The following is a 199,117-nucleotide window of genomic DNA, read 5'->3' on the forward strand; positions in this document are numbered from 1 at the left end:
CCATCTCTCGGACCATTGCCGTTGTTCAAGCCAAGCTCTGCCCTGAGTTCAGCAGCTGTCTCGAAATCACCATCCTGTGCAGCTTCATGAGCCCTGACAAATGTCCCGAAGTTATCTTCTGTGACAACATCCACAACTCTAGGGTGCCTGCCATCCTGTGTCATCAATGCATACCAGGCATCATAATCCAGGTTGTCCATGGCTGACTCCATGGCTTCATGCCTCTCCTCATCGCAGTTAGGCCCCTTAACATTGTAATCTCCGCGGTAAGCGCTGACAAGGGCTGTTGATGCCAACAAACCAACAACCATGAGCGCCAAACCAAATATTGTTTTTTTCATCTTATTTCCCTCCGGGCCCGCTTCCATCAACATTCAAAAGCAGGTCCAAATGAGATATCAAAAGTGTCTTGTTTATAAGCAAGAAGAAGAGAAAATGTACACTTGAAGTACACAAAAAATACCCAGAACTCAGAGATATCTCTTGTGATAATGGCAGATGGAACTTTCCTTTCTCTGGTTTTACAGGACCTGGAGTACATATCAGGCTTATTAGAAGGTTTTTCTGATATTTTGAACCTAGATAATCGATATCCAAAGAGGATATGTCAAAGATTCATAGAACCATAAAAAGCTCTTTTCAAGCCCGCCAACACTTAGCCCGCCACTATCCTCTGGAATGATATTATCTTTGAGACGCAGGCGCCGTCAGAACAGCTCCCGGGGCAGCCATGATATTCAAAATTCCTGACATCATTTATGCAGTAGTTCTCAGTCAGGGTGTTTCCGTTGCAGGAATCCGTGTAATTGGCCCCATTGTATGAGACTGTCCCATGGACACCATAATCCACACCAGCATCAGTGTCTGAACATACAGGAACCAGCCTGCATGCCCCATCATAACAGCCATCAGGACACGAATAAGAAATCATTTTGATATCCCCATACTCACAATACAACTCATTCAGGAAAATATTTCTATTACACCAGTCTGCTGTCGTATAATCCCCACAATCCCCAGCCATGCAACCAGTACCTGAAATATTGCCCCTGAGAGTATAATTTATGCCTCCATCTGTCTCAGCACAGATGCCGTGCACAGTGATGTTAAAAGACTGCTCATCAGAACCTCCTTTGCTGTCTTCTACTCTCACAATGACAGAATTATCAGCATTCAAATTATACGAATTGATCTGATAAGGCGTTGGCGTCCATTGAATCAAACCAGAGCTCTCATTAATCGACATGCCTGCAGGAAAATCGACAAGCAAATATGAGAGTGTATCATTATCAATTGCATCCACATCATATCCATATGAAGAATAAACAACCGCTTCAGAAACTGGCTCAGAGACAATAATAGGGCTGTCATTGGGAGCAACAACATCAACAAGAACAACATCTGTCCTCGCAATCTCTGTCACAGGATCTCCTATGTCATCTGTATACAAAGAATCTACAACAGCTACCACATTCCATGCAGTGGCATTGTCCTCTGTGATCTCGACATTCCACGTGACGATGCAGACATCGCCATCCCTCATATTCTCCAGGCAGCCGACCTGTTGCTTGTTCGGAACAGTATAGAACGGCTCAACATAAGACTCAGGCACAACTTCCTCAATGATACACGGCCCTGGACACATCTTGTAACTGTGGAAAGGTTGCTCTGGAATTTCTGTATAGTTTGCTGTGCCATAGTTTGGTTGTTTATATCTATCCTTAGTTACTAAAACAGATCTATGATTCTGCGATAAATTTCTAAACAAATAATAAATAGAATTGTCTTTGTTCAAAACCAATTGCATAGATGTTGCCTCTGTTGGACCAGAACCGCACAAATTATCCCATTCAATTATCACTCTTCTTGTGGATTTATTATAATGTCTGATTCCTCCGCAATTTTGATTTTCAAAAATTGTATCATAGGCAGTCATATGTGTAGTTTCATATTAATCCCAAGCACCTCCAACACCTTGGCAATAATCCATATACAAATTCATCCATCCCTTTGGACCCACACAACCATGGTTTGTTGTATATTCTGAATAATTATAATATTTAAAATCAAATGGCAAATCATACATAACTTCATCAACAATGCCTACTTCTGTTAAAAACTCTGTTTGATTATACCATGTAAAAGGCATCTCATACCAATCATAAGCACCATTTTCTCCAGGTGTTGAACTCTTTGGAGAACTCCAGTTTGTCTCATTATTCCAATAGACAAGCTCTGCTATTGTATCTCCACATTCGCCACCAAGACATTCAATTTCCAATTCCATATCTACATGACTATTTTTGGTTAAATTATCTAAATCAGATGTCAAAATATTCAAGATATATTGTCCCCAAGGTATTTTCCATTCCTTTACTTCAGTATTAGAAAAGCCATTGCTGTCATAGCACGTGACTTCCAAAGCAAATTCTCCAGAATCATTTATTATCATATCGGGGTTGTCATATTCATAAGCTCCCCCATTAAATGATTCATAGAACAATACATTATTATCAGGAATATTTGTTAATTTAAATTTAACATCAGTAACTGTTCCACCAGATGTGCTTGTGCAGCTTGCTCTTACTTTTTCAAAATCATCGCCAAAACCAACTTCTGAACACTCCCGCCAAATTCCATCATAACATTCAATATTTGTAATGTCTGGAGGCAATAAATCTAAGATTGTAACGTCAACAGCACTTGTCTGGTGCTCAATTACAGATGGATTTGATGAAGAATAAACAGTAAAAACATCCCAATTTGAACCCACATTTCCAGTTGCATTGACTCTCCACGTCTGTTCACATGATTCTCCCGCATTCATTCCCTGAAGACATGTCTGGTTTTCAGGATATCTTGGATTCTGATCTATTGTATAAAATGGAATTGAAACAGTCATTGGAATTGTTCCATTTTTAAAAAGAGCAGTGTAATTAATTGTGATCTCTGCTTTTCCAACCCAAGTCTCATATCCGCAAGATCCTGGACCGCCGCCACAATCTGCAATTAAATTATAATTCATTAAATTCAATTCATTCCAATTATCGCCAGGAATAAAGAAATCATTAAATTCAGTCAAATGATATGTTACTACAAATGTATCAGGTAAGGTGTGGGGAGGATCACAATAATAATTATAATCCATATTCTGAGAAGCTAACCAAGTCTCTATTAATTCTCCATTTAAAGAAAGTCGAAAACTATCTCCCATCGTACCATATGCATACCAGACTTTTACTTCAACACCATCAATAGAAGTTGCATTTGGTAATTTAAAATCAGAAGTTTCATTAAAATCCTGTTGCCACCCATAAGAACAAATATCAGTAAAATCAATAGTACAATCATTAAAACCAACATCAAAAACACAATATTCTTCCTGCTCCGGAGGATCTAAAGTTGCAGTTGTATCACCGCACTCTCCACCAACACACTCCACGCCTGTTGTGAAATTAAAGAACATATTGTGATAGACATCATATGTTGGGCCTGTTGGATCGATCAGATAAGGAGAATATGTTCCCCATGTCAGGAAGAATGATTTTTCCAAGAAGATCCCTTGCGCTTTTGAATTATAGCATGTTGCAGTCAATAGCCAATTGCCAGAATCAAGCAGCTTCACATCCTTATTGTCCAGGTAGAAAGTGTTCTTGTCTCTTGAAGTATAGCTCTCTTCAAAATAGACTTCCCTGTCATCTAAGTTCTCCAGCCTGAACTTGACATCAGATATCTTATTATAACTATCAAAACAATCAACCCGTGCTTGAGATATCACATCATTGTATTTCAGGTTTGACTGGTCCACCCATGTCTTGCCTTTCAGAACTTTAAGGTTAGACAAAGACATTGTGCTTGCAAAAGAAGGATCAACATAGCTCTTCAATAGCAAGAGCTCTTTCTCAGGCAGCTTATCAGCAAGATAATCATAATCAATTTTATCTGCAAGCCTCTGTGTATTGAAGCTTGAAAATAGATATGAATATTTTTCAGGGTTATTCAAAGCAGTCCTCAATATGAACATGTCCCTTTTTGTGAAATCCCCTGAAGAAAGAAAATCCTCTGCCAACGCAATCTCACCTGAAATGACCTTCTTGGAAATATCCCTGGCAGGATCATCAAGCTGAGAATATGTCAATGCAGAGAATGAGATGATGAGCACCAACCATATAAGTGATTTTTTTCTCATAAGGACCCCCCAAGTGATTTCTCTGAGATCAGCCTATAGAAAGACAAGCCATTATATAAAGATTTTTGGATTTCTCCCAATATTTATACAAGAAATAAAGGATCAGATGTGATTCAACAGACAAGCATCAGAATGGTACCCCTGGATCAGACATGGATGCATCAAATCCCACCCTCTTGGTGCCGTACTTCCTTATCAGGAAATCCACAATATTCGGCTTTGCATCAGCAAGCCTTCTCGCTGTCCAATCCTGGTATTCTCCCAGCTCATCTTCATATGTCATCCTGACAATATCATTCCTGAATCTCCTGTAATAATCTATCTTGGATCCAAGCACCCATTCCCTGCTGAGCATCCTCTCGAGCTCCCTTGCCTCTGCCATGTCGCTGAAAGGTATTCCCACTCGTGTCATGAGATCATCGAAGAACTCCCTGGCCTTTTTCCGGGTGGCATTGCCCTCGAAGCCGGCGATATAATTCAGAGAGTCCCTGAGATTCCTGAATAATGCCCTGCCCATGCGCCTGATCCCATCATAAGCCAGAGCAGCATGGCCGAGAGGGAGGATGATTATCTTATCCTCTATCGTCCTTATCATATCAGCATGATCCCTGCAGTATGTGTATTCCAGACCGACATTATACCCCTCATCCCTTGTGCCTCTTGCAGTCATCGCAGTCGCTGGCTCACTGCAGCCATCAAAATTGCAGCTGATGCCGTGATCATAGCTGTTCAGGAGAAACATGATGTATCTTATGGAGTCAGGACCATCACAGCTGAAGAACCTCCTCGCTTCCATGATCTCCAATAATCTTCCTTTCGGAGAATTCAGGTCAGACAGAAAGGGATAATCAGAGAGCCCTATCTGCTCCAGGGTGCGATTGACATGCCTTGCTCCCCTGTAGGGATGAGTCCTCGGCCTGCTGAACCTCATCTCAAAATCACGCTGGTATACCATGCAGATGCATAGTCTGAAGGATTATTAAATGTTTCTGTTGTTATAACTTAATAGAAGTAAATAATATTTGATCTGTTATTTATTTCAATATTGAAATCAGATAATGCTGACCAAAATACTGACCAGAAGACATGTGATGAACAGAAACACAGCTCTCAGCGCCTGGTCTTCAGGACATTGATCAGCAGGAACCTATTGTACAGCACAGCAAGATAGAGCAGCGCATAGAAAAGGCCTGAGAAGATTCCCTTGTACACAGCGTAGAAATCCTGCGAGGTCTCGAATTTCGTGTAGAGATAATCCCTCATAATCCATCCGCCGCCGCCGAAAATAATCGTGAGTATGAGGAAAGGCATCAGGAGCACAAGGAATGAAAGAGATAATTTTCCGAAGCGCCTGAAAGATCTGAAAGACAGCGCAATGATATCTGCAACAGACTCAGATGGATGGAGAAGAAAGACTGTATGCATGACATTGAAGAAGAGATAGACAAAGAGGAAAATGATGACAGCAACAACGAAACCAAGGACAGCCAGGGGGACCGAGGCAGTGAATACCGCCGACAAAAGAATGAACAATATCGAGAGCACAGCCAAGCCCCCGAGTGCAGAAAAGTTCTGCAGGACGAATCCCCTCCAGGGACCTATCTTCAGTGAAAATCTCACGGCCAGCTCGCGCAGCACAAGATACTTCGCCACCGAATACACCAGGGTGATGAGAGATACATAGACAATCACAAATGCCACGCCGAAAAGGAAAGTCACAAGATCCGGCTTGTAGAAATCAGGATCTGTCGGGACGATATCTGAGAAGAATATGCCGAGAAGAACAAGAGCAAGGATGAAGCCGGCATCAATCAGGACAATCCTCCAGAGATCCCTCCTGCTGATGATCTGATGATAAGTCCTTGAAAGCAGATTCCCCTCCTTTCTTGCCATGAATCCCATTCCGGACAGCAGTTATTTAAATATTACTTATCGGACAAGCCCGGGCAGGCCGGGGCAGGCCAGGTTATTTATAAAGGGTTAAATTTAAAAGGGAGTGAATTCCCTCCAGACCAATCTCATATAAACTGGTGAAAATGGACCTCAAGAAGCTCAAGGAAGAACAGATCAGGCTATCCAGAAAGCTTGAACTGAAGGATTCCCTGGAAAAAACTGAACTATATGGCGGAGCTGACCAGGCATTCTACAAAGACAACATAATCTCATGCTTCGTGGTGCTGGACAAGGATCTCAGGCTGGTTGAGAAACAGACAGCTATCATCCAGTCCAAGATACCTTATATACCCGGATTCTTAGGCTATCGGGAAGGACCGGCCATATTAGAGGCTTACAACAAGATAGAGAACAAGCCTGATGTCATATTCGTCGACGGCAACGGCATACTGCATCCGAGAAGGTTCGGGATGGCATCGCAGATAGGGCTGATCCTCGGCAAACCATCGATCGGTGTCGCAAAGAAGCTCCTCTGCGGAGAGCTCCAGGACGACAAGGTGATGATGGAAGACAAGGTAGTCGGCAAGGCAGTGAAGACAAAAGAGCACAGCAACCCCCTGTATGTATCGCCGGGGAACATGATAAGCCTCAAGACAGCAGTCGAGCTCGTCAAGAAGACAATCGTGGAACCGCACAAGATGCCAGAGCCGCTACACCTGGCCCACAAGTTCTCCAAGCAGAAAAGGGACCAGATGGACAATCCCAACATGGAATGAAGCGAAATTCGGATGCCCTATCACTTCTTAGCCATGCCCCACATTGTGTCGAAGAATTTCTTGCATGCATCCATGGCCTCCCTGTTCCTTATCCTTATGACAATCGGCCTCCTCAGCAGCATGATGAACAGGACTGTGTCCTTGTAAAGGTTCAGCTCTGCGAAAGTATCCTGATACAGATACCTGACCTCATGGGGCGGATTATTCTGGAAATAATTCGTCCTCATCCTGTCCCTGAGATTCTCGTTGAAGATTATGTGGACAGTGTAGCCTTTTTCATTTACTTTCCTGTAATATTGGTTGAAGAACCGGTCAGCCAACTCAGGTGTCTGGCCCAAGCTAGCGCCGAAGATATAATTGTCATCTCCCTTTTTCAGGGTCCGGGCGATATCATTGAAAACAGTCTTCATGCCCTCCCATCCGTAGAAGACCTCTATGTCTGTTCCGGCCTCGATCCCTGAATACTTTGCCATCAGAGCAGGCAGCATGCCATCCACGAGCTCTTTTTCCCTTTCTATCTCTGCCCCTTTCCTCTCGAGGAAATCCTTTATCCTCTCAGGATTCGCTGCGCTGAAATGGATGACACCATTCTTTTTCACTGAAGAGACTATGCCTTTCTCAAGGAGCCTGTTAGCGACGTCATATATCTTTGATGGGGAGATGCCTGATTTCTTGGCTAGCATTGTCCTGGTCGATTCCCCTAATTCAAGAAGAGCAGAATAAAGCCTTATCTCGCCTGAGGTCAGACCGATCTTCTTCAGTCCTGATATATCCATGTTAATAGGGTTTTACAGCCCCTATATAATTTTTTCTTAAATTGCCCCCTTGGGGGACACTAATAATTAAATATCTGTTATCACCATAAAGTTGTAACAAAATCGTTATACGGGCATAGACCCGGCAAACGGAGGATGGAAAATGGGAATAACAACCAAGGTGAAAAGGATATTGGCAGGAACCCTGCTGGCTGCAGGACTCTATGCAGGTGCTGCCAGGGCAGAAGAGGCAGGAACACAAAGCGGACATGCAGGTTTCATAAGTCAGGGATACAATGCTGTCGAGATGGCTGTGACAGACCAGCAGTTCAGGACAAGGCTGCTCACGAACATAGATGCGTCAATTGAGGGGATGCAGGTTGGAATCCATGGGATGAATGAGACAAATGACCTTAGCAAGGACGGCTATTTCGGAAGGAATGTCCTGACAGCAGGCAAGAAAGGCGCAGGGACCTCACTGGCATATGTCTTATTGACGAACAGCAATGGAATAGTCGACCAGAAAATCGGGATAAGGAACACGAGCATTCTGAAGAAACTCGGCTGCTATGGATCTGTCGATGCAGCTGTTGATGCTGATGGAGGGAACATGACGGTCTTTGTAGGAAAACCACTGCCAGGCGGGATGTCAGCAGAGATGTATCATTCAGCTGAGATGCCTTTCAGCGGAGACCCGAACCATTACACAGAAGCGCAGCTAAACAAGGATCTCGGAAAGAATATGTCAGGCTTTGTGAGAGCAGAGATACCGGACCTTAAATTGGATGATGCCGCTTATCTCGGTGGAGTGACTGTCAGATTTTAATTATTTTTTCTGATTCATTTTTTCTGTTTTCTTATTCACATATAGGTGAAAACATGTCTTCTGATAAAACAAATAAATATTTATACCTGTGAAATATGGTGTTAGATATCATATTTAAAGGAGAAAAAAGGTGGTAAGATGACTGATCTGAATGAAGAAGAGATGCTAAGACTGAATTCTGAATACGAAAAGACAGCACCGAAGACAGATGTGCCAGGCTATAATGACATGGTCAAGACAGAGAAAGATTACAAGAGATATGACATGGACACATTGCGGAAGCTTGTGCCTGCACTCATCGAGAAGGGCATAGACAATGTGAACCTGTCGATGTTCAGCCAGGAGCTGAGGAATGACCTGCTCAATGCAGCCGGAGACGAGTATTTCAGGAAAGGAAAGATGAACGAGGCCATAAAGGCATTCACACTGACCAAGAACTCACAGAAACTGAGCGAGATAGGCGACAACTTCGTCAAGGTCGGCATGTTCAACAGCGCAGTGGATTCCTACAGGCTTGCAGACAACAGGGACAAGCTATGCGAAGTAGGGGACAAATGCCTCAGGGAAGGGCATTTCACCTCGGCAATCAAGGCCTTCAGGGTCGCAGGCGACAGGGAAAGGCTGATCAGGGTCGGTAACGAATGCCTGGACAAGGAGAAGATAGACTTTGCTATCGAGGTCTTCGGTGCGGCTGATTCATACGAGAAACTTAATGAGCTCGGCGACAAATGCCTCAATGACGGAAGACTCGGATATGCGGTCCGGGCCTATGAGCTCTCAGGAGACAAGGAGAGGCTGAGCAAGCTCGGCGATGTCTGCCTCAAGGAAGGACTCTTATCGAGCGCACTGAAGGTTTATGACCTCGCGGGGAATGAGATGATGGTAGAGTTCATCAAGCAGAACTTCCCGAACAAGGCAGACATATACTCAAAGTAAGAGTGCAGCAGAGAAATCGCCATCCCTGATATTTCTTATTTTTTTCCAAATCCAGACAGAATCCTCAGCGGCCAGAGATATCCCGGCCAAAGCGACGGCATAATGAAGCAAGATTCCTCTCATGTATCCTATCTGCAACAAATTGGATGCTGTCCTCCACATCAGCACAGAAATCCAGGCCATCTGTCCAGGTAACACCCATCTTGTCCCAGAACTCCCTTGACTCCGGCTTTGAAGTCGCATTCAGGTAATTTATGCCCATCTTCTGGACGATATCCAGGATTGCAAGATAAGAGAGCGAACCCCAACCAGAATATCTGGAACTGCCATTGATGGACTTCGGACACCTGAGCATCTCAGCCATCTCAATCTGATACAAGAATGCAGGATCATGCTTCAGATCCATCTCGGCGAACGACCCGCTGACTACTCCTATCCCGATCCAAATCCTGTCCAAGAAAGAATTGGGGAGCTGTTCGAACTCAAGCTCCATCCGTGAGAAAGGCGTCTCTAGCTCAGGATATCTCCTGGCAAGCCTATAAGGAGCTGACTCTACAACCTTTTCAAGGACCAGATTTCCGTCCCTGTTAAGATGATCGTATATATCAAAAGCCAAGGGAATCACATGATGGGATCTGCAGAGAGAGCAAAGCTGCTGATATATAAATGTTGCACAATATTTATAAATTGATGTTCAATTTTTTGGGCTTATGGAAGACGAAAACAGGCTCATCGCAGAGAGGAAGAGAAAGCTCGATGAGATAAAAAAGATGGGGATAAACCCATATGCATACAAGTATTCTGCGACACACCATTCTGAGGAGCTGCAGGAGAAATACTCAAGACTGAATGCAGAGGAGAAGACAGAAGACACAGTCAAGGTATCCGGCAGACTGATGATACTCAGGAGGATGGGAAAAGTGACATTCTCGCATCTCCAGGATTCAAGAGGCAAGATACAGCTCTACTTCTCCAAAGATGACCTTGGAGATGGATATGACCTCGTGAAACTGCTCGACATAGGAGACATCGTAGGAGCTGAAGGCATGATCTTCAAGACAAAGACAGGAGAAGTGACTGTGCTTGTGAAAAAGATCGAGCTGCTCACAAAATCACTGCGCCCCCTGCCAGACAAATGGCACGGGCTCAAGGATGAGGATGCAAGATACAGGATGAGATATGTCGACCTGATCGTGAATCCGGAAGTCAAGAAGACATTTGCCATCCGTGAGAAACTCATCTCGGAGATGAGGAAATTCCTTGCGTCAAAAGGATTCCTGGAAGTCGAGACACCAGTGCTGCAACCGATATACGGGGGAGGGCTGGCAAAGCCTTTCGTGACCCATCACAATGCACTTGACAGGCAGATGTATCTGAGGATATCGAATGAGCTCTATCTGAAAAGGCTCCTTGTCGGCGGATATGACAAGGTCTTCGAGTTCTCCCGCGACTTCAGGAATGAGGGGATAGACACAAGGCATAATCCAGAATTCACAATCATGGAGACAATGTGCGCATATGCAGACTATCTCGACTCAATGGCTGTGGTCGAGGAGATGATCTCGACGCTTGCTGTGGAGATCCTCGGCAAGACAAAGCTGAACTATCAAGGGACAGAGATAGACCTGACACCTCCATGGAAGAAGATGAGCATGATGGAGGCAGTCCTTGAATTCACAGGAAAAGACTTCAAAGGGATAGACCTGGAGACAGCAAGAACATATGCAAAGGAGCTTCGGGTTGAAATAAATAATGAGATGGGAGTCGCCGGCATAATGGCAGCAGTCTTCGACGAGATCGTCGAGGAGAGGATAATACAGCCGACATTCGTGATGGACCATCCGGTTGAGATCAGTCCCTTGGCCAAAAAGAAGAGAGGCGATGAGGATTTCACAGAAAGATTCGAGCTGATAATTGGCGGAAGGGAGTATGCGAATGTTTATTCTGAACTGAATGACCCATCTGTGCTGCGCGAGAACTTCGAGAAACACAAGGAACTCAGAGAAGCAGGACAGGATGAGACGCACCCGGTTGATGATGATTTCTTATGCGCACTGGAATACGGCATGCCGCCAGCATCTGGCATCGGGATCGGCATGGACAGGCTAGCGATGCTGTTTGCTAATGCTGGGTCTATCAGAGATGTGATATTCTTTCCGATACTGAGGAAGAAAGAGTAATATTTATATACTTCTTGTTAAAATAATAACAAAATGGTAACTATAGCACATATTGCAAAGAAACTCATTGAAGACAAACCATTCCTTCTTGATGCACTGGCAAAGAAGATCATCAATTATGGAGCACTGGCTGACATGATACAGCCGGATGTCGAGAAAGAGATGGGCAAGAAAGTCAAGCACAGCGCAGTGATGATGGCGATAAGGAGATATGCAGATGCCCTTGACAAGGTCGATGCTGCACAGAAATTCGATTATAATTCTGAGATAATAATGAAGACAAACCTCTGCGACATAGCAGTCAGCAAGAGCCCATCGCTCTTCATCAAACTGAAGAAGATATATGAGACTGTGAATTATGAGAAAGGGGACCAGCTGAATGTGATACACGGAAACAATGAAGTGTCGATCATAATCAGCTCAAAATACCTGGAGAAGATAAGCAAGATACTTGAAGGGGAGAGGATCCTCAACACAGAGAAAGACCTTGTGTCGCTGTCATTATCATATGGGATGGACTTCTACCGCACCCCAGGCATCATCTATCATGTGACTAAGCTGTTCGCATGGGAGAACATAAACATCATCGAGATAGTATCAACACTGACTGAACTCACATTCATAATCTCTAATAAGGATTCGATGCGTGCTTATAATGCACTGCAGAAACTGATAACAAGCAAGAGGTGAAAAAATGAAGAAAGCAATAAGCTTTATCCTTTGCGCACTGCTGCTCTGCTCGTTTGCAATAGCACAGCCAAACAGGGACAGGGACGGAGGAATGGCAGGATCAGGATCTGATGGATCAGGAAATGACTCCGGAAACGGAGACGGCAACGGAAGCCAGGCAAATACCCAGAACCAACAGCAGAACCAAGGAGAAGAGAACCAGATACAGAACCAAGAGAGGACAGAACTCCAGGCAGGAAGCTATAGGATGGAGAACGGACAGCAGCTACAGGTGCAAGGCGGAGAGCAGAAACAGCTCAAGATGGGAGAAGCAGTGGCAGAGACCAAAATGGCACTTTCTCAGGAAAGGGTACAGCAGAAGACAATGCTCTCAGCAAAACTCAGCAACGGCAAGAACGCAGAGATAAAAATCATGCCGGATACAGCATCAGATAAAGCGATTGAGATGCTTCAGCTGCATGTGTGCTCTGAGGAGAATGGATGCACCATAGAGCTGAAAGAGGTAGGCCAAGGCGAAGAAGTCAAGGCTGCATATGAAGTCAAAGCACAGAAACAGGTCAAAGTGCTTGGATTCATAAAAGCACAGATGAAAGTGCAAGCCCAAGTGAATGCAGAGAACGGCGAGGCCATAAAGGCAAAGAAAGCATGGTGGGCATTCATGGCAGCAGAATAGGGCAATAGTTTTTTTCCTTTCTTTGCATAGATTATCGGTCAGAAAATGAAAAAGTTTTATGTGAACAGGATATTTGCAGGCAGCATATCTCTCCTGAACATCCTGGAGATGTATGACGGCAGCTTTGTGCTGAAAGGACTCTTCAAGGAAAGAAAGATATCTTATGAGGAGATTGATTTCATAAAGCTGTCAATCCTATCATTCAGGAGGAACATCGAGATCTATCTGAAAGAGAATGATAATCCAATAATTATCCATTCATTGTTCAGCTAGAAGAGAATCATAGAGGAATTCAAGAAACACAATGTCGAGTTCTCAGATGACACAAAAGAAAAAGAACCTGTAGAATTCACTGATGAGGACCATTAGAAGGGGCAGAGGGCTTGAGAAGGGAAATATTTATAAAAAATACTATATTTAGGATAGTATAATTGTATATTAGATTTGCAGAAAATCTATGCTTTTCCTACCTAAACAAAAATTGAGGTGAAATGATGGATCAAAGAAATTTAGCTTTTGTCTCTATAGTAGCAATCGTGGCAATAGTCGCGCTTGTTGTGATGATTTCTGGAGGAAGGACAAGACAGATGACAGCAGAACCAATAGTCCTTGACATGGCAAGCGACAGAGTGGGGGAAAGTACAACCAATGATTTCATGGTTATGCAAGCTTTGGCACTTAGAAGCACACTATCTAACAGGAAGGTTGTCAACCAGGCACTGGTAAACTCTGGGGGCGCAGATTTATTGACGCAGGAGATGACAGAGTAATGGAAACATGGTCAGGTGATTTTGGTACAGGTCTAACATGCCATGCAGGCCCAAGTAGATGCAGAAAATGGCGAAGTCAAGACAAAGAAAGCAGGGTGGGCATTCATGGCAGCAGAATAAATCTTATTTTTTATTCATTTTTATAAAGCAGAAAGAACATACAGATTCAGAATATCCTTTCAGACCTTCTGCTGTTTCAGACGGTATGCTTTCTCGATTATCTCATCATCAGCATCCCAGCCAACAGGTTTCTTCTCCACAGGCTTCTCAACCTTAGGATTCCTTCTTGAGGCAACACAATTAGGGCACACCATCATGCGGAAATAAGGATCAAGAACAAACTTATCTGACATCGTTTTCTTACCACAATTCCTACAATTCACTGGAACGCTTTCCATGCAGGCACATTTTCAATCCTAATTTAAAAATATGTCGGTCATCTCTCATCAGTCTTCTTGATGATATGGAAACCGAACTGAGTCCTTACCGGACCTGATATCTCACCGACCTTGAGTCTCATAGCAGCATTCTCGAACTGAGGCACCATCTGGCCTTTACCGAAGAAACCCAAGTCACCGCCTGACTTCTTGCCCGAAGGGCACTTAGAGAACTGCCTTGCGAGCTCTTCAAAATTCGCTCCGTTCTTCAGCTTCTGGATCAATTCCTTGCAGAAGACTTCCTTCTCGACTAATATATGGGATGCGCGTATTTGCTTTGGCATTGGTTTCACCTGACTCTATGTAAAAATAAATTATGCGGGGCACACGTTCCCCGACTAAACTTTAATTCTGAGATTACAATGAGCTGGAAATATGACCAAGTTTAAATACTTTGCGTAGGTCTCGTTTAAGGTATGCCACGATTGCAATCATCCAAGAACCGGTTCTCCTTGACTATCCCTGCCAATGTAATCCGATTATTGGGCTGGCAGAAAGGAGATCATATAGATCTGGAGTCCGATCTCAAAGGCAGGTTATACCTGAAGAAAGCATCCTCAATGAGACAGCAGCCACATGATGAGATAGAGTATTAAAAACATGATGGCCAGCTTGCCTATTGTTCTCAGAAGGATCCCGATAATATAACTTCCAAATTCAATAATTGATTTTACAATCTTCTTCATAATCACCCAATATAATCTCTTGATACAAGATACTCAGGGCTTACATCCTTGAGTATTTTTTTATAATCTATCTCTGGCTCTCCGTCATCTGAATCATGCTCCGGCTGATCAAGGTATCGCTTCTTATCAAAACACGCAACAACCTGAACCTTCCCATGCTCAATAAGCAGACTTACAACACATGGCCTTTCCATCTGCTTTTCAAAGCCTAAAAGCCACGCTTCATAATCCTTCGCATCACTTTCTCTTGCTTTTTCCATTGAATATCAATCTCCCTAAACATCTTATCAAACTCCTGCTTTGTCCTCACATCCAAAAAAAATATCCCCATTGACTCCCCTCATCTATTACTCTGCCACTTGATTGCACATTGTTCTTTATGGCAAAAGAATAATACATTGATAGGCTTCTCCTTCTCCTTTGGGTTATGCAAGATAACAATCCAGTCATCAACTATCTTCTTATCACAATAGGCACAATGAATATCATGATTGTTTATTATCCCATGAAGATCAGCATGATTGCTGATCGCATCCAATGAAACCAAACCATAACCTTTGATGTTCGCTTTCTTTTTTGGATACATTCTCTTGATGTAATCTATTTGTTGTTGATACTGCTCCCCTTGTTGCATCATTGTTGCCACCTCATCTTTCCGGAATTAACTCATACCCGCATCTTGCTCCCTTGTATGTGCGTGAATATGCAATATAGCTATATACTCAGGGTATATTCCCTATTACTTCATAATAAATTACCTTCTGCCTTTCCTTAACAGGCCTGAACTCCAAACCTTTTTTCTTTATAAACTCCATTTGGGCATAAATATACCTTTCATTGTTGCCCATCTTCTCAGCAACCTGACTCACATTAAGGTTCTGCATCAAATACTCCACTATTCGCTCCTGAATCTGCGTCAATGGTTTATGCTGCTTTCCAGATTCTTTATCTTCCATCCTTTGCAGATCCCGACCTATACTTTCATTCAATGATCTTGTGAAAGCATCCTTCTTCGCCTCATAGGCCTCCAGCAATTCTGGCGAAGGCAAATGTATCTTCATGCTCTTCAAGGGTATCACACCATGCTGCTCAGTATAAACCCGCAGATACTTCTCATAAACAACTCCGGTCTTCTGATTAACCTGAATAAGCATGGGCTTAAGAGTGGTCTGCTTCTTTTTAGGATCAATGCTGATAGTCTCCATCCTTGCATGAAAAAGCTTTCTCAAAGATGCATTGATAAAACTGAAATGAGGGCTTGTCATAAATAAAATAAAATTCTTATGCCTGAAAGTCTGAAAGACATAATTCAAAACTTTGGCCTGTAATGTCTGATACTCAAGATGACTCATGCTCACCTGAATCTCATCAAAAATAATAACAGCACCACGCTTCAATTTCTTATCCACTCCATTAATCAGATCCATAAATTCCTTTGGCGAAAAACAACAATTCCGAATATCAAAATCAGGATCCAACATCTCGCCCAGTCTTAAGGCACTATAAGATTTTCCACTGCCTGTCTGGCCGGTGATGGCTGCAATAAAATTCTTATTGCGCTCAATCCTCTGCAAAATATAAGAATTGAAATAACTTCCCTGCCCCCGATTTGATACTACCAATGCCATTTTTATGTCTCATCAATGAAGGATTTGCCTTCCATATATTTCTGGCGATACAAGAAACAGCTTAATTCTCGGAAAAGTTCTCTGCTGATCTGTCGCTTAACATCCCTGAAGGTTATGCGAACATCAACATTCTTGAAACGCCTCTCACCATCAATGATATCAGTATTCTCATTATAAGCATCCTCTAACATCTTTTCTGCTTCTTGACCTATCTTTTTCATTTCCTCATCAAAATGTGGGTATAATATATCATATAGGTATTCCACTGAATTGGAATAGACTTCTCGGGAGTCAGGAATATAAATTTTAATTATGGCATTGCTATTTGGCCGAGGATCAGGCCGCTCTTGCCAATAACCACCCAAAAACTCGCAAGAAGAATAACCGCCTATCTTTCTCAAATGCTCCAAAACAATCATCTTGAAAGTCAGCTTTTCATCTGCTCTGCCCTGATAAGATTCTGCATCAATAAATTTGACATCATCATCAGCCATATTCCATCAACCCACATTCCTTTTTTGCTCCAAATGCCTTTTAAGATTCTGCTCCCACAAAAACCGAAGCTCATTATATCTTTCAAGCCTCTTGAGGATCTCAACCTTCTCATTACTCATGGCCTTCGCATAATACATGACCGCATCAAGATGCGAATTAAAGGTCTTTGACAACATGATCTAACTCCTCTTTATACCTATCAATGATCAACTGAATCCTCTCCTTATTCTCAGCTTTTTGGAGCAATATCCCATATTTCTTGATTTGCAGCTCATAAAACCTGATTACCGCTTTCTGACTTCTCTCTTCCATCACTTTGCACCCGATTTTTTGGATTCTAATTCTTTCCTTCTCAACCTGAAAGTCTCATTACATGATCTGCTGCAAAATAATGCATCAGATCTCATATTACCAGGAATAGGATTCCTGCACCAAATACAAACCTTGCCTTTTGCAGCTGCTTGGTTTCCTGGCAAAAACCTTCCTTTCTTGTCTCTTTTCATTTTTCCTCTCTGTTCCAGGATATAGTGTCACAAGTGTCATAAGTGTCATAAGTGTCACAGCTTAAGTGTCACAAGTGTCACCTTCAATTTCTTCTTCTGTCACATTTTTGCGAGTGATTTCTTCATTTTGTGATACATATGATAGATGTGATACTATATTTTGGGTTTGTAAAATGAAGAAAAAAGTTTTTTCACTCAACAGATATGCATTACCATCTCGGAAATGCTTAAAATATCTCTTGAATCCCAATTTGTTTAAAAATGATGCAATATACCTCTGGCTGGGCTTTTTCTCACCATCAAGGAGAACAATACCACCCCTTATCTCAATTGTCTTAATAGGTATTGGATCCTGCACACCATCCAATTTCTCAGATAATACCTCAAGAATTTTGTAATCCCAGCTATCAGGACTCAAATCATTTGTGATATTTTTGCTCTCAGTCAGCTCCTCTGCAAACTGCCCCATCTCAAGATATAGCTCTTTTGATATCAGTTTGGCTATACAGAGGATTGGCTTCCAGATCTGCCAGTCCCTATTAGTAAGCTTAAACTCCTTTTTAATCCCAAACTGATCGCTTGAATAATAAGCATCAACCTGCTTCCAATGAAGCAGAGCAAAAGGATATAAATTGTCCCTGATTGTTTTGAAATCAGGATCCTTATCTGTGGGCCATGAATCCCCTCTCTTATCTTTCTCTGGACTCTTGATAAAAATCTCTGTGATACAACGATCCTGTAATGCCCCTTCCAAACCCTTAATAGAAGCAAACTGCTTGGGGCAATATGCATCATGCATTATTGAAACAAACTTTTCCCCCCTTTTCTCAAGCCTCGGGACTTTCCCTCCCTTCTGCCATCCACTATTACACAGCTCAACAATCTCAGAATTTAAGAGATTGCCCTTTTTATCCCTGGTAAATAACTTCTCAGCCTCATCCAGATATAATGTTGGCCTGTTCCTCTCAACAAACCTGAATATTGTCGCCCCTGTCGGATTCACAAAAACAATCCCATTAAAAGATATAAAAGAACTGATGGTCATGGCTTTGGTTTTGCTTGTCCCTTTCAATCCAGTATTTTCAATATAAGGGTATGCATCAAAGATATCATAAATGTATGTGCCCATATCCCATAAAGCTCTCAAGGAATTAAATCTCTCATCCTGGCAGAAACGATATTCCTCATATTTGCCTCGGATTTTAAGAAATAAATCCTGAGGAGATAGTGTCTTATACTGCTTTCTTAATACACCTTGATAGGTAATAAAATTTTGAATCTCCTGCAAGCTCCAGGGCTTAAAACCCTCCATTGGTGGATCCAAAAATTTAACATTCTGCTGCCTCTCAAAATCTTGAGTGATCTCTCGGAAATCATGATTATCAAATACAATGCACGCCCTCTCTTCCTGGACTGGAGCAGTATATTCCTTCTTATCCTTACTCCTAAACTTTTTCTTCACCATTTTAGGTATAATAAACCCAAAATATTTCTGGCCCTTCAGGATACCAATTGCGGGATATAATTTCTGAGTCCTTTTATTTTCATCAAAGATAAAATCCTCTGTTTCAGTCATCTGCACGCCTCTCTATGACAGGGCTTGGGCAGATTTGTCCTGATGTATTCAGAAATGGTAATCCCCTTTTTTTGTGCTTCTTCTCGCCAGAACCGACTCAATTCAGGATCCGCTTTGAATGTGGTTATCAACATAGTATCACCAGTCTTTTATAGGAAATCCCAGAATAAGTTATTTTGGCAATTTTGAATCTGGGTTTTTTTGAACAGGCACTTTCCCAAGTGCCTTCAGTTTCTCATAAAGGTCATTGAACCACTGGATATGCTCACTTTCCATGATCATCGCCTCGCATTTTGGGAAGATGATTTCTCAAGCACAATTTTACACAGGCTGACATTGTTATACCATTCCACTGCGCTGTTTCTATGAGTTCAGAATGGATATCTTCAGGTAGATCAACAATAATCTTCTTCATGAGCTGAAAATCCCAATATTCAATATTTAAGATTTTTGGTAGAATTGGGTAGAAATAATTATTATTTATTTATATATCAGTGCCATAATAACGTAAAATATATAAATTTAATATATTATTAAATTGTGAAATGGGTAGAAATAATAAAGAAGATTTATTGATGGAACTGGCGAAAAAAGTATTTGGTGAGAAAAAATTTAAAGAAATAAATGATAAATTAGATTATCAATGGAATTCATTTTTTATGATTGTATATGATATTCAATCAGCATTTTCGGCTCGCAAAATGAATTTTCAACATATGGAAATGTTTTATTTATTATTCAAATTGTTCAATTCGGATATTAAATTTTCAAATTCACAACATTTTTTTCAAAAAATAAAAGATGAGAAACATATTTGGTTATCTGTTAAACAAAATACTCTTTCCAAATTATTTAAGGATTTAAGGGAAAATGATTTTATTATGTCTGATAAAACAAAAACATCTTCAAGAGGCAAACAAGGCTATTTTGTTCCTGTATTTGCAGAATATTTTAATAAAGAATATAAACTTTCAAATGAAAACATAATAGAATTATTCAATATAATCTTATATCATTCTGATGATGGGGGCAGCATTTTTCATTTTACAAAAAAAATAAATTAATTTTTTTTAATTTCTTGATCAAAGGTGCCTTTCAATCTCTCATCCTTGTATATCATTTCTATAAAAGCATCATATCTCTCCAGCCTTTGCTTGATCTCATGCATCTCCTTTTGGATGCTGCCTTCATTCTGCACGAGATCCTCCTTCTTGACCTTCAAGAACAGCCCACATTTCTTGCAGTAAGTCATATCAGCCGGATTCCTCTCCTGACATCTGAGGCAAATCTGACTATCAAAGACTGACTGCACCTTATCACTTTCCAGGCCATTCAATGCTCTTATCTCTCGCTGATAATCCTTTGCAGAGCTCTTATCATAATTCACTATGACCTTTGTGCCTTTTCGCCATCCATACTTTTGCTCCAGGGCACCTGTCGTAACTCCCTTGATCCTGTCCATTGTGACTGAGAATTTTCTGAGCTTGTAAGGATAGGCCCTTTTATTGATGCCTTGTCTCTGGCAGATCTCTTTCAGCACTAAACCCAGGCCCGCAATTGAGATATCAAATAAATAGATCTTATCTTTCGGCAGGCTTTTCACATAACTTGATATATGATTGAGCACCCAGCTCTCATAAATATAGATGTCTCTTGTCCCTGTTTTTCCCGAAACTTTGATCTTTATGCCATCCTTTATCTCTGAAATGTCCTGTTTTCTGATGGTCAATAACTCTTCTGGCCTTAATCCCTGGCTTGCTGTGATACTGATCCAGCATTTATCTCTGAGATTTCTTGCTCCCTCAATGATCCTCATGACATCGTCTTCATTAAACCACTCTTCCTTTTCCTTCTTCTTTGAGGGGTTATCCTTTTTCTTGAAATAAGGAGTCCTCCGATCATAAATCCAGAAATAAATTGGAGTTAAATTCTCATACTTGTCCAGGGTTGTGATGGTCTTATAGAGCATTTGCACAGCTCCCCTATGATCATCCTTGGTGCTTTCCCTATGATCCTGGCTGTTGATCTTGGCTGCCAGCTTGATCAGATCCTCTTTGTTGCTGGCTTCTAGGATGTCCTTATCCATCCAGCTGATCATGTTCTTCCAATGCATGATATACTTGCTTCTCCTGGCATGAGTAAGGCCCTGAGCCTCTAATAGGGCAAAGAAATCCTCCATGACCTGCTTATTTGAGGGGCTTAAACCTGGCCACTTATCAGGGTGCATATTGCCCTTACCCCCATTTATAAATAAGGGATAGATTCTATTGAAATTGGCTTCATGCCTGTATATGTCCTTTGGCATGGGACATCACCATCCTTCCTGTTATTTAAGCATGGTAATACAGAGAATTAAAGTTGAGTATAAGTGCGGGGCACAGGATTCGAACCTGCGTAGGCACTAAGCCAACAGGGTTCTTAGACAGAACCTCACGACGGTTTTAGTCACCTAAACCTGTCCCGTTTGACCACTCCGGCAACCCCGCATTGGAATTGAGTGGTCTTGCTCCTATGATTTTTCTCCCTTTTTTAAATATTGCCCTAGAAATGTAAAAAGTGCGCCGGCGCAGGGATTTTCAAACCACCGGCAGAAACCGAAAGCTTTTTGAACCCTGATGTCCCTAAGGACACTCAGGTATCAGCTGAGCGGTCTACAGGGTTGACCGTCGCCGGCACACATTATTTCCTTTTTTTATATCTTAATATCTCTTTAGTCAGGATATCTGAAAATCTTTCCTATATGTTACAAGATAAACAATATTAAGAAAGAAAAATCCTGAGAATAAATCAAGAAAGACAAGTAATCCGGAATCTCACTTCTTCCTCTGGGCCTTCCAGGCAAACTTCCTTCTCTTGGCAGAATTGCCATAACCGCATGAAGAGCAGATGCCTGTCTTCATGTGATAAGACCTCTTGCCGCACCTGCGGCAATAGAAGTGAAGCCTCTTACCTGACTTCTTCCCCATAGAAGGAGTTCCTTTAGCCATGCTCACTCAACCGGAGATATTATTATGATTGTGTCCCCTCTTATAAACACGGTGCCAAGCTTCCTTGTGACCTGGCCATCCACCCTTTCCTCTGCTTCAGCAAGCACAGTATTGATGTGGATATCAAATGCCTTGAGCTTCCCTATGATCTGCTTCGAGTTCTTCAGCTCAATTATCACTCGCTTATCCCTTGCATGATTCAATGTGTCTAATGGTCTTGATGCTTCCATATTATGGACCCCCTTTAAAAAACAAATACTAGGAAAAACATGCGGCCACTATATAAATTTTTCCTATGAAAAAGCAAAACATATTTAAACAGGGGCCAGACTCAAACAGCCAGAATGGCAATATCACAGAGAAGATCAAAGAGAAAGGTCTCAGGCACGATTTACAACAGGAAAGGCCGAGGCAAGAGAAAATACGAGCTAGGCAGACTGCCGACAATGACCAAGCTCGGCAAAGAGAAGAGAAAGACCATAAGGGTCAGAGGAGGGAACCTCAAGACAAGGCTCATCGGAGCAGAATTCGCCAACCTTTATGATCCCAAGACCAAGAAATACCAGAAAGCAAAGATCAAGACAGTGGCTGACAATCCGGCAAACAAGAACTATGTCAGGCGAAACATCATCACAAAAGGCACAATCATAGATACTGAAGCAGGAAAAGCGAGAATAACAAGCAGGCCCGGACAGGATGGGATCCTGAATGCAGTGCTGGTCAAATAAGTTTTCTCAATATCTCTTTTGAAGATAATACTTCCCCAAAATGATCATTGATATTCTCCAAAGACATCTTATGTGTCCTCTTATCATATGTGAAATTCAGATCTGAACAGAAAAAGACATTGAAATCCCTGTACATGGCACCCCTTGCAGTGGAATCACAGCAGACATTTGTCATTGTGCCGATGATTATTATGTTCTTGATCCTTTTCTTCTTAAGGATTGACTCAAGATCAGTGCCATAAAACGCATCATAACGATGCTTGTCAATTATGATATCATCTTCAGTGTAAATGCTCTCATGGATATTCCAACCATGAGTGCCTTTCTTCAATACTTCACCAATGAGCTCAGGATAAAGCCTGGCCTCAATAGGGTTCTTCTTCGGCGAGAAGCAGTGCCTTGTATAGATTATCAAGAATCCTTTTTCCCTGCAGGCATCGATGAATGACTTGATCCTTTTCAGGTTCTTCCTGATAGAAATGTTGCCATAAACTGAATCTTCCTCAATGAAATCATTCTGGAGATCAACCACAAGCAATGCTGTTCCTGCCATCAGCATATCCAGATATTGCACATATAAATAGTTTAGCATGGAAACCTTTAAAAACACGGATTCCAAAAAGAGAAACAATGAAGACAAACTCTTTTGTCTGGAAAATAGGTGGAGAAGCAGGATACGGCATAATGACAGCAGGCATAGCGTTTGCAAGATGCTGCATGAGAGCCGGCCTCTATGTGTTTGCGAACAATGAATACCCCTCTCTTATCCGCGGCGGACACAACACTTATGATGTCAGAGTCAGCGAAAAGCCGGCCAAAGCACCGCTCACAAAAATAGATCTTCTCGTAGCGCTCAACCAGGACACAATAGACAGGCACAAGGAAAATCTGAATCCGGGAGCAGGTATTGTGTATGACAAAGCAGAAATGGACATGTCCATCAATGATGTCAAGCTCTATGATGTGCCGCTGAAAGCGATTGCAAAAGAATGCGGCAACGAGAAACTGATGCAGAACACAGTCGCCATGGGAGCAAGCTTTGCACTCCTGAAATTACCTTTTTCTCATTTTGAAGATGTCATCAAAGACTGGTTCAAGGGAAAGAAAGAGGATATAATCCAGAACAACATCAAGGCAGCAAAGAAGGGATATGACCATATAATAGAGAACTATGAGCCAAATGAATTCGGATGCAAACTCGAGCCAAAGCAGGGCCCGAAGAAGCTGCTGATCTGCGGAAGCGAAGCGCTTTCAGTCGGAGCAATAAGGGCAGGATGCAAACTACTGTTCCAATATCCCATGACGCCGTCATCAGGAGTGATACACTACATGATGAATGTGTCAAGGCAGAAAGACATCGTGGTTGTGCAGCCAGAGGATGAGATCGCTGCGATGAACATGACAATAGGCGCCAATTTTGCAGGAGTAAGGGCGATGACAGCAACATCAGGAGGAGGATTTGCGCTCATGGCAGAAGGGCTTGGATTAGCAGGACTCTCAGAGACACCTGTAGTGATAAATCTTGCAATGAGGCCGGGACCTGCGACAGGACTTCCGACGCATTCAGGACAAGCGGACCTGAGATTCGCGATGCATGCAGCACAGGATGAGTTCCCGAGGATGATAATGGCGCCAGGAGACGCAGAAGAATGCTTCTATTGCGCAATGGAAGCCTTCAATTATGCAGAGAAATACCAGATACCTGTCTTCATCCTTACAGATAAATACCTAGCAGAGAGCTATGAATCAATAGGATTCCCAGACCAGGACAAGGTGAAAGTGGATAAAGGCAAACTAGTTCTGGAGCTTCCGGAACTTGGAGAGAAAGGCCTGTTCAAGAGATATGAATTCACAGAAGACGGAATAAGCCCCAGAAGCATACCTGGAATAAAGAATGGTCTTTTTCATTCTGCAGGAGATGAGCATGATGAACGAGGATTCGTGGAAGAAGACACAGAGAACAGGACAAGGATGCACGCAAAGAGGCTGAAGAAATTCGAGACACTGAAGAAAGAAGTCCCGAATCCGACAATTTATGGGGATGAGGACGCAGAGATAACACTCATCTCCTGGGGATCAAACAAAGGGAATGCCATGGAAGCGATGGAGATGCTCAAGAAAGAAGGAACAAACTGCAAGCTGATGCACATCAAGTATGTGTGGCCTTTCCCGACACAATCTGTGAAAGAAACATTATCAAAATCAAAAAAAGCAGTGCTGATAGAGAACAATGCGACAGCACAATTAGGATCACTTATCAAAGAACACTGTTTTATTGATGTTGAGAAAAAGGTCTTGAAATGGGACGGAAGGCCGTTCCACGCAGATGAGCTGCATGAAAAACTCAAGAAGGCAATAAGATGACTGACATGAAGGACTTCAATGTGGCAGAGTTCCCGACATGGTGCCCGGGATGCGGCAACTTCGGGATATGGACAGCACTGAAAAAGACATTCAGCGAGATGGACCTCAAGCCAGAGGACTGTGCAGTCATATCAGGAGTCGGATGCCACGGCAAATTCCCATACTGGTTCAGGAGCTACGGATTCTCAGGACTGCATGGAAGGCCGCTGCCTCTTGCACAGGGAGCCAAGATAGCGAACCACAAACTGAATGTCGTCGTGATGTCAGGAGACGGAGACTGCTACGGAGAAGGCGGGAATCATTTCATACATGCATGCCGCCGCAATGTCGACATCACATTGATAGTGCACAACAACGGCAATTACGGCCTGACAACAGGGCAGTACAGCCCGACATCAAGGCAGGAATACAAATCAAAGACATCGCCATTCGGGGTCGAGGAGCTTCCGGTCAACCCATTGATGACATCACTGACAATGGGCGCCACATTCGTGGCCCGTGGATATGCAGGAAACATGCCCCTCCTGGTGGAACTGATAAAGAAAGGGATGCAGCACAAGGGATTTGCGCACATAGATGTACTGCAGCCCTGCGTCACATTTAACAAGATAGACACATACGAAGCACTGAACTCCAGAGTGTATGACCTCAACAAAGAGGGACATGACACAAAGGACTGGAAAAAGGCATTCGAGAAAGCGCAGGAAAACGAGAGGATGCCTATAGGCGTGTTCTATGAAGGCGACAGGCCGAGCTTCGAGCAATGGAGCCCGCAGCTGAAAGAGACAGCGCTTGTCGAGAAGAAACTGCAGCCGGATGTAAGGGATCTATTGGAAGGGTTCTATTGAGAAGATTTAAATATATGGAGTTGCTCACCTTTCTTATCATAACAGAACGGTTTCATCACTGGAGAGCCTCCAAGCACTCCTCAGCTCTACTCGTTTAGTTCATCGAAAGGTGAGCAGCCACCTGCGGGGGCAGGTGACAAATATTTCTATGATTTAAAGGTTCATTAAGTTTTAGCAGAAAAAATCGGAAGAAGTTCTGAGAAGTCGGAGATGCTTTAGAAGATGGCGACTCAATAACCTAATCTCCTCAGATAGGCTTTCAGATCCTTATAACCCCTGCTCCTGTCAAGGATGCAGAGAACGCGGATCTGATGATTTTCAACAGGATATATCAATCTCTTCTCTTTATCATTATCTTGGAATCTTATCCTAAACAAGAACCTATATCCTTTCAGACTTTTGTTCCTAAACGGATTCCTCAAAGCGAGGGACAATTTATTATCCAGAATGGATCTTGCTTTTGAACTTAGCGATTCAATCTGATCAAGAAATAAATTTGAAGGGACAAGGACATATCTATCTTCTTCTGAGCGCCTTGAATAAATCTTCTTCTGTGCCATAAAGCCCCCTCTCATCACTGACTCTCTTCAGCTTCTTTATGAGGGCAGCCTCTTCTGCAGTAAGTTCAGGCTCAAAGACCTTCTCTCTTACGGTCTCCTTTATGAAATCCTGCAATGTACCGAATCCATGCTTCTTGGCATAATTCCTAGCTGAGACCAGCAGCTTGCTCGGCATCCTGATATTCACCTGAGTATTCATGCTATCAATAGATACCAAATGATATTTAAGCTTTCCGGTCTGCCCCATGAGATGATCTTGATACATGAAGGTTCATTAATTTTTGGCAGAAAAATTCGAAGACAATTTGAAAGATATCAAATATATCCGGGATAGCCAGTGTGAGCAGATTAGGAAACAATAGATTATTAAACAAGCAAATGCTGGAGACAGTTGATGGCAGACAAACCGATCGATAAGACCATTGCAAAGATGCCGGAAGAGCAGAAGCAGGCAATAATCCAGCTGGCGCAGGTGAGCCTGTGGATAGACACATATGACGACATATTCTCTGATTTCGATCCCAGGCCATATTCCCAGAGAGCACTGTCAGATGACTTCATAAATGAGGCAAAGAAAGCAGTGAGAGAGACAAGCAGGGGCAAGATAGAGCTGAAGATCCTGATACCTGCTGCCAAGAGGGACAATGCGCAGGAGATCATGATCAAGAAAAGGCTCAGGAGCAATTTCAAGCAGTATCTCCAGAACATGCACCTGAAAAAAAGAAAACTCCAGAACCAAGGACTGTTCTTCATTGCCTTGGGGGTCATATTCATGTTCATAGCAACATTCATCCTGGTCAGGAATCCAGGACAAGGATTCCTGCTGACATTCCTGACTGTACTCGCAGAGCCGGCAGGATGGTTCCTGTTCTGGGAAGGAGGCAATCTCCTGATATTCAAATCCAGAGAAAGGGACAAGGACCTGGAATTCAATGAGAAGATGGCCAACAGCAGCATAGAGTTCAATTCTTACTGATCACATCTTGGAAAGCTTCTCTGCAACACCGATGCTCTTGATGACTAGCCTATAGAAATCATGATAACCCCTTATCGGCGTTGCATCTTCAATCAGATCCTGATGACATAACTGCTTCGCAAGATCAAACGCATCATCAATAGTCGGAAGTGCGGCGACTTGATTGACCTCTTCTGCTGCTTCCTCGATGCTGCTGCCATTGAAATCCGCTCCATTGAGCATCAGGAAATATCTTGCAGCAAAATAAGCTGTCCTCTTGTTGCCATCAGCATATGGGTGGGTCTTTGCTAATCTTTAAAGAATAAAAGCAGCGCCATTGCAAAGGTCAGAATGATCCTGATAATACAAGCTATGGAGCATAGTGCTGGGGTAATCATCAATGAGAGTGCCTGATTTGCCCCCTGTCACATTAAGGATATCATCATGCAATTTAGCGATATCTTCAGGAGCGGGATACTTAATCTCTTGGGACATAGGAGTATATGATAATTTGCTATATATAAAACTTATTATTTTTAGTACTATAAAGTAGATATTTTATTTATTTCTATATTGAAATTAATAAAAAAGAGAGGCATAACATTTATATTAAAATAAGAGGAAATAAAACTCATGAAAATAGCCATCATGAGCGACTCGCATGACCATCTAGAGCACTTTGATAAAGCGATTGGGATGATCAGAGCGCTCGGGATCAGGACAATCCTGCACTGCGGGGACCTCTCTGCACCAATATTATTGAAGAAGTTTGCTGAACTTGAGTTTGAGCTGCATATGGTTTCAGGAAACACAAATGATGAGTACACCTTCATGAAGATCTGCTGTGCAAATAAGCATCTCAACCATCATGGCATATATGCCGACCTTGAATTGGGCGGCAAGAAGATCGCCATGGTACATTATCCAGAGCTGGCAGAAGGGCTTGCATCAACCGGAAAATATAATATCATATTCTATGGACATGATCATACATCTGCAGTGAAGAAGATCGGAAAGACAATACTGGCAAACCCCGGAGAGATATTAGGCTTCAGGAACAGGCCAAGCATTGCAGTATATGACACTGAGACAAATGAAGTCGAGATAAAGGAGGTAGAATAAAATGGCAAAATTAAGTTCAGACGAGCAGATGGCATCAATCCTGTCATATCTAGGCATACTTGTATTGATACCATGGTTAGCGATAAAGAAGAAGAGCCCATTCGCACTGTTCCACATCAGGCAGGGGATGCTGCTCTTCATCATTGAAGTCATTGTGTGGGTCTTGGTAGCTATCCTGAGCTCATTCCTATGGTTCATGTGGGTCGCGATCATGCCGCTACTGCAGCTGCTGTTCCTTGTCGTGATAATAGTCGCGATAGTCAAGGCTTTCCAGGGAGAGCAGTGGAAGATCCCATTGATCGGAGACCATCTGGACAAGGTAGAGTGGGTCAAGTAAACATAATTTTTTTATTTCCATTTAATCGAGCAGCCCTGACTTGTGTAAGGGCTTGCTGATCTCTTTTTCTGACATAAAAGAATCAATGCTGCTCCTCAACAGAAATACCGGCCATCAGGACACACAAGAATGTCACTATTTGTCATGTGCACATTATGAATTTTTCAGTATTTAAATCTTGCTGTTTTTCTGTTTTGCCGACGAAAAAGCTTTTATAGACAAAGAGCCAAAGAGTTCGGAAAAAGGTGGGGCAAATGAAAAAAGAGACATTGTTCATCATTTCCATCATCACTATGATCTTGTTCTGCACACTGCTCTCCGGATGCAAATATTTCCCTTATCTCTTCGGATCAGGAGGGATGGATGACATCACAGGACAGGTAATCAAAGAGATCGGAGAAGAGAATCTCACAAAACTTTTTGAAAAGCTTGCAAATTATTCTGAAAACCTGACATTCAATGGGACAGGCGGAGGATCAGGCCGAGCAGGCGGAACTGAAAATGGGACCGGCAGCGGAGCTGGCGGCTACAAGTCACCAAAAGGGACGCAGTCATACACCATAGGACCATCGGGCGGAAGCGCCTCGCCAATGATGATGAAAGGAGGCTCTCCATTAATCATGAAAGGAGGCTCTTCAGGAGGATCCGGTGGATCAAGCGGTGGCTCAACAGGAGGAACTGACAATCAAACAAACGGCACCGGAGGAACAGGCGGAAGCGGAGGTTCCGGAGGGACAGGCGGGACAGGAGGGCCTGGAACAGGCAACCAAACCAATAGCACAGGAGGAACAGGAGGGAGTGGTGGCACAGGAGGTACCGGTGGCACTGGGACCAACAATCAAACAAACGGCACCGGAGGAACAGGAGGGACAGGAGGAACTGGTGGGACAGGAGGAACCCCTCTCGATTGCGGAGACGGATACTGCGATGCAGACGAGAACTGCGCCAACTGTCAGGAAGACTGCGAATGCGACCAAGGATATGAATGCAACCCCAGCCATCCGAATATAGATGTCAAAGGATGCTATCTCCTGTCACTCGAGGACTGCGGCGACGGATTCTGCGACGATGAAGAGAACTGCCTGAACTGCGAACTGGACTGCAGATGCACGCCATCACAGCAATGCAACCCTGAAGTCCCCATCTCAGATGAATATGGATGCTATTCTTTTTACTGCGGCGACGGGATATGCTCATATTATTTTGAGGATATAGACACATGTTTCATCGACTGCAAGACCGGATGCGGCAATGGGCTGTGCGAGATAAACCTCGGAGAGACATGCAAGAACTGCAGGGACTGCTACTGCACACAGGGATTCATATGCGGCAATACTCTCCAATGTGTCAGGGAGGGAGTATGCGGAAATGGAGTATGCGAAGCTGAATATGGAGAATACTGCATGAGCTGCCCTGCTGACTGCGGCGTGTGCTGATCAATATTTTTTCCTTTTCTCTGTCTTTAACAGGATTCATTCCCTGTTGTTATTATATTAACATTAAGTTATTATATTAATTCAACCTATAGCAGCCATATGGCAGTTCCCAAGACAAAGAAATGAAGAAATTCTAAAGGTGATCACATGAGAATATGCAATGCAACAAGAATAGACAGCGCTATGCCAGTTGAGGCAACCCAGATGGCAGCAAGTGAATCCTGCCAGCATAGTGAGGAAAAACAGAGTTATGTGAACCCAAGCCTGGGCCAGATAGGGGTCATGTACCATGACAGCCGAAACGACCGGATAAAATATTTCTCCACTGACATCCACACCTCACCAAATTCAGTTGATGACCTTGTTGATGAAGGGCTTAGGCTCGCCAGTGAGAGAGGAACAACAAGACTGAACGCCAGATTCCTGTGCACCGAAGAATGCAGCTATGATGGGCCTATCGAAGCGAGAATCCCATTGAACAATGGATTCACCGGCCTTGAACTCATATATGTGGGGATAAATTCATCAGAAAGGACCACTGACCCGAAGACAAGAGCAGACGAGGACAGGCTCGTTGCTGTCATACTCTCCTCAGAAAGATCCAGCAGAGAAACCACACCAGGCTATTCAATACACCACCTGACTGCCCAGAACACAACTGAATCTGACATCAGCGACATGGTCAGGCTTTATGCAGAGGCATTCACAACATACACAACAGTATTGGACGCTGAAAACGTCAGAAGGATGATCGACAACTCAGTGGTGTATGCAGTAAGAAATCCCGCAGGGAGAATAGTCTCCACTGTCGTCGCAGAGATCGGAGAAGTACCCACAGAAAGAGGGATCATGAGGATCACAGAGCTCAGCGAGATGGCGACTCTGCGTGAATGCCGGGGATCAGGCCTTGTCACCTTAGCCACTGAACAATTGGTAGAAGATATCAGGGACAGGGTGGATCTGATCTATGCAGAAGCGAGAGCCCCACATGCAGCAATAAACAAATCCTTCCATAACATGGGATTCTCATATGCAGGAAGACTCGACAAGCAATGCATACTGTCAGGAGACAGGGAGATCGCTGAAACCGGACCTTATGAAAACCTCAATGTCTGGTACATGCTGCCCCATGACGATTAGGAGGAGAAGATGATACAGACAGGGATCCTGATGAAGGACAGAGAAAGATTCTCAAAGATAATTGATCTTGACCTCAGCAGAAGCGTAATACTTGACCTGACAAACAAGAATCAGGAGCTGAGCCAATTCGATATCACAAACCCAGAGCATTTTGAGAGCTACATCAGAAGGAAGATAGCAGAGAACAAAGCACAGATAGCGATAGGCAGATACGACGAGAACAGGGTGATATATGACCACAGCAATGTCTTTGACGGCACCCAAAGAAGAACTGTGCACCTAGGGATCGATCTGTGGACAGAACCTGGCACCAAAGTGTTCTCCCCATTGGCCGGCAGGGTGCACAGTTTCAGGTTCAACAATAATGTGGGTGATTATGGCCCGACAATGATCCTCGAGCACGAAACCGACGGCAGGTTCTACACATTGTATGGGCATCTCAGCCTGGACTCTCTTGATGGGCTCCATGAAGGGAAAAAGATAGAGGCAGGACAAGAGATCGCCCGAGTCGGCAATTATCCGACGAATGGGAACTGGGCGCCGCATCTGCATTTCCAACTAATCCTTGATATGAAAGGCATGAAAGGGGATTTTCCAGGAGTTGCATCAGAGAAAGACAGAGAGAAAATGCTGAAACTGTGTCCTGATCCGAATATCATCCTTAACTTAAATCATCTTTAATTTAAGATAGCAAAAATCTTATTTTTACAGTCCATGCGCCATCAAAGAAAGCCTAATCAGTGTTATTATTTACCTGCATCCTCTGCCAGTCCGTGTGCATTTATTGAAAATTCAAGAGTTCCTGACCAGATCTGCAGGGCAGATCTGGATATAATAAAAACTTATTCCTTGAATTTTCCAGCAATTGGAAGAAGGTGGGCAAATGATCAAAGAAAAGCAGCAAAAAATAGGAAACAGAGATCATTCAAAAAGGACTGCACAGAAGATCAGACCATCTTCAATTTTCCAGTGACCTTGTCAATCTTCTCTTCTTCATCGGGGCCGATGCCAAGGCAAGTGACTGTGCCAGGAGCAATGACTGTCCTGCCGGCATCAGTTATTATGGATGCGACAAGCTTCTCCTGCTTTGCCAACTGCTGATATCCAAGAAGCTCTTTCAGATCAGCCACATACAGAACAACTTTCTTGCTGCCTTCGGACTGCCATGTGCTGAACTTATCCTCACTGACCCTATAAGCAGACTCAACTGAAGCATGAGCTACCTGCGCAGCAAGCTTGCCCTTGGGAAGCCTGAGATCCTTCCTTACCAAAATGACCTGTTTGAATGACATACTGAATTTTCGGGGATATGCTTATATAAATTTTATCTAAAAAAATATGTAATAAAATAGTATACCTGTATACTTTTTATTCTCATCCATTTTTAAATTGTATAAAAAGAAATATAAACCATAGACAATGCAGAAAACAAAGAAAAAGAGGGAATATGATAGAAGGATACAAGATACAAAAAAATCAGCTGGTGAACGCAAAGGCCAGTGACCTGGCCAGCAAAGATTTTGTCTGGCTTGACTACACAAACCCTTCTGAAAAAGAACTGAAAGACCTTTCTGAAGCAACAGACATCCCTTTCGAGTACCTCGAGAATGTGCATTTCCCGACAGAGAGGCCCAAGATATTCGAATACGGCAACTACTCGATGATCATATATGGCTCAGCATACCACAACAGGACCTCATTCAACACACAGCCCGTCTTCATCCTGATATCAGAAAACAACAATGTAATCACTCTCAAGCAGCAGGAGCATGAGGCATTCGCCAAGATAAAAGCCCTGAATGACGAGCAGAAAAAAATCCTCATGCAGAACCAGACATACTTCATCTATAGGCTGCTCGACAACCTGAACAACCAGTTCTTCAGTGTCCTCGAAGAGGTTGAAGATATCATGGAGAGCATCGAACACGAGGTCATGCATACAGTATCCAAAACCATCGTGAACAAGATATTCAGGGTGAAGAAAAGCATCATCTATTTCCACAAGGCCCTCATCGCCAACAGGGAAGTCGTCACCATGATAGAGAAAGAATACCTCTCCATAATCGTAAAGAAAGAACTCAGGAGATTCAGGGATGTATACAATGATGTGATCCAGCTCATAGACCTTGAAGAGACATACAGGGACATACTGACAAATGTGCTCGAGATATACCTGACAAACATATCAAACAACATGAATGAGGTTGTCAAGAAGCTGACAGTATACGGAAGCTTTGTGCTTGTGCCGACACTCATCGCAAGCATCTACGGCATGAATTTCAAGAACATGCCTGAGCTGTTCTGGCATTATGGGTATTTCTTTTCGATAGGATTCATGGCCCTATCTGTCCTTGCAATGTATCTCACATTCAAGAGATATAAGTGGATATAGGCACAATCCCCATAGAATTGCTATACTCGCTATATGATTTTTGCATAAATCTATAAGAAATTCCAAAAACATATGCAAAATATAGCAACCTTTATATATTTTGGATACTTATATATTATATCTACATCTAAAAAATGGTAGCAATAAAATTCTTTGAATCAATGGACTTTTTGGAACCAAAGTGCCCCCATTGCGAGGCCAAACTAGATTACGGAGTGAACACCCGTTTCGACAAAGAGAAAGACTCTGAAATCTGCAATAATTGCGGGAATGAAATCTAAATCCTGGGGCATTAACTTTATAAATCAAGCCCAGCTTCTCCAAATGTCTTTGATGGTGATAAAAACATGTCCCAAGAACCAAAAAACTATGATTTCAGGCAGATAGAGAGCGAAATACTCGATTACTGGAAAGAAAATCTCATATTTGACAAGGCCAAAGCCAAAAACAGGGGCAGGAAGATATTCTATTTCCTGGACGGGCCGCCATACACATCAGGAAAAGTGCATATCGGCACTGCCTGGAACAAATCCCTCAAAGACGCAGTCCTCAGGTACAAGAGGATGTCAGGGCTTGATGTATGGGACAGGGCAGGATATGACATGCACGGGCTGCCCACAGAGAATGCAGTGCAGAAGAACCTCAATCTGAAGAACAAGGATGACATCCCAAAATATGGGGTGCAGAAATTCATAGAAGAGTGCAGGGCCTTCTCAACAGGAAACCTCAAGATAATGAATGAGGACTTCAAGCGCATGGGTATATGGATGGACTTCGACAATGCATACCAATCCATCAAGAACGAATTCATGGAAGGGGAATGGTGGCTGGTCAAGAAAGCCCATGAGAAAGGAAGGCTGTATGAAGGAGAAAAGCCCATGCACTGGTGCGGGCACTGCGCAACAGCGCTCGCAAAACACGAGCTCGAGTACCAGGATGTTGAAGATGACTCCATATTCGTGAAGTTCCCGGTGGTCGGGAAGAAGAATGAATTCCTGATAATCTGGACAACGACACCATGGACAATACCCTACAATCTCGGCGTGATGGTGAATCCGGAGCTTGAATATGTCAAGGCACAGGTCGATGATGAGGTATGGATCGTGGCAGCAGGGCTTGTCGCGCCTGTCGTACAGGCTGTGGCGAACAAGAGATACAAGGTGCTCGAGACATTCATGGGAGAGCAGCTGAAAGGGATAAAATACCATCATCCATTCGAGAAAGAGCTGAAGAAGAGATACGATGAGCTCCGCAAGGAGAGCGACAAGATCCATTCAGTTGTCCTATCAGAAGAATATGTAGACCTGAGCGCAGGAACAGGCCTTGTGCACATGGCGCCAGGATGCGGACCAGAAGATTATGCAATAGGTCACAGGGAGGGCATACCTGGATTCAACAATCTCCAGGAAGATGGAAGCTTCCCTGATGACATGGGCAAATTCTCAAAGCTTGTGGCAAAGGTCGATGACAAGAGATTCATCGAGGCATTGCGGGAAGAAGGAGCGCTCATCGAGACAACAAAGGTATCACATGATTATGCGCACTGCTGGAGATGCCACAAACCAGTCATATTCAAGCTCACAAAGCAATGGTTCTTCAAGATAGAAGACCTCAAAGAGAACATGAGAGAGCTCAACAAGGACATCTACTGGGTGCCGGACTGGGCAGGGAACAGGCAGTTCGACTCATGGCTCGACAATCTCCGAGACAATGGCATAACACGACAGAGATACTGGGGAACACCGGTGCCGATATGGCGATGCGACAAGTGCGAAGCCTATGATGTCATCGGCTCAGTGAGAGAGCTGCAGGAGAAGGCAGGCAAGGTGCCTGATGACCTCCACATACCCTATATCGACGAGATAAAATGGGGATGCAAGTGCGGCGGAGAGATGAAGAGGGTGCCGGATGTGCTCGATGTATGGATAGATGCAGGGACAACATCATGGAGCTGCCTGGATTACCCACAGAGGACAGATCTTTTCGAAAGCATGTTCCCGCCAGACTTCATCCTCGAAGGCAAAGACCAGATAAGGGGATGGTTCAACCTGCTATTTGTCGCAAGCATGATATCAATGGAGAAGACAGCATTCAAAGCAGTCTACATGCACGGGTTCGTCCAGGATTCCCAGGGAAGGAAGATGTCCAAGTCATTGGGGAATTACATCCTGCCGGAAGAGGTCATCGGGCAATACGGCGCAGACACCCTCAGATACTACATGATAGGAGGGGCCAATCCAGGCATCGACATCAATTACAACTTCGATGACATGAAGACAAAACACAAGAACCTCATGATACTATGGAACCTAATGAAATACCTTCTGGAGCTCGGCAAGACCAACAAGATAGGCAATGCAGGCAAGATCAGCATAGAAGAGAGGTATATCCTATCAAAACTGCATTCAACAATAAAGGATGTCACAGAGAAATTCGAAGGATACTTCATCAACAACATCCCGTGGAAGATAGAGGAACTGCTGCTCGAGCTGTCAAGGACATACATCCAGCTGATAAGGGACAAGGCAGCAAGCGGGGAACAGGAAGATAAGGATACAGTGACTGACACAATATTCCAGGTGATGATGGGAGTTCTCAAGATGTTCTCAACCATTGCGCCGTTCATATCAGAGAAGGTGTATCTGGAGCTGAAGAACGGATTCGGCCTCAAGGAGGAGTCAATAAGCCTCTATGACTGGCCGAAATATGACCAGAAGATGATCGATGTGAAGCTCGAGCAGGATTTCGAGCACATGAAATCAATAATAGGCGGAATACTCAGCGCAAGAGAGGCTGCACAGCTCGGGGTCAGATGGCCGCTGCTCAAGGCAGTTGCTGTGAGCGAGAAGAAACAGATAAGAGAGAGCGCTGAGAGCCTGAAAGAGCTGATAATCAGCCATACAAACATAAGAGGCCTTGAGATCAAGGAGAAGATAGATGAAGAAGAGAAGCTCAGCCTCAAGGAAGCTGAGTTCCCGGGAGGGACAGTCTACATCGACATCTCAAGGAATGACGAGCTTGAAGCAGAGGGATTCATGAGAGAGCTTATCAGGAGAGTGCAGGTGCAGAGGAAGAAGACAGGGCTCATGAAAGAGGACAAGATCAACATCATAATAAAATCACAGAGAAATGAGCTTTTTGAGAGATCAAAAGAGCAGATAAGAGAAAAAGTAGGCGCATCAGGGATAAGATTCGTGAATGATACAGTCGACAAGGCATACCCAAACAGGGCAACTATCAAGATCAAAGGATTGATATTCGAGATATTCTTCGAGAAGCATGAGCCAAAAGAGGTGGAATGATGGTCACAGAGCCAGAATCAATGGATGAGCTGGTCTATTACACCAACAGGAAAGTCGGGAACGGAAAAATAACTGCCTGGACATACAGGGGAGAATGCCCGAAATGCAAGAAAGGACTGATGGGCAAGCCAAAAGACCCCAAGACCGGAAAGCCGAAGGTCAGGGCAACAGAATATGAATGCCCAGAATGCGGCTACACTGCCGAGAAAGAAGAGTATGAGGACACTCTCGAATGCGAAGCTAAATACACATGCCCCAAATGCAGGAAAGAAGGGGAAGGAGCAGTGCCGTTCAAGAGGAAGAAAGTGATGCTCTTTGATGAGGAGAAGCAGAAGAAGACAACAGTAGATGCAGTCGTGTTCCTTTGCTCGAAATGCGGAGAGAAGATACCAGTCACAAAGAAATTGAAGTGAAGGTCCATCTATCAATTTTCTGATTCTATATATTCTTAACATATTCTGAAAAGCGGGTCCATACTGCATCATCTTTCAAGTTTATTACCGGAATATCCTGCAAAGACTCCAAAATCGGCCAAAATCAGATACGCACACAAGAAAGGCCTATCAGCAGAATCCTGATACCTGCAAAACAGCAGTGATAATCCTAAAAAACAAAAGATTTAAATAGTATTATGCATTATAATGCATAATGGTTAGGCCAAGAAAGACAAGGATCGTCAACTTTGAACCTAATGTCACTTATTTCAAGCCCAGAGCAGTGCCGCTGAACCTGCTTGAAGAAGCTGACCTGACAATCGATGAGCTTGAGACCCTCAGATTATCAGATCTTGAGAAACTGAGCCAGGCAGATGCAGCAGAAAAGATGAGGATACACCAGTCAACTTTCCAGAGGACACTGGCAAGAGCAAGAGAGAAAGTGACAGATGCTCTAGTCAATGGAAAGGCAATAAAGATACACGGAGGTGAATATACCATGCCAGGAAGAGACGGAACAGGACCAAGCCCGGGCCGCGGAATAGGCCGAGGAGGCAGAGGAATTGGAAGGATGGGAGGACAGCTGGCAGCAGGACCAGGAGGAAAATGCGTCTGCCCGAAATGCAGCTACGAGATGCCGCATGCAAGAGGACAGCCCTGCAATCAGATAACCTGCCCAAAGTGCAAAAGCCCGATGACAAGAGGATAATATGTGCAAAGGGATGAATAAAGGAAAAGTGTCTGTAATCGCAGTAGCAGCCAACCTTGTCCTGGCAATCTCCAAGATAAGCATCGGCCTCATCAGCAAGAGCTCTGCCGTGCTTGCAGAAGGCCTTCATTCCAGTGTTGACATCTTATCCTCAATGCTTTCTTTTTTAGGAATACGCGCTGCAAAAAAACCGGCAGACAAGGAACACCCATACGGGCACCATAAATTTGAAGTCCTATCAGGACTGGCGATCACAATCATCCTTTTTCTTACAGGAGCATGGATAATCTACAGATCATATAACGGATTCATCAATCCCAGCCTGACAGAGATAAATTATCTGGCATTGGGGGTTATGGCTTTCTCAGCAACCATAAATGAGATAATGGCAAGAATAAAACTGCATTATGGCAGAAAAGAGCATTCATTATCACTAATCTCAGACGGAATCCATTCCCGCATAGACGTCATATCCTCATTGGTCATATTCGCAGGATTATTCCTGACACCGATATTCAAGTATTCTGATCCATTGCTCACATTCCTTATCGGAGCATACATACTCAAAGAATCATTCAGTCTCGGGAAGGAAGCTACTGATTCCTTATTGGATGTATCAGCAGGAGAAGAGATTGAGAAAAAGATAAGAGACATAATCCACGGTCAAAAAATCGAGCTATCTGAACTAAAAACACAAAAAAAAGGATCAGTGATCACTGCAAACATGATAATAAAACTGGAAAGATCATTGAGCATAGGGCAGGCGAACGCGATCTCATCAGGATTACAGAAAAGATTAACAGAAGAGATACCAAATCTCCAGTATATCTCAGTGCAAATGAGTTCCCATGATCTGGAAAGCAACTATTATCAGCCCACAAAAATAATCCCAGGCATAAAAATCGTGCAGGGATTCGGATGGCAAAGGAAAGGCAAATTCATTGAGAAGATACCAGAAGCCAAAGGACGCGGACCAGGCGGAAAATGCATATGCAATAAATGCAGATATGAGACAGGACACAAACAGGGAGTGCCTTGCTCGACCATCAAGTGCCCAAAATGCAAAAACCCGATGACAAGGGGATAAAATCGTCAGGAGGAAAATAAAATGCCAAGAGGAGACGGAACAGGACCAAGAGGGCTGGGTGCAGGAACAGGATGGGGCTTAGGCCCATGCGGAGCCGGAATGAGGATGGGGCAAGGAAAAGGATTTGGACAGGGATTTGGAAGAGGATATGGGAGAGGACCAGGAAATGGAATGTGGCAAGGAAGAGGGTATGGATACAGAAGATTCGCGCCTGCACCACCTGCACCAGAACCTACAAAAGAACAGGAAAAAGACCTCCTTGAGGAACAGATAAAAATGCTTGAATCTGAACATGAACAGATCGATAAAGAGATAGAAACCATAAAGAAAAGGATTAAAGAAATAAAGTGAGGAGGCAGAAAATGAGGATTGCAATAACTTGCCAAGAAGACACCCTGGACAGCATGATCGACCAAAGATTCGGCAGATGCAGATATTTCCTGATTGTTGATATAGAAAAAGGGGAAATAACACGTACTGAAGCTGTGCTGAACCAGGGAGCAGAGCAGGGCCATGGCGCTGCAATAAAAGCAGGAGAACAGATGGGAGACCTTAAAGTGGAAAAAGTCCTGACAGGACAATTAGGGCCGAATGCAACAACTGTGCTTGGCAGTCTCGGGATAACAGCATACCATGCATCAGGGACTGCAAAGGAAGCCATAAAGCAATTGATCAATGATGAGCTGGAAACCATATCAGAGACAGCAAAACCCCATCCGGACACAAAAAAAACCAGTGACCAGGAAAGGATCCTCTTCCCGCTCCTTGACAACAAAGGGATGGATTCAGAGATAAGCCAGCATTTCGGCCATGCACCATTCGTCGGGTTGTATGATGCTGAAAAAAAGGAATTGGACATCATTGAAAATGATCTGGACCACACTGACCCCAGCAAGAGCCCAATAGACCAGATCGAAGAAAAATTCAACCCCACAGCAATCTTCGCAAAAGACATAGGGGGAAGAGCTGTCAGCATAATAAAAGAGAAGGGGCTGGCCCTCAAGACAGGGGATTACAAGACTGTGAAGGAGGCAATAGCAAACATAGACAGGCTTGAAGACCAAAAAAAGGACTGCGGACAGAAACACTAGCAATACAGATGACAAGAGCGATACAGATAACAAGATCGATACAGATGACAAGAATAATCGCAATCACTGGAGGGAAAGGAGGGACCGGGAAATCAACAGTGGCAACATCCCTAGCCTTCGAATTGTCAAAAGAGAAAAGAGTGCTCCTGGTGGATGCTGATGTCGACTGCCCCAATGACCATCTGCTCCTGAGCATAAAAAGAGAGCATCTGAAAACAGTCAGGCAGAGGATACCCAAGTTCAATCCTGACAGATGCACAAAGTGCGGAGCATGCGGAAAAGTCTGCAAGACAAATGCCATAATGTCGATAAAAGGAAAGAACCCCATATTCATGCCTGACCAATGCAATGGATGCGGAGCCTGCAAGATCATCTGCCCGTCAGGCGCAATCGAATGGGATTCCAAGGAGATAGGCAGGATATACTCCGGCAAAAAGGACAATCTTGATTTCCTGTCAGGAGAACTGAAGACAAACCAGCCCATCTCAGAATTCATAGTCAACAGCCTAAATGAGGAGATAGAAAAAAGAAAAGATGGATATGACTATATCATAATAGACACTGCCGCCGGCACACACTGCCCGGTCATAGCTGCTCTTGAAAATGCAGATTATGCATTCGCTGTGACAGAGCCGACCCCGCTCGGAGCGCACGATCTTGAGATAATCCTGCAGCTGCTGGCCAGGATGAACAAGAAAGGGGGGATAATCCTGAACCGCTCTGACATCGGAGACAAAAAAATCATAGAATCCATGGCAAAAAAGCACAGCGCAGGGATAATATTTGAGATACCTTTCTCAAAAGAGATAATAATCCAATATTCAAAAGGAGAGCCTGTCAACATCCCAAGAATATCGTCAATAATAAAATGAAATCAATAATAGTCTTATCAGGGAAAGGAGGTGTGGGAAAAAGCAGCATCGCTGCCTCATTAGCAATAGCTTTCTCTGAAGACAAGAGGATAGTGTGCGCAGACTGTGATGTCGATGCCTCAAACCTCTCTATCCTGTTCTCACTGCCGACAGAGAGATATGAAGAATGGACCCCTCTGTCCACCAACCAGATAGCCTCAATCGACAGGGATAAGTGCATAAGATGCGGAAAATGCATCGCCACATGCTATTTCAAGGCACTGCGATCCGAAGACAATATCCCTAAACTGAATGAATTCGGTTGCGAGGGCTGCGGAGCATGCGAACTGATATGCCCAGCCAAGGCAATAACACTGAAAGATATCGATAATGCATACATCGGGTACTCAAGAACAGGCTATGGATTCAAGATCGCATCTGCACAGCTGCTTCCGGGCAATTCCGGCTCAGGGAAAGTGGTCTCAGAGGTCAGGAAGAAGGCAAAAGAGATAGAACCTGATGCAGAGCTGATGATAATAGATGCTGCAGCAGGGATAGGATGCCCTGTCATAGCTTCTGTCACAGGGAATGACTATGCTTTATTGGTCACTGAACCAACACCCTCAGGATATGAGGATATGCTGAGAGCGCTTGACATAGTGGACCATTTCAGGATCAAAAAAGGGATCATAATAAATAAATATGACCTGAACAAGGATTATTCTGCAAAGATAGAGCTTTTTGCGCAGGAGAAAAAAATCCCCATCATCCATAAGATACCTTTTGACAGGGCTTTTGTAGACGCGATGACCAATATGGTGCCGATAATCGATCATGACAAAGATTTCAGGAAAATGTTCATGGATATGAAGAAAAAAATTGAAGCTGAGGTGATAGACAGTGAAAAATAAAGTCATCATTTTGCTGTGCACAATGATTATATTACAATCCTTTCTCATATCAGCAGAAGGTGAGACTGCCAATGAAGTGCATCTGCACCTGTTCTACGGCCAGGGATGCCCGCACTGCTCACAACTGAGGATTTTCCTGAATGATATACAGCCAAAATACCCATCTCTCACAATCCACGAACATGAGGTGTATTCAGACAATGAAGGGAGACTGCTATTTGAACAGATGTCCCATGATTTCAATGTGTCGATAGAAGGTGTTCCGACTGTCTTTGTCGATGATAAGGTGATTGTCGGTTTCAGTAAGTCCATAGGAGAATCAATAGAAAGAGAGATAAAAAGATGCCTTGAAATGGACTGTGGAGACCCGGAAAAAAAGCAGGGAAGCCCTGAAACAATAAAGATGATCGGAGAGAGCTCTCCTTCTGATAATCCAGAGAAAAAAGAATTTTCCCAGAAACTCACCATACCAATAGTAGTGGCAGCTGCTGCAGTGGATGCAATTAACCCATGCGCCTTTGCAGTGCTTATCATCCTCATGACAGCCGCCCTGTCGATAGCAAACAAGAAGAGGGCATTAAGATTCGGGCTGGCATTCACTGTATCTATCTACATATCATATTTCCTGATGGGACTGGGCCTGTTCTCAGCACTGCAAGCGACAGGCATAAGCCATGCATTCTACATATTTGTCAGCGTGCTTGCGGTCATTGTCGGATTATTGAACATCAAGGATTATTTCTGGTACGGCAAAGGATTCCTCATGGAAGTGCCGCTCAGCTGGAGACCGACCATGAAAAAAATCCTGAAAAGCACGACTTCCCCATTCGGCGCATTCATTGCCGGATTTGCAGTATCATTGTTCGAACTGCCATGCACAGGAGGGCCTTACATTGTGATTTTGGGGCTGTTGGCAAAGGAAGTGACACGGGAAACAGGGATATTATACCTGCTTTTATACAATCTGGTGTTTGTATCTCCCCTGATAATCCTGTCAATCATATTATATAAGGGCTTATCAACTACAGAGAAACTTGAATCCATAAGGCAGAATAAAATAAGACTGCTGCACCTGATTGCAGGAATCCTGATGCTGGGCATAGCAGTTGTGATGATCCTGTCAATCAGCTATGGATGGGTCTAAAAAAATTTCATTATTTATTGATTTTTTATTGATGAGAGATAATAAAAATAACAACAATAGATTGATTCATATGAATTTAAGCATATCCTAGAAATCTTTCAGAACATCAATCAAAGCATCCCTTTCTTCGATCCTTGACAGCCTATCCCTCAGCTTATTGCTGCCATCCAGGCCCTTTGTGAACCACATTGCATATTCCCTATAAGCCTTGATGCCAAAATCATATTTCTTCATAATACTGTAGAGCTCAAGGAGCATCTCCAGCTTCTGGGTTTTTTCAGGCTCAGGAAGAAGCTCTCCAGTGCTCAGATAATGATCTGTCCTCCTGAAGATGGACGGGTCCTTCATCGCAGCCCTGCCGATCATGATGAAATCGCAATTGGTTTGGTCTAACATGGCTTTTGCATCCTCTGGAGAGAAAACATCACCGTTGCCGATGACAGGTATTGAGATACTGTCCTTGACCTCCTTTATTACTGACCACTTCGCCTTCCCTGAATAGCCCTGCTGCTGGGTCCTCGCATGGATGGTTATCGCAGAAGCGCCGGCTGACTCTATTATCCTGGCTGTCTTGACAGCCTGATTGTCAGAGATGCCAGACCTAATCTTTGCAGTGACTGGGATCTTCACAGTGTCAACTAGTGTTTCAATTATCTCCTTGATCTTTGCAGGACGCTTTAGCAAGGCAGATCCTGCGCCGATGTTGACAACAGAAGATGCAGGACATCCTAAGTTGAAATCCAATATATCACATTTCTTTTCAAGAATCAGAGCAGATGCTTTTATGTTATCAATCTTTGCAGCGAACATCTGCATTGCAACAGGCTTCTCCTGAGGGTCTGTTAGGATCATCTTCAGGGTTGCCTTGTTTGATCTCGCCAGGGCATTCGCATTCACCATCTGATTGAAGACAAGGCCTGCGCCGTATCTCCTGCAAAGAAGCCTGAAAGGGAGCCAGCAGACATCAGCCATCGGAGCCAGGACAAGCTGGTTCGGAATCCTGACATTGCCTATGTTTTGCATGAAATCGGCTTAATCTATGGTCTTAATAAAGATTTCCGGGTGGAATTGCGAAAAATTTATATATGAAAACAAAATCCTTTAACATAAAGTATTATTATATAAGATAATATCATATAAAATCATATAAAAGTGAATTCAAATGGATTACCAGCCGCCAAACTTCGTCCCATACAACATACAGGAAATGCTGAAAATCAGGACACTCGAAAATGTTAGGCTTTCAGAACCGCTGGCGCAGAGCCTCAACCATGGAAGGCAGGACTCATATGGAAAAAGACTGATATACATATCCGGGCCCAATGGAGTCGGGAAGGATACGCTGCTTGACATCGCACTTGATATTCTTGCCGAAAAAGGGATAGAGAGCATATCAAGATTCCCCAGGACAACAACGAGGCCCAGGAGAAAAGCTGAAAGGGATGGGATAGACTATTTCTTCCAGAGCGAAGAGGAGATGCTCGACGGGTGGAGAAGATACATAGCGATGACAAGATATCCGGCAAACCAATGCCTGTACGGCATCGACGGAGCAAAGATGGGGGATGCACTGCAGGGAGGCAGGCATGTAGTCATGGTTGCAGGGATTGATTTCGCGCCTGTGCTGAAGAAATTCTTCCCTGAATCCACATCAATCTACATACTGCCGCCGTCAGCAGAAGAGCTCGAGAGAAGGCTGAGCGAGAGGGAATCTGACTCAGAAGAGCTTAGGGAAAGATTCAGGGTCGGCGAAGAAGAGATCATATCAGTATTCGGCTCGCTCTACGGAAGAAGATGCTACTTCAACAATGCGATAGATGCGGCAATAAACAATGATGATCTGCAAAAGTCTTCGCTTCAGCTTGCTGAGATGATAGAGAAGGCCATGGATGGAGTGAGACCAGACCCGAGTGACAGGCTGGAAAGGCTCAGGGCAGAATTCCACAGGGTGATGGACGCAAGATGAAACACTGCCTGAAGAAAAAAGACTGGAAGCAGAGACTTCCACAACCATTATCAGGATCCCAAGGATAAAACATATAAGCAAAGGAATGATACACCATGATCATGGCACATGATGAAAAGGTCGATATAGTGGACAGCGAAGACAGAGTGATAGGCGAGGACACAAAAGAGAGATGCCACCTATCAGGGAAAAGGCACAGATGCGCGGCCATATACGTGATGAACGAAGGCAAGCTGTTCCTGCAGATACGCGCAGACCACAAGAAAGTGGAGCCTGGCAAGATGGACCATTCAGCAGCAGGGCATGTCAAGAAAGGGGAGAATTATGAAGACGCAGCTGTAAGAGAGCTTGAAGAGGAACTAGGGATAAAGACAAACCTCACATTCCTGGGAAAAGCCGCAGAGAACAAGACCCACACTGATGGGAGGGACATAAAACACATCTTCCAGATGTACATAGCAGAGCACGACGGTGCCATAAAGCTAAACAAGGACGAGCTCAAGGGCATTGCGCTTATAGAACCTGAAGAGATAGAAAAAATGATAAAAGAGAAACCTTCACAGTTCGCCCAAGGATTCCTAGAGACATTCCCCACATTCATCGAATGGTACAGGGAATTCGGGAATCTGCCCTAAAACAAGGTGGCCCTGTTCAGGGGGAATGCAGTAGACTTCCTGATATCCTTCTGCTGGAGTATGGATTGCGTGACCCTGCTTATGCCTATCCCGCAGCCTGCATGGGGTATGGGGTGCTCCTTGATAATCTTCATATACCAGTCAAATCTCCTGAGAGCCTCAGAGTGGAGCTCTTTATCAGAGAAGGCGCTGAAACCATACTCTTCCTTGATCGCTTCCTTCAACAATCTCAGCATATCTGAGCTCTCCAGCCTCTCAACCAGCCTTCCATGGCTCTCCTCGCGTTCTGCTGCACCGACAGCCTCACCGCTAAAGGGCATGAGAAGATCCATGCTGTTGACAACAGAACCATCATCCCTGTTGACCTTCATATTGAAGAACTTTATCTCCTTAGGATAATGAGTGATGAACAGAGGCCTACCCCCATTGAGCGCAACAAGCTCCTGCTCATGAGCAGCTTTCAGATCATCTCCGAACTTAAGCCCATGATGAGACAACAGCTTGATGGCATTGGAATAAGTGATGCTGTTATAGGGAGGCCTTAGGACATCCAGATCCGGGGATTCAATAAGCATATTCAGCTCTTCCTCACAATTCTGCTCGACATAATCAATCATCGCACCGAAGATATTGGAGATCTCTCCCTGAAGCTGCAGGAGATCCATATCAGCGACCTCAATCTCAAACAATGGGAACTCTATGAGATGCCTCTCATCAGCCTTGAGCTCCTTCCTAAAGCTCGGGCCGCAGCAGAAGGTCTTCCTATACACATGCATGAATGCCTCCAACATCAGCTGGCCAGTCTGGTTCAGGTAAGCTGCCTGAGAAAACAGGTCTGTCCTGAACAAGGTGCTGAAGTTCTCGCAAGCACCAGTGGCCTTTGTCAGGTGAGGTATCAGGATCAGCTGATACCCGCTCTTCATGCAATAATCTGTCGCTGCTGTGACCAACCCAGCCTCAAGCTTCGCCACCAAAGCGGTCTCACTACTCAAAATCTGCTCCATTCTTCCACCTCCGAGCCCTAGCTAGAATGCAATGACTCTATCTAGAACCTGCCAGCGTACCGGCCAATTACAAATACAAATGAACATGAAAAAATCTACAGGGAATGAAATAGAATGTTTTGACGACGACAGAATTGAGGTATTTTCCTAGATTTTTCATCTAGAAAACTTACAGAATCAGGGTGATATAAATAATTATCGGTTGCATGGGGCAGTCACTTCACCAATTTCTTCATCCTGGACAGGAAAGAGCTGTCCCTCTGATGGGATTCAGAGACATCACCATCAAAAGAGAACCTCACATCCTCTATTGAACAGAAAGCATTTGGGTTATATTCATTGACAAGATCAAGCACCTTCTTGGTGTCATGGCGGTTTATGATTGTGAAGATTATCTTCACCTTGTCATCAGGACCATCAGCGCCGATCGTGGTAAAGGTGTATCTTTTGCTTTTCAGGGCATCCAATAGCTGGACTGCATCCCTGCCTGTTATTATCCTGATAATGACCTTGCCCATAGAGATCCTCTCCTCTATCACCATGCCGACATAGGTCCCGGCTGCAAAACCCAGCCCATAAGCCAGGAAGCAGAAAACATTGGAGAGATTAAGAAGTATCTGCCTGATAGCTAAAAGCCAAATCAGCACTTCAAAGAAACCCATGACAGGAGCCAGATACTTGAAGCCCCTGGAGATGAATATGACACGAATAGTGCCAATGCTGACATCAACAACCCTTGCACAGAATATCAAGACAGGTATGATGAAATAAGCATACAGATTCGAATCAAAAAAAGCAAGCGCCATGCACCATGAATATTTTTATCAATTTATAAAATTATTGGTTGGTATATGCAAAATCCAAAGAAACAGGCTATACAAGCCAGAATGCCAGAATGCCAGAAAATGACGGAGCAATTCCGGATTTATCCTGTGAAAACATATTAAGCATCAGTATCATCAATATCTCATGATTATAGAAATAATAATCGCAGTAATCATCGGGATCGGCGCAGGCATATTCACAGGCCTGTCCCCTGGAATCCACATAAATCTCGTCTCTGTACTGCTGCTCAGCCTAAGCCCGCTGCTGCTGCAATTCACAACACCGCTCATACTTGCATGCTTCATAATATCAATGTCTGTCACACAGACATTCATAGATCCTATACCAGCAACATTCTTAGGGGCGCCGGAATCAGAGAGTGCACTGGGAGTGCTTCCAGGCCACAGGTACCTGCTGAAAGGCATGGGCTATACTGCAGTCAAGCTGACAGTGATAGGAAGCATCGGGGCAATGATACTGAGCATAATCATGTTCCCATTCCTCATACCATTTGTGAAGCACATATATCCGATATTGCAGGGATACATGGGATACATACTGCTTGGGGTCGTGATATTCATGATCCTCAGGGAGAAGAAAAAGATGTGGGCCATCATAATATTCGGGCTTTCAGGGATTCTCGGGCTCATAGTGATGAACTACAGCTTCAAGGACCCCTTATTCCCACTATTCTCAGGATTGTATGGGATAAGCACACTACTGATCTCGCTGAATGAGAATGAGAAGATACCAAAACAGAAAGATAAACAGGAGCTGAAGCTTGATACATGGCAGACGACAAAAGCGCTTCTCTCAGGCCAGTTCTCTGGATTCATAACAGCAGTCTTCCCGGGATTAGGGGCAGCGACAGCAGCTGTGATAAGCATGCAGATAACAAGAAAACTCGGGGACCAGGGATTCATGATACTCATCGGGAGCATAAGCACTGTCAATTTCGTGCTATCGCTTGTGGCATTCTATGCCATAGACAAGGCAAGGAACGGAAGCATAATAGCGGTGCAGAAGCTGATGCCGGAGATAAGCATACCAATAATCATCGTCTATCTGTGCTGCGGACTGATTGCCGGGAGCATATCTGTATATCTGTGCCTGAAGATAACAAGATGGTTCTCTACAGCAATAACAAAAGTCAACTATAGGGCTGTGGTGCTAGGAGTCATAGGACTGATAATAATACTTGTCTGTGTGCTGACAAGATGGCAGGGACTGCTGATATTATTTGTGGGAACATGCATCGGGCTGATACCTGCTATAGTCAAGACGAGCAGGACACATGCAATGGGATCATTGCTATTGCCTGTGATGTGCTATTTCTTACTTTGAAGCAACTTTCCCCTCAAGATCCATCCTGTTGGTTATACTAACGTCAAGCAACATGGATCCTGGATTATAACAGACCACAGCCAAGCCACCCCTTACATCCTTGTCTCCGTCTTTGGGCGCAAGCTGATGCCAGATCTCGCCTGAGATGCTGGCTGCATCATGAGCACCAACCCTCACATCCAATGGATCACCTTCAAATGGAGGAGTGTCATCCATATGGCCTTGATAGGTTGATATGAACTTTCCGTCGCCAGGCATCAAGTCTGCAAATGGGAAATGCCACATCTGGGAAACAGGCTCTCCATTCTCTCCCTTCTTAATAATATGCATCGCAAAACCATATGGCTGCACAACAGCGCTGATCCTTGCAGTGTTTATGGGGGCATCTGGCTCATAAGATGTCATATCAATCCATCCAAACTTAGGATCATGGACATAGAATGGATCCCTGAATGACTCTCTCAGAATATCAGCTGGGTTGGATTCGGAATTGAAACCATGCTTCATCGTCGCAGTGTACATGCAGTTTGTCTGGAAACCATTGCTGACAAGCAAAGTCCTGCCAACCTGTGCAACTGCCGGATATAATAATAGCGCAGGATTGCCCTGCTCATAAGCCTTGCTGCTCGTCGGCGCAGTCCTTATGACGCCATGCTCATCCATCGGTGGAAACTCTCTTGCCCTGCTGCCTGGGCTCCTGCCCTCGAAACTATATGCAATAAATACCTTATCCGGATCTGATATCAGAGGGTCATCTTGAACCCTGCCCACTGTTATATGCCTGCCCCTATAAGGCCTGTCTGCAACCTGTTGAAAACCATCCATTTTAGTTACCTCCACCTCATAAATTCAATATCTTATCCATGCTTGACTTATCAATAATCACCTGATGATCCTCAGGCCCGGTGCCGATCATGAAAAACCTGTGACCCAGAAACTGCTCAATGAAATCGACATACTTTCTTGCCGGAGGAGTCAAGGTCTTGTGGTCAGCTTCCACAGTCCTGTCCCAAGGATCAAATTCCTTATAGATTGGCTTGACCTGGGAGAGAACACCTCTTTTGTTGAATGATATGTCCCATCTGGTATAAACCCTGTTGTCGAGCTCATAAGCCACAGCAACTTTTGGCCTGACACCCAGCTCTGAAAAAACCTCAAGCCTGTCAAGGCATGTCCCGGCAACATAATCCCCTTTTATAGCTCGCAGGGTCTTCTCTGCAGCAATGCAATCAAACCACCCAAGATGCCTCGGCTTTCCAGTGCTCGTGCCATATTCCCCCCATACCTGCCTCACCTTATCCTGCAGGTCATCAGGCATCTCAGTCATGAATGGCCTGTCACCTATACCGACGCTGCTGACAGTGAACTTATAAACAACAACAATATTCTTCGGCCTGTTAGGAGGATTTGTAGGATGTGAAGAGGTAATACCTGGATATTGGCCGACATCAATGTCAATCAAGGCTCCCTGGGCTCCCTCTTCGACAGCAAAAACAAATCTGGGATCAAAGAAAACATCATCATCATCAGCCAAGAAACCTTCCAGACCCCTCCTCTGATTATCATAAGAATCCGCAAATTCCCCAAAAGACCTCAATCCCGGCGGCACACCGGCTGGAAAAGCCTTTTCCTCAAGGATTTTCATCATCAATCCCTTATCGAGAAACTCAATGAACCTCATGCCGGTCCTGAAATACTTATCCCTTGCAACCTGCTTGATGCCCCTGCCAGTGGAGGTATGCTCCTTGAGATTATAACACCCCTGATCCTCAGCAGTATGATAATCAAGGATGACATGAGCATTTGAAGAGATACCTAAATTATCCGGGGTTATCTTGATGCCCCTGCTCCTCAACAATTCAATCTCCTCAAGGAGTGATCTCGGCTCAATATACATCCCCCTGCCAAGAAGTCCATAAACCTCGGGTGTGATGATGCTGCTGGTGACATGATGAAGCTGATATTTAACACCATCAATGATAACTGTATGGCCCGCATTGTGGGCACCCTGATATCTGACTGCAAGAATCCTGCTGCTTGGAACATCAAGAAGATGATACCTGCCAATTGCGTGATCGGTGACAGTATAGACACACTTGCCCTTGCCCTCATCACCATTCTGGCCCCCGATAAATGCCACATCTGACCTCATAAAAATCCCCCCATGAATTCTTCAATCTTCATTCTTATCAGCTCGAACCAGGTTTATGATAATTCGGCGGGTCATTGACCACCTTGACATCATGCACATGAGACTCCAGATGACCAGCGCCGGTCATCTTCCTGAAAGTGACCTGATCCCTCAACTGCTCAAGATTCGCTGCGCCAGCCATGCCCATGCCACTGCGCAATCCTCCGACCAATTGGACAATGGTATTTGCGATAGGACCTGTATAAGGAACAAGGGCCTCAACTCCCTCTGGGACCAGTTTCTCATCTGCCACTTCACCTTGCTGGTATCTGGCTCGTGCCTGCCTGCTCTCTCTCATCGCAGCAAGGCTCCCCATGCCCCTGTAATCCTTCATCTGCCGGCTGCCAGAAAGGACAATCTCACCAGGCGCCTCTTCAGAGCCTGCAAGCATCATGCCTACCATGACAGAATGGGCTCCTGCAATGATGGCCTTGGCAATATCACCAGAATACTTGATGCCGCCATCTGCAATAACAGGGATGCCTTTGGCCCTGGCGACTTCATACACTTCATAGATTGCTGTGACCTGGGGGATGCCGCCGCCGGTTATTTTCCTTGTAGTGCAGATGGAACCAGGGCCTTGGCCGACCTTGATGCCGTCCGGGTCATACTTCACAAGCTCTGCAGCCTGGACAGCAGATGAGATATTGCCGACGACAACATCAAGATCCGGGTATTTGGCCTTTATCTCCCTCAATGTCCTGACGGCATTTGTGGTGCTGGCATGAGCAGTATCAATGACAATAACATCAGGGTGTGCCTTCAGGATTACCTCAAGCCTATCCAAGGCATCAAGACCATCACCTATAGCAGCACCGACCCTCAGCTGGCCATTCTCGTCGACATTGTAAGCCTTATAGGATTCGGTCATGGTCCTCTTGACGTCGCTCAGCAAGTACATGGCAACAATCTTGCCCCCATCTACAACAGGAATCACCTTCTTGCCCTCATCAACCATCATCCGATAAGCCTTATCAGGGGTTGTGGTCCTGTCAGCGGTTATCAAACCAGTGGTCATTATATCACATGCCTTCTGAGAAGGGTCATCACAGAGATCAAAATCATTGCCTGTAAGGAGACCGACAAGGTTCCCTGCTTCATTGACGACAGGAAAGCTCCTGAAAGACCAGCCCCTCTCATCTGCCCTGTCCAGAATCTCCTCTATGGTATCTGACTCCTTGACAGTTATAGGCCCTTCAATCGGACAATTCAAATGATACTTGACCCGTCTTATCTCTTCTTTCTGCTCCTCAGGAGACATGCTCTTATCAATTATGCCAAGACCACCTTCCTTGGCCATCGCAATCCCCATCTTATACCTAGTAACCCTATCCATCGCAGCACTAACAATCGGAATCTTCAATGGGACATTCCTTGAGAATCTAGAAGATACATCAACATCCTTCGGATAGACGTTCGTGAATCTTGGGACAAAAGTGACGTCGTCATAGCTCAAAGCCTCCTGCATGAGCTGGGATGCCAGGAAGAACTCATCCACAGCACGGTTTATCCTAATATCAAATTCAAGACGATTCAATACATCCGACAGTTTAATATCACCAATATTCATATTATCACCCTAGTGCTTGAAACTTCGCTGGCCAGTGAATACCATCGTAGCATTCTTCTCATTGCAGGCCTCGATGACCTGCCAATCATTCACGCTGCCTCCTGGCTGGATGACTGCAGTGACTCCCTCTTCAAGTCCTACATCGATGCCATCCCTAAAAGGGAAGAATGCATCGCTCACCATTATCGCTCCAACAAGACCTCCATGGACATCTTGGACTGTCCACTTTATCTCTTTCAGAGTCTTGAGATCCTTCGGGGAGGCATATCTGGTCTTCACCCGATATAGCAACTCATTATAGGACAAACCAAGAGCTTCGTATACCATTATATCTGTCAGTTTAGAATAAGCTTTATCCCTGGCAATCTCAGCTGCTCCAACCCTATCCTGCTCACCAGTGCCTATGCCTACTGTAACTCCATCCTTGACATAGATGACAGAATTCGATGAGACCCCTGACTCCACAAGCCACCCAAACAACATGTCCCTGAACTCGTTCTCAGTGGGCTCTCTTTGAACCTTAAACAACTCCCCTTTCCTTTGATGATATCCTAAAGGAAGTGCTTTAATATCCTCAAGAGTTCTTGCCTGCGGGACGTAAGATGTCTGTACAATCAAGCCACCATCTATGAGGCTCTTGAAATCAAGCACTGGGACCCCTACCCAATCCTTAAGTGCACTCATGTTACTGATACGCATGACCCTCAAATTCTTCTTCGTGCCCAATACACTCATGACACCACCCTCATACTCAGGAGCGACAACAACCTCAGCATACCGTGATGCGATGGCCTCTGCAGTCGCCATATCGACAGGAAGATTCAAAGCAATGGCACCACCAAAAGCAGCCAGACGGTCTGCACAATCTGCCTTGACATAAGCATCTACAAGGCTTGTTCCGATAGCAACACCGCAAGGATTATTATGCTTCATAATTGCAACAACAGGCTCACCTGAGAAATATCTGAGTATATTCATCGCATTATCTGCATCTGTGATATTGATCTTACCAGGATGCTTGCCAGACTGAAGGAGCTCAGCATCAGAAGCAAGCCAGCGACCAGGCTGGATCGTCTCCACATCACCAATTATCAGGTTACCATTGAGTAGCCTATACATTGCAGCCTGCTGACCAGGATTCTCACCATAACGCAAGCCGCTCTCGACCAATGTGCCGTCGCTGTCAGGCACTTTCCAAGTGGCCTTCTCAAATCTCAACACCTTATCCCCCAGAGTGATGGTCATCGAATCCGGGAAATGTTCCTCCATCCTTGTCGTATAATCCTTCTGCAATCTTCTATCCATAGCAAATCACCTTCATGCCGCTTTTGTTCCTGAAAAATAAACAGGCTCACCATTGTGGGCCCTGAATAATACCCCTGTCTTGCCATCCTCTGTAGATTTCAAAATACTGACAACCTTTGCATCAAGACCCTTTGATCTTATGAGTGCTAATGCACTAGCTGGCTTATCGGATGCTATGAAAGCCTCATTCCCCATGGGGAACATACCATAGACAGCTTGGACTGGTGTATCACCACATAATGCAACCTCCCTTGGATCAGGTTCATAGATGCGACTGAGCTCTGCATATAAACCATGCTTGGCGAGAGGCTTAGCAAGCTTCGAATCAAAAGCGCCGCCGCTCATATGAGTGACCCATGAAGCAAGACCTCCGTCGATGAGCTGCTTGAATACTGGATAGAAGACAGTGGATGGCTCTGCAAGGAACCCCAGATATTTCTTGCCTTCATCAGATAGATGATACCTAGGACCAAGCATCTCAACCATAGCTTTTCTCTTTGCACTGATGCCGTTAGACCGCGGTGTAGGATTGCCTCTGATAGCAATCAAGTAATCACCTGCTTTCGGATGCAATGAATTCCTCAATCTCTCCTCGTCGATCAAGCTGATCGCTGTTCCGCTGAGATTGAAAGCAGGAGCTTTCCTAGTATAACCCATCCATCTGCTATCAGCCCTATGCGGAACAACATAATAAGGGAAGCCCATGGTCCGCGTGACATAACATGCCTCTTCTTCAAATGCTCTTGTCGGGATAGAACCCCTATGCTCAAGCATATCAAACACTGCAATCACTTCTGCACCTACCTTGCTCGCATCATCGACCTTCATGGCAAGGGAATCATACAAAGCACCAGGGAACCTGCGCAACCGCTCATAGAACTCAGGCTTTGTGCCGATACCATCACAGTTGAGATAAATCGCTCTCCCTTTGGGATCAAAATCAAAATATTGTATCCCCAACAAGGATAATCTCTCATTAACAAGTTCCTTCATGCGCTCTTCATACATGCACAACAAAGTACCACAGACATTTGCCTGGACATTCGGATTGACACGAGCTCCAAGGATCGCATTCTCTCCATTTATTATGCCAAACCTATGATAATCAGCCCTCTCAGCCATAACTTTCCCGACCAAATCTATCAGACCGATATCACCAGAATTCGAGTCAACAACATCAGCAAGCACCAGAGGCTTTGCGCCTGCCTCTGCAGCAATCCAAGCAAGATAATCAACCATGGATGCAGTGTGCCAATCAGGTCTCTTGTAGTCCAGCCCTGGGACAGAGAAGGCAAGAGCACGATGTCCTTCAGGAATCCTAACAACCTTCAAACCACCCATCTCAGAGTCGAGAACCTCAACAAAGTCTTCCACATTCCTCAGCGTAGGAACACAAATAGCGTTCAGAAGAGCAGCACCCTCCTGATCCTGTGCAACAACCTTATCTAGGTATGGGCTTAAGTCCATATCAACACCTCATAAAATATCTTTCGGCTGGTACGCGGCCTGAGTCGGATACCTCTCGAAAAAAGGAACTGCAAAATCATGAACCATTCCGATCTGCTGCAGAGCCAACCCGACAAAATGCTCCCTGTCCTGAAGAAGGTTCTCCAAGACAGACTTTGATATTCCAGCCCCTGCAAAAATTGGATCAACAGCAAGATCACTTGAGAGATCAGGAGGAGTTCCAGACTTCCTCATGCCAAGAGCTGCTGCAATAGAATGCTTCTTGATGACCTCATGAGCAGTCTCCCTATCGATACCATATGTCTGCGCGAGATTCAATATCTCAGTCGTGGCCAAGAACGGAAGATAACGATCAGCCTCAGCCGAGATAATCGCAGGATAAGCACCCATCTCCTTGAAGACTGTCAAAGCAGCCTCGCAAAGACCGTCAGAAGCATAGAAGGCATCAGGTAGTATTACCCTTCTCACAACAGAACAGGAAACATCACCCTCTGCAAGCTGAGCACCTGAAAGCCTCGAACCTCCGTCAGCATACATCTTGAGAAGCTCGGCAAAACCCCAGACCCTCTCAGAGGTCCTTGTGTTCATCTTGTGAGGCATAGCACTTGAACCCACCTGACCTTCCTTGAAACCCTCAGTGACCAATTCACTGCTTGCCATGAGCCTCATGTTATTTGCGAAGTTCTCGACAGAAGAAGCGACCTGGGAAAGATGAGCAAGGAGGGAATAGTCAAGAGAACGAGGATATACCTGACCTGTAGAATGTAATACCCTGGAGAAACCAAGACTCTCAGCAACCATTGCTTCCATCTGGTCAACCTTATCGCTGCTGCCTAACAGGGTCAATAGATCAAACTGGGTTCCTACCGGACCTTTGATGCCACGCATCGGATAATCCCTGATGAAATCCTCAAAAGGAGCAAGGTGCTCAAGAAGCTCCTCTTCCCACATCGAGAATCGTCTTCCCAAAAGAGTGAGCTGAGCAGGCTGGAGATGAGTCCTTGCTGTAAGGCAAATGTTAGCATACGCGTCAGCCTTCTTGTCCATGGCAGCAAGAATCGCAACATATTTTCCGAAGACCAGCTTAGCAGCATCCATGATCTGCCATTGCTCAACATTATCAGTCAAATCCCTGCTTGTGAGCGGCCTATGGATGTAACCATTTACACCTGCAGCACCTGAAAAACCCTGGATTTTCGCCTTGATATCATGCCTAAGCTCTGCCTCCATTTCCCTAATAGCATCACGGTTATCAACATCAATCGCTGATTCGTATGCTTCGATTATCGGAGAAGGTATATCAACGCCCATCTGCTTCTCAGCCTTGAGAATCTCAACCCAGAACCTCCTTTCCCTCCTTGTCTTCTCCAAATCTGACCAAATAGAATTCATCTCATCTGTAGCATAACGATCTGACAAAACATTTAGATTAGCCATCAAACCACCCAGCTACAGAAATCGATAGTTACTATAAAAAGATGGATAGTCCCATATCAGTAAAAAAGAGAAAGGTTTAAATAGTATGCTGACTACCTGACTTGGTTATGCAAATGACCAGAATATTAAACATTATTATTGTCGTCGTCATCTTGCTAGTCCTTATCATATAAAACCGGGCTTTTCCGCCGTGATTCTGGAAAGGCCCCACACGAAAGACTTGATAAAAATATATCCTGTTGAAATGACGGGGTAAAGGCATACTCCCAAGAACCCTGCTCCACGGGTTTCTTAGCCAGTAGCCTGATCAGACATAGATGGAGCCATGCAAAACAAAACAACAAAGGTGAGAAAATGTTAGGACCAACAGACCAACAATTATTCGAACAGGAGCTAGGAGCAGACTTTTATGGATGCAGGCCAGCAGGGCCCAAAATGATAAAAGCCCAGCCTGGAACAGGGCCAACACTGGACGATAAAGTGCAGAATCCGGAACCCAAGCCTCTCCAGACAAACCAGATGACCTGCGTCAGCATGAATTATTTCGGAGTCGGTGCGCACAGGGGGTACTGACCAATAGGAATAAAAAAAATCATTTCTTCTTTTTCTTTACCTTCTCAGCCGGCTGGATCTTCCCGACAAGCTTCTTGTAGCTTATGCCGATAAGCACAAGGAATTCGAGCAATAGCACAATGAATCTCATAATCCGGCTCATATCACCGAAATACCTTATTGTGCCGTAAATGATGAGCAAAATCCCGCCGATCATGACGCCTGAACCCATGAAATCAATCCGCCAGTAGACACCGAAGATTATCCCAATAAGCCCGAGAATCGTTGCCATGTAGAAGACAATCTGGCTGTGCTTCTTGTTATCTTCCCGGAAATCCCTGTTGCAGGTATCACATCTCTCAAACACCCTGCATCCATTCTCGTCGTATGTGAATTTGGGTATATCCTCGCCGCACTCCTGATAATAACGGTCCATGTCAGCGCATTTGGATTCATCAATCGCCTTCATGGGCTCGGGGAACTCTTTTCCGCAATAATCTTCCCATTCAGGGCTCGGATAGAAAGCCTCAATGCCGAAACCCACAACCAAAGCAAACATTATCGCAATCGCAACAGTCATGACAACATGCTTGAATGCCATCGTCTCACCTCTATTCTTGTGTTCATAATAGGCATACAAAACAACCAATAATACAACCAGCAAAATGCCTGGTATGACCATCTTAGGCTTTATTGCTCAAGAGCTTATAAATATTATGAATTAGAAGCTCTGTCCAGAATCCTGCTAATGCTCTATTCGCTTTAAAATATCTGCTTCAAAATGAAGGCTTTTCATTTGGATTTCCGGTGAGTGCAGATAATTCAGGCCTTTATCAGCCCAAAGAAAGTCAGCCCAAAGAAAGCCTTTGACAAACCCTTGCCACCCACTTAATTCTGCTGTCAAGTTCTTCTACTGCCAAGTTCTTCTGCTGTCCTTCTTTCTGACCAAGCCAATGATTCACTGAACAGACAAAGAAACCCAAATATTTAAATATTGATTCTCCATAAAACCCGCTTATGACACAGTTCACATGCAAATACTGCGGGTACAGGTTCCAGCCCAAAAAGGACATGAAAGAAGTCCCGAAGAAATGCCCTTACTGCGCAAGGGAAGGCTTTGTGGAGAACACATCAGCGATAGTCAAGAACATACTGGATGAAGCCGGAGTCAGATAGGACCGGAGCCCGCAGTCAGATAACCTCTTTCATCCTACTTATCTCTTTTCTCAGATCCGCTACAGACGTGACGACCCTGACATCACTGCCCCTGACAAAATCCTTCACCTTTCCAGAATGCAGGAGGTCTGTCTTGGAAAGGTATATCAATAACGGCTTATCAAAGCCTTTCATCCTCATGAGCAGCTTATGCTGATCCGCAAGAGGGTAGCTCTCAGTGAGATCAAAGACAAAGACAATCGCATGGACGACATATTTGATCGCAAGATAAGCCTGCTTCTCGATATTATTCATCTTATCGACACGGTTCAGAGTCCCAGGGGTGTCGATGAACTGGACCCTGCGATGGTTGATCATGTCATAGCCAAGATTAAGTGATTTTGTGGTGAAGGCATATGTGTTTATCTCAGGCCTGCTTGTTGTGATCCTCGAAAGGAGAGTGGACTTCCCGACATTCGGGAATCCGGAGATGGCGACAGTGAAGAGAGAGGTCTTGATCGTCGGATATTCCCTCATTATCTTCCTGCACTCCTCAAGATAATCAAGATTCTCAGAGACCTGCCTGAGGATGGATGATATCCTGCCCATGAACTGCTGCCTGAACCTGTTGACATCCTGGATGACCCTGCACCCAGTTATCTTCTTGATGTAGATCTTGTGTATCTCCTCTATCTTTCCAGCTGCCCAGTTGAGAGAACCCAGAGATTTCTTCAGTGCGACATAATCAAGGGTTATCCTGACGAGCTCCTGATAGAACTCATCAAGCTGATCGAATGAAGGGAAAGACCTGAGGATCATATCCAGGGATTCAACAAGAGACCTCTTGATCTCGTCAAGCTTCTCCCGCTCTATGTCCTTTGACTTCTTCAGGGGATCAAGCCTCTTCTTGGACAATCTTGCTGCTGCTGCCTTCTTGTTCGCCCTTTTAACAGCAACATCTAGATAGAACTGGTACTTCTCAATCTTGGAAAGCCCTTGAAAATTCATGGATCTGGAAATAAATTGCAGTGTTTAAATAGTTATTGGAGCTCCCTTATCATCGAACTGAGCTCCTCATTCCTCCTGTCGAATTCAACTGCATGATCATAAGATGGACCGTAGACAGACCTGCCTTCCTTGCTGAGGTCACACCTTATCTTCTTGGGACAGTCCCCGAGCATGCAGTGCTTTGCACTCAATATCGGGAAAGCCCTGCAGGCAAGAGGGCGCTTGTCATAACAAGTGCAAAGAAGATTCTTCTCATCGAAAAAAGGGCAGACCTTATGGTCCATGAAATAATTGATGATAAAAATCTTATCGCCCCTCCTGAATGCCTTGAGCGGGCGTATCCTCAGATCAATATCCCTGTCTTCAGCCCCTTTCTCAAGAACAATCTTCTCATCCCTCGTCATCGGAAAAGTCATTGACCTCGGATCAGCAAGATAGAACAGGCCCTGCTTCTTTGCCTGGCTGACGAGAAATCCCACATCCTCATCCCTGAGATCAACGTTGTTGCGGATATGGCAGCACTGCCCGCAATCACTGCAGTCAAATTTCTCCATGCAAAAAGCGGAAAAGAACAGGTATATAAATTTTCACAAAAATTATAAACCTGCCTGAGATGACAGGATCATGCTCACAAAAAAAGGATTCTTCTGCATAAGGTGCGGAAAGTGCTGCAGGTATTCAGTCACAATAAGCATACTTGAAAGATGGAGGATCCAGAAAAGATTTCCGGGCTTAAGGTTCTGGTCACCTGAAAGGCACTGGTGGCAGAGCAGCATCAGGATGAAAGACGGGAGATGCGTGTTCCTTGAAGAGAAAAACGGGCTCTATTCCTGCAGGATATTCGATATCAGGCCGAAGATATGCAGACAGTACCCATTTTTTAAAGTCAGCGAAGTCAAGTCATGCTTCCCTGAGGATTTGGGCACTACAGCCCTTAAAAACCCTAAATTCTGAGTTTATCAGCAGGCATAATATTTATATATGACAGCCGATTTTTCCAGCATACTTTTATAAATGGGGGTATCCGGAGGAATAATGATGGCAGATTATAAACTAGTCATAAGCGATCCAAAGACAGGCAAAAGCTACCAGAAGGAAGCCAAAGAACCAGATTCCAAATCATTATCTGGCCTGCAGATCGGGGACAAAGTTAAAGGAGAAACAATAGACATGGCAGGATATGAGTTCGAGATCACAGGCGGAAGCGACTTCGCCGGATTCCCGATGAGAAAAGATGTGAAAGGCATCCTACGAAAGAAGATCCTCGCAGTGAAAGGGACAGGGCTGGCACAGAAAGACAAAGGGATAAGGGTAAAAAAACTTGTGGCAGGGAACACAATAAGCGAAAAGACAGCACAGATAAACCTAAAGGTCATAAAGTACGGAAAAGAGCCTCTTGAGCCGAAAGAGGAAAAAGCAGAAGAGAAGAAAGAGCCTGCAGAAAAAGCAGAGGAGACGAAGTAATGGCAAAGAAACCTGCCCTACAGCCGGAAATAAACATCGGTTTAGTGGGACATGTCGACCATGGCAAGACAACACTGACCGAAAGGCTGAGCGGCAAGTGGACAGACACTCATTCTGAAGAGATAAGGCGCGGGATCACGATCAGGCTTGGATATGCTGACGCAAGCTTCTACCAGTGCGAGAAATGCAAGAGATTCCTCACTGCACAGAAATGCGACTGCGGCGGAAAGGCAAAACTCCTGAGGAAAGTCAGCTTTGTCGACGCACCAGGACACGAGAGCCTCATGGCCACAATGCTCTCAGGAGCCACTGTGATGGACGGAGCCCTGTTGCTGATCGCGGCAAACGAGGAATGCCCCCAGCCGCAGACAAGAGAGCACCTCATGGCGCTGCAGATAATGGGGATAAAGAACATCGTGGTGGTGCAGAACAAGATAGACATCATCCCGAAAGAGAAGACAATGAAGAACCACGGACAGATAAAGGAGTTCCTGAAAGACACTGACTTCAGGGATGCTCCGATAATACCCTTATCCGCGAAATTCAATGTCAACATAGACGTCCTCATCGAGACGATCGAAAGCGTGATCAAGACACCTAAGAGGGACCAGAAGAAGGACCTCATCATGTTTGTCACGAGAAGCTTTGACATAAACAAGCCAGGCACTGATATCGACGAACTGAAAGGAGGAGTGCTCGGCGGAGCCCTCAGGCAAGGCATCCTGAAAACCGGGGAAGAGATAGAGATCAGGCCCGGACAGAGGATACAGGAAGCAAACAAGTCTGTATTCCGGCCCATCAAGACCAAGGTAGTCGGGCTTATGTCAGGATCAGATCCCATGGAAAAGGTGGGGCCCGGGGGATCCATAGGAGCATCTACGACACTCGACCCCTCGATAGTGAAATCTGACTCGCTCGCAGGATCTGTCGTCGGACACCCCGGAAAGCTTCCTCCGGTATGGGAAGACCTCGAGCTTGAAGTGCACCTCCTCGATAGGCATGTCGGAACAAAAGAGGACCTTGAGATAGAGCCCATAAAGATGCAAGAAGTCCTAATGCTCAATGTGAATTCAGCCGCAACAGTTGGGATTGTCAATCAGCTCGGCAAGAACAGGTTCAAATGCAAGCTCAAGCTTCCGGTCTGCACTGAAAAAGGGAGCCGGGTCACGATATCCAGAAGGATAGGGACAAGGTTCAGGCTGATCGGCTATGGTGTGATCATCTGACCAAAACACTATTCTCTCCTGACAAATTCAATATTCTCGATCGCTTGCCTCAGATCAACTGCACGATTGCAGTTCTGGGATATGACTGTGTTATAGAATTTTGTCACTTCTTTGCTGACTATCACAACACCCGTCGTCACACCAAGGTGCCTCAGAGAGATGTTGACCCGCTTGTCATTAACATCTATCTGCATGGGGATATAATCATCAAGAACAAATCCCTTCAGTTTATATCTCTCAAAATTCTTCAACAGAGAGGATTTCCAATGCTCAAAGAATTTTGGACCCAGCTTCATAATGATATCAAGGTGAAAATCCAGTGCGGATCTCTCAAGGACCGCCTCAATTGACTTACCTCTCTTCAATGCATCATTGTAGGTCTTATGAACAAGAAAAGTCATCTGTGGATCAAAATGGGTTATCGTCGGCCTTGATGCGACAATCGCTCTCCTGAGCTTCACAAATCTCTTGAAATCCATCGGATAGAAAGCATAGGGGAAAGACTGGTGGAGCGACATATACCTGAAACTATTTGATTCCACAATCATCTGCAGATGCATCTGGGTGAACTGCTTGCTGTTGTTTACAATATCTATATGCTCAGCTCCAGGACCTCGCATCTGATCAATAATGTCCGCTTGTGCAATCACCATCCGGTCGATATTGTGCTTCATGAAGTTGATAATGCGTTTGTTAAGATTGCCGACTGAATACAAAAAAGGCCTTTTAGGAGATTTCTCTATCAGACCACTGGTGATGAGGCCGTTCAGATAATCATATATCCTACCCTTTGGGATGCCAGTCTTGGCACAAACATCTTTGGCATCTAAGCCCTTGTCCCTTAGCACTTCGATAATGACAACCTGGCTGTCACTAAGGGCAAAGTTCTCCTGCAACTTTTCAAGAAGCTTATCCATCATAAGATATAACAAATACTTATTTATAAATATTGTCAGAAAAACACGAAAAAACGTTTTTTAGTAGGAAATGTTTAAATAATCAACCCACTTACCTTTACGCATCAAGCGGGGTGACAATGAGTGGTATGCAACATAACTGAGATAGTACTCAATCAGGCTAATAGAACTGACCATATCAAGAGAATGCTCACTCTAGATGGATTAACTGATGAAAGGATCAGGGAGCATATCACCAAATACCGTTCTATGGTCCAAGAAAGGATACCTGATATTTCTGAAGAAGACCTGGAAACAGCAAACCTATACATAATTGATGGCCACAATCCCGGCTTTGACCCATGTGAGGTACAGGCCACAATAGACAAATACAAAGGCATAACCTCATTCCTTGATGATATTCTCCAACATCTGGGGGATACTGGCTTTCTAGAGGCTGAAGATGCCTGTTATTCTGGATTGGCATTAACTGGAGTTGCAAAGGATAAGATGCCAAATCTTCTAGCTGACCATGAGAGGATAAAGGCTGCAGTTGTATCAGCTGGACTGAGAAGATATGATCCCGCTGAAGCTCCGTTTAATCCGCAGCACAAACTGGTAGGCCTTCCGCAGGAGGTTTTTGATATTGACAATCTGATGGTCGCTGCGTCAAGATTCTTCACATTCACAAATCTGGCTGCGTCAAGCGGGGGAGGCATGGAAGAGAGGACCGCTATCGCATACAACAAAATGCCTATCATAATCATGAAGAAGGGTGAATATACGAGCAGAATGACTACTGGAGCCAGACGAGTGCTCCTATTCGAGTATTCTGACATAAAAGCACAGTTCAATGAGCTTGTAGATTTCATCAGCGAAGCAAGATCATACAGCCCTGGAATCGGGACCTGTTCGGAGCATGGAAACACCTTGGTAGGATTCCGCGAAGGTGATCATCTTTGCTTACCTGCACATATGGAGAGGAAATTCCCATCTGTGAAGTATGATTTTTCACAATACCAGAAATGAATAGCAGAGTTTGAATGCTTTTTTCTTAGATTTTCCTATATGGCATTCAGCTTCAGCTATAAAATTTTTCCGAAACATTCAGAAAAATTCCAAGAGAATGAAAAAACAAAAGGGGGACGGAAAGCTTAATCCATATTGGGCAATGTACGACAAAGAGAAAATTATGGAACAGATGAACCAAACCCACGAGGAAAAATGATCAATGAAACTGACATAGCAATCATACAGATGCTACGACAGAACTCAAGAGAATCCCTGGCAAAGATGGGAAAAAAGATAGGAATACCCATGTCAACAACATATGATAAGCTCAAGAAACTCGAAGAGAACGCGATCCTGAGGCATTCCACAATCGTGGACTTCCGGCAATTAGGGTTCTCCCACAGGATACATCTCAGCCTGAAGTTTGAAAACAATACCAAACACAGCTTCAGGCTATTTGCCTGCTCAAATCCAAATGTGAACAACATACTGGAATGCGTAGGCGAATATGATTTCATAATGGACTGTCTATTCAGGGACCTGAAAGAGATGCACGCCTTCATAGAAGACATCAAATCAGGCTTCAATCCCACAAACATGAAAAGACTGGACATCGTGGGGGACATAAAACAAGAGGGGCTGAAGTTTTGGAATGATTGAGCGACCTTGATGGTCAACAGGAAAGAAAAATGCAAAAGAAGAATATCGCAAGGGCTGAGAATTTTGGTTACACCTTGCTAGATAGAAGAAGCCTGATGCACAGATTTATCCACAAGGAAGAACCAGACCCGAATGGATATGAGGTATGGTCAGCGGATCTCTCCAATGCACCCAAGGATCTCCTATTCTCTCCAGTAAGGATGTATTTTGAAGTCACAAATATTTGCAACCTCAGATGCAAGACATGCTTCAACAATTCTGGACAGAAAAGACCTGATGAGATGAACACTGAGCAGGTCTTGAGAACCCTTGATGGATTCAGGCGCAACAATGTGATGGACATAAGATTCACAGGTGGTGAAGTAACCTGCAGGCCGGATTGGTTCGAGATACTTAGGCATGCAAAGGACCTTGGATTCGCTGTATCAATAAACACCAATGGGGTCTACAGAAATGATGAAACACCCGAGAATCTGGCATCCTTGGAACTGGAGCAGATCACATTAAGCGTCGACGGAGACCGACAAAGCCATGATATGATAAGAGGAGATGGGAATTATGAACGGACAGTATCATCCATGCAGAGACTCCATGATCTGGGCGCCCATCTCAGAATAAACACAATCCTGACAAGATCATCTGCAGAAAGTATACCACATATATTGGATCTGGCCTCGAGATATGCAGAAGAGATCAACTTTTTCTATATGCGATTGATGGGAAGAGCGCTCAATCTATCCGACCAGATAGTGCCTTATGAGGACCTATGCAGAATCGATGAAAAAATTGATGGATTAAGATCAAGATATCCAGGGCTTAATATACTGCATGGATCAAAAGTCATGGCAAGGACATCTGTGAATGCAGACCTATCAAAGAAATTCGGACTTACAATTGGAGGACCGGAGGGTTTTACACGATTCAACATATTGCCGGATGGATCCCTGTGGCCAGGAGGATACACACCACATATCAGACCAGAATTCATGCTTGGCAATATAATATCAGAAGGGTACGATCTCCTTAATATATGGAGACACTCTGAGAAACTGGCATCATATAGGAAAATTAGCCTGGAACTGCAGAAAACCTGTTCAGAATGTGATCAGAGAGCAACAAGATGCAACGGAGCAAGCATGGAGATGACATTCTTCAAGGAAAAAAACCCTCATATCGGGAATCCATACTGTGCAAAATGAGATACATCTCAAGACATGAAAGATTTGGAAGGACAGTATTCAATCCTGCAGACTTCACCCATGCTTATACCAGCGAAGAGCAGCATAGTGATCTCAAAGTCAAACATCAGGTCGAAGAGAAAAACAATCCTGTAACCGGCACTGAAGGAATACTTGAAGCCCCCATAAGAGTCTATTATGATATCACAATGGCATGCAACCTAAGATGCAAAACATGCCTAAACAGCTCAGGAGAACCAGATAAAGATGAGCTTGACACTGAACAAAGCCTGAGAACAATAGATGGCCTAACTTCAGCAGGAGTATTTGAAGTCAGGTTGAGCGGCGGAGAGCCAACTTTCAGAGATGACTGGGGCCTTATTCTGAATCATGCAAAGGAAAGAGGGCTTATAATATCATTGAATACAAATGGCGTCTTCTCAGACAGAACACTGAAAAAACTGATAGAATTAAAACCAGATGAAACAACAGTCAGCCTTGATGGAGCAAGAGATCTTCATGATAGGATCCGTGGACCTGGAAAATATGATAGGTCCTGCGCTGCAATACAAGCCATGAACGAAGCAGGACTCAGGGTCACAATAAACTCAGTGATGACTGCCAGCACTTCAATGGCAGATATTGAGGAACTCACTGCAGTAGCCGATAGGTACTGTCAGGATATCAGTTTCTTTCATGCCAGACCATTAGGTAGAGCACAGAACATCCCTGAGGAGATATTGCAATACAAGAATCTTGATGACAAGATGGCATGGGCTGAATCGATAAGATCAAAGTATCCGCATCTCATAATACGTACCAGAAGCTCAAGCATAAAGAAGAGCGGGATATCCCCATCTATAGGATTAGGATTGGTAAGAGGAGGGAGTGATGGCTTCACACGACTGAACATAATGTCCAATGGGGACATCTATGCAGGCGGATGTGTAAGATATGTCAACGAAAATGTCAGGGAAGAACAGAAACTCGGGAACATAGTGGATGAATCATTCTGCATCAAGAGAGTATGGCATCATAGTGCTAGGCTCTGGGCCATAAGAGAAACGAGCAGAAGACTGCAAGAGCAATGTGATCAGTGCCCTGAATATCAAGGAAAATGCCACGGCTTCACGCCAGAGATGTACCAGTATGGCCTGGCCAATTCTGGTGATCCTTTCTGCATAATGAGGACAAAATGAGATCCGTGCTTTTCCACTGCAGGAGATATGCAACAAGAATTACACGACTCGCGAATAGACCATCCGACATCAATCCTGAAACAGTCAGAGAACATAAACAACAGATAGACAATTGCATCGTGGCCATGATCTCTATAGAGATGAGAGACAAAAATGAATACGTTGAGAAGATGGCAACAGAAATCTCCCATATGGCAAAAGAAACCAAGAATAATAGGGTAGTCATACTCCCTTTTGCACACTTATCCAATCGGTTAGCTGAACCAAAAAAAGGACTTGATTACCTTAAGAAGCTAGAAGAATCACTTTCAAAAGATCACGATGTCTCAAGAGCTCATTTCGGCTCCCATAAAGAACTGATGCTGGACCTCTATGGCCACCCTGGAAATGCAAGGTACAGGGAGTTCTGACAAGGTGAAAATGATGTATTATGCAGAAGAGTTCAGGCAACTGATGTCAGGCATATATCGGCAAGAGGAACTTCAAAAGATAAAAGACGCCAGCATCTCAATATCTGGTGTGGGTGGATCAGCCGGCAGCTACCTCCTGGATATACTTGTTAGGAAAGGCTTCGAGACATTCAACCTTGCAGAACCTGACATCTATGATCTTAGGAACCTTTCAAGACAGCTTTTCGCAAATACACAAACAATTGGAAGACCAAAACTGGACATCGCCGTTGAACACGCACTAAGAATAAACCCACAGTTGACAATAAACTGTTATGCGAGCGTAGATGCTGAGAATGCAGAAGATTTCACTAGAAGTTGCACAGTCATGGCGTATCAGGCAGAAGGATTCTCGGCCTGGGCACTGACCAGATACATGTGCTCAAGATATAAGATACCATTCGTCAATGTATCAAGAAAAAGGAAAGGAAACCTCCGTAGCGTCATCGCAACAACAGTGTTTGATTATCGAGATGGAGAACCATTCACGGCGGATGAGCTAGAGTTCGACTCATTCGGAATCCAAGGAGACCTTGCCAGAATTGTCAAAGAGATGTTCATACAAGGAAGAATCAGGCAGGATTTATTGGACGAGTGTGACAGAGTACATAATGAATTCAAGAAAAAAAGGAGATTCACAAACCTTGGAGATCTTTACCCTGAGGTTGGTCCAATTACCGACCGATACCCTGATGATTATTTCAAGAGGTACTCTGACCCTGAAATATGCCTAATAGCGGGTGCCCTTGCAGCACGCACCATAACCGATCTTGTTGTCAATAGAATCACAGAAGTCAGGGAACTGGACATATTCTCCAGAAAGTCCGCAGGACAGAAGCAATAAATATTAAAACAAAAAAGGATATATCTCACTCATGACTCAACAGATACAAGGCATTGCATATAGAAAGATAGGGGATAAACACCAATTCCTTCTCTTGAAAAGGATTCCTGAAAAAGGTGGTTTCTGGCAACCAATAAGCGGGAAAGTGGAACATAATGAAGGTCTGCAAGAAGCCCTCTTCAGGGAATTGATGGAAGAAGCTAACATACACAAAATGGATATTCTAAGATTGGTACCTGATGTCCACAAATACAAGATATCCAGGCATTACCTAACAGATGAACCAATAGAGCCAATCACTGAGACAGTATTTGGTGTTGAGATAAAACCTGAGACAAAGATATCCATCCATGGTAACACTTCAAAAGAACATAGTCGATTCATCTGGGCTGAATTTGAAGATGCTGTCAAGATGCTGAAATGGGAAGACAACATCAAAGCCATACATTTATTACTTAAGAAGATAAAGAATTAAATCTCAACAAATATCCTGTGCTTCTCAGTGCCGTCAATCTCCTTGAGAATCCTCTTGATGATGGCCTTCTGCGGATCAGGCATGAGCTTGACACGCTTCTTCAGGTCGTCAAAAGACTCGAAAGGCTTCTCCTTGCGCTGCTCGATTATCTCCCACATGTGCTTCTTGCCGAGACCCGGCAACAGCTCAAGCTGATGCATCCTCGTGGTCAGAGGCCTTGCATTGTTGAAGAAATCCACGAACATCTTCTCATTCTTGGTGACGATATCCTTGACCACAAAATCAAGCTCTGTCTTCCCTGTTCCGGTGAGGCGCGACATCGGCAGGCGCCCCATTATGTGATGGATCTGCTCCCTCTTGCCCTCTCCGATATAGACCTCCTCAAGAGGCTGGAGAAAAACATCCTTCTTGGGGACAAGCTCCAGAAGAGTGAAATGCTCTTTCCCGAGAGCCTGCGCAATAGCTGATTTCTTGTAGGTCGGCCTGTCATCAAAAGGATACCCATTAGGCAGGAAATCTAGAATTATCGCTTTTTCTTCCTTGATGCCCATGATCCCCCACCCTCTTTATTCAGACTCCGCTTGGTCAGGCTGCTCAGACTCTTCAGCCTGCACTTCATCCTTCTTCTCCTTCAGGCGCGTCCTGTAATCATCCATGAACTTCTTCGTGACATCGACAATCTTCTTGATATTATCATTCGTGACAGAAATAGGATAACCCTGAAGGATGGACTTGAGCTCGTCAACCGAGGTCGGCATCATGTCAATTATCTTCTTGATATGGAGCTCCTTCAGCCTCGGGATATTCAGGTCCTCGATGGCCTTAGAGATATCCTTCGCCTCCTTCTGCTTCAGAATCAGGAAAGTGTTGACATATTCCTCCACTTTCTGGGCCCTGGCATTCAGTTCAGTGTCCCTCTTCTTGATTGCCTTGATCTCTGACCTGACATCATTAAGGCTGAGCGGCGCCTCATTGATGATAGTTATTTTGGGCATTTTTTCACCTCAGGACAATGTCTCTTAAGATGCACAGGGTGCACAATCGTCTTCTTGAGCTTTGAACCCTGCCTATAAGAGACAATGTAACAGTCCCCTCTCATGCCTACTATCTTGCCGCTCTTGCCATGCAATTTCAGACTATAAATCCCTTTGTGAACAGACGGCTCTGCCTTGAAAACAACGAGCTCATCCTCCTTGAACGACTGATAGTAATTCCTGATACTCATCTTGCCCTTCCTGGATGAAGGCTTCATGAGCTTGTGCCTTGTCTTCCTTCTTGATCCACCGATTCTCTTGACCATTATCCCACTCCTTATATTTATAATTATCAAAATCTTACTGAATCAGCTGAAAACCCATGTTATTTAAAAAGATTTTGCTTAATAACCAGAATATGCAATAAAGGCTCAGACTGCGAAAAAAAGAGGTATTAAGTATTGAGCAGTCAAGAAACCCAACGAAAGATTTATATATATGTAATTCAAAGGTTTTCCTGAGCTCTCTAAGGGGGAGATTACACTCGCTGATAAAAAGGAGGGGTTCTTGATGCGATCAATGATAATGAAGATCAAAAAGAGTTTCGGGGGAAAAAGGTTTGACCCTGATGATGCAGAAGAAAGCTATGTTGAACTGACAACTGACAGTGAATTAGGCGCAAAATCCAAAATCGTGGTGAGACCATTTGTTCTTGATGATTTCGCTTCACTGAAGCCAATACTCGATGTCCTGAGAGAAGGCTACACAATCGCCCTCATAAACATCAAACCGCTCAAGGACAAGGATCTTGTTGAACTGAAAAGAGCCATAAGCAAGCTCAAGAAGACAACAGATGCAATCGAAGGGGACATCGCAGGATTCGGAGATGATTGGATAGCAGTCGTGCCAAGCTTCGCGACAATCTTCAGGGAGAAGCCTTCCACAAAAGAGAAGGAAGCGCCTGAGGAGCTGGGAGAATTCGACTGAACTGATTAATCTTATTTCAATTATTCAATTTTGTTTTCACTGCTTTTTCTGATATTATTGCACTGTTACCGGAGGGATCCTCAAGGATTATCTTCAGCTTCTCCCTGCCCCACATCACATCCATCAGCTTCTTGACGAGATTCTTCGCTTTCCTGCGCTCCTCATCATCCTCTGCGTTATCCCTCAGGCTCTCGGTCTGGACCTTTATCCTGTTTAGGATGCCCTCGATGTTCGTGACATATCCATTGGAGGCTGTGCCGGGAGTGATGGTGGCTACATGAGGTATCTTGATGGTAGCCTGCGAAGACTTGACGACACGGATCTTCATGTCCTCCTCACAATCCACTTCAATTGTGAATCTCACAGGCTCGTTCTGCTCAGCAGACTCTACATCAGCCATGTGATAATTGCACGAAGAGCAGCTCATGGAAAATATGTAGACCTTGCCGAAATAGGGTATCTCGCGCTCTGCCTCAGTCAATGTGAGGGTGTCCTTGTTGCACATAGAACATTTCTGGTTTTCCAGGACGCTGATTTCATCTGCCATGCATCAAGAAATAAAAAACTGGTTTAAATAACTTTTGATTCAAGCAAAACAAATAAAAAAGATAGCAGATTGATGAAACAAGATGGAAGCACTTGAGAAGAAAATCAAAAAAGAAGAGGCCAAATCAGAAAACCTCGCTGACCCGAAGCAGACAGAGATACAGCAGGAGATCATGAATGTCAAAGAAGAGATCGGGACCAATGAGAAGACACCTGAACCCCAACAGGCAATGACAAAGAAGTACCTGGATAATCCGCAAGAGCCAGAATACAAGGAGACCCTGAACACAGGAGACGCACTTCCTGAAGTCCATTACCCTGAAGGGAATGAATCAGCATACAGACAGATAATGAGCTTCCTTGACCCAAGAAGAAGACTAAAAGATATCACACAGGCATTCAAGAAAGAGGACCATCTTGCTGCCTATGAAGAGAAGATAGACAAGAAAGTCAAGGAAAGCGAAGATAAGGAATACAAAAAGATAAAGAAAGGATCAGAGTCCTGAATCCTTTCTCAAAGCAGCAGCCTTGTCTGTCTTCTCCCAGGTGAAATCAGGATCAGACCTGCCGAAATGACCATAAGCTGCAGTCTTCCTGTAGATAGGGCGCTTAAGCTTCAGATGGGCAATCATATCTGCCGGCTTGAGCGGGAAGTGCTTGCGTATCAGCTTCTCGATCTGCATCTCTGGGATCTTATTGGTCCCATAGCAGAGCACATTGACTGATGTAGGCTCAGCGATGCCGATGCAATAAGAGAGCTGGACCTCTGCCTCATCAGCGATGCCTGCAGCGACAATGTTCTTCGCTATGTATCTTGCCATGTAAGCGCCTGACCTGTCTACCTTGCTGGGATCCTTGCCGGAGAAACAGCCCCCTCCATGCGTGCCGACTCCACCATAAGTGTCCACGATTATCTTCCTGCCTGTAAGACCAGTATCGCCATGCGGGCCGCCGATGACAAACTTACCGGTGCCATTGATGAATATCTTTGTCTTACTGTCAAGATATCTGCCGCAGACCTTCTTTATGACCTTGTCATAAACCTCTTTCCTCAATCTGCTTACAGACACATCAGGATGATGCTGGGCTGCGATCACAACTGCATCGACCCTGACAGGGACATTATCATGATACTCCACAGTGACCTGAGACTTGCCATCAGGCCTGAGATAAGGCAATATCCTCTTCTTCCTGACCTCAGCAAGCCTCCTGGTGAGGCCATGAGCCAATGCAATAGGAAGAGGCATGAGACTCTTGGTCTCCTTGCAGGCAAATCCGAACATCATGCCCTGATCGCCGGCACCCTGCTCCTTCTTCTTCTTTGCATCAACGCCCTGGGCAATGTCAGAGCTCTGCTCATGTATAGCAGAAAGGACTCCCGCGTTCTCAGCACCGATGCCGAAAGCAGGATCAGTATATCCTATCTCTCTCAAAGTCTTTCTTACAACAGTCTGGACATCGACATAGCCCTTGGTCCTGACTTCACCGCCGACAACAACAAGCCCTGTGGTGGTGAAACACTCGACAGCAACCCTTGAATCAGGATCCTGCCTGAAAAGCTCGTCAAGGACAGCATCTGATATCTGGTCAGCCACCTTATCAGGGTGACCCTCGGTCACACTCTCAGATGTAAAGAAATGAATTCGTTTTACCATATTTCGCGGCCTCCATTGCTTTTTCATATTGAAGAAACTTCCTTTTTAAATAAATATCTGGTTTTGAGTATATATACTCTGCTAATTTCATGCCTTTTGAACAAGAATATTCTTTTCTGAGATCAATATCAAATTTATCCATATCATGTCAAGATAAACTACACAATAAAAAACCACGTTCGGGGAATCAGGAAATGTTCCGGACCTTTCCAAAATCATAGACCTTGTCCTCAACAACGAAGACCCTGAAATCACCAAGACGCTGACTGAGGAAAGGACTCAACAGCTTCTCCTTCAGGATGTCAGTGCCCTCAACAAAAAGATTCATTGATGGCAGAACGATCAAATTCTTTCTCCTGAATTTTCCCAGAAGAAAGCACTTGAACTTCTCCTGCCTGGCGCCATCCTCCAGTGTTATTGCAGGATGCTCGTGGCCGATGATAATAATCTCGGCTTTCTTGAAATCTGAATCTTCTGGAATCTTGTGGCCGTGGCAGATGTAGATGTCTTCAATCATCATGTAATCCTTGACATCGACATCGCGCTTCTTCGCTATCGGACCAAGGATCTTATCATGATTGCCTCTTATGAGGATGAGCTTTGATGACTTTGTGATGAGGTCGATTATCTTCAGCGTATCACGCCATTCCTGGTCAGAGATCTCACCGAACTCATGCTTGATATCGCCGTTGATGACCACAGTCTTTGGATCAGCCTGCTTCATGATCTTCTGCAACCTGTCAAGAAGCTGATTGAATGAGAATCTAGGAACAAGGATACCCTGCTTGTTCAGGGCCTCTTCATATCCTATGTGCAGATCCCCGATAATCAAAGTCTTGCGGCTCTTGACAAGAAGGCCGAGGTCGATGAGCTCCAAACCAGGTTGTATCTCCATATAAAGGCCTAATCCTTGATCATTTAAAAATATTTCAGGGTGTTCGCCAAATCATGTGCCAAGCCTGTCCGGGTGCTTGAAAAATCCAAAGGAGAAGGCCAAATCCGCCTTGCGGATTTGGATCTGACAGGATTTGATCTTTGGATTTTTCCCTGAATCAGACATAGCAGGGCAATGGAGCATCAGGACAAGTACAAATTCCTATCAGTTAAATATTTAAATAGGTCAAAATTTCGAGGCAGCATGAAAGGGATAATCAACAATTTCAGGATGCATAGGCACACGCAGTACAAGAACCACATGATAATAGTGGTCAAAAATGTCGATAATAGGGAAAAGGCGACCAAATTAGTCGGCAAATCAGTAACATGGAAGAGTCCTGCTGGCAAAGAGATAAAAGGAGAGATAAAATCAGCACATGGCAACAAAGGAGCTCTTAGAGCCATTTTTGAAAAAGGCATGCCTGGTCAAAGTGTACATAAAGAAGTAGAGATAAAATAAAAATTAAAGAGATTCTGATTTTTCTGTACCAATAAGACGCTGAACCATTTCTTCAATCCACTTGTTGATTACCTCTTCTCTATGTTCATTACTCAATTCAAGATCAGCGAGTTCACTTTTGTTTAATCCAAGTTTTGCCATTAGCATATTATCAGCGTGAATCCTCAACATTACTTGCTTTAAAGAAACAATCTGCACAGATATTATTCTAATTGTATTATATAAATTATGCATCACTGCTTCCACTAGTTCATCCTCGTGTTTCATACTTTTCTTAATTTTATTCAATTTACCTTTTCTAATCAGAACAGGAAGACTATGTTCTTCTTCAGCGGCATCATGAACTTCCTTGTACACTTGTTTAATATTTGAGATAGCTTCATATCGAGTGACAATTGCGGGTTCAACATGGTTTTTAACAGCATCAATTAAAGCACCGGCATGACCCCATGATTTCATTATTCCCATCATATCACCTTTTGATCATTAATGAAATATCAAATAAGCATATTTTATAAAAAAGTTTATGGCAACCCAATAGGGATGATTCCCTTAGCCATCAGATAAATCAGAACAGCGCCGATGATGAAACCAAACACCAGACCTTTCATAAGATCAGCCGGACTTGTGATGAAACCCTTATCCATAATATCACCTTTTTTTGTTGATAATGATTATAACTGATTTATAAGAGCTGAGTATATAAATTTAACTATATCCGGACTATTTCTTTGCCGGAATGAACCCTCTTCTCTCAAGCAAAAGCTTGGAGTGGCTCTTGAGATTGTTCCGGATGTTCTCGACTGAAGCTGAAAAGGCCTTGTTGAGATCAGATATCCTCTGGACCTGGGCAAGCTTCTGCTGATATTCCAGCACAGCCTTCTGGACATTCTTCGGATTGGCAGGCATCGCTGGCTTATATCCGGAGATGATCTTGTTGTTGAGACTGATGAGGGTGCTGTATCTGCTTGCTAGACCAGAATATAATGCAGCTGCGCCGCTCATCACAGAAGGGAAAACTGCTTCGAGATTCTTCATTATCACGACAGAATCCTTCTGAGAATTCAGGAAATCAGCAAGGTCCTTATCTGAAACATTTGATTTGCCGGCAATAGAGTCTAGCTTTTGTATCTGGCTCTCAAGCTGGAAAAGACTGCCCCTTGCTTTTGTGACATCAATCTGGAGGGCGCGCAAGGTATCATGGGATGTTGTCATCTTCGCCCTGCTCTTAAACTTTATCGCAGTTATCTTCCTGAAAATATCGAAAAAACCCATGCTTGCATTCACCTCTTGGATGTTTTCAGACAAAATCCCTTTATAAAATTTTCCAATATAGAAAAGTATATAAATAATATTGATATTTTTAAAGCCCATAGGCGCTTATGGTGAATATATGAAAAAAGGGATGGTGCTGACACTTACAACTGTACTCACATTCTTGACTATCCCAAGTGTAAATGCCCAAACCGGCAACAATATCCTTGAACCGATATACAAGGTGTTCGGATTCGTGTTCGATCTCATAAGAGATAATAATATTTCAGGAGAAAAAGAGGTATTCTACGCAAAATTCATGCTGTGGATCATATTGTTCTCCATACTTCTCTATGCATCAAAATTTGTCTTTCCAAACCAGAAAGGCGTGGGAGGCACAATAGCAGCAGTGATATCAATCATAGCATTGATACCATTGAAAGGGGATCTGCTAACAAGCATATTCGAAGTGTATGGTGTTGTTGCAGCATTCCTTTTCTTCATGATACCCATAGTCGGGCTGATGTTCATCAATCATAAACTGTTCCATGACAACACACCAACACATGCAATCGGAAGATTCCTTGTATACATGCTCGTGCTCTTCACATTCCTGAGAATGAAAGGGGCATTCGACAACCAGACAGGATGGTTCTCACAATCAATGGCATCCATGACAGACTACATGAATCTCTTTGTGGGAGTGATGGTGCTTCTCCTGATATGGAGCTTCATACAGATATTCAGCGCATTCAGCGGAGGAGGCTCGACAACATTCTCTGGAGGAAGCGGAGGAGGAGGTTTCTTCAGCGGAGCAAATGAAGTGCTGAATCCATGGAATGCAGACAGGAGAGCAAGAAGACATGAGCTGAAGGACCTGAGACATCGGGCAAAGCTTGAAGGAAGAGAAAAGAAACTTGAAGATGAAAGAGCAAAACAAGAGGCGATAAACAGCGCAATAAGGAGACTTGACAGCCTCGAAACAAGAGATGTCGATACCATCATCACAGAGCTCGAGACCATTGCCAGACTCGTAGAAAATTTCGGGGGAATGGTAAAGGGAAGAGCAGATTTCCATGATCTTGTCCATAAGATATTCATACAGGACAGGGAGACAAAGAAACTCATCGAAGAGCTGAAGACGTTGCTCGGCAAAGAAGAGTCCCTGAATGACATCGAAAGAAGGATTGAGGAGTTCATAAGAAAGGCAGATGAGAAGGCTCAGGAAAGATTCAAGGAACTGGGAGTAGAAGATACAAAGATAATAAACCTGAGCAATAGACTGAAAGCAAGCCTGCAAGAAGAGCTAAAGGCGACCAAGATAATCGAACAATATGTCAGGGATATGGAGAGGAACGAGAGCTCATTCTCAGAAATGATGAGGATAATCCTCACAGCAATCAAGAAGAACAACACGCCTGCAGCATTATCCAATATCGCAACAGCCAGAAACCTCATGATAGCACAGAAGAACCTGGCCAAAAACACTGCAATTGTCGAAACCAGGATCCAACAGATAATCCAGAACAACAGAACCCTTGAGACAGCAATAGAATACGCGATAAGGAGAGAAGTGGCAAAGGAAAAAAGAGCTGTCGGCGGATAATATTTATAAATAACATATAATTAAGGCAACACAATGAAAAAGCTGGGATGGTTAAGCGGAATCGGACTCCTTCTGATGCCGGCTCTGGCTGCAGCACAGACAAGCGCAGTCCAGAAGATACTTGATGTGCTCAACACACAAGTCGGATTCCTGTTCTACAACTTCAATCTCGGCGACAGGATGTACCTGTTCTACATCAAGTTCTGCCTTTGGATAATAATATTCTCAATCCTGTTCTATGCAGGAGGATTTGTCTTCAGGGATTCAGGCAGAAGGCAGAGGAACAGAGGGATCAGGGTCACATTAGCAATTGTGATTGCGCTGATATCAGCCATTGCAATACCTGATGAGATGGTAAGGCCGATAGTAGAATCATACGGCATAGTCGCGATAGCGCTTCTTGTGGGAATGCCTCTATTCGGAATCGTATATTTCAACCATGTAGTGCTGCCAAGGCAGGGAGGGGCATTCCACGGATTCAGGGCAGCGATATACTATATCCTTGCTTTGCTCATCACAAATATTGTAGAAGGTGTCAGGTCAGCAGAACTGTTCGCATGGGTCGATGATCTTTATTTCTGGGGATCACTGGCAAGGGATATATGCCTGATATTGATGATCTTCTACCTAATAGCTGCAATTGCCAGCGCATTCAGGAGAGATGATGCGCAGCCAGATGCAGCAGGAGGAGAGACTATATGGGACAGGCTGAGAGGAACAGCTCCCAGAAGAGCTGCTGACGGACAGCCTTATCCTGCAGACCTCAGAGGAGAAATAACCAATCTCAGGAATGACATAACAGCAGTGCAGGCCTATCTGAATGGATCATTAGCGCCATCATCAACAGGGCTGATGAACTGGAGGCAGACATTGGCACCAGCGCCGCCTGCTCTGTCCGGAGCACCAGGTGCAGGCATTTATACATTGCCTCCGGGAGCTGCAGGATCATGCTGGACCTTCCCTATGGGAGCATTCAATCCGATGGCAGAACTTGCAGCCTGGCAGGGCCACTGGGCACATCTCCAGACCCTGCTCGCAAATGCAAACAACCTGCTCAGACAGATAGCAACAGACCCTAATGTAGCAAGACTGAACAATGCAGATTCAAGAGCACTGGCCACAGAAGGAGCCAGACTGGCCACAATCGCAGGGCAGATAAGGGTACATAGAAATCAATTCCATCATGACATGAGGATCTAAAATGAGCCAAGGAATAACAATACAGGAGGCAATAAGCCATACAGATGCGAGATTCGACACAGAACTGAAGAGACTGTTCGAAATACTCAAGCATCTCCAGACAGCCCTGCATGAGAAAGGAGTGAGCAGCATCATCCATAAAGCCATGTCAATCACGCTTACCTCAATCAAGGAGATATCACACCTTACAGCGCAAGAAAAACAGGAGATTGCACAGGAAGCAGATGGAGAGAGAAGGCAGAAGGGAGAGCTGACTGATCTCAACACAATCTATAATCTCATCAATGAAGCTGAGAATAACAACAAGCAGGCTATTGAGATTTGGATGGATATGGAAAACATTGAAAAATCTGAACTGAAAAAAATATTTGATATAGAAAAACAGATAAACGCACATTTTAGTGAGGGTATACTTTCTGATCCAACACAATTAGAGAAGAAAATCAAGGAATTCCTTGAAATGTATGGTGAGAAGGGAAAAGCATCCATGAGGCATGATCAGCTGATAAGAATATTAACTGAACTTTCAACAAGAAACAAAAATATTGCGCTACACATTGAAGCACTAAAAGAACATGAAAAAAGACTGGAAGGAGAGGATAAAACGAGGATAAATCAATATTTAGGATTACTAACAAAATTAGAGGACAGATTCAATGAAGCAAACAAACATACAAAGGAATTCAATGCATTAAGCAGGGATTTAAACGGCATCCAAGGCAGGATCCAAGAAATTTTCAAAGAGATGCTGGATAATAAGGATAATTCAAGTATAGTTAATGAAAAAATAAATATACTACGAGAACTCGCAAGAGGAGCAAAAGCATTCATAACAAAAATGATCAAATTTGAAGAAAACCTGGTAAAATATCTTAATGAGAATGAAAAGCTTGTCTTAGAACTCAAGGAGAAGTTTGAGCAGCTTATCCACAGAGGATAGAATTTTCAACAATATTTATATACTAAGTTCTTATTAATGCAGCAAAAGAGGTGCACATCATGGAGATAAACCTTATCAAGAAGCCGAAGAACCCCACCATACTGGAAGGATTTCCCGGCTTCGGACTCATAGGCACAATAACAACTGAATATCTGATAGACCATCTCAAGACAGAGCTCATAGGCACGATCTGGATACCTGAGATGCCTGCACTGGCAGCAATACATGAGAACAAGCTCATACAGCCGATAGGGCTGTTCTACTCAAAAGAACACAACATCGTGATAGTCCATGTCATAACAAGCGCAACAGGCTTTGAATGGAAGCTATGCAAGGCAGTCAGGGATGTGGCAGAGATGCTGCAGGCAAAAGAGATACTGTCACTTGAAGGGGTCGGAAGCGCGATGCCAGTCGAGAACCCGGCAGTGTTCTACTTCACCACAGAGAAGAACAGGGAGAAAGACTTCAAGAAACTGAAGATAAGCCCCCTCGGCGAGGGTATCATAATGGGTGTGACAGCAAGCATCCTCCTGAGAGAGGACAAGCTGCCTGTCAGTGCGCTCTTTGTCGAGGCGCAGAGCAATCTTCCGGATTCCAAAGCAGCAGCGAAGATCATTGAGACCCTCGACAAGCTGTTTGGCCTAGACGTGGATCCGAAGCCGCTGCTCGAGCAGGCAGAGAAATTCGAGGGCAAGATAAAGAACCTCCTTGACCAGGCAAAGTTCGCGACACAGGAACAGAAGAAAAAGATGCTAAGCTATGTAGGATAAGCTTTTTTCTTATAATTTTTAGTGTTATGCTCACTTTCTTGATCTGTATATAAAGGAAAGCCTTATATTGGCTTAAAACCATGCCTGGGTATACCAGAATAGGCTGGCTAGTTGCTCCGGAATCCATATTCTTACAAGCTCAATTTCTCAGGAAAACCTAAACCTTCGAATTCTGTGTCCTGGGGCTTTTTGGCCTTTGGATCCTATACAAAATACCCCATCTCCCACTAGTGCCTAACTAATTAAAATACACTACCCAGATTTAGATGTGACATTTTAATCATGTTATCCTCACTTTACACTGATTTTTGATAGTTTTTTAATTAATTTCAATATTAACAATTATTAATATATATATTCTTTAAAATATATATTATGATTTATTTTTTAATAAGGGGCTATTTTTTTAGTTATAATAAATTGTATATATTTTATAACACTAATATTTATATATTTATCTTATTAGTACTACTTAGTGATTACATTAAAAAAACAAAGCTGGGAGGTGTTTTTGTGAAATTCAAAGAACTCGTTAAAAGGTCTTTTTCAAAGGTTAGAGCCGAAATAGAGACATTCAAAGGTTCCATGAATGAGTGGATCATTTTCCTGGATGGGGGGCAAAGAGACCTCTCGCTTAGGGTCAGAGCAATGGAGAATAAAATAGAAGAATTAGAGCTTCTTTTGAAAGAATCAGGCATTATACAATCAAAATAACTTAATGCTTTTTTTGTTTTCCTTTGATAATCAATAAATCTTCTTTTTGCTCAACTTCAATTGATTCAAGGTCATTTATCACTATATCTGACCCAAATGGCCAATATTCAACACAAAGACCGCATAACTCAACTTTTTGTATATTATCATACTCAAGCATCTCAAAAGGTACTTTATCTGTCAAATGCGGGTCATTAATCTCGAATAAATGGATAAAAACTGGATAGTGATCTTCTACACGCTTTTTACGCCCAATAACAATGCTTTTTGTCTTGTAGTTCATTTTTAATCCCCTGCAAAATGGCCTTAATCTTTGCTTTACCAAGGCAATTAACCCACAATCGGTTAATATCTGACCCAATATTTAAATTTTCTCTATATAAGACATATCCACTGAGATCTAAAAGCTTTAATCATGATTTATCTTAGTTTGATATAATATTTTAATTAATAATTATAAATTATTATCTTTTTTTGACAGATTGCAGATTCCAGGAAACAGGCAAAAAAACAGGGGATTTTGATCTGGCCATATCTATTCGGGATAATATCTTAACCAGGCTGTAAAACCCCTGAATAGTGCGACTTTGGGCATATTTCTGCTCAGGAAGCCCCCTTCCTGAAGCAAGAGGGCTTGAAGTTATCTGTCGGAATGATGTATTAAAGGTATGGGAAAAGGTATATCAGACAGAGAAGATTCCTTAATTTAGGTGTCTAGAGGCAGTTCTTAATATCGGGATAATACCGAATATTCTAAAAAGTCAGAAAATCCGAGTTTAATCTGATTTTAATCAGGATTTTTGGACTATTAGGACCTGTTAAAGCAGGTTTAATGCGAGATTTGAATGTATAGTGTAATTTTGATAATATATTATTATCAAAAACTAAATTTTTTTATCTAATAACTAATATTATTTTATCGATTAAATTCGGGATAATCCAAACATTTAAATAAAACTAAATCCTGAAGATCCATGAGGTGATCAAAATCTCAAAGATTGTACTGACAAATTCGAGCCCTGGGCTCAATGCAAATTCAGAGGAACTGGCAAAGATAATCATTGACCGGATAGGCCTAATGCCGCGAAAGAAAGGCTCCACAGACAAGATGCACAATGTGCTGATAGAGCTGTATGAGCGGAGCAAGGACGCATACAGGGAGAAGAAACCAGAATCTGCCGTCGTCACAGTGGAAAACATGGCACTCCTGGCAGGCATCACAAGGCAGACAATGTATGAATACCTGAACAGATGGATAGATCTCAACCTGATATCAAAGACAAGCTATATCAAAGACGGCAAGGTGATAATAGGCTATAAGCTGAATGGCAACACATTGGAGAATGCCTTTGAAAAAGTCAGGCAGAGAGTTGCTGACAACCTTGACCAGACAGCTGAGTACATAGGGGAAGTTCAGAAATTGCTGAAAAATGAAAAGATAAGTGAGTCTCAAAAGGCAAAACTTTCTGGAAATGATTAATTATTATTATCATTTTTTATAGTTTATATTAAACATTTTTTAGTTTGATGAATTTGTCGAAATTATATAGAATATATTAATATATAATGTTTTACTATTACAATCCCGAATTAATTCTTTATTATTCCGAATAATAAAGGAGAGGAAAAGAAGAGTTATATATAGATTTTCAATATTGAAAATAAAAAAAGTGAGAGTTAAACCATAAAAAGGGGAATATGGGATTAAGACAATTATTAATTTCCATATTGAAATATATTAAGGTGATTGCGGGCTTTAGTGATTATAAATTTCTATATTGAAAAAAATTAAAACAATATAAGAGTTAGGCATTAGGGACTGAGTGGCATTTTGATTAATGGGAGGATAGGGTCAGGTGATGAAAGAGATGAAATCCTGCCAGATCCCTATCAGGGCAGAAGAAGGCATTAAACAGGCAGAAATACCCTAATGACAAATGTTTGTATAGGCTGTTTTTTAAATGAAATGAGAAAAGTGAGGAAAAAGTGAGGATAAACCCTATAAATCCGGCAGATTGGCAAAATGCTGAGCCTTGAATATGGCCAAGAGCATCTCCTGGACATCATCCTTCTTGAACCTCCTTGTATCAAGCTGACTGACCAGGATATGGTCTGTGCCTGAATAATCAACACTGGCAATTGGAATAAAATCAACCCGTCCTGGAACAAACCATTTCGCCTCGACATACTTGACCTGAGGATCCTTAGGATCAGGCATGATACGATACTGCCCGATAGACTCAATCTCACGAATGACCAATTCTATTGATTCACGTTCTATGTAGAGCCTTGCCATAACAAGAGTATAGGCATTCAGTATAAATAATTTTTCTCGTCGTCACTAATCCAGACAAAGATGGCCGGACCGAAGAGACAAGCTAGACAGCGTTCAGGGAAACAGACTCCATCCTGACAATGCTGTGCTTGGCATGCCTGGCTGCAAAAGCATCATCGAGCTCATAGAACAGAGTATTGTCGACTTCATTGGTCCTGACAATAATCCCCTTCTCCATTATGGACCTGAGTATCTGCCTCACCTTCAGCTCAGTGAGGTTAGCCCTGCGGGCGATATCCTGCAGACTCAGCGGAGAACCGATGCTGAAGGTATAGAGCACAAGGAACACCTTCGCCTCCACCTCATCAAGAAAAATCTCCTCCTTAGCCTTCGGAAGGCTGTGGATCATGAGCTGGAGCTCATCCATCCTCTCCTCAAGCTTAGCGAGGCGAGCATCAAAATCAGAGAAAACAACTGAATTCTCCTGGATCTCCCGTGTATTCTCATTGATGGCTTCCCTGTGGTCATCCATCTCCTCTCGGATCGCATGGAAAGACCTCTTCAGAACCATATGCAAAGCTTCAAAATCCCCCGGAACATTCGCATCCCTTTTTTCCAAATCAATGACCCCGACGCCGGACAGCTTACCGGGCAAGGATTTATAAATATTTCCAATATGTTATCCTTATCAGCAGTGACTATATGAAAAGATTTTAAGACAATGAAACTGAGCAAATCCGGGCTCGCAATCGAGCTCTCAAAGCTGAAAGCCTTCGAGGATCCCTCAGCCAAGCAAGAGCAATACCCCACAGATTCCGAGATTGCAGCAGAAGTGCTGTGGCAGGCAAAAATGCTCGGAGATGTCGACGACAAAAAAATCTCGGACCTCGGGGCAGGCACAGGCATATTGGGGATAGGGGCACTGCTCCTCGGTGCAGAGGAATGCATATTTGTCGAGAAGGATGCAGATGCAGTCAAGATATGCAAAGAGAACATTGAAGGATATGATATAAATGCTGAAGTGATACAAGGGGATATCAATGATCTCAATGAGAAATGCGATGTCATCATAATGAATCCCCCGTTCGGCACAAAGAAGGAGCATGCAGACAAGAGATTCTTAGAGCAGGCATTCAGGACAGCAGACATAATATATTCATTCCACAAGACCAGCACTGAAAAATTTGTCAAGGCGATCGCAAAAGACCATGGATTCGATGTGACCAACAGATGGGATTTCTCATTCCCCTTGAAAAAAACACATAAGTTCCATAAGCGAAAGATACACAGGATAGAAGTCAGCTGCTTCAGGATGCAGAGGATGCAAGGCAAACATTTATAAATAAACCGAAGTTTTCCGGGTGCTATGGAGATCAAGGTTCTAGAGAACAAGAAGACAAGATTTGTGGCAGAGATTTCAGGAGTCGGCCACACATTCTGCAACGCCCTAGTCTCTGAACTGTGGAATGACAAGGACGTGACAGCAGCAGCCTACAGCATAGACCACCCGTTTGTGGGGGTGCCTAAGCTTGTGCTAGAGACAAAATCCAAGAGCCCGAAAGATGTCCTGAAAGATGCCTCGAAAAGGATCCAAAAGAATTCTGAAAGCTTTGCAAAAACATTCGCAAAGATGAAGTGAAGCAACACTTATTAACAAGTTCTAATCCCACCTCTCAATGATAAGAGAGTATAACATACGGCATATCAGGACATATGAGAATGCTATGAAGCTTATTTCTGGGCAGTCAGACGGCACCATGCTGACCGGTGATGATTACAGGGAAGCCAGGAGAATCATCGAAAGGCAAGCAAAATACCTGGCAGAATTAAAATATCCAATTGATGTCATACTGCATAGCCCTCAAGGAAGAACAACACATACAGTAGAGATCATAAAAGAATTCCTGCCGGATGTTCCAACTGATTCATTAGAGTACATGACTGAATATAATTGGGGGCCTTATGAGGCCCAACCAAAAACCGTCCTCGGAATGCCTACAAGGATATATGCAATAACACAAGATGATCCAAGAACCGAAAACATGAAACACTTCATCGACAGGGTGAATGAGTATCATGAAACACTGTTCGAAAGATACAAAGGCCTCAGCATACTGTCTGTCGGACATGGATTCTGGTTTGCAGTAAGAAGAAATCTTGCTTTAGGACAAGAACCATCTCCAGAGAACACCAGGATCCTCCATAATGGACAGTTCCACATATATGAATGGAAGGATAATGGAGAACTAATGGCCTGCAGATTCGGGAAAATGAAATCAAAGAAGCACTCACTTGCCGAAACGCCTTTGCCTGAGTGAGTATTCTTCCAGGCACTTGATGAAATCCTCTTCCTCAAAATCCGGCCAGAACTTGTCCAGAAAGATATATTCTGAATAGTCAGACTGCCAGAGCAGGAAACCTGAAGTCCTTTTTGCACCACCAGTCCTTATGATGAGGTCAGGAGCATCCTTCATATAAAGGTAATTCTCGAAGATCTTATTGGTTATCTGACCTGGCTTCAGCTTGCTGTCCTTGATATCTTTTGCCAGACTGTTGACAGCATCAATGATCTCGCCCCTGCCACCATAAGCCATTGCAAAATTTATAATAAACTTATCATGATGCTTTGTGAGCTCCATGATATCTCTCATTGCCTTTTCGATGTCATCAGGGAACATGCCAATCCTCCCTATGACCCTTATCCTTATCCGATTCTCAAAGATCCTCTTATCATCCTTCAATCTCTCAAAATTCTCCTTGAAGACCCTCATGAGATACTCAAACTCATCCTTCGGCCTGCCAAAATTCTCCAAGGAAAAAGCCCAGAGTGTGAGCTCCCTGATGCCAGACTCGTGAGCCCAGTCAACAAGAGCCTCAATCTTCTTGGCACCCCACTCATGACCCTTGAATGGATGATTTAGGAGCCTCTTTGCAAAACGCCTGTTGCCATCAAGTATTATAGCTACATGCTTCGGGGTGTTCTTAATCTTCATGGGTTCAGCAAAATGAGAATAATTTATAAAGGTTTTTGGGCATAAGATGAAAAATGAGCAGAATACATGAGGATGATATCAGGAAATTCCACCCAGATCCAGAAGGAATGGAAAGGGAGATAGGACTTATTGAGGAGAAAGAAAAAAGAGGACCTCTCCTAGCAATAATAGCTGTGTTCATCCTCATGCTCTTTGTGCTGATGATAATACCCCATTATTCAGTCAAAATGAATCCAGAGCCGCAGAAAATCCCAAAGCTGGATGAGGTGCTGACCGACAGGAACTTCAGCTTCAACACATATGAATATGAGAATCCCTATGATATGCCCCAATTCGTGGAATCAAAAGACCCGACTGTAAAAGGTGTAGCAGACAGGATTGCGACACAGAGCTGCCCTGAAGGAGGAAGGATATGCCATGCAAAAGCCATGTTCTACTTTGTGCGCGACAATTTCGAATATGTCAATGACCCTGCCAGGTATGAATATGTCAAGACAGCAAAAGAATCATTCCTGAACCATGGCGGGGACTGCGATGACGCATCAGTCCTTCTGGCGACACTTGAAGAGGCTGTCGGCGTGCCGGCACGGTTCATCTTCATACCTGGGCATGTCTATGTACAGATATTCCTGCCAGAAGCGCCTGCCAGATACAAGCAAGAAGGATGGATAAGCCTGGACCCCACCTGCCAAAGCTGCGGGTTCGGAGAAGTGCCGTACAAGAACATAGGTGCAGACAATAGAGTGGTCGGATAAGCCAATAAAGTCTGAAAGGCCTGAATCCTTTGTTTATAACCAATCTGATGCATTCAGTAACATTTAAATAAGACCTGTTTTCCATGAACAGCTTGGCATCCCGTATACTATAGCCACCTTTTGGACTATAGTAGGGTGGAACAATGGAACAGAAAGATATCATAAAGGCCGTGAAACAGGCCAGGGAATCTAAGAAAAGGAATTTCAAACAGGGCTTTGACCTAATCATAAACCTGAAGAACATAGACCTCAAGAAACAGGACAACCAGATAGACCTCTATGTCATGGTCAAGCACCCTCCGAAGAAGAAAAAGATATGCGCACTCATCGGCGCAGAGCTGAAAGATGAGGCTTCAAAAGTCTGCGATCTGGCGATACTGTCAGACAGCTTCCCTGAATATTCTGAAAAGAAGAAAGCAAGGCAGCTTGCGCAGGATCATGATTACTTCATAGCACAGGCGAATGTGATGCCAAAGGTGGCCAACATATTCGGCCGAGTGTTCGGCGTCAGGGGAAAGATGCCCAACCCGAAAGCAGGATGCGTAGTGCCCCCGAAAGCAAACCTCGGCCCGCTCTATGAAAAGCTCCAGAACACGATAAGGGTCACTGCAAAATCAGCTCCCATAGTGCAATGCGGGCTCGGCAATGAGGAGATGAAGGACGAGGACCTCGCAGACAATGTGCACACGATCTACAATGCAGTCCTCCATAAGCTCCCCAACGAGAGGAACAACATAAAATCAGTCTTTGTCAAGTTCACAATGGGAAAACCTGCACCAGTGAAATTTTAGGATGACCAAATGAAAGCGCATGTAGCACAATACAAGAAGGACAATGTGAAGGAATTCACAAAGCTCCTGAAAGACTATCCAATAATCGGGACTGTGAATCTCGAAAACCTTCCGACTGCACAGCTGCAGCAGATGAGAGGGCAGCTGCGAAATGCGATGGTCCTGAAGGTCACGAAAAGAAGGTTCATAAATATCGCGATCGACAATGCAGCAAAGGACAAACCAGGGCTTGAGAAGCTCAAAGAGCATCTTCCCGGGATGCCTGCGCTGTTCTTCACCAAGGAGAACCCTTTCAAGCTCTACAAAATCATACAGAAAAGCAAGTCAAATGCCCCTGCCAAGGCCGGCCAGACAGCGCCAAGAGACATCACAGTCCAGCCAGGCCCGACAAACTTCGCTCCGGGGCCGATCATCTCAGACCTTGCAGGTGTAGGGATCAAGGCGGGTATAGAGAACGGCAAAGTGGCTATAAAAGCAGAATCCACCATAGTCAAGAAAGGCGCCATCATCAATGAGAAGCAGGCAGGCATAATGGCGAAGCTCGGCATAGAGCCGATGGAGATAGGACTCAATGTCGTCGCTGTATACGAGAACGGGATCATATTCACATCTGACATCATGGGAGTCGATGAGACAGAATACATCAACAAGATATCACAGGCTGCAAGCTGGGCATTCAACCTCGCAGTCGAAGCAGGCATCATGACAAAAGAGACAACAGAGCATCTCATAGTCAAGGCCTTCACAGAGGCCAAGGCACTGGCAATAAGCCAGAACATCTATGGAAAAGATGTGATCGACCAGATAGTTGCAAAAGCGAACAACCAAATGTTGGCGCTGAAGACACAATTGAACTTATAATTCAGGAGGGATTAAGATGGAATACGTATATGCTGCAATGTTGTTGCACAAAGCCGGCCAGAAGATAGATGAAGCCAATGTCAAGAAAGTGCTAGAAGCTGCAGGAGCAAAGGCTGATGAAGCCAAGACAAAAGCTCTCGTCGCTGCCCTAGACGGCGTAAATATCGACGAGGCCATCAAGAAGGCAGCAGTAGTCGCTGCACCAGCCGCAGCACCGGCCGCAGGAGGAGCTGCACCGGCAGAGAAGAAGGAAGAGAAGCCCAAGGAAGAGAAGAAATCGGCTGAAGAAGCTGCAGCAGGACTGGGCGCCCTGTTCGGATAATATTTTCCCTTTTCATTTTTGAGGGATCAATGCTAAATGTGGTAATCAATGATAAGCGATGAAGAGAAGCAGGAAATATACGGGAAACTAAAGGATTTCCGCAGCGAGATTTCTAGACTGAAGAATGAGCTGAACCAGGTCAATGACGAGAAAGAAGCATGGTTCGCCAAGAAGCAGGAATACGGCAAGCAGATCAAGACACTCATCTCTGACATAACAGCCTCAAGGAAGAAAAGAGACGAGCTCACCAGAAACGTCAAGGAGCTCAAGAAAGAGAGAGGCCAAGTGGCAGAGGGCATAAAGAAGAGCATAGAAGAAGTCAAGAAAGTGAATGCCGAGAAGGACAAGGCGGCACAGGACCAGCAGGCCAGGGTCAATCCGAAGAGGCTGATGGAAGACATAGAGAAGCTCGAGATGCAGATCGAAACAAATGTCATGAGCTTTGACAAGGAGAAGAAGCTCATGAAAGAGATAAAATCCATGAAGAAGCAGCTCGGCGAAGCGAAAGGCGCCTCCAACATATGGCAGAAGTCAAGGGACCTGTCCAAGACGATAAACGAGATGAAGAAGAAAGCGGATGCTGTGCATAACCAGATACAGACCATGGCAAAGCAATCACAGGTGCTCCATGAGGAGCTCATAACAAAGTCAAAGGAAGTGGATGAGCTCAAGAAGAAAGAGGAAGAAGCATACAAGAAATTCTCAGAACTCAAAGAAAAGTTCAATTCTGTCAATGAGCAGCTCAAGAAGAAGCTCGAAGAAGCAGGCATGGCGCATGAAAAGGTCAAGGAAGCCAAAGAGGACAGCTTCAAGGAGAAGAAGAAAAGAGAGACAGCGACATTGAAAGACAAACAGGACGCGATAAATGAGAAGATAGCCCGCGGAGAGAAATTGACTACAGAAGACCTTCTAGTGCTGCAGTCGTTCGATGATGAAGGCAATTAATTCTAAGAATTCATCAAGTCATAGATGAAACCAAGATAATAACAGAAGCCCATGAGCACTGAGGATATCAGGGCCCAGACAACAATCATGTTGAGCTGCTGCAGAATAAGCGCATTCTTGAAGTTGGGCATGAAGAACAATGCTCCAACGCAGATGACAAAGCCGATGAATCCTGCAAGTGATTTCCCTGTGTGATACATGATAATGATTTTTTGAGATATTATTTAAATAGTTTTTTATTTTCAATATGGAATAATTAAATTTCTTTATCAATGAGTGATAAATTATTAATATGAGTGGGTTGCCAGCTGCCTGGTGAGGGCGAGGGTGATCCACTATGAATGAAGAACCAAATAAGATGCAAAGACCAGAAACACCGATCAAAACACAAGAGCAATATTTTCGTTCTAACATTGTTGAATGGTGCAAAGATGGAACAGTTGTCCACCTCATAGATGGAAGATACTGCATGAGCCACATGGGAGAGTACATGAAGAGGGATTATTATTTGTAATCTTTTCCGGTATACCTCTTCATCATCAATGAATTTGTGACCACACTCACACTGGAAAATGCCATGGCTCCGCCAGCAATTATCGGTGACAAGAGCCAGCCTGTGACATGGTACAAGATACCTGCAGCAACAGGGATGCTGATGATGTTATAGAAGAAAGCCCAGAAGAGGTTCTGCCTTATCTTTCTCATCGCATACCTGCTCAGATCCATTGCCCTGACAACATCCATCATGTCGTTCCTCACAAGCACAATATCACCTGACTCAATAGCGACATCTGTACCTGAACCAATAGCAATGCCAATATCTGCCTGAGCCAAAGCAGGGGCATCATTTATCCCATCGCCGACCATTGCGACTAAACCTCTCTTCTGCAGCTTCCTGACCTCTCTAGCCTTGTCCTGGGGGAGAACTTCAGCAAGGACATGATCAATGCCAAGCTGGGCAGCTATTGCTTCACCAGTGCGCCTGTTGTCGCCAGTCATCATCACAACTTTCTTGCCCATCATCCTGAGCTTCTTGACAGCAGCAACAGAACTTCTCTTGGGGGTGTCAGCGACAGCTATCAGGCCGAGAGCCTTCGTATCAGCAAGAACCATCACAGTCTTGCCCTGCTTCTCCAGGTCCTGAATCTTTCTCTCAGCTTTGGATATTGAGATCTTTCTTGACTTCATGAGTTTCCTGTTGCCAAGATAATATGCCTTTCGATTGTAAGATGCCTTTATCCCGCTGCCGACAAAAGCCTTGAAGGAATCTGCATCAGGAAGCTTCATCCTTTTCTGCTTAGCAGCACCAACAATTGCATCTCCCAGAGGATGCTCTGAACCCTTCTCTAGAACAGCAGCAATCCTGAGCAATGAATCCTGCTTCTCTTTCCCAAGAGAAACAATGTCTGTGACAACAGGCTTACCCTCTGTCAGGGTGCCAGTCTTGTCAAATACAATTGTGTCCATCTTATGGGCCTGCTGAAGTGCAGAAGCGCTCTTTATCAGGATACCATGCTGAGCAGCCAGACCTGTGCCTACCATTACAGCAGTCGGTGTGGCAAGACCAAGCGCACATGGACAGGCAATGATCATCACAGCAACAAAAATAGTAAGTGCAAAAGCAAAGCCGAAACCGAGGAAATACCATATCAATGCTGATATAATCGCGATCAAAACAACAACCGGGACAAAATAAGCTGAGATGATGTCAGCAAGCTTCTGGATAGGGGCTTTGGAGCCCTGTGCATCCTCGACAAGCTGTATGATCTGAGCAAGGAAAGTATCAGAGCCTATCTTCGTTGCCCTGAACCTGAAAGATCCTGATTTGTTTATAGTGGCTCCGATAACCTTGGCCCCTTTAGATTTCTCCACTGGAATTGATTCTCCTGTGATCATTGACTCATCAACAGAAGAATGGCCCTGAGTCACAATGCCATCAACAGGGATCTTCTGGCCTGGCTTCACAACAACAGTATCCCCTACAACAACCTGGTTGATCGGTATGATTAACTCCTTCCCTTTCCTGAAAACTGCAGCGGTCTTAGGCTGCAGTCCCATCAGATTCTTGATCGCTTCAGATGTCTTGCCCTTGGCAACAGCCTCAAGATACCTGCCAAGCATGATGAAGACGACAAGAAGACCGGCAACCTCAAAATACAAATCATTAGAACCGTAATTTTGACTGCCAGACCAAATCATGATCGCTATGAACAAGCTGTAGAGGTATGCAGATCCAGTGCCCAGGGCAACAAGAGTATCCATGGTAGCTGTGCCAGATTTGAATATCGTCGATATGCCCCTTGTGTAGAAATGATAATTAGCAATCAGTATTGGTGTTGTGAGAATAATCTGGATCAGTGCCATGTTCCGTAATATGAAATCCGGGAGAGCTATGCCAATATGAGGGGCCATTGCAAAGACCAACAATGGAAAGCCCAAGACTACAGAGAAGATAAGCTGCTTCTTTATTGTCAGAATCTCTTTCTGCCTGGCCTTCTTCTCATGATCAACAGAAGCTGAAGCCAGAGAATAACCAATACCCCCGATAGTCTTCTTTATGAGCTTCATATCCAGCTCATCCTTGTGGGACACTGTAGCCTTATGAGTAGCGTAGTTGACAGTGGCATTGTCTATACCGGGAACCTTCTTCAGCTTGCGTTCAATCCGTGCAGCGCAGGAAGCGCAATGCATCCCTCCTATCGGCAGATCTGTCTTCTTCATTGTATTCTTACCTTATAATCCCCTTCTGACTCTATCGAACTGATGATATTCTTGCTTGATCTTTCTGTCTTAATGGTGAGGACTCCTATCTTAGATTTCTCATCAACCTTGAATGATGAGATCTTCGCTCCCTGCTCTTCCATGATATCCTCAATAAGACCTTTGCATGCTTTGCAATGCAATCCTTTAATCTCTAATTCCATCTTAAGACCTCCAGAAAAGAAAGGTTATGCAAACCTTCTCTTGCCTGCTGCAAGATCTGCCTTGTTGATGACTAGACTATCACCTTGGACCTTGCTTGGCAGAAAACCAGGCCAGCAACCACCACCCATGGTGTTCTCAGTGCCTAAACCGCTTAGGGGATACTTGTTGCCACAATTATTGCAGACCATCTGATCACCTTCCTGTCTATAACCCTTTTTCTGTGCACCACAGACATCACAGGCATCAAAAGCGGTCTTGATAGAGCCGTCACTGTCTTTCACTGCAAAGAACCTGACAGCAACACCATTTACAGCATATTCATAAAACTGAGCTGTCGATGAGATCTGCGATGTTGGAATGCTCATGACCCCTGTCGCAGCAATAGCATTGCCTGCAACACCTGATGGCTTCAGCACATAACCTAAAGCAATGACGACAAACAATATCAAAACAGCATATCCTTTCTTCATCTTAGATACCCCCTCAGCCGCCAGTGCAACCGGCACCTGAACTATCATAATCACCATAGCCACCACAACCGCCACCACAACCAGTTTTGCCACAACCTCCAGCCCCGCCGCACCCTATTGATCCTGCTTCAGCAGTATTTGCACTAACTGCTTTGAGGCCATCCTGGGCAACAGCTCCTGTTGAATCATCAAGGACTGTAGCAGGATACTCGCTGAAAACCTCCAATTGCAGCATCTGCTCTTTTGATGTCTGAGATGAATCATAAGATACATCAAAATCATTGGGGAAGCTGAATCTGACAGATTCAACTCCGGCCACAGTCTTAAGCTCATTTGAGATAAGAGGGGCGTGACCAGGGCAGGGTATATCAACACTTATCTTGAGCAGTGAATCAGGTGAACCGGGGATCCCTGCAGATGATGCTGAAGGGGAAGCTATTGAGATATTGGCCATCAGAGGGAATATCAGGAAAAAGAGCACAATATTTATCCCAACTGTAGAGCCATACATTGAAGCCAAGTACTTCCATTTCTTCCTGACACCCTCAAAAGAGAGGAGGGAATTCCTCCTCAGATAGAGGGCACTCGAGAGGGTTGCGAAAAGAATCGAAATGCCAATCAGGAAATGGAAAAAGTAACGGTTCATCAGCAAGGGCTTGAAGAACTGCATCAGCACAGTGACTCCCAGCACAGAACCGATTATGAAAGCTATACAGCCAATGTGCGGGATAAGACCATATCCAAGACCCTGCCAAAAAGTATGCTTCCTCTTCTCTCCATTTACACCATCAATAGCGTAACCAAGATCCAAGACCTTGCTCTTGATCTCATCCAGACTAATAATATCCTGGTCATACTTAATATCTGCAGTGCCCTTATCCAAAAATACCTCAATCCTCTGCACACCTTCCAGCTTTATCAGGCGCTTCTCAATAGTCCTGACACAGCTCTGGCATGTCATACCATCAATCCTAAATGTCTCATCCTTCATGTCAAAAACCTCCATAATGAGTTTGATGACAATACAAAAGTTGAAACAGCATATTATATATTGTATGAAACCAGTTTCATTGCCATAAGAACAGATTCAGTGCTTGAGAACAACCACATTGGTCATGCCGCGCCTCTTGCGCTCTATCAGACCTTTACCTTCAAGCCTGTCAAGAAGCCTAGTGACCTTGACCTTGCTCATATTAGTCTTCTCGACCAGGTCTGACTGGAAAATGGTGCCATCAGAAGATGCCAGGGCAGCCATGATGAGCTTCTCATCATTGCTGAGATCCTTTGGAAGGGCTTTCCGGGGCTTTTTATCGAATGATTCCTTGTCACCCCATAACACCAGATAGATACCTCCGATAATAACAAAGACCATGATCACAATACCTATATTTGTCTGGACATCAAGGGTCTGCCACATGGGACATTCTGATCCATGGGTACAGGATGCATTGACAATATCAGTCAAGGCCCTGTTGAATAGGTATACAATAAATCCTATCAAAACTGCAATGCCTATAATCAACAATCCCACTGTGCGGTTCTTCATTTTACTTAACAATAGTTTATTATTTATAAATGTTTCCATATGCACGGCCTTGAAAAGGGAAATCCATTTATACCAGGATATATTAACAATTGTTAATAAATCCATGAAAGGGGGTGAATGAGATGCATGAACTGCCAAAACTGGATTATGGATATGATGCACTTGAGCCGCATATCGATGAAAAGACAATGAGGATCCACCACACAAAGCACCATCAGGGATATGTAGACAAATTGAATGAAGCAGTCAAAGGCACAGAGTTCGAGAGCATGACTGCAGAAGGGCTGCTGATGCACCTGGAAAAGGTGCCGGAGAGGATCAGGACTGCTGTAAGAAACAATGGAGGGGGGCATTATAACCACTCCCTTTTTTGGAAAGTGATAGGACCTGACTGTGGGGGAAAACCCGGCGGAAAGCTAGGAGACGACATCCAGAAGAAATGGGGAAGCTTCGAGAAATTCAAAGAAGAATTCTCAAATGCAGCAGCAATAATATTCGGCAGCGGATGGGCGTGGTTAGTTGCGGACAAAGGGAAACTCGAGATAACCATCACAGCAAACCAAGACAGTCCTATAAGCAAGGGAAAGATGCCTCTCATAGGGTTAGATATCTGGGAGCACGCATACTACCTCAGATATCAGAACAAGAGGCCGGAGTATATCAAAGCCTGGTGGAATATGGTTGATTGGAAGCGAGCAGATGAAAGATATAGAAGGGCTTTATAAACCACAATATATAAAAGGGGCGAGCTTTCACTTTAAGGCATGCTGAATGATGAAACAAGAAAGGAGCTTGAAAAGCAGCAATACCGCCTTGTAGGGAACCACAGCGCTGTGAAGATATGTGGCTGGACAAAGAAGATGATAAAAGGGGAAGGATGCTGCTACAAGGAGAGATTCTACGGCATAATGAGCAACCAGTGCCTGCAGATGACCACAGCATTATCATGCGCCAACAGATGCCAATTCTGCTGGAGAGGATACAAAGCACCAGTATCAATAAAATGGGAAGGACCTATAGATGAACCCAACACCATCATTGATGGATGCATGGAAGAGCATCACGACCTGCTCGCAGGACTGAAAGGATACAAGAAGGTGAATATGGGAGCTTATGAGAGATCCAAAAATATCAGGCATGTCGCCCTGTCCTTGACCGGAGAGCCGATAATATACCCGAAGATCAATGAGATAATATCAGAATTCCACAGACGCAAGATATCGACATTCCTCGTGACAAACGCACAATACCATGAAGAGATAAACAACCTGGGACCTGTGACACAGCTCTACCTGAGCATCGGGGCGCCGAACAAGGAACTCCTGAAAGAGATCGAAAAGCCGCTGTTCCCTGACTATTGGGAGAGACTGCACAAAAGCCTTGAAAATCTGGCCAAAAAAAAGCACAGGACATGCATAAGGCTCACGATGGTAAAGGACATGAACATGACAGAACCGCAAGGATATGCAGAGCTGATAAAGAAAGGGGACCCTGACTTTGTAGAGGCCAAGGCATACATGTTTGTCGGAGCGTCAAGGCAGAGGCTGAAGCTCGAGAACATGCCATACCATCATGAGGTCATGGAATTCACCAAGAAGCTGATCGAATACCTGCCGGATTATGAGATAGCATCAGAGCATGAGCCATCAAGGGTCGTGTGCCTGGCAAAGAAAAAATTTAAGAAGGATGGCAGATGGCACACGTGGATAGACTTCAAGAGGTTCTTCCATCTTATTGAAGCAGGAGAAGAAGCCGCAGATTACAACAGACTGATGCCAGAGGCATTCGAATATGTATGATCTTGAGATCAACAGGCTGAAAGAGGAGATCAGGAAAAGGAATGCGAAGAGAGTGCTGCTGCAGCTGCCTGACGGGCTCAAGCCAAAGGCGAAGGAGATAGTCGATGAGCTGCAGAAATATTCAGCGGTCGAAGTGTTTGTGTGGCTAGGGAGCTGCTATGGCGGATGCGACATACCAGATGTAAAAGCCCTGGGTGTCGACCTGATAGTGCAATACGGCCACAGTATATTCCATAAGGAGGAATGGTGATGGGCATAATCTTCATGGATGCAAAGTGGGACAAGGAGATCAAGCTAGGGGAAGAAGTGATTGAATACCTCGAAGAGTATGCAAACTCAGTGGCGCTGTTCGCTTCAGTGCAGTTCCTGAACCTTGACACTGTGAAGCAGCAGCTGCGCTCCCGGGGGATAGAGATAAGGACAACAAAAGCAAAAAGGACAGATGAAGAAGAGCAGATACTAGGATGCGACTGCTACCCTGATTCATTTGCAAAAGGCATAATCCCAGAAGCTGATGCAATCCTCTATATAGGGGACGGCATGTTCCACCCCCAGGCGCTACTGCTAGCACAGATGCATACAGATAAGAAAAAAGAGATAATCACATGGAATCCTGCAGCAGAGAAGATGAGGATAATCAAGCCTCTGGAAGTCAAGAAAAATCTTGCAAAATACAAGGCGAACGTAATGAGATTCATGTCTGCAAAGAACATCGGCATCATGGTGACGACAAAACCGGGCCAGCAGTTCCTGGAGAAAGCGATAGAGCTCAAGGATGGCATCGCTGCCAAAGGAAAGAAAGCATACATATTCCTGGATGATTCAGTAAGCCTTAATCAGACAGAGAACTTCAACTTCATAGAGTGCTGGGTCAACACAGCATGTCCCAGGATAGGTCTTGACGACATACTGCATCTTGAAAGGCCTATGATAAACATCAAAGAAGCCTTTGAGCCAGAGAAAGCACTGGAGCAGATAAAATGAACAGGATGCTTGAATTCATAATATTCTTCAGCTTCTTCCTGGGGGTCTATGCTGCAATGAACTATTATGCCTATCTAAGGCTTGACATCATACTCGGAAGCAGACCCTGGCTCATGCCATTGATCATATTATTGGGGCTGAGCTTCCCATTGCTCAGCGTGACCGAGCGGTTCATGCATCATAATACAGTGAGATATGCTTACATAATGTCCACAATATACCTAGGGGTATTGTTCTTCATGATAGTGGCATTCGCATTATTGGATCTTGCCCATCTGGGTTCACTCATAGCAAAATCAAGCTTCAACTACCAACTAATCGGCCTGATAGCCCTGATAATAGTGATACTGGTGTCAGGATATTCAATGTTCAATGCCACACAGCTGAACATCAAGAAAATAAGCGTGCCAGGGGATGATGAGCTGAAGATAGTGCAGCTATCAGACATACATGTCGGCACAATACACACATCAAGATACCTGAAGAAGATTGTCAGAATCTCGAATGAACAAGAACCTGATATTGTGGCAATAACAGGAGACCTGTTCGACGGAAGCGACGGAGTCAATAAGGAACTGATAATGCCCCTGAAAGACCTGAAGGCACGCCTTGGAGTGTACTTTGTGACTGGAAACCATGAGACCTACCTTGAGACAGACAAGATAGTGGAAATGGTGAGATCACTGAATGTGACAGTACTCAGGAATGAGATGACAGAAGCCGGCGGGGTGCAGATCATAGGGATAGACAACCCTACAAATGACCTCAAGAACAACATCCATCATCTCAAGAATATGGATATAGACAAGAAAAAGACCACAATACTGCTATATCATACGCCGATAGGGGTGAAAGAGGCATCAGAAGCAGGAGTTGACCTGATGCTCTCCGGCCACACGCACAATGGCCAGATATGGCCATTCGACATCATGGTGAGGCTGTTCTTCAGATATGTGAAAGGCCTGTATGAGGTCGGGGACATGCACCTCTATCTCTCTCCGGGGGCAGGGACTTGGGGACCGCCGATGAGACTTGGATCAAGATCAGAGATATCCGTCATAGAGATGAAATAGAGAAAAATAGAGAAAATAAATGTCTTACTGCAATTCTCCGATATAGAATTCATCAAGCTTCAGAAGAGCCTTGCCAGAATGGGGCTGACCATCACCGGGCTTTGCCTCGAAAAGCGTGGTCGCATCAGTCCCGCAGCCTTCAAGGATAGCATCCCCTCCAGGATGAGCACCGCTTGAGATGAAACCAGTTACATCAAATACCTCACCATTGACAGCCATCCAGCAATCATCAGCAGAATCGTGCTCTGCAATCTGATACATAGCAATCCCTCCAATGACCATCGCAGGGTCAAGACCTGACTCGTTGTCAGGATAAAAAGTAGTCTTCAGCTCCTGCTTCTTATCCTTGGCAGGGTCAGAAATATCCTGAGCTGTATTCTCATCAGGCAATCCCGCAGGAGAACATGCAACAATGAAAATCAAGAATATCAGCAAAGCAACATACCGCATATCAACCACCCAGGCATATCCTGCAATTCTTAGGCAAGGACTTATCATGCTTCCTATGGATGCAGCACAAAGTCTTTGAGCCCCTGAAACTGGCACACAGATCATAGATGAGCTTCATCACATTCTTCCCATCATCAATGATGCTGCGGGCTGTCTTCCTTATCCTATCTTTCTCGGCAATCGTAAAATTAATCTCCGCGCCCCTTTTGTCCTTCAGATACTGCGAGACAGCAGCCTCTGTGATGCCAAGCAATCGGGCTGCGTCCTTCTGCTTGAGCTGGAAATCATGCACAAATGACTTGGCAAGGGCTTTCCTGATAGAAGGAAGAAGATACCAGACTTCAATCTCCTGAGGCATGACATGAGTCATTTTACAATCGTTAAGTATGAGGTCATTTAAATAATTTACCATAGTTAAGCAACATATTTTACAATATTCAGGCAGCATATGCGCCTACGGAGGAGGAAAATTTTTATAGACATATACAATCCAGTGAAACATGCTAAAAATAAAAGATATTAAGTTCATAGAGCAGGATGGAAAAGTGAAAGTGACAGTGTATAACCTGTTCTACAAAGAATTCAACAAAGAAGAGCTGGATGAGATAGGTGATTACCAAATAAAAGAGAACAGGATAAGCATAGGAAATCTTGATGATGATGCAGCCTCGAAAAGATTCATGCGATTCTTCCGCAGGCATAAGACAGAACTTCAGTTTTCTCTGAATGGGAATAAAGCAGTATATGTCGATGAGGATCTTGGCTTGCCTTTGATTGGACTTAATTTCCTGGGCATTGTTGACAAGGGAAGCGAGATGATAGAGGTCAAGCCCATCACGAACTGCAATGCAGACTGCAGTTTTTGCTCAGTGAATGAAGGCTGTTCCTCCAATAAGCAAGCTGATTTTGTTGTTGATGTTGATTATCTGATTGCTGAGACTGTCAAGCTGCTTGAATTCAAGGGAACACCGGTGAGCATATGGATAAACCCCCACGGAGAGCCCACACTATATGCAAAACTGGCGCTTTATTGCGATGAGATGCTCTCACATGAGCTTGTCTCTGATATACACATCGTGACAAATGGAGTATTGTTCAACTCTCCGCTGACAGACTGCTTATCTGACATTGCAGAGAGATACGGCAAAGAGATAAAGATCTCGGTTTCTATGTCAGGTGTCGGTGTGGAGAGACAGGAGAAGAGCAAGCATAACAAGAACGGCTTCATGACATCAAAACTGATGATGGGCTCTGGCTATAATATTGATGTGGTCCTCAAGAATCTCAATTATGCAAAGGAAAGGCTTCCGGTCATGATAACACCAGTATGGGTCAATGGGATGAATGATGACGACATCAAGAAACTTGCGCTGTTAGGCAAGAAACTCGGCCTTGAGGTGTCTATCCAGAAATTCTGCAAGAACAAACGCGGCAGGAATCCTGCTCCGGAGATCAGCTGGGATGAATTCTTTGAAAACATGAAAAAGCTTGAGGAGGAGACTGGAGTCAAGCTCTTGAAGCCTCTTGGCAAAATAAAGGAGACAAAAGAGCTCCCGATGGTCTGCAGGAAAGGTGATAAGGTGCAGGTGCAGGTCCTGTGCGGGGGGAGATATCTGAATGAGAGAATCGGTGCTCTTGATGGGAGAGCCATCTCTTTGATCGGATGTTCAAAAGACAAAGGGACAATTAAGGCAACAATACTGCAGGCAAAGCATAATCTCTATCTAGGGAAGTGCTAGACACCCCATAAAGGGTTTGATTTCCTCATGATATCAGCAATCTCTTTGAGAAGCGCTATCTCAGCGGGCTTCAGGAGCGATTTGAGGTCCTTCAGCTTCCTGAAATCCTCCTCTGGGATGAAAGAATAAAGTATATCTCGTTCATTTATCTGCCTTCCCACTGTGACGCCTTCATAGGCGACTGCGACCTGCTTGCCCCTGTCAGCAGAAGAGATTGTCTTGGATTCTAATTGCAGTGATTTTATTGTTGTGAATGGCTTTCCATCAGGCTTCATCAATTGCATGCCTGACTTCACAGTGCCTTCAGTGACTTCAGTGCCGACAATCGCAGGATTGTTCTGGCGGAACACATAACCTGCCATCAGCATCAGCTTGCAAGGCCTGACAAGACCTTCAAGCTGAGACTTCTCCATGGCACCTGACCTCTCCTGCTTCCACTTCTCATAATCCTCAAGCAGACGATAGATGACATCATTCAGCAATATCTTACAATGATCAGTCTCCTTGACATCAAGGTCCATGCAGATATTGAAACCAAGAATCACTGCAGTGAGGGGATCCTCCTCAAAATTCGATTCTGCCTCAGAGACATCCTTCTTGGATATATGGCCGATAGCAGCTTTCCTTATAGGGATGCCTTTCTCCTTGAGCAGATGATGCATAGCCTCAAGGCTGCCGAGAGTATCAGCCTTGATGATGATGCCATTCTTCTCAGTGCTCAACAAAGCCTCATCAACCTCCTGCCTGATATCCTCCTTGACCCTGTCAACATCCTCAGGATTGCAGGAGACAATCGGCATGCCAGAGATCGCAGCCTCTATATTAGGCGCAGAAATCTTCACACCGATAGCTGCGCTCACTGATTTCACAGGAGAGAACTTCGACTTCCTGTCGCGCATCTCAGCAAGAGGTGCTGGCTGGAAAAGAGCCCTGACTTTCGTCACAATGGGCTCTCCAAGAGTCCCTATGACAATAGTGTCATTGACCTTCAGAGCACCATCATATATTATGACATCAAGAGTCTTGCCCATGCCCTTTGACTCCTTGACTTCCATTATTGTGCCTTTTGCAGCGCCATCCACATCAATCTTCAGGGATTTCTCAAGGTATCTCTGGGCCAACCCTGCAATGACCATCAACAATTCAGGGATACCAGAACCGGTCTTGGCAGAGCAAGGGACAATCGCAATCTGGGAAGTGTAATCCTCGACGCGATCAAAGCGTTCAGAATTCATGCCGAACCTCTCATTGATCTGGCCGACAAGCTCATACAGCTTGGTATCTACCTTTGTCCTGGCATCATCAGACTGCTGGGCAATCTGAGCCAGGAGAGGACCTTCATATGACCTCCACCCAGGCACGAGATCAATCTTATTTGCGGCAATTATGAAAGGGGTCTTTGAAGCCCTGAGAATCTCAATGGCCTCAACTGTCTGGGGCTTGAAACCCTCATTCATGTCAATCACGACAATCGCGATGTCTGACAATGAACCGCCACGCTTCCTCAGTGTGGTGAATGCAGCATGACCAGGTGTGTCGATGAACAGCAGGCCCTGGATCGTGAAATCCATCTTCAAGGCCTTGAGAAGAGAACCGCACTTCTGCCTTATGACATCCAAAGGTATTATGGATGCACCAATGGATTGGGTGATCTTACCAGCCTCTGCATCAACAATACAGGAACCTCTAACCTTATCAAGTATTGAAGACTTTCCATGGTCCACATGCCCCAAAAATGCACAAATAGGGCTTCTGATGACTGCCATGAGACAGAAAAATAAGAAAGACCTTTTTAAAGGTAGCGAAATATCATCATCCCTTATTAAAAAGCTTCGGATTCACCTTCGCAAACTTCTCCAGGAGCAGATTGAAGCCTTTGAGATGACCTGACTTCACATAAAAATAGCCCGCTGTCGAAACCACCAGGGCGCCGCAGGCATCGATGATCAGGTCCCACATGGTGTCAACAAGGCCGGACTTCTGCATATTAAACCCGAGAGTCGAGTCGACAGTGAACTCGACAATCTCCCAAAGAGCACCGATGCTTAGAGCGAAAGAGAAAGAAAACAATGCTACAAAGAATGGGTCTAATATAATCTTCCTGGAGATGTACAAGGAATAAACTATCATGAAACCCAGGAAAGCAAGCACAATTGCAGATGAGCAGTGGAGGACCAGGTCCCACCACCAGAACTTCGTATAATAACCATGGACCTCTCCGAGGAATATCGAAGAGAAAAGGAATATGATGACAACCAGCTCAAGCTCAATGGGCAGGGTTATGTAATAATTCCTCTTGATAAGAGCAGGCAGGAAAGTCAGGACAAAAGTGGAGAAAGAGAGAAAAAGAGTGAACCATTCCCTCTGCCAGACAGAACTGACAACTGCAACAACCAATATCATCCTTATGATGGTGGTCACAAGGAATGCAGTCCTGACATAAAGCCTGTCAGCTTTAGGAAGCCGGGGAAATCTTAAAAATCCTATCATCAGAATCATAATCCAGAATCAATTTATATATTTTGTCAAGAAAAAAGAGCAAAAAAAAATTATTACTTCTTCTTGCCTGGCTTCTCATCCTCAGGTGTCTTCAGGGACAGATAACCGACAACAGCTATGACAAGCACACCAAGGACCACAAGCAATGCAGTGATCTTCCTGGAAGCTGAGTCATCGATCTCCTCGACAACCTGAACATCCTCGACCTGAGGCTCTGGTTCAGCTACGGGCTCTGGAGCCGGAGCAGGGGCTTTCTTCCCTGCAATGGCGAACTCTGAGAGACCAGGAGCATCAGCCCAGAACATAGTGTAATCTGAGTTGCTTCCCTGAGATTGGGTCTCGAGCTCTGTCCAAGAGTCTGTATACCTATAAAGCCTTATGTCCTCAGCCTTGAAGCCATTCTGCTGCATCCAGGCATTGTCCACCCTGAACCTGAACCTTGCTCCCTGTACGGCGGAGTCATCAAGATTCTCGTGCTCAACAATAAGATACCTGTAGACATTGCCTAATTCTGAGGCTTTCAATGGCTTGGCAGGAACACCTACAACCATATCAACCCTCTGGCTGGCCTTCTGGACCGAGACCTCGAGCTGAGTGACAGGAATGTCTGCCTTGTCGATGCTCATAGTAAGGAGGGACGGCGCACTGACCTCAGGATAATAGTGCTTTGCATTCGGATAGGTTGGCAGGAAATCTGTCTTAGGCCCTGTCCATCCTCCCTTCATGACCAAAGGAGATCCCCCTTTCATGACCAAAGGCGAACTGCCGCCTGATGAACATTTCTTGTCAGCACCATTGCAGTCCTCGTCAATGCCATTCCCGCAGATCTCATTCTGAGGCATCACGGCATCGCAGTCATTGTTCCATGCGCCTGCTGTGCAGGTCTGAGTGCCGAGAGTGCAGATGCCTATGTTGCCGACTCCGCAGTCCCTTGTGGCTGTTGATCCTACCGAGGCATTATCATCGTCGCAATCTGAAGCCAATACCAGACCATCCTGATCAAGGTCATCGTCCAATGTCGCAGGATTGCAGTCATCATCCAAACCATTGTATGGAGTCTCTGACTTCCCTGGATTTATGTTCGGATTGTCATCGTTGCAGTCAATGAGCACAGGCTCGCAGAATCCTGGAACAAATTGGTCATAACCATCACTGTCCCTATCGCATTCTGTATCCGATGTTGCAGGATTGCAGTCATCGTCAATGCCGTTGAAAGGGATCTCTGCTGCTCCTGGATTTACATCCGGATCTGTGTCATCGCAATCATAGACGCTCAGACCAGAGCATGCAGCTTCAGGGACATAATTATCGCCATCAGCATCAAAGCCCTCATCAGTCTGGCCGTCGCAATCATTGTCCTTGCCGTCGCAGACGGACTCATCAGCCTGATAATCAACGCTGTGGGCTGCATAAGTGGCCTGTGTGCAGGCATCCCACTCACCATCTGTGCAAACATCCTTGACAGATCCTGCGCAGACACCGACCTGGTTGTCGCAAAGAGGAGCGACATCGCAGGAATTCACGACAGTGAACTGGACTGGATCGCTTGTTGTCTTGTATATGGATTGGGCTGAATCAGCAATCTCAACCCTGTACGAAACAACATCCTGAGGCAGGAACTTGCCGATATTTGCTGTGAAGTCAAACATGCTCTTTGTCATTGCCACAACCTGCTGTGCACCGCCATTTACTGTGTACTTGACCACGCCAGACAGGGTGTCATGATAGCCGAAAGCAGATGCTCCGACAATCACATCATCATTATGGCCTGGCTCCAGAGGTGTGTGGGAAACTGAATTTATTATGGGCTTGAAGTGGCCATAAGCAAAGAATGCAGATACAGTCTTTGACTCAGAGCTTCCTGTCACAGTGGCCTGAAGCCTGAATTTACCTGCAGGCGTATCAGGTGTATCCTTCACCCAAATAGTTGCAGTGCAGTCAGGCTGGACAAGACCATTGATCTCCCAGCCTGTCCCTCTGGTAACTTCAGCACCGCTCGGATTGAAAAGCTTCAGTGCACAGGAAACCAAACCACCCTCATCTTCCCTAGCATCGCTTGCAATATTTATATTCTGGGCAGGATCTGAACATGCAGGACCTGGCCAGCAAGTAGCTGGATCCACAGAATAATCATTCAATGTAAGCTGTGTGAAAAAAAGACCTGCCGGCGGATCATCACTGTCAGGAGTAGAAGGATCGCAATCATCATCCTTGCCGTTACCCATTATCTCGGTCTCACCCGGATTGACATCCGGATCATTGTCATTGCAGTCATCGCCACCATAAGCGACTGCATCATATCCGTCGCTGTCAGCATCAGTTATCTGGCCTGTGTTGATGGTGAAAGTGACGCTGTCACATGCATCTGGGTACTGGTCAAGAGTGCAGTAATTGGTGCCGCCTGATGAAGCCATCCAGACATTAACTGTGTGCTGACCATCAGCAAATGTCCCGGGAAAAACATATGTCTCAGTCAAACCATCAGCAAATGGTGTGGCTAGAAATACAGACGGATTACCATCCATCTGCACATACACCCGCGGAACATTGAAATCTCCTGTAAACTGGATTGTGACAGTATCGATATCAAGAACCTCTCCCTGAGCAGGTGAGTCTATCGTGATGACAGCACCCAAGGCTGAGAAGCTCATGATTAACAATACACACAAAAACAATGCTAGTTTCCTCATTTTCTACCCCCCAAAATCCCCCTAAAAGGGCCATATTGATTATTATTAAATAGTATCTCGATGGCTTTACTTGCTCATAATAAAGCACGTTGAGTACTAGTGAGGAAGGAATAAGTTGGCATATATAAAGATTGTTGAATTACAGGCTAGAAAGCCAAAATTCTGGGGTTTTACCACTTGTTAGGGAATATGAATTTTTCAAAACTTGACAAGCCATGATAACCCTGAAATCTGACTCCTAAAAGGAAATCAAGAAAAATATACATTAATATTAAATATTAGTGTATACTTTTTTGTGGCATGAAAATTGAGAAAGTCATCAAAGAAATCCAACAGATACTTGCAAAAGATACCAGAGGATTGACAATCCAAGAACTTTCTGAGATAACCAAAGTGTCAAGGATAACAACATCCATGGCACTGATGAAGCTAGAAGGGGCAGAAACCATAGTTGTCCGCCCAGTCGGAAACTGCAAACTCCACTATCTAAAGGAGAAATACCCGAAATGAGCAGAAAAAAAATCATGGAAATTGCATTATTTATTATAATAATACACTTAATAATATATTCATCTGCAGCATTGCACCCTAATGATTACTGGACAGAATCAAACAATGGCATTGTGAGCTGGAATGTGAGAAGCATAGCAGTTGACCATCAGAATTCTTCAATAATATATGCATTGACACAGGCCAATGGAGTATATAAATCAGTGGATGGAGGAGAGACATGGAACCCAAAAACAAATGGGATCCCCGCTGATCCGAGCGTCACATGGGGCCACCTGTTCGGCAACCAGCTGACAATGGATCCGAGCAACAGCTCGATATTATACACGAACTTCGGAGGCATGCCTTTCAGGACAGCAGATGGAGGAGAGAGCTGGCAGAACATCACAGAAGGGATAGACACATGCCTGCCGCAGCATGCAATAGCTGGTGTTGCAGTGGATCCACAGAACAGCAGCCACATATTCGCAGCATTCACAGTATCAAGCTGTCCGGGGGGGATATATGAATCAGATGACAGCGGTGCGACATGGACACATATCGCGTCATATTCTGGATCAGGGGACCTCAACAATGATGCATGGGCATTGACTGTTGATCCTACAAACAGCTCAAGATTATACAGCGCACCGCAATACCTGGGATTCCTGTACTCGACCGATGGAGGGCATCACTGGACAAGGAATTCTCCAACAGGAGCAACATTGATACCTGGAATGGAAGTCGAGGTGCATCCAGAGAATACAAGCAGAATAATTTTGGGACAGGACACAGGCCTCTATGTATCACAAGATCATGGCATCAGCTGGACAGATAAGACTGATGTCATGGGCGGAGCAGTCTATGACATCGACTTTGCACCATCAGACCCCAGCATAGGATATGCAGTCGGTATGGGTGGAATAGCAAAATCAACAGATGGAGGTCTCAGCTGGTCAAAGATGAATGATGATGAAAGCCTTTCACTGAGAAGCGTCGCAATCGATCCAGATGACCCAGAAAGGATATACCTCGCTGACCTTGGAAAGGGAGTATTCATGTCGACAAATTCAGGAGAAGACATCGAGCAGAAGAATTCCGGGCTGCCAATCTCACGCGATATAAGAGCAACAGCGATAGCGCCTAGCGACCCGACAATATATTACATATCTGTGATCGGGAATGGATTCTACAGGAGTGAGGACAAAGGGGAGAGCTGGACACTCATGAGCGTGCATGGAGATGTGATAAACACAATCGACATAGAAGTTGACAACAATGACCCAGAAATCGTATTTGCAGGAATCACTAACATATACAAATCGACTGACGGTGGCATCACATGGAATGAAACACTTGAATCTGGAGATGATACAATAACAGACATTCAAATGGACCCAAATGACAATTCCATCATATTTGCCACGAGCTCAAGATGGCCCTCTTCATCCTTGATATATAAATCAGAAGACAATGGGGATACATGGGGGACAAAAACCGGATTCAGCCTTGTAACAAGAAGCGTTACACCGATAGTCATAGATGAGAGCAACAGCTCAAGGATATATGTAGGGACATACAATGGTCTCCGCAGAAGCATGGATGGGGGAGAGACATGGAGCCTGATAACCAACGGACTAACAGGCTATGGAACATGGATAGATGGAATTGGGATATACCCTGAAAATCCAAGCAGGCTATACCTCACTGCAAGAGACCATAACCTCCATTATTCAGATGATTATGGAAGCAGCTGGGCCACAAAAACCAATACTGCATCCTACCCCGGCAGGATAATAATCGATTGGCATAACCCTGATGATTTCTATGTCTTCACGCTCTATTCCTGGATGAAGTTCCTTGCAAATGCATCATCAAAAATATATATGCCCACAACAGGAATCAAAGGTGATGCCAAACGCTTCAGGGAATCTGCACTGCAAGACCCATTGAACCCGAACAGATTCATAAGCGGAGACTTCAACCAGGGATTCATGGTATACAATAGGTATGAAGACAGAAAAGTCTCATATATGCTCCCAAAAAGGGTGATCCAGAACCATACACTCTATATCTCAGGGACAGTTGAGGACAAACTGGATGGTGATGTGGACCTGATGGTCAATGACAGCGGGACAATCCTGCTCAACAAAACTGTTCCTGCTGAAAACGGTCACTTCGAATATCAATTCCTTGTCAATGCCAGTATCCCTATAGGGCAGAAGAAAATAACGTTCTATTTCCACAATCTCAGCGCAGGAGCCGACGGGTATAATGAGGCATATTTCACAGTGGATGATCTCAACATCCCCACCAATCACATGCCGCAGACATCTGGCTTCAACATGAGCTATGACTATACCTTAGACTGGGTGCGAGCAGGAGATTTCAATTATTATGATGAAGACGATGATGAAGAAACTGGCTCCATAAAGGATATCTACATAAACAATGCGTTCCTGAAATCAGAGAGCTCCAGCCAGACTGCACTCATCCACTTTGATGGGAGCCCGAATACAACAGAAAACGACCCTTATGACTACAATGTGGATGGAGAATTTGATTATGCAACAGGAAAATTCGGACAGGCCATCCATTTCGGAAACTACAGCTGGGTCAACTATGACTCCAGAGATGTCATGGATCTCCATCAAGGAACCATCGAGTTCTGGGTGAATACAGACTGGGATTGGGACAACCTGACAGAAGATGTATGGTTCATATGGTTCTCAGGATACTACGGGGACTATATCTATCTCCTGTGCAATGCAACAACAGACACCTTGGACTATATCCTATATTCCAACAGCACAAAAAGTAACATCAGCATAGACACGTCAGACTGGACCAAAGACGAATGGCACCATATCGCAATCACATATAACCTATCCGGCAGCCATGAAAATAATTCCATGGAGATATTTGCAGACGAGAGATACAGTTCAGAATCAGGCATATACCCTATCAGGACAATAGGATTATATGACGCGATCGGATTCGGCCATCATCACTATTCAATGGATGAACTCAGGATATCAGATGCAGTGCTTGATCCCACAGTAATAAACTACAGCAGGCACAGGGACACAACATTCTATGATGATGAGATTCTCGTCGACAATAGTCATTATGGTGGATTGGACAACATCACGCTCAAATACTGCCCTTATGATGGAACGATGTATGGGGAATGCTTGAACAGGACTGTGCTTATCAACCAGCCGCCGATTGCGGAAAGCATACTCCTGAATCCCGAAACTGTTCTGCCAGATGGGACACTGACCTGCTATGGGGCTGCATCTGATCCTGAAGGACAGCCAATGACATATTATTACCAATTCTACATCAATTCAATCGGACAAGGATGGAGCCTTAGCAGTCAATTCGACTGCGATGGTGTATGCAACGAGCTCGATGATATATACTGCGAATTCTACGCGAATGACAACGAGTGGAACACATCCATACTGCAGAGCAATAATGCCACAGTGGTCAGTGACTCAGATGGAGACACCGGCGGAGACACCGGCGGAGGCTCTCCGCTCGCGCTCAAGGGAGGAGGGGGCGGAGCGTATTATGCCGCCGAAGCTGCAACAAACGAGACCTGCACTGAAGACTGGAGCTGTGGAGAATGGAGCGAATGCATGGAGGGTATCAGAATCAGGGAATGCTTTGATACAAATGACTGCAAGACAAGTGTTAATATCCCGGCGACACAAACTGCATGCGAAGGAGAACCTCCTATATTCATAGAAAAGGCAAAAGGGACAACAGAAGAATTTGAGACAATAATGGGACTGAAAGAGATAAATTACCACAACCTTATAATGTGGACAGCATCAATGGCAACAAGCGCCCTGATAATAATATTCATAATACTGGCACATGCAAGACCGCCGAAGAACAAAATCGATGAGATAAAGAAAGAGATGGAAGAATTTGGAATAAAATCAGCCAAATAATATCAAGACAAGCGTATAGAAGACAGCACCTGCAAGGAACCAAAGCGGCCTGCCATGCCTGCCATGGGGTATAGAATGCCTGATGACAGAGAAAGCTATTATACCGATCACCAGGCCAAGTATTATGGTCTCAGTCAGAAGAGACATATGATGAACATAAGTCCTGTAAATTATGCCCAGCAAAGTGGATGATGAAAGGATGATCTTGACCCAGACATGCCTCGAGGCCTCGACAGGCAGGGTATCCAAAGTCGTGTAAAGCAGGACAGGGATGAAGAAAAGGAAAGCCCGGGTGAAACTGAAAAAAGTGAAGCTGGCAATTATGATGCCAATGGCAAAATGATATATGAAGGATATCACAGAATCCTCAATAGCCAATTCCTTTTTCCTGAGCCTCCTAGGAGCCCTTGTGTAGATATATTTCTCCACAAGATGGATCATGATGAAACCTACAAGCAGCGAGAGGAAAAGGAAGCGGTTCTGCACAGAAAGAGCAAAATTAGGGAGGAGCTCAAGGAAAAGATAAGTGATCGACACTCCGGCTGAGAAAGAGACAAGATGCACATAATACCTTGTCCTGTTAGCTGAAAAGGTCTGGCCAAAATACAAGGCCAAAGCCATCACGAGTCCGAAAAATATTGGCTGGATCATAATTTCCTCACAATGCCTTTCACTGCATCCACCTCAACAAGATCCTCATCTTTTAAAACTTTTGTGGCAATCTTGGTGCCGATAATGCAAGGGACATTCAGTTCTCTTGAAACAATTGCTGCATGGGATGTTACACCTCCAGCATCAGTTATTATCGCAGCCGCCTTCTTCATGGCAGGCACAACATCAGGATTAGTGGCAGGAGAGACAAGTATATTTCCCTGCTCCATCTTTGACATATCTTCTGGGAAGAAGATGAGCTTGACAATGCCAGTTGCTATTCCCGGGCAGGCGCACATGCCCTTTATCTCATCAGAATCCGGCATTTCATGCTGCTCAATCTGAATAATATATGCCTTTGCTTGCTTGCCATACTCAAAACTGTTCTTCCCATTCCTGCTTACCATGACACAGCCCATGTTACGCTTCTCCAACTCCATCTTGTCAACCATCTTGTTATTTAGGAAGAGCTCTCTTCTCTCTTCGGGAAGCATCCACCTTGACTGATCAAGAGAATAATCATATCTGCGGCAGATCTCCTTATATATCTTATAGATATAATAAAAAGAATGAGTGAATCTCTCTTTCCTATATGGTTTTGTATAGAGAAATCCTTGAGCAATCTTGAAAAGCTTCTGATGCTTCTCATCAATAATATATTTCTCTATGCATTCTCTCTTCTTTTTCTCAACCTGTTCATCTTTTTTCCTAATCTCTGCCAAAAACTGTTCAGGCTTCTGGGAACTTGAGGCCAATGTGAGCAGCTTCTCATAAAAATATTCCATACCCCATAATGCACCGAGGAAATCATGAGGTATCCAGTGATATTCCGCATGATGTGCCTCAAGAAGCTTGAATTCTTCAGGGAAACTCTCCTTGAAATGCCCGATCTTTGGGTTATCCTTCAGGAATTTTGTTGATTCTGGTGAAAATATCTTCTTGCACATCTCTAGGAAAGCAATCTCCTCTTCTGCAACAACAGTCTTTCCTTCGGGTGTGCAAAGTACAGAGAAGACCTCGCCTGCGTTATCACCTGCAACGCTCTTAAGATAGTCAAGCAGATAATTGGAGAAAAAAGGCTCCCAAGCATCAAGAATCATAGGGATATTCCCTGAAATGAACATCTCGATACCAAGCTGGTAAAACTCATTGAAACATCGCCAGAGCTCTTCTCCTGAAGCCTTCTCAACATCCAAATCCTTTAGGTTCTTCTCTGTTGTTGCAAAGATATTGTCTGCGTGCTTCATTATGTCTTTGATCACCCGCATACCATAATCTGGATCATCAATGAGTCTCTTTAGAATATCCTTAGCTGCCTTCTCCAGTTCATCCTTCAAATAACATACCTGGCCGGTCTGCAGGTCCTTGAAATTGACTAGAGTTTCAGAGAAATTCTTGCCTAAGCTCTTTGTGATATGCTCTGTGTTGCACTCACCATACATCATGACAACATCCGGGACCATATTTATCTCATCGAACATAACAACAAAAGTCATCTTATCTTCCTCACAATACCCTCATCAGCATCCACTTCAACCTCATCACCATCATTCAGGACCTTGGTGGCTACTTTTGTGCCTACAATGCATGGGATGCCGAGCTCTCTTGCCACTATGGCAGCATGGGAGGTGAGGCCACCTTCATCTGTTACAATGGCACCAGCCTTCTCAATAGCAAGCATCATCTCGGGGCCTGTAGTCTCAGCAACCAAAACATCACCATCCATCACTTTTTTGATCTCCTCCTTGAAATTATCACTGAAAACTGTCCTTACTACTTTGACAATCCCAGAATAAATACCCTTATTTGCTATTGTGCCTGGAATCTCGTCCAAATTCTCACTGAAGAAATAATTTTCAAACTTATCCATCAAATCCTTCACTTCTCTGCCTTGTATAATATTCCAGTCATTATGTCTTGAGAGCATCCAATAAGTCTTGTCCCTGTCTGATAGAGGAATCTCTTTGTTATCCAGAATGTCTACTATCTCCTGGAAACTGAGCCACTGGAGATCAGATCTTTCCTTTCTTTTCTGGATCTCATCAATATACTTCTTCCACATGATATTGTGATTATAGAACTTATTCAGGAGCTTCCTTGCTTCAAGCTTCAACCCACCCATCCTGTTCAGATTATGCGCAAGACCGCTCTTTGGATCCTCTTTAGCAATCATCTCCACCTTTTCCAGGAAAAAGAACTCAGTATAGAAATAATTTCCACCTAAATCCTGAAACAGACCTGCTCTTGCTCCAATCCTTTGCTTCAACTCATCATCATTCAGCTTTGCCACATCATCTTTCTCTGTCTCTTTGACAAGCTCTTCTCCTTTTCTGATGCTATTCTTGATGTCCTTCTCCCAATCTGCAATATCTGAATAGAAATCAACAGCAGAAGCTGAGAATCTCTTAATATCTTTCTTTGAGAGATAGAACCTGAGCCCCTTATCCTTGTGATCATAGAAGAAAACCATGTCTGATTCTCGGATCTCCTTGAAAAGATAGCAAGAAGTGAAGATGAAATTCACATCATGGTCTGTCCAAAGATAGGTGTAATCCTGCGGGTTTGGGACTTTCATTTTATTCTAATTAGCTTACCTTTCGGGCCTGGATTGATTATTGTTGTCTTCTTTATCCTATCCTGCTTGCCTGCATTCTCATGGATGTGGCCGCAGATGACAAGATTGAGGTCGACTTCCTCGATGAAATCCCTCAAGGTCCTGTTGCCTACACAATCCCCATTCAGAACATCAAGCGTTGTCTGGAAAGGCGGGGGATGGATGATGAAGACTTTCTTAAGATTCCTGTGCTCATCCATGAGGATCTTGAATGCCTTTGCAGTCTTCCTCAATCCAGGCTCATCCATGACAAACCCATTTCCTGCAAAACCCATGAAAAGATGATCCTTCACTATTATAGCATGCTTGTGCAGATAGATTATCTTATCAAATCCCTTGCAGGCGATCTTCAAAGACCTCGGGCTCTCATGATTGCCAGGGATTATGAGGACTTTCTTCTTCAGCCTGCTGAGCCTGCGAAGCCACTGCTCCAAGTCCTGCTCAAAAATAGTGAGATCACCGGCACAGATGATGATATCTGCCTTCGGCGCCTTCTTTGCCAGGGAGGCCCAGGCAGTCTCGCTGCCATGCAAATCAGTGAATGCGAGGATGTTCATCTTATATCCCGGTTCTCATTCTGTTTATATAATTATTGTGCCTAAAAAGGCAAATATCTTATCTTAACAGTCTCATAAAACATGAAAGTCCTGTAATCGCCTATCATCTCAGGGAACTTAAGCCTGAGATCGCTCACAAAATCAAAAAGCTCCTGGTTGTTCTTGACCATGATCTCAACATCAAGGTCTTCAGGAAGGCCAACACCCTTGACTATGTAAAGGATTATAGGATTCATCTTGATATACTGATAAATCCTGTTCATCTTCTCCTTTGAGATGTTGTTGAGATTGATCCAGAGTTTGTAATAAGTATAACCCAGCTTATTATGATCAAGATCGGGCCTGTAGCCTTCAATGAGCTTGTTCTTCTCCATGCCCCTTATCCTGTTAGCGATGGTTTTTGGAGATAGATCAATCCTTCTTGACATATCAGTCAGGGACATCCTTGCATCTTCACAAAGAAGAGAGAGAATCCTCTTGTCATCATCATCAATCTCAATCCTTTCGGGGGTCTCCTGGATATGAATCTCCTTTGTCCTGGATTCCTTAAGGAGCCAGCGATGCTGGAAATGCACAACATCAGTTGTGATAGATTCATTCTTGTATTTTATGTAAGCGCTGAATCTTGAGAAGATGTCAAGCACAGCCTCTTTATATTCAGTGATGCTCTTAGCCCACATCACAAACAACAGATCATAGACTCCTTGCGTCGTGAAGACCCAGAACCATCTTGGGTCATGCTTGATGTAATCAAGAATCTCCTGCTCTTTCTCTGGGGTAATGTTGCTCAATGTGAGCGAGAGGCGACAATAGATGTAGCCAAGCTTGGGGACATTGATGATCGGAACAAAACCCTTAATGACACCGAGCCTCATAAGACGATTCATCTTATATTTGGTGCCTTGCTTGCTGAGACCAATCCTCTTTGCCAACCGTGAAAGCGGAGCTCTCGCATCAAAATCCAGCAGGTGGATGAGCTTCCGGTCCTTCAGATCCAGCTTGATAGTCATTTTATATCTTTTCTTAATTCCTTTACTTTAAGACATCATTATATATAAATTATTTCATTTTGTCAAATTTTTTCTTAAATATTTTATTATATTTCATCACTTACCAATAGTCATGGACAATATATTAGCAAGCATGTGGGAAGAGTTTGTAGGAAAAAGGAGCGAGATGGAGAAAGAGTTCTATCGCTCAATCCTGTGTGCGCATGACTGCAACAGAATTTTTGACGCGGCAACAGGGACAGGAGATGATTCGATAGACCTGATCCTAGCGGGATTTGATGTGACAAGCAATGAGATAAATGAAGACCTAAGAATAAAATCACATAAGAAAGCAGGGGAATCTGGAGTGGAACTGGTATTCACATCATATGACTGGAGAAAACTACCAGGTGACATGATACATCAATATGATGGCATGATCTGCCTGGGTAACTCACTGACGATACTGCGACATCCAGGTGAGCAAGCAAAAGCATTGAGGAAAATGAGAAGGAGCCTGAGAGATGGTGGGGTGCTGATAGTTGATCAGAGAAATTATGATTATATATTGGATTCAAGAGAAGATATCATAAACAATGGGTTGAGATTCAAATATGAGATAAGATATTGCGGCAAGACAATCAGGGCAAGGCCATGCAGTATCCGCGATAATCTTGTTGTGATGGAATATGTGGACAACAAAGCAAGACAAGGACCTGCATTCCCACCAATCCTGAAGATGTACCCATTCAGGTTCCATGAACTCAGAGCACAGATAATAAATTCCGGGTTCAGGGATGTGACAAGCTACAGCGACCTAGAACTTGGATACAATAGAGATGCTGACTTCCATCAGCATGTATGTGTTAAATAAAATTTATAAATACAATAACAATTAAATTATTAAGAGGTGATCATATGAAAAAAATCATGATTGCAATATTCACTATTTCTTTACTATTAGTGCTCGGCTGCACCAAACCTGCTCCGCTCGTGGGTGGGGACAGGGATGAGCATGGATGCATAGGTAGCGCAGGATATTCCTGGTGCGAGAGGCTTGATAAGTGCGTCAGGATATGGGAAGAGCCTTGCACAGTAGAGGACCTTGCCAGGACGCATTGCAATGAAGAGAATGTGGATTCGTTGTACACGTGCGGAGAATACGCGAAAGTCATCAGCACACTGCTCGGCGGAGGAGCGACATACTACAAACTTGGTGGCAGCTCATTTCAGTGCCCAGTTGTCGGACCTGACTCAATGACAGAAGAATGCAAGCAGATGATGGATGCAGAGTGCGAAGAGGTCAGCTGCCAAAGCTGATTACCTCTTTCTTCTGTTCCAGCAGATCCATAAACCTGTGAAACATCTCTCTTGACAATTCAAGCGATTCTGTATTAATATTAGGATGGAAGCTGACAATATCTGCATCCCAGACATCATGGTCTATGTAAACAATCACCTTCCCCTCCTTATCATTCAACAGGCCAAATGGGGAGACTGAACCTTTTGTCAGGCCTAATAAATCCATGAGCTCCCTATCATCCCCGAACCTGATATGCTTGGACCCTATAATCCCAGAAAACCACCTAAGATCAATCTTCTTATCTGCAGCCATTATGACCAGGAAAAAACGACCTGATATCTTATCCTTAAGGAATAGGTTCTTGCATGCAAGACCAGGAATATGACTGCAATGCTTCTCTGCCTCCTCCACTGTAAAAACCGCAGGATGGGTGTGAAGCCTGTAAACAATATGGTTCTCTTCCAGGAATCTCTTGACTTCGGACCTCATCATGGACCCTTTGTCGCATAATAATCCTGCAAGATAATGGAATCCATCTCTTCCAGGTCCTTGACAATGTATAATCTGCCTTCGCCGAGCTGGGTTATCTCCTCAGCAAGCTTCTTCCCTTTCTTATCAAGGCTGATGCCGATCAGCGAGATAGTGATACCATTGGCCCTGGCAAGAGAGACAGCTTCCAAGGTCACTCTATGCGGATCCTCCCCTATTGTAGGAAGGGCATCAGTTAAGAAGATAAGATGCTTTGTGCAGGTCTCAGAAGGGAAGAGCTCGACAGCCTTCCTTATTGTGGAGACAAGATCAGTCTCGCTTGCCGGTCTTATCGAGGTAATTGAATCCAAAATCTTGCCAAAATCATCAGTGGGCTGGACAAAATCCTTCACCTCCTTGCCAAAAACAATAAGACCTACCTTGTCGCCCTCATCAATGGCCTTGAAGGCGAGCGCAATCCCAGCCTTCTTGGCATGCTCAATCTTCCGGCCCTTCATGGAACCTGATGAGTCCAGGGCATAGATGATATAAGAATGGCCTTTTGACTGGCGTTCATAGGATTTCATATCATCTTTCTCAAGCCGGGGATGGGATCTCCTTATAGCCTGCCTGATTGATGCCTTTATTGCAATATCACGATAACGATCACCTTTATGATAAGACTTGATGGCATCCTTCTCACCATACAAATCCTTCTCCTTATTGTATCTCTCGCCGACAATGCCTTTCGGGATGAGATTCTCAATCTCCTCAATATACATGACAATGGAAGCAAGCTCCAGTGCTTTCCTTGTCAAGGAGTTATCCTTTGTTATGATCCCTTCCTTCTTGAGCCTCCTCAGGGACTCATTGATCCTCTGCTTCATCTCCTTCTGGAACTCCGGAAGCCGTATATTCCTCTCGACATAATCTGGGTCAAAGCCAGAAAGAATCCTCAGAATGCGCTTGCCATAAAGCTTCTCTGCATACTTGTAATTCGAGACAAGACCCTGCATCATGATATCAGGAGTGAAAGAAGAGATGTTGAAATTGATCGCATCAGAGACAAGCTTGCCATCATCAATCTTGTCCTTATCCCCCTCAAGAACAGAATGCATCAGCTTGTCCTCAATGAACTGTGTTGACAGTTTCCCCTGGATCTCATCAATAGGAGTCAGCTCAGCAACCTGCTTATCGCTGCTAAAGTGAATCACCTTGATCCTCTCCTCTGGAGAATTTATTAGAATCAAAGAACTTGGCAAACTCCTCCTGTATGAACTGGCGATTCTCTTTCAGATACCTTATGGACGGCTTGAGCTTGATCCTGTGCGAGATGACAGAGAGGATAGCCTCCTGCACATCAGCAAAAGCAACCTCATCCCTGCCGGAGATCAGGGCATTGGATTGGGCGCGCTCGTAGAGACCTATTGATGCTCTTACGCTCGGAAAACGCTCAAGATTCGGGCTTTCCCTCAGATCCCTCACAAAACCTATGGCCTTGTCCAAGATAGGTTCTGGAAATTTCACAAGAGGCTCAGAGTTGCATTTCACAATATCCTTCTCCACCTTCAATGATTCGGGATAGGACATGTAAACAACATCAAACCTGTCCATGAGGACAGTGGAAAGCCTCTCAGTGCCGGAGAAATCCTCAGGGTTCATGGTAGCAATAAAGATGAAATTGGCAGGGATGTCAATATCATAGCTGCCGATAGTTGCATAACCCTCCTGCAAGACCTGGAGCAGGGCATTCTGGAGCTTCTCAGGGCAACGGTTCAGCTCATCAAAGAAAAGGATTCCATTATTCGCGCGAAATATCTTGCCTGGAGTGAAAGCCTCGATGCTGAGAGGCCCGAACTTCAATGCCTTGATGGGATCAATATCACCCAGTATATCCTCAACAGTAAGGTCTGGAGAACCCTGAATCCTGACAAAACGATCCTCCCCTGAAATCCTCTTTGTCTTAGGCTTCTTGTTCCTGCACTCAGGGCATAATGGTGATCCGGGATCACAATGATAAGAGCAGTCATTCACTTCTATCTCTGGAAGAAGCTTGGCGACACCCTTTGCCAATGTGGTCTTGCCTATGCCAGGAGGACCGGCAATGATAAGATGCCTTCCGACTAACAGTGCAGACGCCAATTCCTTCTTTGTCCTCGCCTGGCCCTTGACATCAGGGAAAGGATCAGAGACAAGCAAATTATCCTTGAGTTTTTCCATAATCACCACAAAGGCGCGCTGATTCTGCAATTTAAATAGGTTTTGGAAAAAATCAGGGCGCGTAGACGTCGGAGTTTAAATATTTTTTGGGTCAGAAGAGAATGCGTATGAGCAGTATGACAAGGCCGGCAGCCATCGGAATAGTGAGGTTGTCATCAAGGATCACCTTGAACCTTCTTGATTCAACAGCCTCTATCAGCATACCGACAATGGAAGCGAACAGGGCTTCGGGAACAGAGACAAAAAGCAATGCAACAATAAAGGCAGCTGCACCGCCCGCTATATTACCCTCTGCAAATTTCTTCCTAGAGAGGGGATGCTGGACTCTGCCGAAGGCAATGCCATAAAGAGCTGAGACTGAATCACCGAATGTAAGAACAGCAATCGATGCAAGCGCTATGTCCTTTGGAAAAATGATGATTGCCAAGATGGTGCCGAACAGGAACATCAAGGCGCCCCTTCCGGGAAAGACCTTAAGATGCTCTTCTTTCTCAAAGATATCCAACAGATAGGATATAAGAGGAACCCTTGAAAACCTGCACCAGACAGAAAGGAAAATGCCTGCGATGAGAAGAGCCATCAACTGCAGCAAGGAGACCATATCAGCCCATATCAGGAATAGCATCACAGAGCCAAAGACAATATGAAAAATTTTCCTCCTGAAATGAAATTCAAACTGCCTGTTCAAATGCGCCACCCCTTCTTCATAGACACAATTATGAAATGGCCGAAGAGATACCCTAACACAGACCCGCCGACAATATCTGAAAACCAATGGACCCCAAGATACAGCCTGCTCAGAAGAACAATCGAGACAAACACAATCCAGAATATCCTTATCTTAGGGAACTCCTTCTCAAGGAAAGGCAGGACTGCAAAACACATGGCAGCATGGGCGCTGGGAAAGGCAAAATCAGGAAAACCAAAATGATACATTGGGAAGGGTCTTGGACGCTGGATCAGGAACTTCAGGACATAGCTTGAAAACATCGCAAGCGCGAAGCTGACCCACATGGGGAGTATATACCTTGTCTTGCGCTCCTCATACATGAAAAGCGAAGAGAGGACAAGAAGAACAAGGATTATTGTTATCATCGAGCTGAACCATGAAAAGAAGATATCCAGATAATGATACTTCACAGCCGAGAAAAAGCTGTGGATCATGCTGTCCAGCAGGAAAGACATGCCCAGCACAAGAAGCAATGCTATCACCAGGCATGGCCTACAGTCCCATACACTGTCTTTTGTCTTCATCCATCCCACATCATTCATATCGATTTCACAAAAATTTCACAAAAATGCTGAATGCCTGGCTCCCGGTCATCACGATCAGAGTTACAAGGATGCCTGCTATCAGCACACCAATAATATTTGCAATGATGAACTTCCTGTAACCCAGACCAAGAATGTAAGAGCCCAGAGCACCCGAATATGTCCCAGAGCCAGGCAAAGGGACTGCGATGAACAGAGCGACACCCAGCCAGCCGAACCTCTCCATGAACTTATGTATCCTCCTCTGGGTCCTCTCCACTGACTTATGCCAGCACTTCTCGATCCACCTTATCTTCAAAAAAACATGAATTATCCTATCAAGGAAAAAATAGACAATAGGCCCGAGCAGGATATTCGAAAGCACGCAGACAATGAACACAACCTGCCAGGCCAGGTCAGTCGCGAGCATACCATAAGGGATAGATGCCCTCAGCTCCAGAAAAGGGAGCAAAGTCAAGCCAATGAGGATAAGAATCTCATACATCATTTTCTGTCCCTGTAAAGCTTCCTGACATGCTCAAGCTGCTCCTTGCTTCCGATGTCAAACCACCTGCCCCTGAAACTGTATCCATATACTGGCTTCTTTGATGACAGGTACCTGACAAAATCACCTGTGTTGTCAGGCTTCTTGTGCTCGGCAATGCACCTCTCCAGCTCGGCCATATCATCCTTTGAGAACATATAGCAGGCAGTCGATGCCAGAGATGATTTCGGATTATCCGGCTTCTCCTCGAAACCGATTATCCTCTGGTCCTTGTCCAATTCCACGACACCCAGCTTCCTGGCAAGCAATGACCTGTCCTGCATGTCATAAACTGCAATGACTGATGCCTGCTTCTTAATGAAGAATGAATGCATGTCAGCAAGAGAGAAATCAAAGAGATTGTCACCTGCAATGACCAATGCATCATCATCGATAGCCTCCTTCTTGATCACAAAATCCATGTCGCCGATGGCTCCGAGGCGGTCCTCATTGCATGTGGTGCCATCATCAATGATCGCCAGCTCTATGGGGCAATCAAAACCACTGTTCCATGCATCGAAATGCGGGAAGAACTTGGAGTTCGTGACTATTATTATCTTCTCGATGATCCTCCCAGCCTGGTTCATCTCGACAATCCTCTCGATGATATGCTCCACCATCAGCTTTTCCCCGACGTCAAGCAGGGGCTTAGGAGTATCAAGAGTCAATGGATAGAGCCTCGTGGCGTATCCGGCGCCAAGTATGATCGCTTTCAACATCATCACCCGTGTTCCTGCACTGAAATCCTCTTTGTCCTTTCAGTGACATATGAATTCTTTATCGTATTCCTTATCAGAGAGCCCGGTGTTATGAACTCCCGCTCGACAAGAGCACAGACCCTGCCTTTATCCACAAAGGTCTCCTTGTGCTTCTTCATGAAAAGATCAGCATTCTTCTCGGCATTGAGCGGAGGACCGAGCCAGGTCTTCTTCCTGGCAAGAGGATCCCTGTCAAACACAAAAAAAGCAACAGCCGGATCATCCTTCCACTGCCAGCTGAAATCCAACAGCCTGAAATCATTCAGCTTCAGCACAGTCTTCAGGAAATCCAAGGATTTCAGCATCTTCGACCCGACCACATCATCCTTCCCATCCAGCGGCCATATCCTGAGCTCGATTATCTTCCTGCCCTTGTGCTTCCTGACAAAATCAGCATGGTTCAATACCTTCTTCTGGAAGAAATCCTGCGATGGAGCATCCAGGAAGGACGCAGCCGCCTGCCTGAACCTCATGAACCTCTCATCAGAAAGAGAGGCTGCCGCATTCCTCTCAGGCATTATTGGATCGACGACAATTATAGGGGACTGTGTCTTGGATGAATTCATCCTCTTGCCCGCATCACCTGCCTTATAATGATGCTCCACATCTATCACATCACCTTTCTTCCATGACTGTGAAGCCTTAAGCAGAGCGATGAAGCCACCGTAATTCATTGTCAGAATGTCGAGTACATGACCAGAGAAACCCTTTATGTAAGACTCTGCGCCATAAAGGTCCTGGGCCTTGCAGAATATCTTGGAAAGAAGCATCTCATCTGTCAGCCCAGGGTCTTTCCTGACCCTAGACATCACCCAATCCACATGCAAAGGGCTCATATCAGTTACATTCACGGCCTGCTTTGAATCCTTGACATCCAGCACAGGGATTATCTCATACTTGACGCCCTTGTGCATTATGCGGTAATAATCACGGGAGCCGTGCACTTCCTCGAACCTGAAGGATTTCACAAGGTCAAAAAGAGTCTTGGAAAGATTATAATTCTTCATAGACAGGTCAAATGCAACAAAGATATCGCAGTCAAAATCCCCTTTGATGGTTGTGCCCTTGGCTGCACTGCCTCCGAGAATAACCTTTGCCTTAATCCTGGACTTGGCGATGTTCTGCTCAATCCTTGAGATGACTTCCTTTATCTTGCCATCCAGCAGCATCTTCTCTTTCTTCGGCAAGGAATGCTTTGCTATGGCCTCTGCAAGGATCTTATCCAACTCATCTGAACAAGACCCATAGCGGGTATCTGACCTGGGTCTAGGCATATTGTTAGGGATATGTTTAGGCATATATCCTGATAATTCCATATTTCTTTAAATATTTAGGGATTTAGGATTGTATTTTAATTTTTTTAATATGTTTATTAAAATTAGATTTATATTTCCAATATATTGTAAAAAATCGGGTGAGAAATCCAAAATATTTAAAAAAGAATATCCAATAAATCAATGGAAGATGCTGTCAAATTTTTTGAAGAAACTGATGTTCGCGAGGCAGTTCGAGATGAACGAGGGCAAGATAGAGATACTCGGCATCAGGCAGAACATGTTCAGCACAGAATTCTTCGTCAACCTCCAGGAAAACCATGCAAAAGAGATAAGCAAGGCAATCATGGACAGCACAAGGAATGAGATGAGGATATACGCGAAGCAGCTTGACGTCGACAAGAAGAGCATCATAAAATATGTCCCTGAGCTCTTCAACCTGTTCGGCCTCGGCAAGATAGAGATAGTGGATGCAGATTTCGCAAAGAAAAAGGCCATAATCAAGGTGCACGAGAGCCCGCTTGTCCAGAGCTACAAGAAGATAAAGGAATGCGTCGTGACCGGATCAGTGCTTGCCGGGATGATGGGATTCTGCTTTGACAAGGATCTTGAATATGAGGAAAAGAACTGCATGTCAAAAGGGGATACGTCCTGCCAGTTCATACTCAAATGATAAGGAATTAGGTTTTATAATGAACTATTAGGTTTGATAAGTGTCTGTTAGTCTTCTGGGGCAATACTTTATAAATGAAAACAAAGTATTTATAAATGAGTAAATGCTACAATCACCACTAGATAGTGGTTTTATCTATCTATGATCAGGATGGGATTGGAATGGAATTTGACATATACAGGATTGAAGAGGGTATGCTGACAGCGCAAAATGCCTGGATAAAAGCCCTCGAGAGAATCAACAGGAAAAGAAGGGATAAGGATGCGATCAGGCCAATCAGCGAATGGCTGTTCAGCCTCGGCCCGGATGCACATTATGAAAGAGTCAGTGTCCTGGACGAAAGGGGAGCATCAGCAAGGGTCTTCAGATCAAGGCTGGTGAACGGGACAGAATCACTGGAACAGATACAATTTGTCGAGAAACTATATACTTTCAACAAACTCAGGGAAATGGAAAGCCACTGGAAAAAATCCTTTGAGATGATCACCACACTTGATGACACCATCCAGAGCCTTGAAGGAGCGCAAGACCACGACTCAATAATAGAACTTGTCAGGAAAAAATACCAGCGGAGAGAACAGGCCCGCGAGAGGCAGGCGACAGAGAAAGACTTCAATTTTCTGTGGAACTTATTTGTCCAGCAGCTTGGAGTCTTCCTGGGCACCTCAGTCGACCTCGGACTAAAGGGTATTGCAGTCCCTGCAGAGACATATGCCATAAATGGAGAAACTCTCTCTGTGTACCAGAACATGTACAGCACGACATTCCAGGACTACATCGGCAGAATGGAGGATGACATGCAAGGCCTGACCCTCAAGCAATGGCTGAGGATGAAAGAGACAAGACAGACAGGAGACTACCAACTCATGCCGGTAAGAGGGGAACTTGATATGGACCCTTCGAGCGAGAGGGTATATGAAATCGCACTGCTGACCCTGGGTGCAGCAGAGCTTGTAGCAGCAAGAGTCAGGGCAGGATGGAAAGACAGGGACTGGAAACTCCTGAACACGGTACTAATACCACAGCATACTGGAGACAGATGGGAATACAGGATAGCACTGATAGACCAGGCATCATGGAGCCCTTACGGTGAACTCTACTCAATGCTCACACCATCGGAGAAGTGCCTGATATACCCATCCGAGAGCCCGGATGTGGTGGAGATGACGATAAGAGCAGCACCTACAAGAAGAATCCTCGGAGCTGTCGGAACATTCTGGCATAACTGGGAACTGCCTAGGATCATGACTGAACACCTAAAGGACTGGCAAGAAAAGACAGGATACCACAGATGGACATTCGCGACTGAGCTTGATGATCCGCAGATGCTGGCAAGCGAATTCCTCAGTATGCTCGGGCTGTATGAGGACATTTTCCAGCAGAACCCTGTGCTTCAGGCAAAGGAATACTGCACAAGGAGGGCCCAATTCATCATAGGGGAATATGCACTGGATGTACCTGAACCACTCCAGCCATTAATACCCCTCTTCAGGAAAGCCATCCTTGGCAGGCATGACTACACTGCAGAGAAATTCCTTGCAGATATAAAGGACGCCTGCAACAAGATACTGCCAGACGGCATAAATGATGACAACTACTCATTCAGGGACGGAGTGCTCAGATATAACAAGTGATCTTCCCAGATATATCAAATTATCATCTTGCAGATCTCTTCTGACTAACCAAAGTCTTCACAGATTTCACAGGCTTCATAGTCTTCACAGGCTTTGCCGGCTTCTTGGGCTCAACCTTGAGTATCACCTCAGCAGGATGAGGGGCAGTCCTGATGAAGAACTTGGAGAATCTCGATACAACAGTCGAGAGAATCACACTGTAGATCATGAAAAAAAGAGTGAGGTCAAGTATCTTAGAGATGCCCATGATATTGAAAGCGGCAAGAGAGAAGATGACAGTCGCCACTGCAATGCCTTTAGGCATATTAAGAGTCATGAACCAGATCTCCCTCAACTTCAGATCCTTCCTGAAAACCAAAATGACTGTGAAATACCTTATCATGATATACAATACAAAGAGTATCAGGCTCTTGACATAGAAGACCCAGTTCAATGGTACCTTCACAACAAGACCGACAAGAACAAAAACCAAAATCTCAAGCGACATAGTGAATATAGATGAGTATTTCTGGACCTCTGCTTTCTTGAATATGGTGCTTGAACCGAAGAAAAGGCCCAGAGTCGTCACAGCCAAGACCCCGTTGCCGCCGAGATTCTCAGCAAGGACATAAGAGAGCATTGCAGTCACAAAAAGAGCGAAAGGGCTGAGAACAGGGCTGTAGAACCTGCTCATGATCCTGAAGACGACAACACCAATCAGGATACCGGCACCGATCCCTGATACAAACTGCTGAAGGAAAGGAGCCAGCTGCATCACAACCTGACTCAGCTCAAGCTTCCCCGGAGTTGTCATCATCACATCTATGATTATGAAAGGCAGGATCACAGTGAACGGTGTGTTGATGAGGGATTCAAGCTGGAGAATCTTGACAATCCTGTTATCCTCACCCTTGAACATGGTTATGATGACGTCTGCAGCAGTGGCGCCCATAATCGCTGAGAAAATCATGCAGACAGCCACAGAACCTATGTTGAAGGTTATATACGTGAAGAAGCTCAAGAAAATGAGATTGAACAGGATGAAAAATATGACCAGCTTTATGACCTTGACAGAAAGGGTGTCGAACTCCTTCCACTTGAACTCGCTGGCCCCCTCGAACACTATGAGGACAAGAGCAAGGATACCTATGCTCGAGAGGAAAACAGGCGGGAACTCCACCAGAGGCTTGCCGCCGACATGGATATTCCTCAGGATCATCCCAACCAATATGAGGAAAAGCACATTCGTCATGCGGACCTTCTCGCTGAAGATCGTGAAAACAAGACCTATGAGCAGCACAACCGCCAACTGGGTAATTATCAGCATCGGGTCCATTCCATATCACATCAGTCAAGCGGATCAGTATTCAAATCCGCTAATATGCATCCCTCTTCTCCCGAAATGCATCATCTGCAATCCAGGCTCAATATTGGTTTTCCTCATCTTCCTGACCTGCAAGGTCCGATAGACAGTCTTCCCCATCTCCATCATCTTCAGCTGCAATACACTGTCACACGCGAATTCAGAGACACTGTCCCTGGTCAGATACCTGGTCCCGGGCGCAGAATCAGAGATGAACAAGCATGTCGCACCAAGGCCCATGATCCTTGAGATCAGGATGTAAATAAACTGCTGCATCTCGAACTCCCCGCCCAGCGAACTCGGCTGAAGCTCATGGATCTCCCACTTTGTCCTTGTCCTCACCTTGACAGGAAGCTTGTACATCGATGCATTGATGGCCATGATGGAAAGGGAATCAATGACAATGCGCTTCGCCTTGACCTTCCTGGAAGCGCTCCTGATTGCACTGAAGATGTCAAAATTTGACATGTCAACGGGTATCTTCAGAAAATTTATCCTGCTGTTGAACCTGTTGAAATCCATGCCGAACTGCCTCGCCTGCTGCTTCAGATTGATCGGTTTTTCCTCGATCGTCACATACAGTCCGTTCTCGCCATTCATGGCACCCTGATAAAGGAACTGGAGACCGAAGATGCTCTTGCCTGTACCAGGACCGCCGCAAACCAGCACTGAGCTCCTGCAGGGTATGCCTCCCTGGATGAGCTTATCAAGACCCAGGATGCCTGACTTAATCCTATTCATGCTCTTCCCTCATCAACTCATGCATCACCCTCAGCTTCTCAATCTGGGTGGGCCATGCGACCAATGCCCTGTCGAGCTTCTTTGTCCTTATCTTGCTCTGCTTGGCAAGCATGTCAAAATGGTATTTTATCTTCGAGATATTGGATACAGTGGTCTCCAGCCCGAGTGTCCTGCACACACCTGACGGGTGTATCGGCCATTCCTTCTGGATTATCTCATATACCTTCTGTGTCAGTCTCTTTGCGTTCAGTTTCATCTCAATACATCCAGATGTATTTGGCGTATGCTTTTGCCTTCTCAAGCTCGCCTGCATCCAACTTCCCATGATCGTCTTCGAATAGATCAAGGTGCTTGGCCACAACATTCAGCCTTATCATCCTCATGAACTTCTCTATCCTCTTGCTCGCACTGCCGGCAAGGGTGTGCTTCAGCCTTAGCCCGAAAGCTGCACCAGCCTTGAACTGCACATTCTTCCCACGGATGTAGCTGAGGAATCCCATGACCTTGTTCGATGCACCCCAGTTCACTGTATCGCTCCCTATCAGGAAAAGATCTGCTGAGGTTATGTCCCTGTCGCTCACCTTGTCTATGGGCTTCTCAGATATGCTCATGCTGTTCCCCTTGACAGACCTCAGGGACTGCATCATTGCATCTGCCACTTTCTTCAGGACAATGCCATCATAGACGATGAGTATGTTCATTTTCTCCTTCTCATGCCTTTCAGTATTCGAATGGCTTTATGACAAGACCATCCTTGGAGAAATCCAGGAGCTGAAGGCCTGGGACGATCTTCGTCTTCCTCATCTTCTTTATCTCGACTGTCCTGTTCACGGTCTTGCCCATCTCCATCAGCTTGACCTGGATGAGGCCGTCGCAGGCGAACTCAGAGACTGTATCCCTGGTGAGATAATTCTCTGCCTGCGGAGAATCTGCAATGAAAAGGGTTGTCGCACCCAAGTCACTCATGCGTGCAACAAAGATATAGATGAACTGCTGGGTCTCCTCGCCCTGATTGAGCGCGCTCGGCTGGATCTCGGTTCTCGCAAACCTGGCCTTGGTCTTGACCTTGATCGGAAGCCTGTACATCGGGCCATTGATGGCAAGGATAGAAAGAGAATCCAGAACAACCCTCTGCGCCTTGATCCTCTTCGCCTCTTTCTCTATCAATGACATGATATCGACATTCGCCTCATCTATAGGCACCTTGAGGAATGAGACCCTATTCTTGTATTTGGCAAAATTCCAGCCGAACTGGACAGCCTGCTGCAAGAGATTCTGAGGCTTTTCCTCAATAGAGACATACAAGCCGTTCTCGCCTTTCTGGACACCTTCCCAGAGGAACTGGAGACCGAAGATACTCTTGCCAGTACCCGGACCGCCGCAAAGAACAATAGAACTCTTCTCAGGGAAACCACCTTGGATAAGCTTGTCAAGACCTTTTATCCCGCTGCTAACTCTTTTCATCTTTCCACCTCTTGGATATTGAATATTATATTCAGCTAATTCAGCTATTACTTATTAGGCTAGCATAGTCTGATTTAAATAGTTTTTGCAACATACTGCAAATTAGTACTGGAGAATAGAGAAAATTTCAATGAAATCTCAATCTGAAATATGGATCTAAAACATCAATCCAAAATATCAACCTGGAATATGAATCTGAAACATCAATCTGACTCCAGTTTTGACTTCACATGGCGAGAAAAAAACTCAAAGTCTGACTTCAACCCCTTCTTTTTTCTCCTAATATCATCCTCAGACATCTCATTGAATCTGGCATGGATCCTAAGCTTCTCCATTGAAGCAAAATATATCATCCCGGCAATATCCTTCCTGCTGAAAAAATCAGTCTCAAAACCAATAAGATCAGACCAGTGCCTGCTCTTCCTTATTGCCAGGGATATCTTCGACAAGGTGCTGAAATTAATCTTCACGCCAAACTTCTCAGGATCCCTGAACAATACAGAACCGGGATCTATCAGCATCAAGTAGCACATCGTAGCATAGACCGGATTTCCGACAAAATCATCCTTGTACTTCCGGGACATGCTGTACAATCTCGACATCATCCTCAGAGAATCCCTGACACCGCCCAGATCCTGGAAAGGCAATGGCGACATGAAAAAATATGACTGATGCACCTGATTCCTCGCAAGCAGGTGAAGCTGCTTCTCAATCTGGGCATTGGTATAATTGCGCCCGAGCCTCATCCTGAGACTCTCATCAGCAGTCTCCGGAGACATGGAGAAGCCCACATCAATCCCGGATCTTTTCCACATGGAGAGGAAGCCGGAATCCATGGGGAAGAAAAGCTCTCCCCTCAGCACCACATCAAGCCTCTCATTTTTCAGCTCTGAGAAGAATGAATCCAATGCTTTCCGGGGAAGCAGCCTCAGATCACCGTACAAAAAAATGTAGTCCCTGCCGATGCCCTTGAGCGCCCTGAACTGGCTGACAATATCCTTGATATCAGGATGAGAGACTGATCTGCGGCAGAAATTCGATGCATAGGAATCCTTTGATCCCCCACAGAATACGCAATCCTGGGTACAGCCCCTTATCATCGGTATGTTCGCCCGCCTAGCAGAAAAATCATCCTTCTTCTCGACGACAAGATCATATCTTGAATAATTGAAAGCCTGGGACCTTGGGACAGTGATCCCTGCTTTCCCGGATCCTGCTCTGGATCCCATCATGAGATTGCCCGGGAAAGCCTTCCTCTCGCCCAAGAGATATCTCACGATGTCAATGATCCTATGATCGCACTCAGCAAGTATTATGCCATCGACAAAACCAAAACGAGCCATGATCTCCTGCCTGAAAAATGTCGCAGAGAGGCCGCCCAGCACAACAACCGAATCAGGATATCTCCTCTTAAGATAGGAAGCCAGCTTCAAAGCAGAATTCGCATGCACGCTCCAGTGCAGTGAGATCGCGAAGATCCTAGACCTGAACCTGGAGAAGAACCTGTCCAAATCAATCTTGATATCCTTATCCTTGCAGAAAGAAGCAAGGTTGAGGATCCTTGTCTTATACCCAGCCATGTCAACCTGATCTGCAAGATTCAGCAGGCCCACCGGAAAACTCGGGAACTGGTTCCCGTAGCCAGTCTCAGAATCCAGGAATCCGGAGTATCCTGACCTAGGACTGATCAATGCAGGAGGATGAATAAAGAGGATATCATACATCCTTCCCCTTATCTGATCATACAATAAAAGAATTTGGGTTACAGGATTTGTATTATGGCATCAATAAATTATATAAAGACAGGTTGCAGGCAATCAGTGATGGAGAAGATAGTGCTAGACACAAATTTTGTCATGATCCCTGCTGAGTTCGGCATCGATGTTTTCAAAGAGATAAGGAATTGCTTGGATTGCCAATATAAGCTTTTTATTGTCGATAAAACAATCAAAGAGCTTGAAAAAATTCTGGAAAAGGGAAAAGGGAAAGAAAAAAGCTCTGCAAAGCTCGCTCTGGACCTCATAAAAGCAAAAGCTTTAAATATAATCCCAATGGAATCACCAGAATATACGGACCGCTTGCTCTTAGACTTGGGGGAAAAGGGATATATAATCGCAACCCAGGACAAAGAACTGAAAAGAAAACTCAAGGAAAAAGGAGCGAAGGTATTGACATTGAGACAGAAGAGAACAGTAATCTTCGGGTGAAAAAATGTTTTACAAGACAGAACTTCAGGATCACATAAGGGTGCCGCCGAACCTTTTCGGACTGCCAAAAGAGGAAGCAGTGATAAAGCAGATAAAGGCACAGTATGAAGGATACATATCAAAAGATCTGGGCATAGTGATTGATGTGTCGAGCGTAAAGGCTATCGGAGAAGGGGTCATCATACCCGGAGACGGCGCAAGCCACTTCGAGACGACATTCGAGCTGCTCGTGTTCAAGCCAGAGCTCCAGGAGATCATATTCGGAAGAGTGAAGGATATCGCTGACTTCGGCGCATTCATGAACATAGGCCCTATCGACGGCATGATACATATCAGCCAGTCGATGGATGACTTCGTGAGCTTCAGCAAGGACAAGACCCTGCTCGGAAGGGATACGAAAAGGAGCCTGAAGGTCAATGACAAATGCAGGGCAAGGGTCATAGCAGTCAGCTACAAGGACATAACAAACCCAAAATTCGGGCTGACCATGAGACAGCCTTTCCTCGGAAAACTCGAGTGGATGGATGAGGATACGAACAATCCCAAGAAGAAAAAATAGGTGACTTATGAAAAAGAAGGCATGCAAGAACTGCAAGATCTTTGTCGAAGGCGACGAATGCCCGCTCTGCAAGGGCTCCAACTTCACCACGACCTGGAAAGGGAGACTCTTCATACTCGATGCGAAGAAATCGCAGATTGCAGAAAAAATCAGCGCGAAAGTCAAAGGCGAATACGCCATAAAGACAAGGTAGATGAAAATGGATGTAGAGGTACTAAAGGAAAACGAGACACCGTTGCTTTCAAGGAAAAGATACACTCTCAAGATAGAGAGCACAGGAGCCACACCATCAAGGAAGGAGCTCATCAAGGCAGTGTCTGCAAAGATCAAATCAAACCCAAACCTGACAATAATCAAGCATATTTACCCGCAGTTCGGAGGGAAATACACTAAGCTCATAGCCCATGTCTACAAGGACATGGATGCGCTTGAGAAGATCGAGCATGAGTACCTGATAAAGAAGCACAAGGACGAGAAGAAAAAGGATGAGAATCCTGCCCAGGCAGACGCCAAGCCTGCTGAAGCCAAGGAGTGATCAAGATGGCAGACAAGAAAGGCAAGAAAGAGAAGAAGCCATTCAACAGATACAAGATGTACAAGATATCAGGCGACAAGCTCGAGAGGAAGAACAAGACCTGCCCGAAATGCGGCTCAGCAAGCTATCTTGCAGAGCACAAGAACAGGCTCAGCTGTGGGAAATGCAACTACACTGAGTTCAAGAAGTGACCTTTCTGAGAACCTTATATGCAATCTTTTCCTGCCCAAAGGCTGTCTTGGCAAGCTCCCTGTTGAGTATCTCAAAACTCCCATTAAGCCCATTGTTGTTCTTAAGGAAAGAAATATAACCGCCTGCCCTAGGATTAAGAAGTATATCCCCTTCAGCTGTCGAGAGTGAACCATTATACCTACCTTGTGACATCTGTCCGAAATACCTTCCGAAGAAATCATTCAAGGAAGCATCTTGAAGGATGCCATTCAGATCGACATCACCATCCAGCATACATAGCTTGAGCCCAAAATGATGAGTCCTCCTGTAGAGTCCTCTGAGTTCTCTCTCAAGCCTGGCAAGCTTTGAGAAGTCCTTTATCGGGTCGCCAGCCACCTTCCACCTGACCCCAATCATGGTATCATAAACATCGATATCAAAATTAGCGAAAGGCCCGAGGAAACCATCCCTGATCTGCCATATCCTGTCATTGATATCCTTCTTGTCCTCAATGCCATGTGTATTGAGCCTGTAAACAAGAACATACTGGCTGCCATAAGGCACAGTAGGTATGTTGACAACCACGCGAGGAGCCCCATTCGCAACCTCTGCCAATTCCTTATTCATCTCCTCAGACTCAGCCAGCCTTATCCTGAGCTCGCTTATCTCACGCTGATACCTATCAGTCGCTTCTTTTATCTTAGGCGCCATGATCCTCTCAGGGACCTCCTCTTTGTGCAATCTCTCGAGCTCCTCTGTAAGCTTAAGAAGGATTCCATGAGATTCATCCTGCTGTTCGGAAAGATCACGAACCATGGCCTCAAGATCAGAGATCCTGCCCTCCTTAATCTCGAGCGCCTCCACAGCATCACCATGCATCTGCATCAGCGCGGCATATTGTTCAGCAACACCAGCCAGTCCATCGAGCCTTTCGCGGGCAGACTCCAGCTCAACCTGGGCAGACTCAAGCTGCTTCCTGAGACCTTCATCACCATCGCTTGCTGAGAGAGCCTCACTCAGAGCTCTGCTATATTTAGCTTCCAATTGCGCCTTCTGCTTGGCCAAAGACTTCTTATGGGAATCCATCACCCGCGTGTACGCATCAATGTCTGCTTTGCGACATTCCTTGAGATGATTGACAGCGCCTTCAAGGACTTCCACTCTCTCCCTGCTTGCAAGATATAGGCTGACTGACATGTCCAGCAGCATATGGAAAGGTAGATAAGCTATCCCTGTGTCATTGTCTATATGGGCTTCCTGGAAAAATGAGAAAGGCACATGAGAGGAATCCTGCACAATCAGCTGCTTCTGATAGTCAAGATATGGAACCACTATATTGGAATAAAGACCAAACCTCTCTTCCATCTTCTGGAAATCAGGCAAGGTGCGACCAGATCCATGCTCTTTCACTGTGGCAAACCTGCAGACAGGGACATATCCAACAATGCTTGACAAATCAGGCCTGGCATCTGAAGCAGAAACAGATGCATCCTGCGCAGAAGACTTCTTCCCAGACAGCTCTTCGACACCGATCCCACGTCTCAGAAATATCTGGGTCATACTCTCCCCATCATGCCCTTTGACAGATTCCTGGACAGAGCCATCAGGGAGAATCATGTAATTCATTGTCTGGGTATCAATCCTGGATGGGTTCAACCTATCATCTATAGAAGAGACACTAAGATGCGATGTCTCAAAAACCGGGATATCTTCCGGCTCAGCATTCTTTGGTTTTTTCTTTTTGGGATCCATTTTAAGCATGCATCAATGCATTTATAGCAGGTCTGCGCATATAGTACATTGGCTCATTATTTAAATCTTTCGTTAAGTTTGTCACTCCAAAGTAAGTAAAAATGTTGTTACACCCCGTAACAACAGAATACTATAAAATTTCTATATTGTAAATAATATAAAAGCAGATTTGCCCAATATTTAAAAAGGATGATACATGAAACAGGTCCATGCAAAAAGCAAGAATACTGAACACAAGAGAGACCAAACAGATAATGAAAAAAATCGAAGAGCAGTGGGGTTTCAGAGGAGACCTGAGATATACATTCATACAGAATGAGAGGGACAAGATATTTGTCATAACCAACGACCTCAAACTGCTTGAAAAACCGGAAGACCTGAGGATAGATTCACTAGGACTCTATTTCGGAGAATTCAAGAACAACGAGCTCAGGCTGTCAATAGAAGGGAGCCAGATGATCGGACCAGGAGCCACCCATGATGTGATCGATCTCACGCGCGCCCAGATGATACAATGGTTCAAGGGGGATGACATCGAGATGGATATCGGAGGAGAACCGAGATATGTCATCATGAGGCATGAGAAAGACTTCCTAGGCACAGGAAGATACAAAGAAGGCAAGATACTGAACTTCGTGCCGAAGGCAAGAAGGCTTGACTACAAATATGCGGAAGATTAGGAATTCCAGATCCTGTCGCCGACATAATGGATGTTCCTGATGACCTTCCCCTTATCGATCCGCTTCATCTCTCCGGAAGAATACTTCGCCTGGCCGACCGCAAGCGGCTTGCCGTGCTTCTCATCAACAACCAATACCAAAGCGCCATCATGGAAATCATCAAAAGATACGATGCCTGGACGCATGATGTCAGCGCCGGAAGCGACAAATTTCACAGCACCCATGTCGACGACAACCCGGGACATCCGGATGCCCCTGCTGATTATGGCCTTCAGGGTAGGCAGGATGATATCCCCTGACACAAGACAGACAGGCGCACCATCAAGCAGGATAAAATCATCAACCTGCTCAACCTTATCCTTCTTAGAAAATGAAAGGCCAAAAGGAGACAGCCTCTGACCCAGCTCTCTCTTCTCGGAATTGCTGAAAACCTTCCTCATTTAAGGGAGTCCTCTAAAGGCTTCTTCTTCTCCTGCTGCATCCTCTGAGCCTCCTTCTCCAGATCAACACCAAGATTCTTGAGCTCCTTGATGTGCATCTGCATGAGCTGCTCAACAATGCCGACAATCTTCAGAAGCTCCTCGCGCTCCTTCGCCAGAGTGCTCAGAGAGCCCTTATGAAACCCAATCTGCTCATCTTTTGAAATATCAGCCATATTATCACCTTCTCCTTGGATTCATCCAGGGTTTATATTATTTCTCCTTCCTCATAAGCTCTTCAAGACGCTTGTGGATATTCATTATCGATTCCTGGGCAACACTCCTGTATGAATAGATATAATTGCCCAGCATGCCCACAATGACAACCAATGCTACTGTAGCCATCAGGACCTGATTCTTTGTCTTGTGGTCAATGCCACTGAACCATTCCTTTATCTCTGCACGGCCCTGCTCTGAGAAAAGCATCCCGAGATTCGGGAACTTCCTTGCAGTCGGCCTAGGAGCCTCCTGCTCAGGAACAGGTTCAGGCTGCTTCACAGGAGGAGGAGCACCTGTATCAACACGCTTGGCAGGAGCGGATTCCTTTATGATAGATTTATCAGCATCTTCTGTATCATCTTCTTCATAACTTTTTGGACAGTCCTCAGGACAGGTAGTTGAATCCTCATTACTATCACATGTCCCATCACCGCAAGTCCCTATCCCTGGTTCGTAATCGCCACCGCCACCGCTACTGCAATCTGCAGGACATGAGCTTGAAGTCTCTCCTGAACCACAATAATTGTTTCCGCATACCTCAGTGAAACTCCTTGTCTCACTATTCCCTGAATGACCACCCTGCGCAATGCACCTTATGTCCCAGTAACGGTCTACTATTGTCGGGGTATAAGTTATGAGTGTCGTGACATCCTCCTGTGTTGAGACATTTGTGGCCTTCTTGACGCCATTGACATACAAGCTGCAATTTGTCTCATCCAGCCTATCAGAAATGCTGAAGACAAATTTATTAGTCGTGGTATTCCAGAGCACATCATCATCGGGCCAATCCAGGTACACACAGAATCTGTCTCCCAGCAGGCTATATGAATTATTCACCCCTCCCTCAGATATGTACTTCGTATTATGGCAGATCAGATTGTCGCTGACAGTCGTGTTATAAGAATCACGCGTCAAGATCGCAGTTGATGAATTCTGGATCGTATTTGATGTTATGGATGCGAATGTCGAGTTCTGCAGATAGACACCCTGATTCACATCAATTATATTCTCAGAAATCTCCAGATGATCAGTCCTATTAAGGAAAAAACCAAATGTATAATTATGCAGTGCACAGTCATGCAAGGATATATTCGTCAGATTGATAATATGGAATGCAGAGCCTGAACCGTCACCTGTCAAGGATGCGCCATTGCATTCCACGGTGATTCCTGACAAGGTGATGTTGAATATCCCGTCAAGATTCTTGTCAACCAGACTATAAGACCCAAGACAGAGAGTGATGCTCCTGTTGACAAGCAGATCATCATATGGCGAGAGGGTGTCAGAATCATAAGGGGCACAGTCTGTCGGATCAGGGTCGCCGTCACTGTCTGAATCAAGGGCGGTCAAGGAGATATCCAATGAGTAATCTGAAATGTTAAATCCGGCAGAATTCATGGCATAACCACCTGCAGTTGTATTCATGGTATATAAACCCACATACAACGCGTCAGATACATTCACAAAAAATCCGGTCAAGAAAGGCACATCCACATACCCATTTGAATCTGATATCTTGGAAAATGCCACTCTTCCCAATCCATCCCATGCAACCACATTTGCATCCCCGACAGGCAATCCTTCTGTGTCATTCACATGAATATCAACATATTCTTTTACATGCACCTCATAATCCCCCTGTTCTATATCAATTTTGGAATTATTCACTGATGTGTTCACCAATGAAAGCACATGGGTTCTTGCGAACGAATTCGGATTTGTGATATAGACATCCTTAGTGGCACCACTGAATGAACTATCAAATGCAGATATATTGCCGAATTGCCCTATACCATTCAGGCCATACCTACTTCCTGCAGCCTGAATATTATGCATCTGCATTGAATTGAACCTACTGATCGGATTTGATGATGCACTAATGGCTATATTGATCCCGTCTCCGACATTCGCTATCGCCACAGAATTCTTAAATACAACATCACTTATCACATATCCGAATTGGATTGCTGCATAAGCAACATGAATCCCACTATATATGGAGGTAAGGTTGTCACCATAAAAGTTATTAGTGCCAATAATAATGGGATAATTATTGCCAGAGGAATTCACAAAGACATTTGACATGTTCAGGCTGTTGTTTAGGTCAGTACCCAAAAACTCCATTGTGCTGTCTGTCCTTATGCCAGAAACAAAGAAATCAATAGGCTTATACACATAAATGCTTTTGCTGTAATTGTATATATCACAATCAAGTATTGTCACATTATCTGAACCAGATTCTGAATAGATCGCATATCCTGACATATTGCCCCGAATCAGAGAACCATTGCAGTCGAGCACTATGTCGCTTGCATTGATTATCATAACACCATTGTTGCCGGTGTCATTCACCTGATAGACAAGGCCGCAGAGGACTGTGTCATCGTTTATGTAGGTGTCATCATCGGTAATATTAATGCATGCCAAGGCAGAGGTCGAGAATACAAGAGTGAATACCATTGCAGCAATCAACAGTGCAAATCTTGACATGCTTCTCATCTTCTTCAACCTCTTTTTCGAATAATCCTGCATCATCATCTTCTCCATCTTGTGCTCCAGGAGATCTTACCATCAGGCCCTATCTTCATGAAGTACTTTATCCTCTTCATCTCCTTCTTCAGCTCAAACGGAATCTCCTTCTTGGTATAGACCCTCGGCCTGAAATGCTTACTTGCAGCAACAAGAAGGTCAGATGTCTCCCTGCTTATGCTGTGCTTCTTCGACAGCTCATGGGATATCCTGCTCTGCTCAGGCGTGAGCTTATCAACTCCCAAATTCTTTATGCCTTTATGAGGACGCACAACACGGACTTTAGGCACCCAAGCAAGCTTCTTGAGCTTCAGCAGAGCATCAAATGAGGCCACATCCATGAATGCCTTAGGCGCCATGACACCAGGGGACAGGATGAACAGCAGAATCGCTATCGTGAGAAGCACTGTGCCCATGAACCTGTTAGGGAGAGGAGTAGGCTCTTCTATCACAAAGCCCCTGTCAGCCTCATGCCCTCCATCTTTGGTCTCTGGCTCCTCGCGGATCCCTGAATCAAAGAAACCGCCCTGCTTATGCTCTGGCTCATGACCAGGGCAATAACCGCAATCCTGAGGACAGGACTCACATGTCTCTCCGTCATTGCATATCTCATCAGGGCATTCAGGGAAATAAGTCAGATGCACGCCGCCACCGCCCTGGCAAACACCGCAGTCCTGAGGACAGTTCGAACATGTCTCAGAGCCGAAACATATCCCGTTCCCGCAGTGCTGGACAGGCCTGGGGCCAAGATCATTGACTGTGCCTGTGACATCAGCACCATTTGTGAAATTATAAGGATAATCCAGACCGGAATCACCATAGCCATCTGAATCTGAATCAGAAATATCCAGCGGAGCCGCAAGGATGTCGCTCCAATAGTTGCCTCTCGGCGTCCCTGTCGAATTATCATAGAACAGATTAGAGCTGTTGTCTGCAGAGGCCTGCAGGGTGTTTCCCTGGAAAGTGTTTGCGTGAATAATATTATCTACTGACAATGATGTTATGTTAATGCCCACAAGGTTCTCAATCATCAGATTGCCCCTGATGATGTTGAGATCAGAATCCTCAAGCAGGATGCCCTCTGCGTCATTATACCTCACAGTGTTGTTGGTGACATTATTAGAATCAGCGCTGTCAAGATGGATGCCCGGTCCTACGCTGTATTCCACAATATTATCGCTGATATCATTGCCTGAAGAAGCCACATAGATGCCTGAATCAGCCCCCTGGCTCAGGATGACACTGTTGCCTGTCACAGCATTCCCGCTAGAATAGAGCACAATGCCATCATTAGAGCAATTCATGAAAGTGTTATCCTCGATCACTGCGCCGTCCATATACACAATGACTCCATCACCGGCATTCTCAATGTAATTGCCCTGAAGCACAAAATCAGAGGTGTACACCTCAAGGTTGGCCATCAAAGAGCCGCCAAAATCATAGCCGCCGTCGATAAGTCTGGAATTCTTTATCAATAAGCTCGAGCCATCATCTGCGGTTATCACAAAGCCAGTCTTATGATACCCTCCGGGAGTGCCCGGATTCCAATTGCATCCACTGACAGACAGGCAATTCAGCTCGTTCCTAAGCTCATTACATGATAATGGCCGACATGGAACTTGCCCGATGGGACAGAACCCACTTGTCTGGACACATCCCAGAGGACATGACCTGGCACAACCTGGACATAATGCTGTACTTAAACCGCTGCAAAAACCATCTGTCCCCGGGACATAGACTGTAGGATTCAGAGTTGTGATTATGGATGCATCATCCTCTGTGAGCGGATCATTGTCTGCATCATCAAGAATCAAAGTGCCTCCGCTCTGGACAGTCACACCGAATTCTCCTGGATAAGAGCTGTCGATATAAATCGTGGTGTTGCTCAGATTGAGCGTCCCGCCGGATTGTATCACAATATCATAATCCGCAGTACATATCCCATGACTGATGCTGCAGACACCATCGATAATTCCCGAGTTGTTGTAAAGGCAGAAACAATTATCTGTGATGACAAGATCTATGACAGTGCCCTCAGAGATGGTCATGACAGAGTCAATACCGACGAGGCTGACATTCGGCTGGAAACCCGCCTTTGACGCGACTATCCTGTGGGGATTCATATCAGAGAAAGAACCGTCATTCTCCACCATGTATTCATAAGACATGAATTCAGATGTGATCCCTGCAATTGAGGTCAGACCTGAATATTTCTGAACAACAGATGAATCAGGCTCATATACCTCGACTGAAGCGTCTACGATGTAATTGCTAGACTGATCCATGACACGCACCTGCGAGGTCCACTCCTGGAGCTGCTGGCCAATGATGTTCGAGCCTGAACAGAAATCATTTGAGGCATTCATATCGGACCATGCAGTGACCGGCTCTGCGTCCAATGAATGGACGGCATATTCCTGATTATGGCAGATAGTGTTGTCCAGCACCACAATATTCGGAGCCAGCAGATAATCATGATTGAATATTCCGCTGCCTCCATTGGAATTGAGGGTGCTGTTGGTCAGATTTGCCAATGAACCAAGTGAGAAAACACCATGACCTGTGCTGTGAGAGACGGAATTCATGACAAAAGAGGCGCTGGAATTCTCCAGATAAACACCGTCCAATCCGCTCCTGTTGATATCATTATCAGTCAGGTTCGAATATGAATCCACGAGAACAACACCATAAAACAAATTACCCAGGATCATGTTGCCTGTAAGATTGAAATCCGAATCCAACAGATATACACCATACCGCACATTTCCGGAGATGTTATTTCCTATCAGATAATGGCCTGATCCCACTGCATACACGCCATCGGCACCATTAACAGTGATATTATTATCTTCCAGACTCGAAGAAGAGCCTGTCAGCCTGACACCGCTGACATCATTAGAATAGATGAGATTACCTGAAAGATTGCACCTGGAATCAGCAGAATCCACACCATCCCCTGTGTTGTCAATGATATGATTGCCTATTAAAGAGGCATTTGATACTGAAAGCGACACACCATCTCCAGCATTCCAAATAATATGATTATCAGTGAGGTTGAAATATGAATCAAGAAGACTTACCCCAGCCCCATCGTTATGAGAGATGGTATTCCCTGAAAGATTGCACCTTGATCCGGCCGAATTAATCCCAATCGCGCCATTAGAAGAGACATTATTATCCTTGAACACCAATCCAGAGACTTCAATATAGATGCCATGGATACCACCGCCGATTATTGAATTGCCATCAAACACAGCACCCTCTGTCGAGGACACAAACAAGGAATAACTCACCCCGCCCACCAGAGTATTATTCCTGAAGATGCTGTCATCACCGGAATACACCCTCATGTTCATCTGGTTATCGCTGAAACTGTTATGGGCAAACAAATCCCCGAGAGTACTGTTCACATCCATCCCAGACAATGAGCTTCCTTTCAGCGTGTTGCCCAGGAACGATGAATTGCTGTGCATGAGATTGTTATCCATTAAGATGCCTATGGAATTATTTTCAGCTGTGTTATCCGATACTGTCAGATTCCAGACATCCCTGAAAGAAAAGCCTGAATAATCATTCTCATATGCAGAATTCCCTGAGATGAGGCTGTCATTGCATCCGGAAAGAAAGAACCCATCTGCTGTATGATCATAAAATGAATTGCCTGATATCTCCATATCCACCAAGCCAGATCCGTACAAGCCTCCCCTATTATTCGAGAATATCTCGTTATCGATGATACTCCCGGACGAATCAAACACCTTCAGACCATAAAATTCATCATCCCATAACCGGTTATTAATCACTGAAATGTTATCTGAAATGTTTATATAAACGCCGCTTGAACCCAAAGATAGATGACCATCTTCTGAATTGCTGTATATATCATTGGATGAAATGACTGAATCATCAAAATTAATAAAATGCATCCCAAAAAAGCGGTTATCCCACACATCATTATCATGGATATAGGTCTGCGAGGAACCAGTCCCACGTATCCCATATTGTGAGTTACTAAAAATATTGTTTCGGGTTATATTTGTGTTATCGGCATAATCAAGGTTAATCCCATTATTGCAGTCTGAAATATTATTCTCAATTAAGGCATTATGGTGAATAGTATTAGTTATTCTGATCCCAGAATTAACACCATATATTGTGTTTGATCTTATTGTCACATTGTTTGAATTTATCCCAAATTGCATACCCTCTCCTGTCCCATTATGGATCCTGTTCCCGGAAACAAGGCTATCTGTCACATTAGATACAAAGATACCAAAACCGACAAAACTTGATATGTTATTATCAATTAAATTCAGATCAGGGCAGTTGTGTATCTGCACTCCCCCCCCAGACAGATTATATAACCTGTTGCCTTCTATTATTGGATTATCCGAATCATGTAGGATAAAAGCATAAACGACATCGAATATCTCATTCCTCTTAAGCACAACAGAATCAACATACCTGGCATATAATCCATGGTAAGGCGCTTGTGTCTGATTACCCATCCTGCTCAAAAAGGAATCCTCCATCCTGAGATTACCATACCACACCTGCATATAAGCAGAGTAATCCTGATCATATGTCGATATGAAAGAACCATCCAGTATTGTCAGATTGCCACCATTGGAATACATACCATATTCACAGTCAAATGAGTTGTTGAAAAGTATGGTCGTGTTTGACATCCCCAGTATGCTGCTGGATACTCTGAGATCACCATTCAGGATTATCCCTGTATCCTCACAAAAGGTGTCAGAATTGACAATCCAGTCTCCGGAAGCAGGTGGCTCGATGCCTGTGCAGTCACCTGCATCATACAATACAGTGAAACCACTGCCTGATGCAGAAGAGCCTGTCATGATGGACCTGCCTGTATGGAGGTTTGCAGGCCTCTCCACGACAATGGTCTGATCGGCTGCATTGCGGTCTGAATCGAACATGAAAGGTGCGCTGAATGCAAGAACTGCAAGGACAACCAGGAGAATCATGCTTAAAGTCCTCATTTTATCCAACCTCTGCCCTCATCTTTCTTCTGCTTGATGAGGAACTCAAATCCATGGGAGCGGTTCGCGAATATCTTCTCAGAGATCCTCTTGTCCAGCCACTCGAGAAGCTCCCTGTCAATCGACACTGTTATGCGTTCTTTCATTTTTTAGACCAGTATAGGCTAGTGCATACTAATACTTAATTATGTAGTTTTTGTATTAAGTAATATTTAAATGTATCTATTTGTATAATTATGTACTAATTAGTAATAGATAATAAGAATAATACATATTAGTACATACTTAAATATCATTATCTATCTTTTTAGAAGGAAACAGGAAAACAGGGGCATATAGAGAAAGAAGGGGAAGAGAAAATAGGAGGAATAAATGAAAAAACCGCAGAATCAGCCAAAAACCGATTTAGCCCTCCTAAGAAGGTCTTCAGGATCAAACGGCTTTGTTATGTAATCAGCGCTGCCGCCCAAAGAGAGGGCCTTCATCTTGTCAGACCATTCTCCCTTTGCTGTAAGGAATATTATCGGGATGCTTTTCATGGCCTCATCGCGCTTCATGACCCGCATTGTATCATAACCATCCATCTGAGGCATCATCACATCAAGGAGGACAAGACTGGGCTTATGCTTCCTTATCACATCAAGCGCCTCCTCCCCTGAAAGGGCGCCATGAACCTCAAAGTCATCCTGCAGCGTCATCTTCACCAGATTCAGGATATGCTGCTCATCATCCACAACCACAATCTTTCTCTTCATAACAACACCTCCTACTTCTTGATCATCCATCATTCACTCAAATCAAAAAAACATCATATCTCCGGCGGGCAGAAGACATGCCAGCCCATGCTATCATTCCCCTTAACAAAAGGGCAGTCATCATGGCTGCAGTCGATATGCTCCCAGCAAATCTTCTCCTCAGGCATCTTATCAGTCTTCCTCAGAGGCAGGGCAAAGCTTATCATGGTGCCGACACCGACCTTGGACTTGACTGCAATGAAGCCATTATGCAATCCGACAAGCTCCTTGAATATCGCAAGACCCAGGCCTGTGCCTCCCTGAGACCTGGTGAGCTTCGAGTCGACCTGATAGAACCTCTGGAACAGCTTGGGTATCTCAGAGCCCTCGATGCCAATGCCTGTATCTGACACGCTTGTGACCAGAAACTTAGAGGTCGGCTTCACTGATATCTTGACAGTGCCTCCTTCATCAGTGAATTTGATTGCATTTGAAACCAGATTCGTGAGCATCTGGTCTGCCTTGTGCTTGTCTGCATAAACCTTCGGAAGAGCAGGCGGCAAATCCTTCTTTATCACAATATTCTTCTTCAGGGCCTGATGGATCATCCTGTTGTTCACAGAATGGATCACCTTGGCCATGTCTATCTTCTCCCTGTTGAGAGACATCTTCCCTGACTCGAGCTTCGAGAGGTCGAGTATGTCATTTATGAGAGCGGCGAGCTTGTCAGACTCTGTGTTGATGATCGAGAGGCATTTCCTCTGCACAGCATTGTTCTTTATCCTGCCCTGGAGCATGAGCGATGCATAACCCTTTATGCTGGTCAGGGGCGTCTTGAGCTCATGGGAGACAATGCTCACAAAATCAGACTTCAGCCTGTCAAGCTCCATGAGCTTCTTGTTCTTCTCCTCAAGCTCCTTTGTCTTGGCCTCGAGCTCCTTTGTCGCCTGGAAAATCTCCTCCTGAAGCGTCTTGTTGAAATTATCGACCTTATGGTAAAGACGGGCGTTCTCTATGGACATAGCGACACTGTTTCCGAGCACCTGCAGCTCAGAAAGCTTGCCCTCAAACTCATTCAGCCTGTCGCTCTCGACATTCAGTACACCTATAAGCTTGTTATGGACAAAAAGGGGAACAGCAGCCTCTGACTTCGTATCAGGAGAAGCACGGATATATCTCTTGTCCTTATCCACATCATTGATCACCAGCGGAAGGCCCTTCTTGGCGACCCAGCCTGTGATGCCCTCACCTATCCTGAGCCTTATCCTGCTCATGACAGATGTATCATAACCGTCTGATGCGACAGTCATCAGATAACTCCCTTTCCTGAGCAGGATGGCAGTCCTCCTGCCGCCCAGAAGCCTCAGGGCCCTGTCAAGGATTATATTGAGCACCTTGTCAAGACGCAATGTGGAGCTCATAGCATGACTGATCTCCAGCAGGCTCTTGAGCCGCTCGGTGTCCCTCTTGACAGTCGAATAGAGCTTCGCATTCTCTATGGCAACTGCAGCCTGGCTGGCCAGGATAGTCAGCAGAGATTTCTCGTCATCATTGAACCTCCTACTGCGCTTCGTGTAGATGTTCAGGGCGCCGAGGGGAGCTGTCTTGGAGACAAGAGGGACAGAAAGGAAAGATGTCAGGCCTGCCTTCTTCGCAATAGCCCTGTGCTGGAACCTGTTATCATTCTGCACATCAGGGGATTCCTGTATCCCCCTTGTCATTATCGCCTTACCTGTAAGGCTTCCCTGCAACAGGACCGGATCCTTCTGGATATACTCCTCTCCAAGATTATAGACTGACTCGACCTTCAGATTCTTCTGGGACTCATCCAGGAGGAGTATAGAACAGACATCCACCCTGAAAAGCTTGACAATCTTTATTATTATCAGGTTCAGGACCTTCTCAATATCAAGAGTGGCAGCGAGGGTGGATGACACATCCTGGACAGCAGATATCCTCCTCAACTTCCTCTCATTCTCCCAGAGAAGATTCTTCTCCTCAGTCACATTGTTCCATTCAATCAGCACACCCTGATAGGCCCTGCTGACAAAAATAGGATTGAAACAGCACTTGAAGAAAAAATCCCTGCCACCCGCAGACAGGGTCAGCTGGGTGGTGAGCGTTTTCCTCTTCTTCGAGAATTCCCTGAACGACTTCATGAAATTCTCATCATCTATGCTGATCCCCGGATTCCCGATGAAATCAGAACCGAGCACATCCTTCCTCGACAGCTTCAGAATCCTGAGCGCAGAGCTGTTGATGTTAGAGACCCTGTCCCTGCTGTCCAATATTATGACAGGATGGCTCATATTCCTGATCAGGATATCGTCAGGGATGTTCATCATGCCACCCTTCCTTGATCTGGCCGCCATCTTATCCCATCGCCTCGATCGCCTTCATTATCCCTGAGCCGCTGAACTTCTTCATACCGAGGGCAATCCTATCCCTCACTGCAGAGACATCCTGGCCATTGTACACGAAAGGAATGAAGCTCTCGAAATCCTCCATGATGCCCTCCACAAACCGCTCTTCCCTACCTGTCAGGACACAGAACCTATTCCTGCCCATGGCTCCTGCGAAAGCTATGCTGCCCTTGTGGCCGTCAGTCCTGTGCGTGAAGAGATTAGAGACAAGCCTCTGCACCTCATTCGACCTCTTGTAGCCGAAGCTCTCCTGGAACTTGCCGATATTATTGAGAGTGAACACATAAAGCCTGGCATCCTCCAGCGGCACCCTGCCCAATAAGGAGATGAGCTCCTTCCTGGGATCGACACCTATGGACCTCCCAAGATCCGAAGAATCGAACACAGACCTCACCATGGCCCTCAGCTCTCCAGGATCAAAAGGCTTGACAATATAATCCTCAGCACCGACATCAATGCCGTCCATCTTCTCCGCAAGCTTCCCTTTGGCTGACAGGAACAGGACAGGGATGTGGGCAGTCGCCTTGTTAGACTTGATCTTACGGCAGACCTCATATCCGTCTATGCCAGGCATCATGATATCAAGGATGACAAGATCCGGAGACCCGAGATAGACCTTCTCCATGGCATCAAGCCCTGAGAAGGCTTCCAGGACATCATGATCATCGCCGATCGTGAGCTTCACCAGGTCCACAATATGGGGTTCATCATCAACAACAAGCACCTTCTTCCTGCCGCCTGACCTTAGCTTCCATATCTTAGCCTGCGCAACAACAGAAAAATCTATCTTGCCCTCTGACCTCAGCACCTGGAGATATTTGGAGACAGTCAGCCTGTTGTGGCCGATGCCCTTCGACAGCTCAAGGCTGGAAGCGCCCGGATTCTCATTCAGGTACCTCAAAACCTTCCCCTTTATGCCTTCATCCAAATTTATCACCTTTTGACATCCAATCTCCCTGCAAAAAATGAATCCACCTTATTCCTGAGAAGCTCAGGCTCAAACGGCTTGGGGACATAATCAATCACTCCAAGCCTTCTCGCCCTGTCGACGTCATCCTTGGAATGCTTTGCACTCAGGATGATGACAGGCATATCCTTTGTCCTGAGGCTGGACCTCAGCTTCTCGAGAAACGCGAACCCGTCGATCTTCGGCATCATCAGATCAAGTATCACCAGGTCAATATCATCTGACATCCTCTCTATGGCTTCCATGCCGTCCTTTGCAGTGACAAGATCATACGACTCCTTCAGCACCATCTCCAGCAGAAAATTTATCGCGAACTCGTCATCCACGACCAATATCTTCTTCCTTAGCAAGCTGGTTTACCTCAGATCAGATTCTGCTGGATCTTCTCGATAAGCTCGGAAGGCTCGAAAGGCTTTGTCACATAATCTATAGCGCCTGAATCGATGCCCTCGAACTTGTCTACAAGCTGGTCCTTCGCAGACAGCATGATTATAGGTATGTTCCGTGTCGCCGGGATGTCCTTCAGCCTCCTGGTGACCTCGAAGCCGTCAAGGCCGGGCATCATGATGTCCATGGTTATCAGGTCCGGCTGCTCTCTGATTGCCATCTCTACAGCCTCCTCGCCGGTATAAGCGCCGAGGATCGTGTACTGATCGCTCAGGCTCATCTTTATGAGATCAACTATGTGCGGCTCATCATCCACGACCAATATCTTCTGCTTGTGCGATCCCACCCTGATGTTCTCCTTCTGCCTGTCAAAAATCTCACTGATGCTCTCGGGCTCATACATCATCGCCGACAGCTCATTGAGTGTCCTGCTCCTCATCTTCTTCCTGTAGAGCTTCTTTGCCTCATTAACCGAAATCTTCATCTCCACCACCCCTTTCAGCATACTGATCATTTCAGTATACAGTTATGATAATCATAATTGTATATGAACTTAAAAAGGCTTTGGCAAATTTTTTGTATATGAAAAAAAATAAAACTTTTTCCACTCTGAAGTTAACACATTATTAAGTGTATAAACAAACTAGATATGAAGCATATAAACAGACTATGAAACATAAACAAACAAAACAAACCTTGTGCATATAACCAAACTTAGATATGCCACAAACAAAGAGAAGAACAGAGGGCGAAACAGCCTGATAATTGATAACACTTATAACTTATGACATCCCCGGGTGATGCAATGGGGGTCTTTGAAACACTTGAGAATGCACTGAATGGTTCAGTGGAATTCATAAGGGAACATTTCGGAAACCATCTCATAGCCATACTCATACTGTTCATCGGCTTATTCATAGGAAGATTCTTCGAGAGGCTCATACACAAGAGCCTTTCAGAGATAGAGCTCAACAAGATAATCAGGAAAATCATAATAACAGAATCAGATTTCGAGAACCTGATAGCAAAATCCGTGAGCTACCTGATATACCTTGTCAGCGTGATCCTGTTCCTCGTCAAGATAGGGGTTGTGAAGACACTGTTTTGGATAATCGTGGTGATAGCAGCCCTGCTCGCCATATCATCCCTGCTGTTCGGGGTAAGAGACATGATCCCGAATCTCTGGGCAGGATTCTTCATCGGCAGAGGAAAGAGGCACAAGACAGGAGACAGGATAAGCATAGGCGATGTCGAAGGCACCATAAAAAAATTCTCGATAACAGACGTCGTCGTGGAGACCTATGATGGAAACCTCATGCACTTCGCAAACTCCAAGATAGGCAAGGAATTCAAGATAAAGAAGCTAAAGAAGAGTTAGGCTTGCGACCGGCGTATATGTGACTGTACCAGGCTTCCTGTAGGCGAGCCTATAACCTGACATACCATCACCAGTGACTGAAAGCGCATCCACACCTGCCAATTTGGCCATGGCCAGAGCAACAATCCCATGGAAAGGATCCCCCTTACTCGGGGAGAAACCGAGGGCCTGCTCAAGATGGGAAATATTATCATATTCCCCTGAAAGAGGCTTCAACTTTGGGTCAGCCGGCAAAAAATACAGGGGCCGATTAGCCGGAATCCCAGCCTCATTCCTTATCCTCAATATACCACCCCAATGCAAGAATTCAATAATCCAATCCGGATTCAATTCCCGTTGCCGAGCATCTCGAGCATAGAAACAAGATTCCATATCTGGGTCCGGGTATAAGACTGGAGGTTAGTGTCGTCAGCGACCTCCTCGATCTCTGTCAGGGCCTTGTTTATCCTTATCGAGAGCTCAAGATCCTCCTTCAGTATATCTATGATGGTCTCAAGCTTTGATTTGACGTTCTTAGGGACAGTATTATCCTCAAGAAGCTCGTGAATGACCTCGACAATGCCGCTTATCTCCTCTTCCATATTAATCACTTCTTCTCCTTCCTGATGGTCTCCATCACTTCAGTCTGGACAGACTTAGCCTTGTCTTTCAGAGAATTCTCCTGCTTCTCGATGTTCTTGATCCTCAGATTCAAAATATCCTGCTTCGACCCAAGCTCCTCCTTAAGGGGCTTCTTGTCAGCAGCAACCATGATGTTGCCCACGATCCTGTATGCCTTATCGGTCCTGTCAAGCTCGCTCAGCGCTGACTCGACCTCCATGAGCTGGGCCTGAAAACCCTGCTTCTGAGAAAGGAGCTGATGCATGCTCTGCTCGATCATGGTCAGCTGGTTTATCTTCTGTTCTGTCTCCTTGTCCATGTCAAAGCACCCATCTTCTCATAAACTATGATATATTTGCAAATCGTGTTGAGCGTAATCCTGAGGGCAGTCGCATCCTCGGCGGTTATCCTGAACTTCAGGAGGCTTCCCTTCATCTCCACCCTGACAGATGACCTGTCCTTGTCCCTCAGCTCCTTCTCCAAAACCTTCCAAAGCCCGTCTACTTCCCCACGCACCTCAATCTGGGCAGAGTACATCTTATCTTGCTTACCTTGCCTTGACCTTCGTGAGCGAAGTGCGAGGCTTGAACAGGATCTTGCTTCCGCAATAAGGGCATCTCACCTTCTTCCTCAGAAGCTCAGTCGAGATCTCCTTGTGGCACTGGAAGCATTTGTAGAGAACCATTTTATTCTTCAATCTCCTCCAAAGATCTGAGAGCCGGAACCTTTGTGACAAAATAAGCCTTGCTCGTGAACTTAGAGAGGCACTTGGAGCAGAAGAATATGCCTGCCGCCTCCCTCTTCACCTTCAGAGAATTGCAGTAAGGGCATTTCTGCCTGGCCTTCTGAACCTTCTCAACATCAGCCACCTTGGCCCTGATCTTCCTTCCATACCTCGGACCAAATCTCCTAACTGACCCGAAACCTTTCTTTGAAGCCATCTCGATTCTCCCTCAGTCCACAGCATGCATATATAACAATGAATTATTATGGACCTTGGAAAAAAGGCACCCCTTTATAAATATTATGAAATAATGAATCATTTTTAAATACATCTAAAACGCGTCCAAAAGGCTCCAGACCTAGAAATTCGCCTCATATCTCAGGATTGCGGCAATCTTGCCAAGATCCCTGAGCTGAACACCCTCCCTTGTGTCAGTGCTGATGATCTTCACCTCAGAAGAGAACTTCCCGGCAATCTGAGAGAGCTCCTCGATCATCCCCTCCTCCAGTTCCTCAGACAAAAGCAATGTAGCCACAGCACCTGCCTCAAGCATCCTCTTGGTCTCATCATACCCATAAGCCACAGACTTCTGGGATGTGGCAAGAAGCTCAAGGAACTTCGTGACTATCTGCTTCTCCTCTGCGACCTCCTCCTTGGCAAGCACATCCTGGCACTTGTCAAGCAGCTCCTGCAGGCCGAACTCTTCGGTATAAGAAAGATCCTTTATCGCGAGGATCTTCTTCTTGAGATCATTCGTTATGAAATCACCGTCGACAAACTCATACTTAGTCGGACCGGGGCCGCCGATCAGGATCCCTTTTATCTCAGTCAGCTTCGGAAGGAACTGGTCCTTCATGTAATCGCCGACCCTCCTGTAGAAATCCCTTGCAGAGAGCTCCCTGTTGGCTGCAAACCTCGCAGCAGACTGCCCGCCCGCCCTGAATTTCCCAGGAACCTCAGAATGAGTCTTCACCAGGGGGATTATCGCCTTGCCTTTCAACAATGCTACAATGCCGTCACGCCTGTCCATCACAACCATGCCATAGATCTCTTTCTCCTCAACCATCTCCCTGAGCGGATCAAGAACAAATTCCTTGTCACAGCGATAGACCCTGATGTTGAGCGGAACCGGAGGCTCAATGGACCAGACCTGCACATTAGGCTGGCCTTCTTTCTCAGAAATATTGCCTGCAAATGCTGCAAGGCCATGCTCCGGAGTCTGCTTGAAAAGCTTGAGATGCTGGATCATCCTCTCAAGAGCGCTGATGACATTCTTCCTTGTGCCGGCAGATTTGATATTTGTGGCAGTACCCTGCTCCTGGAAGACATGATTTATGATCTTATTGAGATCATAGCCGGCAGGAATATAGACTGTGACAAGCTCAGTATGCCTGCCCCTATAACGTTCTATCTCCTTAATGAGTTTCTTCAGCCTGAAGCGCTGTTCAGGGGTTATCTTTAATTCTGCCATACCATAAACCAAAAACCAGCCATATATAAATTTTAGTGTGTTTTATAAAGTCTTGATAAGTCTGTCTAACCGCTTATTGAACTCTCTGGCCACATCCAGAATATGCTGAGCAATCTCTTCAGAATAAATATAATGATAATCAGCACCTTCCCTGCTGTCAACAGCCGCGTTGAAATCATTTACGAAACGGGATTCAAGCTTCCCTTTTTTATTCAAATCTTCCAGAACAACTCCGATTGCGAAATGCCTTCTTTCCTTATACCCTAACCTGAAAAGCAGAGCCCTGCCAGAATGAAACATCGAGTAATAACTCTGGATGATGCTCCACTTGAAATCGAGTTCAGTGAATGCCTTGCCTGCTTTCTTCATGTCATAACCTGCTTCAACCAATTCTTTCTTTATCAGATTTGGATCTATACCTATCCTGACTAAGAATCCTTGCTCCAGACACTCTTTGATGTTCATTGCAGCAAAATCTTGTCCTTTTCCACTCTCTCATAAAACGCAGGATCTTTCCTTGCGACAAAGGACCAATCCAATGACGTGAAAACAGAAATATTAATCTTTCTCCTGATTTTTGATGAAATTTTCGAGAAATCTGAAATAATTCCTTCTTTTCGCTTATTGCCGATGATCAAAATGTCAATATCACTATCCTCTGTGTCTTCTCCTCTTGCGCAGCTTCCATACAGATAAGCGGTTATTTCATGTTTTCTGCTAATGATTCTTATTTTTTCAAGGAGAAGGAGGTTATGCAGGATCTTCAGCTGCTTCACAATAATATTCTCTCTGTTAAGCCAATGAAGATTAGTGACTCCTATCTTTTTTATTCTTATCATGTCTTTTCTTATCAACAACCCAAGCCATTTGATCATAGTAGCTTTTGAAATCTTTATCTTTACCCTCAATTCTTTCTGAGAATATTGGGCTGTGGGATTCTCAAGCAAGAAAACAAGTATTCTCATTGCATTCTTTTCACCTAATATCTCAGCCATGCCCATAATTTGATATAGGAATAGGTATAATTATTTAAACCTTTTGGTTCAATTTGATGAACCTATGTTGCAAGGGATGTGAAGTTTGCAAACAGTATTAAGAGCATTAAAGAAGAAGAGAAAAAAAGGAAAATAATTATTTCTTACGCTACAAGCCTAGAGTGGATTATAATACGCCATACAAGTATCATAGGAACCACCCATATACCAACAGTATACATATTTCTTGTAGCAATCCCAAAATCCAGTGCAACTATGTCCTCGATAAAGAGGAGCAGAACATCCATAACATTGATTATAACATGCATCATAGTATTCTGGACTGTATTCACCATCACAAGTTTCAACACAGTCTGAACAAGCCATCCCAGATGCTACAACCTTAGGTATATAATTAACTTGCCCTAATACATCTCCACCTAGATCATCAGTGACTGGAGCCTGAATATAGCTGACTGTCGGGGTTGCTGCTGGCCCTTTACCTGTAATCAGCACAACCAATGCAACAATTGCAACTATTGCAACAATCGCAAGATATGCAAAACTGCCTTTTGATTCAACTTCCATCTTTTCACCTCTTTTGGTAATCTGAATAGATTATTCTACCCTAAATGTATACTAATATATAAAGATGATTGTTGCTACATAGGAAAATAAACATTTATTAATCAGCTTTCCAGCAAATCATCAAGAGGTGACCATCATAAACAAAATATTCATTCTGCTTTGCCTTACAATCCTGATAGCGGGCTGCGGAAAGCAGACACCGCCAACAGAGCAGAAAGAGACAACAGAGGACATAACACCACCCAGCCAGCCAAGCATATCCAGCGATCTGCTTGACATCGCTGATTTCGAAGCAGCAGGATTCGACATGACAGGCCTGGATAAAGGCAGGGGCGCAGCAGGCAGCACAGTATTCAGGACAACAGGAGATTATCCCTTAATAAGGCACTCTGTATTTTATTTCAAATCTCCGGGATTGCCTTCAAGAACACAAAAGACAAATCCGTGGATAAATGCACTGTACCAGGGCTTGTCGAAGACGGACAATATAAAGTTGTGAGAGAATTCAGCGATGGATCATATGTGTTCTCATGCAAGGTCCCAGCCAACACACTGACATTGTGCGTTGCAAAGGGAGAGCATGCATTCCAGGTCACATTCCCGAAGGATGATGCAAACCTGCCGAAAGCAGAGAAACTTGCAGGCATCATCGCAGGCAAGATCTGAATGTGCAGTGACCAGAAGGCTGAGAATTCAATCATGCAAAATTCTGAACCTCTATAGACAACAATCTGTGCTTTCTCATAGGTTGAACTTCCTATCTGATTATCAGATTCCTATCATCGATAGCTTTAAATATGTGTATACATGATGTATATACTATGGAAGTCAAGGCACAGATCAAGGAATGGGGAAACAGCTATGGCATCAGGATATCAAAAAGCGATGTCAGGAAATTAGGCATTGTGAAAGGAGAGACTGTCCACCTAAAGATAAGCAAAAATGAATATGATATCGACCAGTTTATCGGCATATGCAGAGGAGCAAAACCATTCATAAGGGAAAAAGAGGACAGATATTGAAATATGTCATTGATTCTTCAGCGTGGATCGAATTGTTTCTGGGGAGTGCTGAAGGCAAGAAAGCTGCAAAAGTAATCAAGAACCCAAAAAATGTCATAATAACAAGCGATGTAACATTTGGTGAAATATACAGCTGGGCTATGAAGAATGGTTTTGATGCTGGCAAATTAATGGGATGCATAAGACAAAATTCTGAAGTGTTTGAAACATATGTCAACATCTGGATCGAAGCAGCTGATCTGCGCGACAGGAGGAGAGAGAAAGCGAAGAAGTTCTCATTGATCGATGCCATCATCTACAGGATCTCGCAGATGACCAAGGCAAGGCTGGTTACAAAGGACAAGGATTTCAAGGGACTGAAGAATGTGATCCTGTTGTAATATTTCTAAACCTTTATAAATAACGAGTTTTGCTTATCTGATACTCCTTGGGGCTGTGGGGCAACTGTTTCGTCAGTTGAGTGCGTTAGCGACTCCTAGTCGCTTCGCGTCCGGAGTCCCTAGAAAACCTTATTGGGGCTGTGGGGTAGCTTGGATGGCAGGGCTCTTGCTTTGCCAGAGCAACTATCCTCTCTGGTTTGGGGCCAGATGACCCCGGTTCGAAACCGCTTATGCGGCGAATGTCCGGGCAGCCCCAGTTTTTAATTCTGGGTTGCGTATAATATCTTACGGGCACATCTTAACGAAATATTTATATATTGATGTGCCCATACATATCATATGACATACATTGAGACTATCAGAAGAGGGAATAAAAAATATTATTATATCACAAAGAACATTAGAGCAGATATTAACAGATGGAAGAAAATCAGAATTTATGTCGGAGATAAGAAGCCAACTAAAGCAGAAATCAAGAAGCACGCAGAAGAGATTGAGAAAAGAGCAGAAAAAGAAGGCCTGACCAAATCAGAATATGTCTATTTGTCAATTAGAGATGCTGAAACACTGCAGGATTTAAAAGAAAGCTATAAAGAGTGGGTGAAGAAAACACCTGAAAGCATCAGGAAAAAGTTTTATGATGATTTTGTTATCAGATTTACTTACAACACCAATGCCATAGAAGGAAATAGGCTTACTTTGCGACAAACTGCACTTATTCTCAAAGATAGAGTGCTTCCCTCTGGTGTGCGAGCATCTGATTACCATGAAGCTGTCAACGGGAAGGAGTGTCTAGAATACTTGAAATCATACAAAGGAGGATTAAACAACAAGCTTCTAGAGAAAGTGAATGGTATTCTGACAAAAAATACTGATGTTAGTTATAGCGGGAGAATACGATTTTTTGATGTTAAGATTGAGGGTTCTAAACACACCCCACTTTCAAACGAGAAAGTGAAAAAACACTTATTGAATATGTATAAATGGTATAGTGCCAATAAGAATAAACTCCACCCATTTGAGCTGGCAACCCTGATTCATGCCAAAATCGCCTGGATCCATCCGTTTGAGGATGGCAACGGAAGAACTGCTCGTGCGATCATGAATTGGCTTTTAATCAAAAATGGCTATCCAATGTTCTTTATTCCATTTTGGAGAAGAGAAGAATATTACATGACCCTGGAGGAAGCTGATAAAGAGAATTTTAAAGATTATGTAGCCAGAATGTTACGGTTGATTATTGACCAAGTAAGATATTACGGGCACAAAAGGGAGAAAAAATAAGGTGTATGGGCACAGGGTGGATTGCGCATAATTGCTGTTATGTGTTTTTTCTGCAAGAAAAAATCGCGAAGTGAAACGTGGCGATAGTATGATGCAGAGAAACCCGTTCATCGAGTGCGAAGCACAATCCTAATATATAATTAAACCAAGACTTGATAAGGAACCAATAAAATTATCAAAAAAAGACAAAATCACATTCGAGAAAGTGATGAAGAAAATTGAAGAGATCCTCTCCTGTGATATTGACCATTATAAAAATCTGAGATATGATATGAAAGAATCCAAAAGAGTCCATATCAATCATTTTGTCTTGATCTTTAGTTATAATAAAGAGAAAGATCTTGTATCATTTGAAGATTTTGACCATCATGACAAAATCTACAAGAACAAATAGATCATGATAATCGCTCCATGAGCTGAAGGATCCTGAGAATCAAGAGAAAATGACAATGAAGAATCGTCTTGATTAATTTTCATATACGATTTCTGGGATCAATCAAAAGGTTTTAATAATCCCTTTTCTGGCATATGTTCAATCGGGGTGCTAAACTAGTGTCGATATGGAAGATGGTGGAGGAGATCAAGGGATTCAAGGTGGCAGATCCCTCGATGGTGAAAGAATCATATGAACTGCTGTTCGAGAAGCAGCTGCCCTACAAGGCAGTCCTGCGATACATCAACAATTTCTCGCCCTACGGCGGAAACATCAGGATGAACTTCAGCACAATTGAAGTCAGGCTCAGCAAGAGATGGAAGAATGTCAGCAGGGAGATACAGATGGGCATCATACAGGAGCTCATGACAAAGCTCTTCAAGAAGCCGCGAAGGACAATGCACATCGACCTCTACAACAACTTCGTCAAGAACCTCCACATCGCGATACCCAAGACAAAGATCGATCCGCTCCTGAAGGAATCATTCGACAGGGTCAATGACAAGCACTTCAGCGGCATGATAGAGATGCCCAACCTTGTCTTCGGGAGATTCTCGACCCACAAGATGGGAAGCTATGACTACAAGAAAGACACGATATCGATCTCGCGCATCCTAATAGAGGACCCTGAACTGCTTGACTATGTGATGTATCATGAGATACTGCACAAGAAGCACAAGTTCCACAGATGGAACGGCAAGAATGTATACCATAATTCCACATTCAGGAGAGATGAGAGAGCGTATCCTGGCCATGAAGAGATGGAAAGCAGACTGAACAGACACATCAGGAAGAACATGTGGAAAAGGGCATTTTTCGGCAACAGGGGATAAAAAGTCCCAAAAAGGCAGAATTCAGGCACTACAAAGGCTGGGAAGCGTCATCCATCTTTCAAAATCTATATATATTACCTGTTTTCTTCTAGCGATATCATATCAAAAACCACCAGTCAATTGATGGGTGAAATCTTATAACTTCAAAACACAAATTGAAGTGGTTTTTGATGCTCAAAATACCATGACTGATGGTTTTTGGAACAACAAAACACCATACTGATTTAAAACCAAATAGTGGTATTTTGTTGTATAAAAAGGTGGAATCATGGAAAAGAAGGTCTCACATGTCGGTGCGTTGCAGAAAGGAAGCCTGGTAATAATAGACGGCGAAGCATGCAAAGTCATGAGCACACAGGTATCAAGGCCCGGAAAGCACGGCCATGCAAAAGTCAGATTCGATGCAGTAGGGATAATAGACGGCAAGAAAAGGAACATCGTGCTGCCGGCACACGACAACATCGAAGTGCCGCTGATAGACAAGAGGAATGCCCAAGTCCTCTCGATTGCAGGCAACAAGGCCAATGTGATGGACAATGAGACATTCGAGACATTCGACATGGAGATACCTGAAGAAGTCAAGGATGTCACAGAAGGATGCAATATCCTCTACTGGGTCATACTCGGAACAAAGATCATGAAACAGGTAGTCAAAGGAGATGAATGATGACAAAATTCCCAGAAGTAATCAAAAGGAGATATACAAATGTGTTTGTCTGCAGGAGATGCAAATCCAAGATAAGGGCGCCGAGCATGAAGGTGGCAAGAGGAGAGGTCAGCTGCAGGAAATGCAACAGCAAACAGCTAAGAGCCATAAAGAAGAAATAAAATGGATTTTAACATAATACTGGCGATCGCTTTCATCCTTTTTCTTATCATCTTCACAATCATCAAGAGGAAGAGCGTAGTCCTCCAGAAAGTCCTCTGGCCTGTTGTCTATGTGATCATGTGGAAGACAGGATTCGGGCTCAAGCTGATGGACAGATGGGGCAAGAAATACAAGGGCCTGATACAGCTCCTCGGGCAGGCCAGCATCGGACTGGCTTTCCTGGGCATGGCCTACATCTCAATCTCAATATTGATAGTCATCTTCAAGATGATAACAGCACCTGAAAGCATCCAAGGAGGATTTGCCCTTGTGCTTCCATTCACCAACATACCAGGAGTCGGATATCTGCCGTTCACATACTGGATCATAGCAATATTCGTCCTCGCTGTCGTGCATGAGTTCAGCCACGGAGTGATGGCAAGGGCATATGATGTGCCTGTGCAGAGCTCAGGATTCGCAATATTCTCAATAATAGCGCCGATCATACCTGCTGCATTCGTGGAGCCGGACGAGAAAGTGCTGCAGAAGAGGGATGAGGTGACGCAGAACTCAGTATTCGCAGCAGGACCGATATCAAATGTCGCGCTCGGATTCGTGTTCCTCCTAATAATGATGTTCGTGTTCGCGCCGATAGAGGCCAGGATAACAGAACCCACAGGGTTCATAATGACACCGAATGATCCAGAGATGCCGGCAGCTAAAGCAGGCATGCCAGACAAGTTCCTTGTGACAAACTTCAACGGCGAAGAGACAGCCGACGCGAACAAGTTCATGGAACAGATGTATTACTGCACAGCTCCCGGCGATGAGATAACAGTCGGCAACAAAAACCAATCCTTCACATTCACCGCAGTGCCAAGGCCAGAGGACCCGAACAAAGGGATAATAGGCGTGAGCACCTTCGAGAACCAGAGAGATGTAAAACCCCAATATGCCATGTGGAAAGCGCCATTCTACTGGTTCAAGGGACTGTTCAAATGGCTGTTCCTGCTCAACCTCTTCATAGGGCTGGCAAACCTATTGCCTCTCGGAATCGTGGATGGGGGAAGGATGCTCCAGATAGCACTGAAGAAGATAATGAAGAATGAGAAGCACGCAAACAAGATTTGGGGGATGATAAGCTTCCTCTTCATAGGGCTGATTGTATTGGGGCTGGTCCTGCAGTATGTAGGGAATCCATTCGGCTGATTTCTGACAAAATTTAAATAGGATGCTTGGATACAGGCATATATGAAAAAAGAGGCACAGGAGATTCTCAGAGAGCTGAAGAAGCACGGCTCAAAGCGCAATATAGATGGGATGGCGAGGTTCGGCATAGATTCAAGCTCTGCATATGGAGTGAGCATGCCGATCATAAGAAGCATTGCGAAGAAGCTCGGCAAGAACCATGAACTCGGGCTTGAGCTCTGGAAACATGATGTGCATGAAGCAAAGATCATGAGCTGCCTTGTCCTTGAGCCTGAAAAGCTGACTGACAAGGAGACTGAGAGATTTGTCAAAGGATTCTACTCATGGGACCTAGTGGACCAATTCTGCCTGAACCTGCTTGACAAGTTGCCTGATGCCCGCAAGAAAGCGATAGAATGGAGCAAACGCGAGAGAGAGTTCGAAAAAAGGACAGGATATGCCCTAATGGCAGTGCTTGCAGTGCATGACAAGAAGACAGGAGACAAGGGATTCATCAAATTCCTGCCGCACATTGCCAGAGGAGCGACTGATGAGAGGAATTTCGTCAAGAAAGCAGTCAACTGGGCGCTCAGACAGATAGGCAAGAGGAGCAGGATGCTCAACAAGGAAGCAATCCAATGCGCATCAAGAATCCAGAAGATCAACAATAGAGCAGCTAAATGGATAGCAAATGATGCACTGCGAGAACTGAAGAGCGATGCTGTCAAGAAGAGGCTGAAATGAAAAAGCCGGCAAAAAGAAAGAAAGCGAGGAGAGCCCAAAAAAGGGAGAAGACACTGGCAGATGAAGTCGCAGACGAGGTCAAGAAAGCGCCGAAGCACAGGAAGATAATATGGGCAGCGGCAATACTGATCCTTCTATTGACACTATTCTCAGTCGCCAAATACAAGACATCGTACATAATCGGAGAGGATCTTGTCCTTGTCCTGAAACCAGAGACAATAAACCTTGAACTTTTCAACTCGCAGCAATACAATATCCGATTTGAAGTCAGCACAAACAACAAGATAAGCTGCAGAGCAAGCTGTGAAGCAGCACTCGATGACCTGAGCACAGGAAAAAAAGAGCTTGCAGATGCAAGAACCCTCGAGCCAAGAGAACCATTTGTCCTGAATTGGAGCTCAAAAGCGCCAAAATACGGAAAAGGGCAGACATTATACCAATTCACAGTAAAATGCCACAACATAAAGCAATTCGGATGCCCGACAGGAGAGGAAGAAGTCCAGAGGACTGCACTTGCATCAATCAACTACGGGCCGAGCGAGGAGCTGCAGGGCATGATAACAAGACTGGGAGAAAGGCTTACAGCGAAGATAAAAGAATCCAACAAAGCAATGCTATACTTCTCAAGCCTGGAAAATGCAAACAGACAAGAAAAACTCCTCCAGAGAAACATTAGCGCCCACCAAGAGATGCTTGAGAAGCTCGGATCTGACTCCATAGAGATGATAAGACTGTGGGATCTCCTACTTTTTGACGAACTCAATGAGGAGATAGGCCAATATGAGCTGGACATCCTCGGATTCAGCCATGCACTGGATGAACTCAATAAGACACTCCAATCTGAAGCCAGAGCACACAATGAAATCGTCCAGAGGATATCGGGATTCGACCTCACAGACCTTGCAGACTATTACAGGATAGGGAAATATGAGAATGAACAGGAGATCATCGAAGATGCGAACCAGACAGCAGCCAACCTCAGGGAGGTCATCAGGAGAATAAGAGAAAAGACATACAACACAAGCAAAACAAAAGATGAAGTGCTCATGATCGAAAGCGACCTGAAAGAGATACATGATGATATGGGCAGATACCATGAAGAGATCGACAAAGAACTGAAAGCGATCGATCTTGAGAACCATATGCTCTGCAAGCTGAGAGAATCATGCACAGCAAGCATTGTCAGGCAGGCAAACACCAGCATGACAGAGAAATGCAAAGATGCATTCCAACTGTCAGAAGAAAGGGATGACAGGGAAAAAATATTCTTCCTTCAATTCTCCAATGAAAGCAACAAGAGCCTAACTGAACTGCAGCAGAAGGCGATATATTCAGCCGGGATACAGGACATGACCAATATGACAGACTTCCTGAAGAGAGCAGACTATCTTGTGAACAGGACATATGCAGAATTCCATGGGCAGACAGCAAACCAGCCGATAATACTTAACCAGACAATAGCAAACCTCAGCGAAAGGATGATAAAAATCGGGCTCAAGCTTGATGAGACAATGAATTTCACATACCTGCACAATAAATGCGCCATATCCAACAATACAGAGGACATCACAGAAGGGATAAACCTGATGCTGCCACTGGCAGAGCTGAACATGACACCCGTCAACATAACCCTGACAGACCCGACACTCAAGGAGCATAAGGCAGTGTGCTGCGTGTTCGGAGAATGCAAGGAATGCTGCCAATATCCGGACTGCGAAGATGATGAAGCCTCATTCCCACTGATAATACTGCATGGGCATGCATTCAACATGAAGACAAGCCCGGACTATTCCCTCAACAGCTTTGTCAAGATAGAGAACAAGCTTCAGGGAGACGGCTACATAAATGCAGGCTTCATAAGCCCGAAAGTTGTGTTCGACGAGGAATCAAAAGGAAGGCTCGGTCTTACAGGCAATCCGGTGTTCCTGACAACCACATATTATTATGACGTATACAACGAAGAAGGGGAATATCTCCTGGCGCCGCAGAAGAGCGAGAACATCGACACCTATGCACTGAGGCTGAAAGATATCGTCGACAATGTCATCTACAAGACAGGAAGGGCAGAAGTCAACATACTAGCGCACTCCATGGGCGGGCTTGTTACACGAAGGTACATGCAGATATTCGGAGACGACAAGGTCAACAAGCTCATCATGCTCGGCACACCAAACAAGGGAATAACAGGATCGACGCAGACAGCATGCGGGCTTTTCGGCGGGAACAAAGAATGCGGGGACATGACAGCAGGATCCATATTCATAAAGAAAGTCAATGACGAGAACCTGCAGCCAGATGATGCTGAGCTCTATACAGTGACAGGATGGGGGTGCGACATGGATGGCAGGAACGGGGACGGGGTCGTGCTTGCAGAGAATGTCATGATATATCATGCCCGAAATTTCAACATGACAGGCAACTGCTCATTCTTCACAACACTGCACACAGAAATGCTTGACATAGACAAGTACCCCCAGGTGTATGAGGACATAAGGGAAGCGCTTGATTAATCATCCACCGGGCCGAAGAAAAGGCCATAGATGAAATCCACAATCGCGACCTTTATCTTATTCTTGAAAGTTGCACCCTCATAAGAGATCAATCCCTGCTCCAGGGCCTCTTCAATGCCCATCTCCTTGGAAAGCAATGAGTTGACAGTGTTAGCATCAGTGAAGATGAGCATTGTGGGATCAGGAGAAGGTTCAGGGATGATGTCGATGATAAGCCCATCTTGTGTGAGGATGAAGAAGCTGCCATCATCCATTATTTGGAGATTGATACGCTCATCAGCAAAGAGCTTAGCGAATCCAGGGATCTGGCCGAGATTGTTGTTGTAGAGCTGCTTGATCTCTTCCAAATCAATGCCGGGAAGCGGATCAGGAAAATATCCGCAGTCATCAACATGATCCCGGCATCCATGAACAACAGGAATATCAGACATCTTCACACATTGCCACTCAAGAACCTCATAGTTGAACAAGCATGCCTCGTCAGCAGCACAGTCCTTATCGCATTGAGCCGGGATCTGCTTATCACTATCTCCTGCCTGTACTGTCGGAAGATTGGCGCAGCCCACAGGTGGTGCAGGAGACGAGCACACAGCCGGGTGAGGGATGACTATCAGCTTCACGCAGTTCCAGCACTTTGTCTGATAATTATAATAACATCTTGAACCCTCTTCACATCTCTTATTGCAGTCCTCCATAGAAAAATATTCTCCTGTGCTCGGATTGCAGGAGCCATGGCACTGACAGCATACTTCACAACAGTACATATTGTCAGCGCAGACAAGATCAGATTTCGGGTCACAGCCCTCTCCCGGATCAAGCTGGCCGTTGCCGCAGCAGCATCTATCCGGACACGCATCATCACCGCAGATGTTCTCGACAACAGAATCAATGTGATCCTGATTCACAGTCGCATTAGGCCCGAAAGTATGGGTCATCAAGCCCCCATGCTGAGTATCATTCAGGCCCATCATGTGGCCTGCCTCATGGGCTGCATCAAGATAAGTATTGCCTGTACCATCACCGATAGGCCTTGACATCAGATTGGACCACCAGCCCTGAGTATCCCCACCAGTCCTCGAGACATTGTACATGTAACCCATGTAGAACTCGGCACCGGTCCAGTTGGTCTGGTTCCTCGGTGGGTTATTATTATAATCAGTGACCATAATGCAATGCCAGCCCTGAGGCGGAGAGTTCTTGCAGTCAGCAGAGGTGTTAGTGATGACCTCAAAACGCACAGGGCATCTGCAGTCACCGTATGCAGGGCTGCCTTTGTTCCATACATCCTCTATCTCCTTCTCCATCCGGTTCATGTAATCCTGGGTAGCACCCTGGAATGCTATTTTTATCGTTATGACAAGTGTGCAATCATCCAATTCGCAAGTGGTCCCTGCAGATGACAAAATGGGGAAAATGAGAAGCAATAAGATGGATATGAATACGAGCCTTTTCGTGACAATCACCTCTTGGAGATGCTTAATAGGAATGTTGTTTATAAAGGTTATGTGATAACATAAGGTATGGCGGATAACTGACAACTAACAATAATCCGGACAATGCATTCCAAAAGATTAATAAATTTTGAGCGAAAAAAAGGATTACGAGGTGGGAACATGACCAATCTAAAAGGAAGCAAAACAGAGAAGAATCTCCTGAAAGCATTTGCCGGCGAAAGCCAGGCGAGGAACAGGTACACTTATTTCGCATCAGCTGCAAAGAAAGAAGGGTTTGAGCAGATAAGCGCGATCTTCCTTGAGACTGCAGAGAATGAGAAAGAGCATGCAAAGATATTCTTCAAGTATCTCCAAGGTGGCATGACAGAGATAACAGCGACATATCCTGCAGGGAAGATAGGAACAACAGCAGAGAACCTGCTCTCTGCAGCAGAAGGAGAGAAAGAGGAGTGGGGCATATTGTATCCGGAATCCGAGAAGACAGCAAGAGAAGAAGGATTCGATGAGATCGCAGACTCATTCAAGGAGATAGCAGAAGTGGAAGAAGAGCATGAGAAGAGATACAGGAAGCTGCTTGAGAATGTGAAGAACGGGACTGTGTTCAAGAAAGACAGGATAGTCAGGTGGAAATGCAGGAACTGCGGATATGTCCATGAAGGCAAGGAAGCGCCGGACAAATGCCCTGCATGCAGGCACCCCCAGGCATACTACGAGATAAAGGAAGAGAATTACTGATTTATTTTTGTTTTGTTATTGATAATGGACTTCAGCTGAGTAATATTGAAGCAGAGTCAGGTTCCATCCTTTTCCCATAAGAAATTTGGGAAATCTAAGTCCACAGAGTTGATTTTGAGTCCGTCCAATAAATTGAACGAATAGCGACTATTGAGAAAAAGATTTAAGAGACAACCCCTATTGAAATCTCAGAAAATTTATCGACTTATTCAGGTCTTTTGGGTCTATAATAAAAATTGTGTCTGTCCAGCAGGATAGAAATTCATAAATATTAACTCCGTTCTCAGCAAACAAGGATGTAAGATAGGATACCACTCCAGGAATTGTCTCAATATTTTTTGGTGATTTTATATTGATAAGCACCATGCCCTTATTGGACTTTATGATTGCTGTCTTAACATTTTTTTCAATCAAATGAATGTATTTCTCTTGGGTGATCACAGTATAATTATCAGAACCTTCAAGGATATAAGAAAAACCCGACTCATTCTTTATTTTCAGCTGTATTTTTTCAAGTAGGTCAAAGTCAATCTTTTTTTCCAGAATAAATACAACCACCTTGTTCTTTATCTCAATCTCTGAATCAAAAAGAAGCTTTGAAATCTCTCTTTCCTGGCTGAATTCTTTCTTTAGGCTTTCTTGTTTTCTTCTGGCGGCGATCAATATGGCCTCTTTAGAGCTTTTTTTCTCAATGCTCAATTCTTTAGCTATGTGCCTTGCCAATGCCGAATAGTTGATTAGCCCTTTTTTTAGGCAGTTCTTAATGTAGGGGTGATTATCGATGTATTCGTTTGTTATATCAGTTGTATTTTTCTTCATAATTAAGCTTATATAGTCCGGACTATATAAAATTTACTAATTTGTTCCATTTAAAACATAGTTGTTTATTTCTGTCCAATTTAGGTCACTAAACATAAAAGATCCTTACACACACATATCTTTGATTAAAATGAAGAATAAAGTGATACTAGCGTATTCAGGAGGGCTTGATACATCAGTAATCCTCAAATGGCTAATAGACAAAGGATATGAAGTTATTTGCTATATCGCAGATGTAGGACAGCATGAAGATTTTGATAAAGCCAAATCCAAAGCCTTTTCCATTGGAGCAAGCAAGGTATATGTTGAGGATTTAAAAGAAGAATTTGTCCAGAAATATATTTTCCAGGCACTGAAAGCAAATGCAGTATATGAAGGTAAGTATCTTCTCGGGACTTCTTTAGCGAGGCCATTAATAGCAAAAAAACAGATAGAAATAGCCAAAAAGGAAGGGACAAACATAGTTGCGCATGGAGCTACGGGCAAGGGAAATGATCAAGTGAGGTTTGAACTGGCTTTTATGAAACTCATGCCTAATGCAAAAATAATCAGTCCCTGGAAAGACAAAGAGTTTTTATCACAATTTGAGGGAAGGACTGCCCTGATTAATTATGCAAAAGAGAAGCGGATCCCAATAGATTCAACTCTACAGAAGCCCTATAGTATGGATGATAATCTTATGCACATAAGTTATGAGGCTGGATTGCTTGAAGATCCTAAGTATGAAGCAACAGAAGATATGTATAAGAAGACAGTTTCACCAAAAAATGCACCTGATGAAGAAACCAGGATCATTATAGAATTCAAAAAAGGCGTTCCGATTAAAGTCACTAATCTCACTGAAAACAAGACGGCTGATGGAGCATTGCAATTATTCCAATATCTTAATGAATTGGCCTCTAAGAATGGCATTGGAAGGATAGATCTTGTAGAAAATCGTTTTGTAGGCATAAAATCGCGCGGGGTATACGAAACTCCGGCAGGCACTATTTTAATAAAAGCGCATCTTGATATAGAAGGCATTACATTAGACAAAGAAGTATGCCATATAAAAGATATGCTTATGCCAAAGATAGCGGAATTAATATATAACGGATTTTGGTTCAGTCCGGAATTTGAGTTTCTGATGGCTGCAATCGATAAAAGCCAAGAAAATATAGATGGCAAAGTATATCTCACTCTCTACAAAGGAAATGCATTAGTTACAGGACGTGAATCAGCAAAATCATTATACGATCAAAACATCGCAAGCATGGATAAATCAGGAGGGTATAACCAAACTGATGCAATAGGCTTCATAAAACTTAATGCATTAAGGCTTAAATTAGGTGCTCACAATGAAAATATGGGATAAGGGCATTAATCTGAAAAAAGAAATCGAGAAGTTCACTGTTGGAAATGATCATGAGCTGGATAAAAAACTGGTGAAATTTGATTGTTTAGCATCAATAGCCCATGCAAAAATGCTGAAAAGCATAAATCTGCTTTCGGATGAAGAACTTGAAAAATTAGTCAATGGCTTAAATGAGATTATTGAGCTTGATTCAAAAAACCAGTTTCTGATTAAACAAGATGATGAAGATTGCCATACAGCAATAGAAAATTACCTAGTAAAAAAATGCGGCGGGGCGGGGGGAAAAATCCAGACTGCAAGATCCAGAAACGACCAGGTCATAACGGCTTTGCGTTTATATGAGAAAGATAAACTGGGTAAAATAAAAAACCTGATTCAAAATTTTTCAGATTCAATAGAATTTATCATAAAAAATAATGGCTCAGTAAAAATTCCTGGTTATACCCACATGCAAAAAGCGATGCCAACAGATATAAAAACATGGCTTGGAGGCTTCAATGCATCAATGCAGGACAATCTGCATATAGTTGATGCGGTCATTCAATTAATTGATCAAAATCCTTTAGGAAGCGCTGCTGGATTTGGTGTTCCTGAATTTGAAATCAATAAAGAGATGACAGCAAAAGAATTGAATTTTTCAGAAGTAATGAAAAATCCCTTATATTGTCAATTAAGCAGAGGGAAATTTGAAGCCCAAATCTTGAATGCAGTGTCAGCAGTTATGTTTGATCTGAATAAATTAGCGACCGATCTGATACTATTTAATATGAAGGAATTCGGGTATGTTGAATTACCCGCAGAATTTTGTACCGGAAGCTCTATCATGCCCCAGAAGAAGAACCCGGATGTTCTTGAGTTGATTAGGGCCAAATATCATGTTGTTCTAGGTGACGAATTCAAGGTCAAAAGCATTATTGGAAATCTTATATCTGGGTATAACAGAGATATGCAACTCACAAAAGGGCCACTAATAGATTCCTTAGAAATATTGATCGACAGCTTGACAATAATCTCATTAGTGATTGTTAACATGAAAATAAACAAGGAAAAATGCGAAAAAGCAATAACCAAAGAGATGTATGCAACTCAAGAAGCCTATAAGTTAGTAAAACAAGGCATACCATTTAGGGAAGCGTATAAAGAGATTGGAAAGAAGTATCAAGAATAGAAATTGCGCCTATCAAAATAAATCTCTTTTCCAAAGAGAAAGGCAAAATGCCCGAAGGACAAGGAATCAACATTCTCTAAAAAGGAACTCAAATCTCATTGATTTTAAAGATGAATCCTGAGACCCATAATCAAAAAATCTGTATTTGGAGAAAATATTATTGGAGATGTTCATGCTATTCTTAGTGAGTACATATCTTATTGAGTACCTATTATGATTTAATATTGGATCCAGCTTGGATATCATGAGCGCAATCTTTATATATTACATATGTATTACAAATGTATCATGAGCATGAGTGTTGTTCCGATAAGGCTGCCAGAAGGTCTGGTGAAGGATATTGACATGCTTGTTAAGAAAGGAGACTATGCAAGCAGGTCTGATGTAGTGAGATATGCTGTGCGGAAGCTTGTGAAGAAAGTAGAACTCAAGGACCTGATCGGGATCATACCAAACACAGGGGATTCTGTCAAGGAAGTCAGGGAGATAAGGAAGAGACTGTCAAGGGAAATAAAGAGCTGGGAAGATGTCGAGAGGATCAATAAGGAGTTTGAGCATCTATCAGACAAGTAACTCTTCAGGTCTGTGAGCTGAGATAAATCTTCTGGAGAAAATAAGCAATTTTCTGTCTCTTGTTATCAGAAGAAGTTCATATCTTTTAGATATGGCCATGTGCATGCAGTCTCCAAAACTGAGCCTGTAATCTGATAATCTTTCATAGAACCTGGCAAGAGAATAATCATGCTGATCCGGCTCAATGAGCTTCAATTTCATGTGATTCAGTCTCTTTGTCAAAACGACAAAATCTTCCTTAAGCACATATTTTAGTTCTTTCAGAACAAATGTTGAGATGACAACTTCATCCTTCCTGGTTTCAGCCAAGTTCAAGAATTCCTCAGCAAGCTCATGATAAGGTTTTCCCCTGGTTTCATCGCCTTCTTTCTTGAAAAGATTCAGCCAGATGCAGGAATCAATGTAGTATCTACTCATGGAATTTCATTGGTTACGGCATTCAAATTGATATCATGATATCTTTCGGAAGAAAACAGAATGAATCCGAAGGAATCCTGCATTCTACGAAAATCGATGCCCTATCCAAGAGTTAAGCAAAAAATCTCCGAGTCCTCCGGATTCCGGATATGTCAAACATATGGATATCATAACGATCCTGAATAATGGAAATCTACAAGTATACCCTGCACTGCATCAATTGACAGATCAATAAATACGGAGATAATACTGGAAAGAACTCTCTTCATCCTCCACTTCCATATGCTCTATATCCCTCAGATGATAGTACCCATGTTTTATTTCCTGCACTATCTCATTCAGCATATAAGAAGAAACAAACAATGCAGCAAATGATCTGCATTTCAATCCCTCAGACAGGAGTCTTGCACGATTCTCCAAAGAAGCCCTATCCGGCACTTTATCCATAAGGCAGGATATGCTTATTGATTATATAATACTTATCCATGGCATTAATATCACTGCCAGATTTTTTAGAAATAATTAATAAATAACCCCCAGTATATTGCAGACATGATATCAGTCATACTCATTGAACCAGAGAATCCTGGCAACATAGGAGCGATTGCGCGCATCATGAAGAATTTCGATTCCTCTCATCTTGTGCTGATCGACCCAAAGGCTGATCCGAATTCAGATGAAGCAAGGGCCCGTGCCATGCATGGGAGGGATGTGCTTGCAAGCGCTGAAATCTGCGGCGTCGAGAAGCTGGATGAGTTCGATCTTCTGGTTGCGACGACTGCACAATTGGGGACTGATTACAATCTGCCGAGATGCGTGCTGAATCCATCTGAACTGGCTGAGAAATTGGCTTCTGTTGATGCGAAATCGAAGATCGGGATCGTGTTCGGCAGGGAGAGCAACGGACTTACCAATAATGAGATATCACGATGTGATTTCTCGGTGAGCATACAAAGCTCAAAGAAATATCCTGTGCTGAATCTCTCAGTCTCTGCGGCGATCGTGCTCTATGAGATATTCCTGAAGACCGGCGAGGACAAATCTGAAGGCAGGATAAGGCTCATGGATGCAGATGAGAAGAAAGCGCTGCAGAAGACGCTGAATGAAGCCCTTGACGAGATGATCTTCAGCACAGAAGAGAAAAGAGAGACACAGGAGATACTGTGGAAGAGGCTTTTCGGCAAGGCGATGATAACAAGAAGGGAATACAATGCGCTCATGGGATTCCTCAAGAAGATAACACAGAGAAGACTGAAAGAGAAAAAATGACAGTTCTTGGCATAAAAATCACTTGCTCATCAATAAAATAGTACTTCTTCTGCTGATCCTGTGCCAGGCTGTTCATCCTGATGAAAAATTCAGGAGGCCCTGCCCAGATTTGCAGAGCAAATCTGGATAAGACAAGATTTTATCTTCTGAATTTTTCCAGTGCCTGAAAGAAGCAAGGCAGAGGAACAAAGAAAAAAAGAACAAATTATTTCATGAATGCAAAACATACTGCTGTCAACTTTCTCTAAAGCACCCAGCCGACCAAACCCAAGATGCCGATGATTATGAAATATAGACCGAGCAGCAGCCTGAGCATCTTAGGGAATGCAAGAATGAGCACTCCGAGCAGCAATGCAAGCAATGATCCGATAAAACCAACACCTAATGCCATTGAAAACCCCCCATGACTATTTTTGAGATAGGAAGAAGGGGTTGTTTATATTATTTATTTATTTTCAATATAGCCAATAAGCTTAATAAAGGTTGTTACTTTATAGTAGTCAAAAATCGAAAGATTTAAATATGCGCCTGATAGCCCCATGCATGAGGTCATTGATATGAAATCAAAAAACACACTTGCCCTATTGTTCGGATTAGAAATAGTACTCGTGATACTGACATACGCTTTCAGCCTCTTCTCAGAGAGCATAAGCGCATTCAGCTATGTCTCAAAGCTAATCTTCGTCCTGCTGCTGATATTGGCAAACTTCGGGGTCTTCATGGCACTGATCGGACAGAAGAGATGGAACCACATATCATGGTTCATGTATTTCGGATTCGTTATCATAAACATCTATGCAATCCTGATAAACAACTATGGGATAAGCGCACTGACATCTGTCGCTGCGCTAGGCTCAGCGCTCATGCTTGTGCTCGAGATGATAATGGTGCTCTCATACCAGGCACCGAGATCAATGAAATACAAGACAGGGCACGACATCAAGCAGGACATGACCATCAAGTATCTCCAGAAAGAGAACGAAGCACTGAAGCAGATGGAAGAGCAGACAAACAAGAAACTGAGCTACACAGCAGGAGCCCTCAAGGCACAGAACAGGAAGCTCGGAGAGGACATGGAGAAGATGAAGAAGAGCGTCAGCAGGAAGGCAGGCGCAAAGACAAAGAAGCTGGAGGAAGAGCTCGACAAGATGAAGAAAGCCAGCAAGGCATCAACAGAAAAGCTCAAGAAAGAGCTTGCGAGCGTCAAGAAAAGAGCGAAGAGAGCGCCTGCAATGAAAGCAGACTCGCACTTTGTCGCATCAAAGACAGGCAACACATTCCACAGGCCGCACTGCGTAGCTGTCAACAAGATAGCGAAGGAACAAGTTGTCTGGTATGACACAGCAAAGAAGGCACAGAAAGCTAAATACAAGGCATGCAAGGTGTGCAATCCCCTCTCCTCGAACGGAAAGAAGAGATACTTTGTCGCCAACAAGGACGGCAACAAGGTGCACAGGGCAAGCTGCGTCGTCGCAGACAAGATACCGAAGAAGAAGCGGATAGTCTTCAGGCAGGAGAATGCAGCCCTCAAGAAGGGATACAAGCCGTGCAAGCTATGCTTCCCATTATCCAAATAATTTTATACCTTTTCTTTTCCCACTTTTATCTCCTACCTATGACAACCTGTGAAAACCATGTCTGAGATATATGTCCCGCCGATGCAGATACCGCTCTTCCCTGAAGACAGAATCCTCATCTCGAAGCATGACATCCTGAAAGCAGTGTCTGCAGACATCAGAGACCTATGGAAAGAGCAAAGCGGAATCGAGCAGGATGTCTATCTCATCATAGAGCCAAGAACAGAGAACGGGCTGTGGGAAAGGAAAGGGGTGTATGCGGAGACAAGAGCGCCGACAAAACTCAGGAACCGCTGGACAGTCGTCTCGTCAGCAAAATCAGCGATGCAGCTGAGCGATGAAGCATTCTACGGCCTCAATGCAAGAGGCCTCGCAGGGATAATATACTCGGAGATCGAGAGGGAGAACACAAGAGACCTCGCGATATTCTACATGCCGGTCATCAAGGCATACATGCAGCTCTCGCTCAGAGAGGAAGGCGAAAGATATTTCACAAACCTATATGAACGGGCCGTCGGGAAAGGGCATATGAAAGCAGCAGAACATATACTCAGAAAGAAAGGGAACTGGCTGCCAGACGAAGTATGGGAGACAGGATTCACAGACTTCCCGGCGCTGTTCTGCTATGTGTTCGGAGTGAAGGAGACAAGAAAGCTGGCGCACTATGAAAGCAGGAACCACAGGGCAGACGATGCAGCGAGCCTGAGACAGTTCCTCAGATCAGACAAAAATGACAGCAGAAGAGAGGCAGAGATCGAGAACACGATAGACGCGATCGCAAGAGAATGCGGAGCAGACCCCACACCATATCATGCAGAAAGGATATTCCACGACACAAGATGCTGGACGCAGATAGGATGGGAACATGTCCAATACCTCAACCATCTCAGGAACAGATCAATGATCGAACAGGAGAGACTGCTAAGGCTATTGAGAGAAATGGGCACTAACTCCTCTTCTCAAGAAAAAGCTTGACCTTCTCATCGATCCTCGGCTTAGCGCCAGGACCGAGAGCATAATAAGTCTTCTCAGCCTCATTGCCCCAAGAGTAATCCCCTTTCTCCTTCTCAACCTTGGAGACCTTGAACTCGCCCAGGGAAACACCCTTCTTGAGATGATAATATATCGACCTCATGGTGACCTTAGGGAAGATCGCCTTGTAGACCTTGTAAATCTCGTAGGCATAACCCTCTTTCAGGAAGTAAAGAATCTCGACAATGTTCTGTCTTATCTCAGATCTTATGGGTCTTCCTCTTGGCATAGTATGAAATAAAATATTCTTGCTTTATAAAGGTTTCCATATTGCAAATAAGTTATGGGTTGAACCAATATGACAGAAATTGAAACAATATAACAGGATCAGACCCTGCCCTGCTTCTCAGCAAGGGCTAATGCGCCATATATGCCAGAAGAATCCCCAAGCTTAGACTTAAGGACCTTCACTTTCTGGCCCTGGATATTCTTGGACATGACCTTCCTGATCCTCGGATAAAGCATAGTCAGATTGGACATGCCGCCACCCAAGGCAATCACCTCAGGGTCATAGAACTGCACAACATTGGCCAAGCCCAAGCCCATATGATAAGCGACCTGATCCAATGCTTTCCTTGAAGCAGAATCATTCTTCTTCACAATCTCAACAGGAGGGATAGCCTTTGATGATCCCTTGAACCTCTGATATGCACCAACAAGAGCCCGTGCTGCAACATACTGCTCAAAATGGCCTCTCTTCCCACAGGTGCACATCTCTCCATCAGCAACAAGGACATGATGGCCGATCTCTCCAGCAAGATTTGAGCCTCCATGCACAAGCCTGCCATCAATGATGATGCCAGAACCGACACCAGTACCCCAGATCAGGCCCACAAAATTCCCGGCCCCTTTCCCCACACCATAATGATATTCAGAAAGCGCAAAACACTTCGAGTCATTAAGGACAAAGACAGGGAGATCCAGCTTCCTGCTGAGGACCTTGCCCAGATCCACGCCTTCAATGCCCTTGATGTTGGGAGAATGAGACATGACACCATTCCTATCAAGAAAACCTGCAATGCCGATTCCGACAGCGCTGACTTTTCTCCCTGAACTGACATCTTCGACAGCATGCAGGATATTCGATATCACATCTTTCCTGCCAGAACCTGTAGTGAACCTCTTCCTCAATACCTGACTGCGGCTGCCGGCGAGCATGGCCTCAATCTTTGTACCGCCTATATCAAGGGCAACAAACCTATCCATCATGATCCTCTTCCTCTTCAGGCAAGGGCACCTCATCAACAGTCTTGGATGCGGTCTTGTAGTCGAGCTTCTCCAGAATGCCAAGGTCAGAGAACTGCTCTTTTGCGCATTCCTCACAGTAGCACTGGTTCGGCATGCCCTTTATGCAGTAGACCGCCTCCTCCTCCTCACAGATGATGCATTTCTTCATAATGAGAGATAACCTGACCCGAGCTGCTTCTTGAAATCCTCAACAAGGCTGATGTCTGTAGGATCAACACCCATGGATTCAGCTAGATAGAAGCTTATGAGATCACCGAGAAAAATCGATGAAACTATCTTTGCAAGACGGCCCTTGCCTGAAAGCCTTATCTCAGTCACATGGGCTGTCCTTGAAATGAGCTTCTTGGTGAGCTTCATCCTGTCCTTTATCCGCCTGTAATCATCCTCGTCATGCAGTATCATCACATGAAAAGGCAGGCGGGGATTCGCATATGCGAGAAGCTCATTATGGTCAATCTCTGGGAACACTCCCACAGCAGCAAAGATCTTGCAGTTCTCAAGAAAAGCTATCCTCCATCTGTTCGCCACGCCGAACATGCGCTCAGAAGAATAGATGATGGGCAATTTGCCGACGAGAAGAGCAGCAAGCTGTCTTGCATGGCCGGTGAAATCAGCGTTCTTCACAAGATCAACAGCCTCATCAATATCAGGGGCTGATGACACAAGACCGAGATTCTCAAGGACATTCAGGATTGGAAAGAGCTGAAGGGGATAAGCAATCCTCGGCTGATAACCCTTCGGGACATCGACATGCGGGACACGATACTGCCTGCACAGCTCCTGGAGCTTCCCGCCAGAAGAGATGCCGACCATCTGGCAGCCAACCCTGAGACCCTGCCTAAAGCAGCTGAGAGTCTCCTCAGTATTGCCAGAATAGGACACCAAGAACATCAAGGTCCTCTTATCAACAGATCTTGGGATGAAATAATTCTTGACAACATCAACATCCATATCAGAGGCATAGGCCTTGAGAAGATCGCCCGGAACACCGCTCCCACCCATGCCGCACACAACAACCCTATTGAAATGGCCAGCCAGATGAATATCCCTACCAAGCTTCTTAGCTTCCATCAGCTGGATAGCAAAACCATCCAGCGCCTCCTTCATCGATATCCCCACCAGACCACCTGACAGGAAATTGGCCAGGTGGCTTATATAAATCTTTCCCAAATATTCCGGGAGAAAGGTTGGAAAGCTGTTTTAATGCACTCTGGGAAGGAATCAATCAATTGGGGGGTCACAGCCCTGCAGAAAGTCTGACATCTGACATCGGCAACTTCAAAATGCGAGATACCAACAAAACTCAAAGTATCAACAATACTTAAAGTATAAAAAACTCAAAGAATAAACAAAACTCAAAATACCAACAAAACTCAAATATCAACAAAAATCAAATATCAACAAAAAACGCGTCGCATCCGCTCAGCCTACCAGTCAACCGGCATGTCTTAAGCCTTTGATCTTCAGAGATCCAAAAACAGAATTTCAACACACCTTGCTCAAGTGGGACATGAATTCCTGCAAACTGCCCATAATCGACAAGATATCCTCTGGGAGCAACCCCCTGAAATGCATTTAAAGCACGCTAGCAGGCGTTTTGACCTAAAGGTGCAAATATTCTACAGAGCTAAAAATATCCAAAACCTTTTTAAATGGGGCTCAAATCCAAACACTAAAATGGGATTACATGCAAGATTAAGGAAACTCTGGAAGCATCCCAAGAAGATAGAAGGCTACCAGGCAAAACTGATCCAATACAGGAGAGAGCCTGCCACAGTAAGGCTAGAGAAGCCCACAAGACTTGACAGGGCAAGATCACTCGGCTACAAAGCAAAGCAAGGCTACATAGTGGCCAGGCAGAGAGTGATGAGAGGAGGCAGGAAGAGGGAGCATTTTGCAGGAGGAAGAAGACCCAAGACATACAGATTCGCCCAGGTCGTATCGCAGAACTACAGGTGGGTGGCTGAGATAAGGGCACAGAAGAAATTCCCTAACTGCGAAGTCCTCAACTCATATGAGGTCGGCAGGGACGGCATCTACTTCTGGTACGAAGTCATACTTCTCGACAGATCACACCCATCAATCAAGAGCAGCAAAGAGACAGCATGGGTATCAGAAAGGACAAATAAAGGAAGAGTATACAGGGGACTCACAGGAGCAGGCAAGAAATCAAGAGGCCTGTACAGAAAAGGGAGGGGCGCTGAGAAGATAAGGCCCAGCCTGAGAGCCAACAAGAGAAGAAGCAAGTAAGCCCTGGTTTTCTAACCCAATATGCCGCTGATCATGAAAAGAGTCAGCGCCAGCAAGACGAGACCGAACACTATCAAGCCGAACATGAGCCTGTAACTCTTCTTCACAATGCCCATATAGAAGCCTGAGAGTATAAGCAGGCAGATCACTCCAATCGTAATGTTGAAAAAAAGGTCAATAATGTCCATGAAAAGGACATTCCATGAGAGGATTTAAATAATTTACTACCCACAATATTTAAATAATATAGGCAACTTCAGCAAAGCATACGGGTCCATGGTCTAGTTGGTTATGACGTCGCCTCGACATACACAGCAACAGGTTGCTGGATTCGGTACGGCGGAGATCCCCGGTTCGAATCCGGGTGGACCCATCCAAAGAGGTGAGAGGAATCACAAAAAAGGATCAGGACACATACACAAAGTATCTCCTGATTGCAGTATTCCTCATTATCGCATTCCTCTCATTCCTCATAATCAAGCCATTCCTCGTGACCCTCATCACAGGATGCCTGATAGCATACATATTCTTCCCTTTCTACAGATGGACAAACAACAGGATAAAGAGACCTGCAGTCTCATCACTGATAGTCTCGATCCTGCTGATACTCATTATCGCGGTGCCTGCGCTGTTCATAGCAAACAGCCTGAGCAGAGAGGCATATGTATCATACACAGTGCTCAAGCAGAAGTTCGTAGGGAGCTCTGCAGTGCAGTACAGCTGCGAATCAGACAACTATCTCTGCCAGAAGACAAACATGCTGAAAAAGTTCATGTCAGAGCCGAAAGTCAAGTTCTATATCGAGGACTGGCTGACAAAACTCACAAACTGGTTCGTAGACAACATAACAAACTTCATAGTATCCCTGCCACAGAAGATACTTAACCTGTTCATAATGTTCTTCGTAATCTACTACATGTTCATAGACGGGGAGATATTCGTCAGTAAGATGAGAGACATGCTCCCGTTCGCAAAGGGAGATAAGAGGATCATATTCAAACAGTTCTCAGAGATAACATCAGCAGTGATATACGGATCCATCGTGACTGCAATCGCGCAGGGCATAATCGGAGGCATAGGGCTGTGGATATTCAGGGTGGAATCCCCAATAATGTGGGGGTCCATAATGATAATAGCTGCACTTCTGCCATATGTTGGATCCGCAGTGATCTGGGCACCGATCGGGATATACAGGGCAGTTATGGGCTACCTCAACAATGACACCACACTAATGTGGCTTGGCATAGGGCTGCTCATCTACGGCCTGTTAATAATCAGCACAATCGACAACATAATCAGGCCGAAGCTCATCGGAAACAAGGCAAGGCTCCACCCTGTGATCGTGCTGCTCGGAGTCATCGGCGGGATATCCATATTCGGCATGGCAGGGCTGGTCATAGGGCCGGTAGTACTCTCGCTCTCAATAACAGTGCTGAAGATCTACACAAGCAGGTGATCCAAATAAAACTGCGAATAAAAGACATGGACATATCCACAGGCGGGGTTCAGGTGGTCATACTAAACCAGGAAGATGCAAGGATGTATGACCTGAAGGTGGAAGACAGGGTTAAGATAAGGAACAACGGAAGGACGACAATTGCAGTCGTCGACATTGCAGAGTCTGACAAAATAGTGAAGCCCGGACACATCGGAATGTTCGAAGAGAGCCTCAGGGCAATAAAGGCGAGGAATGGGAACATCATCGATGTCCAGCTCGATGACAAACCACTCTCTGTCAGGCTGATAAGGAAGAAGCTGGACAAGAAAGAGCTGAGCTACGATGAGATGGACCAGATAGTCAAGGACATCATCAACAACGAGCTCGACGAGATAGAGCTCACATACTTCATCGCGGCATGCTACAACAACGGCATGTCATACCAGGAGATACTCGCGCTCACAAAATCAATGGTCAAGAACTCAGACACGCTCACTTTCGACAGGAAACCTGTGATGGACCTGCACTGCATAGGCGGCGTGCCGGGGAACAGGACAACGATGATAGTGATACCGATCATCGCAGCAGCAGGACTGCTCATACCGAAGACAAGCTCAAGAGCGATAACAAGCCCTGCAGGGACAGCAGACACCATGGAAGTGCTCTGCAATGTGAGCTTCAACACAAGGAAACTCATGAGCATAATAAAGAAAACAAACGGGTGCATAGTCTGGGGAGGAGCACTGAACCTTGCGAGCGCAGACGACAAGCTCATAAAACTCCGTTATCCTCTGAGCCTTGATCCCATGGGCATGCTCATAGCGAGCATAGTGGCTAAGAAGCATTCAGTCGGCTCTACACACATCCTCCTAGAGATACCCATCGGGCACCAGACAAAGCTCGCCACAAAGGAAGAGGCACTGCATCTCGAGAGGGAATTCATAAACGTTGGAAAAAGGCTCGGGATGAGATTCAAGATACTGATCACAGACGGAAGCCAGCCAGTAGGCAACGGCATAGGATGCGCACTTGAAGCAAAAGATGTGCTCTACTGCCTGATGAACCATGAGAATGCGCCCAAGGACCTTCTCCAGAAAAGCATAACAATAGCAGGGATGATGCTAGAGATGGCAGGAAAAGCGAAGAAGGGGCGCGGACACCTGATGGCACAAGAGCTCGTAGAGAGCGGGATAGCATTCCAGAAGATGCAGGAGATAATCAAGCTCCAGGGCGGCAAAGGAAAACTGGACCCTGACAGGATAAAGGTCGGAAAGTATGAGCATGATGTCGTTGCTGAAAACAGCGGCATAATAAAAGGCATAAACAACAAGGACATAAACAAGATATCAAGGATAGCAGGCTCGCCGAAAGACCTCGGCGCAGGGATCTACCTGCACCATCATGTCGGAGACATGGTAAAGAAAGGAGAAGCGCTATTCACGATACATTCAGACTCGAAGAAAAGGATGGATTATGCAAAGAACTTCCTTGAATTCGCAGAGCCATTCTTCATATGAAGAAATCCTTCTTGTGGTTCCTGATAAAATTCTCAGCCTCAAGGTCAGAATTGAACTCCTTGATGACCTTCATGAAGAGAGAACTGCACTGATGGCAGACATCCGGCATGGACTGCACATTATCACACTTCAGACACAGATACACCTTTGCGATCCTACACACCCTTATCTTGGAAGACCTATCCTATAACCGCACTTACTGCAGAGAAGAGCGCCAGTGAATGCATCAAAATGCAAACTCAGGGAATTGCACCTGGGACATCTCTTCACGAACTTGAGCAGTATATCTGGGTGCATATTTTCCTGCTTATTAATCTTTGGGTGCATCTTGATATTAAAAAAAAGAAAAAGAAGGCCTTATTCGACCTGAGCCACTAACTTACCGGTCTTGCTGTGATCAAAGCCGCCGACTTCTGAATAGCTGTATGTCAGATCTGCCTTGACCTTTGAACCTACTGTCCATGCATTACCATCGCAGTCTGTCAATGTTATGTCTATTGTAGCACCATCAGACATCGCCTGGCCTGCCGGACTTGTACAGCCGCTGATTGCAACTGTAAAATTTGTCAGATCCTTGCCAAGACCATTGGTGACCCTCAACTGAACATCGGTTGGTGTGACCTTGTGGACGCACGAGAAGCCTGGACCGAACTGGCATGCTTCAGGCAAGAAATTGCTCTGATTAAAGACGCCAAAATAAGCCAAGGCTGCGATTGCTGCAAGAACAACCAAGATCGCCCAACCATAAGTCATCAGGAACTCCATTGCTGCCTGACCTTTCTTCATTATACCACCTCAAAGTTTTTTTAGGTTAAGTGTGTTAGTATACAAAATAATATACTAATGTATGGATTAAATCATCTTTCATATATAAAGGTTGCGGTTTTTGCGGCTCTGTCCGGAATCTCGCTAACGCTCGATACCATTGCCTTCAAAATGCTCAATTGATAATAGGAAAGTGCTATGTTCCCACAGGGAGCAACCCCTCATAACGCACTTTCTTTTACATAATGAGAGCATTTTGACCTTACGCCAATGACTTTCCGGACAGAGCCGGTTTTTGTCAGATAAAACCAGATAAAGACTCCAAAATATCTTCTGATCATGAACAGCAAATTTTCTCAAAAGGAGCATAAGCCAGCAAATCCTCCAATCAAAAAATTCTAGACAAAAATCCCGCTCAGGAAAAGCTTGAGCAATGACATGGCCACGAAGTAGATCACAAGAGCGACCAGGATGTACACCGGAAGGAAGTTGATGCCTTCCTTCACAGTGCCCTTCCTGATGGTTGAGATTATCATAGCAGAGAAAAGGCTTGTGATCGCCAGATACACCGCTGAAAAAACCCTGAAATCTGAAAGATCTATTGTCTTGTAAAAGACCATGGGAGCATTAGGTATGAAAGTGAAGTCGCCAGAACTTATTATGCTCTGCACAATAGAGATGAGCTGATAAGAAAGAGCGAACATGACAGGGGCTATCATGATCGAAGCAAAGGTTATGAATATGACATAAGTCGCAACGCTCGCTGCCATCTCCTTCTTCAGAAGACGCATCTTATTGATGCCGTCAGCGATCCTGAGCAGGAGCTCTGAGACATTGCCGCCGGACTCAATGCCCTCGATGATCAGATCAATGGACCTCTGCAAGATGTTGGAATCATATTTCAATGCAAAATCATGCAAGGCATCAGTCAGGTCCTCGCCGGTCAAGGTCTGCTTGGCGACAAGCTCAATCTCCTTTGCAAGGACACCGAACTGGGGGCGCACAGCAAACCAGAGAGCCTTGTCGATAGGCATGCCGGCCTTCATGTTGGATGAAGCGAGCTGGAGGAAATCAGGCAGGACATTCTCGACCTCAAGCTTCCTCCTGAAAGCCCTGATATCTAGATAGAGCAGATAGATGATCCAGACCAGCATCAAAGCCAAAGGGAGCATCAATACCATGAAAAAGAACAGTATGAAAAGGACATAACCCAGATTGACTGCAATGCCCTGATAGAGGCCGGAGTAAGTGATGAAGATGATGAATGAAGCGATGTCGAGGAAAAAAGCCATATTGAAGAGCACTGCCCTTATCCTCTTGGGCTCCTTGTCGATGCCGGCCTTGAGCATGTAGTTCTTGAGCCTGAGATGACGCTCCTGCCTCTTCCTTGCCCTGACAGCTTTCCTGTCAACCTTGGGGCTGGGCTTCTCTGGCGACTGGGCCTTATGCCCTCCTTTAGCACCATGTCCTTCTTTAGCATTTTGCCCTTCTTTGGCATCATGCCCTGGAACCTTTGCACTCTCAAGAAGCTTCTTATCCACCTTGGGCTTGTGCAGCCTGCCTATCCTATGATGCCTCCTCTCGGTGCGTGACTTGAGCCTATCAAGCCTTGATTCAATATTCCCGTGGATCTTTGTCTTCTTCATAGTTCAACAGCAGGCCTCTGAGACCTTATCATGGAAAGGAACATGAACTGGAGGAAAGCCATCACAGCAGTCAGGATCATCAAGATCGGGAGAGAGATGCGAAAACCGATGAACAAGGACATGACAACAATCATGGTCATGCCCAAAGATGGGAATATTATGGCGACAAGCATGTAGAACATGGCGATGGGATTGAGCTTGCGCCCATATTCCTTGACCTCGATATACTGCTCCTGGACAATCTGCTCAAGAGTGGTGTTGAGAGCCTTGGAGATGTCAGAACCTGTCTCAGTCGCATTAAGGATCTGGAAGAATATCTTCTGGAGCGACTCAGAAGGAATCGTATCGATAGTCTCCTTCAAGGCAAGCTCAAGAGAAGTCCCCAGGTTTATCTTGTCCAATATCTCCTTAGTGTAAAATCCTATTGCCCTGTAATTCTTGGTGATGTTCAGGAAAGCAGTGTAGATAGGGATGCCTGACTGCAGCTCAATTATCAGGAAACGCATAGCAAAAACAATCTCACGATCGATCTCCTTCCTCTTACGTATTATCTTTATGTCAGGAAGGCGGATGAAATAAGAATATGAGAGGAACAGGAATACAGGGAAGAGAACAAAAAGCCAGTAAGGAGAAAACTTATTATGCAAAAGGAAGAACAGATAAACAGACATCAGGACAGAGAAAACCAGGGTGTTCATGATGACCTTCAACATGAATCTCTCCTTCTCAGAAGAGATATTCGCCTGCCTGAGCTTATAATCCAGATTCGGAATCTTATCTGCCAGATACTTCAAAAATGTGCTCTTGATTTTCCCCACCCTCATGAATCATTTATGAATCATTTATGAATTATTTATGGATTATTCCAACTTATCTGTGACTTTGGCTTCTTCAAACTTCCTTATGATCACTTCATAACTTCCTGTTCTGCGAGACAAGCTTCAAAAGCTTATCCTTCCCAGAGTAATACTCGGCTATGACCCTGCCGACATCATCAACATTATGTATGTTGTGCTTCACAAGATAAGACAAGACCTTCTCCTTCTCAGCAAGATCCTTCCTGATCCTTGCATCTGAAAGACCAGAGAAGAGCCTGATCTGCTGCATCAGATGAAGAGGCTTGGCAACCTCAATCAGCCTATCCTTACGGGCATCATACTTCATGATTACCTTATGCGTCGAGTCAGGCAACACCTCTGCGATCTCCAAAGTCCTCCTGATGCCGGTCCTCCTGTTACGGAACTGGGTTATGATCAATGATAATGATGGAAGCATGGTCTTAGGGACCTCGATAGGAGGATTAGTCAGCCTGACAATCACCTCATTCGCATTATTTGCATGGAAAGTGGCATACACGCTATGGCCGGTATGGATGGCTTCGAAAAGCGTCTCAGCCTCGAATTTTCTCCTGACTTCACCCACAATGACCCGATCAGGCCTCATCCTCAGAGAATTCGTGAGGAGATCCTCCATTGAAATTAGCCCGCGACCCTCTGCATTAGGCTGCCTTGTCGAAAGAGGGACCCAGTGCAGGAACTTCGGAAGGGCGATCTCCCTCGTGTCCTCGATAGAGATGATCCTCTGGTTCGGAGGGAAAAAAGATGCAAGGACATTAAGAGCAGAGGTCTTGCCAGAAGCAGTGCCTCCAGTCACTATTGCAGACATCTCATACTGCATAGCAAGCCAGATCATCGCTGCGGCCCTGATGGAAAGAGTCTTTGCCTGAAGGAACTTGGTTATTGTCCAGGGATCCCTGGAGAACTTCCTGATTGTGAGAGTGTTGCCTTTGGTCGAGATGGGAGCAAGAGTCGCATTCACCCTGTCACCAGTCGACAGATGGGCATCCAGAAGAGGGGCGAGAGCAGATATGTTCCTGCCGACCTTCCTGCCGATCATCGTGGCATAATGCTTGATGATGCCCTCATTGCCGACAGTGATGTTAGTCTTGAGCCAGGTGAACTCCTTGTGATAGACCCAGACAGGATCATTCATGCCATTGATGGCGATCTCCTCAAGAGCATCATCATTCATGAGGACCTCAATGTTACCCATCCCAAGGCTCTTCTGGACAAGATAAGAGATAAGGAACTTCCGGATGTCCTCAGTGACATCAGGGAAATACTTGGAGATGAGAAGCGTAATTGTCTCTTTGAACTTGTCCTCCACAACGGACTCTTTCTTGATATCGGTTATGTCAACGATACCAAGCGTGACCTCATTGATAAGCTCTTTCCTGATGCGCTCGAGCATGGCCATGGTGGTGTCTGAGATCCTGGAGATATTCACCTCATACAATGGAGTGGATTTGCCGTACTCCTTCCAAATCCTGACAGTCACAGGTATGTTGCTCGAGACAAAATGATACTGCTTGAGAAGCTTCTTCTGATGGGACTGATCCTTGTTTGCAGACCTCTTTGCAGCCTTCCTGGCCCGCCTTGCGGACTTTGCCTTCTTTCCCTTCATACCAGTAATCTTCCTGGATGATTTCTTGACTTTCAATGATTTAACATTATTATTTGATTTCATGTTATGTGATTTAACCTTTTTATGTGATTTAACCTTTTTATGTGATTTCACCCTATCATGTGATACTGATCCCTTATGAGATCCTGACATCTTATGAAATCCTTCTTTCTTTTGTAATCCTAGCATCCTGTGAGATCCTGAATTCTTATGAGACCCAGCCTTTGACTTCTTATGCCCTGCCTTCTTCGCCGTACTCTTCACTTTCCTTTTGATCTTGACCTTCCTCATAACATCTTATCCAGCTTCAGCATATCATTCTTCATCACTTTCCTCTTCTGCTCAAGCCTCTCAAACCTCTCATTGAACTCTTTCAAGTCATTCTCATAGGTCTCCTTCATCTCGATCGACCTGGACTGCTCAAGCAGCTTCCTCATCTCAGCCTTCAGCTCATCCTTCTCAAAAGTGATCTCCTGCAAAAGGGTGTTGACCTTGTTCTTCTTGTCAAAGAAAGACTGGAACTTCTGGATTATCTCCTGCTTGGCCTTCGATGTCGTGGCTGAGTGCTTCCTGGTCTCAAGCGCAGCAAGGATCAGCTTCTCCTTGTCCTTGATGGCCCTCTCCTTCTTCATTGTGCTGTCGACAAGCTCAGCAATCTTCAGCTTCTCATGCTCGGCAAGATGCTGGACCTTCTTCTTGTCCTTCACATGGGATGAACCAAGGATCTTCAGGAGCTTGCTGTAATCCCTCAGCTCCTTCCTCAGCTCGTCATCAATATCATGGCTGTGCTTCTCAAAATCAGACTTGACCTGAAGCAGCTTGTCATCAAGATCACGCTTCATGGCTTCATACTTCTCGAGCTCTGCCAGATGCCCCTTAATCTCCTCTATCTCGCCAGAGACCTGCTTCTTCAGATTATAGAAAGAATTCCTGAATTTCTGGATCGTGACATCATCACGGTCAAGGTTCTTGAGAGTAGACTCGACCTTCCTCAGGAAAGCCTCTTTCTTTATGGTGAACTCCCTCGTACGCCTCCTGACCTCAGACCTGCTCATCTTCTGCTCAACCAGGAAAGGCTTGAGCAACAGATATTCAACAGACAGGATCTTCTCATCCTCCAAGAAATCAGCCCAGTCCTCAATCACTTTCCTAGAAACACCAAGCTCCTGAGCAGCCTCAGAGAAGCCTATCTTCTTCTTGAACTTCACAAGATCAACTAGTTTATCAACTCCTGTACGTATCTCCTCAACCATCAGGTACCCCTTTTTTCCATACAACGAAAAAGACAACTATAGTGAAAAATGTCTTTTTCTAGGATGACAAATAACTAATCAGTCCCCAAATCTTGATTATTTGTCATATATCCTAACTAATGCGTGTCAATGAAGCCCTATTTATAAATGTTTTCAATGGTCAAAAATTGGCAAGAGGAGCTGAGAGTGACGAAAAAGTGATTTTAAAGGCTTCTGGCAACACTGTTAAAGTTTTTAGCAAAACGCGATGACTGAAAAAATGGAACAGTGGTTCTGGCTGTAAAGCATATGAACATCTGAAATGATTCGAAAGAAACAAAAATTTTCCAGATATTACGGGTGCAATCATAAGAATTTCTGATCATTAGTGAAATGTATCGGATCCCATGAAAGATCTTTGATGGAAAAGACAAAAATCCCATTAAGACTGGAGAACAGAAAGACCACATGCAACAGAAACGCTTAAATATTGGGTATACTTTTAGTATACCAATGGTCACGACAATAAAGATACATGAGGATACGAAGGCAAGTCTGGACCGGCTGAGAAGAGAAAGAGAGAGCTATGATGACCTTATCAAGAGAGTGATCAGTATGATGCGAAGAGAGAACCTCGAGAAAGAGCTGAAAGAGGCATACCTGCGGATGGGAAAAAAGGAACTGGAGATGCTTGAAGAATGGGAAAACGCATCGCTGTAAAAAGAGGAGAGATCTGGCTGGTGAACCTGGATCCGACAATCGGCCATGAGATCCGAAAATCAAGACCTGGTATCATAATACAGAATGACATCGGCAACAAATATAGCCCAATCACAATAATTGCTCCGGTGACATCAAGCATAGAGAAAATATATCCTATAGAGGTGCTTCTGACCAAGAAAAATTCAGGACTTAAAAAAGAATCAAAAGCAGTCCTTAACCAGATAAGAGCAATTGATAAGAAAAGACTGATCAGGAAGATAGGAAGACTGAAGAACAGCGCCATTGGAGAAGTGAATGAAGCAATAAAGATAAGCCTTGGACTCTATTGAACCAATTCGTCCACCTCATAATAATCAAGCCTGGTTGTCTGGAAAATCGAGCCATCATCCAGCCTGAACCAATCAGGCATCCCGGTGATAGCATAGAAGGCAGGGTTCTGATCGCTGAAATAGATGTAATCAATCACTGATTTCTCCTGCGTTGCGATACCCTGATCAGAGAGCTTCTGGAGATCCACCATAGATTCAATGCCGAACATGGAAGCAGAGAAGTCACCCTCAAGCCTCTGCAGATAAGAAGGGGCATGATCAGATTCTGTGTACCATGAATTCAAAAGATGGGATCTCAGGTTAGAGACATCAGTGCCCTGCACAAAATCAGTAACATTGGACTCGTGGATTATATTTGACACCTTACCGGATGTCTCAATCAGATACAGGGGGTCTTCAAAGCCAGCAATAGGCAATTCTGCAGAAAAATTCCTGGAAAGATTCCAGGAAGCAGTATCCGCAGAGTCAGTCAAGACATAATCCAATACAATAGAAGCCCTCACGTGCCAAGGATCTGAATGAGAGATGACCACATCACTCACTGTCCACAATATCCGGATACCGTTGACAGAAGCCTGCTGATTGAAGCCAGCAAACCAATCATTTATTGTAGAACCCTGCATGGAACTGACAGGTTCGGCCCCAAGAGTCCCATTCAGGAAAAGGCCTGCAAAAGCTGAATCAATATCCGGGATATAATGACCTGATTTCACAATCCTCTCCTGCATCGCAAGAAAAGAATGGAATGATGAGATATAGATTGCACGTCCAATATCATGATCAAGATTCCTCAGCAGATTATCCATCTGAAGAACCCTAGTGGAATGAAGCTGGCTCTTCTCCTGATAACGGAAAGCACCCTGATAATAGAATACAGAAAGGATTATGATGCCAAGAAAAAGCAATGAAAGGAGCGTGTAGAAGAAGCCTTTCCTGCTCTGCCTGAAGCATGATCCTCTCACTGCCAAGATCTCACCTCAATCACAGCAGGACCCCAAAGAGAGGGTATCTCAGAGATGGTCAAAGTCGTCATGCCGAGATCGCCTGGGCCGATAATGATATCAAGGAGACCATCACCATCAAAATCAAGCATGCCCAGAAGATCAAAGACAGCGACATCAATCGCATCCCCACTATCATATGAATACGAGCCGAAGCTGCAAGCGTCAGTGCCTGCATAATCTGCCGGGATAGCAATAGTCAGATTGGTGCCATCCTCAAACTCCAAGAACCATACACAGCCATCAGCCTCCGGGAGAACACTGGTATAATCAGACACAGCAGGAAGGGAATAGGAATAGATGGCCCTGTTGCTCGGGGATCCGCCGCTCTCTGCAGAGATGTTGAAAGAAGTCTTGAGTATGACATCGTTATCGGATGATGCCAGAGACAGAGGGACCTGCAATACAAATGGATCACCTATCAGGATGTAATCATCGCCGAAACCATCAATATCAAAGAAATCAACAGAACCAGAACCAGAATCTATCGAGACTCTCGAGGTCCACAATGAACCAGAATATGAAGTCAGATAAGCTTCCCTCAGGGATGCAGCAGCAGGAATGCCAAAATGACCCTGCGTGACAGAATTCCCGAAATGAGGGGTCTCTTCAGTGATTATTATCTCGCCGAACCCAGGCGGATTGATGTCAGGCACATAAGTGAATCTTATGAATGAATCATGCAGATCGCTATGGATATTCGTGACATTAGGGGCCTGGCCTGAAAAACCGAGAGAGGAGATGAGCAACTCATAAGCCAGGTCAGAATAGATTTCCTTCAGAGCAGTATAATTCTGCCCCCAATAGAAATTGCCATGACCACAATCAGAGATGGCCTTGAGAGTAGCATTGTCAGCCGAGCTCCCGAAACCGATAGAATGGATGGTGATATTATACAGATCATAAGTCTCGCATGCTGACTGGATGGCCTCAACCTTTGCAGCTTCCTCGCCGCAGGCAGTCGGAGTATAATAACACCTGTTTGCAGTGCCGTCGCTCATCACAATGATGATCCTGGACCTTGACGGATCTGACTGGGCAAGAAGCTTGCTCCTGGAATCAATCACAGCAGAAGAGAAGCAAGTATTGGGGCCCTTGGTATGATAATGATCAATCTTGTCATCCAGAATCATCTTAGAATTAGTCAGATCCTCTGACTGGCCTGGCTCAATAGATGCATGATATGAGACAAGGCCAAGACGGTTGTAAGATGAATTCAGGAATATGCCGACAAAATCATGATCGACCTCTTTAGCCACATCAAGACGCGACATCCCAGGAGCATCAGGCATATCATCACTGTCCATGCTATTCGAGATGTCAGTCGTCAGGATCACATCCACAGGGGTGCCATTGGACACAGTCACATTCCCAGGGATGTGGCCAAGACGGAGCGGGATATTAGAACGGGACAAAGAAGCGAAATCAAGGAAGGATGATAAAGTGGAATTAGGGATGATGACAGAGACATCACCCAGCTGGGATGAATTGTAGACAGTCTCTGACCCCAAGGTCAGCATAAGAGGAAAATCCGTGGAGTAATCAAGGGATGACTCCATACTGACCAGTGAACCAGGGATATAAAAAGAATCATAAATATTTATCAACCCATCGATATTATCAAAATGATAAGTCGAAGTCGCCAAGCCATCTGCATATTCTGTCTCAGAGAAGAAGATATCCTCTGTCCTATAATCCACCTCAAGATAGCCTCCGCCTATAGAGAGCATAGAGGATGAACTAAAGGAAACAATGTTAAGGCCTGGCTGGAAATTAGAGTAATAAGCAGGATCAATCAGGAATGTATCAGCCTCTTTCTCAGGGGTTGATGGAGAAAATGAACCAGAAAACACCCCATTGATAAAAAGATCGAATGAAGACGCGATGTCAAGCTCAAGATAACAGTCTTCAATGATGAAATCAGACGGAAGGGAGAGTTTTGAAGAGATGTTCCCATATCCTATATAGCCCCCATAAAAGATATGCTGGGCCCTTGATACATCCCCGATGATCAAAGAGGCCCTTGATGAGAAACCATATAGGGTCTCATTCTGCTCAAAGCCAGAGACATAGCTCTTGGCAGAGAGGAGGTCAACCGGCTCAGAATCTGATGTCGAGAAAATATTCTGGCTGTTGATGTAGAGAGCTGTCTCATAAGGCAAAGGCACCATATCTGAAAATTCCTGGAAGAGCAAAGCAGCAAGATCTGTCCTGCCATAGGAATAGAACTCGCCAATCTGCATCATGACTGACTGGTTGGGCCTGATAATCGAGCCATTTAGGATCATCTGCCTCACTACACTAGAATTCATCTCATCTATCCTAAGCTCAGACATGACATTGATGAGATCATTCGCATTGTTGCTAAGCTGATATGTCGGCCTTGAAGAGATGAAAGAGGTGCTAACAATACCTACTGCGAGCAGCATGATGACCAAAGCCATGAATGCATCTACGCTGAAGAAGAACCCTTTCTTATCCCCAATAACACCATGCTTCAATCCCATAAGTACAACACCATGTTCATTACCTTGCCATCAAAAATGACATATCTTGTGGTCTTGACAACATTCTTCCCATCTGGCTCAACACCGAATGCGTAGGACCTTGCCCCTTCTGCATCCTCAAGGAAGAAATAGAAATCATAAGAGGTCCGGAAAGAAGACCTTGCCTGGGAGTAGTCCATACCTGTGAATGAATCTAACTTTGCCCGGTTTATCCTCATGTCCCCGTCAGTTATGCCTATGATAGTGAAATTATCCTGAGTCCAACCTTCAGGGTATCCCTTTGTCAGGAGGGAGCGGGATATCGAATCAGCATCAATCTCAAGCTCCCGGAACACAAGACTCTTCTCAGAGACCATAGAATAATACCTGAAGAAAAGCAAAAGGACTATGGCGAATATGAAAAGAGCTATCATGAAATCCAGAGTGATGATCTGGGCCTTATTCGACCTCATCCTGTATCTTCTGCTAGTATACACTCCATCAGTACACCTTCTGCCAACGCCTCTCCCGCCAGCGTATCTTCTTCCAGTGCACATTTCGTTAATGCACACTCCACTAATACACATTCCGCTAATTGAGATAGATGATGCCATTCTCCTTCCTTATTGTATTCATGCCTTTCTGAGGCTGGCCTGTGACAGGCGGTATCTTCAGATAATACTGATGATTACCTGATGAAGCATCAAGAGACCCCTGCGTGAGAGAGATTGAGTAATCATATTCTCCGATAACAAGAGGCATCTTGAACTGCCTCTCATAGCCATCACTCACAGAATATGCTGTCATTATCTCATTCTTCAAGCCAGAGGACACATCCTTCAGCTCCAGATATTCTTTATGGGACCTGAGATCATATGCCTTGTCCAATGCTATCTTCATGAAGAAACCGAAGATGATGACAAGTAATGCGACAAGGATGATGAATTCCACAGAAGCCTGGCCATTTTTCCTCATTTTATCCCATGATTTGCATGCATATGCCATCAGCTGATTATGACATAAGACCCTCTTGACTCGATCGTGATGGTGTGAAGACCGGGAGTTGATGGAAGAGAACCAGTCATGTTCACCTCTGTGGTCTCATAGACATCAGAGTCGCCTGAGCGCTTCTGGACCAAGAAAAGAACCTCATGATCCCTGACCTGGGCTGATGCAACCTTGTCAGGCAGAGTGAACTTCATGGTGACCATGCTAGGCTCCCCATAATAATAGACCTTCTCAACATTGACCACAATATCCTGGGCGATCTGATAAAGCTGGTTCTCGATTGCAGATTCGCGGTAATCTTCAGACTGGAAGTAGAAGAACATTATAAGAGGGATGATGATGACTGCAATGAAACCTAGGATCATCAGATATTCCATACTGGCCTGTGCGTTCTTATTTCTTTTTATCAACCCCATGAGGACTTTGAGGCCAGCAATGTATTTAAAGGTGTGTTACTATTATATAATAATCACTAAATAATTATTGCGAAATGGAGATTGACAAGTAGAGATTGTAAAGTATATCTATCAGGATACATCTTATGAGAATATTAATGAACATATTCATGAACATATTCATGGATCTATTGACAGATCAATTGATGCATATTTGTGACCCACGGACAGGCCAATCGTTCATGCTGTGCAAAGGCTTAATACGGCCCAAAAGCAGGAAATATTTATATATATAATTTATGACCCATTTTAAAATGAAGCGTTTTGGGGGCATATGGATCTGCTTAGTGATTTTCTTATACTTCGCAACCCCCATAAATGCTGAGACAAATGCGACTGTCTTCGTATCAGAGACCGGGAATTCTGTGGTGATGCTCCAGATAACAGGGCAGGATACCACAGAAGTGATGCTGCCGCTCGATGTATCCCAGCCAAGCATAAAAGGTGGGCTGTATGTGCTGAGCGAGAACGGCATAAAGGTAGCAGCAAAAGATGTCGCAGTTGTCATTTACAAGACAGACCTGTTCACATTCAAGCAAGGAGCGAACTGGACATTCGAAACAGACCTTCTCGGTCATGCCAACACAAAAATCAAGCTGCCGAGCCATGCCATCATACTGGAGACAGGGGGCTTGATCGATGCAGACACAAATGAGATATCATTCGATGATTCTGACATAAGGCTGACATACACATTCGGGGAAAAGCCTGCCGAGAATGAGAAGAAAACCTGGATCTACCTGATAATACTGGCAATAATCCTCTTAGCAATCGCAGGCATCATGATATTCCTAAAGAAATCACAAGAACCGACAGGAGAATCAACAGAAGGCACAAACAGACAAGGCAAAGGACAGGCCAATGTCATAAAGACACTGAGCTCACACCAGGCAAAGCTTGTTGAGCTGATAATGCAGAACAATGGCGAGATCAAAAGGAACAAGCTAGAAAGGATAAGCGGGTATGCAAAGAGCAGCTTGGCATCATGCCTGAACAGCCTTGAAAGGAAGAAGATAATCGAGATAGACAAGACAAGCGCTGTGCATTATGTCAGGCTGACAGAATGGTTCAAGGGATTATGAGACAGATGATGAAAATGATAAAAAAAGGGATAAGCAAGAAAATAACCTGGATACGTGCCTGTTCACAGCTGTACTATATGCCATTTATATCCTGTTCATGCTTAATGAACCACAGACAGGAGAGGTTATCAATATGAAGGGACAACTGGCACTAGGACTAACATTGCTGCTATTACTAGTCGGAACAATGTCTGCCCAAGTGCCAGGCTATGTCAATGTGTCATATACAAATGACGGCTCAACAGTGATTGTAGGCACAGGAGGAACACAGACAACACAAACAACAGACGATACACAGAACACAGAGACCCAGGAAAACACACAGGCAGATACACAGATTCAAGCCGATACATACCAGGAAATAGATACCTGGCAAGAGAAAGACACCCCGGCTGAAATCCCTGCAAAGGACCCTGCTGAAAGACCATCAATCACAAAAATAGACAACAAGACAGACAAGAAGCCGAAAGAGAAACCAGAGCCCCAGCAGATACCCACAGACTACATACCTGCAGAGCCAAGCAAAGAAAAGGCTGATGAGACCATCACAGGCGGGATATTCGAGCTGAAAGTGAGCGACCTCAGGCATGCCGGCTATCAAGGGCTGGTATCAGACTTTGTCAGGGAGCTCAATGAGCAGACAAAATACATGAGGACAGAGCTCAAGGAAGAGATAAAGCAGAGCAAGCTCGAAGAGAAGATGGCGAAGAACATAGGTAAAAGGATGCAGGCAAGGGTGCTGGAGATGACGGCGCAGAGGATAGAGATAAGCAAAACAGAGATCGTCAGGAGAATCAGCGAAATAGATGAAGAGTCTGCGGATGAAGTGGCAAAAATGCCAGATGACTTCCAGAAACTGGTGTATGTGTCCCTTGAACAGGGATCAGAGGAAGACAAGGCAGGCCTTGAAACGCAGATAAAGGACATAGGCAAAGAATTCCATATATGGAGAGTCCCTTTTGAACCAGAAGATTTCGATAACCTCGAACCAGAGCAGATCATGAACATGATCACTGGCTGAACCTGTCACATCCACAATATGGAGGTGGTTCAGATGAGGAAGCATGAAGAGAGATTTTCAGCAGAGAAGTATTTCCAGAGAAGGGAGCGGGCTGAAGCGTACCACAGGTTCTTGAAGAATCCGCAGGCAAAGAGGATACAGGAGCATTTCCACAACATCACAATGCTGGGAGAGGACAAGATGCCGCTGACAATCATCATAGCAGAATAACAAAAATCACACTAATCCCCAACCCAAAAGTTAGAGTATCTGATCGTGCGATTTGTCAAAATAGTGGCAAAGGAAAAAAATCATATCTCAGCTCCAGGTTACACTCGAACCACTATTTTGAGCACCCTGAAATTCCGCCTTAAATCCTGATTTTCGCAGTAAACAGCCAACTCTGATGAGTGGCGAAATCTCATGGTTTGGAATTGAAAATGACTCCCTGAAAAACGGGTTAAAACCCCTAAAATGACAAGCGTCATTTTCAATAACGAAGAGACCCAAAACACCCAAGACCTGCAATCCCATCCCTTTTTTCATTTTTTTCTTATATCAAACCAACAATGTTTTAGTCACATATCAATTAGGAAAAACAGCCTGTTCACGTCTGTTCACTATGTCTTTTATATCCTGTTCATGCCCTAAGAACTTCTCATGAGAAACATAAAAATCCGCAAGGCAGCGCTGGCATCATCACTGGCAGCTGTATGCATTGCCTGCCTATTGATAATCCTGCCTGCCGGAGAGGCGGCAAAAGCATCAGGGGGAAATTCAGGCGGAGGATCACCTGTCCTGATGAAAGGAAGCAGCCCGCTTGTCATGAAGAATGACAATTCAAACAACGAAAAGGGACAGAAGGATGATGGCCAGCTAGGAACAGAGGGAAAGAAGGAAGAAAAAAAACAGGATGAGAAAAATCAGGAACAGAAAGAAAAGGAAACAGGCAAAGACAAACCCGGGATCGAGAACCTTGGCCAGGAGATCAAAGGAATAATGATGGAAAGGAAAGCTGAATGGAAGATGACAATAGGCGACCTCAGAGAAACAGGCTACAAAGGGCCAGTGTCAGACTTTGTCCATGCGCTGAATGAGCAGACAAAGATGCTCAAGGATGAGGTCATGGCCAAGATGATCGAGAACAACATGACACAGGACATAACAGAATCCATAGCAAAGAGACTTGACGCAAAGTACAGGGAACAGGCAGCAAAGCAGAGGAGGATCACAAAAGAAGAGAAGAGAATGGCTTTTGGGCAGATAGACCCTGAAGCAGCTGAAATAATCGAAGGATTCGATGAAGAATTCCAGAACCAACTGTACATAAATGTCATTGAAGGGGATCAGGAGCTCATAGATGATATCCGGATCCTTGACCAGAGCTTTGAGATATACCCAGACCTCAATCCTGAGGATCTCGAAGGCCTCGATGAACGTGGGATAATGGAAAAGATTACCAGAGGTGGTAATAATGAAAAGAAAACATGAAGAGAGATTCTGCGCAGCAAAATACATAGAGAGGAGACAGAAGGCAGAGGCATACTTCAGATTCCTGAAGCACCCGCAAGCCAGAAGACTCCAGGAACACTTCCACAACATCGTGGAGTTCGGAGAGGACAGGCAATTGTCAAAAATAATCGCAAAATAGGGATGATCATATCCGCTTCAATCCATCAAGAAGATACCTGAACTCAAAGAACATGAAATGGCCCTGGCCTTCCAGCACAATCGGGGAAACACCGAGCGATTCGCCCAGCTCATACGCTTTTGACAATGGGACATATGGATCATCATCAGAAGCCATCACATGAAAAGAACCGCAAGCCTGCTTGATCCTATCCCAATCAAAATCCTTCTCAGCAAAAGTGCTGTTGAATACATCAAAATCAGGGCCCAGCTTACCAATAAAACCTCCGATAAGATAAGCTGACCTCACCTTGATACCGAAGGATTCCAGCAGATCAAGGATGAAAGTGGCACCAAGGCTATGGCCGATAAGGATCGAATCTTCCAGCCTGTCCTTGTACTGCTCCATGACACTGAGCCAGTTATCAAGCTTCTGATCATGCATTATGGGGAATTGGGGGACAATAACAGAATGGCCCCGGGCTTCCAGCTCTCTTTTCAGCCATGGGAACCAATTAGCATCAGGGCTGCCATTGCAGCCATGGAAGATGAATATGTTTGTCATGATAAGAAATTGATATAACCTTATTTTATAGTTTACTATAAAATGAATAATTTCCGGATCAGTCCAGGAAAAATATTTAAATATAAACACTAATATCCATTCTATGAAGCTAAAGCAAAAGACGATACTCGGAATCGCAGGAGTCATTGGCCTTGTAGTGGGTGTAATGATATCAATACCCTTCTTCATCCGTGGCCAGGAATGGATAGGTACTGCTGGTGTTCTCCTTTCAATTATCGGATTGGTGCTGCTTGCAATATCATTTGGTGATTGAAGATGCATCCAGCAGCCCGCAAGAACATCCTTGATCTAACATATACAAAATATCTTAATTATTACTCGACAACTATCATAATAATGTTCACATACCTCATTGGTTTACTTTTGGCGCTGCTCACAAAACAAGCTTTAGTCAGCAGCATAACTGGCTTCATGGTGATGACAGGTTTATCTCTCATATTCTTCATGAGCGCAGTAATGGCTTTATTGAGATTCAAAGACAAACAAAAGAAGATAATCGAAGAAATCAGAAATATCTAGGTCCCTTCCTGCCATGTCGACAGATATCTCCTCTGCTCATCAGTGAGCTCATCAATCTCTATGCCCATAGCCTCAAGCTGAAGACGCGCGACCTCATCATCCATCTCAGGAGGCAAGGTATAGACCTTGGGCTTGAGCTTCCCCTTATTATCAAGAAGGAACTTGCAGGCAAATGCCTGATTGATGAAAGACATGGCCATGATTGTGGAAGGATGGCCTTCAGCAGCAGCAAGATTTATCAATCTGGCCTGGCCAAGAATGAAAATCCTCTTGCCATCAAGCAAATACTCATCCATGAAAGGCCTGATATTCCTTGCAGGAGCAACCTTCTTCAGACCTTTGAGATTGATCTCAGCATCGAAATGACCTGAATTCGCCAAGACGACACCGTCCTTCATCAGCCCCATATGATGCATGTCAATAATGTTCTTGTTGCCTGTGACAGTCACAAAGATGTCACCTATCTTTGCAGCTTCTGCCATGGGCATAACCCTATACCCATCCATCACGGCCTGCAATGCCCTGAAAGGATCCACCTCGACAACAATCACATTCGAATCCATGCCCTGAGCCCTCTTTGCAACACCCTTTCCGCAGGAGCCGTATCCGCAGACGACAAAATTCTTTCCTGCAAGCAGGACATTAGTTGCCCTCAGTATGCCATCTATAGTTGACTGGCCAGTGCCCTTGATGTTATCCATAAGATGCTTTGTATTGGAATCATTGACGGCAACAACAGGATACTTCAATGCATCATCCTTCTCCATCGCCCTCAATCTGATGATGCCAGTCGTGGTCTCCTCAGCACCACCGACGATGCCCTCCAGCAAGTGCTGATATTTAGTGTGAAGCAAGGTCACAAGATCACAACCGTCATCAATAGTTATGTTTGGGCTGAATTCCACAACCTTCTTAAGATTATCATAGTATTCCTCATCAGACTGGCCTTTCCAGGCATAGACCTTGATGCCCTTCTTTGCAAGATAAGCAGCGACATCATCCTGGGTGCTGAGCGGATTGCAGGAGCAGATCGCGACATCAGCGCCTCCGGCAACAAGAGTCTCGACAAGCACAGCAGTCTCTTTCGTGACATGGAGAGCCATCCCGATCCTGGTGCCCTTGAAAGGCTTCTTCTCCTCAAACCTTCTCCTAATCTCCAGCAGAGCACCCATCTGGATCTCTGCCCACTCAACATTCCTCTTACCCTGATCAGCAAGCTTGATATCCTTAACCTTATACATATATATTACCTCCTAAAATTCCCTCATATCCTTGAATTCCTGGTATCTCTTCAATATCATGTCTTCAGTCAGAGCCTTCAGGTTACCAGGACCGAAACCCTCAGCATTGAAGCTGGCAATGGCTGAAGCATAGACAACACCTTTCCTAAGATTCTTCTCGTCGTGATCCTTTGTCTTCGCAAGATAACCAATCAAAGAACCTCCGAACGAATCACCGCAGCCAGTAGGATCCCTAATGTCCTCCATGGGATAACCAGGAGCATTGAAGTGCTTTGAATCTGTGAATAACAACGCGCCATGCTCGCCTTTCTTTATGATGACTGCCTTAGGGCCCATCTTCAGGGCTTCATTAGCAGCCTTGACAAGATTAGGTGTGTTGAACAGCTGCCTCGCTTCACCGTCATTAAGGATAAAGACATCAACCTTCCTTATGGCTTCCAGCAATCTATCCCTCTTGTGCTCGATCCAGAAATTCATGGTGTCAAGCATTATCAACCTGGGGTTTTCAAGCTGGTCAATGACCTGAAGCTGGAGATCAGGATCAATGTTCGCGAGGAAGACATACTCTGCTTTTTTATATTTGTCTGGGAGCTTCGCATCAAAATTCTCAAGGCAATTCAGCTCAGTCCTCAGAGTCTTAGCCTCATTCATGTCAAACTCATAATAGCCAGACCAGCGGAAGGTCTTGTGATTTATCTTGATGCCTTCAGTGCAGATACCTTTCTTCCTGAAATCAGACAAGTGCTTCTCTGGAAAATCCTTTCCGACAACTGCCACCATGCCAGGCCTCTCAAAGAAGGAAGCAGCGTATGCTGCATAAGTGGCAGAACCTCCTAACAAATCTGACTTCTTTCCGAATGGGGTCTCCACTTCATCGAGCCCAACTGTACCAACAATCACAAGATTCACCATGACTGTCAAAATCTTCCCCTTATTTATAAAATTTAGGGTCTTAGGGACTCTGTCCGGAATCTCGGAGCTGTGAATCCAGCTCGCATCTTGGATCAAGTTGGGCATAAAGCCCAACGGACTAATAGATATAGTGAAATGATTGTCTAACGCTAGGGTTAGTGGCTTCAAAGTCCCTGTTAAAACCAATCCAAAGCTGACATTCCCCGAGCAGGCCACGCTAACACCCTAGATCAAGTGGG

General features: G+C 44.6%; 235 protein-coding genes, 4 tRNA genes and 3 pseudogenes. 113 read left to right on the plus strand and 129 right to left on the minus strand.

All coding sequences use genetic code 11. The features are described from left to right. The 5 genes from JW968_00105 to JW968_00125 form a co-directional block, all read right to left on the minus strand. The coding region (locus tag JW968_00105) for a hypothetical protein (GenBank protein MBN1385363.1) at positions 1 to 341 on the minus strand (341 nt) is incomplete at its 3' end. Between the two features lie 314 nt (positions 342 to 655). Further along, complete coding sequence (locus JW968_00110) at positions 656 to 1,612, minus strand: hypothetical protein (GenBank protein MBN1385364.1); 957 nt, start codon at positions 1,610 to 1,612, stop codon at positions 656 to 658. Between the two features lie 339 nt (positions 1,613 to 1,951). Further along, positions 1,952 to 4,189, minus strand: coding sequence for a hypothetical protein (locus JW968_00115; GenBank protein ID MBN1385365.1), 2,238 nt, complete (start codon positions 4,187 to 4,189; stop codon positions 1,952 to 1,954). A 127-nt stretch (positions 4,190 to 4,316) separates the two neighbouring features. Continuing rightward, the gene (locus JW968_00120) at positions 4,317 to 5,144 is read right to left on the minus strand and encodes a hypothetical protein (protein MBN1385366.1); all 828 of its coding nucleotides are present in this window, start codon (positions 5,142 to 5,144) and stop codon (positions 4,317 to 4,319) included. Positions 5,145 to 5,299: 155 nt separating this feature from the next. After that, a complete protein-coding gene (locus JW968_00125) occupies positions 5,300 to 6,082 on the minus strand; it encodes a hypothetical protein (GenBank protein ID MBN1385367.1) in 783 nt (260 codons plus the stop codon). Between the two features lie 143 nt (positions 6,083 to 6,225). Between JW968_00125 and JW968_00130 the strand changes: the two genes are divergently transcribed. Further along, positions 6,226 to 6,858 (plus strand): endonuclease V, encoded by a 633-nt coding sequence (locus tag JW968_00130; protein MBN1385368.1) that lies wholly within the window; start codon positions 6,226 to 6,228, stop codon positions 6,856 to 6,858. A 20-nt stretch (positions 6,859 to 6,878) separates the two neighbouring features. Here JW968_00130 and JW968_00135 read toward each other — a convergent pair whose 3' ends face one another. Beyond that, positions 6,879 to 7,634, minus strand: a complete 756-nt coding sequence (locus JW968_00135; GenBank protein ID MBN1385369.1) for a helix-turn-helix domain-containing protein — start codon at positions 7,632 to 7,634, stop codon at positions 6,879 to 6,881. Between the two features lie 142 nt (positions 7,635 to 7,776). Between JW968_00135 and JW968_00140 the strand changes: the two genes are divergently transcribed. Beyond that, positions 7,777 to 8,439: a hypothetical protein gene (locus JW968_00140; GenBank protein MBN1385370.1), complete on the plus strand. Its 663-nt coding sequence runs from the start codon at positions 7,777 to 7,779 to the stop codon at positions 8,437 to 8,439. Positions 8,440 to 8,577: 138 nt separating this feature from the next. Beyond that, on the plus strand, positions 8,578 to 9,375 hold the full coding sequence (locus tag JW968_00145) for a hypothetical protein (protein ID MBN1385371.1): 798 nt from the start codon (positions 8,578 to 8,580) through the stop codon (positions 9,373 to 9,375). A 64-nt stretch (positions 9,376 to 9,439) separates the two neighbouring features. On the opposite strand, the gene JW968_00150 is transcribed toward JW968_00145, so the two are convergent. Then, a complete protein-coding gene (locus JW968_00150; protein MBN1385372.1) occupies positions 9,440 to 9,991 on the minus strand; it encodes a hypothetical protein in 552 nt (183 codons plus the stop codon). 94 nt (positions 9,992 to 10,085) lie between these two features. On the opposite strand from JW968_00150, the gene lysS reads away from it, so the two are divergent. The 5 genes from lysS to JW968_00175 all read left to right on the plus strand — a co-directional run bounded on the left by lysS (position 10,086) and on the right by JW968_00175 (position 13,688). Further along, positions 10,086 to 11,555: a lysine--tRNA ligase gene (lysS, locus tag JW968_00155; GenBank protein ID MBN1385373.1), complete on the plus strand. Its 1,470-nt coding sequence runs from the start codon at positions 10,086 to 10,088 to the stop codon at positions 11,553 to 11,555. A gap of 33 nt (positions 11,556 to 11,588) precedes the next feature. After that, positions 11,589 to 12,245, plus strand: a complete 657-nt coding sequence (locus JW968_00160; GenBank protein MBN1385374.1) for a hypothetical protein — start codon at positions 11,589 to 11,591, stop codon at positions 12,243 to 12,245. A 4-nt stretch (positions 12,246 to 12,249) separates the two neighbouring features. Then, positions 12,250 to 12,918 (plus strand): hypothetical protein, encoded by a 669-nt coding sequence (locus JW968_00165; GenBank protein MBN1385375.1) that lies wholly within the window; start codon positions 12,250 to 12,252, stop codon positions 12,916 to 12,918. Positions 12,919 to 12,963: 45 nt separating this feature from the next. Then, positions 12,964 to 13,191, plus strand: a complete 228-nt coding sequence (locus JW968_00170; protein ID MBN1385376.1) for a hypothetical protein — start codon at positions 12,964 to 12,966, stop codon at positions 13,189 to 13,191. Positions 13,192 to 13,412: 221 nt separating this feature from the next. Next, positions 13,413 to 13,688: a hypothetical protein gene (locus JW968_00175; protein MBN1385377.1), complete on the plus strand. Its 276-nt coding sequence runs from the start codon at positions 13,413 to 13,415 to the stop codon at positions 13,686 to 13,688. A 179-nt stretch (positions 13,689 to 13,867) separates the two neighbouring features. Here the strand turns inward: JW968_00175 and JW968_00180 are convergent, their stop codons facing one another. Then, positions 13,868 to 14,086, minus strand: coding sequence for a hypothetical protein (locus tag JW968_00180; GenBank protein ID MBN1385378.1), 219 nt, complete (start codon positions 14,084 to 14,086; stop codon positions 13,868 to 13,870). Between the two features lie 38 nt (positions 14,087 to 14,124). Next, complete coding sequence (locus JW968_00185) at positions 14,125 to 14,409, minus strand: peptidyl-prolyl cis-trans isomerase (protein MBN1385379.1); 285 nt, start codon at positions 14,407 to 14,409, stop codon at positions 14,125 to 14,127. Between the two features lie 132 nt (positions 14,410 to 14,541). Here JW968_00185 and JW968_00190 point away from each other — a divergent pair, with 132 nt between their 5' ends. Further along, positions 14,542 to 14,721, plus strand: coding sequence for an AbrB/MazE/SpoVT family DNA-binding domain-containing protein (locus JW968_00190; protein ID MBN1385380.1), 180 nt, complete (start codon positions 14,542 to 14,544; stop codon positions 14,719 to 14,721). Positions 14,722 to 14,813: 92 nt separating this feature from the next. Here the strand turns inward: JW968_00190 and JW968_00195 are convergent, their stop codons facing one another. From JW968_00195 to JW968_00230, 8 genes are all read right to left on the minus strand, one after another. After that, positions 14,814 to 15,071: a hypothetical protein gene (locus JW968_00195; GenBank protein MBN1385381.1), complete on the minus strand. Its 258-nt coding sequence runs from the start codon at positions 15,069 to 15,071 to the stop codon at positions 14,814 to 14,816. A gap of 80 nt (positions 15,072 to 15,151) precedes the next feature. Beyond that, on the minus strand, positions 15,152 to 15,448 hold the full coding sequence (locus tag JW968_00200; protein MBN1385382.1) for a hypothetical protein: 297 nt from the start codon (positions 15,446 to 15,448) through the stop codon (positions 15,152 to 15,154). An 85-nt stretch (positions 15,449 to 15,533) separates the two neighbouring features. Beyond that, positions 15,534 to 16,238, minus strand: coding sequence for a hypothetical protein (locus JW968_00205; GenBank protein MBN1385383.1), 705 nt, complete (start codon positions 16,236 to 16,238; stop codon positions 15,534 to 15,536). A gap of 203 nt (positions 16,239 to 16,441) precedes the next feature. Then, on the minus strand, positions 16,442 to 16,933 hold the full coding sequence (locus tag JW968_00210; GenBank protein MBN1385384.1) for a hypothetical protein: 492 nt from the start codon (positions 16,931 to 16,933) through the stop codon (positions 16,442 to 16,444). A 6-nt stretch (positions 16,934 to 16,939) separates the two neighbouring features. Next, positions 16,940 to 17,110, minus strand: a complete 171-nt coding sequence (locus JW968_00215) for a hypothetical protein (protein MBN1385385.1) — start codon at positions 17,108 to 17,110, stop codon at positions 16,940 to 16,942. Then, positions 17,091 to 17,246, minus strand: a complete 156-nt coding sequence (locus JW968_00220; GenBank protein MBN1385386.1) for a hypothetical protein — start codon at positions 17,244 to 17,246, stop codon at positions 17,091 to 17,093. The genes JW968_00215 and JW968_00220 overlap by 20 nt, the downstream gene beginning before the upstream one ends. Further along, entirely contained in the window at positions 17,246 to 17,437 is a 192-nt protein-coding gene (locus JW968_00225) for a DUF2116 family Zn-ribbon domain-containing protein (protein ID MBN1385387.1), read from the minus strand. Before JW968_00225 ends, JW968_00220 begins: the two co-directional genes overlap by 1 nt. Before the next feature lie 61 nt (positions 17,438 to 17,498). Continuing rightward, a complete protein-coding gene (locus JW968_00230) occupies positions 17,499 to 19,013 on the minus strand; it encodes a hypothetical protein (GenBank protein MBN1385388.1) in 1,515 nt (504 codons plus the stop codon). A gap of 545 nt (positions 19,014 to 19,558) precedes the next feature. Between JW968_00230 and JW968_00235 the strand changes: the two genes are divergently transcribed. Continuing rightward, positions 19,559 to 20,077, plus strand: a complete 519-nt coding sequence (locus JW968_00235) for a hypothetical protein (GenBank protein ID MBN1385389.1) — start codon at positions 19,559 to 19,561, stop codon at positions 20,075 to 20,077. On the opposite strand, the gene JW968_00240 is transcribed toward JW968_00235, so the two are convergent. From JW968_00240 to JW968_00260, 5 genes are all read right to left on the minus strand, one after another. Then, positions 20,074 to 21,240 (minus strand): hypothetical protein, encoded by a 1,167-nt coding sequence (locus JW968_00240; GenBank protein ID MBN1385390.1) that lies wholly within the window; start codon positions 21,238 to 21,240, stop codon positions 20,074 to 20,076. The genes JW968_00235 and JW968_00240 overlap by 4 nt on opposite strands. A 142-nt stretch (positions 21,241 to 21,382) precedes the next feature. After that, positions 21,383 to 21,499 (minus strand) — tRNA-Leu (locus JW968_00245). A gap of 73 nt (positions 21,500 to 21,572) precedes the next feature. Beyond that, positions 21,573 to 21,687: transfer RNA gene (locus JW968_00250), tRNA-Ile, on the minus strand. A gap of 139 nt (positions 21,688 to 21,826) precedes the next feature. Further along, entirely contained in the window at positions 21,827 to 22,000 is a 174-nt protein-coding gene (locus tag JW968_00255) for a 50S ribosomal protein L37e (protein MBN1385391.1), read from the minus strand. Between the two features lie 2 nt (positions 22,001 to 22,002). Next, a complete protein-coding gene (locus JW968_00260) occupies positions 22,003 to 22,230 on the minus strand; it encodes a small nuclear ribonucleoprotein (GenBank protein MBN1385392.1) in 228 nt (75 codons plus the stop codon). 114 nt (positions 22,231 to 22,344) lie between these two features. On the opposite strand from JW968_00260, the gene JW968_00265 reads away from it, so the two are divergent. Next, positions 22,345 to 22,728: a 30S ribosomal protein S8e gene (locus JW968_00265; GenBank protein MBN1385393.1), complete on the plus strand. Its 384-nt coding sequence runs from the start codon at positions 22,345 to 22,347 to the stop codon at positions 22,726 to 22,728. On the opposite strand, the gene JW968_00270 is transcribed toward JW968_00265, so the two are convergent. After that, positions 22,721 to 23,281 (minus strand): cysteine hydrolase, encoded by a 561-nt coding sequence (locus JW968_00270; GenBank protein ID MBN1385394.1) that lies wholly within the window; start codon positions 23,279 to 23,281, stop codon positions 22,721 to 22,723. The genes JW968_00265 and JW968_00270 overlap by 8 nt on opposite strands. 77 nt (positions 23,282 to 23,358) lie before the next feature. On the opposite strand from JW968_00270, the gene JW968_00275 reads away from it, so the two are divergent. After that, entirely contained in the window at positions 23,359 to 25,092 is a 1,734-nt protein-coding gene (locus JW968_00275; protein MBN1385395.1) for a 2-oxoacid:acceptor oxidoreductase subunit alpha, read from the plus strand. Further along, positions 25,089 to 25,940: a 2-oxoacid ferredoxin oxidoreductase gene (locus JW968_00280; GenBank protein MBN1385396.1), complete on the plus strand. Its 852-nt coding sequence runs from the start codon at positions 25,089 to 25,091 to the stop codon at positions 25,938 to 25,940. The genes JW968_00275 and JW968_00280 overlap by 4 nt, the downstream gene beginning before the upstream one ends. A gap of 230 nt (positions 25,941 to 26,170) precedes the next feature. On the opposite strand, the gene JW968_00285 is transcribed toward JW968_00280, so the two are convergent. Together JW968_00285 and JW968_00290 are read right to left on the minus strand one after the other, a co-directional pair. Continuing rightward, positions 26,171 to 26,500, minus strand: coding sequence for a hypothetical protein (locus tag JW968_00285; GenBank protein MBN1385397.1), 330 nt, complete (start codon positions 26,498 to 26,500; stop codon positions 26,171 to 26,173). After that, positions 26,457 to 26,699 (minus strand): hypothetical protein, encoded by a 243-nt coding sequence (locus tag JW968_00290; GenBank protein ID MBN1385398.1) that lies wholly within the window; start codon positions 26,697 to 26,699, stop codon positions 26,457 to 26,459. Before JW968_00290 ends, JW968_00285 begins: the two co-directional genes overlap by 44 nt. Positions 26,700 to 26,894: 195 nt before the next feature. On the opposite strand from JW968_00290, the gene JW968_00295 reads away from it, so the two are divergent. Next, positions 26,895 to 27,476, plus strand: a complete 582-nt coding sequence (locus tag JW968_00295) for a hypothetical protein (GenBank protein MBN1385399.1) — start codon at positions 26,895 to 26,897, stop codon at positions 27,474 to 27,476. Here the strand turns inward: JW968_00295 and JW968_00300 are convergent. Both JW968_00300 and JW968_00305 read right to left on the minus strand, forming a co-directional pair. Further along, a pseudogene (locus tag JW968_00300) lies at positions 27,477 to 27,767 on the minus strand (Fic family protein). Positions 27,768 to 27,770: 3 nt separating this feature from the next. After that, the gene (locus JW968_00305) at positions 27,771 to 27,950 is read right to left on the minus strand and encodes a hypothetical protein (protein ID MBN1385400.1); all 180 of its coding nucleotides are present in this window, start codon (positions 27,948 to 27,950) and stop codon (positions 27,771 to 27,773) included. A 138-nt stretch (positions 27,951 to 28,088) separates the two neighbouring features. On the opposite strand from JW968_00305, the gene JW968_00310 reads away from it, so the two are divergent. The 5 genes from JW968_00310 (at position 28,089) to JW968_00330 (ending at position 32,171) form a co-directional block, all read left to right on the plus strand. After that, on the plus strand, positions 28,089 to 28,577 hold the full coding sequence (locus tag JW968_00310; GenBank protein ID MBN1385401.1) for a YfcE family phosphodiesterase: 489 nt from the start codon (positions 28,089 to 28,091) through the stop codon (positions 28,575 to 28,577). A 1-nt stretch (position 28,578) separates the two neighbouring features. Beyond that, positions 28,579 to 28,914 (plus strand): DUF4870 domain-containing protein, encoded by a 336-nt coding sequence (locus JW968_00315; protein ID MBN1385402.1) that lies wholly within the window; start codon positions 28,579 to 28,581, stop codon positions 28,912 to 28,914. A gap of 254 nt (positions 28,915 to 29,168) precedes the next feature. Then, a complete protein-coding gene (locus JW968_00320; protein ID MBN1385403.1) occupies positions 29,169 to 30,350 on the plus strand; it encodes a hypothetical protein in 1,182 nt (393 codons plus the stop codon). 147 nt (positions 30,351 to 30,497) lie between these two features. Beyond that, positions 30,498 to 31,490, plus strand: a complete 993-nt coding sequence (locus tag JW968_00325) for a hypothetical protein (GenBank protein MBN1385404.1) — start codon at positions 30,498 to 30,500, stop codon at positions 31,488 to 31,490. 30 nt (positions 31,491 to 31,520) lie between these two features. Then, a complete protein-coding gene (locus JW968_00330; protein ID MBN1385405.1) occupies positions 31,521 to 32,171 on the plus strand; it encodes a peptidoglycan DD-metalloendopeptidase family protein in 651 nt (216 codons plus the stop codon). A gap of 266 nt (positions 32,172 to 32,437) precedes the next feature. Here the strand turns inward: JW968_00330 and JW968_00335 are convergent, their stop codons facing one another. Continuing rightward, complete coding sequence (locus tag JW968_00335; GenBank protein ID MBN1385406.1) at positions 32,438 to 32,782, minus strand: peptidyl-tRNA hydrolase; 345 nt, start codon at positions 32,780 to 32,782, stop codon at positions 32,438 to 32,440. 155 nt (positions 32,783 to 32,937) lie between these two features. Between JW968_00335 and corA the strand changes: the two genes are divergently transcribed. From corA to JW968_00385, 10 genes are all read left to right on the plus strand, one after another. Beyond that, positions 32,938 to 33,882: a magnesium/cobalt transporter CorA gene (gene corA / locus JW968_00340; protein MBN1385407.1), complete on the plus strand. Its 945-nt coding sequence runs from the start codon at positions 32,938 to 32,940 to the stop codon at positions 33,880 to 33,882. A gap of 347 nt (positions 33,883 to 34,229) precedes the next feature. Further along, positions 34,230 to 37,184 (plus strand): isoleucine--tRNA ligase, encoded by a 2,955-nt coding sequence (locus JW968_00345; GenBank protein MBN1385408.1) that lies wholly within the window; start codon positions 34,230 to 34,232, stop codon positions 37,182 to 37,184. After that, a complete protein-coding gene (locus tag JW968_00350) occupies positions 37,184 to 37,597 on the plus strand; it encodes a hypothetical protein (protein MBN1385409.1) in 414 nt (137 codons plus the stop codon). The genes JW968_00345 and JW968_00350 overlap by 1 nt, the downstream gene beginning before the upstream one ends. Positions 37,598 to 37,832: 235 nt before the next feature. Beyond that, entirely contained in the window at positions 37,833 to 38,327 is a 495-nt protein-coding gene (locus tag JW968_00355) for a DUF134 domain-containing protein (protein MBN1385410.1), read from the plus strand. 13 nt (positions 38,328 to 38,340) lie between these two features. Then, the gene (locus JW968_00360; GenBank protein MBN1385411.1) at positions 38,341 to 39,414 is read left to right on the plus strand and encodes a cation transporter; all 1,074 of its coding nucleotides are present in this window, start codon (positions 38,341 to 38,343) and stop codon (positions 39,412 to 39,414) included. A 21-nt stretch (positions 39,415 to 39,435) separates the two neighbouring features. After that, complete coding sequence (locus tag JW968_00365) at positions 39,436 to 39,765, plus strand: DUF5320 domain-containing protein (protein ID MBN1385412.1); 330 nt, start codon at positions 39,436 to 39,438, stop codon at positions 39,763 to 39,765. Positions 39,766 to 39,776: 11 nt separating this feature from the next. Then, positions 39,777 to 40,505 (plus strand): NifB/NifX family molybdenum-iron cluster-binding protein, encoded by a 729-nt coding sequence (locus JW968_00370; GenBank protein ID MBN1385413.1) that lies wholly within the window; start codon positions 39,777 to 39,779, stop codon positions 40,503 to 40,505. Between the two features lie 8 nt (positions 40,506 to 40,513). Beyond that, entirely contained in the window at positions 40,514 to 41,377 is an 864-nt protein-coding gene (locus JW968_00375) for an ATP-binding protein (GenBank protein ID MBN1385414.1), read from the plus strand. Next, entirely contained in the window at positions 41,374 to 42,267 is an 894-nt protein-coding gene (locus JW968_00380; protein ID MBN1385415.1) for an ATP-binding protein, read from the plus strand. Before JW968_00375 ends, JW968_00380 begins: the two co-directional genes overlap by 4 nt. Next, positions 42,257 to 43,411, plus strand: coding sequence for a cytochrome c biogenesis protein (locus tag JW968_00385; protein MBN1385416.1), 1,155 nt, complete (start codon positions 42,257 to 42,259; stop codon positions 43,409 to 43,411). The genes JW968_00380 and JW968_00385 overlap by 11 nt, the downstream gene beginning before the upstream one ends. 87 nt (positions 43,412 to 43,498) lie before the next feature. Here the strand turns inward: JW968_00385 and dusB are convergent, their stop codons facing one another. After that, positions 43,499 to 44,434: a tRNA dihydrouridine synthase DusB gene (dusB, locus tag JW968_00390; protein MBN1385417.1), complete on the minus strand. Its 936-nt coding sequence runs from the start codon at positions 44,432 to 44,434 to the stop codon at positions 43,499 to 43,501. 139 nt (positions 44,435 to 44,573) lie between these two features. Between dusB and JW968_00395 the strand changes: the two genes are divergently transcribed. Together JW968_00395 and JW968_00400 are read left to right on the plus strand one after the other, a co-directional pair. Next, positions 44,574 to 45,377 (plus strand): guanylate kinase, encoded by an 804-nt coding sequence (locus tag JW968_00395; protein MBN1385418.1) that lies wholly within the window; start codon positions 44,574 to 44,576, stop codon positions 45,375 to 45,377. A gap of 101 nt (positions 45,378 to 45,478) precedes the next feature. Further along, positions 45,479 to 46,012 (plus strand): NUDIX domain-containing protein, encoded by a 534-nt coding sequence (locus tag JW968_00400; GenBank protein MBN1385419.1) that lies wholly within the window; start codon positions 45,479 to 45,481, stop codon positions 46,010 to 46,012. Here the strand turns inward: JW968_00400 and JW968_00405 are convergent. Continuing rightward, positions 46,009 to 47,016: a hypothetical protein gene (locus JW968_00405; protein MBN1385420.1), complete on the minus strand. Its 1,008-nt coding sequence runs from the start codon at positions 47,014 to 47,016 to the stop codon at positions 46,009 to 46,011. The two genes, JW968_00400 and JW968_00405, sit on opposite strands and share 4 nt — an antisense overlap. A 215-nt stretch (positions 47,017 to 47,231) precedes the next feature. Next, on the minus strand, positions 47,232 to 47,822 hold the full coding sequence (locus tag JW968_00410; protein ID MBN1385421.1) for a DUF2179 domain-containing protein: 591 nt from the start codon (positions 47,820 to 47,822) through the stop codon (positions 47,232 to 47,234). Positions 47,823 to 47,985: 163 nt separating this feature from the next. Here JW968_00410 and JW968_00415 point away from each other — a divergent pair, with 163 nt between their 5' ends. Further along, positions 47,986 to 49,185 carry a tripartite tricarboxylate transporter permease gene (locus tag JW968_00415; GenBank protein ID MBN1385422.1) on the plus strand — a complete coding sequence of 400 codons (1,200 nt, stop codon included), beginning with the start codon at positions 47,986 to 47,988 and terminating at the stop codon, positions 49,183 to 49,185. Here JW968_00415 and JW968_00420 read toward each other — a convergent pair. The 6 genes from JW968_00420 to JW968_00445 are packed head-to-tail and all read right to left on the minus strand — an operon-like array spanning position 49,177 to position 57,155. Then, entirely contained in the window at positions 49,177 to 50,010 is an 834-nt protein-coding gene (locus JW968_00420; GenBank protein ID MBN1385423.1) for a hypothetical protein, read from the minus strand. The genes JW968_00415 and JW968_00420 overlap by 9 nt on opposite strands. 16 nt (positions 50,011 to 50,026) lie before the next feature. Continuing rightward, positions 50,027 to 51,337, minus strand: a complete 1,311-nt coding sequence (locus JW968_00425) for an adenylosuccinate synthetase (protein ID MBN1385424.1) — start codon at positions 51,335 to 51,337, stop codon at positions 50,027 to 50,029. A 37-nt stretch (positions 51,338 to 51,374) separates the two neighbouring features. After that, positions 51,375 to 52,946 carry an IMP dehydrogenase gene (locus tag JW968_00430; protein ID MBN1385425.1) on the minus strand — a complete coding sequence of 524 codons (1,572 nt, stop codon included), beginning with the start codon at positions 52,944 to 52,946 and terminating at the stop codon, positions 51,375 to 51,377. Between the two features lie 9 nt (positions 52,947 to 52,955). Beyond that, the gene (locus JW968_00435; protein MBN1385426.1) at positions 52,956 to 54,251 is read right to left on the minus strand and encodes an IMP cyclohydrolase; all 1,296 of its coding nucleotides are present in this window, start codon (positions 54,249 to 54,251) and stop codon (positions 52,956 to 52,958) included. Between the two features lie 12 nt (positions 54,252 to 54,263). Further along, complete coding sequence (locus JW968_00440) at positions 54,264 to 55,718, minus strand: hypothetical protein (protein MBN1385427.1); 1,455 nt, start codon at positions 55,716 to 55,718, stop codon at positions 54,264 to 54,266. Positions 55,719 to 55,727: 9 nt separating this feature from the next. Next, positions 55,728 to 57,155 (minus strand): adenylosuccinate lyase, encoded by a 1,428-nt coding sequence (locus JW968_00445; protein ID MBN1385428.1) that lies wholly within the window; start codon positions 57,153 to 57,155, stop codon positions 55,728 to 55,730. 354 nt (positions 57,156 to 57,509) lie between these two features. Here JW968_00445 and JW968_00450 point away from each other — a divergent pair, with 354 nt between their 5' ends. Then, a complete protein-coding gene (locus JW968_00450) occupies positions 57,510 to 57,728 on the plus strand; it encodes a hypothetical protein (protein MBN1385429.1) in 219 nt (72 codons plus the stop codon). A 19-nt stretch (positions 57,729 to 57,747) separates the two neighbouring features. Here the strand turns inward: JW968_00450 and JW968_00455 are convergent, their stop codons facing one another. Next, on the minus strand, positions 57,748 to 58,389 hold the full coding sequence (locus tag JW968_00455) for a hypothetical protein (GenBank protein MBN1385430.1): 642 nt from the start codon (positions 58,387 to 58,389) through the stop codon (positions 57,748 to 57,750). 335 nt (positions 58,390 to 58,724) lie between these two features. Between JW968_00455 and JW968_00460 the strand changes: the two genes are divergently transcribed. After that, positions 58,725 to 58,883 (plus strand): hypothetical protein, encoded by a 159-nt coding sequence (locus JW968_00460; protein MBN1385431.1) that lies wholly within the window; start codon positions 58,725 to 58,727, stop codon positions 58,881 to 58,883. 15 nt (positions 58,884 to 58,898) lie between these two features. Here the strand turns inward: JW968_00460 and JW968_00465 are convergent, their stop codons facing one another. Continuing rightward, positions 58,899 to 59,870: a 50S ribosome-binding GTPase gene (locus JW968_00465; GenBank protein ID MBN1385432.1), complete on the minus strand. Its 972-nt coding sequence runs from the start codon at positions 59,868 to 59,870 to the stop codon at positions 58,899 to 58,901. Positions 59,871 to 59,902: 32 nt separating this feature from the next. Beyond that, positions 59,903 to 60,424: a YkgJ family cysteine cluster protein gene (locus JW968_00470; protein MBN1385433.1), complete on the minus strand. Its 522-nt coding sequence runs from the start codon at positions 60,422 to 60,424 to the stop codon at positions 59,903 to 59,905. A gap of 70 nt (positions 60,425 to 60,494) precedes the next feature. Here JW968_00470 and JW968_00475 point away from each other — a divergent pair, with 70 nt between their 5' ends. The 3 genes from JW968_00475 to JW968_00485 all read left to right on the plus strand — a co-directional run bounded on the left by JW968_00475 (position 60,495) and on the right by JW968_00485 (position 62,560). Next, on the plus strand, positions 60,495 to 60,824 hold the full coding sequence (locus JW968_00475; GenBank protein ID MBN1385434.1) for a YkgJ family cysteine cluster protein: 330 nt from the start codon (positions 60,495 to 60,497) through the stop codon (positions 60,822 to 60,824). 84 nt (positions 60,825 to 60,908) lie between these two features. Next, positions 60,909 to 61,334, plus strand: coding sequence for a 30S ribosomal protein S6e (locus JW968_00480; protein MBN1385435.1), 426 nt, complete (start codon positions 60,909 to 60,911; stop codon positions 61,332 to 61,334). Further along, complete coding sequence (locus JW968_00485; GenBank protein ID MBN1385436.1) at positions 61,334 to 62,560, plus strand: translation initiation factor IF-2 subunit gamma; 1,227 nt, start codon at positions 61,334 to 61,336, stop codon at positions 62,558 to 62,560. Before JW968_00480 ends, JW968_00485 begins: the two co-directional genes overlap by 1 nt. An 8-nt stretch (positions 62,561 to 62,568) precedes the next feature. Here JW968_00485 and JW968_00490 read toward each other — a convergent pair whose 3' ends face one another. Then, positions 62,569 to 63,477 (minus strand): hypothetical protein, encoded by a 909-nt coding sequence (locus JW968_00490; protein MBN1385437.1) that lies wholly within the window; start codon positions 63,475 to 63,477, stop codon positions 62,569 to 62,571. A gap of 123 nt (positions 63,478 to 63,600) precedes the next feature. On the opposite strand from JW968_00490, the gene JW968_00495 reads away from it, so the two are divergent. From JW968_00495 to JW968_00525, 7 genes are all read left to right on the plus strand, one after another. Beyond that, the gene (locus JW968_00495) at positions 63,601 to 64,485 is read left to right on the plus strand and encodes a hypothetical protein (protein MBN1385438.1); all 885 of its coding nucleotides are present in this window, start codon (positions 63,601 to 63,603) and stop codon (positions 64,483 to 64,485) included. 195 nt (positions 64,486 to 64,680) lie between these two features. Continuing rightward, positions 64,681 to 65,127 carry an Lrp/AsnC family transcriptional regulator gene (locus tag JW968_00500; GenBank protein ID MBN1385439.1) on the plus strand — a complete coding sequence of 149 codons (447 nt, stop codon included), beginning with the start codon at positions 64,681 to 64,683 and terminating at the stop codon, positions 65,125 to 65,127. 29 nt (positions 65,128 to 65,156) lie between these two features. Next, complete coding sequence (locus JW968_00505) at positions 65,157 to 66,326, plus strand: radical SAM protein (protein MBN1385440.1); 1,170 nt, start codon at positions 65,157 to 65,159, stop codon at positions 66,324 to 66,326. Beyond that, entirely contained in the window at positions 66,323 to 67,504 is a 1,182-nt protein-coding gene (locus JW968_00510; protein MBN1385441.1) for a radical SAM protein, read from the plus strand. The genes JW968_00505 and JW968_00510 overlap by 4 nt, the downstream gene beginning before the upstream one ends. Next, entirely contained in the window at positions 67,501 to 67,914 is a 414-nt protein-coding gene (locus JW968_00515) for a hypothetical protein (GenBank protein ID MBN1385442.1), read from the plus strand. Before JW968_00510 ends, JW968_00515 begins: the two co-directional genes overlap by 4 nt. Next, positions 67,877 to 68,797 (plus strand): ThiF family adenylyltransferase, encoded by a 921-nt coding sequence (locus tag JW968_00520; GenBank protein MBN1385443.1) that lies wholly within the window; start codon positions 67,877 to 67,879, stop codon positions 68,795 to 68,797. Before JW968_00515 ends, JW968_00520 begins: the two co-directional genes overlap by 38 nt. Positions 68,798 to 68,828: 31 nt before the next feature. Beyond that, entirely contained in the window at positions 68,829 to 69,272 is a 444-nt protein-coding gene (locus JW968_00525) for an NUDIX domain-containing protein (protein MBN1385444.1), read from the plus strand. On the opposite strand, the gene JW968_00530 is transcribed toward JW968_00525, so the two are convergent. Genes JW968_00530 through JW968_00540 form a run of 3 tightly spaced genes read right to left on the minus strand, consistent with a single transcriptional unit; the run spans position 69,269 to position 70,572 of the window. After that, positions 69,269 to 69,823 carry a DUF655 domain-containing protein gene (locus tag JW968_00530; protein MBN1385445.1) on the minus strand — a complete coding sequence of 185 codons (555 nt, stop codon included), beginning with the start codon at positions 69,821 to 69,823 and terminating at the stop codon, positions 69,269 to 69,271. The two genes, JW968_00525 and JW968_00530, sit on opposite strands and share 4 nt — an antisense overlap. 15 nt (positions 69,824 to 69,838) lie before the next feature. Then, positions 69,839 to 70,267, minus strand: coding sequence for a hypothetical protein (locus tag JW968_00535; protein ID MBN1385446.1), 429 nt, complete (start codon positions 70,265 to 70,267; stop codon positions 69,839 to 69,841). Then, positions 70,255 to 70,572, minus strand: a complete 318-nt coding sequence (locus tag JW968_00540; protein ID MBN1385447.1) for a 50S ribosomal protein L21e — start codon at positions 70,570 to 70,572, stop codon at positions 70,255 to 70,257. The genes JW968_00535 and JW968_00540 overlap by 13 nt, the downstream gene beginning before the upstream one ends. Before the next feature lie 244 nt (positions 70,573 to 70,816). Between JW968_00540 and JW968_00545 the strand changes: the two genes are divergently transcribed. Next, positions 70,817 to 71,233 (plus strand): cell division protein SepF, encoded by a 417-nt coding sequence (locus JW968_00545; GenBank protein ID MBN1385448.1) that lies wholly within the window; start codon positions 70,817 to 70,819, stop codon positions 71,231 to 71,233. Between the two features lie 16 nt (positions 71,234 to 71,249). Here the strand turns inward: JW968_00545 and JW968_00550 are convergent, their stop codons facing one another. Then, on the minus strand, positions 71,250 to 71,780 hold the full coding sequence (locus JW968_00550; GenBank protein ID MBN1385449.1) for a ZPR1 zinc finger domain-containing protein: 531 nt from the start codon (positions 71,778 to 71,780) through the stop codon (positions 71,250 to 71,252). Between the two features lie 82 nt (positions 71,781 to 71,862). On the opposite strand from JW968_00550, the gene JW968_00555 reads away from it, so the two are divergent. Beyond that, positions 71,863 to 72,285: a hypothetical protein gene (locus tag JW968_00555; protein MBN1385450.1), complete on the plus strand. Its 423-nt coding sequence runs from the start codon at positions 71,863 to 71,865 to the stop codon at positions 72,283 to 72,285. Here JW968_00555 and JW968_00560 read toward each other — a convergent pair. Continuing rightward, the gene (locus JW968_00560; protein ID MBN1385451.1) at positions 72,274 to 73,434 is read right to left on the minus strand and encodes a methionine adenosyltransferase; all 1,161 of its coding nucleotides are present in this window, start codon (positions 73,432 to 73,434) and stop codon (positions 72,274 to 72,276) included. The two genes, JW968_00555 and JW968_00560, sit on opposite strands and share 12 nt — an antisense overlap. A 187-nt stretch (positions 73,435 to 73,621) precedes the next feature. Next, positions 73,622 to 74,329: a metallophosphoesterase gene (locus JW968_00565; protein MBN1385452.1), complete on the minus strand. Its 708-nt coding sequence runs from the start codon at positions 74,327 to 74,329 to the stop codon at positions 73,622 to 73,624. Between the two features lie 243 nt (positions 74,330 to 74,572). On the opposite strand from JW968_00565, the gene JW968_00570 reads away from it, so the two are divergent. Beyond that, complete coding sequence (locus tag JW968_00570; GenBank protein MBN1385453.1) at positions 74,573 to 74,830, plus strand: 50S ribosomal protein L35ae; 258 nt, start codon at positions 74,573 to 74,575, stop codon at positions 74,828 to 74,830. 3 nt (positions 74,831 to 74,833) lie between these two features. Here JW968_00570 and JW968_00575 read toward each other — a convergent pair whose 3' ends face one another. Then, the gene (locus JW968_00575; protein MBN1385454.1) at positions 74,834 to 75,298 is read right to left on the minus strand and encodes a hypothetical protein; all 465 of its coding nucleotides are present in this window, start codon (positions 75,296 to 75,298) and stop codon (positions 74,834 to 74,836) included. Positions 75,299 to 75,553: 255 nt separating this feature from the next. After that, positions 75,554 to 76,138 carry a hypothetical protein gene (locus JW968_00580; protein MBN1385455.1) on the minus strand — a complete coding sequence of 195 codons (585 nt, stop codon included), beginning with the start codon at positions 76,136 to 76,138 and terminating at the stop codon, positions 75,554 to 75,556. 85 nt (positions 76,139 to 76,223) lie between these two features. Here JW968_00580 and JW968_00585 point away from each other — a divergent pair, with 85 nt between their 5' ends. The 5 genes from JW968_00585 to JW968_00605 all read left to right on the plus strand — a co-directional run bounded on the left by JW968_00585 (position 76,224) and on the right by JW968_00605 (position 81,314). Beyond that, complete coding sequence (locus tag JW968_00585; GenBank protein ID MBN1385456.1) at positions 76,224 to 77,690, plus strand: hypothetical protein; 1,467 nt, start codon at positions 76,224 to 76,226, stop codon at positions 77,688 to 77,690. A gap of 33 nt (positions 77,691 to 77,723) precedes the next feature. Further along, positions 77,724 to 78,890, plus strand: coding sequence for a hypothetical protein (locus JW968_00590; protein ID MBN1385457.1), 1,167 nt, complete (start codon positions 77,724 to 77,726; stop codon positions 78,888 to 78,890). 1 nt (position 78,891) lies between these two features. Then, a complete protein-coding gene (locus JW968_00595) occupies positions 78,892 to 79,830 on the plus strand; it encodes a hypothetical protein (protein ID MBN1385458.1) in 939 nt (312 codons plus the stop codon). Positions 79,831 to 79,889: 59 nt separating this feature from the next. Further along, positions 79,890 to 80,600, plus strand: a complete 711-nt coding sequence (locus tag JW968_00600; GenBank protein ID MBN1385459.1) for a proteasome assembly chaperone family protein — start codon at positions 79,890 to 79,892, stop codon at positions 80,598 to 80,600. Positions 80,601 to 81,113: 513 nt separating this feature from the next. After that, complete coding sequence (locus tag JW968_00605; GenBank protein ID MBN1385460.1) at positions 81,114 to 81,314, plus strand: hypothetical protein; 201 nt, start codon at positions 81,114 to 81,116, stop codon at positions 81,312 to 81,314. A gap of 1 nt (position 81,315) precedes the next feature. Here the strand turns inward: JW968_00605 and JW968_00610 are convergent, their stop codons facing one another. Then, complete coding sequence (locus JW968_00610) at positions 81,316 to 81,597, minus strand: hypothetical protein (GenBank protein ID MBN1385461.1); 282 nt, start codon at positions 81,595 to 81,597, stop codon at positions 81,316 to 81,318. Positions 81,598 to 82,293: 696 nt separating this feature from the next. Between JW968_00610 and JW968_00615 the strand changes: the two genes are divergently transcribed. After that, entirely contained in the window at positions 82,294 to 82,794 is a 501-nt protein-coding gene (locus JW968_00615; protein ID MBN1385462.1) for a hypothetical protein, read from the plus strand. Between the two features lie 519 nt (positions 82,795 to 83,313). On the opposite strand, the gene JW968_00620 is transcribed toward JW968_00615, so the two are convergent. Further along, positions 83,314 to 83,610, minus strand: coding sequence for a hypothetical protein (locus JW968_00620; protein ID MBN1385463.1), 297 nt, complete (start codon positions 83,608 to 83,610; stop codon positions 83,314 to 83,316). A gap of 82 nt (positions 83,611 to 83,692) precedes the next feature. Then, entirely contained in the window at positions 83,693 to 84,244 is a 552-nt protein-coding gene (locus JW968_00625) for a hypothetical protein (protein MBN1385464.1), read from the minus strand. A gap of 66 nt (positions 84,245 to 84,310) precedes the next feature. On the opposite strand from JW968_00625, the gene JW968_00630 reads away from it, so the two are divergent. Genes JW968_00630 through JW968_00640 form a run of 3 tightly spaced genes read left to right on the plus strand, consistent with a single transcriptional unit; the run spans position 84,311 to position 85,907 of the window. After that, positions 84,311 to 84,931, plus strand: coding sequence for a methyltransferase (locus JW968_00630; protein MBN1385465.1), 621 nt, complete (start codon positions 84,311 to 84,313; stop codon positions 84,929 to 84,931). Positions 84,932 to 84,955: 24 nt separating this feature from the next. Next, a complete protein-coding gene (locus tag JW968_00635) occupies positions 84,956 to 85,228 on the plus strand; it encodes a DNA-directed RNA polymerase subunit L (protein MBN1385466.1) in 273 nt (90 codons plus the stop codon). A 37-nt stretch (positions 85,229 to 85,265) separates the two neighbouring features. After that, the gene (locus JW968_00640) at positions 85,266 to 85,907 is read left to right on the plus strand and encodes a histidine phosphatase family protein (protein MBN1385467.1); all 642 of its coding nucleotides are present in this window, start codon (positions 85,266 to 85,268) and stop codon (positions 85,905 to 85,907) included. Here the strand turns inward: JW968_00640 and uppS are convergent. Next, entirely contained in the window at positions 85,878 to 86,582 is a 705-nt protein-coding gene (gene uppS / locus JW968_00645; GenBank protein ID MBN1385468.1) for a di-trans,poly-cis-decaprenylcistransferase, read from the minus strand. The two genes, JW968_00640 and uppS, sit on opposite strands and share 30 nt — an antisense overlap. 53 nt (positions 86,583 to 86,635) lie before the next feature. Between uppS and JW968_00650 the strand changes: the two genes are divergently transcribed. The 5 genes from JW968_00650 (at position 86,636) to JW968_00670 (ending at position 90,256) form a co-directional block, all read left to right on the plus strand. Beyond that, a complete protein-coding gene (locus tag JW968_00650; protein MBN1385469.1) occupies positions 86,636 to 87,337 on the plus strand; it encodes a transglutaminase domain-containing protein in 702 nt (233 codons plus the stop codon). Positions 87,338 to 87,480: 143 nt separating this feature from the next. Then, positions 87,481 to 88,128 (plus strand): 50S ribosomal protein L1, encoded by a 648-nt coding sequence (locus JW968_00655; GenBank protein MBN1385470.1) that lies wholly within the window; start codon positions 87,481 to 87,483, stop codon positions 88,126 to 88,128. Between the two features lie 9 nt (positions 88,129 to 88,137). Next, a complete protein-coding gene (locus tag JW968_00660; protein MBN1385471.1) occupies positions 88,138 to 88,989 on the plus strand; it encodes a 50S ribosomal protein L10 in 852 nt (283 codons plus the stop codon). A gap of 16 nt (positions 88,990 to 89,005) precedes the next feature. Continuing rightward, entirely contained in the window at positions 89,006 to 89,311 is a 306-nt protein-coding gene (rpl12p, locus tag JW968_00665) for a 50S ribosomal protein P1 (GenBank protein ID MBN1385472.1), read from the plus strand. Between the two features lie 48 nt (positions 89,312 to 89,359). After that, positions 89,360 to 90,256, plus strand: coding sequence for a hypothetical protein (locus JW968_00670; protein ID MBN1385473.1), 897 nt, complete (start codon positions 89,360 to 89,362; stop codon positions 90,254 to 90,256). A 2-nt stretch (positions 90,257 to 90,258) separates the two neighbouring features. On the opposite strand, the gene JW968_00675 is transcribed toward JW968_00670, so the two are convergent. Then, positions 90,259 to 90,456 carry a hypothetical protein gene (locus tag JW968_00675; GenBank protein MBN1385474.1) on the minus strand — a complete coding sequence of 66 codons (198 nt, stop codon included), beginning with the start codon at positions 90,454 to 90,456 and terminating at the stop codon, positions 90,259 to 90,261. A 137-nt stretch (positions 90,457 to 90,593) separates the two neighbouring features. On the opposite strand from JW968_00675, the gene JW968_00680 reads away from it, so the two are divergent. After that, a complete protein-coding gene (locus tag JW968_00680; protein MBN1385475.1) occupies positions 90,594 to 90,770 on the plus strand; it encodes a hypothetical protein in 177 nt (58 codons plus the stop codon). On the opposite strand, the gene JW968_00685 is transcribed toward JW968_00680, so the two are convergent. The 5 genes from JW968_00685 to JW968_00705 all read right to left on the minus strand — a co-directional run bounded on the left by JW968_00685 (position 90,761) and on the right by JW968_00705 (position 95,197). After that, entirely contained in the window at positions 90,761 to 92,977 is a 2,217-nt protein-coding gene (locus JW968_00685; protein MBN1385476.1) for a copper-translocating P-type ATPase, read from the minus strand. The two genes, JW968_00680 and JW968_00685, sit on opposite strands and share 10 nt — an antisense overlap. Beyond that, positions 92,974 to 93,180, minus strand: coding sequence for a hypothetical protein (locus tag JW968_00690; protein MBN1385477.1), 207 nt, complete (start codon positions 93,178 to 93,180; stop codon positions 92,974 to 92,976). The genes JW968_00685 and JW968_00690 overlap by 4 nt, the downstream gene beginning before the upstream one ends. Before the next feature lie 24 nt (positions 93,181 to 93,204). Beyond that, a complete protein-coding gene (locus tag JW968_00695; GenBank protein ID MBN1385478.1) occupies positions 93,205 to 93,651 on the minus strand; it encodes a DUF2318 domain-containing protein in 447 nt (148 codons plus the stop codon). A 13-nt stretch (positions 93,652 to 93,664) separates the two neighbouring features. Then, positions 93,665 to 94,642, minus strand: coding sequence for a heavy-metal-associated domain-containing protein (locus tag JW968_00700; protein MBN1385479.1), 978 nt, complete (start codon positions 94,640 to 94,642; stop codon positions 93,665 to 93,667). A 96-nt stretch (positions 94,643 to 94,738) separates the two neighbouring features. Continuing rightward, positions 94,739 to 95,197 carry a MarR family transcriptional regulator gene (locus JW968_00705; GenBank protein ID MBN1385480.1) on the minus strand — a complete coding sequence of 153 codons (459 nt, stop codon included), beginning with the start codon at positions 95,195 to 95,197 and terminating at the stop codon, positions 94,739 to 94,741. A gap of 122 nt (positions 95,198 to 95,319) precedes the next feature. On the opposite strand from JW968_00705, the gene JW968_00710 reads away from it, so the two are divergent. The 5 genes from JW968_00710 to JW968_00730 are packed head-to-tail and all read left to right on the plus strand — an operon-like array spanning position 95,320 to position 99,053. Next, positions 95,320 to 95,922, plus strand: coding sequence for a superoxide dismutase (locus JW968_00710; protein MBN1385481.1), 603 nt, complete (start codon positions 95,320 to 95,322; stop codon positions 95,920 to 95,922). Positions 95,923 to 95,961: 39 nt separating this feature from the next. Continuing rightward, a complete protein-coding gene (locus JW968_00715) occupies positions 95,962 to 96,996 on the plus strand; it encodes a 4-demethylwyosine synthase TYW1 (GenBank protein ID MBN1385482.1) in 1,035 nt (344 codons plus the stop codon). After that, entirely contained in the window at positions 96,989 to 97,246 is a 258-nt protein-coding gene (locus JW968_00720; GenBank protein ID MBN1385483.1) for a diphthamide synthesis protein, read from the plus strand. The genes JW968_00715 and JW968_00720 overlap by 8 nt, the downstream gene beginning before the upstream one ends. After that, on the plus strand, positions 97,246 to 97,980 hold the full coding sequence (locus JW968_00725) for a diphthamide synthesis protein (protein MBN1385484.1): 735 nt from the start codon (positions 97,246 to 97,248) through the stop codon (positions 97,978 to 97,980). Before JW968_00720 ends, JW968_00725 begins: the two co-directional genes overlap by 1 nt. After that, positions 97,977 to 99,053 carry a metallophosphoesterase gene (locus JW968_00730; GenBank protein MBN1385485.1) on the plus strand — a complete coding sequence of 359 codons (1,077 nt, stop codon included), beginning with the start codon at positions 97,977 to 97,979 and terminating at the stop codon, positions 99,051 to 99,053. Before JW968_00725 ends, JW968_00730 begins: the two co-directional genes overlap by 4 nt. A 24-nt stretch (positions 99,054 to 99,077) precedes the next feature. Here the strand turns inward: JW968_00730 and JW968_00735 are convergent, their stop codons facing one another. Next, entirely contained in the window at positions 99,078 to 99,551 is a 474-nt protein-coding gene (locus tag JW968_00735) for a hypothetical protein (protein MBN1385486.1), read from the minus strand. Continuing rightward, entirely contained in the window at positions 99,505 to 99,873 is a 369-nt protein-coding gene (locus tag JW968_00740; GenBank protein ID MBN1385487.1) for a transcriptional regulator, read from the minus strand. Before JW968_00740 ends, JW968_00735 begins: the two co-directional genes overlap by 47 nt. Positions 99,874 to 100,003: 130 nt before the next feature. On the opposite strand from JW968_00740, the gene JW968_00745 reads away from it, so the two are divergent. Beyond that, positions 100,004 to 101,242, plus strand: a complete 1,239-nt coding sequence (locus JW968_00745; protein MBN1385488.1) for a radical SAM protein — start codon at positions 100,004 to 100,006, stop codon at positions 101,240 to 101,242. Here JW968_00745 and infB read toward each other — a convergent pair. The 5 genes and pseudogenes from infB to JW968_00770 form a co-directional block, all read right to left on the minus strand. Then, positions 101,239 to 103,008, minus strand: a complete 1,770-nt coding sequence (gene infB / locus JW968_00750) for a translation initiation factor IF-2 (protein MBN1385489.1) — start codon at positions 103,006 to 103,008, stop codon at positions 101,239 to 101,241. The two genes, JW968_00745 and infB, sit on opposite strands and share 4 nt — an antisense overlap. A gap of 46 nt (positions 103,009 to 103,054) precedes the next feature. Continuing rightward, a complete protein-coding gene (locus JW968_00755) occupies positions 103,055 to 103,732 on the minus strand; it encodes a hypothetical protein (GenBank protein MBN1385490.1) in 678 nt (225 codons plus the stop codon). 62 nt (positions 103,733 to 103,794) lie between these two features. Next, positions 103,795 to 104,583 carry a PGF-pre-PGF domain-containing protein gene (locus tag JW968_00760; GenBank protein ID MBN1385491.1) on the minus strand — a complete coding sequence of 263 codons (789 nt, stop codon included), beginning with the start codon at positions 104,581 to 104,583 and terminating at the stop codon, positions 103,795 to 103,797. A 330-nt stretch (positions 104,584 to 104,913) separates the two neighbouring features. Then, positions 104,914 to 105,018, minus strand: a pseudogene (locus JW968_00765) (hypothetical protein). Between the two features lie 897 nt (positions 105,019 to 105,915). Beyond that, positions 105,916 to 106,431, minus strand: a pseudogene (locus JW968_00770) (putative metal-binding motif-containing protein). A 300-nt stretch (positions 106,432 to 106,731) separates the two neighbouring features. On the opposite strand from JW968_00770, the gene JW968_00775 reads away from it, so the two are divergent. Together JW968_00775 and JW968_00780 are read left to right on the plus strand one after the other, a co-directional pair. Continuing rightward, positions 106,732 to 106,941 (plus strand): hypothetical protein, encoded by a 210-nt coding sequence (locus JW968_00775; protein ID MBN1385492.1) that lies wholly within the window; start codon positions 106,732 to 106,734, stop codon positions 106,939 to 106,941. A 14-nt stretch (positions 106,942 to 106,955) separates the two neighbouring features. Next, entirely contained in the window at positions 106,956 to 110,882 is a 3,927-nt protein-coding gene (locus JW968_00780) for a hypothetical protein (protein ID MBN1385493.1), read from the plus strand. On the opposite strand, the gene JW968_00785 is transcribed toward JW968_00780, so the two are convergent. The 5 genes from JW968_00785 to JW968_00805 all read right to left on the minus strand — a co-directional run bounded on the left by JW968_00785 (position 110,871) and on the right by JW968_00805 (position 115,714). Continuing rightward, complete coding sequence (locus tag JW968_00785) at positions 110,871 to 111,533, minus strand: hypothetical protein (protein ID MBN1385494.1); 663 nt, start codon at positions 111,531 to 111,533, stop codon at positions 110,871 to 110,873. The two genes, JW968_00780 and JW968_00785, sit on opposite strands and share 12 nt — an antisense overlap. Then, on the minus strand, positions 111,530 to 112,801 hold the full coding sequence (locus tag JW968_00790) for a hypothetical protein (GenBank protein MBN1385495.1): 1,272 nt from the start codon (positions 112,799 to 112,801) through the stop codon (positions 111,530 to 111,532). The genes JW968_00785 and JW968_00790 overlap by 4 nt, the downstream gene beginning before the upstream one ends. A 224-nt stretch (positions 112,802 to 113,025) precedes the next feature. Next, the gene (locus JW968_00795; GenBank protein ID MBN1385496.1) at positions 113,026 to 114,108 is read right to left on the minus strand and encodes a hypothetical protein; all 1,083 of its coding nucleotides are present in this window, start codon (positions 114,106 to 114,108) and stop codon (positions 113,026 to 113,028) included. After that, positions 114,105 to 114,704, minus strand: coding sequence for a metallophosphoesterase family protein (locus JW968_00800; GenBank protein ID MBN1385497.1), 600 nt, complete (start codon positions 114,702 to 114,704; stop codon positions 114,105 to 114,107). The genes JW968_00795 and JW968_00800 overlap by 4 nt, the downstream gene beginning before the upstream one ends. Before the next feature lie 41 nt (positions 114,705 to 114,745). Continuing rightward, positions 114,746 to 115,714 (minus strand): Lrp/AsnC family transcriptional regulator, encoded by a 969-nt coding sequence (locus JW968_00805; protein ID MBN1385498.1) that lies wholly within the window; start codon positions 115,712 to 115,714, stop codon positions 114,746 to 114,748. A gap of 112 nt (positions 115,715 to 115,826) precedes the next feature. Here JW968_00805 and JW968_00810 point away from each other — a divergent pair, with 112 nt between their 5' ends. Together JW968_00810 and JW968_00815 are read left to right on the plus strand one after the other, a co-directional pair. Continuing rightward, entirely contained in the window at positions 115,827 to 116,567 is a 741-nt protein-coding gene (locus JW968_00810) for a class I SAM-dependent methyltransferase (GenBank protein MBN1385499.1), read from the plus strand. A 44-nt stretch (positions 116,568 to 116,611) separates the two neighbouring features. Beyond that, a complete protein-coding gene (locus JW968_00815) occupies positions 116,612 to 117,013 on the plus strand; it encodes a hypothetical protein (protein ID MBN1385500.1) in 402 nt (133 codons plus the stop codon). Here the strand turns inward: JW968_00815 and JW968_00820 are convergent. From JW968_00820 to JW968_00855, 8 genes are all read right to left on the minus strand, one after another. Beyond that, positions 116,997 to 117,485, minus strand: coding sequence for a prolyl-tRNA synthetase associated domain-containing protein (locus JW968_00820; GenBank protein ID MBN1385501.1), 489 nt, complete (start codon positions 117,483 to 117,485; stop codon positions 116,997 to 116,999). The two genes, JW968_00815 and JW968_00820, sit on opposite strands and share 17 nt — an antisense overlap. Continuing rightward, positions 117,485 to 118,678: a VWA domain-containing protein gene (locus JW968_00825; protein MBN1385502.1), complete on the minus strand. Its 1,194-nt coding sequence runs from the start codon at positions 118,676 to 118,678 to the stop codon at positions 117,485 to 117,487. The genes JW968_00820 and JW968_00825 overlap by 1 nt, the downstream gene beginning before the upstream one ends. After that, positions 118,665 to 119,684, minus strand: a complete 1,020-nt coding sequence (locus JW968_00830) for an AAA family ATPase (GenBank protein ID MBN1385503.1) — start codon at positions 119,682 to 119,684, stop codon at positions 118,665 to 118,667. The genes JW968_00825 and JW968_00830 overlap by 14 nt, the downstream gene beginning before the upstream one ends. A gap of 91 nt (positions 119,685 to 119,775) precedes the next feature. Then, positions 119,776 to 120,309, minus strand: a complete 534-nt coding sequence (locus tag JW968_00835; protein ID MBN1385504.1) for a hypothetical protein — start codon at positions 120,307 to 120,309, stop codon at positions 119,776 to 119,778. Positions 120,310 to 120,368: 59 nt separating this feature from the next. Then, positions 120,369 to 120,938: a phosphatase PAP2 family protein gene (locus JW968_00840; protein MBN1385505.1), complete on the minus strand. Its 570-nt coding sequence runs from the start codon at positions 120,936 to 120,938 to the stop codon at positions 120,369 to 120,371. A gap of 25 nt (positions 120,939 to 120,963) precedes the next feature. Continuing rightward, positions 120,964 to 121,443, minus strand: a complete 480-nt coding sequence (locus JW968_00845; GenBank protein ID MBN1385506.1) for a small multi-drug export protein — start codon at positions 121,441 to 121,443, stop codon at positions 120,964 to 120,966. Beyond that, a complete protein-coding gene (locus tag JW968_00850) occupies positions 121,440 to 122,198 on the minus strand; it encodes a nucleotidyltransferase family protein (GenBank protein MBN1385507.1) in 759 nt (252 codons plus the stop codon). Before JW968_00850 ends, JW968_00845 begins: the two co-directional genes overlap by 4 nt. 2 nt (positions 122,199 to 122,200) lie before the next feature. Next, complete coding sequence (locus JW968_00855; protein ID MBN1385508.1) at positions 122,201 to 123,535, minus strand: nucleotidyltransferase domain-containing protein; 1,335 nt, start codon at positions 123,533 to 123,535, stop codon at positions 122,201 to 122,203. 166 nt (positions 123,536 to 123,701) lie between these two features. On the opposite strand from JW968_00855, the gene JW968_00860 reads away from it, so the two are divergent. Together JW968_00860 and JW968_00865 are read left to right on the plus strand one after the other, a co-directional pair. Then, positions 123,702 to 124,184: a 4-vinyl reductase gene (locus JW968_00860; protein ID MBN1385509.1), complete on the plus strand. Its 483-nt coding sequence runs from the start codon at positions 123,702 to 123,704 to the stop codon at positions 124,182 to 124,184. A gap of 161 nt (positions 124,185 to 124,345) precedes the next feature. Next, a complete protein-coding gene (locus JW968_00865; GenBank protein MBN1385510.1) occupies positions 124,346 to 125,818 on the plus strand; it encodes a hypothetical protein in 1,473 nt (490 codons plus the stop codon). Between the two features lie 22 nt (positions 125,819 to 125,840). Here the strand turns inward: JW968_00865 and JW968_00870 are convergent, their stop codons facing one another. The 6 genes from JW968_00870 to JW968_00895 all read right to left on the minus strand — a co-directional run bounded on the left by JW968_00870 (position 125,841) and on the right by JW968_00895 (position 131,089). Next, the gene (locus JW968_00870) at positions 125,841 to 127,133 is read right to left on the minus strand and encodes a cation:proton antiporter (GenBank protein ID MBN1385511.1); all 1,293 of its coding nucleotides are present in this window, start codon (positions 127,131 to 127,133) and stop codon (positions 125,841 to 125,843) included. Positions 127,134 to 127,157: 24 nt separating this feature from the next. Continuing rightward, entirely contained in the window at positions 127,158 to 127,901 is a 744-nt protein-coding gene (locus JW968_00875; GenBank protein ID MBN1385512.1) for a hypothetical protein, read from the minus strand. Further along, positions 127,894 to 128,157, minus strand: a complete 264-nt coding sequence (locus JW968_00880) for a hypothetical protein (protein ID MBN1385513.1) — start codon at positions 128,155 to 128,157, stop codon at positions 127,894 to 127,896. The genes JW968_00875 and JW968_00880 overlap by 8 nt, the downstream gene beginning before the upstream one ends. Before the next feature lies 1 nt (position 128,158). After that, entirely contained in the window at positions 128,159 to 128,602 is a 444-nt protein-coding gene (locus tag JW968_00885; protein MBN1385514.1) for a hypothetical protein, read from the minus strand. A 19-nt stretch (positions 128,603 to 128,621) separates the two neighbouring features. Next, positions 128,622 to 129,365: a hypothetical protein gene (locus JW968_00890; protein ID MBN1385515.1), complete on the minus strand. Its 744-nt coding sequence runs from the start codon at positions 129,363 to 129,365 to the stop codon at positions 128,622 to 128,624. Positions 129,366 to 129,568: 203 nt separating this feature from the next. Then, complete coding sequence (locus JW968_00895) at positions 129,569 to 131,089, minus strand: cobalamin-dependent protein (GenBank protein MBN1385516.1); 1,521 nt, start codon at positions 131,087 to 131,089, stop codon at positions 129,569 to 129,571. A gap of 99 nt (positions 131,090 to 131,188) precedes the next feature. Between JW968_00895 and JW968_00900 the strand changes: the two genes are divergently transcribed. Genes JW968_00900 through JW968_00920 form a run of 5 tightly spaced genes read left to right on the plus strand, consistent with a single transcriptional unit; the run spans position 131,189 to position 132,857 of the window. After that, positions 131,189 to 131,572 (plus strand): hypothetical protein, encoded by a 384-nt coding sequence (locus JW968_00900; protein ID MBN1385517.1) that lies wholly within the window; start codon positions 131,189 to 131,191, stop codon positions 131,570 to 131,572. A gap of 4 nt (positions 131,573 to 131,576) precedes the next feature. Continuing rightward, positions 131,577 to 132,131, plus strand: coding sequence for a DNA-directed RNA polymerase (locus JW968_00905; protein ID MBN1385518.1), 555 nt, complete (start codon positions 131,577 to 131,579; stop codon positions 132,129 to 132,131). Positions 132,132 to 132,138: 7 nt separating this feature from the next. Beyond that, on the plus strand, positions 132,139 to 132,324 hold the full coding sequence (locus tag JW968_00910; GenBank protein ID MBN1385519.1) for a DNA-directed RNA polymerase subunit E'': 186 nt from the start codon (positions 132,139 to 132,141) through the stop codon (positions 132,322 to 132,324). Between the two features lie 6 nt (positions 132,325 to 132,330). Further along, entirely contained in the window at positions 132,331 to 132,666 is a 336-nt protein-coding gene (locus JW968_00915) for a hypothetical protein (GenBank protein MBN1385520.1), read from the plus strand. A gap of 5 nt (positions 132,667 to 132,671) precedes the next feature. Next, positions 132,672 to 132,857: a 30S ribosomal protein S27ae gene (locus JW968_00920; GenBank protein ID MBN1385521.1), complete on the plus strand. Its 186-nt coding sequence runs from the start codon at positions 132,672 to 132,674 to the stop codon at positions 132,855 to 132,857. Here JW968_00920 and JW968_00925 read toward each other — a convergent pair. Continuing rightward, a complete protein-coding gene (locus JW968_00925) occupies positions 132,847 to 134,589 on the minus strand; it encodes a hypothetical protein (GenBank protein MBN1385522.1) in 1,743 nt (580 codons plus the stop codon). The two genes, JW968_00920 and JW968_00925, sit on opposite strands and share 11 nt — an antisense overlap. Before the next feature lie 209 nt (positions 134,590 to 134,798). On the opposite strand from JW968_00925, the gene JW968_00930 reads away from it, so the two are divergent. Further along, on the plus strand, positions 134,799 to 135,269 hold the full coding sequence (locus tag JW968_00930; GenBank protein MBN1385523.1) for a hypothetical protein: 471 nt from the start codon (positions 134,799 to 134,801) through the stop codon (positions 135,267 to 135,269). On the opposite strand, the gene JW968_00935 is transcribed toward JW968_00930, so the two are convergent. From JW968_00935 to JW968_00980, 10 genes are all read right to left on the minus strand, one after another. Further along, on the minus strand, positions 135,266 to 135,709 hold the full coding sequence (locus JW968_00935) for an RNA-binding protein (GenBank protein ID MBN1385524.1): 444 nt from the start codon (positions 135,707 to 135,709) through the stop codon (positions 135,266 to 135,268). The two genes, JW968_00930 and JW968_00935, sit on opposite strands and share 4 nt — an antisense overlap. After that, on the minus strand, positions 135,706 to 135,924 hold the full coding sequence (locus tag JW968_00940; protein ID MBN1385525.1) for a hypothetical protein: 219 nt from the start codon (positions 135,922 to 135,924) through the stop codon (positions 135,706 to 135,708). Before JW968_00940 ends, JW968_00935 begins: the two co-directional genes overlap by 4 nt. Before the next feature lie 37 nt (positions 135,925 to 135,961). Continuing rightward, a complete protein-coding gene (locus JW968_00945; GenBank protein MBN1385526.1) occupies positions 135,962 to 138,514 on the minus strand; it encodes a hypothetical protein in 2,553 nt (850 codons plus the stop codon). Beyond that, positions 138,502 to 143,502, minus strand: a complete 5,001-nt coding sequence (locus JW968_00950) for a right-handed parallel beta-helix repeat-containing protein (protein MBN1385527.1) — start codon at positions 143,500 to 143,502, stop codon at positions 138,502 to 138,504. Before JW968_00950 ends, JW968_00945 begins: the two co-directional genes overlap by 13 nt. Continuing rightward, positions 143,499 to 143,648, minus strand: a complete 150-nt coding sequence (locus tag JW968_00955) for a hypothetical protein (GenBank protein ID MBN1385528.1) — start codon at positions 143,646 to 143,648, stop codon at positions 143,499 to 143,501. Before JW968_00955 ends, JW968_00950 begins: the two co-directional genes overlap by 4 nt. Positions 143,649 to 143,891: 243 nt before the next feature. Continuing rightward, positions 143,892 to 144,257 (minus strand): response regulator, encoded by a 366-nt coding sequence (locus JW968_00960; GenBank protein ID MBN1385529.1) that lies wholly within the window; start codon positions 144,255 to 144,257, stop codon positions 143,892 to 143,894. Between the two features lie 53 nt (positions 144,258 to 144,310). Beyond that, entirely contained in the window at positions 144,311 to 146,608 is a 2,298-nt protein-coding gene (locus JW968_00965) for a GAF domain-containing protein (GenBank protein MBN1385530.1), read from the minus strand. 1 nt (position 146,609) lies between these two features. Continuing rightward, a complete protein-coding gene (locus tag JW968_00970; GenBank protein ID MBN1385531.1) occupies positions 146,610 to 147,587 on the minus strand; it encodes a response regulator in 978 nt (325 codons plus the stop codon). A 5-nt stretch (positions 147,588 to 147,592) separates the two neighbouring features. Then, positions 147,593 to 147,976, minus strand: a complete 384-nt coding sequence (locus JW968_00975; protein ID MBN1385532.1) for a response regulator transcription factor — start codon at positions 147,974 to 147,976, stop codon at positions 147,593 to 147,595. Positions 147,977 to 147,987: 11 nt separating this feature from the next. Continuing rightward, complete coding sequence (locus tag JW968_00980; GenBank protein ID MBN1385533.1) at positions 147,988 to 148,497, minus strand: response regulator; 510 nt, start codon at positions 148,495 to 148,497, stop codon at positions 147,988 to 147,990. 321 nt (positions 148,498 to 148,818) lie between these two features. Here JW968_00980 and JW968_00985 point away from each other — a divergent pair, with 321 nt between their 5' ends. Further along, on the plus strand, positions 148,819 to 149,391 hold the full coding sequence (locus JW968_00985) for a mechanosensitive ion channel (GenBank protein ID MBN1385534.1): 573 nt from the start codon (positions 148,819 to 148,821) through the stop codon (positions 149,389 to 149,391). Here the strand turns inward: JW968_00985 and JW968_00990 are convergent. The 10 genes from JW968_00990 to JW968_01035 all read right to left on the minus strand — a co-directional run bounded on the left by JW968_00990 (position 149,377) and on the right by JW968_01035 (position 153,748). Further along, complete coding sequence (locus JW968_00990; GenBank protein MBN1385535.1) at positions 149,377 to 149,676, minus strand: hypothetical protein; 300 nt, start codon at positions 149,674 to 149,676, stop codon at positions 149,377 to 149,379. The genes JW968_00985 and JW968_00990 overlap by 15 nt on opposite strands. A gap of 41 nt (positions 149,677 to 149,717) precedes the next feature. Beyond that, a complete protein-coding gene (locus JW968_00995) occupies positions 149,718 to 149,972 on the minus strand; it encodes a UPF0147 family protein (protein ID MBN1385536.1) in 255 nt (84 codons plus the stop codon). Positions 149,973 to 149,977: 5 nt separating this feature from the next. Beyond that, positions 149,978 to 150,310, minus strand: coding sequence for a prefoldin subunit (locus JW968_01000; GenBank protein MBN1385537.1), 333 nt, complete (start codon positions 150,308 to 150,310; stop codon positions 149,978 to 149,980). Beyond that, positions 150,283 to 150,528 carry a CTAG/PCC1 family protein gene (locus tag JW968_01005; protein MBN1385538.1) on the minus strand — a complete coding sequence of 82 codons (246 nt, stop codon included), beginning with the start codon at positions 150,526 to 150,528 and terminating at the stop codon, positions 150,283 to 150,285. The genes JW968_01000 and JW968_01005 overlap by 28 nt, the downstream gene beginning before the upstream one ends. 10 nt (positions 150,529 to 150,538) lie before the next feature. Then, entirely contained in the window at positions 150,539 to 150,676 is a 138-nt protein-coding gene (locus JW968_01010; GenBank protein MBN1385539.1) for a DNA-directed RNA polymerase subunit P, read from the minus strand. A gap of 1 nt (position 150,677) precedes the next feature. Then, positions 150,678 to 150,932 carry a 50S ribosomal protein L37ae gene (locus tag JW968_01015; GenBank protein MBN1385540.1) on the minus strand — a complete coding sequence of 85 codons (255 nt, stop codon included), beginning with the start codon at positions 150,930 to 150,932 and terminating at the stop codon, positions 150,678 to 150,680. Positions 150,933 to 151,073: 141 nt separating this feature from the next. Then, the gene (locus JW968_01020; protein ID MBN1385541.1) at positions 151,074 to 152,186 is read right to left on the minus strand and encodes a peptide chain release factor aRF-1; all 1,113 of its coding nucleotides are present in this window, start codon (positions 152,184 to 152,186) and stop codon (positions 151,074 to 151,076) included. 42 nt (positions 152,187 to 152,228) lie between these two features. Beyond that, positions 152,229 to 152,651 (minus strand): HEPN domain-containing protein, encoded by a 423-nt coding sequence (locus tag JW968_01025; GenBank protein ID MBN1385542.1) that lies wholly within the window; start codon positions 152,649 to 152,651, stop codon positions 152,229 to 152,231. Further along, positions 152,648 to 153,187, minus strand: coding sequence for a nucleotidyltransferase domain-containing protein (locus JW968_01030; protein ID MBN1385543.1), 540 nt, complete (start codon positions 153,185 to 153,187; stop codon positions 152,648 to 152,650). Before JW968_01030 ends, JW968_01025 begins: the two co-directional genes overlap by 4 nt. Before the next feature lie 150 nt (positions 153,188 to 153,337). Continuing rightward, positions 153,338 to 153,748, minus strand: coding sequence for a hypothetical protein (locus tag JW968_01035; protein MBN1385544.1), 411 nt, complete (start codon positions 153,746 to 153,748; stop codon positions 153,338 to 153,340). A gap of 127 nt (positions 153,749 to 153,875) precedes the next feature. On the opposite strand from JW968_01035, the gene JW968_01040 reads away from it, so the two are divergent. The 12 genes from JW968_01040 (at position 153,876) to JW968_01095 (ending at position 162,950) form a co-directional block, all read left to right on the plus strand. Next, entirely contained in the window at positions 153,876 to 154,247 is a 372-nt protein-coding gene (locus tag JW968_01040; protein ID MBN1385545.1) for a hypothetical protein, read from the plus strand. Further along, the gene (locus tag JW968_01045; protein MBN1385546.1) at positions 154,244 to 154,414 is read left to right on the plus strand and encodes a hypothetical protein; all 171 of its coding nucleotides are present in this window, start codon (positions 154,244 to 154,246) and stop codon (positions 154,412 to 154,414) included. The genes JW968_01040 and JW968_01045 overlap by 4 nt, the downstream gene beginning before the upstream one ends. Before the next feature lie 155 nt (positions 154,415 to 154,569). Then, positions 154,570 to 154,770 carry a hypothetical protein gene (locus tag JW968_01050; protein ID MBN1385547.1) on the plus strand — a complete coding sequence of 67 codons (201 nt, stop codon included), beginning with the start codon at positions 154,570 to 154,572 and terminating at the stop codon, positions 154,768 to 154,770. Next, positions 154,767 to 155,150 carry a PIN domain-containing protein gene (locus tag JW968_01055; GenBank protein ID MBN1385548.1) on the plus strand — a complete coding sequence of 128 codons (384 nt, stop codon included), beginning with the start codon at positions 154,767 to 154,769 and terminating at the stop codon, positions 155,148 to 155,150. The genes JW968_01050 and JW968_01055 overlap by 4 nt, the downstream gene beginning before the upstream one ends. 134 nt (positions 155,151 to 155,284) lie before the next feature. Then, a tRNA-Pro gene (locus JW968_01060) sits at positions 155,285 to 155,406 on the plus strand. Positions 155,407 to 155,489: 83 nt separating this feature from the next. After that, positions 155,490 to 156,434 carry a Fic family protein gene (locus tag JW968_01065; protein MBN1385549.1) on the plus strand — a complete coding sequence of 315 codons (945 nt, stop codon included), beginning with the start codon at positions 155,490 to 155,492 and terminating at the stop codon, positions 156,432 to 156,434. Positions 156,435 to 156,986: 552 nt separating this feature from the next. Beyond that, complete coding sequence (locus JW968_01070) at positions 156,987 to 157,700, plus strand: M48 family metallopeptidase (protein MBN1385550.1); 714 nt, start codon at positions 156,987 to 156,989, stop codon at positions 157,698 to 157,700. Positions 157,701 to 157,968: 268 nt separating this feature from the next. Further along, entirely contained in the window at positions 157,969 to 158,367 is a 399-nt protein-coding gene (locus tag JW968_01075) for a translation initiation factor IF-5A (protein MBN1385551.1), read from the plus strand. Continuing rightward, positions 158,367 to 158,528 (plus strand): hypothetical protein, encoded by a 162-nt coding sequence (locus tag JW968_01080; GenBank protein MBN1385552.1) that lies wholly within the window; start codon positions 158,367 to 158,369, stop codon positions 158,526 to 158,528. The genes JW968_01075 and JW968_01080 overlap by 1 nt, the downstream gene beginning before the upstream one ends. A gap of 1 nt (position 158,529) precedes the next feature. Continuing rightward, positions 158,530 to 159,717: a site-2 protease family protein gene (locus tag JW968_01085; GenBank protein ID MBN1385553.1), complete on the plus strand. Its 1,188-nt coding sequence runs from the start codon at positions 158,530 to 158,532 to the stop codon at positions 159,715 to 159,717. A gap of 42 nt (positions 159,718 to 159,759) precedes the next feature. Then, positions 159,760 to 160,440, plus strand: a complete 681-nt coding sequence (locus JW968_01090) for a DNA alkylation repair protein (GenBank protein ID MBN1385554.1) — start codon at positions 159,760 to 159,762, stop codon at positions 160,438 to 160,440. Then, positions 160,437 to 162,950: an alpha/beta hydrolase gene (locus JW968_01095; protein ID MBN1385555.1), complete on the plus strand. Its 2,514-nt coding sequence runs from the start codon at positions 160,437 to 160,439 to the stop codon at positions 162,948 to 162,950. Before JW968_01090 ends, JW968_01095 begins: the two co-directional genes overlap by 4 nt. Here JW968_01095 and JW968_01100 read toward each other — a convergent pair. Then, positions 162,947 to 164,413 carry a hypothetical protein gene (locus JW968_01100; protein ID MBN1385556.1) on the minus strand — a complete coding sequence of 489 codons (1,467 nt, stop codon included), beginning with the start codon at positions 164,411 to 164,413 and terminating at the stop codon, positions 162,947 to 162,949. The two genes, JW968_01095 and JW968_01100, sit on opposite strands and share 4 nt — an antisense overlap. A gap of 150 nt (positions 164,414 to 164,563) precedes the next feature. Here JW968_01100 and JW968_01105 point away from each other — a divergent pair, with 150 nt between their 5' ends. After that, on the plus strand, positions 164,564 to 165,139 hold the full coding sequence (locus tag JW968_01105; GenBank protein ID MBN1385557.1) for a rubrerythrin family protein: 576 nt from the start codon (positions 164,564 to 164,566) through the stop codon (positions 165,137 to 165,139). Between the two features lie 177 nt (positions 165,140 to 165,316). On the opposite strand, the gene JW968_01110 is transcribed toward JW968_01105, so the two are convergent. Further along, positions 165,317 to 165,958, minus strand: coding sequence for an ACT domain-containing protein (locus JW968_01110; protein ID MBN1385558.1), 642 nt, complete (start codon positions 165,956 to 165,958; stop codon positions 165,317 to 165,319). Positions 165,959 to 166,088: 130 nt separating this feature from the next. On the opposite strand from JW968_01110, the gene JW968_01115 reads away from it, so the two are divergent. The 3 genes from JW968_01115 (at position 166,089) to JW968_01125 (ending at position 169,053) form a co-directional block, all read left to right on the plus strand. Continuing rightward, complete coding sequence (locus tag JW968_01115; GenBank protein ID MBN1385559.1) at positions 166,089 to 167,312, plus strand: argininosuccinate synthase; 1,224 nt, start codon at positions 166,089 to 166,091, stop codon at positions 167,310 to 167,312. Next, positions 167,296 to 168,480 carry an argininosuccinate lyase gene (gene argH / locus JW968_01120; protein ID MBN1385560.1) on the plus strand — a complete coding sequence of 395 codons (1,185 nt, stop codon included), beginning with the start codon at positions 167,296 to 167,298 and terminating at the stop codon, positions 168,478 to 168,480. Before JW968_01115 ends, argH begins: the two co-directional genes overlap by 17 nt. A gap of 288 nt (positions 168,481 to 168,768) precedes the next feature. Further along, the gene (locus JW968_01125; protein MBN1385561.1) at positions 168,769 to 169,053 is read left to right on the plus strand and encodes a ribbon-helix-helix protein, CopG family; all 285 of its coding nucleotides are present in this window, start codon (positions 168,769 to 168,771) and stop codon (positions 169,051 to 169,053) included. Here the strand turns inward: JW968_01125 and JW968_01130 are convergent. Together JW968_01130 and JW968_01135 are read right to left on the minus strand one after the other, a co-directional pair. Beyond that, positions 169,042 to 169,470, minus strand: coding sequence for a type II toxin-antitoxin system VapC family toxin (locus JW968_01130; GenBank protein ID MBN1385562.1), 429 nt, complete (start codon positions 169,468 to 169,470; stop codon positions 169,042 to 169,044). The genes JW968_01125 and JW968_01130 overlap by 12 nt on opposite strands. A 228-nt stretch (positions 169,471 to 169,698) precedes the next feature. Beyond that, the gene (locus JW968_01135; GenBank protein MBN1385563.1) at positions 169,699 to 169,917 is read right to left on the minus strand and encodes a hypothetical protein; all 219 of its coding nucleotides are present in this window, start codon (positions 169,915 to 169,917) and stop codon (positions 169,699 to 169,701) included. Positions 169,918 to 170,022: 105 nt separating this feature from the next. Here JW968_01135 and JW968_01140 point away from each other — a divergent pair, with 105 nt between their 5' ends. Next, a complete protein-coding gene (locus JW968_01140; GenBank protein ID MBN1385564.1) occupies positions 170,023 to 170,739 on the plus strand; it encodes an RNA methyltransferase in 717 nt (238 codons plus the stop codon). Between the two features lie 244 nt (positions 170,740 to 170,983). Here JW968_01140 and JW968_01145 read toward each other — a convergent pair whose 3' ends face one another. Further along, positions 170,984 to 171,130: a DUF3096 domain-containing protein gene (locus tag JW968_01145; protein MBN1385565.1), complete on the minus strand. Its 147-nt coding sequence runs from the start codon at positions 171,128 to 171,130 to the stop codon at positions 170,984 to 170,986. Between the two features lie 166 nt (positions 171,131 to 171,296). On the opposite strand from JW968_01145, the gene JW968_01150 reads away from it, so the two are divergent. Both JW968_01150 and JW968_01155 read left to right on the plus strand, forming a co-directional pair. After that, positions 171,297 to 172,316: a hypothetical protein gene (locus JW968_01150; GenBank protein MBN1385566.1), complete on the plus strand. Its 1,020-nt coding sequence runs from the start codon at positions 171,297 to 171,299 to the stop codon at positions 172,314 to 172,316. 57 nt (positions 172,317 to 172,373) lie between these two features. Next, positions 172,374 to 173,291, plus strand: a complete 918-nt coding sequence (locus tag JW968_01155; GenBank protein MBN1385567.1) for a hypothetical protein — start codon at positions 172,374 to 172,376, stop codon at positions 173,289 to 173,291. Here JW968_01155 and JW968_01160 read toward each other — a convergent pair. The 4 genes from JW968_01160 to JW968_01175 form a co-directional block, all read right to left on the minus strand. After that, positions 173,263 to 173,577: a hypothetical protein gene (locus tag JW968_01160; GenBank protein MBN1385568.1), complete on the minus strand. Its 315-nt coding sequence runs from the start codon at positions 173,575 to 173,577 to the stop codon at positions 173,263 to 173,265. The two genes, JW968_01155 and JW968_01160, sit on opposite strands and share 29 nt — an antisense overlap. Before the next feature lie 98 nt (positions 173,578 to 173,675). Continuing rightward, positions 173,676 to 174,590 (minus strand): ROK family protein, encoded by a 915-nt coding sequence (locus JW968_01165; protein ID MBN1385569.1) that lies wholly within the window; start codon positions 174,588 to 174,590, stop codon positions 173,676 to 173,678. Continuing rightward, a complete protein-coding gene (locus JW968_01170; GenBank protein ID MBN1385570.1) occupies positions 174,547 to 174,744 on the minus strand; it encodes a hypothetical protein in 198 nt (65 codons plus the stop codon). Before JW968_01170 ends, JW968_01165 begins: the two co-directional genes overlap by 44 nt. Next, a complete protein-coding gene (locus tag JW968_01175) occupies positions 174,741 to 175,715 on the minus strand; it encodes a bifunctional phosphoglucose/phosphomannose isomerase (GenBank protein MBN1385571.1) in 975 nt (324 codons plus the stop codon). The genes JW968_01170 and JW968_01175 overlap by 4 nt, the downstream gene beginning before the upstream one ends. Before the next feature lie 558 nt (positions 175,716 to 176,273). On the opposite strand from JW968_01175, the gene JW968_01180 reads away from it, so the two are divergent. Next, complete coding sequence (locus JW968_01180; GenBank protein MBN1385572.1) at positions 176,274 to 176,846, plus strand: 50S ribosomal protein L15e; 573 nt, start codon at positions 176,274 to 176,276, stop codon at positions 176,844 to 176,846. A gap of 11 nt (positions 176,847 to 176,857) precedes the next feature. Here the strand turns inward: JW968_01180 and JW968_01185 are convergent, their stop codons facing one another. Further along, positions 176,858 to 177,034 (minus strand): hypothetical protein, encoded by a 177-nt coding sequence (locus JW968_01185; GenBank protein MBN1385573.1) that lies wholly within the window; start codon positions 177,032 to 177,034, stop codon positions 176,858 to 176,860. A gap of 82 nt (positions 177,035 to 177,116) precedes the next feature. Between JW968_01185 and JW968_01190 the strand changes: the two genes are divergently transcribed. From JW968_01190 to JW968_01200, 3 genes are all read left to right on the plus strand, one after another. Next, a tRNA-Val gene (locus JW968_01190) sits at positions 177,117 to 177,219 on the plus strand. Then, positions 177,211 to 178,302, plus strand: coding sequence for an AI-2E family transporter (locus JW968_01195; GenBank protein ID MBN1385574.1), 1,092 nt, complete (start codon positions 177,211 to 177,213; stop codon positions 178,300 to 178,302). Before JW968_01190 ends, JW968_01195 begins: the two co-directional genes overlap by 9 nt. Before the next feature lie 26 nt (positions 178,303 to 178,328). Beyond that, positions 178,329 to 179,801 (plus strand): AMP phosphorylase, encoded by a 1,473-nt coding sequence (locus JW968_01200; GenBank protein ID MBN1385575.1) that lies wholly within the window; start codon positions 178,329 to 178,331, stop codon positions 179,799 to 179,801. A gap of 357 nt (positions 179,802 to 180,158) precedes the next feature. Here JW968_01200 and JW968_01205 read toward each other — a convergent pair whose 3' ends face one another. The 5 genes from JW968_01205 to JW968_01225 form a co-directional block, all read right to left on the minus strand. Then, positions 180,159 to 180,587 carry a hypothetical protein gene (locus JW968_01205; GenBank protein MBN1385576.1) on the minus strand — a complete coding sequence of 143 codons (429 nt, stop codon included), beginning with the start codon at positions 180,585 to 180,587 and terminating at the stop codon, positions 180,159 to 180,161. Between the two features lie 377 nt (positions 180,588 to 180,964). Next, a complete protein-coding gene (locus JW968_01210; GenBank protein ID MBN1385577.1) occupies positions 180,965 to 182,212 on the minus strand; it encodes a type II secretion system F family protein in 1,248 nt (415 codons plus the stop codon). Further along, entirely contained in the window at positions 182,209 to 183,030 is an 822-nt protein-coding gene (locus JW968_01215) for a type II secretion system F family protein (GenBank protein ID MBN1385578.1), read from the minus strand. Before JW968_01215 ends, JW968_01210 begins: the two co-directional genes overlap by 4 nt. 94 nt (positions 183,031 to 183,124) lie before the next feature. Continuing rightward, positions 183,125 to 184,966, minus strand: a complete 1,842-nt coding sequence (locus JW968_01220; protein MBN1385579.1) for a type II/IV secretion system ATPase subunit — start codon at positions 184,964 to 184,966, stop codon at positions 183,125 to 183,127. Continuing rightward, entirely contained in the window at positions 184,963 to 185,928 is a 966-nt protein-coding gene (locus JW968_01225; GenBank protein ID MBN1385580.1) for a hypothetical protein, read from the minus strand. The genes JW968_01220 and JW968_01225 overlap by 4 nt, the downstream gene beginning before the upstream one ends. 492 nt (positions 185,929 to 186,420) lie before the next feature. Between JW968_01225 and JW968_01230 the strand changes: the two genes are divergently transcribed. Together JW968_01230 and JW968_01235 are read left to right on the plus strand one after the other, a co-directional pair. Beyond that, on the plus strand, positions 186,421 to 186,627 hold the full coding sequence (locus JW968_01230) for a hypothetical protein (GenBank protein MBN1385581.1): 207 nt from the start codon (positions 186,421 to 186,423) through the stop codon (positions 186,625 to 186,627). Then, the gene (locus JW968_01235) at positions 186,606 to 186,959 is read left to right on the plus strand and encodes a type II toxin-antitoxin system PemK/MazF family toxin (GenBank protein ID MBN1385582.1); all 354 of its coding nucleotides are present in this window, start codon (positions 186,606 to 186,608) and stop codon (positions 186,957 to 186,959) included. The genes JW968_01230 and JW968_01235 overlap by 22 nt, the downstream gene beginning before the upstream one ends. Here JW968_01235 and JW968_01240 read toward each other — a convergent pair. From JW968_01240 to JW968_01260, 5 genes are all read right to left on the minus strand, one after another. Beyond that, a complete protein-coding gene (locus tag JW968_01240; protein MBN1385583.1) occupies positions 186,953 to 187,927 on the minus strand; it encodes a hypothetical protein in 975 nt (324 codons plus the stop codon). The two genes, JW968_01235 and JW968_01240, sit on opposite strands and share 7 nt — an antisense overlap. Beyond that, positions 187,918 to 190,467, minus strand: coding sequence for a VWA domain-containing protein (locus JW968_01245; GenBank protein MBN1385584.1), 2,550 nt, complete (start codon positions 190,465 to 190,467; stop codon positions 187,918 to 187,920). The genes JW968_01240 and JW968_01245 overlap by 10 nt, the downstream gene beginning before the upstream one ends. Continuing rightward, positions 190,458 to 190,919: a hypothetical protein gene (locus JW968_01250; protein MBN1385585.1), complete on the minus strand. Its 462-nt coding sequence runs from the start codon at positions 190,917 to 190,919 to the stop codon at positions 190,458 to 190,460. The genes JW968_01245 and JW968_01250 overlap by 10 nt, the downstream gene beginning before the upstream one ends. A 118-nt stretch (positions 190,920 to 191,037) precedes the next feature. Next, positions 191,038 to 191,421: a pilus assembly protein gene (locus tag JW968_01255; GenBank protein ID MBN1385586.1), complete on the minus strand. Its 384-nt coding sequence runs from the start codon at positions 191,419 to 191,421 to the stop codon at positions 191,038 to 191,040. A gap of 29 nt (positions 191,422 to 191,450) precedes the next feature. Then, entirely contained in the window at positions 191,451 to 191,870 is a 420-nt protein-coding gene (locus JW968_01260) for a hypothetical protein (GenBank protein MBN1385587.1), read from the minus strand. Between the two features lie 293 nt (positions 191,871 to 192,163). Between JW968_01260 and JW968_01265 the strand changes: the two genes are divergently transcribed. The 5 genes from JW968_01265 (at position 192,164) to JW968_01285 (ending at position 195,642) form a co-directional block, all read left to right on the plus strand. After that, positions 192,164 to 192,991 carry a hypothetical protein gene (locus JW968_01265; GenBank protein ID MBN1385588.1) on the plus strand — a complete coding sequence of 276 codons (828 nt, stop codon included), beginning with the start codon at positions 192,164 to 192,166 and terminating at the stop codon, positions 192,989 to 192,991. Positions 192,992 to 193,124: 133 nt separating this feature from the next. Further along, a complete protein-coding gene (locus tag JW968_01270) occupies positions 193,125 to 194,012 on the plus strand; it encodes a hypothetical protein (protein ID MBN1385589.1) in 888 nt (295 codons plus the stop codon). Positions 194,013 to 194,045: 33 nt separating this feature from the next. Continuing rightward, the gene (locus JW968_01275) at positions 194,046 to 194,222 is read left to right on the plus strand and encodes a hypothetical protein (protein ID MBN1385590.1); all 177 of its coding nucleotides are present in this window, start codon (positions 194,046 to 194,048) and stop codon (positions 194,220 to 194,222) included. 429 nt (positions 194,223 to 194,651) lie between these two features. Next, a complete protein-coding gene (locus JW968_01280) occupies positions 194,652 to 195,482 on the plus strand; it encodes a hypothetical protein (protein ID MBN1385591.1) in 831 nt (276 codons plus the stop codon). After that, positions 195,466 to 195,642 carry a hypothetical protein gene (locus tag JW968_01285; protein ID MBN1385592.1) on the plus strand — a complete coding sequence of 59 codons (177 nt, stop codon included), beginning with the start codon at positions 195,466 to 195,468 and terminating at the stop codon, positions 195,640 to 195,642. Before JW968_01280 ends, JW968_01285 begins: the two co-directional genes overlap by 17 nt. Positions 195,643 to 195,648: 6 nt before the next feature. Here JW968_01285 and JW968_01290 read toward each other — a convergent pair whose 3' ends face one another. Continuing rightward, positions 195,649 to 196,185: an alpha/beta hydrolase gene (locus JW968_01290; protein MBN1385593.1), complete on the minus strand. Its 537-nt coding sequence runs from the start codon at positions 196,183 to 196,185 to the stop codon at positions 195,649 to 195,651. A gap of 103 nt (positions 196,186 to 196,288) precedes the next feature. Here JW968_01290 and JW968_01295 point away from each other — a divergent pair, with 103 nt between their 5' ends. Beyond that, positions 196,289 to 196,459 carry a hypothetical protein gene (locus JW968_01295; GenBank protein ID MBN1385594.1) on the plus strand — a complete coding sequence of 57 codons (171 nt, stop codon included), beginning with the start codon at positions 196,289 to 196,291 and terminating at the stop codon, positions 196,457 to 196,459. A gap of 2 nt (positions 196,460 to 196,461) precedes the next feature. Next, on the plus strand, positions 196,462 to 196,725 hold the full coding sequence (locus JW968_01300) for a hypothetical protein (GenBank protein ID MBN1385595.1): 264 nt from the start codon (positions 196,462 to 196,464) through the stop codon (positions 196,723 to 196,725). Here JW968_01300 and JW968_01305 read toward each other — a convergent pair. Next, positions 196,722 to 197,966: an adenosylhomocysteinase gene (locus JW968_01305; protein ID MBN1385596.1), complete on the minus strand. Its 1,245-nt coding sequence runs from the start codon at positions 197,964 to 197,966 to the stop codon at positions 196,722 to 196,724. The genes JW968_01300 and JW968_01305 overlap by 4 nt on opposite strands. Positions 197,967 to 197,978: 12 nt before the next feature. Further along, a complete protein-coding gene (locus JW968_01310) occupies positions 197,979 to 198,878 on the minus strand; it encodes a sugar kinase (GenBank protein ID MBN1385597.1) in 900 nt (299 codons plus the stop codon). Positions 198,879 to 199,117 lie beyond the last annotated feature (239 nt).

The organism is Candidatus Woesearchaeota archaeon (assembly GCA_016928155.1).
Taxonomy (GTDB): domain Archaea; phylum Nanobdellota; class Nanobdellia; order Woesearchaeales; family JAFGLG01; genus JAFGLG01.

What these genes read in the sequence shown, in the direction of transcription:
- JW968_00740 (MBN1385487.1), bottom strand. Translation starts at nt 99,873, where the DNA reads ATGACTCATGTCATGCCTCAGGAGATTGAAGTCTGGTATCTTCTTCCT.
- JW968_00620 (MBN1385463.1), bottom strand. Translation starts at nt 83,610, where the DNA reads ATGGCAAGGCTCTACATAGAACGTGAATCAATAGAATTGGTCATTCGT.
- JW968_01260 (MBN1385587.1), bottom strand. Translation starts at nt 191,870, where the DNA reads ATGGGGTTGATAAAAAGAAATAAGAACGCACAGGCCAGTATGGAATAT.
- lysS (MBN1385373.1), top strand. Translation starts at nt 10,086, where the DNA reads ATGGAAGACGAAAACAGGCTCATCGCAGAGAGGAAGAGAAAGCTCGAT.
- JW968_00840 (MBN1385505.1), bottom strand. Translation starts at nt 120,938, where the DNA reads ATGAAGACAAAAGACAGTGTATGGGACTGTAGGCCATGCCTGGTGATA.
- JW968_00175 (MBN1385377.1), top strand. Translation starts at nt 13,413, where the DNA reads ATGGATCAAAGAAATTTAGCTTTTGTCTCTATAGTAGCAATCGTGGCA.
- JW968_00345 (MBN1385408.1), top strand. Translation starts at nt 34,230, where the DNA reads ATGTCCCAAGAACCAAAAAACTATGATTTCAGGCAGATAGAGAGCGAA.
- JW968_01150 (MBN1385566.1), top strand. Translation starts at nt 171,297, where the DNA reads ATGAAATCAAAAAACACACTTGCCCTATTGTTCGGATTAGAAATAGTA.
- JW968_00910 (MBN1385519.1), top strand. Translation starts at nt 132,139, where the DNA reads ATGAAAAAGAAGGCATGCAAGAACTGCAAGATCTTTGTCGAAGGCGAC.
- JW968_00490 (MBN1385437.1), bottom strand. Translation starts at nt 63,477, where the DNA reads ATGGATAAGCTTCTTGAAAAGTTGCAGGAGAACTTTGCCCTTAGTGAC.
- JW968_00530 (MBN1385445.1), bottom strand. Translation starts at nt 69,823, where the DNA reads ATGGGCATCAAGGAAGAAAAAGCGATAATTCTAGATTTCCTGCCTAAT.
- JW968_00400 (MBN1385419.1), top strand. Translation starts at nt 45,479, where the DNA reads ATGGCACATGATGAAAAGGTCGATATAGTGGACAGCGAAGACAGAGTG.
- JW968_00445 (MBN1385428.1), bottom strand. Translation starts at nt 57,155, where the DNA reads ATGGCTAATCTAAATGTTTTGTCAGATCGTTATGCTACAGATGAGATG.
- JW968_00215 (MBN1385385.1), bottom strand. Translation starts at nt 17,110, where the DNA reads ATGTTGTCAAAGACCTTTAATTCGCATCTTGATGCGGTCATGTATTAT.
- JW968_01170 (MBN1385570.1), bottom strand. Translation starts at nt 174,744, where the DNA reads ATGAAGAAATGCATCATCTGTGAGGAGGAGGAGGCGGTCTACTGCATA.
- JW968_00815 (MBN1385500.1), top strand. Translation starts at nt 116,612, where the DNA reads ATGAAAAAAATCATGATTGCAATATTCACTATTTCTTTACTATTAGTG.
- JW968_00305 (MBN1385400.1), bottom strand. Translation starts at nt 27,950, where the DNA reads ATGTCCCAAGAGATTAAGTATCCCGCTCCTGAAGATATCGCTAAATTG.
- JW968_00760 (MBN1385491.1), bottom strand. Translation starts at nt 104,583, where the DNA reads ATGCCTCAGAATGAGATCTGCGGGAATGGCATTGACGAGGACTGCAAT.
- JW968_00370 (MBN1385413.1), top strand. Translation starts at nt 39,777, where the DNA reads ATGAGGATTGCAATAACTTGCCAAGAAGACACCCTGGACAGCATGATC.
- JW968_00950 (MBN1385527.1), bottom strand. Translation starts at nt 143,502, where the DNA reads ATGAGGACTTTAAGCATGATTCTCCTGGTTGTCCTTGCAGTTCTTGCA.
- JW968_01015 (MBN1385540.1), bottom strand. Translation starts at nt 150,932, where the DNA reads ATGGCTTCAAAGAAAGGTTTCGGGTCAGTTAGGAGATTTGGTCCGAGG.
- JW968_00505 (MBN1385440.1), top strand. Translation starts at nt 65,157, where the DNA reads ATGCAAAAGAAGAATATCGCAAGGGCTGAGAATTTTGGTTACACCTTG.
- JW968_00675 (MBN1385474.1), bottom strand. Translation starts at nt 90,456, where the DNA reads ATGTATCACACAGGGAAATCACTTGCAGGATTCATCGGCTTTGTCATC.
- JW968_00795 (MBN1385496.1), bottom strand. Translation starts at nt 114,108, where the DNA reads ATGAAAGTCCCAAACCCGCAGGATTACACCTATCTTTGGACAGACCAT.
- JW968_00520 (MBN1385443.1), top strand. Translation starts at nt 67,877, where the DNA reads ATGGCCACCCTGGAAATGCAAGGTACAGGGAGTTCTGACAAGGTGAAA.
- JW968_01135 (MBN1385563.1), bottom strand. Translation starts at nt 169,917, where the DNA reads ATGGATAAAGTGCCGGATAGGGCTTCTTTGGAGAATCGTGCAAGACTC.
- JW968_00725 (MBN1385484.1), top strand. Translation starts at nt 97,246, where the DNA reads ATGGGCATAATCTTCATGGATGCAAAGTGGGACAAGGAGATCAAGCTA.
- JW968_00895 (MBN1385516.1), bottom strand. Translation starts at nt 131,089, where the DNA reads ATGTATGATATCCTCTTTATTCATCCTCCTGCATTGATCAGTCCTAGG.
- JW968_00670 (MBN1385473.1), top strand. Translation starts at nt 89,360, where the DNA reads ATGATAAGCGATGAAGAGAAGCAGGAAATATACGGGAAACTAAAGGAT.
- JW968_00985 (MBN1385534.1), top strand. Translation starts at nt 148,819, where the DNA reads ATGGGGGTCTTTGAAACACTTGAGAATGCACTGAATGGTTCAGTGGAA.
- JW968_00230 (MBN1385388.1), bottom strand. Translation starts at nt 19,013, where the DNA reads ATGACTGAAACAGAGGATTTTATCTTTGATGAAAATAAAAGGACTCAG.
- JW968_01000 (MBN1385537.1), bottom strand. Translation starts at nt 150,310, where the DNA reads ATGGACAAGGAGACAGAACAGAAGATAAACCAGCTGACCATGATCGAG.
- JW968_00360 (MBN1385411.1), top strand. Translation starts at nt 38,341, where the DNA reads ATGAATAAAGGAAAAGTGTCTGTAATCGCAGTAGCAGCCAACCTTGTC.
- JW968_00800 (MBN1385497.1), bottom strand. Translation starts at nt 114,704, where the DNA reads ATGAACATCCTCGCATTCACTGATTTGCATGGCAGCGAGACTGCCTGG.
- JW968_00855 (MBN1385508.1), bottom strand. Translation starts at nt 123,535, where the DNA reads ATGCCTAAACATATCCCTAACAATATGCCTAGACCCAGGTCAGATACC.
- JW968_00205 (MBN1385383.1), bottom strand. Translation starts at nt 16,238, where the DNA reads ATGGATCTGATTAATGGAGTGGATAAGAAATTGAAGCGTGGTGCTGTT.
- JW968_00935 (MBN1385524.1), bottom strand. Translation starts at nt 135,709, where the DNA reads ATGAGGAAGGTTTTCAGCAATTCCGAGAAGAGAGAGCTGGGTCAGAGG.
- JW968_00295 (MBN1385399.1), top strand. Translation starts at nt 26,895, where the DNA reads ATGGCAGACAAACCGATCGATAAGACCATTGCAAAGATGCCGGAAGAG.
- JW968_00540 (MBN1385447.1), bottom strand. Translation starts at nt 70,572, where the DNA reads ATGGTCAAGAGAATCGGTGGATCAAGAAGGAAGACAAGGCACAAGCTC.
- JW968_00185 (MBN1385379.1), bottom strand. Translation starts at nt 14,409, where the DNA reads ATGCCAAAGCAAATACGCGCATCCCATATATTAGTCGAGAAGGAAGTC.
- uppS (MBN1385468.1), bottom strand. Translation starts at nt 86,582, where the DNA reads ATGAAGATTAAGAACACCCCGAAGCATGTAGCTATAATACTTGATGGC.
- JW968_00575 (MBN1385454.1), bottom strand. Translation starts at nt 75,298, where the DNA reads ATGGGAATAATGAAATCATGGGGTCATGCCGGTGCTTTAATTGATGCT.
- JW968_00860 (MBN1385509.1), top strand. Translation starts at nt 123,702, where the DNA reads ATGCTGTCAAATTTTTTGAAGAAACTGATGTTCGCGAGGCAGTTCGAG.
- JW968_00145 (MBN1385371.1), top strand. Translation starts at nt 8,578, where the DNA reads ATGACTGATCTGAATGAAGAAGAGATGCTAAGACTGAATTCTGAATAC.
- JW968_00610 (MBN1385461.1), bottom strand. Translation starts at nt 81,597, where the DNA reads ATGAACTACAAGACAAAAAGCATTGTTATTGGGCGTAAAAAGCGTGTA.
- JW968_00715 (MBN1385482.1), top strand. Translation starts at nt 95,962, where the DNA reads ATGCTGAATGATGAAACAAGAAAGGAGCTTGAAAAGCAGCAATACCGC.
- JW968_01180 (MBN1385572.1), top strand. Translation starts at nt 176,274, where the DNA reads ATGGGATTACATGCAAGATTAAGGAAACTCTGGAAGCATCCCAAGAAG.
- JW968_01020 (MBN1385541.1), bottom strand. Translation starts at nt 152,186, where the DNA reads ATGGCAGAATTAAAGATAACCCCTGAACAGCGCTTCAGGCTGAAGAAA.
- JW968_01230 (MBN1385581.1), top strand. Translation starts at nt 186,421, where the DNA reads ATGGTCACGACAATAAAGATACATGAGGATACGAAGGCAAGTCTGGAC.
- JW968_00455 (MBN1385430.1), bottom strand. Translation starts at nt 58,389, where the DNA reads ATGGTCATACCAGGCATTTTGCTGGTTGTATTATTGGTTGTTTTGTAT.
- JW968_00695 (MBN1385478.1), bottom strand. Translation starts at nt 93,651, where the DNA reads ATGAAGAAAGGATATGCTGTTTTGATATTGTTTGTCGTCATTGCTTTA.
- JW968_01050 (MBN1385547.1), top strand. Translation starts at nt 154,570, where the DNA reads ATGGAAGTCAAGGCACAGATCAAGGAATGGGGAAACAGCTATGGCATC.
- JW968_00960 (MBN1385529.1), bottom strand. Translation starts at nt 144,257, where the DNA reads ATGAAGAGAAAGATTGTGGTTGTGGATGATGAGCAGCATATCCTGAAT.
- JW968_00655 (MBN1385470.1), top strand. Translation starts at nt 87,481, where the DNA reads ATGGAACAGAAAGATATCATAAAGGCCGTGAAACAGGCCAGGGAATCT.
- JW968_00940 (MBN1385525.1), bottom strand. Translation starts at nt 135,924, where the DNA reads ATGGCTGATATTTCAAAAGATGAGCAGATTGGGTTTCATAAGGGCTCT.
- JW968_00965 (MBN1385530.1), bottom strand. Translation starts at nt 146,608, where the DNA reads ATGGCGGCCAGATCAAGGAAGGGTGGCATGATGAACATCCCTGACGAT.
- JW968_00280 (MBN1385396.1), top strand. Translation starts at nt 25,089, where the DNA reads ATGACTGACATGAAGGACTTCAATGTGGCAGAGTTCCCGACATGGTGC.
- JW968_00190 (MBN1385380.1), top strand. Translation starts at nt 14,542, where the DNA reads ATGCCACGATTGCAATCATCCAAGAACCGGTTCTCCTTGACTATCCCT.
- JW968_00255 (MBN1385391.1), bottom strand. Translation starts at nt 22,000, where the DNA reads ATGGCTAAAGGAACTCCTTCTATGGGGAAGAAGTCAGGTAAGAGGCTT.
- JW968_01225 (MBN1385580.1), bottom strand. Translation starts at nt 185,928, where the DNA reads ATGGTTGAGGAGATACGTACAGGAGTTGATAAACTAGTTGATCTTGTG.
- JW968_00845 (MBN1385506.1), bottom strand. Translation starts at nt 121,443, where the DNA reads ATGATGTATGAGATTCTTATCCTCATTGGCTTGACTTTGCTCCCTTTT.
- JW968_01130 (MBN1385562.1), bottom strand. Translation starts at nt 169,470, where the DNA reads ATGAGTAGATACTACATTGATTCCTGCATCTGGCTGAATCTTTTCAAG.
- JW968_00195 (MBN1385381.1), bottom strand. Translation starts at nt 15,071, where the DNA reads ATGGAAAAAGCAAGAGAAAGTGATGCGAAGGATTATGAAGCGTGGCTT.
- JW968_00410 (MBN1385421.1), bottom strand. Translation starts at nt 47,822, where the DNA reads ATGGCGCTTGCTTTTTTTGATTCGAATCTGTATGCTTATTTCATCATA.
- JW968_01280 (MBN1385591.1), top strand. Translation starts at nt 194,652, where the DNA reads ATGAGAAACATAAAAATCCGCAAGGCAGCGCTGGCATCATCACTGGCA.
- JW968_00945 (MBN1385526.1), bottom strand. Translation starts at nt 138,514, where the DNA reads ATGGAGAAGATGATGATGCAGGATTATTCGAAAAAGAGGTTGAAGAAG.
- JW968_00875 (MBN1385512.1), bottom strand. Translation starts at nt 127,901, where the DNA reads ATGAATAGGATTAAGTCAGGCATCCTGGGTCTTGATAAGCTCATCCAG.
- JW968_00830 (MBN1385503.1), bottom strand. Translation starts at nt 119,684, where the DNA reads ATGGAAAAACTCAAGGATAATTTGCTTGTCTCTGATCCTTTCCCTGAT.
- JW968_00270 (MBN1385394.1), bottom strand. Translation starts at nt 23,281, where the DNA reads ATGGCAGGAACAGCATTGCTTGTGGTTGATCTCCAGAATGATTTCATT.
- JW968_00590 (MBN1385457.1), top strand. Translation starts at nt 77,724, where the DNA reads ATGAAAAAGCTGGGATGGTTAAGCGGAATCGGACTCCTTCTGATGCCG.
- JW968_00730 (MBN1385485.1), top strand. Translation starts at nt 97,977, where the DNA reads ATGAACAGGATGCTTGAATTCATAATATTCTTCAGCTTCTTCCTGGGG.
- JW968_01125 (MBN1385561.1), top strand. Translation starts at nt 168,769, where the DNA reads ATGAGCATGAGTGTTGTTCCGATAAGGCTGCCAGAAGGTCTGGTGAAG.
- JW968_00165 (MBN1385375.1), top strand. Translation starts at nt 12,250, where the DNA reads ATGAAGAAAGCAATAAGCTTTATCCTTTGCGCACTGCTGCTCTGCTCG.
- JW968_00535 (MBN1385446.1), bottom strand. Translation starts at nt 70,267, where the DNA reads ATGCCCAAAATAACTATCATCAATGAGGCGCCGCTCAGCCTTAATGAT.
- JW968_01140 (MBN1385564.1), top strand. Translation starts at nt 170,023, where the DNA reads ATGATATCAGTCATACTCATTGAACCAGAGAATCCTGGCAACATAGGA.
- JW968_00745 (MBN1385488.1), top strand. Translation starts at nt 100,004, where the DNA reads ATGCTAAAAATAAAAGATATTAAGTTCATAGAGCAGGATGGAAAAGTG.
- JW968_00225 (MBN1385387.1), bottom strand. Translation starts at nt 17,437, where the DNA reads ATGAAAAGAGACAAGAAAGGAAGGTTTTTGCCAGGAAACCAAGCAGCT.
- JW968_00210 (MBN1385384.1), bottom strand. Translation starts at nt 16,933, where the DNA reads ATGGCTGATGATGATGTCAAATTTATTGATGCAGAATCTTATCAGGGC.
- JW968_01005 (MBN1385538.1), bottom strand. Translation starts at nt 150,528, where the DNA reads ATGTACTCTGCCCAGATTGAGGTGCGTGGGGAAGTAGACGGGCTTTGG.
- JW968_00420 (MBN1385423.1), bottom strand. Translation starts at nt 50,010, where the DNA reads ATGGATGGTTTTCAACAGGTTGCAGACAGGCCTTATAGGGGCAGGCAT.
- JW968_00435 (MBN1385426.1), bottom strand. Translation starts at nt 54,251, where the DNA reads ATGGATAGAAGATTGCAGAAGGATTATACGACAAGGATGGAGGAACAT.
- JW968_00660 (MBN1385471.1), top strand. Translation starts at nt 88,138, where the DNA reads ATGAAAGCGCATGTAGCACAATACAAGAAGGACAATGTGAAGGAATTC.
- JW968_00885 (MBN1385514.1), bottom strand. Translation starts at nt 128,602, where the DNA reads ATGAACATACTCATCGTCTATGATGGCATTGTCCTGAAGAAAGTGGCA.
- JW968_00720 (MBN1385483.1), top strand. Translation starts at nt 96,989, where the DNA reads ATGTATGATCTTGAGATCAACAGGCTGAAAGAGGAGATCAGGAAAAGG.
- JW968_01065 (MBN1385549.1), top strand. Translation starts at nt 155,490, where the DNA reads ATGACATACATTGAGACTATCAGAAGAGGGAATAAAAAATATTATTAT.
- JW968_01205 (MBN1385576.1), bottom strand. Translation starts at nt 180,587, where the DNA reads ATGAAGAAAGGTCAGGCAGCAATGGAGTTCCTGATGACTTATGGTTGG.
- JW968_00995 (MBN1385536.1), bottom strand. Translation starts at nt 149,972, where the DNA reads ATGGAAGAGGAGATAAGCGGCATTGTCGAGGTCATTCACGAGCTTCTT.
- JW968_00890 (MBN1385515.1), bottom strand. Translation starts at nt 129,365, where the DNA reads ATGAAAAGAGTTAGCAGCGGGATAAAAGGTCTTGACAAGCTTATCCAA.
- JW968_00235 (MBN1385389.1), top strand. Translation starts at nt 19,559, where the DNA reads ATGGGTAGAAATAATAAAGAAGATTTATTGATGGAACTGGCGAAAAAA.
- JW968_00320 (MBN1385403.1), top strand. Translation starts at nt 29,169, where the DNA reads ATGAAAAAAGAGACATTGTTCATCATTTCCATCATCACTATGATCTTG.
- JW968_01090 (MBN1385554.1), top strand. Translation starts at nt 159,760, where the DNA reads ATGAAAAAAGAGGCACAGGAGATTCTCAGAGAGCTGAAGAAGCACGGC.
- JW968_00405 (MBN1385420.1), bottom strand. Translation starts at nt 47,016, where the DNA reads ATGGAGCAGATTTTGAGTAGTGAGACCGCTTTGGTGGCGAAGCTTGAG.
- JW968_00900 (MBN1385517.1), top strand. Translation starts at nt 131,189, where the DNA reads ATGGAGAAGATAGTGCTAGACACAAATTTTGTCATGATCCCTGCTGAG.
- JW968_01105 (MBN1385557.1), top strand. Translation starts at nt 164,564, where the DNA reads ATGACCAATCTAAAAGGAAGCAAAACAGAGAAGAATCTCCTGAAAGCA.
- JW968_00555 (MBN1385450.1), top strand. Translation starts at nt 71,863, where the DNA reads ATGGAAGCACTTGAGAAGAAAATCAAAAAAGAAGAGGCCAAATCAGAA.
- JW968_00365 (MBN1385412.1), top strand. Translation starts at nt 39,436, where the DNA reads ATGCCAAGAGGAGACGGAACAGGACCAAGAGGGCTGGGTGCAGGAACA.
- JW968_01080 (MBN1385552.1), top strand. Translation starts at nt 158,367, where the DNA reads ATGACAAAATTCCCAGAAGTAATCAAAAGGAGATATACAAATGTGTTT.
- JW968_00810 (MBN1385499.1), top strand. Translation starts at nt 115,827, where the DNA reads ATGGACAATATATTAGCAAGCATGTGGGAAGAGTTTGTAGGAAAAAGG.
- infB (MBN1385489.1), bottom strand. Translation starts at nt 103,008, where the DNA reads ATGGCAGTCATCAGAAGCCCTATTTGTGCATTTTTGGGGCATGTGGAC.
- JW968_00865 (MBN1385510.1), top strand. Translation starts at nt 124,346, where the DNA reads ATGGAATTTGACATATACAGGATTGAAGAGGGTATGCTGACAGCGCAA.
- JW968_01270 (MBN1385589.1), top strand. Translation starts at nt 193,125, where the DNA reads ATGAAGGGACAACTGGCACTAGGACTAACATTGCTGCTATTACTAGTC.
- JW968_01200 (MBN1385575.1), top strand. Translation starts at nt 178,329, where the DNA reads ATGGACATATCCACAGGCGGGGTTCAGGTGGTCATACTAAACCAGGAA.
- JW968_00310 (MBN1385401.1), top strand. Translation starts at nt 28,089, where the DNA reads ATGAAAATAGCCATCATGAGCGACTCGCATGACCATCTAGAGCACTTT.
- JW968_00260 (MBN1385392.1), bottom strand. Translation starts at nt 22,230, where the DNA reads ATGGAAGCATCAAGACCATTAGACACATTGAATCATGCAAGGGATAAG.
- JW968_00570 (MBN1385453.1), top strand. Translation starts at nt 74,573, where the DNA reads ATGAAAGGGATAATCAACAATTTCAGGATGCATAGGCACACGCAGTAC.
- JW968_00585 (MBN1385456.1), top strand. Translation starts at nt 76,224, where the DNA reads ATGAAAAAAGGGATGGTGCTGACACTTACAACTGTACTCACATTCTTG.
- argH (MBN1385560.1), top strand. Translation starts at nt 167,296, where the DNA reads ATGAAAATATGGGATAAGGGCATTAATCTGAAAAAAGAAATCGAGAAG.
- JW968_00380 (MBN1385415.1), top strand. Translation starts at nt 41,374, where the DNA reads ATGAAATCAATAATAGTCTTATCAGGGAAAGGAGGTGTGGGAAAAAGC.
- JW968_00460 (MBN1385431.1), top strand. Translation starts at nt 58,725, where the DNA reads ATGACACAGTTCACATGCAAATACTGCGGGTACAGGTTCCAGCCCAAA.
- JW968_00330 (MBN1385405.1), top strand. Translation starts at nt 31,521, where the DNA reads ATGAAGGACAGAGAAAGATTCTCAAAGATAATTGATCTTGACCTCAGC.
- JW968_01245 (MBN1385584.1), bottom strand. Translation starts at nt 190,467, where the DNA reads ATGGGATTGAAGCATGGTGTTATTGGGGATAAGAAAGGGTTCTTCTTC.
- JW968_01010 (MBN1385539.1), bottom strand. Translation starts at nt 150,676, where the DNA reads ATGGTTCTCTACAAATGCTTCCAGTGCCACAAGGAGATCTCGACTGAG.
- JW968_00925 (MBN1385522.1), bottom strand. Translation starts at nt 134,589, where the DNA reads ATGGATCCCAAAAAGAAAAAACCAAAGAATGCTGAGCCGGAAGATATC.
- JW968_00500 (MBN1385439.1), top strand. Translation starts at nt 64,681, where the DNA reads ATGATCAATGAAACTGACATAGCAATCATACAGATGCTACGACAGAAC.
- JW968_00735 (MBN1385486.1), bottom strand. Translation starts at nt 99,551, where the DNA reads ATGATAAGTCCTTGCCTAAGAATTGCAGGATATGCCTGGGTGGTTGAT.
- JW968_00820 (MBN1385501.1), bottom strand. Translation starts at nt 117,485, where the DNA reads ATGAGGTCCGAAGTCAAGAGATTCCTGGAAGAGAACCATATTGTTTAC.
- corA (MBN1385407.1), top strand. Translation starts at nt 32,938, where the DNA reads ATGATAGAAGGATACAAGATACAAAAAAATCAGCTGGTGAACGCAAAG.
- JW968_00560 (MBN1385451.1), bottom strand. Translation starts at nt 73,434, where the DNA reads ATGGTAAAACGAATTCATTTCTTTACATCTGAGAGTGTGACCGAGGGT.
- JW968_01160 (MBN1385568.1), bottom strand. Translation starts at nt 173,577, where the DNA reads ATGCCAAGAGGAAGACCCATAAGATCTGAGATAAGACAGAACATTGTC.
- JW968_00140 (MBN1385370.1), top strand. Translation starts at nt 7,777, where the DNA reads ATGGGAATAACAACCAAGGTGAAAAGGATATTGGCAGGAACCCTGCTG.
- JW968_00130 (MBN1385368.1), top strand. Translation starts at nt 6,226, where the DNA reads ATGGACCTCAAGAAGCTCAAGGAAGAACAGATCAGGCTATCCAGAAAG.
- JW968_00640 (MBN1385467.1), top strand. Translation starts at nt 85,266, where the DNA reads ATGATAAGAGAGTATAACATACGGCATATCAGGACATATGAGAATGCT.
- JW968_00480 (MBN1385435.1), top strand. Translation starts at nt 60,909, where the DNA reads ATGGCAGATTATAAACTAGTCATAAGCGATCCAAAGACAGGCAAAAGC.
- JW968_00470 (MBN1385433.1), bottom strand. Translation starts at nt 60,424, where the DNA reads ATGGAGAAATTTGACTGCAGTGATTGCGGGCAGTGCTGCCATATCCGC.
- JW968_01310 (MBN1385597.1), bottom strand. Translation starts at nt 198,878, where the DNA reads ATGGTGAATCTTGTGATTGTTGGTACAGTTGGGCTCGATGAAGTGGAG.
- JW968_00180 (MBN1385378.1), bottom strand. Translation starts at nt 14,086, where the DNA reads ATGGAAAGCGTTCCAGTGAATTGTAGGAATTGTGGTAAGAAAACGATG.
- JW968_00170 (MBN1385376.1), top strand. Translation starts at nt 12,964, where the DNA reads ATGAAAAAGTTTTATGTGAACAGGATATTTGCAGGCAGCATATCTCTC.
- JW968_00650 (MBN1385469.1), top strand. Translation starts at nt 86,636, where the DNA reads ATGAGCAGAATACATGAGGATGATATCAGGAAATTCCACCCAGATCCA.
- JW968_00465 (MBN1385432.1), bottom strand. Translation starts at nt 59,870, where the DNA reads ATGAATTTTCAAGGGCTTTCCAAGATTGAGAAGTACCAGTTCTATCTA.
- JW968_01275 (MBN1385590.1), top strand. Translation starts at nt 194,046, where the DNA reads ATGAGGAAGCATGAAGAGAGATTTTCAGCAGAGAAGTATTTCCAGAGA.
- JW968_00755 (MBN1385490.1), bottom strand. Translation starts at nt 103,732, where the DNA reads ATGATAGGATTTTTAAGATTTCCCCGGCTTCCTAAAGCTGACAGGCTT.
- JW968_00275 (MBN1385395.1), top strand. Translation starts at nt 23,359, where the DNA reads ATGAAGACAAACTCTTTTGTCTGGAAAATAGGTGGAGAAGCAGGATAC.
- JW968_00135 (MBN1385369.1), bottom strand. Translation starts at nt 7,634, where the DNA reads ATGGATATATCAGGACTGAAGAAGATCGGTCTGACCTCAGGCGAGATA.
- JW968_00710 (MBN1385481.1), top strand. Translation starts at nt 95,320, where the DNA reads ATGCATGAACTGCCAAAACTGGATTATGGATATGATGCACTTGAGCCG.
- JW968_00515 (MBN1385442.1), top strand. Translation starts at nt 67,501, where the DNA reads ATGAGATCCGTGCTTTTCCACTGCAGGAGATATGCAACAAGAATTACA.
- JW968_00355 (MBN1385410.1), top strand. Translation starts at nt 37,833, where the DNA reads ATGGTTAGGCCAAGAAAGACAAGGATCGTCAACTTTGAACCTAATGTC.
- JW968_00595 (MBN1385458.1), top strand. Translation starts at nt 78,892, where the DNA reads ATGAGCCAAGGAATAACAATACAGGAGGCAATAAGCCATACAGATGCG.
- JW968_00430 (MBN1385425.1), bottom strand. Translation starts at nt 52,946, where the DNA reads ATGAATATTGGTGATATTAAACTGTCGGATGTATTGAATCGTCTTGAA.
- JW968_00690 (MBN1385477.1), bottom strand. Translation starts at nt 93,180, where the DNA reads ATGGAATTAGAGATTAAAGGATTGCATTGCAAAGCATGCAAAGGTCTT.
- JW968_01295 (MBN1385594.1), top strand. Translation starts at nt 196,289, where the DNA reads ATGAAGCTAAAGCAAAAGACGATACTCGGAATCGCAGGAGTCATTGGC.
- JW968_00290 (MBN1385398.1), bottom strand. Translation starts at nt 26,699, where the DNA reads ATGAATACTCAGGTGAATATCAGGATGCCGAGCAAGCTGCTGGTCTCA.
- JW968_01255 (MBN1385586.1), bottom strand. Translation starts at nt 191,421, where the DNA reads ATGAGGAAAAATGGCCAGGCTTCTGTGGAATTCATCATCCTTGTCGCA.
- JW968_00880 (MBN1385513.1), bottom strand. Translation starts at nt 128,157, where the DNA reads ATGAAACTGAACGCAAAGAGACTGACACAGAAGGTATATGAGATAATC.
- JW968_00125 (MBN1385367.1), bottom strand. Translation starts at nt 6,082, where the DNA reads ATGGCAAGAAAGGAGGGGAATCTGCTTTCAAGGACTTATCATCAGATC.
- JW968_00395 (MBN1385418.1), top strand. Translation starts at nt 44,574, where the DNA reads ATGGATTACCAGCCGCCAAACTTCGTCCCATACAACATACAGGAAATG.
- JW968_00565 (MBN1385452.1), bottom strand. Translation starts at nt 74,329, where the DNA reads ATGGAGATACAACCTGGTTTGGAGCTCATCGACCTCGGCCTTCTTGTC.
- JW968_00545 (MBN1385448.1), top strand. Translation starts at nt 70,817, where the DNA reads ATGCGATCAATGATAATGAAGATCAAAAAGAGTTTCGGGGGAAAAAGG.
- JW968_01075 (MBN1385551.1), top strand. Translation starts at nt 157,969, where the DNA reads ATGGAAAAGAAGGTCTCACATGTCGGTGCGTTGCAGAAAGGAAGCCTG.
- JW968_00780 (MBN1385493.1), top strand. Translation starts at nt 106,956, where the DNA reads ATGGAAATTGCATTATTTATTATAATAATACACTTAATAATATATTCA.
- JW968_01115 (MBN1385559.1), top strand. Translation starts at nt 166,089, where the DNA reads ATGAAGAATAAAGTGATACTAGCGTATTCAGGAGGGCTTGATACATCA.
- JW968_00315 (MBN1385402.1), top strand. Translation starts at nt 28,579, where the DNA reads ATGGCAAAATTAAGTTCAGACGAGCAGATGGCATCAATCCTGTCATAT.
- JW968_01210 (MBN1385577.1), bottom strand. Translation starts at nt 182,212, where the DNA reads ATGAAGAAGACAAAGATCCACGGGAATATTGAATCAAGGCTTGATAGG.
- JW968_00835 (MBN1385504.1), bottom strand. Translation starts at nt 120,309, where the DNA reads ATGCTATTCCTGATATGGGCTGATATGGTCTCCTTGCTGCAGTTGATG.
- JW968_00685 (MBN1385476.1), bottom strand. Translation starts at nt 92,977, where the DNA reads ATGAAGAAGACAGATCTGCCGATAGGAGGGATGCATTGCGCTTCCTGC.
- dusB (MBN1385417.1), bottom strand. Translation starts at nt 44,434, where the DNA reads ATGCAAAACATAGGCAATGTCAGGATTCCGAACCAGCTTGTCCTGGCT.
- JW968_00160 (MBN1385374.1), top strand. Translation starts at nt 11,589, where the DNA reads ATGGTAACTATAGCACATATTGCAAAGAAACTCATTGAAGACAAACCA.
- JW968_01155 (MBN1385567.1), top strand. Translation starts at nt 172,374, where the DNA reads ATGTCTGAGATATATGTCCCGCCGATGCAGATACCGCTCTTCCCTGAA.
- JW968_00775 (MBN1385492.1), top strand. Translation starts at nt 106,732, where the DNA reads ATGAAAATTGAGAAAGTCATCAAAGAAATCCAACAGATACTTGCAAAA.
- JW968_00375 (MBN1385414.1), top strand. Translation starts at nt 40,514, where the DNA reads ATGACAAGAGCGATACAGATAACAAGATCGATACAGATGACAAGAATA.
- JW968_00450 (MBN1385429.1), top strand. Translation starts at nt 57,510, where the DNA reads ATGTTAGGACCAACAGACCAACAATTATTCGAACAGGAGCTAGGAGCA.
- JW968_01220 (MBN1385579.1), bottom strand. Translation starts at nt 184,966, where the DNA reads ATGAGGAAGGTCAAGATCAAAAGGAAAGTGAAGAGTACGGCGAAGAAG.
- JW968_00930 (MBN1385523.1), top strand. Translation starts at nt 134,799, where the DNA reads ATGCAAAAAGCAAGAATACTGAACACAAGAGAGACCAAACAGATAATG.
- JW968_01095 (MBN1385555.1), top strand. Translation starts at nt 160,437, where the DNA reads ATGAAAAAGCCGGCAAAAAGAAAGAAAGCGAGGAGAGCCCAAAAAAGG.
- JW968_00850 (MBN1385507.1), bottom strand. Translation starts at nt 122,198, where the DNA reads ATGTTGAAAGCGATCATACTTGGCGCCGGATACGCCACGAGGCTCTAT.
- JW968_00415 (MBN1385422.1), top strand. Translation starts at nt 47,986, where the DNA reads ATGATTATAGAAATAATAATCGCAGTAATCATCGGGATCGGCGCAGGC.
- JW968_01305 (MBN1385596.1), bottom strand. Translation starts at nt 197,966, where the DNA reads ATGTATAAGGTTAAGGATATCAAGCTTGCTGATCAGGGTAAGAGGAAT.
- JW968_01265 (MBN1385588.1), top strand. Translation starts at nt 192,164, where the DNA reads ATGAAGCGTTTTGGGGGCATATGGATCTGCTTAGTGATTTTCTTATAC.
- JW968_00475 (MBN1385434.1), top strand. Translation starts at nt 60,495, where the DNA reads ATGCTCACAAAAAAAGGATTCTTCTGCATAAGGTGCGGAAAGTGCTGC.
- rpl12p (MBN1385472.1), top strand. Translation starts at nt 89,006, where the DNA reads ATGGAATACGTATATGCTGCAATGTTGTTGCACAAAGCCGGCCAGAAG.
- JW968_00705 (MBN1385480.1), bottom strand. Translation starts at nt 95,197, where the DNA reads ATGAAGAACCGCACAGTGGGATTGTTGATTATAGGCATTGCAGTTTTG.
- JW968_00870 (MBN1385511.1), bottom strand. Translation starts at nt 127,133, where the DNA reads ATGGACCCGATGCTGATAATTACCCAGTTGGCGGTTGTGCTGCTCATA.
- JW968_01300 (MBN1385595.1), top strand. Translation starts at nt 196,462, where the DNA reads ATGCATCCAGCAGCCCGCAAGAACATCCTTGATCTAACATATACAAAA.
- JW968_00805 (MBN1385498.1), bottom strand. Translation starts at nt 115,714, where the DNA reads ATGACTATCAAGCTGGATCTGAAGGACCGGAAGCTCATCCACCTGCTG.
- JW968_00510 (MBN1385441.1), top strand. Translation starts at nt 66,323, where the DNA reads ATGAGATACATCTCAAGACATGAAAGATTTGGAAGGACAGTATTCAAT.
- JW968_01285 (MBN1385592.1), top strand. Translation starts at nt 195,466, where the DNA reads ATGAAAAGAAAACATGAAGAGAGATTCTGCGCAGCAAAATACATAGAG.
- JW968_01185 (MBN1385573.1), bottom strand. Translation starts at nt 177,034, where the DNA reads ATGGACATTATTGACCTTTTTTTCAACATTACGATTGGAGTGATCTGC.
- JW968_00265 (MBN1385393.1), top strand. Translation starts at nt 22,345, where the DNA reads ATGGCAATATCACAGAGAAGATCAAAGAGAAAGGTCTCAGGCACGATT.
- JW968_00485 (MBN1385436.1), top strand. Translation starts at nt 61,334, where the DNA reads ATGGCAAAGAAACCTGCCCTACAGCCGGAAATAAACATCGGTTTAGTG.
- JW968_00955 (MBN1385528.1), bottom strand. Translation starts at nt 143,648, where the DNA reads ATGAAAGAACGCATAACAGTGTCGATTGACAGGGAGCTTCTCGAGTGG.
- JW968_00785 (MBN1385494.1), bottom strand. Translation starts at nt 111,533, where the DNA reads ATGATCCAGCCAATATTTTTCGGACTCGTGATGGCTTTGGCCTTGTAT.
- JW968_01030 (MBN1385543.1), bottom strand. Translation starts at nt 153,187, where the DNA reads ATGGGCATGGCTGAGATATTAGGTGAAAAGAATGCAATGAGAATACTT.
- JW968_01035 (MBN1385544.1), bottom strand. Translation starts at nt 153,748, where the DNA reads ATGGAAGTTGAATCAAAAGGCAGTTTTGCATATCTTGCGATTGTTGCA.
- JW968_00285 (MBN1385397.1), bottom strand. Translation starts at nt 26,500, where the DNA reads ATGGCACAGAAGAAGATTTATTCAAGGCGCTCAGAAGAAGATAGATAT.
- JW968_01085 (MBN1385553.1), top strand. Translation starts at nt 158,530, where the DNA reads ATGGATTTTAACATAATACTGGCGATCGCTTTCATCCTTTTTCTTATC.
- JW968_00600 (MBN1385459.1), top strand. Translation starts at nt 79,890, where the DNA reads ATGGAGATAAACCTTATCAAGAAGCCGAAGAACCCCACCATACTGGAA.
- JW968_01145 (MBN1385565.1), bottom strand. Translation starts at nt 171,130, where the DNA reads ATGGCATTAGGTGTTGGTTTTATCGGATCATTGCTTGCATTGCTGCTC.
- JW968_00200 (MBN1385382.1), bottom strand. Translation starts at nt 15,448, where the DNA reads ATGATGCAACAAGGGGAGCAGTATCAACAACAAATAGATTACATCAAG.
- JW968_00700 (MBN1385479.1), bottom strand. Translation starts at nt 94,642, where the DNA reads ATGAAGGATGAGACATTTAGGATTGATGGTATGACATGCCAGAGCTGT.
- JW968_01235 (MBN1385582.1), top strand. Translation starts at nt 186,606, where the DNA reads ATGGGAAAACGCATCGCTGTAAAAAGAGGAGAGATCTGGCTGGTGAAC.
- JW968_00635 (MBN1385466.1), top strand. Translation starts at nt 84,956, where the DNA reads ATGGAGATCAAGGTTCTAGAGAACAAGAAGACAAGATTTGTGGCAGAG.
- JW968_00525 (MBN1385444.1), top strand. Translation starts at nt 68,829, where the DNA reads ATGACTCAACAGATACAAGGCATTGCATATAGAAAGATAGGGGATAAA.
- JW968_00920 (MBN1385521.1), top strand. Translation starts at nt 132,672, where the DNA reads ATGGCAGACAAGAAAGGCAAGAAAGAGAAGAAGCCATTCAACAGATAC.
- JW968_00115 (MBN1385365.1), bottom strand. Translation starts at nt 4,189, where the DNA reads ATGAGAAAAAAATCACTTATATGGTTGGTGCTCATCATCTCATTCTCT.
- JW968_00440 (MBN1385427.1), bottom strand. Translation starts at nt 55,718, where the DNA reads ATGGACTTAAGCCCATACCTAGATAAGGTTGTTGCACAGGATCAGGAG.
- JW968_00790 (MBN1385495.1), bottom strand. Translation starts at nt 112,801, where the DNA reads ATGCGGGTGATCAAAGACATAATGAAGCACGCAGACAATATCTTTGCA.
- JW968_00240 (MBN1385390.1), bottom strand. Translation starts at nt 21,240, where the DNA reads ATGCACCCTGATAAGTGGCCAGGTTTAAGCCCCTCAAATAAGCAGGTC.
- JW968_00220 (MBN1385386.1), bottom strand. Translation starts at nt 17,246, where the DNA reads ATGGAAGAGAGAAGTCAGAAAGCGGTAATCAGGTTTTATGAGCTGCAA.
- JW968_01290 (MBN1385593.1), bottom strand. Translation starts at nt 196,185, where the DNA reads ATGACAAACATATTCATCTTCCATGGCTGCAATGGCAGCCCTGATGCT.
- JW968_00425 (MBN1385424.1), bottom strand. Translation starts at nt 51,337, where the DNA reads ATGAGGTCAGATGTGGCATTTATCGGGGGCCAGAATGGTGATGAGGGC.
- JW968_00980 (MBN1385533.1), bottom strand. Translation starts at nt 148,497, where the DNA reads ATGAAGATTTCGGTTAATGAGGCAAAGAAGCTCTACAGGAAGAAGATG.
- JW968_00915 (MBN1385520.1), top strand. Translation starts at nt 132,331, where the DNA reads ATGGATGTAGAGGTACTAAAGGAAAACGAGACACCGTTGCTTTCAAGG.
- JW968_00550 (MBN1385449.1), bottom strand. Translation starts at nt 71,780, where the DNA reads ATGGCAGATGAAATCAGCGTCCTGGAAAACCAGAAATGTTCTATGTGC.
- JW968_01025 (MBN1385542.1), bottom strand. Translation starts at nt 152,651, where the DNA reads ATGAACATCAAAGAGTGTCTGGAGCAAGGATTCTTAGTCAGGATAGGT.
- JW968_00630 (MBN1385465.1), top strand. Translation starts at nt 84,311, where the DNA reads ATGAAACTGAGCAAATCCGGGCTCGCAATCGAGCTCTCAAAGCTGAAA.
- JW968_00335 (MBN1385406.1), bottom strand. Translation starts at nt 32,782, where the DNA reads ATGTCATTCAAACAGGTCATTTTGGTAAGGAAGGATCTCAGGCTTCCC.
- JW968_01165 (MBN1385569.1), bottom strand. Translation starts at nt 174,590, where the DNA reads ATGAGGTGCCCTTGCCTGAAGAGGAAGAGGATCATGATGGATAGGTTT.
- JW968_01250 (MBN1385585.1), bottom strand. Translation starts at nt 190,919, where the DNA reads ATGAGGTCGAATAAGGCCCAGATCATCACTCTGGATTTCATGATAGCT.
- JW968_00350 (MBN1385409.1), top strand. Translation starts at nt 37,184, where the DNA reads ATGGTCACAGAGCCAGAATCAATGGATGAGCTGGTCTATTACACCAAC.
- JW968_00120 (MBN1385366.1), bottom strand. Translation starts at nt 5,144, where the DNA reads ATGGTATACCAGCGTGATTTTGAGATGAGGTTCAGCAGGCCGAGGACT.
- JW968_00905 (MBN1385518.1), top strand. Translation starts at nt 131,577, where the DNA reads ATGTTTTACAAGACAGAACTTCAGGATCACATAAGGGTGCCGCCGAAC.
- JW968_01110 (MBN1385558.1), bottom strand. Translation starts at nt 165,958, where the DNA reads ATGAAGAAAAATACAACTGATATAACAAACGAATACATCGATAATCAC.
- JW968_00680 (MBN1385475.1), top strand. Translation starts at nt 90,594, where the DNA reads ATGAATGAAGAACCAAATAAGATGCAAAGACCAGAAACACCGATCAAA.
- JW968_00325 (MBN1385404.1), top strand. Translation starts at nt 30,498, where the DNA reads ATGAGAATATGCAATGCAACAAGAATAGACAGCGCTATGCCAGTTGAG.